The following is a 221,186-nucleotide window of genomic DNA, read 5'->3' on the forward strand; positions in this document are numbered from 1 at the left end:
AGCAGTGGAGCCAGGAACTGCGCGTCGCGTCGAACGGCAAGCATACGATCGATTACGTCGCCGGGCTGTTCTATTTCCGCCAGACGATCGACACGCAGGGGTTGCAGGTACAGGGACCGGCGGCGAGCCGCTTCCTGCTCAACCCCGGTACCCCGCCGTTCGGCGCCAACGGCTGCGCCACCGCGGCGGCCAACGCCTGCAACCCGGCGGTGCTGAACGGGCTTACCGCGCGCAACACGATCGGCTTCACCAACACCTCGGCGGCGGCGTTCGGGAAGGTCACCTGGCACATCAGCGATGCCTTCTCGATCGCGCCGGGGTTGCGGGTAAACTATGACAAGAAGAGCGGTTCCTACGTCTCGGTCGTGACGACCGGCAGCGGGTCGACCACGCTCAATGCCGATCAGCGCGGCGTGCTGGCGCCGCAGAGCTATCAGCCCGATTTCGACAATTGGAACGTGTCGGGCGATATCACCGCCGCGTGGAACGTCGCGCGCGACGTCCACGCCTATGCGACATATGCCCGCAACTACAAATCGGGCGGGATCAACCTGTCCGGCCTGCCGCTGGATGCGAACAACAACCCGATCCTGTCGGCGGCGACCGTCCGGCCGGAAAAGGTCAACCATTACGAGCTGGGGCTGAAGACGCAGTTCCTGGACCGGCGCGCGACGGTGAACATCGCGGGGTTCTGGACCGAGATCGACGACTATCAGGCGACCGTCACCAACGGGCAGCTTGGCGTGCTGCGCGGCTATCTGGCCAATGCCGGCAAGGTGCGCACCCGCGGCGTCGAGGTGGACACCGCGTTCCGCCCGACCGCGCGGCTGAACCTGTATGCCAACGGCGCCTTCACCGACGCCAAATACGTGAAGTTCACCGATGCGCCGTGCCCGCCCGAGCTGGCCGGCGGCACCACCGCCACCGCCGCCAATCCCGCCAGCCCGGCGGGGCAGGCGGGCACCGCGGCACGCCCGTCGTACAGCCCGTCGTTCTGCGACGTGTCGGGCCAGCGGCTGCCCGGCATCTCCAAATGGGCGTTTTCATACGGCGCGGAATATGCCGTGCCGCTGGCCGCGGGGGGCAATATCTATGTCGGGTACGACGGCAGCTACCGCTCGGGCTTTTCGTCCAACCCGTCCGAATCGATCTATACCAATATCGACGGATACGCGCTGTCGAACTTCCGGCTGGGCTATCGCGCCGATCGCGGGCTGAACGCGTTCCTGTGGCTGCGCAACGCCTTCGACAAGGATTATTACGAGCTGCTGGCGACCCAGTCGGGCAACACCGGGCTGATCGTGGGGCAGCCGGGCGATCCGCGCACCTATGGCGTGACGGTGTCGGCGTCGTTCTGACGGCGGGCGGGGTGGCGATAGGCCGGCGGCGGAGCCGCCGGCGCGACGTCGGACGGCTTCGGCGTTGCCGACCCGCCGGCCGTTTTGGCCGATGCGGCGTCGCCGCATCGCGCCGGGGACCGGCGCGTCGGCCAAAAGCAAACGCCCGGGCCGTTTTCACGACCCGGGCGCCTGCGTGACGATTGCTCGTCAGCCCCCTAATCCAGTCCCCCGGCCCGCGCGCCTCGACATTGCGAAGCGGAGCCTGGCGACGTTCCCCGAACCACGGCCGTTGCCTGTGTGCCAGTGCGGTTCGTATGCCGGTCCCATGGGGGCGCTGTCATCCCAAATGAACGGGACATAAACCGATTGTCGCCGCGCTGTGACGATTCCGCCACACGCCCCGTTGCGCGGCTGCGCCGGGCGTCCTACAGGCGCGGGCATGTTGCTGTCGCGCTATGAGAGCATGATCGCGCGGCGGTATCTGCTGCCGGGCAAGGGTGAACGGTTCATCGTGCTGGTGGCGGGTTTCTCGCTCGGCGCGGTGATGCTGGGGGTCGCCGCGCTGGTGATCGTCATGAGCGTCATGAACGGCTTCCGCGCGGAGCTGTTCGACAAGATCGTCGGGCTGAACGGCCATGCGGTGGTGCAGGGCTATAACGGCCGGCTCGCCGACTGGCGCCGCGTCGTCAGGGAAGCGACCTCGACCCCGGGGGTGACCAGTGCGGTGCCGCTGATCGAACAGCCGCTGTTCGCCACCTATAACGGCCGCGCCGAATTCATCCTGCTGCGCGGGATGCGGGTGGAGGACATCCGCGGCAACGCCACGATCCGGTCGAAGGTGGTGGCCGGCGACCTGGATGCGGTGACGCCGGGCAGCAACAACGTCGCGATCGGCGCGCGGCTGGCCGAGGCGCTGGGCGCGACGATCGGTTCCGACATCTCGCTGGTCAGCCCGCAGGGGCAGACGACGCCGTTCGGCACCGTGCCTCGCATCGTCAATTACCGCGTCGCCGCGATCTTCGAAGTCGGCATCTACGACTATGACAAGGCGTATGTGATGATGCCGCTGCCCGATGCGCAGACGTTCCTGCTGATGGGCGATGCGGTGGGGATGGTGGAATTGCAGACCGTCGATCCCGATCGCGTCGGCCCGATCCTGGCGCCGCTGGCGCGCAAGGTGCAGGGCGTCGGCGTCGTCGCCGACTGGCGCCGGCTGAACGCCGAGCTGTTCGACGCGCTGGCGGTGGAGCGGGTGGCGATGTTCGTCGTACTGTGCATCATCATCCTGGTGGCGGCGTTCAACATCGCCTCCTCGCTCATCATGCTGGTCCGGTCGAAGACGCGCGACATCGCCATCCTGCGCACGATGGGGGCCAGCCGCGGCGCGATGCTGCGCATCTTCATGACGGTGGGGACGACGATCGGCGTCCTGGGGACGATCGCCGGGCTGGTGCTGGGCGCGGTGTTCCTGTTCTTCCGCCAGGCGGTGGTCAATTTCGTCCAGCTGGTGACCGGGCAGAACCTGTGGGACCCGTCGATCCGCTACCTCACCGAACTGCCGTCCAAGCCCAATCCGGTCGAGATCACCGCGATCGTCATCATCACGCTGGTCATGACCTTCCTCGCCACCGTCTATCCGGCGTTCAAGGCGGCGAGCACCGATCCGGTACAGGTGCTGCGCTATGAGTGACGCCGTCCTGCGGACCACCGGCCTCGCGCGCAGCTTCACGCAAGGCGAGACGACGATCCACGTCCTGCGCGGCGTCGACCTGTCGGTCGGCCCGGGGGAGATCGTCGCGCTGCTCGGCCCGTCCGGGTCGGGCAAGTCGACCCTGCTCCAGGCGGTCGGCCTGCTGGAGGGCGGGTTCGCCGGGTCAATCCGCATCGCCGGGGTGGAGGCCGCGCAGCTCGACGCGGCGGGCCGCACCGACGTGCGCCGCGACCAGTTGGGCTTCGTCTATCAGTTCCACCACCTGCTGCCCGATTTCAACGCGATCGAGAATGTGGTCCTGCCGCAGCTGATCCAGGGTTCCACCCGCGCCGCGGCGGAGGAGCGCGCCGCCGCGCTGCTGTCCGCGCTGGGCGTCGGTCACCGGCTGACGCACCGCCCGGCGCAGCTGTCGGGCGGCGAGCAGCAGCGTGTCGCGGTCGCCCGCGCGCTCGCCAATCGCCCCGCGCTGGTGCTGGCGGACGAGCCGACCGGCAACCTGGACGAGCGGACCGCCGATATCGTGCTGGCCGAATTCCTGCGGCTGGTCCGCGGCGAAGGCTCCGCCGCGCTGGTCGCGACGCATAACGAGCGGCTGGCCGCGAAGATGGACCGCGTCGTGCGCCTGCACGAAGGCATGCTGGAGGAAGCGCGGCCGTGAGCGACCCGTGGCGCACCCCGCCGACGCTGCGCGGGCGCCACGTCACGCTGCGCCCGCTGGTCGGGGCCGATGCCCCCGCGCTGGCCGCGGCGGCCGGCGACGGCGACCTGACCGAATTGTTCTTCGCCAATGTCGCCGGGCTGACCGATCCCGAGGGGTTCGTCGCGGCGGCGCTTCGGGAACAGGAATATGGCCGCGCGCTGCCGCTGACGGTCGAGACCCCCGATGGCCGCGTCGTCGGCCTCACCCGCTTCCTGCGGATGAACGAGGCGCATCGCCGGGTCGAGATCGGCGGCACCTTCTACGCCCGCTCGGTCCAGCGCAGCGGGGTGAATACCGAGGCGAAGCTGCTGCTGCTGACCCACGCCTTCGACGTCCTGGGGTGCCAGGTCGTCCAGATCCGCACCGACTGGTTCAACAAAAGGTCGCAGGCCGCGATCGAGCGGTTGGGCGCCAAGCGCGACGGCGTGCTGCGCGCGCACCAGCTGTTCAACGGCCGCGTCCGCGACCTGGTGGTCTATTCCATCATCGCCGCGGAATGGCCCGGGGTCCGCACCAACCTGAATTTCCTGCTGGAGAGACCGCGATGACCGCCATCACCGATTTCACCGTCACCGCCGCCGACGGATCGCCGCTCGCGCTCGACGCGTATCGCGGCAAGGTGCTGCTGATCGTCAACACCGCGTCGAAGTGCGGCTTCACCCCGCAGTACGAGGGGCTGGAGGCGCTGCACCGCCGCTACGCCGATCGCGGTTTCGAGGTGCTGGGCTTTCCGTGCAACCAGTTCGGCGCGCAGGAGCCGGGCGACGCCGCGGAAATCGCCAATTTCTGCTCGCTGACCTACGACGTCACCTTCCCGGTGTTCGCCAAGATCGACGTCAACGGCGCCCATGCCGATCCGCTGTTCGAGCGGCTGAAGGCCGATGCGCCCGGCGTGCTGGGGTCCAAAGCGATCAAGTGGAACTTCACCAAGTTCTTGGTCGACCGCGAAGGGCGGACGGTGAACCGCTACGCGCCGACGACCAAGCCCGCGGATATCGAGAAGGATATCGAGGCGCTGCTGGGCTGAGCCTGTAGCGGGCGCTCCGACGCCCCGCGCCGTCCGTCACTCCGCGCGGGCCGACACCCCGGCGAAGGCGAAGCCTTTGCGAAACCCACGCCGTCATGCCGGACTTGTTCCGGCATCCATGTTTCCGCATACGCCTCAGCCGCTGCTCTTGCGAGACGGTGGACTCCGCAACAGGGCCCTCCTGAGCGAAGTCGAAGGGTCCGGGGTGACGGAGGGGAGCGGCGGGAGTAGCGACTTCCTCAATGGTCCTGCGAACGCCGGGGTCCACGGAGCCGCGAAATCATCGGCCTTGCATCTGGGGAGACATGGATGCCGGAACAAGTCCGGCATGACGGGAGGGATGTGACAGCGGTTTTGGACGCGTCGTGACGTCGGCTCGCTTCAGCCCCGCGCACCCCTTACTCCGGCACCGCGAACGCACTCGCGCCCTTGCGGTGGTCCCCCGCGGCGGTCAGCGCGGCGACGCCCCCGAACAGGAAGCTGATCGCCAGCACATAGCCAGGCAGCGTCAGCGCCGACCACGGGACCGTCATCGCGATGAACACCGCCAGCAGCACGTTCACCGCGCCCAGCGCGATCAGCATCCCGCGCCGCCGCCGCATCTTCAGCCCCCACCACAGCTCCAGCGCACCGCGCGCGCCCAGCCACACCGCGACCGTCAGCGTCAGCGAGATCGCGCCCGTCACCGGCTCCATCACCATCAACGCGCCGACCACGACCGACAGGATGCCGAACAGCACCGAATAGCCGCGGCTCTCCGCGCCATGCCCGAACAGCCCCGCCGCGATCGCGAATACGCCCGATACGAAGAACAGCACCCCGATCGTCACCGTCGCGGCGAAGGTCGCGGCATAGGGGAAGACGAACGCCGCGATCCCCAGCACCACCGACACCACGCCATAGGCCATGATCCAGCCCCATCCGGCGCCGATGGACGGGCCGGCGGGCGGGCCGGAGTGCGGGGGCGTGTCGGGTGGGAAGGTCTGGTCGCGCAGGTCGGTCATCGCACTAACTCCTGGTGGCGTCGGTGGCGAACGGGTGCGCGCGTTGGCGGTTCCGCACTGGTCGAATCAGGTCCGGCGGATTAGGTAAGGGCGATGCCGCATTCCGGGTTCGTACCGCTCCGCATCTTCTCGTCCTACACGATGCTCGACGGCGCGATCGAGCCGAAGGCGATGGCCAAGCGCGCGGCCAAGCTGGGCTTTCCGGCCGCGGCGCTGACCGATCGCAACGGCCTCTACGCCGCCATGGCTTTTTCCGACGCCGCGGTGGGCGCGGGCGTGCAGCCGGTGATCGGCACGATGCTGGGCCTGGCGCGGCCCGACATGCCCGACGGCGCGCCGCCGGTGATCGACTGGATCGCGCTCTATGCGCAGGATGCGACCGGCTACGACAATCTGTGTGCGCTGGTCAGCCACGCGCACCTCGACCGGCCGCTGGAACTGGCGCCGCACGTCGGGTTCGACATGCTGGAACGCCATTGCGCAGGGCTGGTCGCGCTGACCGCCGGCGGGGAGGGCGGGGTCGCCCGGCTGTTCGCGGAGGAGCAGCCCGCGCGCGCCGCCGCCTATGCCGAGCGGCTGGCCGCGATCTTCCCCGATCGCCTCTATATCGAACTCAGCCGCCGCGGCGATGCGATCGAGGAGAAGGCAGAGGAGCCGCTGCTCGACCTCGCCTACGACCGCAACTGGCCGATCGTCGCCACCAACCCCAGCTGTTTCGAGGAAGCGGCCTTCGGCGACGCGCATGACGCGATGCTGTGCATCGCCCATTCCACCTATGTGGAAAGCGAGGATCGCCCGCGTTCGTCCCCCGATGCGTGGATGAAGCCCGCCGAGGAGATGAAGGCGCTGTTCGCCGATCTGCCGGAGGCGATCGCCAACACGCTGGTCGTGGCGCAGCGGTGCGCGGTGGCCGCGCCCAAGCGCAAGCCGATCCTGCCCAGCCTGGCCGGTGACCGCGAGGGCGAGGCCGCGATGCTGCGCGACCGCGCGCGCGAGGGGCTGGCCGCGCGGCTCCAGCGGATCGAGGAACTGGGGCAGGCCGGGGGCGAGGGGTGGCAGGCCGCCTATCGCGCGCGGCTGGAATTCGAGCTGGACGTCATCATCCAGATGGGTTTCCCCGGCTATTTCCTGATCGTCGCGGACTTCATCCAATGGGCCAAGTCGCACGACATTCCGGTCGGGCCGGGGCGTGGATCGGGTGCGGGGTCGGCGGTCGCCTGGGCGCTGACGATCACCGATCTCGATCCGCTGCAGCTGGGCCTGCTGTTCGAACGCTTCCTGAACCCGGAACGCGTGTCGATGCCCGACTTCGACATCGACTTCTGCGAAACGCGGCGCGGCGAGGTGATCCGCTACGTGCAGGAAAAATACGGCCGCGATCAGGTGGCGCAGATCATCACCTTCGGTAAGCTGAAGGCGCGCGCGGTGCTGAAGGATACCGGCCGCGTCCTCCAGATGAGCTACGGGCAGGTCGATCGCCTCGCCAAGCTGGTGCCCAATCACCCCACCGACCCGTGGGACCTGAAGCGCGCGCTGAACGGCGTGCCGGAACTGGCCAAGGAATATTCGAACGACAACCAGGTCCGCCACCTGTGGGATCTGGCGACCAAGCTGGAGGGGCTGCCGCGCCATTCCTCCACCCATGCCGCGGGCGTGGTGATCGGCGACCGGCCGCTGGCGCAGCTGGTCCCGCTGTACCGCGATCCGCGATCGGACATGCCGGTGACGCAGTTCGACATGAAATATGTCGAGGGCGCCGGGCTGGTGAAGTTCGACTTCCTCGGCCTGAAAACGCTGTCGGTTCTCAAGAAGGCCGTGCAACTGCTGGAAAAGCGGGGACTTTCGGTCGACCTCGACGCGCTGTCCTGGGATGACGAGGGCGTCTACAAACTGCTCCAGCGTGGCGACACGGTCGGCGTGTTCCAGCTGGAATCGGAGGGGATGCGCCGGACGCTGTCGGCGGTGCGCCCGACCAATTTCGGCGATATCGTCGCGCTCGTCTCGCTCTATCGCCCCGGCCCGATGGACAACATCCCGTCGTTCGGCCGCCGCAAGCAGGGCACGGAGGAAATCACCTATCCGCACCCGCTGCTCGAACCGATCCTGTCCGAAACCTATGGCATCTTCGTCTATCAGGAACAGGTGATGCAGGCCGCGCAGGTGCTGGCGGGCTATTCGCTCGGCGGCGCCGACCTGCTGCGCCGCGCGATGGGCAAGAAGATCAAGGCGGAGATGGACGCCCAGCGCGCCACTTTCGTCGCGGGCTGTGCCGAGCATAACGGGATCAAGGCCGATTACGCCAACCAGCTGTTCGACTTGATCGACAAGTTCGCCGGTTATGGCTTCAACAAGAGCCACGCCGCCGCCTATGCGCTGCTGGCCTACCAGACCGCATGGCTGAAGGCGCATCACCCGGCGGAATTCTTCGCCGCGTCGATGTGCTACGACATCCACCTGACCGACAAGCTGGCGGTGTTCGTCGACGACATGCGCCGGCTGGGCATCGCGCTGCTGCCGCCGTGCATCAACGCCAGCCAGGCCGAGTTCGACGTGGAGGTGGATGTCGAGGGGACGCCGGCGGTCCGCTACGCGCTCGCCGCGCTGAAGTCGGTGGGTGAGGGCGCGATGGAGCGGCTGGTCGAGGAGCGCACCAACGCCGGCGCGTTCCGCAGCCTCGACGATCTGGCCAATCGTGTCGATCCGCGCCTCATCAACAAACGCCAGCTGGAAACGCTGGCCGCCGGCGGCGCCTTCGACGTGCTCGACGCCAATCGCGCGGGCGTCCATGCCGTCGCCGAAACGGTGCTGGCGATCGCCGCCAGCACGCATCACGGGCGCACCAGCGGGCAGGGCGGGCTGTTCGGCGACGATGCCGGGACGGGCGACACGATCAAGCCGCCCGCCACCGTCCGCTGGACGCTGGCCGAGCGGATGGAGCAGGAGAAGGAGGCGTTCGGCTTCTATTTCTCCGCGCACCCCGTCGACCGGTTCCGCCATCTGGCGAAGATGCACGGCGCGCGCAGCTATACCGCGCTCAATGATCTGCCGATCCCCGACGGCGCGCGAGTGATGGCGACGATGGCGGTGCTGGTCGAGGATGCGCGCTGGCGCACCTCCGCGCGCGGGCGGCGCTATCTGATGGCGACGTTGTCGGACGCCACCGGCCAATTCATCGCCACCTGTTTCGAGGACGGCGCTTCGGCCGCGCTGGAGGAAGCCGCCAAGACCGGCGAATGCGGCCTGCTGACCGTCGAGCTGGACCGCCGCCCCGGCGAGGAAACCCCGCGCGTTTCGATCAAGGGGATCAAGCCGTTCGACGGGCTGGCCAACGTCACCCGCTTCGCACTGGAGGTGACCGCCGACAGGCCCGCCGCGGTCACCGCGCTTGCCGCGCTGATCGGCCCGCTGCGCGGCAATGCGCGCGGCAAGGTGACACTGAAGGTGGCGCTGGACGGCAATGCCACCGCGGTGGTGATCCTGGGCCGCGACTTCGCGCTCGACGCCGAACTGGCGGAGCGGATCGAGCAGCTGCCCGGCGTGATGAAGGTGGAATTCGACGTCGAGGAGACGCGGCTGAAATCGGTGGGGTGACCCTGACGGCCGGCGACGACGCCTCGGCCTCTGGCGTCACCCCAGCGAAAGCTGGGGTCTCCCGCCGCAGGCGTCTCGCCCACCTCGAAAGACCCCGGCCTTCGCCGGGATGACGCGTGCGCAGCGACGTCGAGCGACCGCTGGCAGCCGGAACACCCCTCCGCGTGCGGCCCCTCCCTCAAAACAACTCCCCCTGCGCCCCCGCCGGCGGGCGGAACAGGTCGCAGCGCAGGTCCAGCTTGCGCCGCGCATCGTCGAACCCCGCCTTGCCCCGCGCGATGCGGAAGCGGGTGCGCAGCAGGTCCGCCCACGGCCCCTGGCCCTTCATCCGCATCCCGAAGCGCGGATCGTTGTCGCGCCCGCCGCGCAGCGACTGGACGATCGCCATCACCTTGCCCGCACGGTCGGGGAAATGTTCGTCCAGCCACGCGCGGAACAGCGGCGCGACCTCCCACGGCAGCCGCACCGGGATGTAGGAGATGCCGCGCGCGCCCGCCGCCGCGGCGCGCGCGACGATCGCCTCCACCTCGCCATCGGTGATCGCGGGGATCACCGGCGCCATGTTGACATAGGTGGGGATGCCCGCCGCGCTCAGCTGCTGCACCGCGCGCAGCCGCCGCTCCGGCGTGGGTGCGCGCGGCTCCACCGTCATCGCGATCCGCGGGTCGAGCGAGGTGACCGAGATCGCCACTGCCACCAGCCCCTCCGCCGCCATCGGCGCCAGCAGGTCGATGTCGCGCACCACCCGGTCGGACTTGGTGGTGATGACCAGCGGATGGCGGCATTGCGCCAGCACCTCGATCACCGCGCGCGTGATCCGCCATTCGCGCTCGATCGGCTGATAGGGATCGGTGTTCGTCCCCATCGCGATCGGCTGGCAGGCATAGCCCGGCTTGCGCAGCTCCTCGCGCAACAGCGCCGCGGCATCGGGCTTGGCGAACAGCCGCGTCTCGAAATCGAGGCCGGGCGACAGGTCGTGATAGGCATGGCTGGGCCGGGCAAAGCAATAGATGCAGCCATGCTCGCAGCCGCGATAGGCATTGATCGAGCGGTCGAAGGGAACGTCGGGGGACTGGTTGCGGGTGATGATCGTGCGGGCGTGCTCGACCGTCACGGTGGTGCGGGGCGGGGCGGGGGCACCGTCGACGGCGCCGCGCGAATCGAGCCAGTCGCCGTCCGTGTCGTGTTGGGGCAGAGCGAAGCGTTGGCTGGCGGCATTCAGTGTCGCGCCGCGTGTCGCTCGGGTCGTGCTGGCCGCCATGCCGCGTTATAGCGCGATTAACGGAACAAAAAAAGAACAATCGCGCCGTTGCCCTTCGGCGCGCAGTTCGTTACGCACGCGCCATCATCTGTTCTTTATTTGCGAAAAGGGGCGTGTGATGCTGCGTTTTCTGGCCGCCGCGATGGCCGCGTTGTTCGTGTCGGCAACCCCCGCGCTGGCGAAGGACGAGGCGCCGTGCGCCGCCGGGATGGTGTGCGCCAGCAATCCGGCCACCGTCGCCGCGGCACTGGTGAAGCGCGGCTATCAGGGGCTGCCCGGCAAAGACCAGACCGGCGATCCTCAGGTGGAAAGCGCCACGGACGGCTATTCCTACACCATCTTCTTCTACGGTTGCGAACAGGCGAAGCAGTGCGATTCGCTGCAATTCTACGCCTCGTTCAAGAACCCGGGCGGGATCGACGCCGCCGCGGTGAACGACTGGAACTCGCGCAAGCGCTTTTCGCAGATGGCGCTGGAGAAGAACGGCGCGGTCGTCCTGCGCTATGACGTCGCGACGATCGGCGGGCTGAACGCCACCAACTTCGCCGACGTGATCGACTGGTGGGCCACGATGGTCGGTTCGATCGACGATTTCTTCGACGAGCACAAGGCGCCGGCCGCGGGGGCGAAGAAGCCCGCCGCCTGACGCCCGGCGGCCTGCGTCAGCGTTCCAGCAGGCGCGGCATCAGCTCGACGAAATTGCAGGGGCGGTGGCGGCTGTCGAGCTGGTCCTTCAGGATGCCGTCCCACGCATCCTTCACCGCGCCGGTCGATCCGGGCAGCGCGAAGACATAGGTGCCGCGCGCGACGCAGGCGCAGGCGCGGCTCTGCACCGTCGACGTGCCGATCGTCTGGTAGCTGAGCCAGCGGAACAGCTCGCCGAACCCGGGGATCATCTTGTCGGCGACGCGCTCGACCGCCTCCGGGGTCACGTCGCGCCCGGTCACGCCGGTACCGCCGGTGGTGATGATGCAATCGACCTGCGGATCGTCGATCCAGCGGTGCAGCAGCGCGACAATCGCATCGGCATCGTCACGCAGGATCGTGCGCTCCGCCAGCACGTGTCCCGCTTCGGTCAGCCGCGCGACCAGCGTATCGCCCGACCGGTCCTCCGCCAGCCCGCGCGTGTCGGACACGGTCAGCACCGCGATTCGGACGGAAAGGAACGGGCGGGTTTCGTCGATCGGCATCGCGCGACGATAGGCGAGCGGCGGCGCCGGGGCCAGTGCTGCCCGTGTCAGCCTCGGGCCGTCAGCCGGGGGTGCGGGCCGCCAGCAGCCGCCGCAACGCGGCGACATCGGCGACGTCGTGGATGTGGAAGTGATCGGGGACGCGGTCGCCATCCGCATCGATCCGCGCGCCGGTGCGCACCGACAGGTCGCCCGATCCGTCGCGGCGTTCGCGCGTGGTGATCGCGCCGAGCCGGTCGAGCGGGATCGATTCGATCTCGATGGTCCGCCCTCCACGCGGCGGATCAGCCGCCGGTCGGTCAGCGCATAGGCGGTGCGCCCCGCCCGGCGCATCAGCGCGAACGGACGCGCCAGCAGCCACAGGCCGACCAGCACGAAGGGCACGCCGAACAGCGGCATGACGATCCCCGCCACCATGATGCCGCGCGCGACGCGACGATCCGGGGCGACCGCGCCATTATCTCCCGGAACAGCGCGAACGCCGTCCACGGGATGGCGAAGATCCCGATCGCGCGGGTGCCGCGCAGCGGGCGTGCCGGCGGATGCGCTCGCCGGGTTCCGGTTCGTGACGCGGCATCGCGCTCGTGGCCGGACGCGGTGGGTCCACACCCGCCATCTTGTTGCGATAACGCGAATATCCGGTTGCACGGCGCCCGGTTCGCGCGGATGGCGGACGATGAAGGAGCGGATGATGTTCGAGGAACCGGGCTTCGTCTTCGGCTATGATGCCGACGACGGTATCTTCACGATCACGCTGGCCGGCTTATGGACGATGGAGACGGTCGACCGCTATGTCGCGGCGACGCAGGCGCTGCGCGCCGCCGCGCCGCCGGGCGTCACCGCGGAACGGACGCTGGTCGACCTGCGGCAGGCGCAATTGCACGTGCGCGAAGTGGCGGAGGCGCTGAGCGTGTCGATGCGGCGCGGTGCCGACGACATCCGCCGCACCGCCGTGGTCGTCCGATCCGCGCTGGACGCGCTGCAGGCCCGGCGGATCAGCCCCGCGCGCGAGACGCGGTCTTTCACCGATATCGCCGCGGCGCGCGCCTGGCTGATCGCACCCGACGACGCGGACTGAAAGCTGCGGCGGGTGGGGTCGTTCAGCGCATCGGCCGGCGATCGGATGTCCGCTTCGGTGCCCGTCGCGAGCGTCTCCTAAACCTTGGCCAGGTGATCTTCCGTCATGCCACACCTGTTCCGGCATCCACAGTTCCACCACGTAAAAAACCTGGCAGTTACAACAACATGGGGCTTGGCTTTCGCGGGGCCTTTGAAGAAGTCGGCACTCCCGCCGCTCCCCTCCGCCACCCCGGACTTGTTCCGGGGTCCACCGTGCCGCGACATCAGGCGCTTGCCCGTGCGCGGAAACGTGGATGCCGGAACAGGTCCGGCATGACGGGGTGGGTTTTGCAACGATCCGGCCTTCGCCGGGCTGTCGGGTGTGGAGGCGCGAAAACCGACGTTCGCAGAGGTGTCGAACCAGTCGGGGTGATGGTCCTCCCGCGGTTCACGTCAGGCCAGGACGCTAGGAACCTGCCAGCCCCCCGACCGGCCCATCGCCCCCCCCCCCCCGCGCGATCCTCAATTGGTGCGCGTCGTCCCCTCCGGCGCGACGGTGGCGTTGACCGCCAGCGCGGTGCCGGTCGACGGCGCCTTGATCCGCACCGCGCTCGCGCCCGGCAGGCCGGGGAAGCGCGGCCACATACCCTGTGCCAGTGCGGACCGGCTGGGGCTTTGCGCCTTGCCGCCCTGCGCCTCGTACATCCAGTAGTTGCGCAGCACCGTCACCACATAGCCGCGCGTTTCCCAATACGGGATGCTTTCGATGTACAGCAGCGGGTCGCCGTTGTCGCGGACCATGCCGTTCCATTCGCCGACCGGCTTGGGGCCGGCGTTATAGGCGGCGATCACCTTGGGCAGCAGCCCGCCGGTCAGCCCCATGTCGCGCAGCTTTTCGATATGGCGCTGGCCGATGTCGATATTGGTCGACGGCCGGGTCAGCGCGGCCTGATCCACGGTCAGTCCTCGTTCGCGCATGTAATCGGTCGCGGCGGCGGGCATGATCTGCATCAGGCCATAGGCACCCGCGGGGCTACGCACCTTGGTGCGGAAGCCCGATTCCTGCAGCGTGTGGGCGTAGACCAGCGCCTTGTCGATCCGCCAGCCGGTGTCGGGCGTCCAGCTGGGCATCGGATAGCGCGTGTCGGGGGTGGCGGCGACGCCATTGGGCATGTTGTGCGCCAGCCATACGACGGTGGCGGGCAGGTCCAGCGTCTCGGTCAGGCGGATCAGGCTGCCGAATTCGGCGGGGTCGCCGATCCGCGCCTGGTGGCGGATCACCGCATCCGCGGCCTCGTTCTCGCCGATCTGCGACAGCGCGGCGGCGACGCGCACGTTGGGGCGGCGTTCCAGCCGCGCCCAGTCGCTGGTGACTCGCTGCGGCCGGATCCGCTCGATCTCCAGCCCCAGCGCCTGCCGCGCGAGCAGGCCGTAGAAGGTTTCCTTATATTGCGCCGCGGTCTTCAACCGCGCCTCGACCCGGTCGGGCCGGCCGCAGCGCATGTCGGCGCGCGCGGTCCAGTAGAGCGCGGTGGCGCGCAGGTCGACGTCGGTGGCGCGCGCGGCGACCGCCTCGAACCCCGGCTGGGTCGCGGCGCAATCGTCCTGCCGCCACGCCGCCAGCGCGCCGGTCCAGCGGCCGTGGATCGCCCAGTCGCCCGCGCCGTTCGCGGCCTTGTCCGCCATCTGGCGCGCCTGCGTGTCGAGGCCTTGCAGGAAATAGATCCAGGCGATGCGCGCCTGCCACTCGGTCTGCGCCTCCGGGGTCAGGCCGGGGGTCGCCTCCAGCAGCGCCTGCGCCTCGGCGCCCATGTCGCCCTTGATGAACGGCTGCATCTTCGTGGCGAGGTCGGCGGCGATCAGATCGCTCCTGGTCGCCTTGGCACGGGCGCGGACGGGGGCGCCGTCCTGCCAGATCAGCCGCTGCGCGACCGGCAGCACGGGCAGGCCGTCGACGATCCCGCGCGCGCGAGCGATGCGCAGCAACGCCTCGCCCTGCGGCAGTTCGGGCGCCTCGGCCAGCAGCCGCAGGGCGGCATCGCCCGCCGTCTTGGGCGATCCCTTGGCGGTATAGAGTTCGGCGCGGGCATAGGCGTGGAGCGGGCCCGGCGGCATCGCGTCCAGCGCGATCTGCGCGTCGGTCCAGCGCCCGTCACGCAGCGCGGCGAAGACGGTACGATAGCCGGTGGCCTGTTCGGCGGTCAGCTGCTCCGGAACGCCGGCACGCGCGGCCGTCGCGGCGGCGGCGGTCCCGCGCGCATTCGGTTCCGCGCTCGCCGCGGTGGCGGCAAGCGTGGCGGCGGCGGCCATCAGGCATCCGGCGATCATCCGGTTGGTCACGAACGCTGCTCCTGTGTGAGCATCAGCAGGTCTCTCCACGCCTCGGTCTTGGCGGCGGGCCGATCCAGCAGGAAGCGTGGATGGTGGGTCGCCACGACCTCGGTAACCGTGCCGTTTCTATGGTTAAGAGGGTGGTAACGTCCTCTGGCATCGGCAACGTTCATCGACAGGATCGCACGGCTCGCCGCATCGCCCATCGCCAGCAGCCGTTTCGGGGCGACCAGTTCGACATGATGCCGCGCGATCGTGCCCAGCCGCGCCTCGATATCGCGGGGGACGCGGCCGGTGGTCGGGCGGCGTGCGCAGACCGCCGCCAGCGCCACCTGCGCGCGGTCCAGCCCGATCGCGGCGAGCATCCGGTCGAACAGGCGGCCGACCGGCCCCTCCATCAGCACGTCGCGATCGTCGCGCTCCGGGCAGTCGACCAGGATCATCACCGTCGCCCCCGCCGGGCCGCTGGCGGCGATCGGCACGCCGCCCCAGTCGGCGTCGGGCGCGCCCTCGCCCAGCCGCCATGCCGCGAACGCCTCAAGGGTATCGGGCAGCACGTCTGGCGCCGGCGCGACCGTGGCGGGCGCGATCGCGGGCGTGGGCGCCGGGGGCGGCGCCTCCAGCCAGCGCAGCGGTTCGTCCGCCACCAGTACGTCGACGCCGGCGTCGCGCCACCAGTCGAGCGCGCTCGCCGCCGCTGCGGCCCAATCGAGATTCTGGTCTGCCCCCATCGTCTTTCCTATAGGATGCGCGGTTGACGCGAGGGTCAACTTGCTGGCACCGCGACACGGACAGGACGTTCCCCCGGTGCGACCAGCGCCGCCGTAACGGGACCGAGAGGAGAAGAGCAAGTGAGCGATCGCGAATCCATGCCCTATGACGTGGTGATCGTCGGCGCCGGCCCGGCCGGCCTGTCGGCGGCGATCCGCCTGAAACAGGCCGCCGCCGCGCGCGAGGCGGAGATTTCCGTCTGCGTCCTCGAAAAGGGGTCTGAGGTCGGCGCCCACATCCTGTCGGGCGCGACGATCGACCCGCAGGCGCTGGACGAGCTGCTGCCCGACTGGCGCGACGACGGCTGCCCGCTGGCGGAGGTGCCGGTCACCAACAACCTCCACTGGGTGCTGACGAAGAAGGGCAAGTTCAACCTGCCGCACCTGTGGACCCCGCCGTTCCTGCACAACAAGGGGACGTATACCGGATCGCTGGGCAATTTGTGCCGCTGGCTGGCGGGCAAGGCCGAGGAACTGGGTGTGGAGATCTTCCCCGGCTTCGCCGCGGCCGAGGTCTTGTTCAACGAGGACGGCAGCGTGAAGGGCGTCGCCACCGGCGACATGGGCGTCGCGCGCGACGGCACGCACAAGGGCGATTATCAGCCCGGGCTGGAGCTCCACGCCAAATACACCTTCTTTTCCGAGGGTTGCCGCGGGCACCTGTCAAAGGAGATGATGCGCATCTTCGATCTGCGCGCCGATTGCGATCCGCAGGTCTATGGCCTGGGCGTCAAGGAATTGTGGGATATCGACCCGGAGCTTCACCAGCCCGGCACCGTCATCCACACGCAGGGCTGGCCGCTCACCGAGCATGGCGCGAACGGTGGCGGCTGGATCTATCACCAGGCCAACGGGCAGGTGTCGATCGGCTTCGTGACGTGGCTGAACTACACCAACCCCTACGTCTCCCCGTTCCAGGAGATGCAGAAGTGGAAGACCCATCCGCAGGTCGCCGCGCTGCTGAAGGGCGGCAAGCGCGTCAGCTACGGCGCGCGCGCGATTTCCGATGGCGGGTACCAGTCGTTGCCCAAGCTGGTGTTCCCGGGCGGCGCGCTGATCGGCGACAGCGCCGGCTTCCTCAACGTGCCGCGGATCAAGGGCACGCATACCGCGATGAAGAGCGGGATGATGGCCGCCGACGCCGCGGTCGAGGCGATCGTGTCGCAGCGCCAGCATGACGAACTGACCGGCTATACCGCCGCCTACGACCAATCGTGGGTGAAGAAGGAACTGTCGATCGTCCGCAACGTCGTGCCGCTGGTGAAGAAATTCGGCGACTTCCTCGGCTCCGGGCTGGCGGGCATCACGATGTGGGCGGAATATCTGGGGCTGAAGATGCCGTTCACGCTGCATCACCACCCGGATCACGAAACGCTGTGGCGCAAGGATCTGGTGCGCAAGATCGACTATCCCAAGCCCGATGGCGTGCTGACCTTCGACCGGCTGTCGTCGGTGTTCCTGTCGAACACCAACCATGAGGAGGACCAGCCGGTCCACCTGACGCTCAAGGACCCGTCGGTCCCGGTCGAATACGACCTGCCGATGTATGACGAACCCGCGCAGCGTTACTGCCCGGCGGGCGTGTACGAGATCGTCGGCGAGGATACGGGCGATCCCAAGTTCGTCATCAACGCGCAGAATTGCGTCCACTGCAAGACCTGCGACATCAAGGACCCGACCCAGAACATCAACTGGGTGGTGCCCGAGGGCGGCGGGGGACCCAATTATCCCAATATGTAAGCGCCTGTTGTTGATGCCCGGTGCGATGACGCTGGGGCTGGCCCTGGCGGCATCCCCGGCCGCGGCGACCGCCATGCCGGCGCCGACCCCCGGCCTCGACGCCTATCTGACCGCGCGCGTCGCCGACCGCGACGGCGCGGTGCAGCAGGCGGCGGCCGGCTATGCCGCCGCGCTGGCCGCATCGCCCGACAATCCGGTCGTGGCGCTGCGCGCCTATCGCGAGGCGATCCGCGCCGGCGACCTCGATCTAGCGGATCGCGCCGCGGCGGTGCTGACCGCGCATCATGCGGCCCCGGTCGACGCCCCGCTGCTGGCGATCGCGCGCGCGGCGGCTTCGGGCGATACGGCGGCGGCACGGCGCGCGCTGGCGGGGCTGGACGGCGGCCCGCTGCGCGTCCTGGTGCCCGCGCTCGACCGCTGGATCGCGGGGCGGGCCGGCGGCGCGGTGCCGGTCGACCCGGTCGCGCAGCGGTTCGCGCGCGAAAGCGACGCGCTGCTGCAATTGGGGCGTGGCGATGTGACCGCGGGGATGGCGGCGATCGGCCCGCTGCTCGCCGCCGATCGCGCGGGGCCGGACCAGGCCGCGCAGGATCTGCGGCTCGCCGCCGCGCGGCTGCTGATCGGCCGCGGGCAGGACGGCGCGGCCCGCGCCGTGCTGGTGGGGGACGCATCGCCGGTCGCGGCACTCCGCGAACGGCCCCGCGGGCAGGGCGCGCGCCCGACGCTGGCGTTCGGCGTCGCCTATCTGTTCACGCGGATCGCATCCGATCTGTCGCCGGGGGAGCCGGGGCCGATCGGCTATGCGCTGATCCGCGGTGCGTTGCGCGCCGATCCCGGCGACGATCGTGCGCGCATCCTGCTGGCCGCGGCGCTGTCGAAGGACGATGCGGTCGATCGCGGCATCGCCGAACTGGCGACGATCGGCCCCGACAGCATCCATGCCGCCAATGCGCGCGCGGGCAGGGTACAGCTGCTCGCGGCGAAGGGCGATACCGACGCGGCGCTGGCCGAAGCGCGCGTGCTGGCCGAGGCGCCGGGCGCGAGCGATGCCGATCGCCTGCGGCTTGCCGAGCTGTACCTGCGGTTCGACCGCCCGGCGGACGCCGCGGTCATCTACCGCGCGCTGACGACGCGGGTCGGCGCGGTGCAGGACGGGACGATCTGGCTGCAATATGGCGCCGCGCTCGATCGCGCGGGACAGTGGCCGGAGGCGCGCGCGGCGCTGGAACGCGCGGTCGCGCTGGCGCCGGGCGATCCCATCGCGCTCAACTACCTGGGCTATGCGCTGGTCGAACACGGCGAACAGCCCGACACCGCGCAGGCGCTGCTGGAACGCGCCGCCGCGCTGAAGCCGGGGGACGCGGCGATCACCGATTCGCTCGGCTGGTCGCTGCTGCGCCGCGGCCAGGTGGCGCGCGCCATCCCGCTGATCGAACGCGCCGCTGCCGCCGACCCGGTCAATGCCGAGATCGCCGAGCATCTGGGCGACGCCTATTGGCGGGCCGGCCGCCGCTACGAAGCCCGCTACGCCTGGACCGCCGCCCGCGTCTCCGCCCAGCCCCCCGCGACGGCGCGGCTGGAGGCGAAGATCGCGAACGGGCTGTAGGAGGCGCGAGAGCCGTCACCCCGGCAAAGGCGGGACCTTTGTCCCGCCGCGCCCCTCCGTCATGCCGGACCTGTTCCGGGGTCCATGGTGCCGCAAGAGGAGCGGCTGAGGCGTTTGCGGTGACATGGATGCCGGAACAGGTCCGGCATGACGGCGGCCCGCTAGGTAACGGCGATGCGCGGACGCGAAGCCCCTAAAGACGATGCCCCGCCGCGACAGCGGCCGTCATCGCTCCGGCGACCGGCGCGTCGCGGCGCCCGCCCTCCTCCGCGGGCTCCGCGCCTCCGCGTGAAAAACTTGTCACGCCGCCCGCGACACCGCAACCGGCACCCCCGCGCACAACCTCTTCGCGTCATCGCGTCTTCGCGCGAACCCCACGCCCACCTTGCCGATCCCGCCCCCGTGCCGCACAGCGCGCGGATGCTGACCGAAACCGCCCCGGCCAAAATTAACCTCGCGCTGCACGTCCGCGCGCGGCGACCCGACGGCTATCACGACCTCGAAACGCTGTTCGTGTTCGCACGCGATGGCGACCGCGTGTCTTTGGCCGATGCCGAAGCGTCGACATTCGCCATGACCGGCCGGTTCGCGGACGTCGTCGGGCCGGATGCCGACAATCTGGTGGTGCGCGCCGCCGCGGCGTTCCGCGCCGCGTTCGGCATCGCGCGGCATCATGCGATCACGCTCGACAAACACCTGCCGGTCGCCTCGGGCATCGGCGGGGGATCGGCGGATGCGGCCGCAACGCTGCGCGCGCTGGCCCGGCGGCATGACGTCGCGGTGGACGATCCGCGGCTGGTCGCGCTGGCCGCCGGGCTGGGGGCGGACGTGCCCGCCTGCCTGCTTGGCCGGGCGGCGTTCGGCAGCGGGCGCGGCGATGCGCTGGCGCCGATCGCGGGGCTGGGGGACATGCCGGTGCTGCTGGTCAATCCGCTGGTCCCGGTGTCGACCGCGGCAGTGTTCGCTGGGTGGGACGGCGTCGATCGCGGCGCGATTACCGGCGGCGACGATACGCTGGCGCGCGGCATCGCGGGGCGCAACGACCTGCAACCCGCCGCCGAGCGGGTCGCGCCGCAAGTGGCGCAGGTGCTGGCGATCCTGCGCGAGCAGGCCGGCGTGGTGCTGGCGCGCATGTCGGGTTCGGGCGCGACCTGTTTCGCGCTGTTCCGGCACGCGGCCGATCGCGATGCGGCCGCGGCGGCGGTCGCCGCGCGGCAACCGGACTGGTGGCAGCTGGCGAGCATGATCGCATGATCGCGCTGGACGTCGCCGACGGCATCGCGACGGTCACGCTCGATCGCCCCGATGCGCGCAATGCCTTGCCGACGTCGGGATGGCGCGCGCTGGCCGACCTGCTGGGGCGCGTGCCCGCGGATGCCGCCGCGCTGGCGGTGGTCTCGGCGGTGCCGGGGACTTTTTCCGCCGGCGCCGATCTCGCCGATCTGGCGCGGCTGGTCGATGACGTGCCGGCGCGCACCGCGTTCCGGCTGGCGATGCATGACGCGGTGGAGGCGCTGGCCGCGCTGCCGATACCGACCATCGCGGCGGTCGATGGCGCAGCGTTCGGCGCCGGCGTGGCGCTGGCGCTGGCCTGCGACGTGATCGTCGCGGGGGCGGACGCGCGCTTCGCCATTCCGCCCGCGCGGCTGGGGATCGGCTATCCCCCCGGCGACGTCGCGCGGCTGCTCGATCGGGTCGGGAAGGGGCAGGCGGCGCGGCTGTTGTTCACCGCCGCGCCGGTCGACGCGGCGGAGGCGCTGCGCATCGGGCTGGCCGATCTGACCGGCGATGGCACCGATATTGCCCGATCCATCGCCGCGAACGACGCCGACGCGCTCCGGCTGCTCAAGAAGACGCTCGTTTCCCCGCGCGACTCGTCCCTGGCCGCCGCGTTCGAGGCGTCGTTCGGCTCCCCCGCCTTCGCCAACGGGGTGTCGCGCTATCGCCGCACTACTTGATCTGCCCGCGAAGTTCCCCACTTGTTCTCAAGGAACAAAGGCGATACAAGCTTCCTGACGCGTTGAATGGTACGCGCGGGTGCTCTAGCGAAGGGGTCTTCAGGCAATGGCCGCCAAACTTCAGGTGATCGATACCGGCATGGCAACCGCAAATACCGACCGTCAAAAGGCGCTCGACGCCGCGCTCGCGCAGATCGACCGCGCCTTCGGCAAGGGCTCGGCGATGAAGCTGGGGCAGAAGGAAACGATGCAGGTGGAGGCGATCTCCACCGGCTCGCTGGGCCTCGACATCGCGCTGGGCGTCGGCGGCCTGCCTCGCGGCCGCGTGATCGAGGTGTACGGCCCCGAAAGCTCGGGCAAGACCACGTTGGCGCTTCATGTCATTGCCGAAGCACAGAAAAACGGCGGCACCGCGGCGTTCGTCGACGCCGAGCACGCGCTCGATCCGGTCTATGCGCGCAAGCTGGGCGTCAATATCGACGAACTGATCGTGTCGCAGCCGGACACCGGCGAACAGGCGCTGGAGATCACCGACACGCTGGTGCGCTCCAACGCGATCGACGTGCTGGTGGTCGATTCGGTCGCCGCCCTGGTCCCGCGCGCGGAGATCGAGGGCGAGATGGGCGACAGCCACGTCGGCCTGCAGGCGCGCCTGATGTCGCAATCGCTGCGCAAGCTGACCGGATCGATCAGCCGTTCGCGCTGCATGGTGATCTTCATCAACCAGCTGCGCATGAAGATCGGCGTGATGTACGGCAACCCGGAGACGACGACGGGTGGCAACGCGCTGAAATTCTACGCGTCCGTCCGCCTCGACATCCGCCGCACCGGCGCGATCAAGGACCGTGACGAGGTGATCGGCAACGCCACGCGCGTGAAGGTGGTGAAGAACAAGGTCGCCCCGCCGTTCAAGCAGGTCGAGTTCGACATCATGTACGGCGAAGGCATTTCGAAGATCGGCGAGGTGCTCGACCTGGGCGTCAAGGCCGGGCTGGTCGAGAAGTCGGGTGCATGGTTCTCCTACGACTCGGTGCGCATCGGGCAGGGGCGTGAGAATTCCAAGACGTTCCTGCGCGAGAATCCCGAGATGCTCGACCGGCTGGAAAAGGCGATTCGCGCGCGCACCGCGCAGGTGTCGGACGGGATGATGGCCGGGCCGAGCGAGGAAGACGATCTCTGATCCGCGCATCTGCCTGCGTCGGTGACGGGCGACCCGCCGGTGACGGCGGGTCGATTCGTTTTCGGGGCGGGAGGGGTAATGGCTCGCGACCCGCAGCGACGGTTGTTGGCGGCCTGACCGGGGCATCGCAGCCAGGCCGGCCCGGGCGACATCAAGACGCGGGGGTCGTGTGCGATGCTGAGGGCTTGCCAAACCTTTGCAAAAGTCGATTTCCCTGCCTCTCGCGCTCGTCGCCCCTGCGCCGGCTGGGGGCCATGTTGCCGCAAAGGCAACGGCCTATGCCTTCGGGGATGACATGGATGCCGGAACAGGAACCTCCTGAACGACGTCGAAGGGGCCGGCAGGATCGAGAAGCTTCGCGGAGGTTTTGGCTCACACCGTTTCGCCGTGCCCGGTGCGGGCGGTCCCGACGGTCGGAGAATTCCGCCATATGCCCGGAACCGGGCGTGACGAGGGCGGGCGTGCCGATGGGGCGCGCTGATATCCGTGCCGCCATGATACCGGTCGTGGCCATGCTAGACGCCTTCAACGCCGTGCGCCGACAGGATCGGGTGACATGACCGGGGCGGGCGACTGGCGCGGTCGCGTCGGCGAGATCTGGGCCGCCGAATATCGCCGGACCGAGCGCGCCTTTTCCGGCATCGCGCAGGTGCTGGATCGCGCCGTCGCGGGTCATGCTCCCGCCGCCGGCCGCGCCGTCGACATCGGATGCGGCGCCGGCAGCACCGCAATTGCGCTGGCGCGGGCGCGACCGGACATGACCGTCACCGGCATCGACCTGTCCGCGCCGCTGCTGTCGGTGGCGCGGTCGCGTGCGGGCGATATCCCCGGCCTGCGCTTCGCCGTCGGCGACGTGCGTGACATGCTGCCGACGCTGGCGCCGCTCGACCTGCTGGTGTCCCGGCATGGCGTCATGTTCTTCGACGATCCGGTCGCGGGGTTCGCCGACATGGCGCGCGCCGTGCGGGCGGGGGCGCCGCTGGTCTTCTCCTGCTTCCGTGCGCGCGCCGAGAACGACTGGTCGAGCGCGGTCGATCGCGTGCTGGGCCAGGCGCCCGCCGCCGATGCCTATGCGCTTGGCCCTTACGGACTGGCCGATCGCGAACGGACGCATCGCATCCTGCACGATGCCGGATGGCGCGGCATTGTCGCCACCGCGCATGACGTCCGCTACGTCGTCGGCGAAGGCGACGATGCGGTGGAGGACGCGCTGGCCTTCTATCGCCGGATCGGGCCGGCGGCGGCGATGTTGGCCGCGGCGGACGGGGATGAACGGCGGCGGATCGAAGATGCGTTGCGCGATCTGCTGGCCGCGCGGATATGCGACGGCGCGGTCGCGTTTACCGCAGCGATCTGGATATGGACCGCCACGGCGGGAGGAGAGCGAACGGCATGACGATCATCGTCCATCACCTGGAAAATTCCCGGTCGCAGCGCGTCCTGTGGATGCTCGAGGAACTCGGCATGCCCTATACCGTCAAGCGGTATGAGCGGGATCGCCGCACGATGCTGGCCCCGCCCGAATTGCGGCGCGTCCATCCGCTCGGCAAGTCGCCGGTGATCGAGGATGACGAGGAGACTGCCGGCGGTGCGCCGCGCGTCATCGCGGAAACCGGCGCGATCGTCGAATATCTGGTCGACAAGGCCGACGGGCAGCTGGGGGCGCCGAGCCGACGCGAGGAGGCGCTCGCCTACCGTTTCTGGCTGCATTACGCCGAAGGATCGATGATGCCGCCGCTGCTGCTGAAGCTGGTGCTGGGGCGCATCCCGTTGATGGGCAAGCCCGCGGCGAAGAAGATCCAGCCCATGGTCGACCGTCACCTCGATTACGTCGAGAGCGAGTTGGCGAGCCGGCCATGGTTTGCGGGCGAGACCTTTACCGCCGCCGACGTCATGATGAGTTTCCCGCTGGAGGCCGCGCGGAACCGTGCGGGGCTTGACGCCGGGCGGCCGGCGACGGTCGCGTGGCTGGAACGGATCCATGCGCGACCGGCCTATCAGCGCGCGCTGGAGGCGGGCGGGCCGTACGCCTACGCCTGATCCGCCGGGAGTGGAGCGTCAGCGCGGGGGCGTCTTGACGGGTTTCGGGGACGCGTCGTTGACGGTCTGACGCTCTCCCGCCGCGGGGCTCCGCGGTTTTCTTGGTGTTCCGGGGATGAGGGCGTTGCGGGCGGGTGGCGCGAACCTGTCCATCTTCGCCCTGCCTGCTTCGATATGCCGATGGGCAGGTTCAGACGGATAAGGTCCTCCAGGCAACGTGCCTGGGCGCTTGCGGTGCGGTGGATGCCGGAACAGGTCCGGCATGACGGAACATGTATGCGTCGCGTGTCTGAACAGCCGTCGTGCATCCGGCTGCTCGCTCCCGATCCGCCCTCCGCGCAACCACCCCGCCGCCGGGAACGGCGCCGCATATCGGTCGTTTCGCGCGCGCGTCACGGATTGTCGCGCGCGCCGGTTCCGCCTAAGTCGCGCTGTTATGACCTCGACCAACGACATTCGCCGCTCGTTCCTCGACTATTTCGGCGGCAACGGCCACCGCATCGTGCCCTCCGCGCCGCTGGTGCCGCAGAACGATCCGACGCTGATGTTCGTCAACGCCGGGATGGTGCCGTTCAAGAACGTGTTCACTGGTCTGGAAACGCGCCCCTATTCGACCGCGACCAGTTCGCAGAAGTGCGTCCGCGCGGGCGGCAAGCACAACGATCTGGACAATGTCGGCTATACCGCGCGGCATCATACGTTCTTCGAGATGCTCGGCAATTTCTCGTTCGGGGATTATTTCAAGGAACAGGCGATCACGCACGCCTGGACGCTGCTGACCCGCGAATGGGGGCTGCCGGCGGACAAGCTGACCGTCACCGTCTATCACACCGACGATCAGGCGGCGGATCTGTGGAAGAAGATCGCCGGCCTGCCCGATCATCGCATCATCCGCATCGCGACCAAGGACAATTTCTGGGCGATGGGGTCGGACGGGCCGTGCGGGCCGTGTTCGGAGATTTTCTACGACCATGGCGACCATATCCCCGGCGGCCCCCCGGGCAGCCCGGACGAGGACGGCGACCGCTTCGTCGAGATCTGGAACCTGGTGTTCATGCAGCATGTGCAGGAGGCCGACGCGATCGTCGGCGACCTGCCGCGCCCGTCGATCGACACCGGCATGGGGCTGGAGCGGATCGCCGCGGTGATGCAGGGCGTCCACGACAATTACGATACCGATACGTTCAAGGCGCTGATCGCGGCGTCGGGCGCGCTGACCCACACCGCCACCACGGGCGAGACGCAGGCTAGCCACCGCGTCATCGCGGATCACCTGCGTTGCTCGGGCTTCCTGGTCGCCGACGGCGTGCTGCCCGCCAACGAAGGGCGCGGTTATGTGCTGCGCCGGATCATGCGGCGCGCGATGCGGCACGCGCATCTGCTGGGTGCCAAGGAGCCGTTGATGCACCGGTTGGTGCCGGCGCTGGTGGCGGAAATGGGCGCAGCCTATCCCGAGCTGGTCCGCGCGCAGCCGCTGATCGAGGCGACGCTGCGGCAGGAGGAGACGCGCTTCCGCCAGACGCTGGACAAGGGGCTGAAGCTGCTGGACGAGGCCACCGCGGGGATGCGCGCGGGCGACACGCTGCCGGGCGAGACGGCGTTCCGGCTCTACGACACGTTCGGTTTCCCCTATGACCTGACCGAGGATGCGCTGCGCGCGCAGGATCTGGGGGTCGATCGTGCCGGGTTCGATTCCGCGATGGCGGAGCAGAAGCGCGCCGCGCGTGCCGCGTGGAAGGGTTCGGGGGCGAAGGCATCCGACGAATTGTGGTTCGATATCGCCGAGGAAGTGGGGGCGACCGAATTCACCGGCTACGCGAATGACGTCGGCGAGGGCGTCGTGCTGGCGCTGGTGCGCGACGGAGCGCGGGTCGATCGGGCCGCGGCTGGCGAGCAGGTGGATGTGATCGTCAACCAGTCGCCCTTCTACGCCGAAAGCGGTGGGCAGGTCGGCGACGCGGGCAGCATTGCCGGCGACGACGGGCTGGCGGCGACGGTGACCGACACATCCAAGCAGCTGGGCAAGCTGTGGGTGCATCATGCGCGGGTCGAGGCGGGCGCGATCGAGGTCGGCGACACGGTGAAGCTGGCGATCGACCTGACGCGCCGCGCCGCCATCCGCGCCAACCATTCGGCGACCCATTTGCTGCACGAGGCGTTGCGGCAGAAGCTGGGCACTCATGTCGCGCAGAAGGGGTCGCTGGTCGCGCCGGAGCGGCTGCGCTTCGACGTGTCGCACCCCAGCGCGATGTCGCCGGCCGAGCTGGCCGAGGCGGAGGCGGCGGTGAACGCGCAGATCCGCGCGAACGGTGCGGTGGAAACGCGGCTGATGACCCCCGACGACGCCATCGCCATGGGCGCGATGGCGCTGTTCGGCGAGAAATACGGCGATGAGGTGCGAGTCGTGTCGATGGGCAGCGACGATGCGGGCGCGACCTATTCGATCGAATTGTGCGGCGGGACGCACGTGCGCGCGCTGGGCGACATCGGCGTGTTCAAGATCGTCGGCGAAAGCGCGGTGTCGAGCGGCGTGCGCCGCGTCGAGGCGCTGACCGGCGAGGCGGCGCGCGCCTATCTGAACGCGCGCGACGAAAAGCTGCGCGAGGCCGCCGCGACGCTCAAGACCACGCCGGACGACGTGCCGGCGCGCGTCGCGACGCTGATGGAGGAGCGCCGCCGGCTGGAGCGCGAACTGGCCGAGGCGAAGAAGGCGCTGGCGCTGGGCGGCGGCGCAGGCGCGGATGCGGCCGGGCCGGAAAGCGTGGGCGGCATCGGCTTCGTGGGCCAGGTGCTGGACGGGTTCGAGGCGAAGGGGCTGCGCGGCGCGGTGGATGACGCCAAGGCGCGCGTCGGTTCGGGCGTGGCGGTCATGGTCGCGGTGAACGAGGGTCGCGCGTCGGTGGCGGTCGGCGTGACCGAGGACCTGCTGGCGACGCTGAACGCGGTCGACCTGCTGCGCCGCGCGGTGGCGGTGCTGGGCGGGCAGGGCGGCGGCGGGCGCCCCGACATGGCGCAGGGCGGCGGACCGGATGGCGGCAAGGCGGCCGAGGCGGTCGCGGCGGTGCGCGCAGCGGTGGAGGAGGTCGGCCAGCCGGCCTGACCTGCACCGGTCCCAAAGGAAACGGCGCCCGCATCCTTGCGATGCGGGCGCCGTCCTTTTGTCAGCCAGTCAGCCGTCGGTCAGCGCGGCTTGCGCTTCGCCTTGGCAGTGGTGGCGGCCGTCGTGGTCGCCTCTGCCGCGGTGTCGGTCGCGGCCGTCGCGGCGTCCGCCTGCGTGGCGGTAGCGGCGCTGGCACCGGCGGCGGGCGCTGCGGCACCCATCGCCGCCTTCAGCTGCGCGGCCGTCATGCCAATCGTGATGCCCTGCGGACCGGGACCGAAGCCGTTCATCGGCAGCTTGGCGTCACCGTCCGTCGTCGTCAGCGTGACGCCGGTGGCGTCGACCGACTTGATCGTGCCGAGCTGTGCACCGCCGGTGCCGTAGACGGTCGCACCGGGCACCAGCTTCGACTTGAACTCCGCGCTCGCCTGCGCCTGCTGCTGGCCGGCCGCGGCCTCCAGCTGCGCCTTGGTGAGCGCCAGCACCGGACCCTGCGCGCCCTTGCCCAGCGATGTCAGCGGCACGGCGGCCTTGACGGTGCCGGTGTTGATGACGGCGTTGGTCCCGTCGGTGCTGTCGACGGTGCCGACGACCCCGCCGGACGTGTCATAGACGGTCGCGCCGGTGGTGACGGTGACGCCCGCCGTGGCGGTGGCGGTGCCGGTCTGCGCCGGCGCGGTTGCCTGCGCCATGGCCGCACCCGGCAGCGCAATGGCGGAAGCAAGAGCGAAAACAGCAAAATTCTTCACGAGGCACTCCTTCTCTCGTTTGTGAATTCGTGTCGCCATGGCAACGACGAGGCCATGAAGAGGGTTCCGAATCTGCCGCATTTCGCCTGCACGATGCATGAACCGGCTGTTCATCGCAGGTTTGTTCACTTATCGTTCCTTTGGCGCTAGGGGGACGCATGGCCAAGGCTCAGAAACGATACGTGTGCCAGTCATGTGGCTCGGTCAGTCACCGCTGGCAGGGGCAGTGCGCCGATTGTTCGGCGTGGAACACGCTGGTGGAGGAGACGCCCGCCACCGTTACGCCGTTCCAGGCGCGCCACAATCTGCAAGGCGGCGGCCGCGCGATCGAGATGATCGGACTCGATACCGACGTGGCGCTGCCGGAACGGACCGCGTTCGGCATGGCGGAACTGGATCGCGCGCTGGGCGGGGGGCTGGTCGCCGGATCGGCGACGCTGATCGGCGGCGATCCCGGCATCGGCAAGTCGACCCTGCTGCTGCAGGCGGCGGCGGCGCTGGCGCGGCGCGGGCATGACGTCGCCTATGTCTCCGGCGAGGAAGCGGCGGATCAGGTGCGGCTGCGCGCGCGGCGGCTGGGGCTGGGCGATGCGCCGGTGCGGCTGGCGGCGGCGACGTCGACGCGCGACATCCTGACCACGATGGGACAGGGGACGCCGCCGGCGCTGCTGGTGATCGATTCGATCCAGACGATGCATTCCGACCTGATCGAGGGCGCGCCGGGCACCGTCAGCCAAGTGCGGGCCAGCGCGCAGGAACTGATCCGCTTCGCCAAGGAGCGCGGCACCGCCGTGATCCTGGTCGGCCATGTGACCAAGGACGGCACGATCGCGGGGCCGCGCGTGCTGGAGCATATGGTCGACACCGTGCTGAGCTTCGAGGGCGAGCGCAGCCACCAGTATCGCATCCTGCGCAGCCTGAAGAACCGCTTCGGCGGCACCGACGAGATCGGCGTGTTCGCGATGGCGGGCGACGGGCTGGCGGAAGTGTCGAACCCGTCCGCGCTGTTCCTGACGCAGCGCGACGAGAGCGTGACCGGGACGACGGTGTTTCCCGCGCTGGAAGGGACGCGGCCGGTGCTGGTCGAAATCCAGGCGCTGGTCGTGCGGCTGGCCAGCGGCGCGACCCCGCGGCGCGCGGTCGTCGGGTGGGACTCGGGGCGGCTGGCGATGATCCTGGCAGTGCTGGAGGCGCGCTGCGGGCTGAGCTTTTCGACCTGCGAGGTCTATCTGAACGTCGCGGGCGGCTATCGCGTGCAGGATCCGGCGGCCGACGTGGCGGTCGCCGCGGCACTGGTATCCGCGTTGAGCGAGCGGCCGGTGCCGGTCGATGCGGTCGCGTTCGGCGAAATCGCGCTGTCGGGCGAATTGCGGCCGGTCGCGCACGCGCCGCTGCGGCTGAAGGAAGCAGCCAAGCTGGGGTTCGAGCGCGCGCTGCTGCCGATCGCGGCGGCCGAGGCGGCGGCGGGCGGACCGATCCGCGTATCGGGGTTCCGCACGCTGGGGCAGTTCGTCGACCATATGCTGGGGCGCGGTTGATCGTGGGTGCGCGCCGGCCCTAGCGGCGCGGCGCGTCCGGCCATATGGGGATGGGCATGGAGCTTCACGGCCTCGACATCATCGTCCTCGTGCTGGTCGGGCTGACCGCGCTGGGGGGGGCGCGTCGCGGGTTCGTGGGCGAGGTGCTGGCGCTGTTCGCCTGGGTGGCGATGATCTTCGCGCTGAAGATCTTCCACCTGCCGCTGGCCAAGGCGCTGTCGGGGATCGTCGGTACGCCGTCGGGCGCGGCGGTGCTGGCGTTCGTGGTGCTGACGGGGGGCACCTATCTGGCCAGCCGGCTGGTCATCAACGCGATCGCGCGGCGTACGCGCACGTCGGTGCTGGGGCCGATCGACCGGGCGCTCGGTTTCGGATTCGGCGCGCTCAAGGGGTTGATCCTGGCCAGCCTTGCCTATCTGTTCGTGGTGCTGGTGCTGGACACGATGGGGGGTGGGCCGACCCACCGCCCCGACTGGCTGGTGAAGGCGCGTACCTATCCGCTGCTCAGCGCCACCAGCGCGTCGATGGCGGATTTCGTCGATCGCCGACGCAAGGGGCAACCGGTCTTCGGAAGCAAGCCCGCGACGGCGCCCAAGGAAGCGACCCGCCACGATGAGCCTTGATCTCTACACCCCCGACGTCAGCGCGCTGGCGGTCGGCAATCCCTATCCCGAGCGACTGGCGGGGGCGGACGGGTCGGCCGAGCGACGCTCGCCGATCTGCGGGAGCCGCGTGGCGGTGGACGTGGCGCTGGGCGACGACGGCCGGGTCGCGATGCTGGGCACGCAGGTGCGCGCCTGCCTGCTGGGACAGGCGAGCGCGACGTTGATGGCGCGCCACGCGATCGGGCGTACCCCGGCCGAACTGGCGGCGGCGCGCGACGAACTGACCGCCTGGCTGGCGGGCGAGGGGGCGGTGCCCGCGTGGCCGGGGCTGGACGTCTTCACGCCGGGATTGAGGCTGACTGCGCGCCACCCGTCGATCCGGCTGGCGTTCGAGGCCGCGGCGGAGGCCGCCGACGCCGCGCAGCGGACGCGGGACGACCGGACAGCCGAGAGGACGGGCGCCTGATGGAGCATGTCGCGTCGGGTTCGCTGGTCAGGGACGGCACGATCCTGCTGGGCGCGGGGCTGTTCTTCGTCCTCGTCTTCCGGCGGCTGGGGCTGGGCGCGACGCTGGGCTTCCTGGTGGCGGGCGCGCTGGTCGGGCCGCAATTGCTCGGGCTGGTCGGCGATGCCGAAGGCAAGATGGGCTTTGCCGAACTGGGCATCACCCTGCTGCTGTTCATCGTCGGGCTGGAACTGAGCCCGCCGCGACTGTGGCGGTTGAAGGAGGATATCCTCGGCCTGGGGCTGTTGCAGGTGGTGGCGAGCGGCATCGCGATCGCCGCGATCCTGGCGGTGGCGGCGCATTTCTCCATGGCCGCAGCGCTCGCGGTGGGGATGCCGCTGGCGCTGTCGTCGACCGCGCAGGTGCTGCCGATGCTGCAATCGTCGGGACGGCTGCGCACGCCGTTCGGGGAACGCGCCTTCTCGATCCTGCTGTTCCAGGATCTGTCGATCATCCCGATGATCACGATCATCACCGCAATGAGCCGCAATCCCGCCGACATGGGCGGTCCGCCGGGCTGGGTGCTGGTGCTGTACACGGTGCTGGCGATCACCGGGCTGGTCGCGGCGGGGCGATTCGTGCTGCGCCCGCTGTTCCGGCTGATCGGCAATCTGGGCGAGCGCGAGATGTTCGTGTTCGCCGCGCTGTTCACCGTCATCGCGGCCGCGGCCCTGATGCAGTCGCTGGGGCTGTCGACCGCGCTGGGGGCGTTCGTGGCGGGCGTGATGCTGGCGGACAGCCCGTACCGCCACGAACTGGAAACCGATGTCGAGCCGTTCCGCTCGATCCTGCTCGGCCTGTTCTTCCTGTCGGTCGGCATGATGCTGAACCTGGAGGCGATCGCGGAGCGGCCGCTGTTCGTCGTCGCGATGGCCGCGGCGCTGATCGCGACCAAGACGGCGATCGTCACCGTCCTGGGCCTCGTCTTCCGCATGAAGTGGCGCCCGGCGCTGGCACTGGGGCTGCTGCTGAGCCAGGGGGGCGAATTCGGCTTCGTCCTGCTGGGGCAGGCGCAGAACGCCTATCTGATCGCGCCGGAGGCGGCGAGCCTGTTCGGCGCGATCATCACGCTGTCGATGGCGACCACGCCGTTCCTGATGGCGGCGACCCGCGCGTTCCGCGAACAGCCGATCGTCAGCGACGATGCGCGCGACGGGCCGACCGCGGATGGCGCCAACGCGGTCATCGTCGGCTATGGCCGGTTCGGGCAGACGGTGGGCCAGATGCTGCTGGCGCAGGACATTCCCGTCACGCTGATCGACACCGATATCGAGATGATCGACATCGCCGCGGAATTCGGGTCGAAGGTCTATTACGGCGACGGCACGCGCATCGACCTGCTGCGACAGGCGGGGGCGGCGGAAGCGGAACTGATCCTGTTCTGCATGGACGGCGACCAGCTGGACGAAACCACCGTAGAGGCGATCCATGAGGCGTTCCCCAATGCCGCGCTGTACGTGCGCGCGTTCGATCGTCGCGCGCTGGTGAAGCTGAAGGGCGGTCCGGCGCGCTATGTCGTGCGCGAGGTGCTGGAATCGGCGATCCGCATGGCGCGGCTGGCGATGCGCGATCTGGGCGTGTCGGCGGCGGATATCGACCGGGCGGAGGACATGTACCGCGCCCGCGACAAGGAACGGCTGCGCATCCAGATCGAGGCGGGCGACCTGCGCGCCGCGCGCGCGCAGGTGGCGGCGGAACAGCCGTGGGGCGGAGGAGGCGCGCAATGAACCTGTTGCTGATGCTGGCGGCGCTGTCGGGCGCGATGGCGGTGGGTGCTGGGGCGTTCGGCGCGCACGGCGCCAGCGGCGGGGCGGTCGAATGGTTGAAGACCGGCGGGCATTACCAGCTGGTCCACGCGGTCGCGGCGATCGTCGCGCTGCGGCTGGAACTGCGCGGGCCGGCGTGGCTGTTCGTCGTGGGCGCGGGGATCTTCGCGGGGACGCTGTACCTGATGGCGCTGGGGCTGCCGCGCTGGCTGGGCGCGATCACGCCGATCGGCGGATCGCTGCTGATCGCGGGCTGGCTGTGGCTGGCGCTCGCGGCGCTGCGCGGCTGAGGTCAGCGCACCGACACTGCCGGCTGCGCGTCATCGGCCTCCACCCCTTGCGGATCGCGGATCGACGGGCGTAGCCGCGCCAGGCTGCACAGCCCCGCGACCAGTGCGAGGCCCGCCGAGACGAGCGGCGGCACGTGGCCCGCGCCGACCCCCATCGCCAGCAGCGCGGCGACCAGTGTGGCGCCCGTCGTCTGCCCTACCAGCCGCACCGTGCTGACCAGCCCACCGGCCGCCGCCGCCCGTTCGCGCGGGGCCGAACCGATGATGAGCCGCGCATTGGGCGGCAGGAACGTGCCGAACCCCGACCCGCACAGTGCCATCCGCCACGCGATGTCGAAATAGCTCGGGTCAGCGGGCATGAACGCGATCAGCAGCAGCGCGACGAGCGAGATCGCCATGCCGATCCCGCCGAGCAGCCCGGCCGGTATCCGGTCCGACAGCCAGCCGGTCAGCGGCGCGACGATCATGTTGGTCAGCGGCCATGGCGCGATCGCGGCGCCCACCGCGGCGGCGGTGAAGCCGAATTCGTGCGTCAGCCGGAACGGCGTGGACAGCAGCAGCGTCATCGACGCGACGAATGCGGTGAACCCGCCGAGCGTCGACAGCGCGATGACCGGGCGGCCCAGCAGGTCGATCGGCAGGATCGGGCTGGTCGTCGCCCGTTCGCGCCGGACGTAGACGACGCCGATCGCGATCCCCAGCAGGACGATCGCGGCGGACACCACCGGGCTGTCGCCGTGGACCGCGCTTTCCGCGCCACCGATCGTCAGGCCGAACATCGCCGCGCACATCGCCGCGCCGGTCAGGTCGAACTTCCCGTCGCGCGGCGGCGCATCGGGCAGCGCGCGGCCCAGCAGCAGCGAGGCGATCGCAAAGGGGATCGCGCTGGCGAACACCCACGGCCATGGCGCGACCGACAGCACCAGCCCGCCGATCGTCGGCGCGGCGGCGGCGCTGCTGGACACGATCACCGAATTGATGCCCAGCCCGCGCCCCAGCTGCGTCGCCGGATAGGTCTGGCGGATCAGCGCGGAGGCGACCGCGAGCGCCCCGGCCGCGCCGATCGCCTGCACCGCGCGCACCACCAGCAGGAACGGCAGGCTGTTGGCGAAGAAGCACAGCAGGGTCGCGCCGGTGAAGATCAGCTGCCCCAGCTGGTACATCCGCTTCAGCCCGATCCGTTCGCCCAGCCCGGCGAACGGCAGCATCAGCATGACGAGCATCAGCTGGTAGACGGTGACGATCGCCACCACCGACGACGATCCGACATGCAGGTCGCGCGCGATCGTCGGCAGCGCGACATTGGCGACGCCGCCGTCGATGATGACCAGCGCGGTGCCGAAGCACAAGGCGGCGATGGCGGCATAGCGGCGCGGCGTCGGCAGGCCGTCAGGGATGCCGGCAGCGCTCTTTCGGGTGATCGGCTGGTGGATGGCGATGCTCCGCTGCGGTGACGGCGCGTGGGACGCACGCCGCCACGCTCTTGTTCCCGGCGGCGTCCGCGCGCAAGCTGACGTCATGCAAGGAAAGGTCGAGAAGCGCATGATCGTGGGTCGAGGAATGACGATGGCGGCGGTGGCCGCACTGGCGATGACGGGCGCCGGAATGGTTGCGCCCGCGCCGGCGAGCGCGCAGACGGCGACGATGACCGATACGAAGGCCGCGCCGCAGGAAGATCCGTACATCTGGCTGGAGGACAAGGACGGGGCGAAGCCGCTCGCCTGGGTGGAGGCGGAGAACAAGCGCACGCTGGCGCGGCTCCAGTCCGATCCGCGCTACCAGACCTTCTATCGGGAAGCCTATGCGATCGCGGCGGCCAAGGATCGTATTCCGATGCCGGCGCAGCTGATGGGGCGGATCGTCAATTTCTGGCGCGATGCCGATCATCCGCAGGGCGTGTGGCGGCGGACGACTCCGGCCGACTACGCCAACCCGGCACCGAAGTGGCAGACGCTGATCGACCTCGACGCGCTGGCCAAGGCGGAGGGGCATAAATGGGTGTGGAAGGGCGCCACCTGCCTGCAGCCCGACGAGCGCTTGTGCCTGGTCGCGCTGTCCGAGGGTGGCGAGGATGCGGTGACCTATCGCGAGTTCGATCTGGCCGCCGGTCGGTTCGTGGACCGCGGCTTCACGCTGCCGACGTCGAAACAGGGTGCGGTGTGGCTCGACAAGGACACGCTGCTGGTCTCGCGCGACTGGGGCGCGGGGACGATGACCGCATCGGGCTATCCGTTCGTCATCAAGGCGGTAAAGCGCGGCCAGCCGCTGTCGGCGGCGACCGAGCTGTTCCGCGGCCAGCCGGGCGATCAGCTGGGCAGCTATGCTTCGGTCATGACCGATGCGGCGGGCAACAAGGCGGTGATCGTGGAGCGTCGGCCGACCTTCTTCGGGGGCGAAAGCCTTATCCTGGTCGACGGCAAGCTGGTGAAGCTGGACATGCCGGCGCGCGTGTTCGCGCAGGGGCTGGTCGACGGGCAGCTGCTGTTCCAGACCAGCGAGGCATGGGGCGACGTGCCCGCCGGCGCGATCGCCAGTGCGCCGCTGAGCGCGGTACGTACCGGCCGCTTCACCCCGCAGGTGGTGTTCGCCCCCGGCGCGCGCCAGACCGTCGACGGCTTCGCGACGACCCGGCATCACGTCATCGCCAACGTCTATGACAATGTCCGCGCGACGCCGATGGTGTTCACCCACGCGAACGGCCGCTGGACGTCGCGCGCGCTGCCGCTGGCGGACAATGCCTCGGTCGACGTGGTCAGCACCTCCGACGCGAGCGATCAGGCCTATATGCAGGTCACCGGCTTCCTGACGCCGACGACCTTGTGGTCGGTGGACGCGAGCGGCGCGGCCAGGCCGGCCGAGGTGAAGGCGTTGCCGGCGAAGTTCGATGCGTCGAACGACGTGGTCGAACAGTTCGAGGCGACGTCGACCGACGGCACGAAGGTTCCGTATTTCGTGGTCCATCGAAAGGATGCGAAGTTGGACGGCAGCACGCCGACGATCATGACCGCCTATGGCGGATTCGAATCGTCGATGACGCCCTATTACTCCGGCATCACGGGCAAGCTGTGGCTGGAACGCGGCGGCAGCTTCGTGGTGGCGAACATCCGCGGCGGCGGCGAGTTCGGGCCGAAATGGCACGATGCCGGGCGCAAGACGAAGCGGCAGGTGATCTATGACGATCTCGCCGCGGTGGCGAAGGACCTGATCGCACGGCGGCTGACCAGCGCGGCGAAGCTGGGCATCTATGGCGGGTCGAACGGCGGGCTGCTGATGGGGGTCGAGTTCAACCAGCATCCCGAATTGTGGAAGGCGGTGACGATCCAGGTCCCGCTGCTCGACATGCTGCGCTACGAACAGATCGCGGCCGGGGCATCGTGGGTGGACGAATACGGATCGGTGACGGTGCCGGAGGAGCGCGCGTTCCTCGCGAAGATTTCGCCCTATCACAACATCCGCCGCGGGGTGGCCTATCCCGAACCCTATATCTGGACGACGACCAAGGACGATCGCGTCGGACCGCAGCACGCGCGAAAGTTCGCCGCGCGGCTGAAGGAATATGGCCTGCCGTATCTGTTCTTCGAGGATACCGCCGGCGGCCATTCCGGCGACGCGGATATCGAGCAGGGCGCGCGGTTGCAGGCGTTGCAGATGACCTATTTCGCGCAGAAGCTGCTGGGGCAATAAGGTCGGGTGCGACCGGGCGGGCGACGAACCGCCCGCCCGGTTCTTGCTGCAACGCAGCGAAATGCGCTAAGGGCCGCGTGATGGAAGCCGAACCCGTTGGCCGCGCAGGCGGCGCCGTGCCCGATACCGTGCCGATCGTTTTCGAAGCGATCGTGAAGCAACAGGCGATCGCCGCCACCTATAACCGTGGCAGCGTGACGCTGGCGCCGCACATCGTCTACACCAAGCATGGCGAGATCTATCTCGACGCGATGACGATCGATCGCGACGGACAGCCGCCGAAGGAGCCGAAGATCGGCGCGTTCAAGCTTGCCGGCCTCAGCGGGCTGCGCATCACGCCGCGCCGTTTCCAGCCGAGCGAATTGTTCACCCCCGGCGACGCCAAATACGAGGGCGTGACGCTGCTGGCGGTGGAGATCTGAGCCGGGGCGACGAGCCGCGGGCGCGGTCGATCGGCCGCGCGCTGCTGATCGCCTTCTATGCGCTGGCCGGGGTCGCACATCTGGTCGTCACCGATGCGATGGTGCGGATCGTCCCGGCGTGGGTGCCGATGCCCCGAGCGGTGGTGATCGCCACGGGGCTGTGCGAACTGGCGGGCGCGGCCGCGCTGGTGACGCGCCGCTGGCGCCGTGCCGCCGGGTGGGCGCTGGCCGCCTATGCGCTGTGCGTGTGGCCCGCCAACGTCCACCATGCGATCATCGACCTGTCGCGCGGCACCGGCCTGCCGATCTGGTACCACGCGCCGCGGCTGGCGTTGCAGCCGGCGATCATCTGGTGGGCGCTATGGGCCAGCGGCGCGGTGCGGCTCAGCCGTCGAGCGCCGCGATAAGCTGATCCTTCGTCATCCTGGACCGGCCGGAAATGTCGCGCTTCTTTGCCTGTTCGTACAGGTCGGCGCGGGTGCGGTGATCGCGATGCCGGCGGGTCTTGCGGGCGATATCCGCTGGCTGGGCGGAGAATTGCCGGCCCTTTTTCGTATCGGCGCGCTTTCGCGCCGTAGTGCGGCGATAGTCCGCGTCGCTCAATTCCTCGCGCGCGGCCTTCGGCAGATAGCGTTCGCCGGTCTTGCCGCTGTCGCCGCCGGATCTGGTGCCCCAATCCTCCTTCGTCCAGCGGTGCAGCGCATTGTCGGGGTCGCGGGCCCCGCGATAGCCGCCGCCGCGCTTCTTGTATTCGGCGACCGCCAGCTGCGCCTTGCGCGCGGACCATTGGCCGGCGCGGCCGCCCTTCGACCCGGCGGTGACCTCCTCCTTCACTTCCTCCCACAGTGCGGGATCGGTCTTTTCGGCGGTGTCGGACATGGCGTCGCTCCTTCGCGCGCGCCAACGCGCGAGGGCGGGGAAGGGATCAGGCGGGGGTGACGAAACTGTCCATCACGCGCTTGCGCCCGGCCTGTTCGAAGTCGATCTCCAGCTTGTTGCCCTCGATCTCGGCGATCGCGCCATAGCCGAATTTCTGGTGGAAGACGCGCTGCCCGGTCGACAGGTCGCCGCGCCCCTTGTTGCCCAGGCTGACCGCCGAGGCGCGGCTTTCGACCACCCGGACGGGCTCACGGGTGAAGGTGCGGCTGGTCCATTCCCCGCCGGGCTTGCCGCCCAGCACGCCCGCCGCGCGCTGCCACCCTGGCCCGCGGCCCGTACCGCGCGCGACGTCGGCGAACGGATCGGCGCGCTCCGACCAATTGGCGCGCCACAGGCTTTCGCCCCCCGACATGCTGGTCTCGCTGTCGACATGATGCGGGGGCAGCTCGCCGACGAAGCGCGACGGGATCGAGCTGGTCCACTGGCCGTAGATGCGGCGGTTGGCGGCGTGCAGGATCGTCGCGCGGCGTCGCGCGCGGGTGATCGCGACATAGGCGAGGCGGCGTTCCTCCTCCAGGCTGCGCGTGCCGCCTTCGTCCAGCGCGCGCTGCGACGGGAAGATACCCTCTTCCCAGCCGGCCAGGAACACCGTGTCGAATTCCAGTCCCTTCGCGGCGTGGATGGTCATGATCGTGACCTTGGGATCCTCGCGCGTCGCCTCATTGTCCATGACCAGGCTGACATGCTCCAGGAACGCGCCGAGGCTTTCGTATTCCTCCATCGCGCGGACCAGTTCGGACAGATTCTCCAGCCGCCCTGCCGCCTCGGTCGACTTTTCCGCCTGCCACATCGCGGTATAGCCGCTTTCGTCGAGGATCTGGCGCGCCAGTTCGGGATGCGGCAGGTCGCGCGCCATGTCGCGCCAGCGCGCGATGTCGCCGACGAAATTGCCCAGGCTGCGGCGCGCCTGCGGGGTCAGTTCGTCGGTGTCGAGGATGCGCGCGGCGGCGATGGCGAGCGGCAGTCCCTCGCCGCGCGCCAGCTGGTGCAGCTTGGCGATCGCCTTGTCGCCCAGACCGCGCTTGGGGGTGTTGACGATCCGTTCGAACGCCAGGTCGTCGGCCGGCTGGTTGACGATGCGCAGATAGGCGAGCGCGTCGCGGATTTCCGCGCGTTCGTAGAAGCGGAAGCCGCCGACGATGCGATACGGCAGCCCGATCGAGATGAAGCGGTCCTCGAACTCGCGCGTCTGGTGCTGCGCGCGCACCAGGATGGCGACATCGTCCAGGCTGGTGCCGGAACGCTGCGCCGCCTCGATCTCGTCACCGACCCGGCGCGCTTCTTCCGGCCCGTCCCAGACGCCCAGCACGCGCACCTTCTCGCCCGCGTCCAGCTCGGTCCACAATTGCTTGCCGAGCCGCCCGCCATTGTTGGCGATCACCCCCGATGCGGCGCCCAGGATGTGCGGGGTGGAACGGTAATTCTGTTCCAGCCGGATCACGGTGGCGCCGGGAAAGTCCTTTTCGAACTTCAGGATATTTTCCACCTGCGCGCCGCGCCACGAATAGATCGACTGGTCGTCGTCGCCGACGCAGCAGATGTTGCGGCGTTCCTGCGCCAGCAGCCTGAGCCACAGATACTGGACCGAATTGGTGTCCTGATATTCGTCCACCATGATGTAGCGGAACCGCTGCTGATATTGCTCCAGCACGCTGCGCTCGCGCTTCAGGATGGTGAGGACGTGCAGAAGCAGGTCGCCGAAGTCGCAGGCGTTCACCGCCTTCAGCCGGTCCTGATACTGCTGGTACAATTCGCCGCCGCGCCCGTTGGCATAGCGTTCGCTTTCGCCCGCATCGACCTCCGCCGGGGTCAGACCGCGGTTCTTCCATTCGTCGATCAGCCCCGCCAGGCTGCGCGCCGGGAAACGCTTCTCGTCGATGTCCGCCGCGACGATCAGCTGCTTGATGAGGCGCAGCTGGTCGTCGGTGTCGAGGATCGTGAAATTGGATTGCAGCCCGACCAGCTCGGCATGGCGGCGCAGCATCTTCGCGCCGATCGCGTGGAACGTGCCCAGCCACGGCATCCCCTCCACCGTCTCGCCCACCAGCCGGCCCACGCGCTCGCGCATCTCGCGCGCGGCCTTGTTGGTGAAGGTGACGGCCAGGATCTCCGACGGCCAGGCGCGGCGGGTGTAGAGCAGGTGCGCCAGCCGCGCGGTCAGCGCCGCGGTCTTGCCCGTGCCGGCGCCGGCGAGCACCAGCACCGGGCCGTCGGTGGTCAGCACGGCCTGCCGCTGCGGTTCGTTGAGGCCGGACAGATAGGGTGCGGCGTCGGCGGGATGGGAAAGCTCGGTCACCGTCGAACAGGTAGGGAACGCGCGCCGCCGCGGCAAGCCGCCGCGCGACGTCGCGCTTGCATCGCCGGGTGGGCCGTGGGAACATAGCATAAACAGCGGGAGAGGGTGCGTGACGATCAGCGGAAGGTGCCATTGCGGTGCCGTCACCTATCAGGCGCAGGGGGAGGCGGCGCATCACGCCGTCTGCCATTGCGGCGACTGCCGCCGCTGGGCCGGCGCGCCGATGGTCGGCTGGATCGCATTTCAGGAAGATCAGGTGCGCATCGCGGGGACGACCGCCGACTATCGGTCGTCCGAACTGGGAACGCGCACCTTCTGCCCCGCGTGCGGCACGGGCCTTTTCTACCGCAACGCCACGGTCCTGCCGGGCATCATCGACATCCAGTCGGCGACGCTCGACCATCCTGAGGATCATGCGCCGGGCGCGCAGATCATGGTCCGCGAACGCCTGCCATGGGCGGCGGGGATCGCCGACCTGCCCGCCTTCGCCACCTATCCGGGAGTCGACGAATGAGCGACGCCATCGAAAGCTGGCACGATTACATGCGCGCGCCGGACGCGGTCGCGCTGGAGGCGATGCTCCACCCCGACGTGGTGTTTCAAAGCCCCGCCGTGCACACGCCGCAGCGCGGACGCGCGGTGACGATGCGCTATCTGGGCGCCGCCGCGGTCGTGCTGGGCGGGCCCGATTTCCGCTACGTCAACGAATGGCGCGGGGATGCGTCGGCGGTGCTGGAGTTCGAGTGCACGCTGGCCGATGCGACGCAGGTCAACGGCGTCGACATCATCGAATGGGACGACGATGGCCTCATCACCCGATTCAAGGTGATGATCCGCCCGGTGCGCGCGCTGAACGCGGTGATCCCGCTGATGGCGGCCGAATTGACGAAGGGTGCGCAGCAGCCGGGCGGCGCCGACGGCTGAACCTGCCGGTCCCGTGACGGCACATCGCCACCGCGCGTCGCACCGTTGCGGGACGTATCCGTCATGAGATTGTCACGGACAGCGACGATGGGGCGAAGGTGATGGCTACCATTGTCCCCGCGGAGGCCCAGGCGGCCGCCGCTTCGTCGACCCGGCGGTTCGATGCCCCGGTTCACCCCGTGGCGCGCCTGCTGTTCCTGGCGCTGGTCGTCGGCGGCTTCGGCTATGCCGCCGTCAGCGTGATCCGCGATACGCAGCTGGCCGGGACCCCTCTGGCCAGCGGGGTGTTCCTGTTCCTGGTGCTGGCGCTGCTGATCGCGCTGGGGTTCGAATTCGTGAACGGTTTCCACGACACCGCCAATGCGGTGGCGACGGTGATCTACACCAATTCGCTGCCGGCCCATGCCGCGGTGGTATGGTCCGGTTTCTTCAACTTCCTGGGCGTGATGCTCTCGTCGGGCGCGGTCGCCTATTCGATCGTGACGCTGTTGCCGGTCGACCTGATCCTGAACGTCGGGTCGGGCGCGGGCTTCGCGATGATCTTCGCGCTGCTGCTCGCGGCGGTCGTGTGGAACCTGGCGACCTGGTACGTCGGGCTGCCGAACAGCTCCAGCCACACGCTGATCGGATCGGTGCTGGGCGTCGGGCTGGCGAACCAGCTGATCAATTCGGGCACCGGCGGGACGTCCGGCGTCGACTGGAGCCAGGCGGGCAAGGTGCTGACCGGGCTGTGGATGGCGCCGCTGATCGGCTTCTTCGCGGCGGCGCTGCTGCTAGTCGTGCTGCGCTACGTCACGCGCAACCCCAAGATGATGGAGGCGCCGGAGGGCGACGCCCCGCCGCCGCGCGGCATCCGCGCGCTGCTGATCTTCACCTGCACCGCGGTCTCGTTCAGCCATGGGTCGAACGACGGGCAGAAGGGCATGGGCCTCATCATGCTGATCCTGATCGGCTGCGCCCCCACCGCCTATGCGCTGAACCGCACCCAGCCGGCCAGCGAGACGCCGGCGTTCGTCGCCAGCGCACGCGCCGCGTCGGCGGTGCTGGAGCGCAAGGGCGCGGCGGCGGTGCCGCTGGACCGGGCGCGGCCGGTGTTGCGGCAGGCGCTGGAGCGGCGCGCGACGATCGACCCGCAGGTCTATGGCGCGGTCATCGCGGTTTCGGACAATCTGTCGCGGCGCGTGACCACCTATCGCGCGCTCAGCAACGTGCCCGCCGGCGCGACCGAGAATGTCCGCAACGACATGTATCTGGTACTGGAGACGACCCGCACGATCGCCAAGTCGCCCAGGGCGGCGCTGAACCCCGCCGATGCGGATGTGCTGAAGGATTATCAGGGGCGGCTGGAAAAGGGCACGCGCTTTATCCCCCTATGGGTGAAGATCGCGGTCGCGCTGGCGCTGGGGCTGGGCACGATGATCGGCTGGAAGCGGATCGTCGTGACGGTGGGCGAGAAGATCGGCAAGCAGCACATGACCTATGGCATGGGCGCGTCGGCGGAACTGGTGGCGGCGGGCACGATCCTGGCGGCGGACCGCTTCGGCCTGCCGGTGTCGACGACGCACATCCTGTCGTCGGGGGTCGCGGGCGCCTCGGTGGCGAGCGGCCAGGGGTTGCAGCGCCGTACCTTGCTGCAACTCGCCGCGGCGTGGCTGATGACGCTGCCGGTGGCGATGCTGCTGTCAGGGGTGCTGTACTGGATGCTGTTGCTGGTGGTGCGCGCGGGCGGGCTGTAACCGCGCCGGCCGTATCACGGGGATGAAAAAACGGGGCGGCGCCTGGTGCAGGTGCCGCCCCGTAGTTCAGGGAAGGGCCGGGCGAGGGGGCTTTGCCCGGTCCGCGAGCCGCCCACAGGGGAGGGACGGCCACACATCCCGACTAGCCGCTCAACATTGCTGCAATGTGTCGGCCGGGGAGGATTTCGTGACAGCGGCGTGCGATTTGCGCGTTGACGCCCGCCCCCCGCCGCGTCGATGAAGCGCCATGTCGTCAGACCTGCATGATGCCGCCGCCCGCACGGCACCCGCCCCGACCGCGTCGCACCGCCGCATCCTGCTGGCCAGTCTGGTCGGCACGTCGGTGGAATTCTACGATTTCTATATCTACGCGACCGCCGCCTCGCTGGTGTTCGGGCCGCTGTTCTTCCCCGCCAGCAGCCCGTCGGCACAGCTGCTCGCGTCCTATGCCAGCCTGGCGGTGGCGTTCTTCGCCCGCCCGGTCGGCGCCTGGGCGTTCGGCCATTACGGCGACCGCATCGGGCGCAAGTCGACGCTGGTCGCCAGCCTGATGCTGATGGGCGGATCGACCTTGGCGATCGCATTCCTGCCGACCTACGCCACCGCGGGATATTGGGCGCCGGTGCTGCTGTGCCTGCTGCGCTTCGGTCAGGGGTTCGGGCTGGGCGGCGAATGGGGCGGGGCGGCGTTGCTGGCGGTGGAGAATGCGCCGCCGGGGCATCGCGGCCGCTATGGCATGGTGCCGCAACTCGGCGCGCCGGTCGGCTTCATCGCGGCCAACGGGCTGTTCCTGCTGCTGGGGCTGGCGATGACCCCGGCGGAGTTCATGGCATGGGGCTGGCGCGTGCCGTTCCTGCTGTCGGTGGTGCTGGTCGCGCTGGGGCTGTGGGTGCGGGTGCGCATCGCCGAGACCCCCGCCTTCGCGCAGGTGCTGGAGGAAGGGCCGCCGCCCGCGGTGCCGATGGGCGAGCTGCTGCGCGGGCACTGGCGCGCTGCGATCGGCGGCACGCTGGGCGCGGTGGCGTGTTTCGCGGTCTATTATCTCGCGACCGCGTTCGCGCTCGGCTATGCCACGACGACGCTGGGGGTGGACCGCCAGACGTTCCTGGCGATGCAGCTGGCGGCGATCCTGTTCATGGCGGTGGGCATCGCGCTGTCGGGGGCATGGGCGGACCGATCCAGCCCCGCGCACGTCCTCAAATGGGGCTGCGTCGGTGCGGTGGTGGCGGGGTTCGTGCTGGCCCCGGGGCTGGGATCGGGATCGCTGGTCGCGATGTTCGCCAGCATGGCGTTCGCCCTGTTCGTGATGGGCTTCGTCTACGGCCCGCTGGGCGCGTGGCTGCCGGGGCTGTTCCCGGCGCGGGTGCGCTACACCGGGGTCAGCCTGGCGTTCAACATGGCGGGCATCATCGGCGGCGGGCTGACCCCGGTCGCGGCACAGGCGCTGGCGGATCGCGGCGGCCTGCCGCTGGTCGGCGGCTATCTGGCGGCGATGTCGCTGCTCAGCCTGGTGGCATTGCTGGTGATGCGCGCGCCGCGCGACGTATCGTAGCCGTCCGTCAGGCGAGCCGCAGCAGCGTCAGCCGCGCGCGGCCGTGGTGGCGATCCGCCTCCACGGTGAAGCCGGCGACCTCCACCGCCTCGGCCTTCGCCGTTTCGATCGACACCCAGGTCGCCGGGCCGATCCAGCCGAGCCGCGCCAGCTTGTCCGCGGCGACCGCGCCCGCGCCGGTGGCATAGGGCGGGTCCATCATCACGATATCCAGCGGCGCCCGCGCGGGGCCGAGCGCCAGCACCGATCCGGCGCGCACGTCGGTACCGGTCGCGCCCAGTTTGGCGATATTGGCGCGCAGGGTATCGAGCGCGGCCTTGTCCTGTTCCACGAACAGGCACGATGCCGCGCCGCGCGACAGCGCCTCCAGCCCGAGCGCACCGGAGCCGGCGAACAGATCGGCGACCGCCAGCCCCTCGAAACTGCCGACGCGACTGGCCAGCATGGAGAACAGCGCCTCGCGCGTGCGGTCGGCGGTGGGGCGGGTGGTGTCGCCCTTGGGCGCCACCAGCGGGCGGCCGCGCCAGGTGCCGGCGATGATCCTCATGCGCGCGGCTTCCGCTTGGGGCCGGAGCGCGTCGGGCCGGTGCGCGGCTTGGGCTTGGCCCAGCCGGGCTGGCGCTTGATCTTCGCCGGGCGCGTCGGCGCGGCCTCGACGACCTCCGCCTTGACCGGCGCGGGCGCGGGCTTCGGCCGCGGCGCGGGTTTGGGCCGGATGGGGGATGCCGGGTTCGGCCTGGCGGACGCGCGCGGTGCGGCGGGGTTCGGTGCGCCGGGGCGCGAAGCGGCGGGACGCGGCGCGCTCGGACGGGTGCGGACCGGTGCACGCCGGCCATCGACCGAGACGTCGGGCGTCGCGGGGCGGATCGGCGCGGCGGTTTTCAGCGTCTGGCGGAACGCGACCAGATCGGCGACGCGCACCTCGCCCACGCCGCCCACCGGCAGGTCGCCCAGGACGAACGGGCCGTAGCGCACGCGGATCAGCCGGCTGACGCGCAGGCCGAGATGTTCCAGCACGCGGCGCACCTCGCGGTTCTTGCCCTCGCGCAGCGTCATCTCGACCCAGACGTTTGCGCCCGTGCGGCGTTCGAGATTGGCGTCGATCGAGCCGTAGCGTACGCCCTCGATCTCGATCCCGTCGATCAGATCCTCCAGCTGCTGCTGGCTCACCTGCCCATAGGCGCGCGCGCGATAGGTTCGCTCGACCCCGGTCGAGGGCAGTTCCAACTGGCGCTTCAGCCCGCCGTCGGTGGTCAGCAGCAACAGCCCCTCGGTATTGAGGTCGAGCCGGCCGACCGGCACCAGCCGCGGCAGATCCTTGGGCAGGCGATCGTAGATCGTCGGGCGCCCCGCCGGGTCGCGCTCCGCGGTCAGCACGCCGGTCGGCTTGTGGAACAGGAACAGTCGCGCCGGTTCGGGCGCGGCGACCGGCTCGCCATCCACGGTGACGCCCTGGAGCGAGCGCAGTACGGTGGCGGGGGTGGTCAGCGCCACGCCGTCGAGCGCGACGCGCCCCTCCTCGATCATCCGCTCCACTTCGCGGCGGGAGGCGACGCCCGCGCGCGCGAGCAGCTTGGCGATACGGTGTTGGGGGCGATCGTCGGCCATGGCGGCTCATTAGCGGATCGCGGCGTCACCGTGCGGAAATATTTGCGGCGATGTCGGCTCGGCTGCGTTATGCTGGCGCAACGACGGGAAAACGGCCAGCCCCATGATATTCGGACGCAAACGACGCGTGATCACCCGCCTGCTGGTGGTGGAGGACGAACCGCTGGTCGCGTTCGATACCGAACACCTTTTGACCGAGGAAGGCTATGAGGTCGTCGCGACGGTGGACCGGGTGGCGGACGCGGTCGCCGCGATCGAGCGCGCCGAGGCGATCGACCTGATCCTGGCCGACGTCAATCTGGCGGACGGCAACGGCATCGACGTCGCGCGCCATGCGCAGGCGCGCGGGATCGCGGTGCTGTTCGTGTCCAGCCTGTGCCCCGCCGACGCCGCGGCGCTGGCGGTCGGGTGTCTGGCGAAACCCTATGCACAGCGCGACCTGCTGGCCGCGGTCGACGCAATCGACCGCACGCGGCAGGGCAAGACGCCCAGGGCGCTGCCGTCCGGCCTGCGGCTGTTCGGCGGCTAGAGCCGCGCCTCTACCTGATCGTGGAACTGGCGGATGCCCGCCTCCAGCGTGCCCAGCGTGATGCGCTCGACCGCGCCGGAGGACAGGCCTTGCTGTCCCAGCGCCGCGGCGCGGAAATCCTCCGCGGCGAAGACGCCGCCGTCGAGCAGGTTCCAGCTCTTCTCCCAATGGCGCAGCGCCTTTTCGGTCGCGGGTGGCTCAGGGATCAGCATGAAATCCTCCACCCAGACGCGGTCATGCGCCTGCGGCATCAGCACCATCAGGTTGACGTAATCGGGGCTGACGATCAGCACGGCGCCAGGAAACATCTGATAGGTATAGGTGATCGCGCCGCGCAGCGTCGGCCAGTCGGCAGCGCGCACCGCCGCCGCGTCGACGTCGCGCCCCACCGCCGATCGCTGGTGCGGGCCGATCGTGTCGGCGGAGGCGACCCCGTCCTTGAAGAACGGCCCGATCGTCTCGGCGTGCAGCCGCGCGACGTGATAGCTTTCCAGGAAGGCATCCATGATGAGCTTCCAATTGGCATCGACGCGATGCGTGCGGCGGCGGAACAGGTGCATCTGCGCCAGGCCGAAGGCGTCGAAATCCAGCCCCAGCGCGTCCGCCTCCGCGAAATCGGCATCCTCGGCGAAGCTGAACCAGATCAGCCCGCCCGCCTCGCGCGTGGGAAGCCGGGTGAGCCCGAACGCTTCCTTGTCGAGGCCCGGGAAGGCATCGCCGCGCGGCAGCCCCGCCAGCCGTCCGTCGAGCGCGTAGCTCCACGCGTGATAGGGGCAGACCAGCCGCGGCGCACACACCGCCTCCTCGCCCTCTACCAGCCGCGTCCCGCGATGCTTGCACACGTTAAGGAAGACATGCGCCTCCCCCTGCCGATCGCGCGCGATCAGTAGCGGCTTGCCGTACCCGTCGTGCGGCACCGCCGTGTTCGGTTGCGGCAGCAGCGCGGACGGCGCGGCGACCAGCGGCACCCTGGTGAAGATGCGCGCCTGTTCGGCGGCATGGCGCGCCGGATCGGTATAGGCCGCGGCATCGACATGGGTGATGCCGATCTCCCGCCGGCGCCCGCCATCGGCCAGCAGCCGCGCGAGCGCCAATTGCCCCGGTGTGGGCGCCAGCGCGCCGACAGGTGCGTTCATGGGCTTACCTCTCCGTATTTTGTCGATAGTGTCGCGCCCTTCATTCTTCGGAGCAAGCGTTTGATGGCGGGCAGGACGGACGGGCGGACGTGGGTGGATGGCGTGCGCCCCTATGTCGAACGCGGCCCGCTGGCGGCGTTCGCGCTCGGCGTGTCGTCGGGCTTCCCCTATTCGATGATCGCCGCCACGCTGACGACGCGGTTGGCGCAGGACGGGATCGACAAGAAGACGGTCACCGCGTTCAGCCTGGCGTTCCTGGTCTACAACCTGAAGTTCCTGTGGGCGTGGATGATCGACGGCGTGCGCCTGCCGGTGATCGGCGGGCTGGGGCAGCGCGTGTCGTGGCTGCTGCTGACGGGCGTGCTGGTGATCGCGGCGGTGACCAACCTGGCGCTGGTCGGTCCGCGCGCGGATATCGCCGCGGCGGCGACCGCGGCGATCCTGGTCGGCGCGGCGGGGGCGACGTTCGATATCGTCATCGACGCCTATCGCATCGAGATATTGGAGCCGCGCCAGCTGGGCGTGGGATCGGGGATGAGCCAGTACGGCTGGCGGATCGGGTCCGCCGGGGCCGGTGCGCTGGCACTGGTGGTGGCGGCGCGGCACGGCTGGACGGCGGGCTATCTGGCGTGCGCGGCGCTGGCGCTGCCGGCGATGCTGGCGGGGTTGATCGTCGGCGAGCCGCGCCGCCATCGCGAACCGCAGGCGCGGCGCGGCGCGGGGCAGGCGATCGCGGCGGCATGGCAGCCCTTCGTCGAGTTCTTCGCGCGGCCGGGCGCGGTCGTGATCCTGTTGTTCATCCTGATCCACAAGATCGGCGATACGCTTGGGCAGCTGGTGCTGCGGCTGCTGCTGGACGACATGCGCTATTCGAACGACGAGATCGCGCTGTACGATGTCGGGATCGGGTTCTGGGCGTATCTGATCGGTATCTTCATCGGCGGTGCGCTCTATGCGCGGCTGGGGCTGAAGCGGTCGGTGTTCATCAGTCTGCTGCTGATGGCGCTGTCGAACCTCAGCTTCGCGTTGCTGGCGATGGCGGGGCATTCCAACGCCGGCCTGGCGGGGGCGATGCTGTTCGAGAATATCGCCTCCGGCATCGGCGGGGTGACGGTGGTCGCCTATTTCTCCGCGCTGTGCGACCTGCGCTTCACCGCGGCCCAATATGCGCTGATCTCCGCGGCGGCGAGCGTCGTCGGGCGCGTGCTGACGGGCACGACCGCGGGGGCGCTGGTGGAGCGGGTCGGCTTCGTCAATTTCTACCTGCTGACCACGATCGTCGCGATCCCCGGCGTGCTGATCTTCTGGTGGATGAGCCGGTCGGGGCTGGTCGACCGGTCGGTCGGCAGCGCCGGCATCGAAGGGCCGGGGGACGCGCGCGACGGCGCGTCCGCGTAGCGGCGGCGGCCTACATCGCCAGCGGTCGCCCTTCGTCGGCGAAGGCGGCGGCGACCGCGGCGGCGCTGGCGAGTACGCCGTCGACGCCGCGCTGACCCAGCAGGTCCTGCATCAGCAGCCGCGCGCTGTCGCTGCGCGTCTCGACCCGCGCCAGCACCGACAGCAAGGTACGCTCCGCCGGGGTCATCCGCGCGCAGCAGCACGGGGCGATCGCGATCGGCTGCATCGCGCTGGCCGCCATGTCGGCCATGAACGCCCGCAGCAGCGTCAGCGGACGGCGAAACGATTCGCCGAAGGTGGAGAACAGCACATGCGCCGCGCGCGCATCGCCCAGTCCGTGTGCGCCCATCCGGCGGATCGCGAACAGCGCGACGCGGGAGTGGCCGCATTCGGGCAGCGCATAGGGCAAGGTGGCGAGCGTGGCAGTGCCGGTCAGCGGCATATCGGTCATGATCGAACGACTCCTCGTGTCGGGAAGAGGATCGTTCAGCCGCTATTGCAAGTCAATCGCAATCTACCGGGTCAGGCCGGCAACTCGTCGTTCGCAGCCAGCACGGTGCCGGCGAGATAGAGCGACCCTGCGAAGAACACGGTGGCAGGGGGCGGCGACAGGCCGGCGATCGCGGCAACGGCGGTGACCGCATCCTCGGCGGTGACGGTGGTCGCGATCCCCAGCGAAGCCGCCAGCGCGACCAGTGCGTCGGGCGCGTGATGCTCGTGCCCCGGCACAGGTACCGCCACCAATGCATCGACGTGACCGGCGAACGGCCGCAGGAAACCGGCAGGATCCTTGTTCGCCAGCATGCCGAGTACCAGCGCTACGGGGGCATCCGCCCCGGCGACCCATGCCGCGATCGCTTCTCCCGCGGAGGGATTGTGTCCGCCGTCCAGCCAGAAGGCGGCGCCCGGCAGCATGTCCGTCAGCGGACCGCGGGCAAGCCGTTGCAGGCGCGCGGGCCAGCGTGCGGTGCGCGCGGCGGCGATGATGGCGTCGTCGGGAACCGCCACCGCATCCTGATGCCGCAGCATCGCCGCCGCCAACGCCAGATTGTCGCGCTGATGCGGCCCCGGCATCGCGGGGACGGGCAGGGCGAGCGTGCCGTGTCGGTCGGTGTAGGTGACACCCTCCGCCGTCGCATCGGCGTGCCATCCGGCACCACGCGGCAGCAGCGTCGCGCCGGCGGCCTGCGCGGCGCGCGCGATCACCTGCGCGATGCCGGCGGGATAGGCCATGGTCAGCAGCGGGACGCCCGGCTTGGCGATCCCGGCCTTTTCGGCGGCGATCTGTTCCAGCGTGTCGCCCAGGAACGACTGGTGGTCCAGCCCGAGCGCGGCGATGCCGCAGGCGACCGGCGCGGGAAGGACGTTGGTGGCGTCCAGCCGCCCGCCCAGCCCGACCTCGATCACGCAGGCATCCGCCGGATGGCGCGCGAAGGCCAGGAACGCCGCCGCGGTCGTCACCTCGAAGAAACTGGCGCCGATATCGCCGCCGGCGTCCAGCACCTCGGCCAGCAGCGCCGCCAGCGTCGCATCGTCGATCAGCCGCCCGGCGATCCGAATCCGCTCGTTGAACCGCACCAGATGCGGGCTGGTATAGGCATGGACGCGCAGCCCCGCCGCCTCCAATGCGGCGCGCAGGAACGCGCAGGTCGAACCCTTTCCGTTGGTGCCTGCGACGTGGAACACCGGGGGCAGCGCGCGGTGCGGATCGCCCAGCCGCGCGAGCAGCCGGGTGATCCGGTCCAGCCCCAATATGTCCGCGCCGGGCGACAGCGCCCAGAGCCGGTCGAGCTGCGCCTGCACGGCCGCGTCCGCGGAAACGGCATGATCGGCCACGGCGTCAGCGCCCCGTGCGGGTCAGGCCGCCGCCTTGCGCGCGCCGCACAGATAGCCGATCACCGTCGCCAGCCGCTCGCGAAGGTCGCGGCGGTGGACGATCATGTCGATCATCCCGTGCTCCAGATAATATTCGCTGGTCTGGAAATCGTCGGGCAGCTTTTCGCGGATCGTATTCTCGATAACGCGGCGCCCGGTGAACGCCAGCGTCGCCTTCGGCTCGGCGATCTGGACGTCGCCCAGCATGGCATAGGCGGCCATGACGCCGCCCGACGTCGGATCGGTGAGCACGACGATATAGGGCAGGCCGGCGTCATGCAGCATCTGGATCGCGACGGTGCTGCGCGGCATCTGCATCAGGCTGAGGATGCCTTCCTGCATCCGCGCGCCGCCCGATGCGGTGAAGACGACGAACGGCGCCTTGTCGCGGATCGCCGCCTCGACGCCCTGGATGAACGCCTCGCCGACCGCCTGGCCCATCGATCCGCCCATGAAGGCGAAGTCCTGCACGCCGATCACCACGCGGTGCCCGTGGATCGTGCCGCGCGCATTGAGGAATGCGTCCTGTTCGCCGGTGCCGGTGCGCGCCGCCTTCAGCCGGTCGGCATAACGCTTCGAATCGCGGAACTTCAGCGGGTCCTCGACGGCCTTGGGTGCCGGCAGCACCTCGGCGCTGCCCTCGTCCAGCAGATAGGCGAAGCGTTCGCGCGGGCCGATCCGCTCGTGATGGTCGCATGTCGGGCAGACGTGGAGGTTCTCCTCCAGCTCCTTGGCGAACACCATCGTCCCGCACCCCTTGCACTTGTGCCAGAGGTTGTCGGTGGTCTGCTGCTTGGCGCCGGGGACGATTCCGGACAGCGCGTTGCGGACGTTGCTGAGCCAGCTCATGCGGGTTGCTTTCGTGCGTCGGCCAGCGCGGCCGACAGGGACTGGACATAGGCGGTGACCGGCGCGGGCGCGGCGGCACCATGTTCGGCGACGATCTCCACGATCGCGGAGCCGACGACGACGCCGTCGGCGACCCGGCCGATCGCGCGCGCCTGTTCCGGGGTGCGCACGCCGAAACCGACCGCGATCGGCAGGTCGGTCGCGCCCTTCAGCCGCGCCACCGCGTCCTCGATCGACGCCTGCACCGCCTGCTGCTTGCCGGTGATGCCGGCGACCGAGACGTAATAGACGAAGCCGCTGGCCCCGCCCAGCACCTCGCCCAGCCGCGCCGCGTCGGTGGTGGGCGTCGCCAGCCGGATCAGGTCGACGCCCGCCGCGCGCAGCGCCGGGCCGATCGCATCGTCTTCCTCCGGCGGGACGTCGACGCAGATCACGCCGTCGACCCCGGCATCGCGCGCCGCGTCCGCGAACCATTCGGCCCCGCGGCGCAGCATCGGATTGGCATAGCCCATCAACACCAGCGGCACGTGCGGGTGGCGCGCGCGGAAACCGGCGGCGATCGCCAGGATGTCGGCGGTGGTGGTGCCCGCACCCAGGCTGCGGATGTTTGCCGCCTGGATCGCGGGGCCGTCCGCCATCGGATCGGTGAACGGCATCCCCAGTTCGATCACGTCCGCCCCGCCCGCGACCAGCGCGTCGAGGATCGCGGGCGTCGCCGCCGCATCGGGATCGCCCGCGGTGACGAAGCAGACCAGCGCGGGGCGGTTCGCCGCAAAGCCATCGGACAGCCGGGTCACATCGACACTCCCAGCGCCCCGGCGACGGTGAAGATATCCTTGTCGCCGCGCCCGCACAGATTGGCCAGGATGACCTGATCGTCGCGCATGTCGCGCGCACGGCGCGTGACCGCGGCGATCGCGTGCGCGGGTTCCAGCGCGGGGATGATCCCCTCCGTCCGGCACAGCAGCTGGAACGCGTCCAGCGCCTCGCGGTCGGTGACCGAGGTATAGTCGACGCGGCCGATATCCTTCAGCCACGCATGTTCGGGCCCGATGCCGGGATAATCGAGGCCCGCGGAAATCGAATGCGCCTCGGCGATCTGGCCGTCCTCGTCCTGCAACAGATAGGTCTTGTTGCCGTGGAGCACCCCCGGGAAGCCGCCCGCCAGGCTGGCGGCATGGCGCGCCTCCAGCCCTTCGCCCGCCGCCTCGACGCCCAGCATCGCGACGTCGCCGTCGTCCAGGAACGGGTGGAACAGGCCGATGGCATTCGATCCGCCGCCGATCGCGGCAACCAGCAAGTCGGGCAGCCGCCCGGTGCGCGCCAGCATCTGCGCGCGCGCCTCGCGCCCGATCACGCTTTGGAAATCGCGCACCAGTTCGGGGTAGGGATGCGGCCCGGCGGCGGTGCCGATGATGTAGAAGGTGTCGTGGACGTTGGCGACCCAGTCGCGCAGCGCCTCGTTCATCGCATCCTTCAGCGTGCGCGCGCCGCTTTCCACCGCGCGCACTTCCGCACCCAGCAGCTTCATGCGGAACACGTTCGGCGCCTGCCGCTCGACGTCCTTGGCACCCATGTAGATCACGCACGGCAGGCCGAAGCGCGCGCAGACCGTCGCGGTGGCGACGCCATGCTGCCCAGCGCCCGTCTCCGCGATGATCCGCGTCTTGCCCATGCGGATCGCCAGCAGGATCTGGCCGATGCAATTGTTGATCTTGTGCGCGCCGGTATGGTTCAGCTCGTCGCGCTTGAACCACAGCTGTGCGCCCATCCCCGGCGCCGCGCCGTCGCGCAGCGCATCGGTCAGCCGTTCGGCATAATAAAGCGGCGAGGGGCGGCCGACATAATGTTCGAGCAGGTCGTCGAACTGCGCGGCGAAGGCCGGATCCTGTTTCGCGGCGCGATACTCGCGCTCGAGATCGAGGACGAGCGGCATCAGCGTCTCGGCGACGTAGCGGCCGCCGTAGTCGCCGAAATGGCCGCGATCGTCGGGTTGGGCGCGGAAGGAATTGGGAGCGTTCATAGTGAGGCGACCCGTTGCAGGAAGGCGGCGATCTTGTCCACGTCCTTGACGCCCGGCGCGGTTTCGACGCCCGACGATACGTCGATCAGCGGCGCGCCGGTGCGCCGGATCGCCTCGCCGACATTGCCCGCGTCCAGCCCGCCCGACAGCGCCCAGCGCAACGGATGGCGAAAACCGTCGAGCAGCGACCAGTCGAACCGCACCCCCATGCCGCCGGGCAGCTTGGCGCCGTCCGGCGTCTTGGCGTCGTACAGGATCAGGTCGGCGGCGCCCGCGACACGGGCGGCATTGTCCAGATCGGCGCGGGTCTTCACCGCGACGACCGCCCATGTCTCGCGGCCGAAGCGGGCGCGGATCGCGGCGATCCGGTCCGGCGCGGTCTTGTGCAGCTGGATCGCATCGAGCGTGCCGGCGGTGGCCGCAAGCAATTCGTCGTCGGGATCGACGAACACGCCGACGCGGCGGACGTGACCCGGCATCCGCTCGGCAAGCGCGCGTGCCTGGTCGGGCGCGACATAGCGCGGGGAGGGGGCGAAGAAGTTCAACCCGATATGGCTCGCGCCGCCGGCGATGGCGGCGTCGAGCGTCGGTGCGGTGGACAGGCCGCAGATCTTGGCGGTGGCGGGCATGGCCGGCGATATAGGGGCGGCGGGCGCGTTTGTCCCCCACCCGTGTCGCGTCGTGCCGACTACAGCGTCGCCTCGATCGCGCGCGCGGCGGCGTCGGGGTCTTCCGCCTGGGTGATCGGGCGGCCGATCACCAGGATCGACGCGCCGTCGTCCAGCGCCTGTCGCGGGGTGACGACGCGCTTCTGGTCGCCTGCCGCGCCATTGGCGGGGCGCACGCCGGGGACGACGAAGAATCCCTTCGGCCAGGCGCGATGCGCGGCCTTCACCTCCGCGCCCGAGCAGACGATCCCGTCCAGCCCGGCCGCGCGCGCCAGATCGGCGAGCCGCATCACATGGTCGTGCGCGCTGCCGCCGACGCCGGTGTCGGCCAGGTCGCGTTCGTCCAGGCTGGTCAGCATGGTGACCGCCACCACTTTCGTATCGGGGTGGGCGGCGGCCTTGGCATCCTCCAGCATCGCGCGTCCGCCGGCGGCGTGGACGGTCAGGATCGCGGGGGCCAGCGGGGCCAGCGACTGCACCGCCTTGGCCACGGTATTGGGGATGTCGTGCAGCTTGAGATCAAGGAAGACCGGCAGGCCAATCTCCTCCATCGCGCGCACCCCCGCCGGACCGTTGGCGCAGAAGAATTCCAGGCCCAGCTTCAGCCCGCCGACATGATGGCGCACGCGGGTGGCGAGCGCGCGCGCGCGTTCCAGATCGGGCGTGTCGATGGCGACGAAGATGCGGTTGCTCACGGCTGGACTCCGTTGGGCGCGGCGTCCGCGGGAACGGGGGGCACGGGTGGTGCGGGCGGCACCGGCTCCGCGACGCGCGCGGCGGTGAGCGCGCGTTCGGTCTCCAGCGCACGTTCGGCGGCGGCGAGACGCTGACGAAGGCGGAAGCGGATCCAGTGCTGGTAGACCAACGTCGGCACGAACCCGATGAGGAAGGTCGCCAGCAGCAGCACCGGCAGGTTCACCTCCGCCACCATCCCACCGAACAGCTGGATCGACACGGTTGTCCAGTTGCCGAAAGTGAAGACCGCCGCGACGAACGCGAGCAGGCACCAGAACAGGAGCTTCAGGAATTGCATGGCGCGCAGGCTAGGGCGGTCGTGCGGATTTTTCCAGTCCGTGGGCGAAACGATCGCGTGCCGGTCATCCGATTTCGCGGCGCAGGGTGGCGATCAGGTCGGTGGCGGTGGACAGGCGGGGGGCTTCCTCGTCCAGGATCGCGAGGAAGGCGGCACGCTTGATCGCGGCGATGCGGCCGGCACGCAGGCGGGCGCCGGGGGGCAGGGTGGAGACGGTGATGTCGATCATCCGTTCGGCGCCGTGCAGCCGGCCCCACAGATAGTCGTTCTCCCGATACGCCCTGCTAAAGAAGGCGCCGAAGTTGCTGAATTGTATGCCCTTCAATGTCGCCTCCGCACCGCCCTCGCGGATCGAGCGGGCATCGTCGGGGGAGACGCGGTCGACCTTGATCGGGTCGAATTCGTCGGTGCCCTCACCCTGGAGCAGCGGCATGGTGGCGATGTCGAAATAGGGAAAGCCGAGGTAGTTGAGCAGCATCGGCCGCCGGATCTCGCGCGGCATCGCGGCCAGTGCGGTCGCCATCCGTTCGTCGGTGTCGGCGTCGAGCGTGGTGAGATCGAGCGCGGTGCCCAGCGAGTCGAGCAGCGGACCGGCATCGTCGCGCAGTGCGCGCACGTCGCGGCGAAGCGCGGTGTGCCGCTCGGGAAGGCGCGCGTCGAGATAGGCGCTGAGCGAGTCGTAGATGGCATCGCGCAGCGGCGCGAGCGTGGTTTCGTCGGCCGCGCCCTCCACTTCCGTTAGGCGACGCGCCAGCAACCGCAGGCGGCGGACGCGGAAATTGAGATCGAAGGTGCGCAGGAACGCGATCATCGCGTCGCTGGCCCCGCCCGCGAAGACCGCATCGGGGCCAAGCCCGCGCGCCGCCAGCGCCGCATCCAGCCGCTGGCGCAGTCGCCCGCCGCGCCGCGCCGCCGGCTCCCCGCCGATCGACTGGAGCAGCGCGGCGACGGATTCGACCACCCCGGCGGCCTTCAACTGGCCGTAGCTGGTGTAGGCATAGCCGGCGCGGTCGGCCGCCGACTGCTGCGCGCGGCGACGCCATGCCACCAGCCGCGCGGGGGTGGGACGATCGAGGAACAGCGTGCGGCCGAACAGCCCCTCGATCTCCGCCTCCACCTGCGGGCGGATCGCCTCGGTGATCGCGCGCATCCGCTCGATCCGGCGCGACCGTTCGGCCAGCGCCTCCAGATTGTCGCGGATCGGCTGCTGACGGGGCAGTTCGCTGACCGCGCCGATGATCGTCTGGAAGAAGCCGGGCGCGCCGTGCGTTCCGTTGCGCATCCCGAACTTATGCCCGGGCGACGGATCGATATAGACGAAGCGGCGGTCGATCTGGCGGCGCGCGGGGCGTTCGCGCAGCGCGTCGATCGCCGGGCGGAACGGCGCGTTGGCCAGCACCGAACCGTCGATCAGCACCGCCTTTTCCGCCGCCCGTGCCGCGTCGTGGCGCGGCAGCACGCGCGACAGGAACGCGCGGCGCCCCGGCCACGACTGCCGCCGGCCCTTCAGCACCGCATCCAGCTCCGCCACGGTGAACGGGGGAAAGGCGCCGGGGAAGCTGGAGGTGGCCCGCGCCGCGAAGGCCAGTTCCGCCGGCGCGGCCAGCGTCTGCACCGCATGGCCATGATCGGTGAAGGGGAAGACCAGGCGATGTTCGGTCTCCATCACCTCGGCAGGTGAATGGAGCTGGAGCCGCTCGGGATGCCCGCCGAAATCGGTGACGGTGACGAACAGGTCGAGCGGCTGGCCATCGGGCAGCAGCCGCGGCCCGCGCGGCGCCGCCGCCATGGCGTCGAACGCATCGAGCAGCATCGTGGTGAAGCCCGCGCCGGAAAAGGGCGGTTCGAACCAGCGCGAGCGGATGAAGTGCGACAGCTTGCCCTTCACCTCGTCGCAGGTGGCATCGTCCAGCGCCTCCAGCTGGTCGGCGCTGCGCCCCGCCGCCATCCACGCCAGCGGCATCGCCCACACCTTCGAGAAGCGCGAGGCCGGCGCGGCCTCGGCGTCGATCAGCCGCTCGACATCGGCGCCGTCCAGCCACAGGTCGGTCAGCGGGTCGAGCGACTGGCCGCTGGCGATCGCCTGCGCCAGGAACACGCCGTTGATCCCGCCCGCACTCGCGCCCGCGACGTTATCGGGCAGGATGCGCAGCCGGATGCCGCCCTGCGCCTCGATCTCGGTCAGCAGCTCCAGATAGACCTGTGCGCTCGCGCCGACGCACGCGCCGCCGTCATGCGCGGCGCGGCTGGCGCGCGCTAGGTGCCACACCTCCTTGGTGATGCCGTGCATGTACACCGCCAGGCTGATCCCGCCGTAGCAGACCAGCGCCAGCCGCAATTCCTTCTCGCGCAGCGCCTCCTGGCGTGCGGAGGGCGACGGCGGCGTCATGCCAGTTCCAGTTCCGCCCAGATCGGCAGATGGTCCGACGCGGTACGCGCCGCGGCGCTGGCATGGACGCCGCACGCGGTAATGCGCACATCGGGCGATACCATGATCCGGTCGAGCCGCACGATCGGGCGGCGCGCGTGGAAGCTGGGGCCGGTGTCCGCGAAGCGATAGTCATGGCCGAAATCGCGCAGGCAGCCCGACTGGCGGCTCCATTCGTTGAGATCGCCCATCATCACCGTCGGGCGCCGCGCTGCGCTGGCGCCGACATGCGTCATGATCGCGGCCGCCTGCCGCCGCCGCCACAGGCCCGACAGGTCCAGGTGCATACCCACGACGCGGATCGTGGCGCCGCCCAGGTCCACATCGGCCATCACCGCGCCGCGCGGTTCCAGCGCGGGCAGGTGGACCGGCTCGCAATCGACGACCCGCGCCGACTTGCGCACCAGCAGCGCATTGCCGTGCCAGCCCATGCTGGCGGCGCGGACGGCGACGCCGACCGCCTGCCAGTCGCCATGTTCCTCCAGCAGGTGTGCGGTCAGCACCGCCGCGCGCGTGCCGAAGCGGCGGTCGGCCTCCTGCAGGGCGATGACGTCGGCGTCGATCTCGCGCAGGACCTGCAGGATGCGTTCGGGGTTGCGGCGGCGATCGGTGCCGATCGCCTTGCGCATGTTATAACTGGCGACCTTCACCTTCATGTGCGCACCGTAACGACCACCGCCGCCCGGCGGTTGCACGATGCTGTCACGCAATCGTTACCAACCCGTCTTGACGTTACGGAAAGCTGGGCGCAGCCTCCGTTCTCGAAGTTCGTCGACCGGCGAGCGATGGGCCGCCGCCGACGTCTTCGGGACAGGAGAAGCTGCCATGGCCTATGCCGATAGCGTTCGCGGATCACGTCGTCTCCCTACCATCGCCGGCGTCGCCGCGCTCCATGCCGTCATCGGCTATGCCTTCGTCAGCGGCATGGCGGTGGATGTGGCGGGGCGGATCGAGCGGACGTTCACGACCACCAACATCCCCGTTCCGGCCCCCCCGCCCGTCGACACGCCGCCCCCGCCCAAGCAGGCGCTCGCAAAGACACAGACGCCTCAGCATAGCGAGCCGCCGGTGACCGCATCCACCGCGATCGACGCGCCGGCGTCGAGCTGGACGGTGCCGGTAACGACCTTCCCGCTCGACCCCCCGGTGATCGGCGACCTGCTGCCGCCACAGCCGCAACCCTCCGCCTCGGCATCGCCGGACCTCGCGCGTGGCGCGGCGGTGCGCGGCGACCGCGCTGCGTGGATCACCAACGACGATTATCCCCCCGCCGCGATCCGCGCGGAGGAACAGGGCACGGTGGGGATCAGCATGGCGATCGGCACCAATGGCCGCGTGACGTCATGCCGGGTGACCGCGCCCAGCGGGTCGTCGGCGCTCGATCAGGCGACCTGCCGGCTCTACGCCCAGCGTGCACGCTTCACCCCGGCGCGCGACGCGGCCGGCACGGCAATGGAGGGGAGCTACAGCGACCGGGTGCGCTGGTACCTGCCGCGGTAAACGCACGATCACGCCACCGTCATGCCGGACCCATTCCGGGGTGCGGTGCGCCGCGTCCACACCGGCCGCTGAGGTCGTGGAATGGTGGACCCCGGAACAGGTCCGGGGTGACGGGTGGTCAGGGGGATGGTGCCGGTTGCAGGGATCGAACCCGCGACCTTCGGTTTACAAAACCGCTGCTCTACCAGCTGAGCTAAACCGGCATCGTCCCGCCCCCATGCGTCAGCGGACGCCGAAGGTCCAGCCCTCCGTCGCGGCGATCTGTTCGGTCAACGCGGGGGGATGCCACAGCGCGGCGTCCGCGGCGTGGCGGCGCAGCCATGCCGACGCCATGATCGCGTCGGTGGCGTGATCGTCATAGGCGGGAAGCGGCGCGTGCGGGCCTGAGGCGAGCGCGGCCAGCGCGGCATCCAGCGCGGCGGCATCGCGCAGCTTGCTGCGCCCGCGCGGCACGCCGGCGGCGCGCGCGGCGATCGCGGTATAGATTTCCACCACCAGCGCGCCGCGCGGCGGCACCGCATCGAACGGCCATATCGCGATGCGCCCGGCCAGATGGTGGAGCAGCCGCATCCCCGCGAAGCTGGCCTTGGCCACCTGCGCCGCGCCGATCGCGTCATAGACGGTCGATGGCTTGGTGGTGCCGTCGCCCGCCACCTCGCACGCGCGCCAGTGGAGGAAGTCGCGCTTCGCGCCATCGGCGGCGCCCAGGTAGAAATGGCGCCCGCGCCGCGCCTCCAGGAACGACGCCGCGCCCAGATCAGCATCGTCGCTCATCGCATCGACATAGGCCCATAGCGCGCGGGCGTCGGGGGTGGCCACCGTCTCCCCCGGCAGATGCGCGCCGCGCGTCACGAACGGCGCGGAAAAGCTGAAGTCGAACCCGGCCAGCAGCGCATCGTCGCGCTGTGCCGCCAGCCAGTCGAGCACGCCGCGCCGCGACCACGCACGGCCGTCGGGCGCGGCGACCAGCGTCGGCGGGGCATCGCCCGCGTCGCAGGTGGCGACCGCGATGCCGCGGTGGCGGTCGCCCTTCGCCCCCGACCAGTCGATCGCTGCGAAGCGTGTGAAGCGGGTGGGGGTCACCGTGCCGCGATCACCTCCGCGGCGAAGCGTGCGACGTCGAAGCGTGCTCCGCCGGGGTCCTCGCCGCGCCGCACGATCACCAGCCGTTCCGACGGGATGACCATCACATATTGGCCGCGATTGCCCTGCGCCGAATAACTGCCGACGGGTAGGCCCTGGCTGGCGCCGAACAGCCACATCGTCGCGCCATAGCCCTCCGCCCGGTCGGGCTGCGGCCCGGCGGGGGTGGTCATGTAGCGCATCCAGTCCGCGGGCAGCAGCCGCTTGCCCTGCCACACCCCGTCCTGCAGCCAGAACTGCCCCAGCCGCGCGAGATCGCGCGCGGTGGTGTATACGTCGCTCGACAGGATGAAATTGCCCTGCCAGTCCGCCTCCGCGACGGTGTGGCGCATCCCCAGCGTCGCGAACAGCCGCGACGGCAGCGCGCGATAGCGGGCCTCGCCCAGCGTTGCGCGCAGCGATCGGACCGCCAGCATGATGTCATTGTTGGCATAGCGGAACCGCTCGCCCGGCTGGGTCGCCAGCGGCCACGACGTCGCCTGTTCGGTGACGGTGGTGCCGCCGAAATAGATCGCGTCGGTGCGGTTGCCCGCGGTGTCGCTGTGCAGGCCCGACGACATGCGCAACAGCTGGTCCAGCGTGATCCGCGCTCGCGGATCGGCGCCCCACGGGCTTTTCCATTCGGGGATGTTGGCCAGCTGGCGCGGGTCGACCCCTGCCAGGCCCACCAATGTCCCCGCGATGCTCTTGGCCACCGACCAGGTGCGGTTGGCGACGAACGGGCCGAAGCCGTCGCGATAGCGTTCCGCCACGACCTTCCCGTCGCGCAGCACCACCACGCCCAGCGTCTCGCTGCCCGCGCCGAAGCTGCCGTCGAACGCGCGGTCGACGGCGCGCGCCAGCGGTGCGGACGGGCGCGGCGCGATGCCCGCATCGCCCAGCGGCCAGGCGCGCGGATCGGCACCCAGCGGACCCGAAGGGCCGGCAGCGGGGGCGGGCGACACCGGCACCGGTGCGCCGATCGGGTAGAGCGTGCACCCGCCCGCGCGCGTCCAGGTGGCGCGGCGCGGCGGCAGGCGGCGCTCGGCGTCGAACTCCACGATCACGCTGGCCGAACGCCGGTCGACCAGCGCGGGCAGTGCGGGGACGATGCGGTCATATTCCGGGTAGATGCCGCGCAATTCAACCTGCTCGACCTGCCGCTCGGCGCGCCCGGCGTTGAAGACGCCGCCGCACAGGAACGACGCCTTGTACCCCGCCGCGATCGCGCGGGCATAGGTGCCGCGGTCGCTTTGCTGCACCGATTGCGGCGATTGCGCCGCCGCGGCGACGGGGGCGAGGAGGGCGAGCGGGAGGAGGAGGCTAGTCGGAACGCGCATGGCGGCGTTCTTCCCACCAGGCGAGGCGTTCGGCAACGCGCTTTTCGTAACCGCGCTGCGTGGGTTCGTAGAAGCTCTGCGGCGGCAGTTCGTCGGGCCAATAATTGGCGCCGGAAAAGCCGCCGTCGGCGTCATGATCATATTCGTAGCCCCCGCCATAGCCGATCTGCTTCATCAGCTTCGTCGGCGCGTTCAGGATATTGGCGGGCGGCATCAGCGACCCGGTCTCCTTCGCGCTGCGCCACGCCTTTTTCTGCGCCATATAGGCGGCGTTCGATTTGGGGGCGGTGGCCAGGTACAGGCACGCCTGGACGATCGCCAGTTCTCCCTCCGGCGAGCCGAGGAAGTCATAGGTGTCCTTGGCGGCGATGCACTGCACCAGCGCCTGCGGGTCGGCCAGGCCGATATCCTCCACCGCGGCGCGGGTCAGGCGGCGCAGGACGTAGAGCGGCTCCTCCCCCGCGGTCAGCATCCGCGCGAGATAGTAGAGCGCGGCCTGCGGATCGGAACCGCGGATCGATTTGTGGAGCGCGCTGATGAGGTTGTAATGCCCCTCGCGATCCTTGTCGTAGACCGCGACGCGGCGCTGCAGGAACGCGGACAGGCCGGCGGCGTCGAGCGGTTCGCCGATGTCGACCGAGAACAGCGTCTCCACCTGGTTGAGCAGGAAGCGCCCGTCGCCATCGGCGCTGGCGACCAGCGCGTCGCGCGCGGCATCGGTCAGCGGCAGCGCGCGGCCGACCTCCGCCTCGGCACGCGCGATCAGCTGTTCCAGCGCGGGGCGGGCGAGCCGGTGGAGGATCAGTACCTGCGCGCGGCTGAGCAAAGCGGCGTTGAGCTCGAACGAGGGGTTTTCGGTGGTCGCGCCGACCAGCGTGACCGTGCCGTCCTCGACATAGGGGAGGAAGCCGTCCTGCTGCGCGCGGTTGAAGCGGTGAATCTCGTCCACGAACAGCAGGGTGCGCTTGCCCAGCCGCGCATGGTCGCGCGCCTCCGCGAAGACCTTCTTCAGGTCCGCCACGCCAGAGAAGACCGCCGAGATCGGCGCGAACCGCAAGCCCACCGCATCGGCGAGCAACCGCGCGATGGTGGTCTTGCCGGTGCCCGGCGGCCCCCACAGGATCATCGACGACAGACGCCCGGCCGCGACCATCCGCCCGATCGCGCCGTCCGCGCCGGTCAGATGTTCCTGCCCGACCACATCGCCCAGCGTGTGCGGGCGCAGCCGGTCGGCAAGCGGGGCGTCGTCGGAGACGGCGGCGTCGGCAGGGGGCGCGGGTTCGAACCCGGCGAAGAGGTCGGCCATGGAGAGGAAATAGCGACTGGTGCGCGGGAGCGGGAGGGGGCCACTCAACATCTGCATTAAAATATATCTTGACCGCTCTTGACGGCAATTATCAAAGATATATCTTGGCGCTATCGTAAGGAGATGGAACGATGAGGCATCATCACATGCACGGCCGCGGCGATCGCTACGCGCGCTGGGAAGCCCGGCTGGCGCAAGGGGCGCTTGACGCCATGCGCGGCAGTCCGTTCGGCGGCGACTGGTTCACATCGGGCGAGCGGCCCGGCGGCGGGCGGCGCGCGCGGATGTTCGACGGCAGCGAGTTGCGGCTGGTCCTGCTGAAGCTGATCGCCGACGAACCGCGCCACGGCTACGACCTGATCCGCGCGATCGAGGCGCTGACCGCGGGTGCCTATGCCCCCAGCCCGGGGGTGGTCTATCCCACGCTGACGCTGCTCGACGAGATGGGGCTGATCGAGGAACGGCAGTCCGAGGGCGCGAAGAAGCGCTTCGGCGCGACGGCGGCGGGGCAGGCGCATCTCGCCGAACACGCCGCACAGGTCGCGGCGATCATGGCGCGGCTGGAGGCGCTGGCGGCGCATCGCCAGCGGGCGGACATCGCGCCGGTCCGCCGGGCGATGGGCAACCTGCGCGTCGCGCTGGGCAATGCCTTCGCGCAGGGCGAGGTGCCGCAGGAACGCCTGCATGAGGTCGCGGCAATGATCGACGAACTGGCGCAGAAGGTGGAGCGACTGAAATGAGCGTCTCCGTCGCCCGCGTGCCGACCGCATCGGCCAGCCGCTATCTCCAGCAACTCGCCAAGCACTGGAGCCACAAGATGGAGGTCAGCTTCTCCGCCGAGGAAGCGCGCATCGCCTTTCCGAACGGATCGGTGCTGGAACTGCGTGCCGACAGCGCCACGCTGGACGTGGTGCTGACCGTTCCCGACGATGGCCCCGACGATGGCGTTGTGGCGCGGATGCGCGAGGTGGTGGCCAGCCACCTCGACCGGTTCGCCTTCCGCGAGGCGCCGCTGACGTTTGATTGGCGGGACGGCGACTGGCGCGACGGCGCGTGACGCCCTAGCGTCCGCGCGCCGCCAGCACCTCGCGATAGGCGGTCAGCACCGCTTCGTTCGCGGCGTCCCAGCGGAAATCCTGCGCGCGGACATGTGCGGCGGCGCCGATCCGTGCGCGCAGGGCGTCGTCGCGGACCAGCCGCTCGATCGCGTCGGCATAGGCTTCCACATCCTGCGGCGTCACCAGAAAGCCGGTGCGGCCCTCCTCCAGCAGGTCGACCGCGCCGGTGGCGCGCGCCGCCACCACGGGCACCCCGGCGGCCATCGCCTCCGACGTCACCTGTCCCCAGGTTTCGGTGACGCTGGGGTTGAACAGCATGTCCATCGACGCCACCGCGCGGCCCAGGTCGTCGCCGCTCTGGAAACCGGCGAAGGCGGCGTTGGGGACGCGCTCCGCGAACCATTCCTGCGCCGGCCCCTTGCCGACCACCAGAACGCGATGCGGTACCCCGCGCGCCTCCAGCACGCGCAGCACGTCGGCGAATACGCCCAGACCCTTTTCCAGCACCAGCCGGCCGAGGAAGCCGATCGCCAGTTCGTCGTCGGCGATCCCCAGCGACCGGCGCCATTCCAGGCTGCGCTGGTCGGGGTGGAACCGGCGGTGGTTGACGCCGCGTCCCCAGATCGAGATTGGCGACGTCACCCCGAAATCGCGCAGCACCTCCGCCATCGACGGGGTGGGGACCAGCACGCGGTCGGCACGGTTGTAGAACCGGCGCAGGATCGCCTTGATCGCCGGCTGGATCGCCGCCAGCCCGTAATATTGGAAATAGGTTTCGAACCGGGTGTGAACGGTCGCCACCACGGGTATGCCGCGCCGCCGCGCCCAGGTGACCGCCGCATGGCCCAGGAATTCGGGCGCCGACACGTGCACCAGGTCGGGCGCGAACGCCGCCAGATCGCGGCGCGGCTTGCGCGGCAGGCCGCGGCCCAGCCGATATTCGCCGCGCCCGCCGGGCATCGCCACCGCGGGCACGTCCACCACCTCGCCGCGCGCCTCGAACGCCGGGGTGCGCGTGGTGGGCGAATAGACGCGCACCTGCACCCCGCGGTCGAGCAGGTGCCCGACCAGCAGGTTCTGCGCCTGGTTCGCGCCGTCACGGACGTAATTGTAGTTGCCGCTGAAGAACGCGACGCGAAGCGGGGACGTGGGGGCGGGCGACGGATCGGTCATCGCGCCCGGTTAACCGCGATATGGGGCAAAATCGCGACGATCGCCCCGGCGGCGTGCACGCGGGCGCGCGGTTATGCCGCCGGCTCGATCTCGTCCTTGCGGCGGACGCGGCGGATGCGGGGTTCGCGGCCCAGCATCGCCTCGCGCCGGATCACCTGGCGCAGTTCGTCGCGCTTGTCGTGGATCGACGCGATCACCGGCCCCATCGCGACGCCCAGGTCGACCAGCACCGCTTCGGACAGCTGGAGCGAGCTTTCCAGCGTTTCGGGCACCGCATCGGTGACCCCGGCCTTGTACAGTTCGGCGGCGTGCACCGTGTCGCGCGCGCGGGCGATGATCGGCAGGTCGGGGAAGGCGGCGCGCACGCGCCGCGCGACCCGCACGGTCAGCACCGGTTCGTCCATCGTCAGGATCAGCGCGCGCGCCCGCGACAGGTCCAGCCGCTCGATCATCTCGGTGCGCGACACGTCGCCGAACACGATCGGATAGCCCGCATCGCGCGCGGCGGCGACCGCGTCGATATCCGCCTCCACCGCGACGTACGGCTGGTCGTGGCGCGCCAGCATATCCGCCACCAGCCGCCCGACGCGGCCGAACCCGAACACCACCGCGCGCGTGCCGTCGGCATGGTCGATCGTGTCGGGCACCGGAGCGCGCCCCTCCAGCCGGCGCGAAATCGCGCTGCCCAGCTGCGCCAGCAGCGGCGTGATCGTCAGCCCGATCGCGGTCACCGTCTGCCAGAACGTCGCGGTCGATGCCTGGATCAGCTGCGCCTGCGCCGCGGTCGCCAGCACGATCAGCGTCGTTTCCGACGGACTGCCCATCAGCAGCCCGGTTTCGGCCGCCACGCCGGGGCGCGCCTGCGCAACGCGCAGCAACAGGTAGGTGACGACCGCCTTGACCGCGACGACGCCGACCACCGCGGCCAGCAGCGCAGCCCAGTTGGCGAGGATCAGCGACAGGTCCAGGCTCATCCCCACGGTGATAAGGAACACGCCCAGCGCCAGCCCCTTGAACGGCGCGGTCATCACCTCGACCTCGGTATGATATTCGGTTTCCGCGATCAGCAGCCCGGCCAGCAGCGCGCCGACGATCGGCGACAGCCCCGCGGCGGTGGTCGCGACGCTGGCGACGATGACGACCAGCAGCGATGCGGCCAGGAACAGCTCCGGGCTTTTGGTGCGTGCGGCCTGCGCGAACAGCCGCGGCAGGACCAGCCGCCCGCCGACGTACATCGCCACCACGGTCAACCCGCCGCGCAGTGCGACCCCGGCGATGCCGGCCCACCCCTCGGCGCTGGCGGTGGGCGCCATCGCGCCCAGCGCGAAGATGATCGGGACCAGCGCCAGATCCTCGAACAGCAGCATCGCGAACGCGCCGCGCCCGACCGGGCTGGTCGTCCCCACCAGCGGCAGCACCAGCGCGGTGGACGACAAAGCGAGCGCGAGGCCCAGTCCCGCCGATCCGCCCCAGCTCTGCCCCAGCCAGTGCAGCGTCACGCCGATCAGTGCCGCCGAACCGAGCAGTTCCGCCGCGCCGGTGCCGAACACCAGTCGGCGCAGGTTCCACAATCGCTTGAACGACAGTTCCAGCCCGATCGAGAACAGCAGCAGGACGATGCCGAATTCGGCGAACGGCGCGATGGATTCGGGGTCCGATATCGTCAGATAGTACAGCCACGGCGCGTTCGGGACGAGTGAGCCCAGCCCCGCCGGGCCGACCAGCGCGCCGACCAGGATGAAGCCGATCACCGGGCTGATGCGGAAGCGCGCGAAGGCGGGGATCACCAGCCCCGCAGCGCCCAGCACCACCAGCGCGTCCGAGAAACCATGATTGTCGAGACCGATCGCCATGCCCGCGACCCTAGGCGGTGCGGGGCGTGGTTGTCAGCCGTTAAGCGGCGAAATCGGCGCGGCCACAACGAAAAGGGCCGCCGCGATCCATGCGATCGCGGCGGCCCTTCATCGATGGTGGCGGCGCGGGCGATGCCGCGCCGCGCGGGCGTCAGGCCCAGTTAGCCATCTTGTTTTCCAGGTTGACGCGCACCGCCTCGAAGAACTGCTCGGTGGTCATCCACTTCTGGTCCGGGCCGATCAGGATCGCCAGATCCTTGGTCATGTCGCCGTTCTCGACCGTTTCGATGCAGACCTGCTCGAGCGTCTCGGCGAAGCGGGTGACGTCGGGCGTGCCATCGAACTTGCCGCGATACTTCAGGCCGCCGGTCCAGGCGAAGATCGACGCGATCGGGTTGGTCGACGTCGCCTTGCCCTGCTGGTGCTGGCGGAAGTGGCGGGTGACGGTGCCGTGCGCGGCCTCTGCCTCGATCGTCTTGCCGTCCGGGGTCATCAGCACCGAGGTCATCAGCCCCAGCGAGCCGAAGCCCTGCGCGACCTGGTCCGACTGGACGTCGCCGTCATAGTTCTTGCACGCCCACACGAATTCGCCGTTCCACTTCAGCGCGCTGGCGACCATGTCGTCGATCAGGCGGTGTTCGTAGACGATGCCGGCGTCCTTGAACGCATCCTTGAACTCGGCCTCGAACACCTCGGCGAAGATGTCCTTGAAGCGGCCGTCATACGCCTTGAGGATGGTGTTCTTGGTCGACAGGTACACCGGCCAGCCGCGGCCCAGGCCGTAGTTCATCGACGCGCGCGCGAAGTCGCGGATCGATTCGTCCAGGTTGTACATGCCCATCGCGACGCCGGCGCCGGGGAAGTTGAACACCTCCTCCTCGATCGTCTCGCCGTTCTCGCCTTCCCACTTCATCGTCAGGCGGCCCTTGCCGGGCACCTTGAAATCGGTGGCCTTATACTGGTCGCCGAACGCATGGCGCCCGACGACGATCGGGTGCGTCCAGCCAGGGATCAGGCGGGGCACGTTGCGGATCACGATCGGTTCGCGGAAGACCACCCCGCCCAGGATGTTGCGGATCGTGCCGTTGGGCGACTTCCACATCTTCTTGAGCTTGAATTCCTCGACGCGCGCCTCGTCCGGGGTGATCGTGGCGCACTTCACGCCGACGCCGTACTTCTGGATGGCGTGGGCGGAATCGACGGTCACCTTGTCGTCGGTGCGGTCGCGCTCCTCGACGCCCAGGTCGTAATAATCGAGGTCGATGTCGAGATACGGCTTGATCAGGCGCTCGCGGATCCATTCCCAGATGATCCGCGTCATCTCGTCGCCGTCGATCTCCACGACGGGCGTCTTCACCTTGATCTTGGCCATGTGCGCTTCCTTTTGAGGGAGGTTTGGCGCGGTCGATAGGGGGAAGGGGGCGGGGGATCAAGGCACGCCGCCGGTATCCGCGCGTGGCGGCAAGCGTTGTCACCGCGCGCCGGGGCCGATAGACCGCGCGGATGACTTCTCTCGACAAGCCGCCGCAGCACGGCGGGATCCCCGTCACCACGACCGTCAAATGGCGTTTCCCCGCCGTCCATCCGGAAGGGCAGAAATTCACCGCGATCGCGTTCGGCATCACGCTGCTGATGACGATCGTGTCGAAGGTGTTCTTCTGGCCGTTCCTGGGCATTACCCTGTGGGTGGCGGCGTTCTTCCGCGATCCGGTGCGCGCGACGCCGGTGGGCGACGACCTGATCGTTTCCCCCGCCGACGGACTGGTCACGATGATCGAGCGGGTTCCCGTCCCGCGCGAGCTGGTGGGCGAGTTGGGCGAGGCGCCGATGGTGCGCGTGTCGGTGTTCATGTCGGTGTTCGACGTCCACATCAACCGTTCGCCGATCGCGGGCACGATCCGTCAGGTCGTCTATATATCCGGCAAATTCCTGAACGCCGATCTGGACAAGGCGTCGGAAGAGAACGAACGCCAGCATTTCGTGGTCGAGGGGTTCGACGGGCGCAAGGTCGGCTTCACGCAGATCGCGGGGCTGGTCGCGCGGCGCATCGTCGCCTTCGCGAAGATCGGCGATATCGTCGGCGCCGGCCAGCGCGTCGGGCTGATCCGCTTCGGCAGCCGTGTCGACGTGTTTCTGCCCGAAGGCTGCGTGCCGCAGGTCGCGCTGGGGCAGCGCGCGATTGCGGGCGAAACGGTGCTGGGCCGCTTCGGCGGCGCCCCGGTCAGCGCGATCGCGCAATAGGATGCGCGCGCCGCTTCCCCGCCGCCCGCTCGGCCGCCGCCCCGTCGGCGGCCTGCCGCTGCGATCGGTCGCACCCAATGCGGTGACCGCGCTGGCGCTATGCTCCGGCCTGTCGGGCATCCGCTTCGCGATTTCCGGCAATTGGGAACTGGCGGTGGTGATGGTGCTGGTCGCCGGGGTGCTCGACGGACTGGACGGGCGGGTCGCGCGGATGCTGCACGGCGAAAGCCGCTTCGGTGCCGAGCTGGATTCGCTGTCCGATGCGATCTCGTTCGGCGTGTCGCCGGCGCTGATCGTCTATCTCTGGTCGCTCAACACATTGCCGCGGTTCGGTTGGATGGCGGCGCTGGTGCTGGCGGTGTTCTGCGCACTGCGCCTCGCGCGCTTCAACGCCGCGATCGACGCGGCAGAACAGCCGCACAAGTCCGCCGGCTTCCTGACCGGCGTGCCTGCGCCTGCGGGGGCGGCACTTGCGCTGCTGCCGCTGTTCCTGTGGTTTGTGACGGAGGAACCGATCCTGCGCGACCCGCGGCTGATCGCGCCATGGACAATCTTCGTCGCGCTGCTGATGGTGTCGAGTATCGCGACCTTTTCCTGGACGTCGCTGCGGCTACGGCGCAACATCCGGTTCGAGGCGATCGCGGTCGTGGTATTGGTGGGCGCCGCCGCGGTCAGCGCCCCGTGGCAGACCGCCGCTGCCGCTGGCGTCGCCTATCTGCTCGCGATCCCGTTCAGCGTCGCAAGCTACGGCCGGGTCAAGCGGCTTCGCGCTGGCGCACCGTCCGGGCCTGCATCGTCGAGCCCGCCCAGCGCCTGACGGCGATGCGCCGCTCGGCCTGGACCAGCACCGCCAGCGGTTCGAATCGCGCCGCTTCCGGCTGGCCGCGCAGCACCGCGACGATGCGCGCCATGTTCGGCGCCAGCGTCGCCGCCATCGCATAGCCCACCAGCGTCAGCGCGCCGCCGAAGATCATCACCGCCAGAACCGTCGCCATCGTCCGCCTCCTCAATCGTCCCACGCGAACCCGAGCACGCCAATCACCGGAATCCCTGCAAGGTTCCGGATATTCGTTCCGAAGCGGCACTTTGTGTCGCGGCCCCGTAACGAAAATCGGCGCAAACCTGAGCGAGGTTCGCCCTCTGTTCCGCCGCCTTGTTCCACCTCTGTTCCGGCGTGTCAAGCGGCAAGGGGGCACTTGTCTTCCATGGTCGATTGCGCTAAGCGCCCCGCCTCAACCCCGCATGGGAAGCATCATCAACCGGTGCGCCGGCCTTCGAGGCACGCGTCACTCGCTTCCCAGAGGCTTAACCGGAAGGAACATATCCCATGGCGGCACCTGTCGTCTCGATGCAGCAGCTGATCGAAACCGGCGCGCACTTCGGCCACCAGACGCACCGCTGGAACCCGAAGATGAAGCCCTACATCTTCGGTGAGCGCAACGGCGTCCACATCATCGACCTGTCGCAGACCGTGCCGCTGTTCGCGCGCGCGCTGGAATTCGTGTCGCAGTCGGTGGCTCAGGGCGGCAAGGTGCTGTTCGTCGGCACCAAGCGCCAGGCGCAGGAGCCGGTCGCCGACGCCGCGCGCCGTGCGGGCCAGCATTTCGTCAACCACCGCTGGCTGGGCGGGATGCTGACCAACTGGAAGACGATCAGCAACTCGATCAAGCGTCTGAAGGCGCTGGAAGAGCAGCTGTCGGGCAACACCGCGGGCCTGACCAAGAAGGAAGTGCTGCAGCTGACCCGCGAGCGCGACAAGCTGGAGCTGTCGCTGGGCGGTATCCGCGACATGGGCGGCGTGCCGGACGTGATGTTCGTGATCGACGCCAACAAGGAAGAGCTGGCGATCAAGGAAGCCAACACGCTGGGCATCCCGGTCGTCGCGATCCTCGATTCGAACGTGTCGCCGGACGGCATCGCCTTCCCGGTGCCCGCCAATGACGACGCGGCGCGCGCGATCCGCCTGTATTGCGAGGCGATCGCGATCGCCGCGACCCGTGGCAACCAGCAGCAGCAGGCCAGCCGCGGCGTCGACCTGGGCGCGATGAGCGAGCCGCCCGCTGAGGAGGCGCTGGCCGAGGCCCCGGCCGCTGCCGAGGGCGAAGCCGCCACCGCGTAAGCGACGCGCGAATGTCATGGAGGCTCCCTATGGAGCCTCCCCGATTTCCCGTTCGAGGCGCGGCGGTTCGCATCCGGATCGTCGCGCTTCGGCGCATCTGAGTGAGGACAGTATAATGGCCGATATCACGGCAGCGATGGTCAAGGACCTGCGCGAGAAGAGCGGCGCGGGCATGATGGATTGCAAGAAGGCGCTGAACGAGGCCGGCGGCGACATGGACGCCGCGCTGGACTGGCTGCGCACTAAGGGCTTGGCCGCGGCGCAGAAGAAGTCGAGCCGCACGGCCGCCGAAGGTCTGGTCGGCGTCGCCGTCTCCGGCACCACGGGCGCGGTGGTCGAGGTCAATTCCGAGACCGACTTCGTCGCCAAGAACGAGCAGTTCCAGGGCTTCGTGCGTGACGTGACGCAGATTGCGCTCGCCACCGGCGGTGACGTCGATGCGATCAAGGGCGCGGCGATGCCGTCGGGCAAGACCGTCGAGGAGGCGCTGACCAACAACATCGCCACGATCGGCGAGAACCAGTCGATCCGCCGCGCCAAGCGTCTGGAAGTGTCGAAGGGCGCGGTCGTGTCCTACGTCCACAACCAGCAGGCGCCGGGCATGGGCAAGATCGGCGTGCTCGTCGCGCTCGAATCGGATGCCTCGGACGAGGTGCTGCAGAAGCTGGGCCGCGACCTGGCGATGCACGTCGCCGCGGCGTTCCCGAAGGCGCTGAACGAGGGCGACCTGGACGAGGCCGAGATCGAGCGCGAGCGCGCGATCGCGACCGAAAAGGCTGCCGAATCCGGCAAGCCGGCCGACATCATCGCCAAGATGGTCGAGGGCTCGATCGCCAAGTACCGCAAGGAACACGCGCTGGTCAGCCAGCTGTTCGTGATGGACGGCAAGACCAAGATCAGCGACGTCGTCGCCAAGGCGGGCAAGGATGCCGGGGCGCAGATCGTCCTGAAGGACTATGTCCGCTTCCAGCTGGGCGAGGGCATCGAGAAGGAAGTGTCCGACTTCGCGGCCGAAGTCGCTGCCGCATCGGGCGTGCCGCAGCACGCCTGACGCGCGCGCCCGGCGCCTGCGCCGGGCCGCATCACGAGCCGCCGCGCCGGGTGACCGGGGCGGCGGTTTGCATGTCGGCGCGGGCGGGGGCGTCGCCCTTGTCAACCCATTGCCAGTCGCGGGCCCCGCGCCTAGGGTCCGCGCGCCTTTCCAACAGCGTCCGGATCCCATGACCCATCCCCGTTTCAAGCGCATCCTCCTGAAACTGTCGGGCGAAGTGTTGATGGGGGCCGACGGTCTGGCGATCGACCCCGCCGTCACCGCGCGCGTCGCGGAGGAGATCGCCGACGTGAAGGCGCAGGGCTATGAGCTGTGCGTCGTCGTCGGCGGGGGCAACATCTTCCGCGGGCTGGCCGCCGCGGCCAAGGGGTTCGAGCGCGGCACCGCCGATTACATGGGCATGCTGGCGACGGTGATGAACGCGCTGGCGGTGCAGAACGCGCTGGAGCAGATCGGCGTCGACACGCGCGTCCAGTCCGCGATCCCGATGCAGTCGGTGTGCGAACCGTTCATCCGCCGCCGCGCGGAACGGCACCTGGAAAAGGGCCGCGTGGTGATCTTCGCCGCGGGCGTCGGTTCGCCGTTCTTCACCACCGACAGCGGCGCGGCGCTGCGTGCCGCGGAGCTGAACTGCGACGCACTGTTCAAGGGCACGTCGGTGGACGGTGTCTATGATGCCGATCCGAAGAAGGTGGCGGGCGCGACCCGTTACGAAACCGTCAGTTACGACACGGTTCTGGCAAAGAACCTGAAGGTGATGGATGCCAGCGCGATCGCGCTGTGCCGTGATTCGAACATCCCGATCGTCGTCTTCAACATCCGCGAACACGGCAATTTCGCCGCCGTGCTGCGCGGAGAGGGCGTGTCGACCGTGGTGCAGAAAGAGATGGAGACCAAGTAATGCCCGCGTATGACAAGGCCGACCTGGAGCGGCGCATGAACGGTGCGGTCGAATCGCTGAAGGGCGATCTGGGCGGCCTGCGCACCGGGCGCGCCGCGGTGTCGCTGCTCGATCCGGTGACCGTCGAGGTCTATGGCGCTCACATGCCGCTCAACCAGGTGGCGACCGTGTCCGCGCCCGAGCCGCGGATGCTGTCGGTGCAGGTGTGGGACAAGACCAATGTCGGCCCCGTGGAAAAGGCGATCCGCTCGGCCGGGCTGGGGCTGAACCCGATCAACGACGGCAACACGCTGCGCCTGCCGATCCCCGACCTGACCGAGGAGCGGCGCAAGGAACTGGCCAAGCTGGCCGGGCAATATTCGGAAAAGGCCAAGGTGGCGGTGCGCAACGTGCGCCGCGACGGCATGGACGCGCTGAAGACCGACGAGAAGAAGGGCGTGTTCGGCGAGGACGAGCGCAAGCGCCACGAAGCCGAGGTGCAGAAGCTGACCGACGCGACGATCGCCGACATCGACACGGTGGCGGCCGCCAAGGAAAAGGAAATCCTCGGCAAGTGATGGCCGTGGGGGCCAGGGGCGCGCGCAGGTGATGGCGACCGCGGCGGCATCGCAGCCGGTGGCGCAGCACATGCCGCGCCACGTGGCGATCATCATGGACGGCAACGGCCGCTGGGCCGCGCAGCGCCACCTGCCGCGCGCCGCCGGGCACCGTGCGGGGGTGGAGGCGGTGCGCGCGGTGACGCGCGCGGCGCGTGCGATGGGCGTGCAGGCGCTGACGCTCTACGCCTTCTCCTCCGAAAACTGGCGCCGGCCGGCTGAGGAGGTCAGCGGGCTGATGGGCCTGTTGAAATTCTTCATCCGCAACGACCTGGCCGAACTGGTGCGCGAGAATGTGCGGCTACGCGTGATCGGCGACTATCGCCGTTTCCCGGCCGACGTCGTCGCGCTGGTCGACGATGCGCTGGGGCGGACCGCCGCGAACACCGGCCCGATCCTGGCGATCGCGCTGAATTACGGCGCGCAGGCCGAACTGGTCACCGCGGCGCAGCGGCTGGCGGCGCGCGCCGCGGCGGGCGCGATTCCCGTGGAGGCGATCGACGGCGACGCGATCGAGGCGGAGCTGGAAACGCGCGAACTGCCCCCGCTGGACCTGCTGATCCGCACGTCGGGCGAACAGCGGCTGTCGAATTTCCTGTTGTGGCAGGCGGCCTATGCCGAATTGCTGTTCGTCGACACGTTGTGGCCCGATTTCGGCCCCGACGATCTGGCCGATGCGATCCGCGCCTTCGGTCAGCGCCAGCGCCGCTACGGCGGGCTGTGAGCGACCGCGCATGAGCGATCCGTCGCCGTCATCCTTTCCGCCGACGCCCGATGCGGCGCTGCGCACGCCGTCCAACCTGCGCCTCAGGATGATCGCCAGCGTCGCGATGATCGCGGTCGCCAGCCTTGCGCTGGTCCTGGGCGACATCGCCTTCTGGCTGCTGGCGGTGGTGGTCGCGCTGTTCATGATGGCCGAATGGGGCGATCTGCAGAAGGTGCCGCCCAAGACCAAGCGGCTGGCGCAATTCGCGCTCAGCGTGCCGCTGGCGACGATGGCGCCGGCGTGGCTGATCCTGGAAACCCACGACTTCTTCACGCTGGGGCTGCTCGCTGGTGCCGCGTTCTTCATCGCGATCGTCACGCGGTTGCCGCGGCTGGCGCTGGGCGTCGTCTATTGCGGGCTGCCGGTGCTGGCGCTGGTGTTCCTGCGCCGGCAGGACGACGGGCTGCTCTATGCCTTCTGGGCGATGGCGCTGGTGTGGGCGTGCGATATCGGCGCGTTCTTCGCCGGGCGGTCGATCGGCGGGCCGAAGCTGGCGCCGCGTCTGTCGCCGAACAAGACCTGGGCCGGGCTGGGCGGGGGCGTGCTCGCCGCCGGCGCGCTGGGGCTGCTGCTGTGGGCGCAGGCGGGGCTGCCCGGGCTGCTGGCCGCCATGTCGCCGCTGCTGGCGGTGCTGGCGCAGGGCGGGGACCTGTACGAAAGCTGGCTGAAGCGCGTCGCGGGCGTCAAGGATTCGGGCAATGTCCTGCCCGGCCATGGCGGGGTGCTGGACCGGATCGACGGACTGGTCCCGGTCGCGCCGGTCGCCGCAATGCTGGTCGCCATTCCGCAGATATTCTCATGAGGACGGTGACGATCCTGGGGGCGACCGGATCGGTCGGCACCTCCACGCTGGACCTGGTCGAGCGTGAGCCGGAGCGGTTCCGCGTCCGCGCGCTGACCGCGCATCGCGACGTCGCCAAGCTGGCTGCTGCCGCGATCCGCACCCGCGCGGAAATGGCGGTGGTCGCGGACGAGGCATGCCTGCCTGCTCTGCGCGAGGCGCTGGCAGGCACCGGCATCGCCGCGGCGGGCGGCGAGCAGGCGGTGTGCGAGGCGGCGGGATCGGGCGCCGACTGGACGATGGGCGCGATCGTCGGCTGTGCCGGGCTGAAACCGGTACTGGCCGCGATCGAGCGTGGCGGCACCGTGGTGCTGGCCAACAAGGAGCCGCTGGTGTCCGCCGGCGCGATCGTGATGGCCGCCGCGCGCGACCATGGCGCGACGGTGCTGCCCGCCGACAGCGAGCATAATGCGATCTTCCAGTGCCTGGACATGATGCGGCCCGAACGGGTCCGGCGCATCATCCTGACCGCCAGCGGCGGGCCGTTCCGCGACTGGTCGCTCGACCGGATGGCATCGGTCACCCCGGCGCAGGCGGTCGCGCACCCCAATTGGTCGATGGGCGCGAAGATCTCGATCGACAGCGCCACGATGATGAATAAGGGGCTGGAACTGATCGAGGCGGCGGTGCTGTTCCCGGTCGAGCCGGCGCGGATCGAAATCGTGATCCACCGCCAGTCGGTGATCCATTCCATGGTCGATTATGTCGACGGGTCGATGCTGGCGCAGCTGGGGCCGAGCGACATGCGCGTGCCGATCGCGCATTGCCTGGCGTGGCCGGACCGGATGGCGACGCCGATGGAGCCGCTGGACCTGGTGAAGCTGGGCCGGCTGGATTTCGAGGCGCCCGATCCCGTGCGCTTCCGCTCGCTGGCGCTGGCGCGCGCGGCGGTGGAGGCGGGCGGCGCACGCCCTGCGATCCTGAACGCCGCGAACGAAGTGGCGGTGGCGGCATTTCTGGCGGGTAACATCGCGTTTCTTGAAATCGCCGCAATCGTGGACGATACGTTGCAGCGCTATGATCCGGCCGCGCCGGACACGCTCGACGCGGTGTTGCACGTCGATGCGCGGGCGCGGGAGTTCGCCGGTGAGCGCGTGAAGGATTGCGTGGCTTGATCCAGACCCCCGGACTGCTGCTGACCCTGCTGGCCTTCGTGCTGGTGATCGGCCCGCTCGTCTTCGTGCATGAGCTGGGCCATTATGCCGCGGGCCGCTGGTTCGGGATCAAGGCGGACGTCTTCTCGATCGGTTTCGGGCGCGAGATTGCGGGCTGGACCGACCGGCGCGGTACGCGGTGGAAGATCGCGTGGCTGCCGCTGGGCGGCTATGTGAAGTTCGCGGGCGATATGAACCCCGCCGGACAGCCCGACGCCGACTGGCTGGCGCTGCCCGTCGAGGAGCGTCGCCGGACCTTCCAGGCAAAGCCGGTATGGCAGCGCGCGATCGTCGTCGCCGCCGGGCCGGTGATCAATTTCGTGCTCGCGATCCTGATCCTGGCGGGCTTCGCGCTCGCGTACGGCGATGCGCAGACGCCCGCCGTGGTGGGGCAGGCGATGCCCGGCACCGTCGCGCAGCAGATCGGCCTGCGCGCGGGCGACCGCGTCACCGCGCTGGGCGGGCGCCCGGTCGAAACGTTCGAGGATATGGTGCGGTTCGTGAAGATCCGCGCCGGGGAGCAGGTGCGCGTCGACTATGTGCGCGACGGCGCGCCGATGCACGTCGACGCGACGATCGCGACACAAGTGCAGCGCGACCGCTTCGGCAACGAATTCCGCGTCGGCCTTCTGGGCATCCGCCCCGCCGCGCCGGTGGTGCGGCAGGTCGGCGTGCTGGAGGCACCGGTAATCGCGGTGCAGCGCACCGGGCAGATCGTGCAGATGATGGTCGAGACGATCGGCCAGATCGTCAGCGGGCGGCGTTCGGTGAAGGAACTGGGCGGGCCGCTGTCGATCGCGAAGGTATCCGGCGAGCAGATCACGCTGGGGCCGGAGGCGTTCGTTTTCCTGATCGCGCTGGTTTCGATCAATCTGGGGTTCATCAACCTGCTGCCAGTGCCGATGCTGGATGGCGGGCACCTGCTGTTCTATGCGATCGAGGCGGTGCGGCGGCGGCCGGTAGCGCCGCAGACGATGGAATGGGCCTATCGCGGCGGGTTGATGGCGGTTCTGGCGCTGATGCTGCTGGTGACGTTCAACGATCTCGGCAACTTCGGCCTGTGGCGGCATCTGGCCTGCTTGATCGGTTGACCAAGGTAAGGCAGGGCGACGCTGCGGCGCTCTGCGGTTTCTCTCGGGTGGGATTTTGGTGACGGTGCTCAACGTTTCGACTTCGCGGGCGCGTGCCTCGGCGACCTTGCTCGGGTGCACGATGCTGGCCGGCGTCCCGCTGGCGGCAGCGGCGCAGACCGCACCGGCCCCCGCATCCGCTCGGGCTGCAACCCCCGCATCCGCCCCGGCGGCCCCCGTCGCCGCCCCGGCGGCGATCAAGACGATCAAGTCGCTGCGCGTCGACGGCACGCAGCGCATCGAGCCGGAAACCGCGCTCAGCTACACCAAGCTGCGGCAGGGGCAGGCGTATACCAACGAGACGCTCGATCAGGCGATCAAGGACCTGTACGCCAGCGATCTGTTCGCCGACGTGACGATCGCGGGCGCCGACACCGGCGACATCGTGATCCGCGTGCGCGAAAACCCGATCATCAACCGCGTGATCCTGGAGGGCAACAAGCGCCTGAAGGAAGACAAGATCACCAAGGAGATCCGGCTGAAGCCGCGCCAGATCTTCACCCGCTCCGCCGTCCGCGCGGACGTGGCGCGGATCGTCGAGCTGTATCGCCGCCAGGGTCGCTTCGCCGCCAGCGTCGAGCCGAAGATGGTCAGCCTGGACCAGAACCGCGTCGACGTGGTGTTCGAGATCACCGAGGGGCCGAAGTCGAAGGTCCGCCAGATCAACATCCTGGGCAACGAGGTGTTCAGCGACAGCAAGCTGCGCGCGCAGATGGCGACGAAGGAAGCGCGCTTCTTCCGCTTCCTGTCGTCGGGCACCTCCTACGATCAGGACCGGCTGGCCTATGACCAGCAGAAGCTGCGCCAGTTCTACCTGACCGAAGGCTATGCCGATTTCCGCGTGACCTCGGCGGTCGCCGAGCTGACGCCGGACCGCAAGGACTTCATCATCACCTATGTGGTGGAGGAAGGCCCGCGCTACAAATTCGGCGACGTCACCGTCGACAGCGACATCCGCGACTTCGACGGGAAGAAGCTGGCGGCGACGCTGCCGGTCAAGAAGGGCGACTGGTACAACGCCAAGATGGTCGAGGACACCGTCGACAACCTGAGCGAGACCGCCGGGCTGTTCGGCTATGCCTTCACCGAGGTCAGCCCGGAATTCCAGCGCGACCGCGACGCGCTGACCATGTCGATCAACTTCCACATCGGCCAGGCGCAGCGCACCTATGTCGAGCGCGTCGACATCACCGGCAACACCCAGACGCAGGACAAGGTGATCCGGCGCGAGGTGCGTCTGGCGGAGGGCGATGCGTTCAACAGCTTCCAGGTGAAGCGGTCGCAGGACCGCATCAACTCGCTGGGCTATTTCCAGGACAAGTTCGAGATCAAGCAGACGCCGGGGTCCGCCCCCGACCGCGTCGTGCTGGAATCGAACGTCGAGGAAAAGTCGACCGGCGAACTGCAGCTGTCGGCGGGCTTCTCCAGCCTCGAACGGTTCATCATCCAGGCCAATATCACGCAGAACAATTTCCGCGGGAAGGGCCAGACGCTGCGCGCCGGCGTCAATTATTCCAGCTATTCCAAGTCGATCGAGCTGGGCTTTACCGAGCCTTACGTGTTCGATCGCAACATCGCGCTGGGCGTCGACATCTTCCGCCGCGATTTCAACGCGTTCAACTTCATCGGCACCGACCGCAACACGACGTACAGCCAGGTGTCGACCGGTTTCCAGGTGCGCACCGGCGTGCCACTGACCGAATATTGGCAGCTCGCCGGCCGCTACACCTTCTCCTACGACGAAGTGGGGCTGGACCAGGCGACCTTCTTCACCAACGGCGCGTGCGACCGGTTGAAGGCGGGCAATTACCTGTGCGACGCGCTGGGCAACCGCCTGACGTCGAGCGTCGGCTACTCGCTGATCTTCGACAGCCTCAACAGCCGCCTGCGGCCGACCGCCGGCCAGCGGTTCACCTTCAGCCAGGATTTCGCCGGGCTGGGCGGCGACGTGCGCTACATCCGCACTCGCCTGGAAGGATCGAAGTTCTGGGGCATCGGCGGCGGCTTCGTCGCGTCGCTGACCGGTGAGGGCGGCTATATCCACTCGCTGGAATCGTCGCGTGGCCCGGGGATCGACAAGATCCGCATCACCGACCGCTTCTACCTGGGCGAGCCGCAGTTCCGCGGCTTCGACATCCGCGGCGTCGGGCCGCGCGTGCTGCGCCAATATTATACCAACGACGCCAGCGGCAAGCAGGTGCTGGTGACCGACCGCGACCAGATCGTCGACGACGCGCTGGGCGGTCGTGCCTATTACCTGGGCAAGCTGGAGCTGGAGATCCCGCTGGGCGCGGGCGCGCGCGAACTGGGGCTGCGCCCGTCGATCTATGCGCAGGTCGGCAGCCTGTTCAACATCACCCGCCCGCTGCCCACGGCGACCTTCCCGACCACCACGGATGCGGCAGGCAACACGATCGTCCTGCCGCTGCCGCAGCGCGACACGGCGGGCAACCCGCTGTTCACCTATGTCAATGCCGGCGGCCTGTCGGTACAGACGTCGTGCGCCGCCGGTATTCCGGATGCGTCGGGGGCGTGTAACGGCGTGGTGCCGAACAGCCCGCTGATCGCGTCGCAGCCGTTCAAGGAAACCTTCCTGGGCAATTCGGCGCAGCCGCGCGTGTCGGTCGGCATCGGCGTCAACTGGAATTCGCCGTTCGGGCCGCTGCGCATCGATCTCGCCAAGGCGCTGGTGACGCAGCCGGGCGACGACAAGAAACTCGTCACCTTCAACGTAGGGACACAGTTCTGATGACGACCTTCAAGACCCTTCTCCTCGCCGCCGCGCTCGCCGCGCCGGCCGCGATCGTCTCGACCAGCGCGACCGCGCAGGTCGGCGGCGTCGCCGTCGCCGATCCCGAAGCGGCGGTCGCCAATTCGAAGGCGTGGGCGACCGCCCGCACCCAGATCCAGACGACCTACAAGGCGCAGATCGACCAGGCGAACGCGCGTCGCCAGGCGATCTCGACCGAGCTGCAGCCGCTGGTCGACGCCTATCAGAAGGCCGCCGCCGCCCCCGGCGCGACCGAGGCGTCGCTGCGTTCGCAGGCGACCGCGATCCAGACAAAGGAACAGGCCGGCAATGCCGAGCTGCAGCGCCTGACCGCGCCGGCCAGCCGCGCGCAGGCCTATGCCCTTGAGCAGATCTCCGCCAAGCTGCCCGACGCGGTGAGCGCGGCAGTGCGCGCCAAGAACGTCAGCCTGCTGCTGCGCCCGAACGCCGCGCTGTTCGCGCAGCCGGCCGCGGACATCACCTCGGCGATCACTGCCGAACTGGATCGCACCGTGCCGACCGTCGGCATCACCCCGCCGGCCAACTGGCAGCCGGGCCAGCAGCAGCAGGGCGCCGCGCCGGCCGCCGCCCCCGCCGCCAGCAACAATCGCGCCCCCGCCGGCCGGTGAGCGACACCGCGACGGACGGCGCAGCGTCGAACGGCTCGATCGGGCCGTTCGACATCGCGCGCGTGATGGCGGCGCTGCCGCATCGCTACCCGATGCTGCTGGTCGACCGGGTCGAGGAGATCATTCCCGACCGGTCGATCCGCGCCATCAAGGCGGTGACGATCAACGAAGGCTTCTTCCAGGGGCATTTCCCCGGCCGCCCGATCATGCCGGGCGTGCTGATCGTCGAGGCGCTGGCGCAGGCCGCCGGCGTGCTGGCGGTGGAAAGCCTGGGCCTCGCGGGGACGGGCAAGCTCGTCTATTTCATGGCGATCGAGAACGCCAAGTTCCGCAAGCCGGTGGAGCCGGGCGTGCTGCTGAGCCTGGAGGTCGAATTCGTTCAGAAGCGCAGCAGCGTGTGCAAGTTCGCCGGCGTCGCGAAGATCGACGGACAGGTCGCGGCCGAGGCGAGCTTCACCGCGATGATCGCGGATCCGCCCAAGGCGGGCTGAGACGACCTGCCCCTGCCCGGAAGGGTAGGCGAGAGATTTTGACATCGGGCGCGCGCTGGTCTAGGCGCGCGCCTTCTCTTTTGGCTGGTCGGAAACCAGCCGCATCAGGAGTGACGCGACGTGAAGAAAGATACCCACCCCGACTATCACATGATCAAGGTGCAGATGACCGACGGCACCGTGTACGAAACCCGCTCCACCTGGGGCAAGGAAGGCGACACGATGACGCTGGAAATCGACCCCCTGGCGCACCCGGCATGGACCGGCGGCCGCGGCCAGGTGCTGGATTCGGGCGGCCAGGTCGCGCGCTTCAACAAGCGGTTCGGTGGCGGTCTCACGCTGCGCAAGTAAGCGCCGCGGTAACGTTAACCGTGAATTAGGCATGGCGGCGTAGGGTCGCCGCCATGTTCGTTGCAGAATTCGCCCTCGCCGAGCGCACCACCACCAACCGCCGCCGCAGCCCGCGCGCGCCGGTTTGCCTCGATGCACAATTGGGGGAGGGGTGCTTGCAGCGCACCTTGTGCCGCGTCGTGGACATATCGCTCCACGGCTGCCGCCTCCATGCCTATAGCAGCATGGCGCCCAATACGACGATCTGGCTGAACATCCCCGGCCTGGGCGCGATGGGCGCGGATATCATGTGGTCCGACGACCTGGTCGCGGGCTGCCAGTTCCACGCGCCGCTGACGCAGGAAACGTTCGACGGGTTCATCGCCGGCCACGGTTGAGCCGCGCTACCGTCGGGACGTCGCACGGCGATCGGACACACGCGGCGGGGACGGCCGATCAACGCGATACGGCGGCGGAAGGAATGCCTTCCGCCGCCGTTTCCTTTGGTGCCGAAGCGCGGCCGATCGTCAGCGACGCGCGGCGGGCGGCGGGGTGGCGCCCGCCGGAGGAGCGGGGGGCACCGCCCCCGCCGGGGGAGGCGGCGGCGCGCCCGCGCCGGGCGGCGGAGGCGGCGGTGCGCCGGGGCCCCCCGGCGGCGGCGGGGGCGGGGCACCTGCGCCGGGCGGCGGGGGCGGGGGTGCACCTGCGCCGGGCGGCGGGGGCGGGGGTGCGCCTGCTCCGGGCGGCGGGGGCGGGGGTGCACCGGCTCCCGGCGGCGGCGGCGGGGCGCCGACGGCATCGATGCGGCCCTGCGGATCGACCAGATAGGAGGCGCGCAGCCGCCCGTCGTCATAGCGACCCTGCACGGTCATCACGCTGCCCACCCGTACCGCGTCGCTGCCGCGTCGCCCGGCGTCCACCAGCGCGCGCCCGGTGCCGTCCTGCACCACGAACTGGTTGCCATAGGTTTCGGCGACCCGACCCTTCACGGTCACGATCCCCGATGCCTGCGGCAGCCGCGCGATCGCGGTGGGGACGGTCGGCGCCATCTCAACGGTGGGGCGGGTCAACTGCACCGCGCCCGCGCCGCCCGCGGCGCCGGCCGCCAGTAGTGCCGCGGCGGCCAGCGCCATACGGGTGCGCGGCGGCACGCGCCCCGCCAGCTTCGTTCCATCGATCATTCGTCGTCTCCTTCACGTCGGACGAATCACCGAATAGGCCCGCGGTGCCGACGCGCACTGAACCCGGCGGTTCAGTTTCGGTTTAGGCAGCGGAGGTAGGGTCAGGACCCATCACTGGCAATGATCGTGACGGAGCCGGAAAAGGCGCACGGGTAGGAGCAAGGAGGGAGCGATGCTCTTGCATCGTGACCGACGCGCGACGCCGCCGTGCGCCTTTTCCGGCCCGCCGCTGCGCGGTCGCCCGTGGAAGCCCGCCGAGCGTCGTCGCTTGCTGGCGCGTAGCCTTGGCTACGCGGCTGCGCTGCGCTCCTCGTCGGCGGGCTTCCACGGGCGATCACGACCGTTGCCAGTAATGGGTCCTGACCCTAGGCGATTTCGATGCGTATCCTGCTGGTGGAAGACGACCCCGATCTGGCCGACGCGATCGCGCGCGCGTTGCGTGCCGAACATTGCGCGGTGGATATCGCCGCCGACGGCATCGACGCGCGGCATCTGGGCGAAACCGAAATCTATGATGCGGCGGTGCTCGACCTCGGCCTGCCGGGGCTGGACGGGGCGGGCGTGCTGACCGCATGGCGCGCGGCGGGGCGCGCGCTGCCGGTGCTGGTGCTGACCGCGCGCGAGGCATGGGCCGACAAGGTGACCGCGTTCAAGGCCGGGGCCGACGACTATCTGACCAAGCCGTTCCGCGTCGAGGAACTGATGATCCGCCTGCGCGCGCTGGTGCGCCGGGCCGCGGGCCATGCGCAGCCGCGGATCACCTGCGGCGCGCTCGCCTTCGACAGCCAGACGGGGCAGTTCGAGCTGGATGGCCTGCCGCTGAAGCTGACCGCGTTCGAATGGCGCGTGCTGTCGCAACTGATCCTGCGCCGCGACGTGGTGATCGAGCGGCTGGAGCTGCTGGAGCGCGTGTACGAAGGTGACGCCGACGTCGATTCGAACAGCCTGGAGGTCATCATCGGCCGGCTGCGGCGGAAGATCGGCGCGACGATGATCGAAACCGTGCGCGGGCGCGGATACCGGCTGACATGCCCGGCGGCGGCGTGATGCGCCGCCTGCTGCCCCGTTCGCTGCGCGCGCGGATGCTGGCGCTGTCGGTCGGCGCGACGCTGCTGGCGCTGGCGTGCGCGGCATGGGTGATGGCGGGGACGCTGGAACGGTTCGTCACGCGCGGCGTCGACCAGCGGCTCGACGCGCAGCTCGCGGTGCTGGCCAGTGCGGTGGGCGACGACGGCACGGTCGACACCGCCCGGCTGCGCCAGCGGCTGGCGGTGCTGGAGGACGGGCCGGGGTGGCGCTGGCGGATCGACGGCCCGCGCGGGCGTGTCGGATCGGCGGACTTCCCGCGGCTGCAGCCGATCCTTCCGCCCGGCCCCCCGCCGCCGCCCGGCGCGCCCCCGCCGCGTGCAGAAGGTGGGCCGGTGCCGCAACAGGGCGTGGATGCCGAGGGGCCGATCCACGCACGACAGGCGACGATCGAGAGCGCGGCGGGCACGGTGACGCTGACCGCCGCCGCGCCGGCGCGGGTGATTGCGCAGCCGATCCGTGCCGCGCTGCTACCGCTGCTGTCGGTGATCGCGGCGCTGGCGGCGATCTTCGCGGTTGCGGCGTTCGTCCAGTGGCGCTGGGCGCTGCGCCCGGTGCTGGCGCTGCGCGATCAGGTCGCGGCGATCCGCCACGGCACGCGCGAGCGGGTGGACGAGGATCAGCCCGACGAACTGCGCCCGCTGGCGGCGGAGCTCAACGCGCTGGCGGCGGACGGCGCGGCGGCGCTGGCCGCGGCGCGCGGATCGGCGGCGAACCTTGCCCATGCGCTCAAGACGCCGGTCGCCACGCTGGCGCTGACCCTGCCGCCGGACGGCGCCGCCGCCGCGCAGGTCGCGCGGATCGAGGGGGTGATCCGCCACCATCTGGCTCGCGCGCGCACCGCGGCGATCGCGCGCCGCGCGCGGACCGACCTGTCTGCCACCGTCGCCGATGTCGCCGGCGCGATCGGCGCGCTGCACCGCCATGCGACGATCGCGGTCGATGTGCCCGCCGGCCTGGTCGTCGCGGTCGACGCGCATGATCTGGCGGAGATCGTCGGCAACGTCATGGACAATGCCGCGCGTCATGCGGCGGCACGGGTATCGGTGTCGGTGGCGGCGCGCGACGGCGCGGTGGAACTGACCGTCGCCGACGATGGCCCGGGCATCGCGGCGGAGCGGCGCGAGCAGGCGATGGCGCCCGGCATCCGGCTGGACGAGGGGCCGTCCGGCGACGGCTTCGGCCTCGCGATCGTGCGCGAACTGTTGTCGCTGTGCGGCGGGCAGATGGAATTGGGCGAGGCGCCCGGCGGCGGCCTGCGCGTGGCGATCGTCCTGCCGCGCCCCGCCGGATAGGTTACTCGACCATCGCCTTCATCTGTTGCAGGAACCGCGCGGCGCCCTTCCCCTCGGGCGTGTCGGCGTGCGCGCGGGCGGTCAGTGCGGCGAAGGCGGCGGCGCCGTGGCGCGGGCTGGCGAACAGCGCGGCGGCATTGTCCGCAACGGTCGGATCGCCATCGGTCAGCGTCGCGACGCACGCCAGATAGCCGACGACATTGTCGATCGCCGCCGCGTCCAGCGCGACGTGATCGACCCCCTTCGGATCGGCCAGCGACGTCGGATAGCGGCGGTAGAAGGCATCGCCCAGTGCGCCGCCGACCAGCCCGGCGGCCTTCACCTGCGCGCAATCGGGCAGCGGCAGGCCGGTGGCGGTCGTCACAGGTTCGGGCATCGGTGTCGGCTCCGCAGCGGGTTGATAGGCGCCCAGCAGCGCATCGTAGCGCGCAGCGCAATCGGTGACCGGCCAGGCGGCGCAGCTGGTGGCGCGGCTGGCGGACCAGGCGGCGCGCGCGTCGGCGCCCAGCCGCGCCGGATCGCCGCGCCCGGTGGGGGCGTCGCCGCCCGCCAGCCACGCGGCGCGGCGCTGCGACAGGCGCACCGCGGCGTCGGCGACCGCGACCTGCGCCGCCGCCCCCTGGCCGAAGGTGCCGCGCGCGATCGCATCGTCGCCCAGCGCGCGCAGCGCGGCGGCGTGCCGGGTGGCGGCCTCCGCATGGCCGGGCAGCGTGCGGGCGATCCGCGCCAGCTCGGCGTCCGCGCAACTCTGGCTCGCAGCCGGATCACCATCGGCGCGCGTGCGGCACGCCGCGAACGTGCCGTCCTGCGTTGCCGCCACCGACGGCGTCGGGGTGGGAGAGGGGGCGGGGGCAGCGCCACAGGCGGCGAGCGCCAGCAGCGCGGCGGGGGCGACGGGCTTCCACGACATGGCCGATGCCCCTAGCGCACGCGGCGCGGCATCCAAAGCCCGCTCACCGCAGCAGCGACCGCATCGCCGGCACCGCGACGCCGGTGCTGTCGTTCATGAAGCGCGTCACGTCGATCCGCCGGTCGATATAGTCGGACAGCCAGTTGCGATACGCCAGCGGCTCGCTGCCGCCCGCCGCGTCCAGGTATCGCTGGCGGCTGGCGGCGGGGACGTTCGCCTCGAACGTGGCATCGCGCAGGTAACGCATGTCGCCCGACAGGAAGCCGCGCGCGCCGCCCAGCCCTTCGTGATGCGCGACATAGCCATATTTGGCGAGCGCCGCCGGGTCGGCATCCGCGGGAATCGCCCCGCTGCGCGTCAGCGACGACAGGTTCTGCCGCGCGTAATCGGCACCCGCCAGGATCGACAGCCGCGCATCGGTGCGCAGCGCCAGCAGCCCCGGTTCGTCGACGACGCGGTTGTTGGCATCGACCACGCCCGCCGCCTTCGCCTCGGCATTCAGGATGCCGCCGGCGCGGGTCGCCTCGCCGATCCACGTGCCCTTCAGGAACTGCGTCATGCCGACCGCGCTGGACGTGCCCGCCGCCGCGTCGTCGCGCCACACGCCATTGGCATCCTTCAGCGTTTCGGCGTCGATGATCGCGGCGACCGTCTGCGGCGTCATGCCGGTGCGCGTCGCGGCTTCCACGATGGCGTCGCGATAGCGATCGTTGGCGCCCAGCCGCAGGTTACCGGGGGCATAGGCGCCGTCCGCCGCGGCCGTCGGAGCCGCGGCGGCGGCGGGGGCCGCATCGGGCTTCACATAGACGCCCGTTAGCACCCGCCCGCGTCCCTCCAGCCCGTTCGCCGCGCTGCCGGTGCGCGCATTGGCGGAGGCATAGTCGCTGGCAAAGCCCGTCCCGGTGCGGATTTCGATGTGGCCGTATTTCGCATTCCTGTCGACCGCGCCGGGGGCCGCGCCATAGACCAGCACCGCTCCCTTGGGGGCGTCATAGGGCGATCGGATGGCGTTGCCCGGCTGGTTCAGCAGGTTGACGAACCCGCGCGCCTCCAGCGTCGGGCCGGCGTCCTTCGCGGCGACGCCGGGCAGGTAATCGGGCACCGCACCGGCCTGCTGCAACGCCGTCTTCACCCAGGCGTAGCACTTGCCGATCGACTGATGCCCCGCTGCCCGCGCCGCCGCGATATCCGCCGCGCGCAGCGATGCGGCACCGGGCGCCAGGGTCGCGCCCGCCGCCGCCGGGGTCGGTGCCCCGGCAGCGGCGGCGGCCGGCGCTACGACCGGGCCTGCGCTCGACCCTGCACTCGGGGCGGGGCTGCCTGCGATCGACAGCCGCTGGCCCGGATGGATCATGTTCGGGTTGGCGATATGGTTGCGCTGCGCCAGCGCCGCGACGCTCACCCCGGCGCCCCGGGCGATGCCCGACAGCGTCTCGCCACTGCGCACCACATGGACGCGAGGCGCGTCGGGCAGTTCGATCCGTTGCCCGACGCTGAGCCGGTCGGGGTCGGGCAGGCCGTTGATCCGCGCCAGCGTCTGCCAGTCGGTGCCCGCCGCCTTTGCGATCTGCGACAGCGTCTCGCCAGCCTTGACGATATGGACTCCGGCATCGCCGCGGAACTGCGACAGCGCGCGGCCGCCGGCCATCAACCGATCGAGCGGCCCGGGGGCGGCACCGGCTGCGGCGTTCGCCCCGTCCAGCGACGCGCGCGTCGTACCGGCCACATTCACCCGCGATTCCACGCCGACCATCGATCAACTCCACCGTAATGCGGCGCGACGATAGGGCGGACAAGGCGGCCGCGTCTGTAAGCGGATCGATTAGGGCGGCTATGCCACCGTTACGGTAGCGGTCGCGCCACGCTGTTGGTACGCAAGGGGTCGCGTCCATGGAGTCGCGGCGGTGTCACGCCGCCGCTGCTCGATCGGAACGGGGCAACGATTGGAGAGCAGCGATGGCGAAATCACCGGAAAAGACTGCCAAGGGCGATACCAAGGCGACGGCGAAGAAGGCGAAGCCCGCCGGCGGCGCGCGCGGCGGCATCACCGCCCCCGTCACCCCGTCCGCCGACCTCGCCGAGATCGTCGGCAAGAAGGACCTGCCGCGCAGCGAGGTCGTCAGCAAGGTGTGGGAATATATCAAGAAGCACGATCTGCAGGACGCCAAGGACCGGCGCCAGATCAACGCCGATGCCAAGCTGGAGAAGATCTTCGGCAAGAAATCCGTCTCGATGTTCGAGATGAACAAGCATCTCAGCGCACATCTGACCGCGCCGAAGGGCTGACGCGGGGCGGGCGGTCCCAGCTGCCCGCGATCCCGTCCGATCCCTCCAGCGCGCGATTGAAGCGCCCCCGTTTTTGTGAAACGGACGTGCCGATATCAGCGGGGAGGGGACGATGGCTTTCGATCTGAGCGGGCGCGTCGCGTTGGTGACCGGCGCGTCGTCGGGCCTTGGCGCGCATTTCGCGGAGCGGTTCGTCGCCGCGGGCGCGAATGTGGTGGTCGCCGCGCGGCGGCTGGACGCGGTTCAGCGACTGGCGGAACGGCTGGGCGACCGCGCGCTGGCGGTGGCGATGGACGTCACCGACGATGCCTCGATCGCGGCGGCCTTCGATGCCGGGGAGGCGCATTTCGGCACGATCGACACCGTCATCGCCAATGCCGGGCAAAGCAACCCCGGCCGCTCCACCGACGTGGCCACCGCGGCGCTGCGCGCGACGATCGACGTCAACCTGACCGGCGTGCTGCTGACCGCGCGGGAGGGCGCCCGGCGGCTGATCGCCGCGGGCGCGCGCGACACCGGGCGCGGGCGCATCGTGCTGATCGGATCGATCACCGCGCACGAGACCGGCACCGGCGACAGCGCCTATGCCGCGTCGAAGGCGGCGGTGGCGCATCTGGGCCGCAACCTGGCGCGCGAATGGGTGCGCGCCGGGATCAACGTCAACGTGATCCAGCCCGGCTACATCCGCACCAACATCAACGGCGACTGGTTCGAGACGGAGGGCGGGAGGGCGCAGATCGCCGGCTTCCATCGCCGCCGGTTGATGCCGATCGACGGGCTGGACGACCTGCTGCTGTATTTCGCGTCGGATACCTCGGCGATGGTGACCGGTTCGGTGATCGACGTGGACGACGGCCAGTCGCTGTAGTCGGCTAGTCGAGCAGCGCCAGCGGAAGCCGCGGGCTGACCACCTCGCGCAGCACGAAGCCTGATTCCATCCGGGTGACGCCGGGCAGCCGCGACAGTTCCTCACGGTGGATCGCGGCGAAATGCGTCAGGTCGCGCGCGCGCACCGTCACCAGATAATCGTCGTTCCCCGACATCAGGTCGCACCGCACTACCGACGGGCTGGTGGCGATCGCGGCCTCGAACGCCTCCAGCACGTCCTTGCGCTGGCTTTCCAGCGTCATCTTGATGTGGACGATCGTTCGGTAGCCCAGCCGCGCCAGGTCGACGCGCGCCTCGTATCCGGTGATGACCCCGGCTTCCTCCAGCGCGCGCTGCCGCCGACCGACCGCGCTCGCCGATCGCCCGATCGCGTCCGCCAGCATGAAGGCCGTCGCACGCGCATTGGCGAGCAGCAGCGCGATGAGTCGACGGTCGATCCGGTCGAGGGCGGGATATTCCTGCGTCATGGTGCCGATTGGCGCACAGATGCGGCGCTATGGCAAGAGAAGCGCGCACACTTCGCGCGGATCGTGCGCGGCGCTTGCGTTACGATCGTCTCCATTGCGGAGACGGAGAGAAACGATGCGTGTCGGTGTTCCCAAGGAAATCAAGAACCATGAATATCGCGTCGGCCTGACGCCCGGTGCGGTGCGCGAATATGTCGCGCGCGGGCATGAGGTGATCGTGGAGACCAACGCCGGCGCGGGGATCGCCGCCGGTGACGACACCTATCGCGCGGCCGGCGCGCGCATCGTCGACACCGCCGCCGAGGTGTTCGCCACCGCGCAGATGGTGGTGAAGGTGAAGGAGCCGCAGCCGAGCGAATGGGTGCAGCTGCGCGAGGACCAGATCCTGTTCACCTACCTGCACCTGGCGCCTGATCCGGAGCAGGCGAAGGGGTTGCAGGCATCGGGCGTGACCGCGGTCGCCTATGAGACGGTCACCGATGCGCGCGGGCACCTTCCGCTGCTGGCGCCGATGAGCGAGGTCGCCGGGCGGCTGTCGATCGAGGCGGCGGGCACCGCGCTGAAGGCGGTGAACGGCGGGCGCGGCGTGCTGATCGGCGGCGTGCCGGGCGTGCAGCCGGCGCGGATCGTCGTGCTGGGCGGCGGCGTGGTCGGCACCCATGCCGCGCGCATGGCGGTGGGCCTGGGCGCCGAGGTCACGATCATCGACCGGTCGATCCCGCGCCTGCGCGAGCTGGACGAGCTGTTCCAGGGCCGGGTGCGCACGCGCGTCTCGACGCTCGAATCGATCGAGCATGAGGTGTCGGAGGCCGATGCGGTGATCGGCGCGGTGCTGATTCCCGGCGCGTCGGCGCCCAAGCTGGTGACGCGCCCGATGCTGGGGCTGATGCGTCCACGCGCCGTGCTGGTCGACGTCGCGATCGACCAGGGCGGCTGTTTCGAAACCAGCCACGCGACCACCCATGCCGAGCCGACCTACGAAGTCGACGGCGTGATCCATTATTGCGTCGCCAACATGCCCGGCGCGGTGCCGCTGACGTCGAGCCACGCGCTCAACAACGCCACGCTGCCCTATGGCCTGGCGCTCGCCGATCGCGGCTATGCCGCGGCCGAGGCCGATGCCGGGCTGATGGAGGGCGTCAACGTGCGCGGCGGGAAGATCGTCAACCGCGTCGTGGCGGAAGCGCTGGGCCAGGCGTGACCGGTCGGGCGCGTCGCCGTATGGCGGCGCGCCGGCCTCTTTCAGGACCCTATGGTGCGGGATATCGGCCGTCCGTCTCGCGGAGCGTCGCTCGACGCGCAGGGCGGCCGTGGAACGAGGCAAGGGAGGAAGCGGCCGGCCGCTCCCTCCCCGCCGGTCAGCTTAGTTGCTGTCCGAGCCGTCGTCGGCGATGATGACGATGCCGGCGACAACCGCCGCCGCCGCCAGGATCGCGACGATCACGCCGCCACCGGCGACGTCGTTCTTCTTGGCCGACGCGGTCGACGCGCGGGCCGACTTGGCGACCGACAGGCTGGCAGCCGGGTTGGCCGGAGCGGCCATCGCCGGGGCAACCGCGAGCGACGCGGCGGCAGCGGCGGCGAGATAGGTACGAAGCTTCATACGATACTCCCTCGATAGGAGTTCGCCGCATCTCACGAAGCGCGCGATACTGCAACGGCGAAGCGGCAGGATGTGCGCGATCAGATGCCCGCTGCGCCGATTTGTGGCCGGCGGGCGACTGTCCTGCGTCGTCTTGGAAGAAAAAACACCCGCGGATCGCGCGATCCGCGGGTGTCGTCGTGAAGATTTCGACCGATCAGGCGGCGAACTGGTTCATCGTATTATGGACCCCGCCGGCCTTCAGCGCGGCCTCTCCGGCGAAATATTCCTTGTGATCGTCGCCGATGTCGCTGCCCGACATGTTCTGATGCTTGACGCAGGCGATGCCCTGGCGGATTTCCTGTCGCTGCACGTTCTTGACATAGCCCAGCATCGCCGCGTCGCCGAAATACTCCCGCGCCAGATTGTCGGTGCTGAGCGCCGCGGTGTGATAGGTCGGCAGCGTGATGAGGTGGTGGAAAATGCCCGCCCGCGCCGCCGCATCCTTCTGGAACGTGCGGATATTCTCGTCCGCCTCCTGCGCCAGGTCGGTCGCGTCGTAATCCGCGCTCATCAGCTTTGCACGATCATATCCGCCGACGTCGCGGCCTTCCCCGACCCAGCGGTCGTACACCTGCTGGCGGAAGTTCAGCGTCCAGTTGAAGCTGGGCGAGTTGTTGTACACCAGCTTGGCATCGGGGACGACCGCGCGGATGCGATCGACCATGCCGGCGATCTGCTCGATATGCGGCTTCTCGGTCTCGATCCACAGCAGGTCCGCCCCGTTCTGCAGGCTGGTGATGCAGTCGAGCACGCAGCGGTCGGCACCGGTGCCTTCGCGGAACTGGAACAGGTTGGACGGCAGCCGCTTGGGCCGCATCAGCTTGCCCTCGCGTTCGATCACCACGTCGCCGCGCAACTGCGTGACGTCGGTCACCTCCTCGCAATCGAGGAAGGCGTTATACTGGTCGCCGATATCGCCCGGCTCCTTCGAATAGGCGATCTGCTTGGTCAGCCCCGCGCCCAGCGAATCGGTGCGGGTCACGATGATGCCGTCGTCCACGCCCAGTTCCAGGAAGGCGTAGCGGCAGGCGCGGACCTTCGCCAGGAAGTCCTCGTGCGGGACGGTGACCTTGCCGTCCTGGTGGCCGCACTGCTTCTCGTCGGACACCTGATTTTCGATCTGCAGCGCGCAGGCGCCCGCCTCGATCATCTTCTTGGCCAGCAGGTAGGTCGCCTCGGCATTGCCGAAACCGGCGTCGATGTCGGCGATGATCGGGACGACATGCGTCTCATACTGGTCGATCGCGTGGATCAGCCGCTGCGCTTCCACCTCGTTGCCGGTCTCGCGCGCCTTGTCGAGATCGCGGAACATCATTCCCAGCTCGCGGGCGTCGGCCTGCTTCAGGAAGGTGTACAGTTCCTCGATCAGCGCGGGCACGCTGGTCTTCTCGTGCATCGACTGGTCGGGCAGCGGGCCGAAATCGCTGCGCAGCGCGGCGACCATCCAGCCCGACAGGTACAGATAACGGCCCTTGGTGGTGCCGAAATGCTTCTTGATGCTGATGAGCTTCTGTTGCCCGATGAAGCCGTGCCAGCAACCCAGCGACTGGGTGTAGTTGGCCGGATCGGCGTCATAGGCGGCCATGTCGCGGCGCATGATCGCGGCGGTGTATTTCGCGATGTCGAGGCCGGTGTTGAAGCGGTTCTGCAGCTTCATGCGCGCGACCGCTTCGGCGTCGATCCCGTCCCACGTGCCGTTGCGGGCACCGATCGCTTGCGCGGCGGAGGCGATATGGTCCTGATAGCTCACGTGCGGGATATCCTTTTCATGCGGTCGGGGCGCGCCAGGAATGTCCGCCGATGCCGTCGCGGCACCGGCGGGACACCCTTCCTCCCCAGGAAGTGATGAGGGGATGGCCTCAGCCGAGGCGGCCGAGGCGGTGGTAGAGCGCGGAGAACTTCGAGGAGCGCGGATCGTCGGCGATCTGGCGGACGTAATGCGCGACGGCTTCCTTCATCAGGCCGAAGTCCTCGGTGGAGAAGACGGCGCGGCTGCGGGCGGGTTCGTTGGTCATCAGGTGTCTCCTTCCGTGTGAGACGTGTGATAATCCACGAATCGCCGCGCCATGAGACAATTTGCACCGGTTTCGTGTCGCATCGTCGCCGCAAATGCGGTAAATCTCCGTCACGATGTAAAGTATTTACAGGGGTGGCAATGGCGCGGGAGAAGGTGCTGGCGGGACATGCGGTCAAGCGGCTGCGTCGCCGGCTGGGGCTGACGCAGGCGGCGATGGCCGAGACGCTCGACATTTCCCCCAGCTATCTGAACCTGATCGAGCGCAACCAGCGCTCGCTGCCGGCCGGGCTGCTGGTCGAATTGGCCGAACGCTATGATTTCGACGCGCGCGCGCTCGCGGCGGGGGAGCCGGGGGGCGGGGCCGATGCGGTGCGCCGCCGGCTGGGCGACCCGATGTTCGCCGATATCGACATCGACCGTGCCGAGGTGGAGGAATGGCTGGCCGCCGCGCCGGGCGGGGTGGAGGCGTTCGCACGTGCGTTCGACCGGATCGGCGGTGGCGGCGGGGTCAGCGCCGCGCCTGCCGCGACCGGCGACGATCCTTCCACCGCCGTCCGCCGCGAGATCGAGCGGTGGCGAAACCATTTTCCCGATCTGGACGCCGCGGCGGAGGCGATCGCCGACGACCTGCGGCTGGTGGCGGCCGACCTGTACGGCGCGCTGGTCGAGCGGCTGCGCGTCCGCCACGGCCTGGCGATCCGCATCCTGCCGGTGGAGGTGATGCCCGACCTGCTACGCCGGCTGGACCTGCACGCGCGGCAATTGCAGCTGAGCGAGCGGCTCGACCCGTCCGCGCGCACCTTCGCGCTGGCGTTCCAGCTGGCGCAGTTGGAGGCACGCACCGAGATCGAGGCGCTGGCGCGCGGCGCGGGCTTCTCGGATCGCGCGGCGGAGCGGCTGTTCCGCCGCCACCTCGCCAGCTATTTCGCCGCCGCGATCATGATGCCCTATGCCCGTTTCCTGCGTGCGTGCGAGGCGACCGGCTATGACGTGGACATCCTGCAGCGCCGTTTTGGCGCCGGGTTCGAACAGGTCGCACACCGGCTCACCACCTTGCAGCGCGTCGGCGCGCGCGGGCTGGCGTTCTTCATGATCCGCATCGACCGCGCGGGTCAGTCGTCGAAGCGGTTCGCGGGCGCCAGCCAGTCGCCGCTGGTGGAGGGGGAGGCGCGCTGCCCGCTGTGGCGGCTGCACCACGCCTTCGACCGCGCCGGTCATGCCGTGACGCAGCTGGTCGAGCTGGAGGACGGCGCGCGCTGGTTCACGATCGCGCGCGCGGTGACGGCGCAGGGCGGCGCGGTGGGGGCGGGGGCCAATGTCGTCGCGGCCGAGTTCGCGATCGGGCTGGGCGTCGCGGCGGGGCAGGCGGGTGCACTGGCGGCGGCGCGCGGCGTCGATCTGGACGGCGCGGCGACCCCGATCGGTGCCGGGTGCCGGATGTGCCACCGCAGCGCCTGCCCGCAGCGGTCCGCGCCGCCCGCCGGCCGCGCGCTGTTGGTCAACGAACGCGAGCGCGGGGTATCGGCATGGGGGTTCGCCGGGGACTGAGGCGCCTCAGCGCAGCTTGGCGATCGACAGCCCGTCGGCCTTGGCGCGGTCCCTGGTCGATTCCTCGCTGCGCTTCAGCGCCTTGGCGATCGCCTTCAGCGCCATGCCCTTCTTGGCGAGCATGTGCAGCTTCTGGATCTCGTCGGCGGTCCACGGCTGGCGGTGGCGCTCGAACGTCTCGCCCTTGGCCATCAGAACACCGCCAGCGCGGCGTGGAGCAGATGGGCGACGAGCGCGGTTGGGGAGGCGAATGGCAGCATCAAGCGACGCTGTAGCCGATCGAGCGTCGCCTGCGCCAGACCGTTGGGGATCGACGGCGCGACATCACGCGCAGGATGCCCGCGTGCATGAAAAAGCCTCCCCCGTGTCGTTACGGGGGAGGCTTCTCACATGTCGATCGGCGGCGCTGTCAGGCCGGGAAGATCGACGCCCACTTGCGCACCGGGCGGTCCTTCCACAGCCCGCGGTGATAGGCGTCCGACGCCAGCAGCGGCATCACCGAGCCGGCTTCCGCGAACACCATCTGTTCGATCGCGGTGTTCACCTTGCCCCAGCTGGCCGCTTCCTGCAGCGTCGAGGACGAGCAGGCGCCGTCGCGCACGTCGGCGACGGTGATCTGCACCGCATATTTGTGCACCTCGACGTCGTGGTGGCCCAGGATCTCGGCGCAGACGACGGTATCCTGGATGAAGTTCTTCGGCACGCCGCCGCCGATCATCAGCAGGCCGGTGACGCCCGCCTCGATCTTGATCTGCGTCAGCTCGCGGAAGTCGGCGATCGCGTCCAGCACCATGTACGGGCGGCCTTCCTTAGCGGCATCGACCTGGTGCTTGACCAGCCCGAACCCGGCCGAGCTGTCGACGAACGCCGGGCAGAAGATCGGCACGTCATGCTCATAGGCGAGCTTGACGAGGCTGTTCTCCTTCTTGCCGTGCTCGGCCAGATACTTGCCCATCTCGCGGATGAAGGCGCGCGAGGAATAGGGCTTCGGCTCCAGCGACTCGGCGATCTTGTTGATCGTGAAGTCGCAGTCCTGCAGCTGCTCCTCGTCGATGTACGTGTCGTAGATGCGGTCGATGTACAGCGAGCGCAGCGTATCGTCGTCCGGGATTTCCAGCGCCTGGTAATGCTTGTGGCCCAGCCCCTCGAAGAAATCCATGTCGACGATCGACGCGCCGGTGGCGACGATCACGTCGACCATGTTGTTGCGCACCAGGTCGGCATACAGGTCCATGCACCCGCCCGCCGAGGTCGAGCCGGCGATGACGAGGCAGACAGTGCAGTCCTTGTCGGCCAGCATCTGGTTGTAAATCTTCGTCGCGCGGCCCAGGTCGCGGCTGGTGAAGCTCATGTCGGCCATCGCATCGACGATCGGGCGCGCGTCGAAGCTCTTGATGTCGATATGCTTGACCGTCTTCGACAGCAGTTCCGCCTTGCGGGTGTCGTTGATCGGCGCGTTGGCGGCCGCGGTCTTGGTGAGGGTGTCGGTCATGGGTGGCTCCCACAGGGTAACGCACGTCGTTGAGGGGGACGCGAAAACCCGCACGGCGGCGGCGCGGGGAAACCCCGCACCGCCGCCGAATCAGTGAAGACGTTCGGTTACAGTGTGACGACGTTGCTGGCGACCCGCGGCGCCGCCGCGAGGTACAGCGACACCATCGGCTCGTCGGTGGCGACCACCGTCTCGTCGGAGGTGAAGCCGTTGAACGCCGTGCGCATCGCCGCGCCATACGCCCCCAGCATCCCGATCTCGATATAGTCGCCGGTCGTCACGTCCGCGGGCAGCGGAAACGGCCCCGGCATGTGATCCAGATCGTCGCAGGTCGGGCCCCAGAAGCTGAACGGATGATCGCGGACGGTCGATTCCGGTTCGCGCAGCAGCGCCACCGGATACTTCCAGCCGATGTGCGCGGCATCGAACAGCGCGCCATAGGCGCCGTCGTTGATGTACAGTTCCTCGCCGCGGCGACGCTCCACGCGCACCACGACCGAGCTGTATTCCGCGCACAGCGCACGGCCCGGCTCCGCCCACAATTCCGCCGAATAGCTGATCGGCAGGCTTTCAAACGCGCGGTGGATCGTCTCGAAATACAGCTCCAGCGGCGGCGGCACCATGCCCGGATAGGCCGACGGGAACCCGCCGCCCACGTCGATCACATCCACCGTCACCGCGGCCGCGACGATCGCCTGGCGCACGCGCTCCATCGCCTCGGCATAGGCGTTGGGAGTCATCGCCTGCGACCCGACGTGGAAGCAGATGCCCAGCGCATCGGCGACCTGGCGGGTGGCGAGCAGCAGCTCTTTCGCCTCATCCGGCGCGACGCCGAACTTGGCGCCCAGCGACAGCTTCGAATGTTCCGACGACACGCGCAGCCGGACGCACAGCGTCAGGTCGGTCGCATCGCGGGTGGCGCGGGTGATCTTCGCCAGCTCTTCCATGCTGTCGAGCGAGAAGGTGCGCACGCCGTGCGTGAAATACGCCTCGGCGATCGCTTCCTCGGCCTTGACCGGGTGCATGAAGCAGAGCGTGGCGTCGGGCACGGTACGGGCGACCAGACGCACCTCGGCGATCGACGCGACGTCGAACGTCGTCACGCCATTGTCGTAGAGGATGCGGATCAGGTCGGGCGACGGGTTCGCCTTCACCGCGTACATCGAGCGGCCCGGAAACTTCTCCGTGAAGAAGCGGGCGGCCCGTGCCGCTGCGTGCGGACGGACGATCGTCACCGGCTGAACCGGCCGACGGGCGGCAATGTCGATCGCTCCACCGATGGAGGTGGCGGAAGCGGTCGAGGGGGCAGCTAGCCCCAGCGCGCAATGATGCTGGTGCAACTCAAGGGACCTCCAATTGCCTTGCGGCATACGGTGACAAAAAGCTGCCTTGCGGTTGGAAGTCCCATGGGGCAGCGGAGGCGCGAAATATGATCGACGTTCGGCCTTGTAAAGTGGCTGATGCGACGAAAGGTGCAAATGTGACGTTTATGCGACAGCCGACGCGCGCAGGGGTGCGGGACGCCGCCGCGAAGATCGCCGCCGTCCTGCCGCCGACGCCGATTTTCGTGCAAGAGATCAATGGGATACGGATCGTCTTCAAGGCGGAGTCGCTGCAGCCGATCGGCGCGTTCAAGATTCGCGGCGCATGGCACCGATTGACCGCGATGAGCGCGGAGGCGCGCGCGAAGGGCGTGGTCGCTTTCTCGTCGGGGAATCATGCGCAGGGAATCGCCTGGGCGGCGCGGCGGCTGGGGATGCCGGCGACGATCGTGATGCCCGCCGACGCCCCGCGCGCGAAGCGCGATTCGACGCTGGCGCTGGGGGCCGAGGTGGTCGACTACGACCGCGCGACGCAAAGCCGCGAGGCGATCGCCGGGCAGCTGGCGGCGGCGCGCGGCGCGACGCTGGTGCCGAGCTTCGACGACCCGTGGGTGATCGAGGGGCAGGGCAGCGCCGGGATCGAGGCGGAGCGGCAGATGATCGACGCCGGGCTGGGCGCGCCGACCCATGTCGTCGTGCCGTGCGGCGGCGGCGGGCTGTCGGCAGGGATCGCGCTGGCGCTGAAGGACGCGCGCATCACCGTCGCGGAGCCGGAGGGCTGGGACGACATGCGCCGCAGCCTGGAGGCCAGCTGGATCGAGCCGGTCGGCCCCAATCCGCCGCCGACCGCGTGCGATTCGCTCCAGACGATGCAGGTGTCGCCGCTGACCTTCGACGTGCTGTCGCGGCGCGACGCGACCGGCGTTGCGGTGAGCGAGCGCGAGGTGGCCGCCGCGCAATGCTGGGCCGCGCAGCGGCTGCGGCTGGTGATCGAACCGGGCGGCGCGGCGGCGCTGGCGGCGGTGCTGGCGGGCAGGGTCGCGCCCGCGCCGGGAATGCTGGTGATCCTGTCGGGCGGCAATGTCGATATCGACGGCTATGCCCGCGCGCTGGCGGGGGACGTGGCATGAACGCGATCGCCCAGGCCGCCCCCGCGATCGCGATGCTGGGCGCGGTCGCCTGCCTGATCGGCGGCGGTTATCTGCTTGCCAGCGGGCGTGACCGGAAGAGGGGCGCGCTGATGCTGGTGATGGCCGCGGTGCTGGTGGGCAACGTGCTGGTCTGGACGATGTGACGGCGCGTCGGGGGCGCGGAGGAAGACCCCAGCCTGCGCCGGGTGACGGCCCTACATTCGTCGCCCCAGCGCAGGCTGGGGCCTCTGGCGGCTCTTGCTTCACGATCAAAGCAGCGCGCCGCGGGCAAAAGCCCGCGTCGTCGGACGGCGCTACGCGCCGCCGGCCGCGCTGGCGCGCGAGGCGCGGATCAGCGCGGCTGATCCGCTCGCGCCAGCGTCACTTGATCGGCGAGTTCGGGTCCAGCCGCATGTCCAGGTAATTGTCGACCGACTTCATCAGGTCGTCCAGCTCGTGCTCGAAGAAGTGGTTGGCGCGCGGGATCACGTCGTGGTGAATCGTGATGTGCTTCTGCGTGCGCAGCTTGTCGACCAGCTTCTGCGTCGCCAGCGGGGTCGCCACTTCGTCCTCGGCGCCCTGGATGATGATGCCCGACGACGGGCACGGCGCCAGGAAGCTGAAGTCGAACATGTTCGCTGGCGGCGCGACCGAGATGAAGCCGCGGATTTCCGGGCGGCGCATCAGCAGCTGCATGCCGATCCACGCGCCGAAGCCGAAGCCCGCGATCCACGTCGACGACGCCTCGGCATGGAAGCTCTGCACCCAGTCGAGCGCGGAGGCGGCGTCGGACAGTTCGCCGATGCCGTTGTCGAACGTCCCCTGGCTCTTGCCCACGCCGCGGAAGTTGAAGCGCAGCGTCGCGAAGCCGCGGCGCTGGAACGTCTTGTACAGATTCTGGACGATGCGGTCGTTCATCGTTCCGCCCGCATTGGGATGCGGGTGCAGGATCATCGCGACCGGCGCGCGCGGCTTGGGGGCGGGGGCGAAGCGGCCTTCGATGCGGCCTTCGGGTCCGGGAAAGATGACGTCGGGCATGGTCACTCTGTTCTTTTGGGCGGGCGTTGGGCCGCGCGGAAAGCGCGCTATATAGGGCCGCCGTGCGATAAGGGAACGTTTCTTGACCGCAACCGCTGGCCCGAACCCGGACGGGCGCCTCTATCTGGACCACGCCGCCACCACGCCGATGACCGCGGGCGCGCGCGACGCGGTGGCGCTGGCCCTGCGCGACTGGGCCAATCCGTCCTCCCCCCATGCGGAGGGGCGCGCGGCGCGGGCGCGGCTGGAGGCGGCACGCGCGGCGGTTGCGGCGGCGTACGGCTGGCGCCACGAACTGCTGTTCACCAGCGGGGCGAGCGAGTCGCTGGCGATCGGCATCGGCCGGGCGATGCGCGCGCGCCGCTTCGTCTCGGCGGTGGAACATGACGCGGCGCTGCGCGCGGCGGGCAGTGCGCCGGTGTTGCCGGTCGGCGCCGACGGCATGGTCGACCTGGCCGCGCTGGCCGATGTCGGCGACGCGCTGGTCGCGGTGCAATGGTGCAACAGCGAAACCGGCGTGAAGCAGCCGATCGCCGAGATCGCCCGCATCGTCCATGCGCAGGGCGGCGTCCTGCTGGTCGATGCGGCGCAGATGCCCGCGTCGGCGGAACTGGCCGACCATGCCGATCTGGTCGCGCTGTCGGCGCACAAGCGCGGCGGGCCGCCGGGCATCGGCGCGCTGCTGGTCCGCGATCTGGCGCTGCTCAGCCCCAGCGGCGGGCAGGAGCGCGGCTATCGCCCCGGTACGGAGAACCTGCCGGGCGTGCTGGGCTATGCCGCCGCGCTGGCCGAGCCGGAGCCGGACCACGCCGATCTGCGCGCCTGTCTGGACGATGCGATCCGCCGGTCGGGGGGCGAGGTGGTCGCCGATGCCGCCCCGCGCCACGCCGCGATCGGATCGTACCGGATGCCCGGCGTCGCCGCGGCGGCGCAGCTGATCCGCTTCGACATGGGGGGCATCGCGGTGTCGGCGGGCAGCGCCTGCGCCAGCGGCAGCCTGAAGCCCAGCCACGTCCTGCGCGCGATGGGGTGGAGCGAGGAGGCGACGCGCGAGGTCGTGCGAGTCAGCTTCGGGCGCACGACCACCCGCGCCGAGGTGGAACGCTTCGTCGCGGCATGGCGTGCGGTGTCGAAGGAAGCGCGGCGGGTCGCGGCGTGACCTATCTCGATTATCAGGCGACCACCCCGCTCGCGCCCGAGGCGTTCGACGCGATGCTGCCGTGGCTGCGCGATCAGCATGCCAATCCCCATTCCCCGCACCGCGCCGGCCGCGCCGCGCGCGCCGCGGTGGAGGTGGCGCGCGAGCGGGTCGCCGCGCTGCTGCCGCCCGGCGGGCGCGTCGCCTTCACCGGCGGCGCGACCGAGGCGCTCAACTGGGCGATCAAGGGCGCGCCCGCGGGGCGGGTGGTGACGATCGCCACCGAACATGCCGCGGTGCTCGATGCGGTCGCGGCGCGCGGCGGCGATACGGTCGTCCTGCCCGTGGGGCCGGACGGGCTGGTCGACATGGACGCGGCGCGCGCGGCGATCGTGCCCGGCACCGCGCTGGTCGCGGCGATGCTGGTTAATAACGAGATCGGCGTGATTCAGCCGGTCACGGAACTGGCCGCGCTGGCGCAGGCGGCCGGGGCGTGGATGCTGGTGGATGCGGTGCAGGGCTATGGCCGCGTGCCGATCCCCGACGGTGTCGATCTGGTCGCGATCTCCGCGCACAAGGTTCACGGTCCGAAGGGCGTCGGCGCGCTCTGGCGCCGCGACGGCATCGCGCCCGCCCCGCTGCTGCACGGCGGCGATCAGGAGGGCGGACGGTCCGGCACGCTGTCCCCGGCGTTGTGCGCGGGCTTCGGCGTGGCGGCGCAGCTGCTGGCGGAACGCGCGGCCACGGACGCGGCGCATGTAGGGCGCCTGTGGGATGTGGCGCGTGAGCAGTTGGCGGGATGGACCGTCAACGGATCGCTCGCGCAGCGCTATCGCGGGAACATCAACGTGCGGCGCGACGGGCTGGACGTCAATCGGTTGATGAGCGACCTGCGCGACATCGCCTTTTCCGCGGGATCGGCCTGCGCCAGCGGATCGGGGCGCGCCAGCCACGTGCTTCGCGCGATCGGCTTGTCGGAGGCGGCGGCACGCACGTCGATCCGGATCGGCTTCGGCCGCTACACGACGGAGGCGGAACTGACCGCCGCGCTCGACCGGATCGTCGCGGCGGCGGATGCGCAGCGGGTGGCGGCATGAACGTCGTCTTTGTCGGCCCGGACGGTTCGCTTCGCGAAGAGGCCGCGACCCCCGGCGAACGGCTGCTCGACGTCGCGCAGCGCGCGGGCCAGCCGCTGGAGGGCACGTGCGGCGGCGATCTGGCCTGCGCGACCTGCCATGTGATCGTCGATGCCGCCGATTTCGATCGCCTGTCCCCCGCGCGCGAGGAGGAAGAGGATATGCTCGACCTCGTCCCCGACGCGCGCCGCACCAGCCGGCTGGCGTGCCAGGTGCGGCTGGACGCGGCGCTCGGCAAGCTGACCGTGAGATTACCGTGAAGTTCAGGGGACGTGCAGCCGCCACGCCATAGTCTGTCCCCACAGACCATGAGCAGGAGTAGGTGCACATGAAACTGATCGCCTTGAGCATCGCCGGCGTCGTCGCGGCGAGCGCGCTGCCCCCCACCGCCGCCGCCGCGCACCCGCGCGGGCCGGGCTGGGATCGCGGCCCCGGCTGGGATCGTGGGCCGGGACGTCACTGGGATCGCGGCCCGGGCTGGGACCGCGGGCGTGGCTGGGATCGCGGCCGCCACTGGAACCGCGGCGCCCGCTGGGATCGCGGGCCGCGCTGGAACCGCGGGCGCCAGTGGGGCGACGTGCGGACGGTGTGCCGCTGGCAGGACAGCTATTACGGCCCGGTCCGCCGTTGCTATCGCGCGCGCTGGTAAGCCGATGATCGGCCGGGCGATGGGTCTTGAACCCGCCGCCTGGCTCGGCCATATGGCGCGCGGGAGTCGGGCGGACGTGGTCGTCGCCAACCTGGTCAGGTCCTGACGGAAGCAGCCACAACGATTTCGCCGCGGGTCGTCCCGGCTCCCACCGCGCAGTCGCGAGCGAGCGGCAGTGCCGCTCCACAGCGACAAGCGCGGCCGGCGGGTCGGCCCCCGGCCGAACCCGTCCGACGACGCGGCTTCGCCGCGGCGCCTCGTTACCTTGGGTCCAATATTCCGTCTTGCCGGACCTGTTCCGGCATCCACCGCGCCTCACACCCGCCAGCGGTTGATCGCGCGGCACGGCGGCCCCCTACACAAGCGCGGGTGACGTAGCGGGCCGGTGCCACCCCGCACCCATCCCCCAATCTCCACCTTCGACAGCGCGCGTTCGCGTGCCTATATCGCTCGCAATGTCCGACTCCCTCGATCTGGGCGCGCCCCCTGCGCCACCGGCCGGCGCGCAGCCGTATCGCGTGCTGGCGCGCAAATACCGGCCGCAGAGCTTCGACGCGCTGATCGGTCAGGACGCGATGGTCCAGACGCTGGCCAATGCGATCAAGCGCGACCGGATCGCCCACGCCTTCCTGCTGACCGGGGTGCGCGGGGTGGGCAAGACCAGCACCGCGCGGCTGATTGCCAAGGCGCTCAACTGTATCGGCCCCGACGGGCAGGGCGGGGCGACGATCGCGCCGTGCGGGGTGTGCGAGCCGTGTCGCGCGATCGCCGAGGGGCGCCATATCGACGTGATCGAGATGGACGCCGCCAGCCACACCGGCATCGACGACATCCGCGAGATCATCGAGGCGTCGCGCTATGCCGCGGTGTCGGCGCGCTACAAGATCTACATCATCGACGAAGTCCACATGCTGTCGAAGGCCGCGTTCAACGGCCTGCTCAAGACGCTGGAGGAGCCGCCAGCGCACGTAAAGTTCCTGTTCGCCACCACGGAGGTGAACAAGGTGCCCGTGACCGTCCTCTCGCGCTGCCAGCGGTTCGACCTGCGCCGCATCCCGGCCGAGCTGCTCGCGAAGCATTTTGCGCATGTGGTCGCGGCGGAGGGCGCCGAGGCCGAGCCGGAGGCGCTGGCGCTGATCGCGCGCGCGGCGGAAGGGTCGGCGCGCGATGGCCTGTCGATCCTCGACCAGGCGATCGCGCATGCCGACATGGCGGGCGGCGGGGTGCGCGCCGATGCGGTGCGCGACATGCTGGGCCTGTCGGATCGCAATGCGGTGCGCGACCTGCTGGCGCTGATCCTGGCCGGTGACGCGCCCGGCGCGCTGGCGGCGATCCGCCGGCAATATGACCTGGGCGTCGATCCGCTGGGCGTGATCCGCGCGTTGATGGAGGCGGTGCACGGCATCACGCAGGTGAAGGTCGGCGCGCCCGACGATCCGGCGCAGCCGGTGGAGGAACGCGCCGCCTATCGCGACTGGGCGGGCACGCTGTCCTTCCCCGCGCTCCACCGACTGTGGCAATTGTTCCTGAAGGGGCATGAGGAGGTCGCGCGGGCCGCGCTGCCGATCGAGACCGCCGAAATGGCGATCCTGCGCGCGATCCACGCGTCGACCTTGCCCGATCCCGCCGATCTGGCGCGGCGGCTGGCGCAGGGCGGGCCGCTGCCGGCGGTCACCGCTGCCGCGCCGCCCCCGGCCGCGCCTGCGCCTGCAACGCCGCCCGCTCCGGCCGATCGTGTGCCGGGCGAATTCGCCGGCGTGCTGGCGCTGCTGGACGAGATCGGGAAGCTCGACCTGCTGGTCCGGCTGAAGCGCGGCGCCAGCCTGGTTAGCTACAAGCCGGGCGAGATCGTGCTGAGCGGCAATCGCCCGCTGTCGACCGACACGCTCGGCGATCTGGCGGCGGTGCTGCGCGAGGCGACGGGCAAGCCGTGGCAGATCTCGATGGCGGACCTTCCCGGCGCGCCGACCGTCTTCGAAGCGGAACAGGATGTGGTACAGGCGCGCCACGACGCCGCGCGCGCGCATCCGGTGGTCGATGCCGCGTTCCAGGCGTTTCCCGATGCCGAACTGATCGAACCCAAACCAGCCAAGCGGAGTATCACGTGAAGGATATCAACGACATCCTGGCCATGGCGCAGAACGTCCAGAACGAACTGCAAAAGGCGCAGGACAGCCTCGACACGATCGAGGTCGAAGGCGCTGCGGGCGGCGGGCTGGTCAAGGTCAAGGCGTCCGCCAAGGGCCGGATCATCGCGGTCGCGATCGACGATTCGCTGATCGTCCCGTCCGAAAAGCAGATGCTGGAGGATCTGGTCGCCGCCGCGTTCAACGATGCGCGCGCGAAGGCGGACGCGGCGTCCTCCGCCGAAATGGCGAAGATGACCAGCGGCCTGCCGCTGCCGCCGGGGTTCAAGCTGCCGTTCTGATCCACGCGGAACTGCTTGCGAAGGCGGAACAATCCCGGGGCGTGTCGATTTGTGGCTAATCCATGACAGGAGGATGCCATGACGGACGACCGGGTAACGCAGACGCCGCATACCACGATCATCGAGCGCCGCGGTGGCGGCGGTGGCGGATTGCTGATCGGTGCCGCGATCCTGGTTGCGGTGCTGGTCGCCGCCTATTTCGTGCTGATGCGCGGCGACAGCGAAACCGCCAAGAACAACGCGATCACGTCGGCCGCGCAGAGCGTCGAGAAGACCGCCGACAAGGCCGGCAGCGCGATCGACGGCGCGACGAAGTAACGCCCCGGTTCGCGACGAACACGCGCTACGTCATGCCGGACTTGATCCGGCATCCATGTTTCCGCAAGCGCACACATCATTGCTCTTGCGGCAACATGGACCCCGGCCTTCGCCGGGGTGACGTGCTTTTTGTCGCATAACGTGCGGCCGGAGGACGCCTTCAGCGGCGCCGCCGCCCGACCTCACTTCAGGCAGCTATCCAGCCCCGCGCGTCGCACCACCCCCACATAGCGCGAGAGCGCATTGCCGTGCCGCCGCACGAACCCGCGCGGATCGACCGCCTCGCGCTTCTTGGGCAACGGCAGGACAGCGGCGATCCGCCCCGCCTCCATCGGCGTCAGCGTCGCGGCGGAATGCCCGAAATACCGCTCGGCGCCCGCTTCGACACCGTAGGTGCCGATGCCCGTTTCGGCGATGTTGAGGTACACTTCCATGATCCGCCGCTTGCCCCAGATCGCCTCGATCAGGACGGTGAACCATGCCTCCAGCGCCTTGCGGATATAGCCGCCGCCCTGGAACAGGAACGCGTTCTTCGCGGTCTGCTGGCTGATCGTCGATCCGCCGCGGATGCGCCCGCCCTCCATGTTGCTCTTCGCCGCGGCGGCGATCCCGCGCCAGTCGAAGCCGTGGTGCGAACAGAAGCGCGCATCCTCCCCCGCGATCGCCGCGCGCGGCATGTCGGGGTCGATCCGCGACAGCGGCGTCCAGTCCTTGGTGATCGAATGGCCGGAGATCAGGTCGCCCGCCATCGTGAAGGTGAACGGCGGGGGGACGACCGCATAGATCGCCACCCACAGCACCGAGACGATGACGAAGCCGATGACGACCTTGAGCAGCAGGCGAAGCGCGAACAGCATGATCGCGCTTCGCTAGCCGATTGTGACGGGCAAGTCAGCGGGGTGAACCGCTCACCGGCCCAGGAAGGTCAGCAGGTCGCGCGTCAGCCGCTCGCCCTCGGTCGCGAACAGGCCGTGCGGCGCACCGTCATATTCCACCAGCTGCGCGTTCGCGATCCCGCGCGCCGCCTGCCGCCCGCTGGCGTCGATCGGAACGGTCTTGTCCGCGGTGCCGTGCAGCACCAGCGTGGGCACGCGAAACGCGGGCAGGTCGCCGCGGAAATCGGTGTGGCCGAAGCTTTCGGCGCATTTCAGCGTCGGTTGCAGCCCGGCCTGCATCGCCAGCCGCCACGCCCAGTCCAGCGTCGCATCGCTGACCGGGCTGGTGATATAGCCCACGCCGAAAAAGTCCTTGAAGAAATTGCGGAAGAACTCCGGCCGGTCCTTCGCGATGCCGTCGGCGATCTGCTGCAGCGTCTCTTCGGGGACGCCGTCGGGATTGTCCTCGGTCTGGAGCATGTAGGGGACCACCGAGCTGATCAGCCCGGCGGCGACCACGCCCTTGCCGTCGTAACGGCTCATGTAGCGCGCCACCTCGCCCCCGCCCATCGAGAAGCCGACGAGGGTCAGGTCGCTGCCAACCCCCGCGGCCTGGATCACGTCGGCCAGATCGTCGGTCAGCGTGTCATAGTCGTAGCCGTGCCACGGCTGCCCAGAGCGGCCGAACCCACGCCGGTCATAGGCGATCGCACGGAACCCCGCATCGGCCAGCGCCTTCATCTGCGGGTCCCAGCTGTCCGACGACAGCGGCCAGCCGTGGATCAGGACGACCGGGCGCCCTTCGCCCCAGTCCTTGACGTAGATGTCGGTGCCGTCGCGGGTCTTGACGTAAGGCATGGGAAACTCCGCCGATCGAGGGTCATGAGCGACCCGAACGCGGCGTCTCCCCGCGCGTTCCCATTAGCCGGCGGCCGCCAGGAACGCCTCGACGCGATCCAGCGCGACGGTGCGGTCCAGGTACGTCCGCCCGATGCCGTTCGCCAGCAGGAAGGGCAGGGTGCCGGCGGCCATTTTCTTGTCGTGGCGCATATGCTCGACCAGCCGCGCGGCCGGCGCGGCGATCCCGGCGGCCGCCAGCCCGTCGGGCAGCCCGCTGGCGCGCCAGTGCGCGGCGACGCGCGCGGCATCCTCCGCCGGGCAGCGACCCGTCTCGGCGGAAAAGGCGAAGGCCAGCGCGCAGCCCGCCGCCACCGCCTCGCCATGCAGCAGCCGGTCGGAAAAGCCCGCCTCCGCCTCCAGCGCGTGGCCGAAGGTATGGCCCAGGTTGAGCAGCGCGCGGCGCCCGGTCGTCTCGAATTCGTCCTCGCCGACGATCCGCGCCTTGGCGGCGACCGAATGCGCGATCGCGTGGGTGCGCGCCGCCGCGTCGCCCGCCAGCAGCGCCGCACCGTTCGCCTCGCACCAGGCGAAGAACTCCGCGTCGTCGATCAACCCGTATTTGACGACCTCGGCATAGCCGGCGCGCACCTGCCGCGCGGGCAGCGTGTCGAGCACGTCGGGGTCGATCAGCACCATCGCGGGCTGGTGGAACGCGCCGATGAGGTTCTTGCCCGCGCGCGCGTTGATCCCGGTCTTGCCGCCGACCGACGAATCGACCTGCGCCAGCAGGGTGGTGGGGATCTGCACGAAGCCGCAGCCGCGCTTCAGGATCGCGGTGGCGAAGCCCACCAGGTCGCCGATCACCCCGCCGCCCAGCGCAATGACATGGTCGCCGCGCTCGACCGCCAGCGCCAGCAGCTCGTCGGTCAGCCGCTCCAGCGTGCCCCAGCTTTTCGATCCCTCGCCCGCGGGCAGCACGATCGCGCGGTGCGGTACGCCCGCGGCGTCCAGCGATGCCTGCAACGTCGCCAGATGCCCTGCGACATTCTCGTCCGCCACGATCGGCATCGCCCGTCCGCGCGCGATCGGCGCCAGCAAATCGCCCGCGCGCGCCAGCAACCCCGCCTCGATCCGCACGTCGTAGCTGCGCTCGCCCAGCGCCACGGGCACGGTGATGCCCTTGTCGATCGCGATATTCGTCATTTACCGATCGCCTTCATGATCGCGCGCACGGTGATGTCGTGCGGCGCATTGCCGCTGGCGACCCGCAGGTGCGCCTGGGCGTAGAGCGGATTGCGCACCGCGGCGAGATCGCGCAGCACCTGCGCCGGGTCGCGTCCGCGCAGCAGCGGGCGGGTGTCGCGCCGCCCGACGCGGTCGACCAGCACCTCGACCGGCGCGTCGAGCCAGATCGCCAGCGCGTCGGACAGGATCAGCGCGCGCGTCTCGTCGTTGACGAACGCGCCGCCGCCGGTCGCGATCACCTTGGCCCGGCCGTCGATCAGCCGCTGGATCACGCGGCGCTCGCCGTCGCGGAAATGCGCCTCGCCGAATTTCGCGAAGATGTCGCTGATCGTCATGCCCGCGGCATGTTCGATCTCATGATCGGCATCGACGAACGCCAGCCCCAGCCGCGCCGCCAGCCGCCGCCCCACCGTGGACTTGCCCGCGCCCATCAGCCCCACCAGCACGATCGGCTGGCCGGTCCATCGCGGCTTTTCCGGGGGACGGGGAACGGGCGGGCTTTGCAACATCGTCCGCCGGGCTATACAGCGCACGTCGGCCGCGGCAACAGACCGTGCGCACCCGTTGCCGGGCGCCGGGCTGGTGTCCGGCCCGGTATCTGGCACGTTGTTAGGTGAAGTCCATGTCCCGGTTGCTCGTCTCCCTGATCGTCTTGCTGGTCGTCGTGCTGGGGGCGTTGTTCTTCCTGGCGGGCCGCGCCACCGAACGTCCCACCACGCGCGTGGAAAAGGTGGTCGAGCTTGGCAACCTCGCGAATTAAGCGGGCGCTCGCCGGGGCCGGCGCGGCGCTGGCGTTCGGCGCGGCGGCGCTGGCGCAGCAACAGCAGCAGCGGCCGGAATCGCTGCTTCCCCCCGGTTTCGGCGATCCCGCGCCCGCCCCGGCGCCGGCGCCCTCCGCCGCGCGCCCTGCGCCGGCCCCCACCGCCGCCGCGACCGGCACGTTCATCCAGCCGCTGCCCGGCGCGTCGGCGACGCCGCTGCCCGAACCGTCGCCCACCGCCAGCCCCACCGCGCTCGCCACCCCGCGCTACGTGCTGCCGGCGTCGGCGCGCCGCTCGCTGGCGCTGGTCGGCGCGGCGGATTCGTTCCGCCGCGATGCCTTCGGCGGGGCGGACGGGCGCTATCTGGAAATCGTGATGCGCCGGCTGTCGGCGCCGCTGCCGTCGCGCTGGCTGTCGATCGCGCTGCGCCGGCTGCTGGTGGCGCGGGTCGACACGCCGCGCGGGGTCGACGGCGCGGATTTCGCCGCGGAGCGCGCGTGGCTGCTGCTGCGGATGGGCGAATCGGTCGGCGCGCGCGCGGTCGTGCAGGCGGTCGATACCGATCGCGTCACGCCTAAGCTGCGGCAGGTGTGGATGCAGGCCGCGCTGGCGAACGGCGATCCGGGCGCGCTGTGCCCGCTGGCCCCGGGCGCGGGCGACAGCGAGCGCGGCTGGGTGGTGGCGCGCGCGATGTGCGCCGGGCTGACCGGCGACGCGCGCGGCCGCACGCTGATCGCCGATGCGCGGCGGCAGCGGGTGGCGAGCGGCATCGACCTGCAACTGGCGCAGAAGGTGATGGGCGCGGGCGTCGACAGCCGCCAGGCGATCACCGTCGACTGGACGCCGGTGGTGCAGCTGACCGCATGGCGCTTCGGGCTGGCGGTCGCCACCGGCGCGACGGTGCCCGACGAACTCTATGGAACCGTCGGTGCGCAGGTGAACGGCTGGCGCGCGCTGGCGCCGGGCATCCCGCTGATCCAGCGCGCCGCCGCGGCGGATCGTGCCGCGGCGATGGGCGTCGTCAGCAGCGCCGCGCTGGTCGACCTTTATTCCGCGCTGGCCGATGCCGATGACGTGCCCGGCGCGCTGACCCGCACCACCAACGGCCTGCGCGACGCCTATGTCGCGAGCGACGACGGCGCGCGGCTGTCGGCGCTGGGCGCGCTGTGGGACGAAGGCTCGGACGACGCGGGGCGCTATGCCCGGCTGATCCTGACCGCGCGTGCCGCCGCGCGCGTCACCCCGCGCGCCGGGGTGGATCAGGCCGACCGGCTGGTCGCCGCGATGCTGTCGGCGGGGATGGATCGCACCGCGCTGCGCTGGCAACCCTATGCGCGCGCCGGGGGCGATGCCTGGGCGATGCTGCTGCTCGCCGATCCCGACGCGCGGGGCATCCGCCCCGGCAGCATCATCGGCGATTACGCGCCCGACGGCGCGTCGGCGCAGCGCAAGAAGCAGCTGTTCTTCGCCGCATTGGCGGGGCTGGGCCGGCTGTCGGCGGCGGATATCGAGGAGAATGCCGCGACGCTCGACGTGCGGATCGGATCGCCCAACGGCTGGACGCGCGCGATCGACCGGGCGGCGGCGGAGGGGCAGGCGGGCACCGTCCTCCTGCTGGCGGCGACGGGGATGCAGGCGGGCAACTGGCGCGCGGTGCCGCCGGCGGCGCTGTACCGTGCGCTGCGCAGCCTGCGCGCGGTCGGGCTGGACGGCGAGGCGCGGATGATCGCGGCCGAGGCGATCGCGCGGCTGGCATGACGATCGCGGTCGGCGACCGCGCGGCGATCGACCGTTTCCTGGAGATGATGGCGGCGCAGGCGGGGGCAGCGGCGAACACGCTGGCCGCCTATCGCCGCGACCTGACGCTGGCGTCGGCGGATCTCGACGGCGGGCTGTCGCGCGCGGATGCCGCCGCGCTGGGGCGGCTGGCAGATGGGTGGCGCGACCTGTCGGGCGCGACGGTCGCACGCAAGGCCGCCGCGCTGCGCCGCTTCTTCGGCTTCCTGGCGGAGGAGGGCGACCGCCCGGACGATCCCTCGCCCGCGTTGCCGCGCCCGTCGACGCGCCGCCCGTTGCCGCGCACGCTGGGCCATGGCGATGTCGACCGGCTGTTCGCCGCGCTCGCCGCGCGGCTGGCGCGCGATCCGGTCATCCCCAACGACCTGCGGCTCGCCGCGCTGGTCGAGCTGCTGTACGGATCGGGGCTGCGCGCCAGCGAGCTGGTGTCGCTGCCGCGCAACGCGGTCCATCCCGACCGCCCGTTCCTGATCCTGAAGGGGAAGGGCGGGCGCGAGCGGCTGGTGCCGGTGTCGGATCGCGCGCGTGCCGCAGTGGCGGCGTGGCGCGCGCATGTCGCGACCGACCGTGCGTTCCTGTTTCCCTCCGGCGCGACGCACATCTCGCGCGTGCGCCTGTTCCAGCTGGTCCGCGCCATCGCGGCGGAGGCGGGGATCGCGCCCGACCGGATCAGCCCGCACGTGCTGCGCCACGCCTTCGCCACCCATCTGCTGGAAGGGGGCGCGGACCTGCGCGCGCTCCAGACGATGCTGGGCCATGCCGATATCGCGACGACCGAAATCTACACCCATGTCGACACGCGCCGGCTGGTCGAGTTGGTCAACGAACGCCACCCGCTGGCAGAGGCGCTCGTTGACGCATCGGCGACACCGCCGTAACGGCGCGCGATGGCCAGTTTCCTCGACTTCGAAAAGCCCATTGCCGAGCTTCAGGCGCGCATCGACGAATTGCGCGATACCGGCGCCGACGGCGGCGTCGACATTTCCGCCGAGATCGCCAAGCTGCAGGGCAAGTCCGACAAGCTGCTGAAGGATACCTTCGCGAAGCTGACCCCGTGGCAGAAGACGCAGGTCGCGCGCCACCCCGAACGCCCGCATTTCAAGCACTACGTCGCCGGCCTGTTCGAGGAGTTCGTGCCGCTGGCGGGCGACCGCGCGTTCGGGGACGATCAGGCGATCCTGGGCGGCTTCGCCACGTTCCGCGGGCGGCGCATCATGGTGCTGGGCCATGAAAAGGGCGACGATACCGCCAGCCGGCTGCGCCACAATTTCGGCATGGGAAAGCCGGAGGGCTATCGCAAGGCGATCCGCCTGATGGAGATGGCGGACCGGTTCGGCCTGCCGGTCGTCACGCTGGTCGATACCTCCGGCGCCTTCCCCGGCATCCAGGCCGAGGAGCGCGGCCAGGCCGAGGCGATCGCGCGCTCGACCGAGGCGTGCCTGGGCCTGCGCGTGCCGCTGGTGTCGGCGGTGGTGGGTGAGGGCGGTTCGGGCGGCGCGATCGCGCTGGCCAGCGGCAATCGCGTGCTGATGTTCGAACATGCCGTCTATTCGGTGATCTCGCCGGAGGGCTGCGCCTCGATCCTGTGGCGCACCGCGGAGAGGGCCGCCGACGCGGCCGAGGCGATGAAGGTGACGGCGCAGGATCTGAAGGCGCTGGGCGTCGTCGATACGATCGTCCCCGAACCGCTGGGCGGCGCGCATCGCGATCCCGCCGGCGCGATCGCCGCGCTGGGCGATGCGATCGACAAGGCGCTGGCCGATCTGGGCAAGCTCGCCCCCGACGCGCTGGCGCGCGATCGCCGCGCGAAGTTCCTGGCGATGGGCCGCGTCGTCTGACGCGCGCGCCAAGTCACGGCGGCGCATGAAAAGGGCGGCGGGAGTGATCCCGCCGCCCTTCGCGTATCCGGATGGAGTAGGTCGCTTACTTCGGCGTCGCTTCGGTCTTCATCTTGCCCGAGACCGAATTGAAGGTGGTACCCAGCTGGTTGCCCAGCCCCTTCATCGCGGCGATCGCGGCGACCGCGATCAGCGCGGCGATCAGCCCGTATTCGATCGCGGTGGCGCCCTTGCTGTTCTTCAGGAAGGTGCGGATGGCCTGCATGGAAATTCTCCCGTTCGTCATCATGCTTCAGTTACCCGGCGACGGAGCTTCGACCCGCATCGCACCATCGGTATCGCGCAAAGGCTTTACTGAAAATAAAATGAGAAGAACGAAGCGCGATGGTAAATGAACGGTAACGCGCGCACATGACGAAAAGGGCGGCGGAACCGAAGTTCCGCCGCCCGATCCTGTAACGACGTGGCGTCGTTGCGTCGCTTACTTCGGCGTCGCTTCGGTCGCCATCTTGCCCGACACCGAGTTGAAGGTGGTGCCCAGCTGGTTGCCCAGGCCCTTCATCGCGGCGATGGCGGCGACGGCGATCAGCGCGGCGATCAGGCCGTACTCGATCGCGGTGGCGCCCTTGCTGTTCTTCAGGAACGAACGAATCTTCTGCATGTCGATCTCCAGTGATACCAAAGCTTCAGCTACCCGGCCGGCGTCTTTCGACGTCAAGCCCATTCCGTTTATGGCGGTCCAGTTGATGAAACATTAAACCGGACATCCTGCCGCAAATATTTGATAGTTAACGGCAAGGTTACTTTGCGATGTCCATGTTGTTGCCGGCGTAACGGTACATCGCGCCGCTGGCATTGGTGAAACGATTGGCCGCCGCGACCATCGCCATTGCGATCATCGCCAGGATGATGCCGTATTCGGTCGCCGATGCGCCGCGGCAGTCGCGCACCAGGCGCAGGAGACGGGCGACAAGGCGATCGGGGGCTGGCATGGCGCCGGACTTGGCACGGACGGGGTTAAGGAAAGGTCGATGGGCTCGCCGATACTGGTCGTCGCCGCCGCGCTGATCGACGCGCAGGGCCGCTGCCTGATGCAGCAGCGCCCCGTCGGCAAGCAGCATGGCGGGCTGTGGGAATTTCCGGGCGGCAAGGTGGAGCCGGGGGAGGCGCCCGCCGACGCGCTGGCGCGCGAACTGGCCGAGGAACTGGGGATCGTCGTCGCCCCCGCCGCGCTCGCCCCGCTGTCCTTCGCGGTCGACCCCAACCGACCCGGCGCGGCGCTGGTGATGCTGTTGTACCGCTGCACCCGGTGGAGCGGCGTGCCCCGCGCGCTGGCCGCGGACGCGCTGCGCTGGGATGTGCCGCGCGCGCTCGCCGATCTGCCGATGCCGCCGGTCGACGTGCCGTTGCTCGCCACCCTGCAACAGGCTCTTGCCGCGCCCGCGCCGCTGGCATAGGGTGGCGCGCAGCGAACAGGTTCCCCCTGACCGGGGATGAAATGGGAATCCGGAACCGATCCGGAGCTGCCCCCGCAACTGTGACCGGTGAGCCGATCCCCGCGCGCGCCACTGGACCTTCGGGTCCGGGAAGGCCGGGATCCGGTGTCGACCCGGGAGCCAGGAGACCTGCCTGTCCGCGGTTGTCCTTCGCGCGGACGGGGTGTGCCGGGCGATCGAGGTCTTTTCCTCGTGTGACGACTGTTCTGGGGTCGGCACACGGGGGGTGGCATCGCTACGCGCCGTCGCCGTCCCGCACATGTGATGGGGACCAAGGGGACATGAACTACCGTATTTCACTGATCGCGCTGCCGCTGCTGACGGCGGCGCTGCCCGCCCATGCCAGCGAGCAGAGCGCGCAGTCCGGCCCGGCGCTGGAGGAAGCGGCCGCCGCCGGCGACACGATCGTGGTCACCGCCAACCGCACCGCGCGCCCGATCGACACCGTGGGGCAGGCGATCACCGTGCTCGACACCGCGACGATCGAACAGCGCCAGAGCGTGACCGTCGCCGACCTGCTGCGCCAGACGCCGGGCGTGTCGGTGGCGCGCAACGGCGGCATCGGCGGCGTGACCAGCGTGTTCATCCGCGGCGCGGAAAGCGACCAGACCGTGGCGCTGATCGACGGGGTGAAGATCAACGATCCGTCGTCGCCGGGCGGCGGGTTCAACTTCGGCGAGCTGCTGATCGGCAATATCGCGCGGATCGAGGTGCTGCGCGGTGCCGAATCGGTGCTGTGGGGCAGCCAGGCGATCGGCGGCGTGGTGAACATGATCACCCGCCAGCCGACCGGGGCGCTGACCGTCAACGCGCGCGGCGAAGGCGGCTGGCACGGCACCGGGCAGGGGGTCGCCAATGTCGCGGGCCGCGTCGGCCCGGTCTCCGCAAGCCTCGGCGGCGGCTATTTCACCACCGAGGGCACGTCCGCCGCGGCGGTCGGGACGGAGCGCGACGGCTATCGCAACTACGGCGCCAACGGCAGCGTCAACATCGCGCTTGCCGATGCGGTGTCGGTCGACCTGCGCGGCTTCTATTCGAACGGCCGCGCCGATTACGACGGCTTCGCCCCGCCGACCTTCGCATTCGGCGACACGCAGGAATATAGCGAGACCGAGCAGTGGGTCGGCTATGGCGGGCTGAACGTCGCGCTGTTCGACGGCAAGTTCCGCAACCGCTTCGCCTATGCGCGCACGCAGGTGAACCGCGCGACCTTCGACGCGGCGCAGACGCCGGCGGAAACCTTCCGCGCGCGCGGCCGCAACGAACGGCTGGAATATCAGGGCAACGTGGATCTGAACCAGGCGGTGCGCGCCACCTTCGGTGCGGAGCGCGAGGTGTCGCGGCTGTTCACCGACGGGTTCGGCGCGGTCAGCAACGCGCGCGCGCGCATCTGGGGCGTCTATGGCCAGCTGTCGGTGATGCCGGTGACCGGGCTGACCGTGTCGGGCGGCGTGCGCCACGACGACCACGACCGCTTCGGCGGCGCGACGACCGCCTCGGCCAACGGCGCCTATACCCCCAACGGCGGCAACACCGTGCTGCGCGCCAGCTATTCCGAGGGGTACAAGGTACCGTCGCTGTACCAGCTGTTCGGCGACTACGGGAACCGCACGCTGCGCCCCGAACGCTCGCACGGCTGGGACGCGGGCGTGACGCAGCGCGCGCTGGACGGCGCGGTCGAGGCGAGCGCGACGTGGTTCCACCGCACCTCCACCGATCTCATCAGCTTCGTGTCGTGCGCGGCGGGTGCGGGCGGCATCTGCACCAACCGCCCGTTCGGCACCTATGACAATGTCGCGCGCGCGCGGGCACAGGGGCTGGAACTGGCGCTGGCGCTGCGCCCGGTGGAGGCGCTGACGGTGTCGGGCGCCTACACCTATCTGGACGCGCAGAACCGCTCGCCCGGATCGGCGTCGTTCGGGCGCGCGCTCGCGCGGCGGCCGTCGCAGAGCGTGACGATGAACGCCGACTATCGCTGGCCGATCGGGCTGACCACCGGCGCGACGGTGACGGCGGTGGGCGACAGCCTCGATGCGTCGGCGCCGCGCGGGCGGCTCGACGGCTACGTGCTGGCCGATGCGCGGGTGTCCTTCCCGCTAAGCGAGCATGTCGAGCTGTACGGGCGGGTCGAAAACCTGTTTGGCGAACGCTACCAGACCGCCGCCGGCTATGGCACGCCGGGCCGCGCGGCCTATGGCGGCGTCCGCCTGCGGTATTGAGGTGAAGGGAAGGGGCAGGAGCGATGCGCGCGCTGTATGTCGCCATGCTGGCACCGGCGCTGCTGTCCGCGGCACCGGCGCGTGCGCCGCGTATCGTCTCGATCAACCCGTGCCTCGACGCGATCCTGGTCCAGGTTGCCGATCCCGCGCAGATCGCCGGGATCAGCGCCTATTCGCAGGATCCGCGCAGCACCTCCATGTCGCTGGCGGTAGCGCGGCGCTTCACCGCGCTGTCGGGCACCGCTGAGGAGGTGGTGGCGCTGCGCCCCGATATCGTCGTCGGCGGTGCGCATGTCGCGCCCGCGACGGTCGCCGCGCTGAAGCGGATGGGCATCCCGCTGGTGCAATATCCCGTCCCCGCCACCGTCGCCGACAGCGTGGCGCAGGTCCGCGCGCTCGCCGCGGTGGCGGGGCATCCGGCACGCGGCGCGGGACTGGCGCGGCGGATCGAGCTGGCCGCTGCGCCCGCGCATCGACGTGCCGTCCCCGCGCTGATCTGGGGCGCGGGCGGGCTGGTGCCGGGGGCGGGCACGCTGCCCGACGAATTGTTGCGCCGCGCCGGCTTTTCGAACAGCAGCGCGGCCTATGGCCTGGCGCAATGGGACATATTGCCGCTCGAATATCTGGTCGCCCGCCCGCCGCGCGTGCTGCTGTCGACCGGGCTGGCCGATGCGGGCGGTGAGCGGCTGGCGCGGCATCGCGCGGTGCGGCGACTGGGCGCGCGGATCACCGTCGCGCCGTTCGCCGCGCGGCTGATGAACTGCGGCGGGCCGTCGATCATCGCCGCGATGGCGCGGCTGCGCGCGATCCGGCAGAACGTGGGCCGGCAGGGGCTGGGCGCATGACGCGGCTCAACCTGTGGCTGTCCCTTGGCGTGATCGTCGCGGCGCTGCTGTCGGTCGCGGCGGGCAAGGTGTGGGTGCCGCTCGATGCTTGGACCAGCGCCGATCCGCGCTCGCTTATCATCGTCGAACTTCGGCTGCCGCGCACCGTGCTGGCGCTGGCGGTCGGCGCGGCGTTGGGGTTTTCGGGCGCGGTGATGCAGGGTTATCTGCGCAATCCGCTCGCCGATCCGGGGCTGTTCGGCGTGTCGGCGGGGGCGGCGTTCGGGGCGGTCTGCGCGCTGTTCTTCGGCTATGCCGCGCAGGCATGGCTGCTGCCCGGCTTCGCACTGGCGGGGGCGGGCGCGACGATGGCGATGCTCGCGCTGATCGCGGGCCGATCGGGTAGCCTGATCCTGTTCACGCTGGCGGGCATGATCCTGACCAGCATCGCCGGATCGCTGACCGCGCTGGCGATCAGCCTGGCGCCGACCCCGTTCGTGGCCTCGGAAATCGTCACCTGGCTGATGGGCGCGCTGACCGACCGCAGCTGGGACGACGTGCTGGTCGCGGTGCCGCTGATGGCGGTGGGCGCGGTGATCCTGGCGCGCACCGCCGCCGCGCTCGACGCGCTGACGCTGGGGGAGGTCGCCGCACGCTCGATGGGGGTCGACCCGCGCCGGCTCCAGCTGGCGGTCGTCGCGGGAATCGCGCTGCTGGTCGGCGCGTCGGTGGCGGCGGCGGGGGTGATCGGCTTCGTCGGGTTGATGGTGCCGCACCTCGTCCGCCCGCTCGCCGGGCATCGCCCGTCCGCGATCCTGTTGCCCAGCGCGCTGGCCGGCGCACTGCTGCTGACGGTGGCCGACACGCTGGTGCGCGTCCTGCCGACCGTCGCGGAGCTGCGGCTGGGGATCGCGATGTCGATGCTGGGCGGGCCGTTCTTCCTTTACCTCTTGGTCGCGATGCGGCGGCGGCTGGCATGAACGCGCTGTCGGTTCATGGCCTGACGCTGACGCTGGGCGGCCGGCGCGTGCTCGATCGGGTCGAGGCGACATTCACGCCGGGCCGGGTCAGCGCGCTGCTCGGCCCCAATGGCGCGGGCAAGAGCAGCCTGATGGCCTGCCTCGCCGCGCTGCGCCGCCCCGATGCCGGGCAGGTGACGCTGGGCGGCGAGGACGTGCAGGCGATCGAGCCGACGGTACGCGCGCGGCGCATCGGCCTGCTGCCGCAGGGGCATGACGTCCACTGGAACGTCGACGTCGCCACGTTGGTCGCGCTGGGGCGGCTGCCGTGGCGCGGCCGCTGGGGCGAAACCGACGCCGATCGCGCCGCGGTCGCCCGCGCGCTGGCGGCGACCGACATGGCCCCGCTGGCCGCGCGGGGCATGGAACATCTGTCGGGCGGCGAGCGCGCCCGCGCCCTGCTCGCGCGCGTCCTGGCGGGGGAGCCGGAATGGCTGCTGGCGGACGAACCGCTCGCCAGCCTCGACCCGCGGCACCAGGTGGAGGTCGGCGCGCGGCTGCGCGACGTGGCGGCGGGCGGGCGCGGCGTGGTGCTGGTGGTCCACGATCTCAACATGGCGGCGCGGCTGGCCGACGACGTGGTGCTGCTGCGCGAGGGGCGCGTCGTGGCGCACGGCCCGGCGGCGGACGTGCTGACGCCGGCGCTGGTAGAGGAAACCTACGGCCTGCCGGTGGAGATCGGCCGCTCAGCGGACGGCGCGACGTTCATCCTGCCGCGCGGCTGATTCGCCGACCGTTCCCGATGGAGGCGCGACCGGGAATCGAACCCGGGTGCAAGGATTTGCAGTCCTCTGCGTCACCACTCCGCCATCGCGCCTCGACGTCGGGAGGCGCGCCAATGCGGGCGTCGGCGCGCGCTGTCAAGCGCCTGTCGCGCGGCGGATGCGGCAAAGCGCACGTCAGGCGTTGGCAAATGGGCCATGCGCGCGATACAAGCGCGGCGCAGCAACGTGTGTTGCATCCATATAACAGCTATGCCACAGGAAGGCCGATGACCGCTTTCGCCACCGCTCCCGCCGTTCGCGCCGACGATTTCACCGTCATGCGGCAGGCGATGGTCGCCAGCCAGCTGCGCACCGCCGCGGTCGACGATCCGCGCGTCGTCGCCGCCATCGCGCAGGTGCCGCGCGAAACCTTCGTTCCGGGCGATGCCGCCGACCTCGCCTATCGCGACACCGCGATCGACCTGGGGCAGGGGCGCCGCCTCAACACCCCGCTGGCGACCGCGCGGCTGATCGTCGCGGCGCGGCTGCTGCCGGCCGACCGCGTGCTGCTGATCGGCGCGGCGACCGGCTATGCCGCCGCGGTCCTGTCGAAGCTGACGGCGCAGGTGACCGCGGTCGAAGCGACCCCGGCACTGGTCGCGCACGCCCGCACCGCGCTGGCCGACACGCCGAACGTCACCCTGGTCGAGGGCGCGCTGGAACACGGCCATCCCGATGGCGCGCCCTACGACGTGCTGTTCGTCGACGGCGCGGTCGAGGAACTGCCGATGACGCTGGTGACGCAGCTGGCCGATGGCGGCCGGATCGTGTCGGGGCTGATCGACAAGGGCGTCTATCGCCTCACTTCGGGTGCGCGCCGCGGCGCCGCCTTCGCGCTTGCCCCCTTTGCGGACGTCGATTCGGTGCCCTTGCCCGGATTCGCGCGGCCGCGCCGCTTCACCTTCTGAGGAAATTGCCGCGTGCGTCTGCGTCCCTTTCTGCTGCTCTCCGTGGCGCTGGCCGCTCCGGCCTCCGCCGAAACGCTGCGCGACGCGCTCGCCAAGGCTTATCAGAATAACCCGACGCTGACCGCGCAGCGCGCGGCGCAGCGCGCCAATGACGAAAACGTGCCGATCGCGCGATCGGGGGGCCGCCCGGTGGTATCCGCCAACACCGGCATCAACGAAAATGTCATTCGCAACGGCAACAATTTCACCACCCCGGAACGGCTGTTGCAGGGCAATGTCGGCGTCACCCTGCCGCTGTATCAGGGTGGGCGCGTGCGCAACGGCGTGCAGGCCGCCGAGATCCGCGTCGGCGCCGGTCAGGCGAATCTGCGCGGGGTGGAGGCCAATACCTTCACCGACGTGGTCGGCGCCTACAACAACGTGATCCGCGACGAGGCGATCGTTGGCCTGAATGCGCAGAACGTGCGCGTGCTGGAAACCAACCTTCGCGCCAGTCGCGACCGGTTCGAGGTCGGCGACCTGACCCGTACCGACGTCGCCCAGTCGGAGGCGCGGCTCGCGCTCGCCCGCGCGCAATTGCAGGGTGCGCAGGCGACGCTGATCGCCAGCCGCGAAAATTACGTGCGATTGGTGGGCACCGCGCCCGGCACGCTGGATCAGCCACCCGCGCTCCCCGCGTTGCCCGGTTCGGCGGACGATGCGGTGACGGTGGCGCTGCGCGACAATCCGACGTTGCTGGCCGCGCGCGAACTGCGCCGCGCCAGCGACTATGACGTGCGCGTCGCGCAGGCCGGGCGCCTGCCGCAGGTCGGCGTCACCGTCGGGCAGAATTACGTCAACTATCTCGGCACGCTGGGGGCGGGCACCGGCCTCGGCGTCGGCCAGACCGGCAGCTCGACCGCGGTCGGCCTGTCGCTCAGTCTGCCGATCTTCCAGGGCGGGCGCCCCGCCGCACAGATCCGCCAGGCGCAGGAATTGCGCGGGCAGGCGATCGAGCAGGCGACCGCCGCCGAACGCCAGGTGATCGCCTCCACCCGCTCCGCCTATGCGATCTGGCGCTCTTCGCTCCAGGTGATCGCCTCGGCCGAAACCGCGGTCAACGCCAACAAGCTCAGCCTTGAGGGCGTCCGCGCCGAAAACAGCGTCGGCACGCGCACCATCCTCGACATCCTCAACGCCGAACAGGAATTGCTCAACAGCCAGGTCACGCTGGTGACGGCGCGCCGCGACGCCTATGTCGCGGGCTTCGCGCTGCTGGCGGCGATGGGCCATGCCGAGGCGCGCGACCTGGGGCTGGACGGCGGCGCGCTCTACGATCCGACGACGCACTACCGCGACGTGCGCGGGCGCTTTTCCGATTTCGACGGCGGCAAGGCGGCGCAGCCGGTGGCCGCCAGCACCGCGACCACCCCGGCGCAGGACGCCACTGTCACCCGCCCGCTCGACCCGCTGCTCGAAAGCAACGTTGACAGGACGCCCGCGTTGACGACAGGTATCGACCGACCGCGTCCGTAAGGGCATGTGGCGACGTCGCGATCTGGATCGCAGTAAGGAGCGTTCGATGGGGGATGTGAGCGCCGAGCCGTCGATGGAGGACATCCTGGCCTCCATCAAGCGCGTCATCAAGGAAGGCGAGGCGCAGGCGCCCGCGCGCCGGTCCGCCCCGCGCCCGCTGGGCGGGCACGATCGCGACGCGGTGCTCGAACTCAACGATCCGCTCAGCCGCGCGCAGCAGCTGGCATCGCAGGTCGGGGAAGCGTCCTCCTACGCGCCCACCGCCGCTCCGCCCCAGGTGGCACCTGAACGGCTCGCTCCCGAACCGCCCGCATCGGCCCCCGCGCCGGCGGCCGCGCCGACGATGCTGGAGCGCGAGCCGGAACCCGCCGCCCCGTCGCCGCCCTCCGCCGCCGCCGCGATCGACGCCGCCGCCGTCTCCGCCCGCACCGTAGAGGCGACGCGCGGCGCGCTGGGCGCGCTGTCGCGGCTGGTGGTGAAGCCGGAGGGGGACAGCGACGGCACGCTGGAGGGGCTGGTGCGCGACATGCTGCGCCCGATGCTGTCGGAATGGCTGGACCAGAACCTGCCGCGCCTGGTCGAGCAGATGGTCGCGCGCGAGATCGCGAAGATCACCAACGGCCAGGGCTGACCGCTCGCTGCCCGGCGCGATGCGGGCGATTGTTTCGTTCGCGACGATCTGCTGTATCCTGTCGGTCATGAAGAGGATCACGCTCGCGAGTCTGCTCGCGCTTTCCGCCGTCGCCGCGACCACCGGCATCGCCGCCCCCGCCGCCGCCCGCCCGCTGACCATTGCCGATGTGACGATGCTCAGCCGCGTCGGCACGCCCACGCTGTCGAAGGACGGGCGATGGCTGGTCTGGGCGCAGCGCGAAACCGATCTGGATGCCGATCGCGGCCGCTACGACCTGTGGCGGCTCGACCTGTCGGTGCCGGGCGCGCCGCCGGTGAAGCTGGCGGCCGACCCCGCGCTCGACGAAAACGACCCGCAGATCGTCGGCACGACCGTCTATTTCAGCGCCGACGATGCGATCTGGTCGGTGCCCGTCACCGGCGGCGCGCCGCGCCGAATCACCGATTTCAAGGGCGGGTTCAACGGCTTCAAGGTCGCGCCGACCGGCGACCGGATCGCCGTCTGGGCGGATCGCCGCCCCGGCGCGCCCAGCCTGGAACCGGCGATGGTCAAGAAGGACGCGAACGCCGGATCGGGCCGCACCTATGACCAGTTGTTCGTGCGCCATTGGGATACGTGGGCGGACGGCACCCGATCGCAATTGTTCGTCCTGCCGCTGACCGCGGCGGGCGCGCGGGGCAATGGCGTGCCCGTCACCGGCGGGCTGGTGGGCGACACGCCGTCAAAGCCGTTCGGCGGCGGGGAGGAAGTGTCATGGGGCGCGGACGGCCGCACGCTGTACTTCGCGCTGCGCGAGGCGGGGCGGATCGAGCCGCTGTCGACCAACCTCGACATCTTCTCCACCCCCGCGGACGGCAGCGCGCCGCCGACGAACCTCACCACCGTCAACAAGGCCACCGACACCCAGCCAGCGGTATCGCCCGACGGGACCAAGCTGGCCTATCTGGCGATGCGCCGCCCGGGGTATGAGGCGGACCGCTACGTCCTGACGATCCGCGACCTGCGCACCGGCAAGCTCACCTCGCTGACGGAACGCTGGGACCGGTCAGTCGGGTCGATCCAGTGGGCGCCCGATTCGCGCTCGCTGTACGTCACCGCCGAGGATGTGCAGGACGTGCCGCTGTTCCGCGTCGATGCGCAGACCGGGCAGGCGACGCGGCTGACGCAGGGCGGGCATGTCGGCGCGGTGGCGGTGGGGCCGAAGGGCGTCGTCGTGTCGATCGACAGCCTGACTGCGCCGGGCGATTTCTACCGCGTCACCGGCACGCCGGGCGCCGCGCCGCTGCGGCTGACCAGCGTCAATGCGACGAAGCTGGCCGGGGTCGACATGCCCACGGTCGAACGCTTCAGCTTCAAGGGCGCGAACGACGACACCGTCTGGGGCTATGCCGTCCGCCCGTTCGGCGCGACCGGCAAGCTGCCGATCGCGTTCATGGTCCATGGCGGGCCGCAGGGGTCGAGCAACGACAGCTGGTCGTATCGCTGGAACCCGGCGGTGTTCGCGGGTGCGGGCTATGCGCTGGTCGCGGTCGATTTCCACGGCTCGACCGGTTACGGGCAGGCGTTCACCGATGCGATCCGCAGCAACTGGGGCGGCTGGCCGCTGGAGGACCTGCAGAAGGGACTGGCCGCCGCGACCGCGAAGTTCGACTGGCTGGACGCGAACAACGCCTGCGCGCTCGGCGCCAGCTACGGCGGCTACATGATGAACTGGATCGAGGGGCGCTGGCCGGACCGGTTCAGGTGCATCGTCCAGCACGACGGCGTCTTTGACGCGCGCGCCATGGCCTATGAGACCGAGGAGCTGTGGTTCGACGAATGGGAACATGGCGGAAAGGCCTATTTCGAGGACCCCGCCGCGTTCGAGAAGTGGAATCCGGTCAATTACGTCGATCGGTGGAAGACGCCGCAGCTGGTCATCACCGGCGAAAAGGACTTCCGCATTCCCTATACCCAGGGGATCGCCGCCTTCACCGCGCTCCAGCGCCGGGACATCCCCTCGCGCCTGCTGGTGTTCCCGAACGAGAACCATTGGGTGCTCAAGCCGAAGAACTCGCGCCAATGGTATCGCGAGGTGATCGGCTGGATGGACCGCTGGACGAAGGGCGCCGCCGCGCGCTGACCGTCGCTCAGGCGCCGGGAAGGTGCGGGTGCAACTCGCGCTCTTCCCACGCCAGCCGGATCCGCAGCCGCCGCTGGAGCGACAGCACCGCGCAGCGATAGGCGTCCCATTCGTCGGCGATGCGCGCGGGCGGCCAGCTGCCGATGTGCGCGCTATAGTCGCGCATGATCGCCTGCATGTCCTCGTTCAGGGCATCGGCCAGCGGCGCGCCGGGCAGCGCGGCCTGCATCTGCGCATCCTCGTCCGCGCGATGCCGCTGCAACAATTGCGAAAAGGCCAGCCGTTCGCGGAACATCGCGGCGTCCGTCGTGTCGTGCCTCTGCGTCATCAACGCCGCAAATCGCTGCATCGCGGCGCGCAATTCGTCGTGATCGCTACGTAATCGCCCCATGTCCCGGCCCGGTCGTCATCGGATCGGGTCTAGCAACGCCGGGTTAACCAACCATTGGCAGGCGGCTTCTCAGCGCGCGGTGCTGTGGCTACAGACACGCGCATGACCGAACTCGCCAAGACATTCGACCCCGCCGCCATCGAGGCCCGCTGGTACCGCCATTGGGAGGAAAAGGGCCTGTTCCGTCCCGACCGGCCTGGCGCGGAGCCGTGGACGATCGTCAACCCGCCGCCGAACGTCACCGGCTCGCTCCACATCGGCCATGCGCTCGACAACACGTTGCAGGACATCCTGACCCGTCACGCGCGGCTGAAGGGCAAGGATGCGCTGTGGGTGGTCGGCACCGACCATGCCGGCATCGCGACGCAGATGGTGGTCGAGCGCCAGATGGGCGCGAAGGGCGAGAAGCGCACCGATTTCACCCGCGACGAATTCGTCGCCAAGGTGTGGGCGTGGAAGGCCGAGAGCGGCGGCCAGATCACCGGCCAGCTGCGCCGGCTGGGCTGTTCGATGGACTGGGCGAACGAGCGGTTCACGATGGACGAAGGCTTCAGCAAGGCGGTGCTGAAGGTGTTCGTCGACCTCTACGACCAGGGGCTGCTGTATCGCGACAAACGGCTGGTCAACTGGGATCCGGGCCTGGGCACCGCGATCAGCGACCTGGAGGTCGAAACCCGCGAGATCCAGGGCAAGTTCTGGCACCTGCGCTACCCGCTGGCGGACGGATCGGGGCATATCGAGGTGGCGACCACCCGCCCCGAAACCATGCTGGCCGACATGGCCGTCGCGGTGAACCCCGATGACGCGCGCTACACCGCGCTGATCGGGCAGCAGGTGCGCCTGCCGATCACCGGCCGGCTGATCCCGATCGTCGCCGACGAACACGCCGACCCCGAACTGGGATCGGGCGCGGTGAAGATCACGCCGGGGCACGACTTCAACGATTTCGAGGTCGGCCGCCGCGCCGGGATCGAGGCGCGCGACATGCTCAACATGCTCGATGCCAGGGCGCATGTCTGCCAGACCGCCGACGGGCTGATCCCCGCCGAACTGGTCGGCATGGAGCGGTTCGCCGCGCGCAAGGCGATCGTCGAGCGGCTGGAGGCCGAGGGCGCGCTGGTCCGCGTCGAGGATCGCACGATCCAGACGCCGTACGGCGACCGTTCGGGCGTAGTCATCGAACCCTGGCTGACCGACCAATGGTATGTCGACGCCGCCACGCTGGCCAAGCCCGCGATCGAGGCGGTGCGCTCCGGCGCGATCCAGATCGTGCCCAAGACGTGGGAGAAGACCTTCTTCAACTGGATGGAGAACATCCAGCCGTGGTGCGTCTCGCGCCAGCTATGGTGGGGGCATCGGATACCGGCGTGGTTCGCCGCCGACGGCAGCGTCTTCGTCGCCGAAACCGCGGAAGAGGCACAGGCGCAGGCCGGTGCGGGTGTCGCGCTGGAACGCGACCCCGACGTCCTCGACACGTGGTTCTCCTCCGCCCTCTGGCCGTTCGCCACGCTCGGCTGGCCCCAGGATGGCGACGCGAGCCTCGCCGGCCGCTACCCCAACGACGTCCTCATTTCCGGCTTCGACATCCTGTTCTTCTGGGACGCCCGCATGATGATGCAGGGCATCCACTTCATGAAGGACGTGCCGTTCCGCACGCTCTACCTGCACGGCCTTGTCCGCGCGGCGGACGGGGCGAAGATGTCCAAGTCGAAGGGCAATACCGTCGATCCGCTCGGCCTGATCGACCAGTATGGCGCCGATGCGCTGCGCTTCTTCATGGCGGCGATGGAAAGCCAGGGCCGCGATATCAAGATGGATGAGAAGCGCGTCGAGGGCTATCGCAACTTCGCGACCAAGCTGTGGAACGCCAGCCGCTTCGCGCAGGCCAACGGCATCGGCGGCTCCGACACGATCGAGCCGCCCGCCGCGACGCTGGCGGTCAACAAGTGGATCGTCGCCGAAACGGTCGCGACGGTGCAGGCGGTCGACCTCGCGCTCGCCGACTATCGCTTCGATGCGGCGGCCAACGCCATCTACCAGTTCGTGTGGAGCCGCTTCTGCGACTGGTATCTGGAACTGATCAAAGGAAATATCGACGCCGAGACGAAGGCGGTCGCGGGCTGGGTGCTCGACCAGATCCTGATCCTGCTCCACCCGTTCATGCCGTTCATCACCGAGGAACTGTGGCACGCGCTCGCCCCCCGCAAGCACGAGCTGATCGTCGCGCAATGGCCGATGCCCGACGCGCGCGCGCTCGATCCGGCGGCGGTGCGCGCGGTCGAGCGGCTGATCGAGTTGGTCGAGGCCGTCCGCGCCGCCCGCGCCGAACTGAACGTGCCGCCCGGCGCGAAGATCGCGCTCCACACCGGCACGGGCGACGTGCCCGCCGACATCGCCCCCTATGTCGAGCGGCTGGCGCGCGTCACGCTGACCGCAGGCGAGGCGAACGGCGCGCGCGCCCCGATCCTGTGGGGCGCGCAGACGTTCGCGCTCGCGCTCGAAGGGGTGATCGACCTCGACGCCGAACGCGCGCGGCTCACCAAGTCGCTCGCGGCGGCGGAGAAGGAGCGCGACGCACTCGCCGGCCGCCTCGGCAACGCCAGCTTCGTCGAACGCGCCAAGCCCGAGGCGGTGGAGAAGGCACGCGCCGACCACGCGGAGAAATCCGCCGACGCCGAACGCTTCGCCGCCGCGCTGGCGCGCCTGGGGTAGCGCGGAAAGGGCGACCGACCCCGCCCCCGTGCTCCGGCGAAGGCCGGAGCCAGGGTGACAGCGCGCCACCAGCGTCGCTCATCCCGACCCTGTGTTCCGGCCTGCGCCGGAGTACGGGGGTGGCGAGGGACGCCCCCGCACCCTCGCCACCACGACGGAACTGTCCTACGGCCCATCCGTCATGCCACATCCGGTGACCATGACGACGAGCGGTGAGGCGAGAGATGACGGACACAATGCCAGCGCCTCAACATTCGCAGCCGGCGTCTCAACATTCGCAACATTCGCGGCCCCAGCGCAGCGGGCGCGACCTCACCTCCGGCCCCATCGCGCCGACGTTGCTGGCGTTCGCGCTGCCGACGCTCGGGTCGAACGTGCTGCAATCGCTCAACGGGTCGATCAACACGATCTGGGTCGGCCGCTTCCTGGGCGAGGATGCACTGGCCGCGACCAGCAATGCCAACATCATCATGTTCCTGATGTTCGGGATGGTGTTCGGCTTTGGCATGGCCGCGACGATCCTGGTCGGGCAAAGCTGGGGCCGCCGCGACGTTGACGGCGCGCGGCGCGCGTTCGGCTCGGCGGTGGGGCTGGTGCTGGCGGCGTCGGTCGTCACCGCGATCGCCGGCTATGTCTTCGCGCCGGAAATCCTGACGCTGCTCGCCACCCCCGGCCGCGCCTATGACGAGGCGCTGGAATATCTGCGCGTCATCTTCCTCAGCCTGCCGCCGTCGATGCTGCTGGTGCTGGTGTTCATGGGGCTGCGCGGGATCGGCGATTCGCTGACGCCCTTGTGGTTCATGGTTCTGTCGGTGGTGCTCGATTCGTCGCTCAACCCGGTGCTGATCCTCGGGCTGGGGCCGGCGCCAGTGTGGGGGATCGCGGGGTCGGCGGCGGCGACATTGGTCGCCAACCTGATCTCCTGCGCGGTGCTGGTCGGCTATCTCTACTGGCGCGACGTGCCGCTGCGGCTGCGCGGCGCGGAGTGGCGCTACCTGCTGCCCGAACGCGCGCTGACCCGGCTGATCGCGTCGAAGGGGCTGCCGATCGGCGCGCAGATGCTGGTCATTTCGGGCGCCGGGCTGGCGATGGTCGGGCTGGTCAACCGCAACGGGGTGGAGGTCACCGCGGCCTATGGCATCGCACAGCAGATCTGGACCTATATCCAGATGCCCGCGATGGCGATCGGCGCCGCGGTCAGCGCGATGACCGCGCAGAATATCGGCGCGGGCCGCTGGGACCGGGTGGGCGCGATCGCGCGATCGGGCATCCTTTTCAACCTGCTGCTCACCGGCGGGGCGATCGCGCTGTCGCTGGTGTTCGACCGCGCGATCCTGGCGCTGTTCGTCGGCGCGGACAGCGCGGCGCTGCCGATCGCGCGCCACATCAACCATATCGTCACCTGGGCGTTCGTGCTGTTCGGCGTGACGATGGTGGTGTTCGGCACGGTGCGCGCCAATGGCGCGGTGTGGGGGCCGCTGGCGATCCTGTTCACCGCGATGTTCCCGATCCGGCTGGGCGTGGTGGCGCTGCTCCACCCGACGCTGGGCGTCGATGCCTTGTGGTGGAGCTTCCCGGTCAGCCTGTTCAGCAGCATGTCGCTGGCGCTGCTCTACTACGCCCGCGGCACGTGGCGGAAAGGCGCGCTGGTCGTGCCGCACGAACATGAATGCGAGGAGCGCAGCCACGCCGACGTGGAACCCGCCGGCGCGATGAAGCCGACCGCGTGAGCCGCGCGCGTCAGTTCGAGGCGCGCGGCACCATCACCTCGATCACTCCCGCCGCGACATGCGCGGTGACGGGGGTATGCGCCAGCACCTCCCCGTCGATCGAGATCGGCAGCGGCGGGTCGGTGCGGACACGGATCGAGGTGCCGGTAAAGCTGACCGTATCGTGATGCCGTTCGGGCCGCCCAAGGAAGCTCCACGCCCAATTCGTCACCAGCCGCCGCTTGTAATGCCCGCGCACCGCCTGGACGACGATCTTCCCCGACGTCACCGACGCCTCGTCCACCAGCCAGGTGCCGCCGTGATAGGGGCCGTTCGAGATACGCACCTCCACCACGCGCAATTCCTTCTCCCCGCTGCCGTCGTCGACGAACAGGGTGAAGGGGCGGAACTTGCCCAGCTGGTACGCCGCCCAGCCGAGATAGCCGACGCGCCCCGCAACCTTCTTCAGCCGGTGCGGCACGGTCTCGGCGATCTGCGGGCTGAGGCCCATGGCCGCGCAATTGGCGAAGTAATCCTGGTCGATCATCCCCAGGTCGATCCGCTTGGGCACGCCGCTGGCCAGCACGTCGATCGCCCCGTCGATATCGAGCGGCAGGCCCAGCGTCCGGGCGAAGCTGTTCGCGGTACCCAGCGGCAGCACGCCCAGCACCACGTCATGCCCGACCAGCAGGTCGACCAGCCCGCTGATCGTCCCGTCGCCGCCGCCCAGGATCACCAGGTCGGGCTTCGCCTCCAATGCCTGGCGGACGGTGCGGTCGAGGTGCGCGGGGTTCTTCACCGCATGCGGCGATACCTTGAACGGCAGGTCGCGCAGCCGGCGGCAGGCGTGCTTGAACATCTTGCGCCCGCGGCGCGACTGCGCGTTGACGATCAGCGCGGCGGAACGGATTTCCATCATGGCGTGCGCAACGCATGACCGGCGGTTTCGGACCCGTAACGCTTGCGCCGGCGCGCGCGATGCGGGAAAGCTCGTGGATGACCGCCGCCTATCCCGCCCTCCGCCTGCGTCGCACCCGCGCCTCCGGCTGGAGCCGCCGGCTCCACGCCGAAAACACGCTGACCCCCGCCGACCTCATCTGGCCGCTGTTCGTCACCGAAGGGCAGGGGGTTGAGGAGCCGATCGCCACGCTGCCGGGCGTGTCGCGCTGGTCGCTGGACGGCATCGTGGCGCGGGCGAAGGAGGCGCGCGATCTCGGCATTCCGTGCCTGGCGCTGTTCCCTAATACCCCGCCCGACCGGCGCAGTGATGACGGCGCGGAAGCCGCCAACCCCGACAATCTCATGTGTCGCGCGACCCGTGCGATCAAGGATGCGGTGCCCGACATCGGCGTCCTGACCGACGTCGCGCTCGATCCCTATACCGCGCACGGCCACGACGGGCTGGTGGACGAGGCCGGCTACGTCCTCAACGACGCGACGGTGGAGGCGCTGGTGGCGCAAAGCCTCAACCAGGCGCGCGCCGGGGCGGACGTGATCGCGCCCAGCGACATGATGGACGGGCGCATCGGCCTCATCCGCGCCGCGCTGGAAGGCGAAGGCTTCGTCAACGTCCAGATCATGTCCTATGCCGCCAAATATGCCTCCGCCTTCTACGGGCCGTTCCGCGACGCGGTGAACACCCGCGGGCTGCTGAAGGGCGACAAGAAGACCTATCAGATGGATCCCGCCAATGCGCAGGAGGCGCTGCGCGAGGTCGCGCTGGACCTCGCCGAGGGAGCGGACAGCGTGATGGTGAAGCCGGGGCTGCCGTATCTGGACATCATCCGGCAGGTGAAGGATCGGTTCGCGGTGCCGGTGTTCGCCTATCAGGTGTCCGGCGAATATGCGATGATCGAGGCCGCGGTCGCCGCCGGCGCGGCGGATCGCGATGCGATGGTGCTGGAAACGCTGCTGGCGTTCAAGCGCGCGGGTTGTTCGGGGGTGCTGACCTATCACGCCGCCCATGCGGCGCGGCTGCTGGGGGCGTGATCGAAACGCCGCGCCTGTTGCTGCGCTGGCCGGAGCCGGCCGACCGCGCGCCGCTCCACGCGATGTGGGCCGACCCCGTCGTCATGGCGCAGCTCGGCCCCGTCAAGGATCGCGCCGCCAGCGACGCGGCGATCGCGCGCCACGCCGGCTATCGCGCCGACGGGCTGGGGTTCCGCGCGGTCGTGCGCCGCGCCGATGGTCGGACCATCGGTTTCTGCGGGTTGAAGCCCGGGGCACCCGATACGCCGATCGCCGGCGAGCTGGAGATCGGCTGGCTGCTTGCGCTGGATGCCTGGGGGCAGGGCTATGCCCGCGAGGCCGCGGACGCCTGCCTTGTCTGGGCCTGGGCGCATCGCACCGAGCCGCGCGTCGTCGCGATCACCGCGGCGATCAACGTCGCCAGCCGCCGGCTCATGGAGCGGCTGGGAATGCGGCATCTGCCCGACCTGGACTTCGACCATCCCGCCAGCGCGGCGGGCGATCCGCTGCGTCCCGCGGTCACCTACGCGATCGGGCGCGCGGCATGATCGGCACCCGTCGCCTCATCCTGCGCCCGTGGCGCCGCTCCGACATCGCCTCGCTTTACGCGATGGGGCAGGACGCGGAGGTGATGCGCTACCTTGGCCCGCCCGACAGCCTGGCCGATTGCCGACGGCTGAAGGACCGGATGACCGAATCGCAGGCCCGCCACGGCCATTGCTTCTGGGCGCTGGAGCGGCGCAGCGATCGTGCCTTCATCGGTTTCTGCGGGCTGAAGCGCGGGCGCAAGGGCACGCCGATCGCGGGCGAGCTGGAGATCAGCTGGCGGCTCGCGCGTGAGGCATGGGGGCAGGGGCTGGCGCTGGAGGCGGCGCGCGCCAGCCTGTCGTGGGGCTGGCGCAACCTCGATGCCCCGGCGGCGACCGCGGTGACCGTGCCCGCCAACGTGCGCAGCCGCGGGCTGATGGAGCGGCTGGGGATGCTGCGCGACCCGGGGGGTGATTTCGACCATCCCGACATGGCGCGCGGCGATCCGTTGCGCCACCACATCCGCTATCGCATCGCCCGACCGGTCAGGCCGTCGCCGACGCGGTAGCGGGCGCCAGCGCGCGGGTCAGCGCATCGATCCGCTGCGTCTGCGCGGTAGCGGCAGCCTTCGCCTCCTCGCGCGCCTTCTCCAGCGCCGGATAGGCCGGCAGCAGCGCCTGGGCGCGCTGTGCCGCCATATCCTCCAGTACCCCGACCACCTCGCCATGTGCGGCGCGCAGCGAATCGAGTTCCGCCAGCGCGGTCTGCGCGTCCAGCCAGCGGTCGCTGCCCGCCGCCGCGCCCCGTGCCGCGCGGGCCAGCCGCTCGGCGCGCGTCGCCGCCGCGTCGAACGCCCGCGCCGCATCCGCCCGCTTCGCCGCCGCTGCCGCGATCCGCGCGTCCAGTGCCGGATCGGCGACCAGCGGCGCTGGGACCGTCTCCGGCTCCTCGAACCCCAGCTTCTCGACTGCGCGCGGCGCGAGCGAAGGATAGGCGGTGGGATCGGCGGCGCATCCGGCGAGCAGGATGGTGGCCAGAACGGGGGCGAGTGGGCGAAGCGGCGGACGGTTCATGAAAATGGCGTAGGCGGTGAAGAAAAATGACGCAACGCACTTGCGCCCCTCCGATTCGCCGGCTAACAGCGCCGCTCCACAACGCGCCCGTAGCTCAGCTGGATAGAGCATCAGACTACGAATCTGAGGGTCGGACGTTCGAATCGTTCCGGGCGCGCCACTGGAAATCAAGGACTTAGCCCCTCTCCGTCGTTGTGACGGGGAGGGGCTGTCTTTTTGTCGATTCCACGAGCAATCGGCGAGCAATCGACCGGAGACCGGCTCGATGCGCACTTGATCGACGCTTGGAACGACAGATCCCCCTGTCTTGCCGAGGCCACACTATCATGTGGTCGACGAATCCGTCGAGGAGTGGCTCAGAATTTTTACGAGTCGCCTTCGGTGCAGCGATGGTCCGACGTGCGAAGCGCTGCCCTGCGACCGCAACGGCGGGTCCTTCCGGATAGCGGCCGCTCCTGTTACGCTTCGTTTGGGAGGAGCTTCATCATGGCAACTGCTGCGGACGGGGACATCGGCGAGGGCGCTGATCTCGTCGTCAAGGACGCCGCTGGCCGGCCGCCCCAGATGGGAATGGCGATTCAGAGCGGCATCCTGAAGAGCCTCGGGATCAACCTCTACACGAACCTCGGCAAGGTGCTGGTCGAGTTCATCGCCAATGCCTACGACTCGGACGCTTCGACTGTGTGGGTCACCGTTCCTGATGTGCTCATCCAGCAGGAGAGGACGCGAGCAAAGGCGAAGGCGGATGAGGAGGCCGCACGCGTGGTCGGAGTGGCTCCTCTTCTGGACATCGCCGAGGGACGGACTCCTGCCAACGACGTGGATGCGGCGGGGCAGCCCGCACTCCTCAACCTCGAGGCGCTGTTCCGGACACTGCCGGAGGACATCGACGTCGTCATCGAGGACGACGGGCATGGGATGACCTGGCTGGAGGTCGAGAAGAAGTTTCTCCCGCTCAACCGTCAGCGTCGGCTCAACAAGGAGGTCGGCAAGGAGATCAACCTGACGTCCGAGGGCGGCCGCTATGTGATGGGGCGCAAGGGTGTGGGCAAGCTGGCGGGCTTCGGCGCCGCTCTCACCGTCAAGCTGTGGACCAAGCGGAAGGGCGAGACCTACGCCACGGTCATCGAGCTTGTGGACGAGGATCTCAACCAGGCGGCGTCAATCGCCGAGGTGCGCATCCCTGTGACGTATGAGGACGGCCTGCATCCCGACATGCAGGGCACGAAGGTCACGCTGAGCCGGCTGAAGGCCGACGCGACCAGGGACTCGCTCGAGAAGATCAAGAAGGCGATCACGAAGTCGTTCAGCGCGATAAGGCCCGAGGACTTCGTCATCGAGGTGAACGGCGAGCCGCTGAAGTTCGAGGTGCCCGATTACGAGTTCATCTTCCCGACCCATCTGACGCGGGAGGGGATCGCCCGCGGCGAGCGCCAGAAGGCGTCCGTGCACGTCCCGGGGATCGGTGATCTGCCGTTCAGCTACTATGTCGGCTTTTTGGCGAGATCCCATGGATCCGGGGCGGATCGCGGGGCGACGATCTACTGCAACAATCGGCTTGCGGCCGGGCCTGCCCTCTTCGGCCTGCCGACGGGCATGCACAGCTTCCACAGCACGGACTACATGGACTGCATCGTCGAGGCCGACGCCTTGGACCGGTCTGACATCGACTTCGTCAATACGGCCCGGAACGGGATCAAGGAAGGCAACGAGGTCGTCGGCGCGATGCTGGAGGCGATCGTCCGGGTCATGAGGGGCGCGATCAACGAGCACTCGCGCTTCAAGCGGGCGGAGGCGGACCGCAAGCTGCTGGAGGACAAGACCGCGAGCGTCATCTCGCGGACGATCGAGACGCTGCCTGCCAAGACGCGGAAGGCAGGCAAGCGGCTGCTGCAGACGATAGCCCAGCAGTACGAGGTAGGGACGCCCGAGTTCGAGGAGATCGCGCCGGCGATCATCCATTCGATCAACGCGACCGAGGTCCTGATCACCTTGGCTTCCAAGGGGACGGACGCGGAGACCATCGCCCAGATCATGGGGCAGCTCAGGCAGCTGTCGGAGATCGAGAAGCGCGATTCGATCAAGCTGTATCGCGCTCGTCGTGGCGGGATCGAGAAGCTCGAGATGCTCTACGAGAAGGGCAAGGAGGACTGGAAGAGGAAGCAGTCCGAGAAGGCGCTGCATCAGCTCTTCAAGGAGAACCCGTGGCTCATACGCCCTGAATTTTCGACGTACATCTCGAGCGATCAGGGGATCAACACCACCGTCACCCGGTTGGCCGAGCATCTGAAGGTCGACCGCTTCGCCCCCATCATGAATGGAGACGACGAAGCCGACGTCCGGCCGGACCTCGTGTTTCTGATGTCGGATCCGATGGAGGAGGGGCCCTACACGGTGAAGGTCGTGGAGCTGAAGAGCCCAGGCCTCCCCCTGACCATCGATCACTGGCGGCAGCTTGAGAACTACGTGGCTGACGTGCGGTTCTGGTGCGAGGGCAACGTGCCGCATGACGTCCGCGTCAATGGATACCTGATCGGTGCGATGCCCGAGCCTAGTCCGACGAAGAACCCTGAGCGGATGCTGCTCGAAGAGTTCAAGCGTGCGGGTCCGACGTCGAGCATCCAGATCATCGGGCTCCTCGAACTCATCAAGCACGCGCGCACCGTGCATGTGGAGGCCATCAAGGCGCTCGAACGCGATCTGGCCGGCGAGGACGAGGACGAGGAGGACGTCGAGGAGACTGCTGAGATCGTGGACCCTGAGGACGAGGCGTGGAGGGACGACTTGACGCCTGCGCCCGCGGACCCGTCAGGCGGCTAGCGGTCGCGCGCTCGCCCGCCGCATGGCCTCGGCGACCGCACGGCAGACGGCCTCCGCCAGCGGCACGGGCACGCCGTTGCCGATCTGCCGAGCCACCGGATAGGGCCTGCCCACGAACGTCCAATCGTCGGGCACACCTTGGAGGCGTGCGCCTTCCCGAAGCGACAATGTCCTGTTTTCGACGGGGTGCAGGTAGCGGCCCTTGGACGGGTTTTGGAACGTGCAGCGGAGCGTGTTGACCGGTCGGTCGGGATCGATCCGCCCCCACACGTCTGTCGCCTGGCAGCCGACCTTCGCCCACGAAGGCGGGCACAGCTCGGGCGCCTGGCGCATGATGTCGCGCTTGTCGCCCTTCGGCGGGACGAGCGCGATGCGCGACGCGGCGATTCCGGCGGGCGTCGGCCACACATGCATGGGATCGTCCGGATCTACGGGCTCGGCGAGGACGGAGCCAGCGGTCCTGTGCGGACCGGCGACGGACTCGGGCGCCGCGATCGTGCCGATCCGCGACGCGATCGTGAATGATCGCCGCCGCAGCTGGGCGGCGCCGTGGTCCGCGGCCTCTAGCTCCCATGCCTCCACCGCGTAGCCGAGTGCGCGGAAGCTGGCGGCGAGTTCCTGCCACTTCGCCGACCGCAGGAAGGGCGGCACGTTCTCGACGATCACCACCGAGGCGTCGCAACGCGCCGCCCATTCGGGCACCGTCAGCGCCAGGGCGTTGCGGGCGTCCAGCGGATCCTGGCGGCCGAGGGTCGAGAAGCCCTGGCAGGGAGGTCCGGCCAGCAGCACGTCGACCTTCGGAACGTCATGGGCGTCCAGCGTCGAGCCCACGACGCCGACCGGCGCGACGTTGCGGTTGTAGCTGGCGATCGCGTCCTTCGACAGGTCGATGGCGAACGCGGGCGTCATGCCGGCGCGGACCGCGCCGGCGCTGAAGAGGCCCGCGCCGCTGAACATGTCTGCAAACGTGATCCGCATAATACGCATGGCTTGTAATGCGAATATGCGATATAGGCAAGCGGCGATGGACGATGCAGCGAGATTGATGGCTCTGGCGGAAGCGCTGAAGACGGGCGGACTCCCCTCGCAGCAGGCGCTCGCCGATGCCGCGGGCGTGGACCAGCCGCTGGTGTCCCGCGCTCGCCGTGGCGAGCTGAAGCGCGTCACCGGCCGCGTCGAGAGGCTGGCGCGTTATGTGGATATGCGGATCGCGATGCTTCCGGCGGCGCCTGCCGGGAGGGTCGGTGATGCCGCGGCGCGTAGCCCGCGGCTTCGAGCCCTGCTGAGCTGTCGCGACTATCTGCGCGAAGGCTGCGACCCGAACGTGCTGGCGGATCAGGTCGCAATCCTACGCCGTGCGCAGGGTCGACGGGTGAGGGCCCGATCCGGAGCAGACAGTATGCCCTGAGGTTGTGCTGTTCGGACGAGCAGCCCGGTGAATTAGCGTCCCCGCATCGTCGTATCGGCCGGCCAGGGCGCAATGGCCTCGGTCATGAGGGACAGCAGGTACGGTGTGAGCTGGTCCACCGCGACATACTCCTTCGCGATCTTCGCCCATTCCGGCCAGCGGTCGACCCGCGTGCATAGCCAGGCGTAGAAAGCGTCGCGCCGCGCGGGGTCAGGGAAGCTGATGCTCCAGACCGTCTTACGAACCGACACGGGGCCGTCTGTCGGGGCCAGCAGTATGATGCTCGACGACGTGCCGATGTCGCGCCGGGCGAAGTGATAGTCCCATCCGGCGGCGATCCGCTCCAGCCGCTCCAGCTGCGCCTCATCGACGATCGGCGACCGCTCGATGTCGATGAGGAGATCCACCGACCGCTGGCAGGGCCGGACGTGGCGGACGCGGTCCGGGCGCGTGGCGTCCAGCATCCGCAGCGCCGACACGCCTTCGGCGGTGAGTTCGCCGGCGCATGCCTGGGCCTTGTCCGCGGCCACCATGCCGAGACCGACGAGGAAGAGACGGTAGGCCTCGGCCATCTGCCACTCGCGACGGAAGAGTTCCGCAGTCCGTTCCCACTTGCGGGGATCAGGCATCACGACAGCCGACGCGAGAAAGGAGTGGAGCAGCTCGATCGATACCTCGTCGGGCTGCGGCTCGACACCGTGATCCGGGGACGGGCGCAGCGGCAGGTTCAGGCGCCCGGACCAGAAAGCGGAGCGCAGGGTGGTCCAGGAGCCGCCGGCCTCGTCGACGAGCCGCGTGCCGTTCGCCATCGGCTCGATGCGAAGCCAGTAGCCCCAGGCCAGCATGGGTTCGATGTCGTGCGGAACGGCGATCACGCCTCGTCCTCCCGGCGGTCGGAGATGGGCAGGACGGTCGGAGCCGGGGGTAGGATGGAGCCGGTCTCCATCGCCTTCAGCTGCGCGGCGAGGCGGGTGCACTCGGCATGGACGTAGGCCTCGTCGCGATAGACGCGCGTCTGGGTCCCCAGGAACTCGGTCGTGCGGGTGCGGTCGGCCTTCGGAAGGGCGTCGCCCTCCTTGTCGCAGGAGAAGCCCAGCCACCATGCGTCGTCACGCGCGGCGACCTCCCGCGCGAGGTCGTTGCGCAGGATCTCCGAGCTTGCCGGCACGAAATATCCCTCCTTGATGCGAGTGACGTGGCAGACCGAGACCGGCTCCGGATCCCGCGCCGCGCAGGGCTCGGCATAGTCGATGCCGCCGTGGACGCGCAGGCCGATGCCGGCGAGCGCCTTGACGTCGAACCCGTGCAGCGCATGGCCGTGCTCCACGCCGACGTAGCCGCACAGGTGGCCCCATCGCTGGGAGCGCCGGATGATGCAGGGGAAGCCAGTAGCCGGATCGGTCCATGCGATCTTGTCCGCCTCGTCTGCCCATGGGCCGTTGCCCGACGGGTGCACGGACGGGACGTTGTAGATGGCGTCGACCTGGACCAGCTGGCTGCCGATCCGGCGCGCGATATCGCGGCGGGTCGGCGCGACGGCGATGGAGGTGCCTGGCGTCTTCTTCTTGGGCATGGTTCGTCCTTTCGATGTTCGCGGGGCCTTGCGGCGCGGCGACGGTGGGGTGGTGGGAGGGGTCAGGTGTGGAGGAGCACCCACTCCTCGTTGAAGTCCTTGGCGCCGGCGCGCGGGAACAGCCCGTCGACCTCGATGCCGCGCGCCATTAGCGCGGCGGCCGCGGCGGCTACGGCGGCGCGGCCGGTGGCGTCGGCGTCGCCGCACAGAGTGACCTTCCGCACGGCCGGCGGCAGCTCGACGAGGGGCAGGTTGGCGTCTCCGAACGTCGACCAGACCGTCGCGCCGGGGAACATGAGGCGCAGCGACAATGCGTCCTCAACCGCGCTCGCCAGCATGATGGCGGGTGCGACCGGCCCGAGCCGCAGAGCGCTGCCCCGGATGCGTCCGAGGCTGAGCCTCGTTTCGCCGTGGCGCGCCTTTCTGCCGTCGTCCTCCACGAAGGTCCGCAGGATGCCGACGACCGCGCCGCGGACGTCCTGCGCCGCCGCCACCCTCGCGGGCAGCCGCGGACCGGGACGGCCGTCGTCTCGCCAGAACCTCGGGATCCGGCCGAAGCGGATGCTGGGCGGCACGTCATGCCCGATCGCCCGCGAGATGAGATACGCCTCCGCCGGCGTCCCCTCGACGCCGCCTGCGCCCCGCCACTCCGCCCGGGCAAGCTGGAAGCCCGATGGTCGCGTGCGGAGACCCGGCCTCCTGGCGGTGGCGGTCGGCCGCGGCGTCGCGCCGCGATGTGCCCCGGCGAGCTCCAGGCACGCTTCGCGGAACGTCTGCCCGTGCAGCCGCGACTGCAGGGCGATCGCGTCGCCGCCTGCGCCGCAGCCGAAGCAGAAGAACACGCCCTTGCCGTCGTCGACGAAGAAGCTCGGCTCGTTCTCGTCGTGGAGCGGGCAGATGCCCTTCAGCTGCCGCCCGGACCGCTTGAGCGTCGATGCCGTCGCCGCGATGGCGGCGATCGAGATCTCGGCCTTCAGCCTGGCGGTGTCGATGGTGCCGTCCGATCTGCGGTAGCGGCTCGGAAGGTCGGCGTGCGCTTCGTCCATGTCCGGGTGTCCTTCTGCATCCTCGTCAATCTCGACGTGTCGGTGGATCGGGGGCGCTTTCTTCCTGCCTCCCGCTTCCACCGCTTTCCTCATGTCTCTCCGGCGGCGCCGTTCGGCGCCGCCGACGCTTCTCGCGTCGCGCTCAGCCCTTCCCGGTCCGTGCGCGGCCGCCACCGAGCAGGATCTCGCACCAGACCTCCAGGCCGACCGCCGCCAACCCTTCGATGCGGGACGGCGGGAGGATGTCGGCCCTGCTGGTGGGGCGGGCGACGACGCCGACGGCGGCGTTCGCCTCGCGCATCGTGCGGCCGTGCTCGAGGAGGGCATGCCGTCCGGCCATCCTGATGCCGTGGAAGTTCCAGGGAGGGACCGGGATCGTCGCCGGGGCCTCGTCGGCGAGCCAGTCCTGCAGGCGGTCCAGCCGCACGTCCGCATGCTTCAGACGCCGACCCCGGCCGGCGGTGACGGCTTGCCCCGTCGCGCGGGACGCGCCCGCGATGCGGATGATCGTCTGGCGCGCGGGTCCGGGCAGCGGAAGGATCCTGGCCCCGCCCTTGCGGAGGGGGACGGGCACGTGGCCGTTCCGCCAGTTTATGCGCTCGAGATCGATCGCCACCGCCTCGAAGGGCAGGCAGAGGGTCAGCAGGCAGATCTCCAGGACGGCGCCGTGCGCGCCGCCGAGGGTGCGTGCGCCTTCAAGCAGCACGCGCATGTCGGGCACGCTCGGCGGGATCGGTGCCGCCCCGGTCACGGCTCGTGCCTCCGAGAGGGAGCCAAGTCGAGGTGGTCGTGGAAGGCGATGCACTCGCGGATCAGGCAGGCCACGTCCGGTCCGGAGCCCCGCCGATGCGGAACGCCCACCAGTTCGAGACCGCCCGCTGCTGGGCGAGATGCCATCGCCGGTCCACGCCGGGTGGAGCCCCGAAGCCCGCCTGTCCCAGGACCGCGGCATAGGGCGCGTCCGCGTCGAGCATGCCCGCGACCACGCCTTCGCGGAGCGAGGAGAAGGTCCAGCACAGGTCTATCGGGAGGAGGGCATCGAAGAGGAGGAGCTCCCGCGCGTAGCCTAGCGTGTCGTCGTCCACGCGCAGCGCCCGGCCGCACACGTCCATCACGAGAGGACCGCATGTCCGCCCGGCGGTCGCCGCCTCGACGGCATATGCTGCCGCGTTGCCCATCGCGACCTCCGCGAAGCGCCGGTCGTCCTGCGGCACGCGTAGCACGCCGTTCTTCCGGTCGATCAGCTCGATGGGCGTGGCGGCCAGGGCCGCGGGATCGCACGGAATGAGCGTCGCCAGGGTGAGCAGCAGCGTCGGCGGCTCGGCGATGTCCCGGGAGGTTCTGTGGATGTCGGAGATGGCGCGGCCATCGAGTTCGCGCGCGGCTTCTGCCGCGCGCCGGGGGGCGATCGTCATGGGAGTTCCATCGATGTGCAGGGGGATGAGGGCGGGCATGTGCCCGCCCGGCAGGGTCAGGCCGCGCGCCAGTGCTCGCTGGTGCTCGCCACGCGGTTCTTCGCCTTGTGCATCTCGATGTCGCGGATGCTGTAGCGCACCGATCGGCCCAGCTTGATGTAGCAGGGCCCTCCTCCGTAGCACCTCAGCTGGCGCATCATGGCGGGAGTGGTTCCGAGGAGCCGTGCGGCCTCGAAGGTGTCGACCAGGTGGTCGAGGATGATCTCACCGGCGTCGTCCGGCATCGTATGTCTCCGTCGCTGACCAACCGGGATTGGCTGGCGACAGACCATCTACGCCGAGGACTGCGGGGATCCGATGCGTCCGTTACGCTGATTCCGCCTCTGGCGTGGAGGATACGTGGAGCTTTCCCGGAGTGACGCGGGCGCCGCTGCCAGGCGCCGGCCGATCAGGCGGCGTCGAACGCCGACAGGATCGGGCAAGGTCCCGCGCTGCCGCTGCCGCATTCCTGCGCGAGACGCCGAAGCGACGCGCGCGCCTGTTCCAGTTCGGCTATCCGGGCGTCCAAGGCCTCGAGCCGCTCGCCGGCGAGTTCGCGCGCCCGTGCGCGATCGTCCGTGGCGTCCAGCTCGAGAAGCTCGGCTATCTGCTCCAGCGTGAAGCCCGCCGCCTGCGCCGATCTGATGAAGCGCAAGCGTCGCACATCGTTGGCGCCATAGCGGCGGATGCCACCGGCGGTCCCGGCGCCCCGTGGCCTGTCGGGCGTTTCGATCAGGCCGCGGCGCTGATAGAAGCGGATGGTCTCGACGCCGACGCCGCCTTCGGCCGCGAGCTTGGCGATCGTCATGCCTGCCACGTCTTGACTCCGGACCATGGTACGGACGCCATATGGCACCCGATCGGGAGTCGGAGAAGACGAGATGGCGACGAAGAAGGCGGTTCTCCACCGCATGGTGATGCCGGCCCACACCTGCCCGTTCGGGCTGAAGGCCAAGGATCTGCTGCGGCGGAACGGATACGAGCTCGAGGACCACTGGCTGCGCACGCGGGAGGAGACGGACGCTTTCAAGGCGGCGCACGACGTGAAGACGACGCCCCAGGTCTTCATCGGCGGCGAGCGGATCGGCGGCTACGACGACCTGCGACGCTTCTTCGGCAAGTCCGTGCCCGATCCCAAGGCGGTGACCTATCGGCCGGTCGCGGTCGTGTTCGCCATGACGGCGCTGATGGCGCTGGCGGCGAGCCAGGCGGCGTTCGGGACGCCGCTGACCGTGCGGGCGGGCGAGTGGTTCATCGCCTTCTCGATGTGCGTGCTGGCGCTGCTGAAGCTGCAGGACGTCGAGCGGTTCGCGACGATGTTCCTGAACTACGACCTGCTGGCCAGGCGCTGGGTGCCGTATTCCTACGTCTACCCCTATGCCGAGGGGCTGGCCGGCGTGCTGATGGCGGCGGGCGTGCTGACCTGGCTGTCGGTGCCGATCGCGCTGGTGATCGGGACCATCGGAGCGGCGTCCGTGATCAAGGCCGTCTATGTCGATCGCCGCGAGCTGAAGTGCGCCTGTGTCGGTGGGGACAGCAACGTGCCGCTCGGCTTCCTGTCGCTGACGGAGAACGTGATGATGGTCGCCATGGCCTTGTGGATGGCGCTCTCGGTCGCGCACTGATCTGGCGCGATCACGCGGCAGATCCTACAAGGCATTCATGAGCTTCGGCCGCCTTCTTCGCGCATGCGCGCTGACGCTTCTCGGCGTCATGCTGCTAGTGCGCATGGGGCCGATGTGCGAAAGCATGGCGCAGGCCGTGCCGATCGCGAGCGCGAAGGCCGCTATGGCCGATTGTGATCGCGCCCCGAGCGTCCCCGTCAAGAAGGCCCCACCCATCTCCTGTGCCGGCGCCTGCGTCGCCACGTCGGTCGACGCGCAGGTCGCGTCTTCGGCGCCGGCCGCGACGTCGGCGTCGGCTTCGGCGTCGCTCCATCCCGTTCTGGAAGGCCGATCGGGCGGCCCGTCGCCGCCGCCTCCTCGAACCGCCTGATCGCCTGATTTTACAGACCATCACGCATTCGAGGATCAAGACACATGAAGAGCATGAAGTTCATCGGCGCGGCGATCGCGCTCGCGCTCGTTCCCGCTACCGCGTTCGCGGCGGCCGACTGCTGCGCGGACAAGACGTGCTGCAAAGACGGTGCGGACTGCTGCAAGGACGGCAAGAGGGATTGCTGCGGCGACATGAAGAAGGGCGGCGACCACGCCGGCCACGACATGTCGGGCATGCAGAAGAAGTGAGCCGGAGGGGAGGCGCGAGCGCCTCCCCTTCTTCCGATGTGGGACCGATCCATAACCGGCCGGTCGGCCCTGCGCCGCGGGCTCTAGCCGTAGTGAAGGGCGTGGTGATCGTCGCCGGCCGCCCTGCGGCGTGACTGCCAGAATAGCCATCCCGCGAGCGCGAGGGCGGCCATGTTGAGGTAGAAGGTGTAGTCGAACGAGAATTCGGTCATCGACGCCTTGGCGTCGCCGTGTTGCGGCGGAAGGAGGCCGAGCAGCTCGAAGCCGCCGCCCACTAGCAGCGCGGCCAGGGCCATCGACACGAACAGCGTCGCTCCGATCGCCAGCGCCATGCGCATGCCGAAGTAGCGGCGATAGGCGTCGATCAGCGGCAGCACGATCAGGTCGGCGTAGAGGAATGCTAGCACGCCGCCGAAGCTGATGCCGCCGCCCCACAGGACGGCGGCGAGGGGCACGTTGCCGATCGAGCAGACGAACGAGAGCATGGCTACCAGCGGACCGATCACGACGTCGGCGAGGAGGCGCTCCCATGGCGGCAGGTGCGACAGGAACAGCGTCTGCCAGAAGTGGTCGGGGACGAAGGCGGCGAGCATGCCGCCGATGACGAAGCCCGCGAGCAGGTCCTTCCACAGCATGCGCCAGTCCATGGCGAAGGCGCCGGCGATCGTGGGCAGCGCGTCGGGATCGCGCAGCCGGTCGCGCCAGGTGTCGCCCTTCAGCCCCATCGCGCCGTGGTCGTGACCGCTCTCTTCCTCCTCGTGCCGACGGGCCTGCTCGACCAGCCGGTGCGGGATCAGCACACGCGAGACGGGCACCATGATGGCGATGAACACGAGGCCGCCGATCCACTCGGCGGCGGTGAACTGCCAGCCCAGCAGCAGGAAGAGGATGATGCCGAGTTCAAGCACCAGATTGGTGGACGCGATCAGGAAGGCGAGGCTCGGCGCCAGCGCCGCGCCCTTCTTGAGCAGCGTGCGCATGATGGCCGAGGACGCGTAGGAGCAGCTGGAGCTCGCGGCGCCGGCGGCGGTGGCGATGGCCACGGAGCGGGCGCTGCTGCGCCCCAGCTTGTCCCGCAGCGCGTCGGCGGAGACCGCGGCCTGCAGGACCGCCGAGATGGCGAATCCCAGCACCAGGCTCCATCCGGTCTTCCAGGCCATGCCGGCGGCCATGAGCAGGCCCTGTCCGGCGGTGTGAAGCAGCGACATGGCGGTTCTCCGGTATCTCGGCGACGACCCGACGACCATCGTCCGGGCGGGCGGTCAGGCCCCTTGCTGGGCGTCGGAACGCGGCAGGCTCGTGGCCGGCCGCGTGCCGGCGACGTTCACTGCGGCCGCTTGCCGTGCGACTTCAGCCAGCCGTTGAGATCGGCGACCTCCTTCGTCTGTTCGGCGATCGTCTTCGTCGCCATCTGCCGCACCGGGGGGTCCTTCGTCTGCTGCGGGACGATGCGTGACATGGCGATGCCGCCGCGGTGATGCTCGATCATCTTGCGGACCCAGGTCTCGGTGGCGTCGGCGCCCATCGCGGCCATCATCCGCTCGTGCATCTGCATCTCGGACGGGGGATACGGATTGGCGGGAGTGGCCTGCATCATGCGCCCGTGGTCCATGCCCTGATGGCTCATGCCCTGGTGTCCGGGCGCGTTCTGCGCCGTGACCGAGGTCGCTGCGAGCGCCACGGCTGCGGCGGCGATGATCGTCTTCATGTCGTGCTGCTGTTCGCCCCCGCCCGGGTGGAATACGCAAAAAACGCGTTCGCCCCTCGCGCGCCGGATCACTCGATGGGCTTGCGGGTGTCGATGCCGGCGCTGGCGTCTGTCTCGGGAGCGGGCGGTGCCGCGCCGCGGTCGCGGTAGGACGGGAGGTCCGGCGCGTCGCCGGGGGTCGGGTGCGCCTCCAGCCGGGCGATGTGACGCTTCATCTCGGCGATCTCGCGGATCTGCGCGTCGATGATGCCGTCCGCCAGCCGGCGCACCTCGGGGTCCTTTATGTGGGCCCGCTCGCTGGTCATGATGGCGATCGAGTGGTGGGGGATCATCGCCTTCATGTAGGCGACGTCGCCGACCGTCTCCTGGCTGCGCACCAGCCAGAGCGCGCCGCCGAACACGGCGACCGCGCCGACGAGGATGCCGAGGTTGGCGCGCCTGTTCGGATACATGCCCCACATGAAGCCGATCATGATCGCCGCCATGACCGCGCCCATGACGAGCGCCATCCACATGCGGGTCTGGCTGAACTCGACGTGGGAGAGGACGTAGGTGTTCAGATACATGAGTCCGAACATCACGACCGTGGACGTCGCGATCATCGCCGCGAAGCGTCCGTAGCCCATGCCCATGCCGCCGTGGCCCTGCTGCCGTTCCTGATCGTCCATCGTCTGCTCTCCTCAGGTTTCCCCGCCCCTTGGATCGTCGGATCAGAACCAGGCCCTGATGCCGGCGACGAAGCTGAAGCCCGCGGTGTCATCGCCACGTGCGCGCGTGTAGCGTGCGGTGTCGCCGAACTGGCGCTCCCACGACACGCCGACGTAGGGCGCCAGACGGCGCGACTTCTCGTAGCGGAGGCGCAGACCGAGCTCGAGGTCGGTCAGGCCGGAGCCCGTGCCGGTCTCGCGCACGTCCTGCGCCGAGAGGTTCGCCTCCACGCGGGGCTGGAGCACCCAGAAGTTCGTGATGCGCTGGTCGTACCACCCCTCGACCCGGCCGAGCACCTCGCCCTCGGTGGAGAGGAAGACGGATGCCTGCGTGTCGAACCAGTATGGCGCGAGCCCCTCGATCCCTACGGTCGCGTAGGTGCGCGACGGGCCGCGGCCGAAGTCCTGCCTGACGCCGCCCTGCACGTTCCAGTATGGATCGAGCGCATGGCTGTAGAGCGCCTGGACCTCGCCATGCTCGAGCCGCTGGCCGAACGCGCCTTCACCCTCGCTCTTCAAGGCCAGGCGGTCGACGTCGCCGCCGATCCAGGCGTCGCCGTCCCAGCGGTAGCCGTCGCCGCCCTTGCGCGCCTGATACTCGGCGAGGTTGAAGAGCACCTGCCTGTAGGTCATGCCGCCGTGGTGCTGGCGCAGGTGGTGGTTGGCCATCGCCATCCGATCCTCGCCCCAGAAGCGGCCCGCCGCCATGCCGGGCTGAGCGGCCGGAGCCGGAGCGTCGCCGGGCGGCAGGTCGGTGCCGACCTTCTCGGCTGCGCCCTGCATCGCCGTCATGTCGTGGCCGGCGTGCCCGCCGCCCATGTCCATCCCCGGCATCGACGACATGTCGTGTCCGGCGTGGGGATCCTGCGCGGGCGCCGACGCCCCCGCCTGCATGCCGCCCATGTCGTGATCGGCATGGGCGCCGCCCATGTCCATGCCCGGCATCGCGGACATCGCATGGCCGGCGTGCGGATCCGTCTTGGGGGCAGGAGCGTCACGGCGGGGCTTCGACTTCCGCGTGGGCGACTTCTTGACCGCCGCTCGGGCCGGAGCCTTTCTGGCGGCGGGCTTCGCTGGCATCTGCATGCCCGGCATGTTCATGCCGTGCATCGAATGGTCCATGGTCTGGGCCGATGCCGGAGCGGCCAGGAGCAGCGCCGCGGCCCCGGCGAGGAGCAGCGCCTTCATGCCGCCTCCCCCTTCGCCGAGCGGACCTGCACGGTCTGCATCATGCCCGCCATCATGTGGAAGAGCATGTGGCAGTGGAACGCCCAGTCGCCCTCGTTGGCGGTGACGTCCCAGCTGACCTTGCCGCCGGGCTGGACGAGCACGGTGTGCTTGCGCGGCGCGTAGGCGCCCTTGCCGGTCACCAGCTCGAAGAAGTGGCCGTGAAGGTGGATCGGATGACCCATCATCGTGTCGTTGACGAGCGTGACGCGCACGCGCTCCCCGGCGAGGAACGGTATCGGCGCCTTCACCTCGGAATACTTCTCCCCGTCGAACGACCACATGTAGCGCTCCATGTTGCCGGTCAGGTGGATCTCGAGCGACCGCGACGGCGCCCGCACGTCCGGGTTGCGGTCGAGGGCGACGAGATCGCGATAGGTCAGCACGCGGTGGCCGACGTCCTCGAGTCCCTGGCCGGGCTCGCCGGTGCGGTCGACGGGCATCGGCGAGATGGTCTGGACGCCTGGACCCCTCTTCACGCCCGACGCCTTCGAGAAGTCGCGCATGTTCATGTCGCCCATGGCCATGCCGCCCATCCCCATGTCGCCGCCGGCGTGCCCCGTGGCCGAGCGGTCCATGCCCGTCATCGAGGAGGCGGACGTGCCGTGCTCCATCTTCGAATGGTCCATCCCCGCCATGCCGCCGGCGGTGGCGCCCGGACCGTGGTCCATGTCGGACATCGAAGCGTGATCCATCGCTGGCATGGAGCCGTGGTCCATCGTCCCCATGTCGTGGCCGCCCATGCCCATGTCCTTCATGGTCGCGACCGGCCGCTTGCGCAGCGCCGGGACTGCGGCCGCCATGCCGGCCCGCGGCGCCAGCGTCATGCGCGCCAGGCCGGAGCGGTCCACGCTCTCGCCGACGAGCGTGTAGGCGCGCTCCTCGGGCGGGGTGACGATCACGTCGTAGGTCTCGGCCGGGCCGAACTGGAATTCGTCGACCTCCACCGGTCGGACGGCGAGGCCGTCGGCGTGGACGACGGTCATCGGCAGGCCCGGGATGCGGACGTTGAAGGTCGTCATCGACGATGCGTTGATGATGCGCAGCCGAACGCGCTCGCCGGGACGGAACAGGCCGGTCCAGTTGTCGCGGGGGCCGTGGCCGTTGACGAGGTAGGTGTAGGTGGAGCCGGTCACGTCGGCCACGTCGGTGGGATCCATGCGCATGCCGCCCCACATCAGGCGTTCCTTGAGCGGTTGGTCCTTGCCTGCGAGCAGGCCGGCGAGCGTCTGGCGCTGGCGGTTGAAGTAGCCGGACTCCTTCTTGAGCCGATCGAAGATCGCGCCGCCGGACAGTGGACTGTGGTCGGACAGCACGACGACGTGCTCGCGGTCGGCCTTGACCGGATCGGCGTCCTTCGGATCGATCACGATCGGGCCATAAAGGCCGTCCTGCTCCTGGAAGCCGGAGTGGCTGTGATACCAGTAGGTGCCGGCCTGGACGACGGGAAACTCGTAGGTGAAGGTCGACCGCGGCGCGATGCCGGGGAAGGCGATGCCGGGCACGCCGTCCATCTGGAACGGCACGATGAGCCCGTGCCAGTGGATGGAGCTCTCCTCGTCGAGCTCGTTGACGACGTGGATGCGCGCGTTCTGCCCCTCGCGGAGCCGGACCAGCGGCGCGGGCGTCGTGCCGTTCACGCCGACCGCGCGGAGGGTCCGTCCGTCGACCGTCATGTCGGTGCGTCCGATGCGCAGGGTGATGTCGTCTCCCGACACCGTCGGCAGCGGACCCTGCATGCCGCTCGACACGCCCTGGGCCCACGCGGGCAGCCACGCCGCCATGGCGGCGCCTGCGCCGGCGAGACCCACGCCGCGCATCAGCCGGCGCCGGTCGATCCTCGTGTCCATCGTCATTCGTCTTCCGCTCTGCTGATGCTCGTCGATCGTCACGCCTGTTGATACGCATCGAGGGGTGGCGGCCCTCGCTCGATTGGTGCGGTTGACGAGGGGATCGGGCGCGTGCTTCGCGTTCTCGAGCTGACGGCTACCCGAGCCTCTGGCGAAGGGTCTGCCGTGCCCGTCGTATCCTCGTCTCGACCGCCTTCTCGCTGATCGACAGGATCTCCGCGGTCTCCGCCTGGCTGAGGCCTTCGACCGCATGGAGGACGAGCGGCTCGCGCTGGCTCGCCGGAAGGTCCGCGATGGCACGGCGCATGCGGGCGAGCTCCTGCCGGTCAGCGGTGCCGACGTCCTGGCCGGGCGTTTCGTCGGCTTGCCGGTCCGCCACGTCCTCGATGGGCACCATGAAGCGGAACGCGCGGCGCACGGCGCGGCGGCGGCCCCAGTCCCGGCACTTGTTGATGGCGATGCGCGCGAGCCAGGCGGCCATCGGGCGTGCGGGGTCGTAGCGGCGGAGCGCACCGTGGGCGGACACGAAGGTCTCCTGGACGAGGTCGAGGGCCTCGTCCGGATCGCCGACGTTGGTGACGATCACCCGATAGACGGCCTGCCGATGCCGCTGCATGATCTCGGCGAAGGCTTCCTCGCGTCCGGCGGCCGCCAGGACCGCCAGATCGCCGTCGGATGCCGCCGCCAGTCCGACGTTCACCGAGCGCCGGCGGTGAGCGATGCCACCACGGCGCGGTCGAATGCCGCGGTCTGGTCGGGACGCAGCACCTGACGCATGGCGAAGACGTGGGCGAGCGTTTCCTTCTGGAGCGCGCCCATCGCGGAGTGCGACGCGTCGACGGCCGCCGCCACGCGCGGTCCGTTGCCGTGTTCAGCCTCGATCGCGGCCGCGAGCCTTGCGTTGTCGGCGCGCATCTCGCTCTCGAGCTCCTGGCGGCGGACCGCGAAGCGTCGTTCCAGCGCGTCGATCCTCGCCTGCTGGTCGGCGTCGAGCTTCAGGTCGTGGTGGAGGAGGTCGTGCAGCTGGGAGGCCTGCCCGCCGTGGGAGGGGATCAGGACGCGGCCCACGAACACGCCCGCGATCGCGGCGAGGAAGGCGACGATGGCGACCAGCGCCGTCCAGCGGGGCCGGCTCACCGTCCGGCCAGCAGCAGCGTCGAGGGCGCTAGCGGACCGACGACGCCGATCGGATCGAGCGACGCGGCGGTGGCTGGCGCGGCAGGACCCGCACCCGCCGCTCCGAGGACCACGGCGCCGATGGCCGCCAGCGCCGCTATCCCTAGGCCGGTCGAGGCGGTGGCGCGGTTCGCCCGGATGCGGGCGAGGACGGCGTCCTCGATCCCGTCGAGCCGGGGATCGGGTGGACCGCCGGCGATCCGCTTCATCAGGTCGTCGATGTCGTCCATTCCTTCCTCCGCTCGTCTGCTCTACGCATCGCCGCGCCTCGTCCCTCGGCGAGGGTAGCACGTCGCACATGCGTAATCACCGTGAGGCGGCATGTTCGGACCGCCGGCAGGAGTTGTGGCATGCGCGCGTCGTCGGCTTTCATCGCGGTCTCCCTCGTGCTGGCGTCGTCGCCGGCGCTGTCCCATCCCCGGCTGGTCGCGGCGGTGCCCGCCGAGAACGCGGCGGCGCGAGGCGTGTCGTTGGTCCGGCTGACGTTCTCCGAGCGGCTGGTGCCGACGTTCTCGGGTGCGGAGCTGTCGATGATCGGACCGCGGGCTCACGCGGTGCCGGCGAGGGTCCGCGTCGCGCCCGATGGCCGCACGCTGGTGGTTGCTCCGTCCCGCGCGCTTCCGAAGGGCAGCTACCGCGTCGACTGGCACGTCGTGTCGACCGACACGCACCGCGTGAAGGGCGGCTACGCGTTCCGGGTGGGCTGACCGTGGATGTGCTGGCGGTCGCGGTCAGGTTCGGCCTCTATCTGTCCTCGATGCTCTGCTTCGGCGCGGCCGCGTTCGCGCTTCACGCGCCGCGGGGCACCGCGGACGCGCTGCCGCTGCGAGGCCTGCTGGTGGCCTCCATCATGTCCGGGCTCATCCTGTCCCTTGTCGGACTGGCGGTCCTGTCGGCAGGCATGGCTGGGGTCGGCATCGGCGAAGTCGATCGAGCCACCGTCGCTTCGGTGATTGAGAATACGGCCGCGGGCACGGCGTGGATGGTCCGCATGGCGGCTTTCGTGGGGCTGCTCGCGGCGTCCATCCTGCGCGTTGGGATGGCGCGCATGGCGGCGGCGCTGCTAGGCGGCGTGGTCGTCGCGACGCTCGCATGGGGCGGGCACGGGGCGGCCGGCGACGGAGCAGCCGGGTGGGTGCACCTCGTCGCCGACGTCCTCCACCTTCTCGCTGCGGGAACGTGGTTGGGCGCGCTCGTCGCGCTGACGCTGCTGGCGTTCGGGCCGTCGCGGACGGGTGCGGCCCACGTCGATCTGCTCCACCGCGCGCTGCGTGGGTTCTCGACGACCGGCACGCTCGTCGTCGCCGTCATCGTCATCACAGGGGCGGCCAGCGGCTGGCTGCTCGTCGGTCCGGGTGGCGTGCCGCTGCTCGGCACCACGCTCTACGGTAGGCTGCTGCTCGCCAAGATCGGCCTGTTCGTCGTCATGCTCGTGTTCGCATGGGGCAACCGCTATCGGCTGACGCCCGCGCTGGATCGGGCGCGGCGCGAAGGCGACGCGCCAGGCGCGATCGCCGCGCTGCGATGGTCGCTTGCGTCGGAGACGGCGTGCGCCGTCGTCGTGCTGGCGCTGGTGGCGTGGCTGGGCACGATCGAGCCGATCGCCCGATCGTGATCGCCGGCGCTGGCGGCCCGCGTCAGGCCGTCGTCCTGCGACGCTTGCGGAAGCGGCGGCGGCTCTCGTCCTCGGTCGCGATCTGCCGGGCCTTCTCGTAGCAGCGGCCGAGGCCGCGCACGCCGAACCTGTCCTGCACGGCGGCCTGGAAATCGCGGTTGGTCCAGCCGAGACGCTCGTCGGTCATCAGGCTGGCGAGGAACTCGGCGACCTCGCGGACCTGGATGGCGTAGTGGTCCACCTTCCGCTTCATCGCCCAGGGGCCGAGCTCGAGGCCGGCGACGGGCACGTAGGACTGGCGGGCGTTGCGGATCACCGCCTTGTGGAGGTCGCGATCGACGAAGATGAGGTGGTCGATGCCTGCCGAGGGATCGAACGGCCTCTGCTCAGCGAGGCCGCAGGCAGCGATGCGGCGGACCGCCGCCTCGTAGTCGATCTCCCACGCTTCGCGATCCAGCGGCCGCAGCTCGCCGCCCCCGACCCGTCGGATGAAGCACCGTATCTCGCCGGCGCGCGCCATCCGCGCGATGACCGGCGCGAGCCCGGCGACCGCCCGACGTGCGCCCTGGCCGATCGACCAGGGAAGGCGGCCGGCCTCGATGATCCTCTCCCATTCGTCGCGGGTGATCGCGTCCGCGGCGACGATGCCGATGGAGAGGTCGTCGGCGTGCCGGCGCATCAGCGCCGAAAGGCGGGCGTGGACCGAGTGGACGGGTTCCCCGGCCTCGGTGAACGCCTCGTCCGCCTCGACGATCGGCCCGGGCGGCGTGTTCTGCGCCTGTCCGATGAAGTGGTCGATCGTCTCGGGATAGGGGGCGCAGAAGGCGCGGGCGAACACGTCGACGACGCCCGACAGCATCAGGTGCTCCGAGACCCAGTCGCTGCCGGCGCGGCGGTGGCGGGACCAGTCGAGTCCCGCCATCCAGTCGTTGTCTGCGTCGGCGTCGTGCATGTCGGATGGCGTCTCCGCGTGTCGGGCGTCTCGGTTAGCGCGGTCCCGTAAAGGCGGCGTGAAGGCCGTGTCCGAGGAACCTGCGGGGATCAGGCGGCCTTCAGCACGCCGACGTAGATGACGTCCGTCTGGTTGGGATAGATGGCCTGCCAGGCGGCGTTGTGGATGCGGCGCGGCAGGCTCATGCCTGCGATCGCGTCGCATGCGTCGGCGACGTCGTCCGGCCACGGATTGCGGAGGAAGGTGCCGTCCTCCTGCGGCTGGACGGGGCCCAGCAGCGTCCATTCGTCCCGGATGCCGGTGACCGGCTGTCCGCGGTAGGTCCGGGGCGCGACGAGCTTGCCGTCTGGGCCGAGCAGGCCGGCGGCCGGGTCCGGAAGGCCTGGAACGTCCGGCTCGTTGAAGTCTGCCAGGACCATCGGCTCGCCCGGTGCGATCTCGACGAGGTTCGCGTCGATCCTTCGGACGCAGATGTGCGACCACTCGGCGCCCTTCGGGAGCTCGATCGTCCAGCACCATTCGACGGTCGCGGGCTGGCTGGCGTTGGCCCAGGGGTCGGCGGAGTTGCCGAGCGGGGGCGTCTTGCCTTCGCGCAGCATGCCGTCGCCTTCGATCCACGTGCAGCCGTCCGGCGACCAGACCACGCAGTAGCGGGCGCGCGAGGTTCTGGCCCGGCCGTTGATGCGCTTGACGATCGCGCGCCGGCCGGCGTCGTCGACGTAGCCGGCGCCGACGAAGACGAAGTCCTCGACGACGCCGGGCGCGTCGGTCTTCTTGTTCGAGACGGCCAGCATCCAGCGGTGGTTCTGCCGAAGACCCTGCGTGATGACGTGCGGGTATTCACGTCGGGTCGGCTGGCCGTCGTCGTTTTTCATCTCGATCTCCGTGTTCGAGACGACAATGCTACTCCCCGGTCCTGGGGCGGCGGCGCCGCCGCTTCCTGGCTTCCTCCTTCGCGTCGCGTCCCACCTCGGCCCTCTCCTGGTCCGCACGCTTCGGCCAACCGGTTCTTATCAGCTCCAGCCGGCGCTTGCGTTCGGCGGCACCCATGGTCTCCAGCGCCCGCCCGCCGGGGAACGCGTCGGCCCGCGCCAGCAGCTGGTCGAGATGGTCGTTCCAGGTCTGGAGCGCCTCTCCCGCCTCGATCTCGAGCGTGGCGAGGATGTATGTCTCGTCGAGGCTCGTCATCGTGGAATGCAGAAGGATCGCGTTCAGGACGTCCTTTCCGACGCTGAAGGGCCGCTCGCGCAGGACGGTGACGGCGATCTTTCGCCAGTCGTGGATGGTGTAGTGGTCGACCTGCCGTGCGGGGGAGCCCGCCGGCGTCGCGAGCTCGATGCGGCGGTGCAGATTGGCGTCCAGCAGGTCCTTGACCTGCGACCCCATCTCCGGCGCGCTGGCGCCGTTCATCGTGAACACGAAGCCGCGACGCTTGGCGGGATCCGGCTGCTGGCGTTTGATGATCGCCACGACCTGCCTGGGCAGCTCGATCATGTGCGGGCGCCGGCTCTTGGTCCGCCCCTGCGGCAGGTGCCACGTCCCCTTCGCGAGGTCGAGTTCCTCCCAGCGAAGCTCCGCGATCTCCTCCTTCCGCTTCGCCATTCGGAAGAGGACCTCGAGCACGTCGCTGCGGACGTCGCCGATGTCCCGTGCGGCCTCGAACATGCGCAGGAACTCCCACTCGTCGATGCGCCGCGTGCGCTTCTTCATTCCGGGCACATCGAAGTTGTGGGCTTCGTGGCGCAGGATCTTGCCCCGCTTGACGGCGTCGTTGATGACCGTCCGCAGGCAGACAAGGCCGGAGCGGACCATGGACGGACCGCGGGCGGCGAGGTCCCTCTCGAAGGCGTCGACCTGTTCGGTCGTCAGCTCGTCAAGGCGGAGATGGCCGATGTGGGCCACGAGGTCGCGCTTGAAGACGTTCATCTGCTTGACGCTGATCGGATCCTTGAGCCGTCGGCGTTCGGCGTAGCCGTCGAAGTAGTTGGCGACGATGAGGTCGACGGACGCCTGCTTGGTGACGCGTTCCGCCTTGATGGCCGCCACCGGGTCGATCCCGGTCAGCTTCTGCATGGCGAGGCCGGCGGCCATCTTGCGTGCCTGGTCGCAGGTCAGTTCGCCGAGGTTGCCGATCTTGATGCTCTTGGTCTGCGAGCCGCGGAACCTGTACTGATAGAGGAAGGAGATGGAACCGCTGCTCGTCATGTAGGCTCCGAAGCCGACGACGTCCCGGTCCCATATTAGTTTCTTGGTGCCCGAAGCGGGCGACTTGACGAGGCCTTCCAAAGCCCGGTTGGTGATGCGGACTGACTTCATTCTGAGCTCCTGAACAATCGTGGAGCAATCAGAATGCCGTGATCTGGACAGCTATTGTATCGCACCGGATGACAACGAAGCGATGCCTAAGGTCCTGTGATGAAAGGATTCCTCACAATCACGTACGTCGGCTGACAACCAATCGTAATATCCCGATGAGGACGTTACTCACACCTTCTTCCTACGAATCTGAGGGTCGGACGTTCGAATCGTTCCGGGCGCGCCAAAGTTTTCCGCAAGATGCGGGCAGAAGCCGGGTCAGCAATGGCCCGGCTTTTTCGCGTCTGCGCCGCTCGACGACGGGTACCGCCCGCCGAAACGACGAACGCCCGCCGCACCCCGATGAGGTGCGACGGGCGTCCGTCAGACCCGGTCCTGATTCGATGGATCAGATGCCGACGCGCAACGTCACGCGGATATCGCGACCGGCCAGCGGGGCGAAATCTTTCAGCACGCTGGAATGGCGGCGCGCCTCCACGTCGAAGATGTTGTTCGCGGACAGCAGCAGGCTGCGGCGATCGCTGCCGCCCCACGGCTTCCACGCGAGCGAGACGTTGACCATCGTATAGCCATCGGTGCGCGTCTCGAACGCCGACAGGCGCGTCTGCGGGAAGGCGCGTTCCACCTCGACCCGGCCGGTCGTGGTGTCGCCGCGCGCCTCCAGCCCGCCGAGCAGCCGCAGCGGCGGGATGCGCGGCACCGGGCCGCGATCGACGACGGTAGCGTGGACGTAATCGCCCATCAGGTCGGCAGTGATCGTGTGCGTGCCGATCGTGCCCAGCCGCGCAGAGGCGTCCGCCTCGAACCCGTAATAGCGCGCGCGCGCCTGCTGGTACTGGAAGCACGGCAGGTCCACGTCGCCGCCCGCGGCGGTCACGCAGGTCGCCGGGTCGACCTGTGCCTCGTAGATGTAATTGTCGAACCAGTTGTAATAGGCCGACGCGTCGAGGCTGAAGACGTCGCTATGCGCGTGCAGCGTCGCCTCGACCCCCCAGGACGTTTCGGTGCGGAAATTGGGATTGCCCAGTTCGTACGCCTGCGTGCCCGCGTGCGGACCGTTGGCGAACAACTCCTCGGCCGAGGGCGCGCGGCCGGTGCGCGACCCGTTGAGGCCGATGCGCAGCCCGTCGCTGAACGCGTAGGAGCCGCCGATCGAGCCGGACCAGCTGTCGAACGTGCGCTGCCCGGTGAAGAAGCGATCCGCACCGGAGGGCTGGGCGGTCTGCAACGTGTGTTCGTAGCGCACGCCGCCTTCGGCTTTGAAGCGGCCGTCGTCATATTGTTGCAGCGTGAACAGCCCGGTCTGTTCGGTGTTGTTGCGCGGCAGGAAGGCCTCGTCACCGACGACGTTGAACGCGCGGCTGAAATATTGCGCGCCGCTCGCCCCCTGCCAGCCGCCGCGCTTGGCCTGGACGACCTCGAGCCGGCCTTCCAGCCCCTTGTTGTAGAAGGCGGTCCCGACCGAGCCGTCCTCTTCCAGTTCAAAATGGCGGTATTTGGCGTGGGCGGCGCGCAGGCGGATCGCCTGGATCACGCTGCCCTGCGGGGTGATTTCGGCGCGCAGGTCGTAGCGGTTCTGCAGCACGTCGAGCCGCGGCGCCTCCTGCTCCTGCCCCGGCGCGGTCGCGTAGCGGATCGGCAGGCCGTACAGGCTGTCGTAATGGCCGTAGGAGACGCCCAGCATCCCGCCATCGGTCACAATCGACGCGCCGGCGCCCGCCGTCCAGGTTTCGGCCGCGGTATTGGGCAGCTTGCCCCGCAGCGCGGCATTGCCCGCGAAGTCGATGGGATCATCGGGGTCGGCCGGCAGCGCGGCCGACGCCAGCGAGGCGCGGCGCGCCTCCCGCGACAGGATGTAGCCACCGGTGCGCAGGTCGTCGGACTTCGAATAGGAGCCATCGACGTGCAGGACCAGCGGACCAGTGACGGTCGCATCGGCGGCACCGCCCAGCGACCGCTCGTTCGCGGCGCTGCCGTAGGTGCCGATCGCGTCGAGGCGATAGCCGTTCTCGGGCAGGCGCCGCGGAATGCGCGTGTCGACCACGTTGACGACGCCGCCGACCGCCGAGGAACCGTACAGCAAGGCGGCCGGGCCGCGCAGCACCTCGACCCGTTCCGCCAGCAGCGGGTCGATGATCACCGCATGGTCGACCGAGGTGTTCGACACGTCGATTGAACCGATGCCGTCGGTCAGCACGCGGATGCGATCGCCCTGGAAACCGCGCAGGATCGGACGCGAGGCGTTGGGGCCGAACGACGAAGCCGACACGCCCGGCAACCGCGCCAGCGTCTCGCCGATCGTCGGGCGCAGCTGGCGGGTCAGGTCCTCGCCGGTCAGCACCGACGTACCCTGCAACACATCCGCCTCGCTCTGGCGCAGCGGCGCGGTGACGATGATGTCGTCGGACCGGTGCGGGTCGGACACGCGCGACCCGGCGGGAGCGGCATTGTCGGTCTGTGCGGCGGCGGGAAGGGCGGCGGTGAGGGGGGCAAGCGCCAACGTGGCAAGCAGAACGGTTTTCATGGGCGACTCCTTGGTCGCCGCTGTGTAACGCAACGTTACAACATATCAAGCGTTGTTCGCGGCTGCGAAACGATCGGCGGCTTCAGCGCGGGTCGCCCTGCTCCGCCTCCATCTCCAGCGCGTCGATGATCTTGCCGCCGGCCATGAACACCGCCGCGGTACAGGCAAGGAACAGGATCTTCCCCTGAGCGCCCGGCATCATCCGCATATAGGCGAAGCCGCGCTCCACCGCGCCGGTGGCGAGCGCGTAGATGACCAGGAACGCCTCGAACTTGGTCTTGATGACGAACAGGCGGGCGAGACGGCGGACCATGTCGGCGTTAACGCACGAGCCGTGCCAATGGCCGAATTGCGTGGTTTCGGGCACGTGCGGGATAGTTAAGTGTCAATTTACCCGACAGCGGCGCGGCCTATAGCAACGCGCGCAGGTCCATCGCTTCCAGCAGCATCGCCCGCGCGCGTTCGACATGCGCGACCAGCGCGGGATCGCCGATCGCCTCGCCCGCGATCGCTTCCGGCCAGTGCGCGTCGATCACCGCGGCGATCCGGTCCAGCTTCGCATCGTCCACCAGGAAGCGCGGATCGACCGTCGCCGGGTCGCATACCACCCGCAGCCTGAGGCACGCGGGGCCGCCGCCATTGGCCATCGATTCGCGCACGTCGACCAGCTCGACCCGGCGGATCGGGCCGTTGCCCGCCAGATGCGCCTGCAGCCACCGCCATACCCGCGCATTCTCGCGCGCCTCGCCCGGCACCACCAGCGTCGGCGTTCCGTCCGGCGGGGTGACCAGTTGCGCGTTGAACAGGTACGATCCGATCGCATCGGCCAGCGACACGTCGGCGGCGGGCACCTCGACGATCTCCACCTCCGGCATGATCGCGCGCAGCGCCGCGTAGAAGCCGTCGCGATCGGCGAACGCCTGTTCGTGGGTCAGCAGGATGCGTTCGTTGGCCACCGCGACGACATCGTTGTGGAACGCGCCCGCCGCGATCGCCTCGGGCGATTGCTGGACGTAAAGGACGCGGCCGGCATTCAGCCGGTGCGCACGCGCGACCGCGCGGCTCGCCTCGACATGCTGGCGCGCGGGGAAGGGGCCGCCGCCCTCGCCATAGACGAATATCTCGACGCCCGGCGCATCGTGCGCGGCTGCCAGTCGCATGTGGTTGGCGGCGCCCTCGTCACCGAACGGCGCGGGCACCGGATCGTGGACGGCGAAGGCGGGGTCGGCGAAGGCGAGTCGCAACTGTGCCAGCGTCGCGGGCCACTCGTGGCTGCGGTGCGGCATGGTCAGCAGGTTGGCCGCCGTCAGGTGGCAGCGACCGTCGGCCGCATCGGGCGCGGGAGAGACGGTGGCGGCATTGGCCGCCCACATCGACGAGGCGGACAGCGCGCGCGCCTTCATCACCGCATCGGCATCGGCATAATCGGTGTGGAGCGACGACAGCCAGCGATGGTCCGGGCGGGCGGGGGGCACGAACACCCCCTGCACCAAGCCGAGCGCCAGGTTGGCGCGCATCTTGGCCACCCCCTGCAGCGCCGCCGCACGGGGATGCGCGACCGCGCCGGCGTTGCTGGTCGCCGCCAGATTGCCGGGGCTGAGGCCGGCATAATTGTGGCTGGGTCCGACGATCCCGTCGAAATTGATCTCGCGCAGCATCGTCACAGTCGCCCGATCCAGCTGATCGCATCGCCCGCGGCGATCCCCAGCGCGCGCGCGCACTCGGGGTCGATCGTGACCGTGCCGTCGTGATCGGCGACGCGACCATAAGCGCACCGGAATGCCGCCAGCCGCCCGGTCGCGACCAGCGCCTCCACTCCGCCCGGCCCGTCGCCGACCGCGTCGACGGTCGCATCGCGCGCGTCGCGGATCGTGCGGACCTGATCGGTGCGCGCGGTCATCGTCGGGCCGCCGTCGAAGATGTCGATATAGTTTTCGAACGCGAATCCTTCGTTCTCGAGCATCCGCATCGCCGCGCGGCCGGACGGGTGCGGCAATCCGATCGCGGCGCGCGCGGTGTCGGACAGCATCGCCGTATAGATCGGATGCTTGGGCATCAGATCAGCGATGAACTGGTGCCCGTTGATGGCGTTGAATTCGTCCGCCTGCTGGAAATTCATCCCGAAGAAGCGGCCCGCCAGCCCGTCCCAGAAGGGCGACCCGCCCGCCTCGTCGATCACGCCACGCAATTCGGCCAGTACGCGGTCGGCGAAGCGCGCGCGGTGACGGCGGATGAAGAGGTAGCGGCTGCGCGCCAGCAACAGGCCCCGCCCGCCCGCGCGCTCGCCCGGATGCAGGAACAGCCCGCCGACCTCGCTCGCGCCCTCCAGATCGGTGGTCAGCGACAGCATCTCCGCACGGAACGTGCGGTCCAGCTCGCGGCTGTGCTGCGTCAGCGTGCCGATGCGATAGCTGTAGAAGGGATGCTTCTGCCCGACATGGGTGATCAGCTGGCATGTACCGCGCACGTCGCCGCTGACGACATTCTCCAGCATCAGCACGAACTGTTCGTCCGCCAGATCATTGTCGTCGCGCGCAAAGGCGGCGTGGCTGCGCGCCAGCTTCGCGGTCAGCGCGGTGCGATCGGCGGGCAGGTTGGTGAAGCCGCCCCCGGTCAGCTTGGCCATTTCGTACAGGTGCGGCAGGTCGCCGTCATGCGCGGCGCGAACGACGAAGGTCATGCCATCGCCCCCGCGGCGATCCGCAGGATCGTGACCGCGGACAGCGCGGCACGCTCGGTCAGGCTCTCGACGATCAGGAATTCCTCCATCGAATGTATCGCGCCGCCACGGGCGCCCATCGTGTCCACCACCGGGACGCCGCAGGCGGCGATGTTGTTGCCGTCGCACACGCCCCCGGTATCGCGCCAGGCGATCGGCTGGCCCAGCGCGGATCCGGCCTGCGCGACCAGATCGAACAGCCGCGCCGCGCCCGCGTCGATCGGCTTGGGCGGGCGGTTGAACCCGCCGTGCACCTCGATCGTCACATCGTGTTCGGTGCGCGCATGGGCCACCGCCGCCTCGATCAGCGCGGCGGCCCGGTCGATCTCGCCGCGGTCGGCGGGGCGGAAGTTGACGCGCAGCACCGCCAGGTCGGGGACGACATTGTTCGGCCCGCCGCCGTCGATCCGCGCCGGGTTCACCGCCAGCCGCGGCGAACGCGCGCCGTGCAGCGCCACCGCGATCGCGGAGGCCGCGACGATGGCGTTGCGCCCGTCCTGCGGGTTGCGCCCGGCATGCGCCGCCCGCCCGCGCACGATGATCGAGAAATTGCCCGTGCCCCCGCGCGCGCGCGCCAGCGTGCCGTCCGGGAGCGCCGGTTCGTAGGTCAGCGCCGCCACCTTGCCCCGCGCCGCCTGCGCCAGCAGCGCGGCGGAGGAGAAGGAGCCGGTTTCCTCGTCCGAGTTGATGACCACGTCATAGCCGATCGTCGGCGCCACCGCCTCGACCGCCAGCAACGCCTCCAGCATCAGCGACAGTCCGCCCTTCATGTCGGCGACGCCCGGGCCGCCCAGCACCCCCGGCTCGCGCCACGCCAGCGCCTGGAACGGGTGATCGGCGGGATAGACGGTGTCCATATGCCCGGTCAGCAGCATCCGCACCGGCGCGTCGGGGCGCACCCGGACATGCAGGTGCCGGCCGTGCGCGATCGGATCGACCCGCCCGTCCGCGCCGACCGCCTCGGCCCGCTCCGGCTCGACCAGCGCCACCTCACCGGGCAGCGCGGCGAAGGCATCGGCCAGCAGCCCGACCATCGCCGCGCATCCGGCGGTGTTGCGCGTGCCGCTGTTGACCGCCGCCCATTGCTCCGTGCGCGCCAGCATCGCGGCCTGGTCCAGCCGCTCCACCGCGCGCCGTTCGTCGTGGGAAAGCATCTCCATCACGCGCAACCTATCCCCCAAAGCCGTCACAAATGAAACCGTCAGAACGTATAGACCAGCGACGCGCGGCTGGTGCGGTCGGTCGGAACGCGGCCGTTGACCGGCTGGCTTTCATACTGGACCGTATAGGACAGCCGCGCCGACAGCGGTCCCAGCAGCTTGGCCTCGATCGCCGACACGCTGCGCACGGTGCTGTTGTACCGCTCCAGGTAAAGCGCCGCATCCTGCGTCACCACCAGCCCGCTCAGGATCGTCCAGTCGAGGTCCAGGCTGCCGCGCACCGCCAGACTGCCCTGCTGCGTGTCGTCGGTCATGTTGGTCTGTCGGAACGCCGGCCCCAGTTCGATATCGGTGGTCAGCGCAGCGTCGCGGAACAGGCTGTAGCCCGCGCCGACGGAGGCCGAATATCGCTGGTCGTACCCGAGGAACCGGTCCGCCTCGAACTGTGCCGCGCCATAGATGTAGCCACGGTCGCTCAGCTTGTAATTGGGCTGATAGGCAAGGACATAGCGTTCGCGGCTGGTGACCCCGGCGGTGCGCTGGAAATCGGCCTGCGCCAGCACGCGGTGCCGCCAGCGCAGCCCCTCGCGCGTCAGATCGGCGATCCCGGTCAGCCCGGTGACGTCGGAATTGCCGCTGGAAGAAAAGCCGCCCAGCTCGACCCGCCCGGTCCACAGTTCGAAGGCGCCGGCCTGTCGCACGCGCTGGTTGCGCGCCCGCGCCCGCGCCTCGCGCCACTCGGTCGCGCGGCGCAGCGTCAGGTCGCGCGACCCCGGATCGGCGACGCGCGCATATTTGACGATCGTGTCGAGGCCGCCTTCGTCGCCCGACTGCATGGCCGCGTCCATCATCGCACGGATTTCCGGCGGGATCTCCGGCGGCGGCACCTTGTCCAGCTCGACGCCGACCTCGCCCAGTTCCAGCGGCGGGACCGGGACGGGGATGACCACGCCGGCGGGCGGCAGCGCGGCTTGCAGGATCAGCAGGGCAGGCAGCATCACCGACCGTCACCGCCGCCTAGCGCGGCAGATGCTCCGCAAAGGCCGCGATCACGTCGCTGTAGAGCTGTTTCTTGAACGGCACGATCAGCTCCGGCAGGTCCGCCGGATCGGCCCAGCGCCACGCGCGGAACTCGGGATGCTCGGTATCGATGCGGATATCGCCATCCTCGCCGTCGAAGCGGAACAGGAACCACCGCTGGCGCTGGCCGCGATACTTGCCCTTCCACACCTTGCCGACCATCTCCGGCGGCAGGTCGTAGAGCAGTTCCTCCGGCGCCTCGGCGATCAGCGTCACCTTGTCCGCGGTGACGCCGGTTTCCTCCCACAATTCGCGCACCGCCGCGTCGCGCGCATCCTCGCCCGGGTCGATCCCGCCCTGCGGCATCTGCCAGGCTTCCAGGACGTTATCGAGCCGCTGGCCGACGAACACCCGTCCGTCGCGGTTGAGCAGCATCACGCCCGCGCACGGGCGATAGGGGAGGGTGGCGGGGTCGGTCATGGCGCCCGTGTAGCGCGCTTCGCCGTGCCCCTCCACCCCGCGCACCGCCTGCCGTTACCGCGGGCTATGCGTCATGCCGCCGCGGTTATCCCGCGGCCTGTGCCATGACGCGCTGCCCCTCCGCCTCGACGATCGCGGCGCGCACGGCCGCCAGATAGCCGGCCACGTCGCCCTGTGCCGACGGAATCGCCTGGCGCAGCGTGATGAAGCCGTGGACGATCCCCTGCGCCTCGCGGAACGTCACGGGCACGCCCGCCTTGACCAGTGCTGCGGCATAGGCGCGCCCCTGGTCGCGGATCGGATCGAGGCTGGCGGTGACGATCACCGCCGGCGGCAGCCCCGCCAGATCGCCGACCAGCGGCGAGCTGCGCTGGTGCGCGGGATCGGCGGCATAATGTTCGCCGAACCAGATCATCCCGTCGCGGGTCAGCAGATAGCCGTCGGCGAACTGGTGGAACGACGGATATTCGTTCGCCATGTCGGCGGCCGGATAGATCGGCGCCTGCACCACCACCGGCACCGCGGCGGGCGAATCGCGCAATGCCATCGTCACCACGATCGCCAGATTGCCGCCCGCACTGTCGCCGGACAGGACCAGCGACGTCGCGCTGCGCCCCAGTTCCGCCGGCGCGGACGCGACCCAGCGCGCCGCCGCCTCGCAATCGTCAGGCGCGGCCGGCCATGCGGCCTCCGGCGCCAGCCGATAGTCGACCGACACCACCGGCAGGTCCAGCTGGCGCGCCATTTCCGCGGTGAAGCTGGCGTGGGTGTCGATATCGCCGATCACGAACCCGCCGCCGTGATAGAAGACCACCACCGGGCCGGGCGCACGCGTCTCGCGCGCATCGAACAGCCGCGCGGGGATCGTCACGCCGTCCGGGCCGGGGATCGACAGGTCGCGGATCACCGCCAGCTCGCCGACCGGCGGATCGGCCACGTCCTTCATCGCCAGATACACCGCGCGCGCCTCCGCCGGAGTCTGTTCGTGCATCTTCGGCCCGGGCACGCTGTTCAGATAATCCAGGAAACCGCGCACGTCGGGGCGGACGAAGGGACCGGCGGCAGCGGCGTCGGCGGACGGGCGTTCGATGGTGGTATCGGTCATGCGGCTCTCCTGTCGTCGCGCCGTTCGGGTGAAGTGGCGCGTATCGCTTTGCAACCTATCTTAGCGCGATGATCCATGTCGTCCATCACCCCGATTACGTCACCGCCGCGCCCGCACGCAGCAACTATCGCTGGGGGAAGAATGGCGCGATCCGCGACCTTCTGGCGAGGATGGGGGATGGCGTGGCGTGGCACGCCCCCGATGCGATCGGGCGCCGCTGGCTGGAGGAGGTGCACGATCCGGACTATGTCGAACAGGTGTTGTCCGCCGCGGTCCCGCGCGACAAGGAACGGCGGATCGGCTTTCCGGTAACCCCGGTGGTCGCGCAGCGTGCGCAGATGGTGCCGGGCGGCACATGGCTGGCCGCGAACCTCGCGCTGGCACACGGCTTCGCCGCCAATACCGCCGGGGGCAGCCATCACGCGCTGGCGGAAACGGGCGCCGGCTATTGCGTGTTCAACGATCTGGCGGTCGCGGCGGTGCGATTGGTGGAGGAGGGTACCACGCCGCGCGTGCTGATCGTCGACGTCGACGTGCACCAGGGGGACGGGACCGCCGCGCTGACCGCCGGCCACCCCGGCATCGCCACCTATTCGATCCATGCCGAGCGCAACTTCCCGGTGCGCAAGGCGCGCTCGACGCTCGACGTGCCGCTGGCGGACGGGATCGGCGACGACGCCTATCTGGAAACCCTGCACGATACGCTGGTGCCGTTGCTCGACGGGTTCCGCCCGACGCTGATCCTCTATCAGGGCGGGGTCGATCCCTTCGCCGACGACCGGCTGGGGCGGCTGGCGCTGAGCGAGGAGGGGCTGATCCGCCGCGACCGCGCGGTCGCCGGCTGGGCGAAGGCGCGGGGCGTGCCGGTCGTCAGCACCGTCGGCGGCGGCTACGGTGACGACGTCATGGCGATCGCCGCGCGGCATGTGCGGGTCATCACCACGCTGGCTGAGGCGCTGGCGTAATCGCGGTCAGGAACCTCGATCAATCCCGCGCGTAGCGTTCCGCGATGACCACCCTGTTATGGTTCCGCCAGGACCTTCGCCTTCACGATCACCCCGCGCTGGTCGCCGCCGCGCACGAAGGCCCGGTCGTCCCGGTCTACATTCTTGATGACGAGGCGCCGGGAGATTGGCGGATCGGGGCAGCGCAACGCTGGTGGCTCCACCATTCGCTGGCGGCACTGGGCGCGGCGCTGGAGAACAAGGGTAGCCGGCTGATCCTGCGTCGCGGCCCGGTGAAAAAGGTGCTGGCCGAACTTCTGGAGGAATCCGGCGCCGAGCAAGTGCACGCCACCCGTCACTACGAACCGTGGTGGACCGCGGCGGAGCAGGCGCTGGGCGACCGGCTGTGCCTGCACGACGGCAACCATCTGGTCCCCCCGCATCAGGTGACGACCGGATCGGGCGGGCAATACCGTATCTATTCCTCGTTCTGGAAGGCATTGCAGCCGCAACTGCCCCCGGCCGACCCGCTGCCGATGCCACGCAAGATCGAGGCGCCGTCGAAATGGCCGAAGAGTGAGCGGCTGACGTCATGGGATCTGCTGCCGAGCAAGCCGGACTGGTCGGGCGGGTTCGACTGGACGCCGGGCGAGGCGGCTGCGCTGAAGAAGGTAAAGGCGCTCGACATCGCCGGCTACGACACCGACCGCAACCTGCCGTCGATCGAGGGCAGCAGCCGGTTGTCGCCGCACCTTCATTTCGGCGAAGTGTCGGCGCGTACCGTGTGGCACGCGACCGGGCGCGGCGACACGACCTTTCGCAAGGAACTGGCGTGGCGTGACTTCACCTCGGGCGTGGTGCTGGCGCTGCCCGATTATGCGACGAAGAACGGCCGTACCGCCTATGATCGGCTTCCATGGCGCAGCGGCAAGGGCGCGAAGGCCGACCTGCGCGCGTGGCAGCGCGGGCGCACCGGCTATCCGATCGTCGATGCCGGGATGCGCCAGCTGTGGCAGACCGGCTGGATGCACAACCGCGTGCGGATGATCGCCGCCTCCTTCCTCATCAAGCATCTGCTGATCGACTGGCGGGAGGGCGAACGCTGGTTCTGGGACACGTTGGTCGATGCCGATTACGGCAACAATTCGGTCAACTGGCAATGGGTCGCCGGGACCGGGGTCGATTCGAACATGTTCTCCCGCATCATGGCGCCGATCGGCCAGTCGGAGAAGTTCGACGCCGGCGACTACATCCGCCGCTGGGTTCCCGAGCTGGCGGATGTGGGCGACGATGCGATTCACGATCCCGAAGCCGCCGGCTGCCGCCCCGATGACTACCCGGCCAAGCTGATCGGCCATCGCGAGGCACGTGAACGCGCGCTGGCGGCGAATGCCAAGGTGAAGTAGGCGCCACGCCGATGGATGCGGCGACACGTACCCCGACCCGACCCGATTGGCCGACGCGTACGTTCGCGCCGCTATACCACCGGCTTCTCGACCGCATCGATCGCGGTCTGGCAGAGGGCGCGATCGAGGCGTATCTGCCCGACGGTACGCGCCGTTTGCTGGGCGGGCACGCCGCCGGTCCGCTGGCGGTGGTGCGCGTGGTGCGCTGGCGCGCGCTGCGCCGACTAGCGACCGCCGGCTCGATCGGCTGGTACGAGGGGTGGGAGGCCGGCGACTGGTCCAGCCCCGATCCGGTGCCGCTGTTCGACCTGTTCATGCGCAACCGCGCCGCGCTGGGCAATGTCGCGCGGGCGAAGAATGTCGCGCGGATCGCGGCGCGCGGCTGGCACGCGCTGCGCCGCAACGATCGCGCGGGCGCCCGCCGCAACATCGCGGCCCATTACGACCTGGGCAACGATTTCTATCGCGAATGGCTGGACCCGACGCTCACTTATTCCAGCGCGCTGTTCGCCGCGCCCGACGAACCGCTGGAGCGCGCGCAGCGGCGCAAGCTCGACACGATCCTGGCGCGCACCGCCGCACGGCCGGGACAGCGGGTGCTGGAAATCGGCTGCGGCTGGGGTTCGTTCGCTGCGGTCGCCGCGTCGGCGGGTGTCGAGGTGCACGCGCTGACCCTGTCGACCGAACAGCGCGACCATGTCGAGGCACACGAACTGCCGGGCGTCACCGTCGCTCTCGCCGATTATCGCGACGTGCAGGGCACGTTCGATGGCGTCGCCAGTATCGAGATGGTCGAGGCGGTCGGGCCGGAATATTGGTCCGCCTATCTGGCGACGATCGCACGCGTGCTGAAACCCGGCGGCCGCGCGGCGTTGCAGTTCATCACGATCGCCGACGACATCTGGGATGCCTATGCCGGCAGCGTGGATTTCATCCAGCGATACGTCTTCCCCGGCGGGTCGCTGATCGCGGAGCATCAGTTCCGCGCGCTGGCTGAACGCCACGGGCTGGCATGGCAGGACCGGCGCGCGTTTGGGCTGGATTATGCCGAAACGCTCGCCCGCTGGCGCGATGCGTTCGATGCGGCGGTGGCAGACGGCCGGCTCCCGCCGCGCTTCGACGCGCGCTTCCAGCGGCTGTGGCGCTATTATCTGATGTATTGCGAGGGCGGCTTTCGCGGCGGCGGGATTGACGTGGTGCAGGTCACGCTGGTCCGCAAATGACCGGTCAGGCGGCGACGCGCTCGCGATAATTGGCCTCGAACCCGTCGACCGCCAATTGCGCGATCCGCGCCGCGACCGTCTCCGGCGGCTTCACCGACGCGGGGTCCTCGCCCGGATAGGCACGCGCGCGCATCGCGGTGCGCGTCGCGCCCGGGTCGAGCACGGCGACGCGGACGCGGCCGATCTCGGCCATTTCGTCGCCATAGGATTCCAGCAGCGTCTCGAACGCCGCCTTCGACGCGCCATAGGCGCCCCAATAGGCGCGCGGCGTGCGCCCGACCGATGAGGTGACACCGATCACCCGCGCACCCGTCGCGGACCGTCGCAGCATCGGATCGAACGCCTGGATCATCGCCAGCGGCGCGGAGACGTTGAGCGTCAGCACCTGCGCGAATTCCTTGGGGTCGATCGCCGGCACCGCCGCGAGCGAGCCGAGCGTCCCGGCGTTGAGCACCATCACGTCCAGCGCGTTCCAGCGTTCGCCGACCGCGGTCGCCAGCTTGGCGATCGAATCGCTCTGCGCCAGGTCCAGCGGCGCGATCGTCGCCGATCCGCCCGCCGCGAAGATCGCTTCCTCGACCTGTTCCAGCCCGGCGGCGGTGCGCGCGGTCAGGATGACGTGCGCGCCCTTCGCCGCCAGCGCGATCGCGGTCGCCGCGCCGATCCCGCGGCTGGCGCCGGTCACCAGCGCCAGCCGGTCCTTCAATCCCATGTCCATCGCGCGTCAGTTCATCCGTTCGGCGAGCAGGGCGAACTGGTCCACCGCGCTCGATTCGTCATGATCGGTCAGCGACGTCGGATAGTCGCCGGTAAAGCAGGCGTCGCAATATTTCGGGCGGATGTCGGCGCGGTGGCTTTCGCCCAGCGCCTTGTACAGGCCGTCGATCGACACGAACGACAGGCTGTCGGCGTGGATGAAATCGGTCATCCCGCCCAGGTCCAGCTTCGCGGCGAGCAGCTTGGCGCGCTCCGGCGTGTCGACGCCGTAGAAGCAGCTGTGCCGCGTCGGCGGGGAGGCGATGCGCATGTGCACCTCGGCCGCACCCGCCTCGCGCATCATCTGCACGATCTTCAGGCTGGTCGTGCCGCGCACGATCGAATCGTCGATCAGGACGACGCGCTTGCCCTGGATCAGTGCGCGATTGGCATTGTGCTTCAGCTTGACGCCAAGGTGCCGGACCTTGTCGCCCGGCTGGATGAAGGTGCGCCCGACATAATGCGAACGGATGATCCCCAGCTCGAACGGAATACCGCTTTCCTGCGCGTAGCCGATCGCCGCCGGTACGCCCGAATCGGGGACCGGGATGACCAGATCGGCGTCGACCGGCGCCTCGATCGCCAGCTGCGCGCCGATGTTCTTGCGCACCGAATAGATCGAATGATCGTCGACGATCGAATCGGGGCGCGAGAAATACACCCATTCGAAGATGCACGGGCGCGCCGCCTGCTTCTCGAACGGGGTGATCGAGCGGATTTCCTCGCCGCGCACGATCACCAGTTCGCCCGGCTCCACCGAGCGGACGAACTCCGCCCCGACGACGTCGAGCGCGACGGTTTCGGACGCGAAGATCACCGCGTCGCCCAGCTTGCCCATCACCAGCGGGCGGATGCCCAGCGGGTCGCGGCACGCGATCATCCCGTCCGGGGTCATCACGATCAGCGCATAGGCGCCCTCGATCTGCTTCAGTGCGTCGATGAACCGGTCCAGCAGCGTGCGATACTGGCTGGTCGCGACCAGATGGATGATCGTCTCGGTATCCGACGTCGACTGGAAGATCGACCCGCGCCGCACCAGCTCGCGCCGCAGCCGCATCGCGTTCGAGATATTGCCGTTGTGCGCGATCGCGAAACCGCCCGATTGCAATTCGGCATAGAGCGGCTGGACGTTGCGCAGCGCGGTTTCGCCGGTGGTCGAATAGCGCACGTGCCCGCACGCCACGTCGCCGGGCAGCGAGCGGATCACGTCGTCGCGATCGAAATTGCCTGCCACATGCCCCATCGCGCGATGGGTATGGAACATCGTCCCGTCGAAGCTGGTGATGCCCGCCGCTTCCTGCCCGCGGTGCTGCAGCGCGTGCAGCCCGAGCGCGACGAGCGCGGCGGCCCCGTCGGAGCTGGACACCCCGAAGATGCCGCACTCCTCGTGCAGATGGTCGTCGTCGAACGGGTTCGTGGTCAGCATGGCGGAGGCTCGTATCGTGCGCGCCGCATATAGCGGCTGTCGCGCCAATGTCATCCAAACCGTGGACCTCATTTCGCGACGCTGCGTTCAACTGGGTCGCGCAGGAGGCGGATCATGGCGAAGAACCACGGATCGCAGATCAAGGACGACAAGCTGTACGAGGATCTTCGCCGCGACGGCGCGTCGAAGGAGAAGGCGGCGCGAATCGCCAATGCACGCGCCAACGGGTCGCTCGACCACCGCTCGACCCGGCTCGAGGACCGCAGCAAGGCGTCGCTCTATGACGAGGCGAAGTCGATCGGGATCGATGGCCGGTCGAAGATGAGCAAGGCGCAGCTGATCGAAGCGATCAGGAAGAACTGACAGCGGGCGGCGCGGCTGGTACGGCGCGGTCCATGGATCAGGATCGCGAAGCCGGCACCGCCCTCAACCTTAAATTTGATGCCGCCGGGCTGGTGACGGCGGTGGTCACGGATCGCGCGACCGGTGCGGTCCTGATGGTCGCGCACATGGACCAGGCGGCGATCGACGCGACGCGCGCGACCGGCGAGGCGACGTTCTTTTCGCGCGGCCGTGGGCGGCTGTGGAAGAAGGGCGAGACGTCGGGGAACATCCTGCGCGTCGTGGAGATGCGAGTCGACTGCGATCAGGACGCGGTGTGGATGATCGTCGATCCCGCCGGCCCGGCGTGCCACACCGGCGCGACCAGCTGCTTCTATCGCCGCGTCACCGATGCCGGACTGGAGCGCGTGGCGTGATCCGCGCGCCGGCGCCGTTGCTGGCGGCGCTGCTGCTCGCCGGGTGCGGCGGGGAAGGGGCGGGTACCGGCACCGATGCGCCGGCCGGGCGCGCGCTGGAAGCGGAGGCGCGCGCCCGCGCGATGGTGGCCGATCCGGCGAAGCTGTCGCCGGTCGGTGTCTTCGGATCCGACAGCGACCGGCTGTGCGCGCTACCGGTCGACGGCGCGCGGCGTTTCCGCGTCGGGGCCAGCGTCGATTACGGCGAAGGGCAACGGTGCGTCGCGCGCGGCACCGCGTCGGGCAGCGGACGGCTGGCGATCGACTTCGGGGATGGGTGCGCCTTCGATGCGGTGCAGGACGGCACCGGCATCCGCTTCCCGGCCGTCCTGCCGGCCGCGTGCGATTCGCGCTGCCAGGGTCGCGCCAACCTCGCCGCGCTGCGGGTTGCGCCGATCAGCGACGCGCCGGCGGAGGCGCTGCGGACCCGCGGATCGGACGGGAAGCTGCTCTGCGCTGATTGACGTTCACGTAAGCGGAACGTATATTCCCGGTCGATGCGCTCGTCCTCTTCCGCCGCTCCCGCTTATGCCGTGGTGCCGCCGCGCCCGGATTGCGATTCGTTTTCGATCACCGATCTGTCGACCGAATTCGCGATCACCCCGCGCGCGCTGCGCTTCTACGAGGATGAGGGGCTGATCTCGCCCGAGCGGCGGGGACTGGCGCGCATCTATTCGCACCGTGATCGCGCGCGGCTGGCGTGGATCCTGCGCGGCAAGCGCGTCGGGTTCAGCCTGGCCGAGATTCGCGAGATGATCGACCTGTACGACATCGGCGACGGCCGGCAGGTGCAGCGCACCGTCACCGTCGAACGCTGCCGCGCGCGGATCGAGGCGCTGGAAAGCCAGAAGCGTGATCTGGATGCCGCGATCGCCGAACTGACCGAATTCGTCGCGCTCGTTGAAAACGTAGCCAACAAGGAAGATTGAGAGATGCCGCAATATACCCCGCCGGTTCGCGACACCCGCTTCGTGCTGGAGCATGTCGTCGGCCTTGACCGCTACGCCAATGTCGACGGCTTCGCCGCCGCCACCCCCGACACGGTCGACGCCGTGCTGGAAGAGGGTGGTCGGTTCGTCGCCGAAGTGATCTTCCCGCTCAACCAGTCGGGCGACAAGGAAGGCTGCACCCGCCACGACGACGGCAGCGTCACGACCCCGGCGGGGTTCAAGGAGGCGTATCAGCAGTTCGTCGAATCGGGCTGGGGCACGCTCAGCGCGCCGGAGGCGTTCGGCGGGCAGGCGATGCCGCATGTCGTGTCGACCGCGTTCCAGGAATATCTGATTTCCGCCAACATGGCCTTCGCCATGTATCCGGGGCTGGCGCATGGCGCGATCGCGGCGCTGGTCGTGAAGGGCAGCCCGGAGCAGCAGGCCAAGTATCTGCCCAAGATGGTGTCGGGCGAATGGGGCGGCACGATGAACCTGACGGAGCCGCAGTGCGGCACCGACCTGGGGCTGATCCGCACCAAGGCCGAGCCGCAGGGCGACGGCAGCTATGCCATCACCGGCACGAAGATCTTCATTTCGGCGGGCGAGCACGACCTGACCGACAATATCATCCATCTGGTGCTGGCCAAGACGCCGGGTGCGCCGGACAGTTCGAAGGGCATCAGCCTGTTCGTGGTGCCCAAGTTTCTGGTCAACGACGACGGCTCGCTGGGCGATCGCAACGCGGTCAGCTGCGGCTCGATCGAGCACAAGATGGGGATCCGCGCCAGCGCGACCTGCGTCATGAACTATGACGGGGCGAAGGGCTGGCTGGTCGGCGAGGAGATGAAGGGCCTGGCCGCAATGTTCATCATGATGAACGCCGCGCGGCTGGGTGTCGGGCTGCAGGGGCTGGCGGTCGCGGAGATCGCATTCCAGAACGCCGTGCAATACGCCAAGGACCGCCGCCAGGGCCGCGCGCTGACCGGGCCGGCGGAGCCGGGCGAGAAGGCCGACACGCTGTTCGTCCACCCCGACGTGCGCCGGATGCTGATGGAGGGCAAGGCGTGGATCGAGGGGCTGCGCGCCTTGTGCCTGTGGGGCGCGTTGCAGGTCGATCTGGAGCATAATGCCGGGACCGAGGAGGAGCGCCAGCTGGCCGGCGACCTGATCGGGCTGCTGACCCCGGTCATCAAGGGCGTCGGCACCGACAAGGGCTATGAAATCGCCACCAACGCGCAGCAGGTCTATGGCGGGCACGGCTACATCCAGGAATGGGGGATGGAGCAATACGTCCGCGATGCGCGCATCGCGATGATCTACGAAGGCACCAACGGCGTGCAGGCGATGGATCTGGCGGGCCGCAAGCTGGCGCAGAACGGCGGCCGCGCGGTGCAGGCGTTCGGCAAGCTGGTGATGGAGGAGATCGCCGCGGGCAAGCAGAACGAGGCGACCGCCGATTTCGCCGCCCGCCTGGAAAAGGCCGCCGGCGACCTGCAGGGCGCGACCATGTGGTTCCTGGCCAACGGCATGAAGAACCCGAACAACATCGGTGCCGGCGCGGTGCCGTACATGCATCTGGTCGGGCTGGTCGCGGTCGGGCTGATGTGGCTGCGCATGGCGACCGCCGCGGCGAAGCTGAAGGCCGAGGGGCAGGGCGATGCCGCCTTCCTCGATGCCAAGCTCGTCACCGCGCGCTTCTTCGCCGAGCGGATCCTTCCCGACGCGGGCGCGCTGCGCCGCAAGATCAAGGGCGGGGCCGATGCGGTGATGGCATTGCCGCCGGAGATGTTCGCCGCCGCCTGACCGGCGCGCGAGCCCATATTACGACATCGGGCGGCCCCTGTTCGCGGGGGCCGCCCTTTTTCGTGGCTATTCGATCCGCGGGGTGACGGCGGGCGAGGGCGTCGCCTCGGGGGCGGGCGCGTTGCGGCGCACCCCGGCCAGCGTCGCCGGCCCCTTGGCCGCGGGCGTCGCCTCGGCGGCCGGCGCCGGCCTGGCGGTGACGCGGCCGCGCATGCATTGCGGCGCCTGTTCGCGCGGGAATTGCTGGCAATTCCACAGCATCCGGTCGAACCCGCCGTCGCGATCGCGCAGGTAGCTGAAACCCATCGCCTGATATTGCTGCGGGGACATCATCATCGACGCGGGGATCAGCCGCTGGTCGATCCACCCCATGACCTTGCAGCGCGGTCGGTCGGCGCAGGTGCGTTGCGCCACCGCCGCGAAATCGTCCGGCCGGCGCGCGTCCAGCAACACGAAATAGGTGTCGGGTGCGTCCGCCAGCGCGCGCGGCGCCGCGCCGACCGCCACCTCACCCGAAGGCGCCCCGTCGCCCGCCGCCACGGGCAGGCCATCCAGATACGGCGCCGCGGCCGCCAGCGCGGTCGCCGCCTCGTCCAGCGCGCCGCCCAGCTTGTGGGCGTCCGACACCCCGGCCAGCTTCGCGACGACCGGTTCGGCCGACGACACGTCGCGCCGGAACGCCGCGGGCGTGCCCCACCAGCCGGTCCAGCGGAAGAACAGATGCGTGTGCACTTCCGCGATCTTGTCCAGGCTGGCGCTCCAGTACGGCACCACCCAGTCGGTATGGTAATGCGTGGCATAGCCGACCGGCGCGAACACCGCGCCCTTCAACGCATCGGCGGCGATGCGCCGCGCGCGGTCCCATGCCGGCGGCGACGGGATGCGCGCCAGCGCCCCATCGCAGGTGAAGGTGAACTGGCAGCCGGTCGTCCGCTCCGCCCCCTGGAAGACCACCCCGCACACCGTCTTGGGAAAGGCCGGGTGGCGCAGCCGGTTGAGCACCACCTGCACCACCGCGCGCTCGCCGACCGCGTCGTCTCCCGCCTCGTACCACGCCGCCGCGGCCAGGCAGTCGGTGGCGCGGGCGCGCTGCGCATCGTCGCCGGCGAAGCGGAACGGGCGCGCGGCGGGGTTCGGCCCGCGCACGAACGGGATGCTCGCGTTGTAGCTGCGCGCGTCCTGCGGGGTCAGGTCCTGCAGCTCGACCGGCTCGACGTCGGGCAGCTCGGTCGGGGCGACGACGCGCTGCGGGCGCTTCACCTTCGCCGCGATCGGGCGCGGCACAGCCGGCGCGCGCGACACCACGATGGCGGGCAGCGCAAGTGCCAGTGCCGCGACCCCGGTCAGGATCGCGTGCACCCTCCAGCTCATGTGGGTCAGATCAGCTCTCCGGCAGGAAATCCGGCACCGACAGGTAACGCTCGCCGGTGTCGTAGTTGAAGCCCAGCACGCGCACGCCGTCGGGCAGATCGGGCAGCTTCTGCAGGATCGCCGCCAGCGTCGCGCCGGACGAGATGCCGACCAGCATCCCTTCCTCGCGCGCGGCGCGGCGCGCCATGTCCTTGGCGACCGCGGCATCCACCTCGATCACGCCGTCCAGCGCCTGGGTGTGCAGGTTGGCGGGGATGAAGCCCGCGCCGATGCCCTGGATCGGGTGCGGGCCGGGCTGCCCGCCGGAAATGACCGGCGACGCCTGCGGCTCGACCGCGAAGACCTTCAGGTCCGGCCATTCCTTCTTCAGCGTCTCGGCCACGCCGGTGATGTGCCCGCCGGTGCCCACGCCAGTGATGATGACGTCGATCGGCGTGTCGCGGAAATCGTTCAGGATCTCCTGCGCGGTGGTGCGGACGTGGACGTCGACGTTGGCCGGGTTCTCGAACTGCTGCGGCATCCACGCGCCGTCGGTCTGCTCGACCAGCTCCAGCGCGCGCTCGATCGCGCCCTTCATGCCCTTTTCGCGCGGGGTCAGGTCGAATTCCGCGCCATAGGCCAGCATCAGCCGGCGGCGCTCCAGGCTCATGCTCTCGGGCATCACCAGCACCAGCTTGTAGCCCTTCACCGCCGCGACCATCGCCAGGCCGATGCCGGTGTTGCCGCTGGTCGGCTCGATGATCGTGCCGCCCGGCTTCAGCTCGCCCGACGCTTCGGCCGCCTCGATCATCGCCAGCGCGATGCGGTCCTTGATCGAGCCGCCGGGATTGCCGCGCTCCGACTTGATCCACACTTCCGATCCGGGGAACAGCTTGCGGACGCGGATATGCGGGGTGTTGCCGATCGTCTCCAGGATGGTCTGGGCCTTCATGGCTTCGCTACTCCGTGCAGTGGTTCGTGTTCGGGCATGACGGGCGGATCAAACGTCCGCGCGCGCTTGAGTTCCGGGAACAGATACGCCCAGACGAGCGTGATGGCGATGGCCCCGACGCCGCCGACGACGACCGCGCCGACCGGCCCCAGCAGCGATGCCATCAGCCCGCTCTCCGCCTCGCCCAGCTCGTTCGATGCCGATATCGTCAGCTGCGACACCGCGCTCACCCGCCCGCGCATCGCATCGGGGGTGTGCAGCTGGATCAGCGAGGTGCGCACATAGACGGACACCATGTCCGCCCCGCCCGCGACGATCAGCGCGACCAGACTGACCCAGAAGGAGGTCGACAGGCCGAAGGTGAGGATGGCCACGCCGAACACCACCACCGACACCAGCATCTTGACCCCGACGTTGCTGGTCATCGGGCGGAACGAGAAGAAGATCGCGGTCGTCGCCGCGCCGATTCCCATGCCCGCCGCCAGGAACCCCAGCCCGCTGGCGCCGACGTGCAGGATGTCGCGCGCGTAGATCGGCAAGAGCGCGGTCGCCCCCGCCAGCAGCACCGCGAACAGGTCCAGCGTGATCGCCGCCAGCACCAGCCGGTTGCGCCGGACATAGGAAAAGCCGTCCAGGATCCGCTGCAACGGGCGGCGGTCCTTCTGCGCGGGCGGCTGCGGGACCGGGCCGATCAGGAACATCAGTCCCAACGCGACCGACAGCATCGCGCAGATCGCGGCATAGGCGACGTCGGGATGGATCGCGAACAGCAGCCCGCCGACGCTCGGCCCCGCGATCGTCCCCGTCTGCCACGCGATCGAGGAGATCGCGATCGCGGTCGGCAGGCTTTCCTTGGGCACCAGATTGGGGGCCAGCGCGGAATAGGCCGGCCCGGCGAAGGCACGCGCCACCCCCACCAGCACCGCCGCCAGGAACAGGAACGGCAGCGTCAGCAGCCCGGCCCAGGTCAGGATGCCCAGCACCGCGGCGTTGGCGACCAGCAGCGAGGTGGTGCCGCGCACGATCCAGCGCCGGTCGACGCTGTCCGCGACCAGCCCGACCACCGGGGTCAGCAGAAACAGGGGGACGAACTGGACGAGGCCGATCAGCCCCAGCATGAACGCGGCCTGCCGGATGTCCATCGTGTCGCGCGCGATGCCGTACACCTGCCAGCCGATGATGATCGCCTGCGCGCTGATCGCGATCGTGCCGGAAAAGCGCGAGAGCCAATAGGCGCGGAAGTTCGCGATCCGCAGCGGATGTACGGCGGGGGCGGGGGTCCGGTCCATCTGCGGCCCGCCTAGACCCGCGCCGAAACCCTTGCAAGTCGGTGGGGTTTGCAGTCTGCCACGTGCCGCGACTATAGGCGCGCATCTCCCCAAGGAAACGAGGTTACGTCCATCGTGGCAAAAGCCCCCGCCCGCACCAAGCCTGACGGCTCCGACACTCCTCCCGTGGCCGATCCGCTGAAGTCGAATCGCGAACGTCCCGCCGATCCGTCGCCCTATGCGGCGTCGAAGGAGGAGCTGCTGAAATTCTATGAGGACATGCTCCTCATCCGCCGGTTCGAGGAAAAGGCCGGGCAGCTGTACGGCCTGGGCCTGATCGGCGGTTTCTGCCACCTGTACATCGGGCAGGAAGCGGTCGCGGTGGGTCTCCAGTCCGCGCTGACCGAGAAGGATTCGGTCATCACCGGCTATCGCGATCACGGCCACATGCTGCTGTGCGGTATCCCGCCCAAGGACGTCATGGCCGAACTGACCGGGCGCCAGGCCGGCATTTCGAAGGGCAAGGGCGGCTCGATGCACATGTTCAGCGTCGAGCATAAGTTCTACGGCGGCCACGGCATCGTCGGCGCGCAAGTGTCGCTCGGCGCCGGGCTGGCGTTCAGCCACAAGTACAACAACGACGGCGGCGTGTGCCTGGCCTATTTCGGCGACGGCGCCGCGAACCAGGGGCAGGTGTACGAAAGCTTCAACATGGCGGAGCTGTGGAAGCTCCCGATCATCTTCGTGATCGAGAACAACCAGTACGCCATGGGCACCAGCGTCAACCGCGCCTCGTCCGAGGACCAGCTGTATCGCCGCGGCGAAAGCTTCCGCATCCCCGGCCTGCAGATCGACGGCATGGACGTGCTGGCGGCACGCGGCGCGGCGGAGGAGGCGCTGGCCTGGGTGCGCGCGGGCAAGGGGCCGATCATCCTGGAGATGAAGACCTATCGCTACCGCGGCCATTCCATGTCCGATCCGGCCAAGTACCGCTCGCGCGACGAGGTGCAGGCGGTGCGCGACAAGTCCGACCCGATCGAGCACGTCAAGAAGCTGCTGATCGACAGCCACGGCACCAAGGAAGACGAACTGAAGGCGATCGAACAGACGATCCGCAAGCAGGTCAACGAAGCGGCCGATTTCGCCGAGAGCACGCCGGAGCCGGAGCCGGCGGAACTGTATACCGACGTTCTGGTGGAGAAGTATTGAGATGGCGATCGACATCAAGATGCCGGCGCTGTCGCCCACGATGGAGGAGGGCACGCTCGCCAAGTGGCTCGTCAAGGAAGGCGACACGGTGAAGTCCGGCGACATCATGGCCGAGATCGAGACCGACAAGGCAACGATGGAATTCGAGGCCGTGGACGAGGGCGTCGTCGCCAAGATCCTGGTCGCCGAGGGTACCGACGGCGTGAAGGTCGGCGAGGTCATCATGCAGCTCGCCGGTGAGGGCGAGGATGCCGGTGCCGCAGCCCCCGCCGCGACCAAGGACGATTCGCCCGCGCCGCAGGCGAAGGCGGACGAGAAGAAGCCAGACACCGTCGAGGATTCGGCCCACCCGGCGCAGGAGAAGGTCGAGACCGGCGCACGCCAGATGTTCGAGGCCGCACGCCACGACGCCGAGGTGTCCGATCCCGCGATTCCGGCCGGCACCGAAATGGTCAAGCAGACGCTGCGCGAGGCACTGCGCGACGCGATGGCCGAGGAAATGCGCGCCGACGAGCGCGTGTTCGTGATGGGCGAGGAAGTCGCGCAATATCAGGGTGCGTACAAGGTCACGCAGGGGCTGCTGGACGAATTCGGCGACAAGCGCGTCATCGACACGCCGATCACCGAATATGGCTTCGCGGGCGTCGGCACGGGCGCGGCGATGGGCGGCCTGCGCCCGATCGTCGAGTTCATGACGTTCAATTTCGCGATGCAGGCGATCGACCACATCATCAATTCGGCGGCCAAGACCAATTACATGTCGGGCGGTCAGATGCGCTGCCCGATCGTGTTCCGCGGCCCTAACGGTGCCGCCAGCCGCGTCGGCGCGCAGCATTCGCAGAACTACGGCCCGTGGTACGCCTCGGTCCCCGGGCTTATCGTGATTGCGCCCTATGACGCGGCCGACGCCAAGGGGCTGCTGAAGGCGGCGATCCGCACGCAGGATCCGGTCGTCTTCCTCGAAAACGAGCTGCTGTACGGCCGCACCTTCGAGGTGCCGAAGCTGGACGACTGGGTCCTGCCGATCGGCAAGGCGCGCATCATGCGCGAGGGCCGCGACGTGACCATCGTCAGCTATTCGATCGGCGTCGGGCTGGCGCTGGAGGCGGCGGACAAGCTGGCGGGCGAGGGGATCGAGGCGGAGGTCGTCGACCTGCGCACGCTGCGCCCGCTCGACAAGGCGACCGTGCTCAAGAGCCTGGCGAAGACCAACCGCCTGGTGGTGGTCGAGGAAGGCTGGCCGACCTGCTCGATCGCGTCCGAAATCGCGGCGATCGCGATGGAGGAGGGGTTCGACGACCTCGACGCACCGGTGCTGCGCGTCACCAACGAGGACGTGCCGCTGCCCTATGCCGCCAATCTCGAAAAGCTGGCGCTGGTGTCGGCGGACAAGGTGATCGCGGCGGTCAAGAAGGTCTGCTACCGCTGACCCTCACCACCCCCGGCGTGCTGCGGCACGGCGGATGAGCGGGCGCCCCGGTGGCTTCGGCCACCGGGGCGTCGTCGGGTCAGGTCGAGTAGGTGGTGCAGTTCATCTGCTGTGCCGGCGGCGACGCCACGACGCCGGCCTGCAGCTCGCGATTGTCGCGCACCACGAACGAGGCATAGGAACTCAGTTTCGTCGAGGCGACGAACATCGCCGGGATCAGCGGGCGGTATTCGTAGTTGATCTCGACATACATCACCGCCGATCCCGGCGGCGCGGTGATCCGCGCCGATGCGGGGCCGACGCCGGGGAAGCTGGTGCCCCGGACGCCCATCGTATCGTTATATTCCGAATCCCAGCCTGCGCCACGCCGCGTCCCCAGGCAGCGTTGCCAGTGGATCCACTGGCCGCCGTCGCTGTTGCGTTCCAGGCTGCTCAGCGTGACGCGCGCCTGTTCGCCCAGCCCCAGCTGCCCGGTCTGGATGCGCAGGCCCTGGAAGATGTCGTTAACGTCGACCTCGCGCAGCTGCTGCGTGCCGACGCTGGTGTCCAGCCCGACGCGCGAGGCATTGTCGGCCAGGCTCAGCGCGGCCTGGCTCAGCCGCATCTGCGTGACCGCGTAGAAGGACAGGTCCGTCCCGGTCAGCCCCAGCGGCACCACGATCGGCAGCGCCAGCGCGAATTCCAGGAACGCGACGCCGCTGCGCGACCGCGCCAGCCGCCGCAGCAGCCGGCGTCCGCGAAGCAGCCGCATCCGGGCGTGGCGGCGATCGATCAACTGCATATCTGCTGCACCGGGCTGACGGTCTGCGTGCCGAACGGTTGGTTCTTGAAGACCGTGGTGGACGAAAGCGCGACATCGTTCGACAGAAAGTTGCCGATCGGGATCAGCGGGAACGGCTGGCTGTAGGTGACGCGCGCGGTGTAGACGGTGATGTCGTTCGGTCCGCCGATCGTGCTGATCGCAGGGTCGCTGTCCCAGATGCCGTTGCGATTGACGTCGTCGAAACATTCGCCGGGGTCGCGGATGTGGTTGTTGTTGGCGTCGATGAACCGTTCCGGGGCCATGGTGGAAAAGCTGCTGTAGCTCTTCTGTTCGTGCCGGACGGTGGCCTGCGGCATCACCGCCTGCACCATATCCTCGACGCGGGCGTGGATCGCGTCGATCGACGCCGGCGTGCCGCCCTCCAGCGTCAGGTCGCGGCCCGCGCGCTGCACCGCGCCGGTCAGCACCGACTGGACGTAGACCTGGAAACAAAGGTCGAACAGCGAGAACAGCATCAGCAGCATGACCGGCAGCAGCAGCGCGAATTCGATGATCGTCGCACCGCGCCGGTCGCGCGCCAGCCGGCATGGCAGCGCCTGTGGCAGCCCGCCGCTCACTTCGACACCCGCAGGCGGGCGATCTGCGTCGCGATGTTGCGGAACGAATCGTTCAGCGCGCCGGAGTCGTTCGCCTGAAATGCCTTGCCGTCGTTCGCGCAGTTCGACAGCATCGTGCTCAGCGAGGTGCCGTAGGCGATGACCCACACCGTCATCCCCTTGCGCTTCGCCTCGGTGCACAGCGCGCCCAGCCGGTTGGCGACGATCGTATTCTGGTCGCCGTCGCTCGGCACGCTGCCGGTGCTGGTGCGCCGCCGGTCGAGCGCCGACAGGCCATAGGCTTCGTACACGCCGTTGCGCGTGTCGGTACCGCCGTCGGTCATGAAGATGATGTGCCGGTCGATGTCGCCGCCGTTCGGCGCGCTGGTATTGTCCCCGGCAAAAATGCCGGTCTTCGACAGCAGTCGCGCGCCCCACACGAAACCGATGTCGTGATAGGTGTAGCCGCGCGGCTGCAGGCTGTTGAGATAGGTGTTGAGAGCGCTGCGCGTGATCGGGTTCAGCCGCTTCGCCGCGGTGGGGCAGGCGGCATTGTCATAGTAATTCCACAACCCCTGCGTGTTCGACGTCGATGGCCAGTCGGGATAATACCAGTTGTTCATCCCCTTGCGGGTGTAGACCAGCCGCGGAAGGAACGGCTTCCACTGCGTTTCGGGGCGCGCCGGATCGGGCACCATGTCGATATTCATGTCGTACGCGTCGTCGGGGATCGACGGATAGGTCATCTGCCGCACCGTCTGGCGTTCCTCGATACAGGCATTGGAGGCATTCCAGGTGACGGCGACGTTGCCCTGCGTGTCGCTGAACATCGGATAGGTCACGACCCCGCCGACGACCGCCCCGTCCGATCCCACCGCCTTGAAGCCGTCCACCGGGAATTCCACCGGCTTGTAGATCCAGCTGTAGGTGGGATTGGACGTCGTCGTGCAATTCGAGGTGCACGGCTTTTCCGTCCGGTTGCGGGTCTGGACGTAGTTGTTCCAGATCCGCTTCGTGATCGTGCACAGCCCGCCGGAGAAGGACGAACTGTATTGCGTCCCGTTGATCGTCTGCGTCTGTTCGTACACCTTGGTGGTGCCGCTCTGGCTCACCAGCTTCTCCACCGTCGGGGAGGTATAATTGCTTGCCGGCGTCGGGCACGATTCCCCGCGGGTCGAGGATGTGGAGGTGCTGACCGACCCGGAGGTGTTCTGCCAGTTGGAATAGGTGTTGTCGGTCGTGCGCGTGGTGCTGCCGCCCGGCGTGCTGCCGTTCTGGACGCGCGACTGGTAGGTCCACCGGTCCGCAAGCCATTCCGGCTTCAGCAGCGTGCCGACATTGACCGTGCTGGAATAGGGGACGAAGCCATAGCGGACGCGCGTGGTCAGCCGCTTGGCCGCCTCGATCGTGTCGTAGAAGCTGAGCACCGCGGTGCGCAGCCCGGCGATCTTGCTGACCGTGTCGCCCGGATTGGTGTCACCCATCGACCCGGTGGTGTCGAGGACGAACATGATGTCGAGGTTCGGGATCTCCAGCTTGGCCTGGCACGACACGTTCAGCGTGATCGGCCGTGCGCCGACCACCGCGCTCAGCGTCATCGGCACGGTCGTGGCGGCGACGCCGCGCACCTGCCCGTCGGACAACGTCGAGGGCGTGAAGCTGGTGGTCTTCGCGCCGAACATGCCGTCACGGAAATTGTTGTTGAAGAATTCGTTGGCACGCGCGGTCGAGTCACTGTCCAGCGTCTGGCCGGTCATGAACTTGCGCCCGGCCAGCGCGCCGGCGTCGCATGCCTGCTGCAATCGGCTCTTGACGTAGTACAGCCGCGCCATGTCCATCGCCGAACCGGCCACCGCGATCAGCGGGATCAGCGCGAACGCCATGATCGCCAGCGTGTTGGCGGCCTGGTTGCGGCCCAGGCGGCTCAGGAAACCGGCGGTCCGCGCCTTGCGGCCAAACAGGAACTGCAGCATGTCCGTCGTCGCGCCTCGCATCGTCAGCGTGCCGCGATACGGGCTTCTGGATAACAATTGGTTTAGCGGCGCACGTCCTTGACAGATCGTGACATTTTCTTGGCCAACGACGGCACGGAACGGGCATTGGCGCTATCCTACGCCGATCCGGGCGATCGCGCGGCGCTCGAGTCGCTGCTCGCGCTCGACGATGCGCTGGCGCAGGTGCTGCGCACCACCACCACCCCGGCGGTCGGACAGTTGCGGCTGGCGTGGTGGCGGGAAGCGCTGGCCGCGCTCGACCACGCGCCGCCACCCGCGCAACCGGTGCTTGAGGGGTTGGCGGCGCATCTGCTGCGCCATGACGTCACCGGCGCGATGCTGGTTCCGATCGTCCATGGCTGGGAAGTGCTGGTCGAGGAGGAGGAACTGGGCGCCGACGCGATCGCGCGCCATGCCGCCGGCCGCGCGCGATTGTTCGTCGTGGCGGGCCGCCTGTCGGGCCATGCCGGCGATCCCCGGCTGGAGGCGGCCGGGCGGGCCTGGGCGCTCGCCGACCTGTCGCGCCACCTGCGCCGCACGGACGACGCGGCGGAGGCAAAGCGGCAGGCGCTTGCCGCCCTCGCCGCCGTTGCGGAGGGCGCGCGCTGGCCCGGGGGGCTGCGCAGCCTCGGCGCGTTGGCACTGTCCGCGCGGCTCGACCTGGAGGGGCGTTACCCGGCGGGACACCCCCGACGCGCCATGCGGCTGTTGTGGCATCGCCTGACCGGGCGTTGACGCTGGCGGCGTGCCTCGCCTAGCCATGGTCGGGTACGGCGGGGGCGATGGTCATGTGGCGCTATCTGGTGGGCGGTATCGGCGGCGTGGCGATGGTCGCGGGCGGCTGGCTGATGTGGAGCGGCGCGTCGCCGTCCGCACGCGCCGCCAACGCCTTGTCGTCCCCGGCGATCGCCGCGACCACCGCACCGGCGCCGCAGGACGCGCCCGCCGTTCTGCCCGAGGCGCCCGAACGCTCGCGCGAGCAGAAGCGCTTCGACCGCTACGACAAGGATCGCGACGCGCGGATCACGCGTGAGGAATATCTGGCGTCACGGCGCAAGGCGTTCGCGAAGCTCGATACCGATGGCGACGGGCGGCTGTCGTTCGACGAATGGTCGATCAAGACGCGCGAACGCTTCGCCACCGCCGACCGCGACCGTTCCGGCACGCTGACCTCCGCCGAATTCGCCACCACCGCGCCCAAGCGCAAGCCGCCACGCCCCGCCTGCCGCTGCCCGGAGCCGGCGCCGGTCGTCGACGATTAGGCCGCCAGCCACCCGGACAGCGCCGCGCGCGCGCGGTCGGTGTACATCTTCTTGCGGTCGGCCTTCTTGGTGCGGCCCGGGATCGGCGGGAACAGCCCGAAATTGACGTTCATCGGCTGGTACGTCTCCGCCTCCGCCGCGCCGGTGATATGCGTCAGCAGCGCGCCCAGTGCGGTTTCCACCGGCGGCGGCGCCAGCGTCCGGCCGGTCAGTTCCGCCGCGGCGAACCGCCCCGCGATCAGCCCGATCGACGCGCTTTCGATATAGCCCTCGCATCCCGTGATCTGGCCGGCGAAGCGCACATTCGGGCGCGACCGCAGCCGCAGCGTCGGGTCGAGCAGCTCCGGAGAGCGCAGGAAGGTGTTGCGGTGCAGCCCGCCCAGCCGCGCGAACTCCGCCTTTTCCAGCCCCGGAATGGTGCGGAACAGCCGCACCTGCTCGGCATGTTTCAGCTTGGTCTGGAAGCCGACGATGTTCCACAACGTGCCATGTGCATTGTCCTGGCGCAGCTGCACCGCGGCATAGGGCCATCGCCCGGTACGCGGATCGTCCAGCCCCACGCCCTTCATCGGCCCGAAGCGCAACGTCTCCACCCCGCGTTCCGCCATCACCTCGATCGGCATGCAGCCTTCGAAATAGGGGACGTTCTCCCACTCGCGATATTCGGTCTTCTCGCCCGCGATCAATGCCGCGACGAAGGCGTGATACTGCTCCTTGTCGAGCGGGCAGTTGATGTAATCCGTGCCGTCGCCCTTGCCCCAGCGCGACTGGAACCACGCCACGTCCATGTCGATCGAATCGCGGTGGACGATCGGGGCGATCGCGTCGAAGAAGGCGAGCGCATCCTTGCCCGTTTCCGCTGCGATACTTTCCGACAGCCCGGGGGCGGTCAGCGGCCCGGTCGCGATGATCGCCGGCCCCTCGGGCAGGGTATCGACGCGCTCGCGCACGATGGTGATGTTCGGATGCGCCGCGATCGCGGCGGTGACGCCCGCGGAAAAGCCGTCGCGATCCACCGCCAGCGCGCTGCCCGCCGGCACGCGATGCCGGTCGCCCTCGCGCATGATGAGCGAGCCGAGCGCGCGCATCTCCTGATGCAGCAGCCCCACCGCATTGCTGTCCGCATCGTCGGAACGGAAGCTGTTCGAACACACCAGTTCCGCCAGGCTCTCGCCGTGATGCGCCGGGGTCATGTCACCACCGCCGCGCATTTCCGACAGCCGCACCTTGATGCCCGCCTGGGCCAGCTGCCACGCCGCCTCGGACCCGGCCAGCCCGCCACCGATCACATGAATGTCATACGCCATGCCCGCGGCTGTAGGATGGCGCCGGGGAGGGGGCAACCGGCTCGCCCCGGTGGCCTTCCTTTATCCGCCATCGCCCCCATGTCGGTGGCATGACGATCTATACCATCGGTTACGAAGCCGCCACGATGACCGAATTCATCGCCGCGCTGCACCGCGCTGGCGTGCGCCGCGTCATCGACGTGCGCGCGCTGCCGCTGTCGCGCCGCCCCGGCTTCTCCAAGTCGACGCTCGCCGCCTCGCTGGCGGAGGCGGGGATCGGCTATGTCCACCTCAAGGCGCTCGGCACGCCCAAGCGCGGGCGCGATGCGGCCAAGAAGGGCGACGTCGCAACGCTGACCGAGGTGTACGACGCGCAACTGGACCTGCCCCAGGCGCAGGCGCAGGCCGCCCAGATGCTGGCACTCGCGGACGAAATGCCCAGCGCGCTGCTTTGCTACGAACGCGACCCCTGCCACTGCCACCGCACCCTGTTGTTGCAAGCGGTGGGCGAAGGGCGGGAGGTGGTGGACCTGTACGCCTGAGGGTCAGCCAACGTCATCCCGGCGACAGCCGGGACCTCCCGCCATGAGGCACGGCCATCGCGCAGGACCCCAGCCTTCGCGGAACCTTTGCAGAAGTCTGTTTTCCCGCCGCTCCGTTCCGTCACCCCGGACTTGTTCCGGGGTCCACTGTTCCGCAAAAGCAGGTGCTTGCTGGTATGCGGAAACATGGATGCACGCCGAAGGGTCCGGCGGCATGACGGGCTTGGGTTTTGCACAGGTCCCGCCTTCGCCGGGGTGACGCTTGCCTCAGCCCGCTACCGGCAGCCTCACTTTCCCGTCGGCATCGCGCGTCAGCGGGCCGTAGGCGATCGCGGTTTCCAGCAGCATCGGCGCGTAGAGGTGCGGGAACAGCTGTCCGCCGCGCGATGGTTCCCACTTCACCGCCTGGCCATGCGCGGCCACGTCGACCGCGACGACGTGGAGATCCTTCTGACCGGCGAAATGCTTGTCGACCGTCTCGGTCAGCTGCGCCTCGGTCGACAAATGGACATAGCCGTCCGCCAGGTCGATCGGCGCCCCGGCGAAGCGGCCGTCGCGTTCCAGCGCCGCCATCTGTTCCCCGGTCAGCACCTTGTACGCGATCAGCGGGCGGTCGGCGGCGGTCACTGGCCGTCCTCCGGCCCGGCGGCGGCATCGTCGCCGATCGTCGCGCCGTCATCGGGGGCGGTCGCGGTGTCACCGGTCAGCTCCTGCGCCACCAGCTCCTCGGCGGCATCCTCCGGCTCCGGTTCCTCGTCGATCCGCGCCGCGGACACGACATGTTCGTCGTCGGCGACGTTGAACAGCCGCACGCCCGCCGATCCGCGCCCGATCACGCGCAGCGAGGCGAGCGGCATGCGGATCATCTTCGCCTGATCGGTCACCAGCATCAGCTGCTCGGCCTTGCTGGCGGGGAAGCTGGCGACGACCGGGCCGTTGCGCGCGATATTGTCGATGTTGGTGATGCCCTGACCACCACGCCCGGTGCGCCGGTATTCATAGGCGGACGACAGCTTGCCATAGCCGTTGGCGCACACCGTCAGCACGAACTGCTCCTTCGCGCGCAGCTCCTCGAACCGCATCTGGTCCATGACGCGCGGCGCGCGTTCGACATCGTCGGCCTTCCACGGCGCGTGACGCAGATAATCGTCACGCTCGTTCTGGTCGGCGATCCCGGCGCGGTGCAGCACCGACAGCGAAATTACCTCGTCGCCGGATTTCAGCGCGATGCCGCGCACGCCGGTGGAATTGCGGCTCTGGAATTCGCGCACCTCGTCGGCTGCGAAGCGGATCGCCTTGCCGGTGCGGGTCGCCAGCAGCACGTCGTCGCCCTCGTCCAGCAGCGCGACGCCGATCAGCCGGTCGTCGGCATCCTCGCCCTCGAACTTCATCGCGATCTTGCCGTTCGACGGCACGTTGGTGAACGAATCCATGCTGTTGCGCCGCACCGATCCCTTCGCGGTGGCGAACATCACGTGCAGCTTGCCCCAGTCGGCCTCATCCTCCGGCAGCGGCAGGACCGTGGAGATCGTCTCCCCCTGTTCCAGCGGCAGCAGGTTGATCATCGGCCGCCCGCGCGTCGCCGGCCCGCCTTCGGGCAGGCGCCACACCTTCATGCGGTACACCCGGCCCAGCGTGGAGAAGAACAGCACCGGCGTGTGCGTCGAGGTGACGAACAGCTTGGTGACAACGTCCTCGTCCTTCGTCGCCATCGCGCTGCGGCCCTTGCCGCCGCGTGCCTGCGCGCGGAACGCGTCGAGCGGCGTGCGCTTGATGTAGCCGGCCATGGTCACGGTGACGACCATGTCCTCGCGCTCGATCAGGTCCTCGTCATCGATCCCGTCGGCGGCGGCGGCGATCTCGGTGCGGCGCGGCGTCGCGAACTGTTCGCGCACGTCGCGGAATTCCTGCCGCATCACCGCGTACAGCTTCACCCGGTCGGACAGGATCGCCAGCAGCTCGGCGATCGAATCGGCCAGCGTCTTCAGCTCGTCGCCGATCTCGTCGCGGCCCAGCGCGGTCAGGCGGTGGAGCCTGAGGTCCAGGATCGCACGCACCTGGATCTCGCTCAGGCGATAGGTGTCGCCGTCATGGTCGGTCTCCAACGCCTCGACCAGCCGCAGATAGCCGGCGATCTCCGCCACCGGCCATGCGCGCGCCAGCAACTTGGCGCGCGCCTCCGCCGGGCTGGCCGACCCCCGGATCATGCGGACCACCTCGTCCAGGTTGGTGACCGCGATGACCAGACCGAGCAGGATGTGCGCGCGCTCGCGCGCCTTGTTCAGCTCGAACTTGGAACGCCGCGTGATCACCTGTTCGCGGAACGTGACGAACGCGGCGATGATGTCGCGCAGGTTCAGCAGTTCCGGGCGCCCGCCGCGGATCGCCAGCATGTTGGCGGGGAACGATCCCTGCGCCGGCGTGTGCCGCCACAACTGGTTCAGCACGACCTCCGGGGTCGCATCGCGCTTCAGGTCGATGACGATGCGCACGCCGTCGCGGTTCGATTCGTCGCGAATGTCGCTGACGCCCTCGATGCGCTTGTCCTTGGCGGCCTCGGCGATCTTCTCGACCAGCGCGTTCTTGCCCTGCTGGTACGGAATTTCGGTGAGGACGATCGACGTGCGGTCGCCGCGCCCGGTTTCGATCAGGTGGCGGCTGCGCACGATCACCGATCCGCGCCCGGTCTCATAGGCGGAACGTGCGCCCGCGCGGCCAAGGATGATCGCGCCGGTCGGGAAATCCGGCCCCGGCACGATCTCCATCAGTTCCTCGGTCGTGATCGCGCCGTTGTCGAGGTACGCCAGGCAGGCGTCCACCACCTCGCCCAGATTGTGCGGCGGGATGTTGGTGGCCATGCCCACCGCGATGCCGCCCGCGCCGTTGACCAGCAGGTTTGGGAAACGCGCCGGCAGTACCTGCGGCTCGCGTTCGGACCCGTCGTAGTTCGGCTGGAAATCGACGGTATCCTTGTCGAGATCCTCCAGCAGGAAATTCGCCGCCTTGGCCAGCCGCGCCTCGGTATAGCGCATCGCGGCGGGCGGATCGGGGTCCATCGAACCGAAGTTGCCCTGGCCGTCGATCAACGGCACGCGCATCGACCAGTCCTGGGTCATGCGCGCAAGGGCGTCGTAGATCGCGGTGTCGCCGTGCGGGTGATACTTACCGATCACGTCGCCGACGATGCGCGCCGACTTGCGATACGGCCGGTTGTAGAAGAAGCCGCTTTCGTTGGCGGAAAACAGGATGCGCCGGTGCACCGGCTTCAACCCGTCGCGCACGTCGGGCAGAGCGCGCGCGACGATCACGCTCATCGCGTAATCCAGGTAACTGGTCTTCATCTCCTCGACGATGGAGATGGGGGCGATATCGGAAGGGTCCGCCACGGCGGTTTCGTCGCTCAACGCTTCGCTTTCGTGTGTGTCAGGTAATCTTCCTGCACTAGCGGGGCATGGCGGCGATGGCCACCCCCGCGCGCGTCGCGTGCGCGGGGGTGGCGCGGCACCAAACTACTTCTTGCAGGCGGCCTTCGCGGCATTGCCGGGCTTGCGGCAATCGTAGGTCACGGTCTTCCCGGTCGAGGTCCTGGTGGTCACCATATGACCGCCGGCGGCGGGGCGCGTCGCGGTGGCCGCGGTGCGGGTGGTCACGGTCGCCTTCTTCGCGCCGGTGGGGCTGGTGGTGGTGGTCGTCGTCTGATGCTGCACGACATGCGCGGCGGCGGGCTTCGCGGGGGTCGTCGCGGCGATCGCGGCACCACCGGACATCATCGCGCCGATGGTGAGGATCGCGAAGGGAAGGTTCCTGGTCATCGCATCTGCTCCTGTAAGGGCGCCCCTCTCATGGGGATGCCGTGGGAGGCGGTATCGGCCGCGCCGCCGTTCCGCGCGATGGCCGCGACATGACCGATCGGTCATGTGGCGGTCAGGCCGGAATCTCCGCGCCGTCCCACGCGAAATGCCGCCCGCTGTCGGCGGCTTTCAGCCCGTCTATGACGTCCAGAAGCTGCACCGCCGCGCGATCGGGGCGGAACAGGTCGCGGCCGGATTGCCGGAACGGCTGCGACAGCCGCGTGTCGACCGTGCCGGGGTGCAGCGCCACCACGATGCCGCGGTCGTTGCGGCGCTTGTCCTCGATCGACAGCGTACGCACCAGCTGGTTCAGCGCCGCCTTGGCCGCGCGATAGCCGTACCAGCCGCCCAGCCGGTTGTCGCCGATGCTGCCGACGCGGGCGGAAAGGACCGCGAACACCGATCGCCCGGTGCGCGGCATGACGGGGAGGAAATGCTTGGCGACGATCGCCGGGCCGATCGCATTGACCGCATATTGCTCCGCCAGCCATGCCGGATCCAGCTCGCGGATCGACTTCTCCGGCCCGCGCCCATCGCGATGAAGCAGCCCGGTGGCGACGACCACCAGATCGGGCGTGCCCACCCTGGCGGCGGCGGCGGCGACCGTCGCCTCGTCGGTCAGGTCCAGTTCGGGACGCGACAGCCGCACGACCTGCGCATCTTCCTCCGCCAGCGCATCGGCCAGCGCCGCGCCGATCCCGCCCGACGCGCCGATCACCACCGCGCGCATCACGCCGCGCGCCCGAACGTCCAGCGCGCGTCGTCGCTGGCACCCGCGTCGAAGCGATAGCCGTCGGTGTCGAAACCCTTCATCGCCTCGATATCGGTCACGTGATGCTCCACCATCCAGCGTGCCATCATCCCGCGCGCCTTCTTGGCGTGGAAACTGATGAAGCGCCCGTCCGCCTCACGGAAATCGACCGCGACCACGCGGATGCCGGCGGGCAGCTTGCCCTCCACCGCATCCCAATATTCCTGGCTGGCCAGGTTCAGCACCACGCCCGATCCGTCTGCATCGACGTCCTGCGCCAGCGCGTCGGCGATGCGCGTGCCCCACCAGTCGGTCAGCTTCTTGTGTCGCGGCGCCCAGCGCGTGCCCATCTCCAGCCGATAGGGCCGCATCCCGTCCAGCGGCCGCAACAGCCCGTACAGCCCCGACAGCAGCCGCAGGTGATCCTGCGCGAACCGTACCGCCGGCTCGTCCAGCGTCGCGGCACCCAGCCCGGTGTAGACGTCGCCGTCGAACGTGTAGAGGGCCGGCCGTTCCTGCGCCTCGTCGAAATCGCGGAAGCGGTCGGCGTTCAGCTTCGCCAGCGCGGGCGAAATCTTCATCAGCTCCGACAATCGCTTCTGCGTCAGGTGCGACGCCGCCTTCGCCAGCGTCGCTGCTTCGTCCGCGAACCGCGCGCGGGTGGCGGGGAAGGGGGGCGGGGTGGTCAGGTCCAGCGTCTTGGCGGGGGAAAGCACGGCGATCATGCGCGGTGCCGTATCGCGCCCCACCCGCGCGTTCAATCGCGGTTCAGCGGCCGGCCATCATTCGCAACCCGTGGTTCCTTGAACAGCAGCATCGCGGACACTAGAGCCTGCATCTAGCGTTACGCGCCCGATCTATCCGTGGAGAGACGTGTCGATGAAGAGCATTTCCAACGCCCTGATGGCCACGCTGCTGGCAAGCGGCGCGACCCTGCTGGTCGCGCAGCCGGCCTTGGCCAAGAAGGAAGAGAAGCCGGCGGCCGGCGCCCCGGCGCTGAAGCTGAGCAATGAAGTGCGCGGTCCCGCGGCGCAGGCGCAGACCGCGCTCGCCGCGAAGGACGTCGCCACCGCCACCCCGCTGGTCGCGGCGGTGGAAGCCGCGGCGAAGACCGATGACGAAAAGTATATCGCCGCCGCGCTGCGTCTGAACGTCGAGGCGATCCGCATGGACAGCGGCGGCACCGCCGACGCGCTGGTCGCCCCGCTCGACGCGCTGATCGCCAACCCGCGCACGCCGCAGGCGGACAAGGCGCGCTACGTCTATCAGCGCGGCATCATCGCCGCGAACAAGAAGGACAATGCCGGCGCTGCGGCGTTCTTCGAACAGGCGCGCCAGCTGGGCAACAACGACCCCAACCTGCCGCTGCAGATCGTCAAGCTGAAGATGGACGGCGGCGACACCGCCGGCGGCTTGGCCGAACTGACCAAGATGGTCGATGCGCAGACCGCCGCCGGCCAGAAGCCGAGCGAGGACATCTACCGCTACGCCATCGCCAAGACCAACCAGAAGAAGATGAATGCGGAGACGATGGCGTGGATCCGCCGCTATCTCGCCGCCTATCCGACGATGAAGAACTGGCGCGACATGGTCGTGTTCTGGGGCATCCAGCCGCAGTCGGTCGTGACGCTCGACAAGCAGCAGAAGATCGACCTGTATCGCCTGCTGCGCCTCGGCAAGTCGCTGGCCGACCAGTATGACTATGAAATCTACGCGCAATGGGCGACCGACGTCGGCCTGCCGTGGGAATCGAAGACGATCCTGACCGAGGGCAAGGCCGCGGGCAAGGTGCCGGCGGACAGCGCCAATGCCACCGGGCTGCTGACCGCCGCGAACCGCTTCATCAGCAACGAAGGATCGCTGTCGTCGCTGGAAACCAAGGCCAAGGCCGCCGCGAACGGCAAGCTGGCCGCCGGTACCGCCGACGCCTATCTCGGCTCGGACCAGTATGCGAAGGCGGTCGAGCTGTACCGCGTGGCGCTGCAGAAGGGTGGCGTCGACGCCGACACCGTCAACACCCGCCTCGGCATCGCGCTGGCGCGCTCGGGCGACAAGGAAGGCGCCAAGGCGGCGTTCCAGGCGGTGAAGACCCCGCCGCGCTCGGACATCGCCGCATGGTGGATCGACTTCCTCGATCACCCGCCGGTCGGCTGACGTCGGCCGTCGCGGCGCGATGCCGCAATGGGTAAAGGGGGCGGCCCGGTAACGGGTCGCCCTTTTTCATGTCATTCGATCGGAACGCCGACCATCGACTTGGCGGTGCGGATGGTCAGCGACGATTTGACGCTGGCGACGTTGGGCGCCGGGGTCAGCTTGGTCGTCAGGATGCGCTGGAAGCTTTCCAGGTCCGACGCGACGATCTTCAGGATGAAGTCGATCTCGCCGTTCAGCATGTGGCATTCGCGGATTTCGGGGATCGCCGCGACATGCGCCTCGAACGCCTCCAGGTCGTGCTCGGCCTGGCTGCGCAGGCTGACCATCGCGAAGACGGTGATCGGAAAGCCCAGCTGCGCGGCGTCGCATTCGGCGTGGTAGCCGCGAATCACCCCCGCCTGCTCCAGCGCGCGGACGCGACGCAGGCACGGCGGCGCGGTCAGGCCGACGCGTTCGGCCAGCTCGACATTGGTCATGCGGCCGTCCTCCTGCAGGAGCGAGAGGATTTCGCGGTCGATCCGGTCCAGGGTCATTACGCCTCACATCTGCTTATCGCGCATCATCGCGATAGCTTCGGAAAGTCTCGCTACAGGAAAATTACACCCCAGCGCAATTGTGCCAAGCTGCGACAATCGCCGCTGAACCCGCAACTCGCCGGTATCGCGCGCCGCGCCGGCAGCATAAGGGTAGGGGACAGCGACGCGGGTGCGCCGCGGTCACATCATACGAGGTAGGCGCGTTCGTGCGGTTCGATGACAGCCTGAAGACCGTTCTGGCCGCCGACGTTTCGACCGCGTTCGGTGCGCGCGCCGCGTTCCGTCAGCTGGTCGACCTGATCGGGCGCGGACGCGCGCCGGCTGACGCCGAACTTCTCGACCGGCTGCGCACGCTGCGCGATTCGGTGTCGCTGGACGTCCGGATGGCGTGTGCGCGCGGCCTCGCGCTGGCCGATCCGCCCGCGGCGCTGGTGGCGCTGTTCGCGCAGGATGCGCCGGAGGTGGTCAGCGCCACCCTGCTCGCCGCACGGCTGGAGCCGGAGGATTGGGAGGCGCTGCTGCCGCGCATCGGCCCGCTGGGGCGCAGCGTCCTGCGCCGCCGCCGCGATCTGCCGCCCAGCGTCATGCGTGCGCTCGATGTGTTCGGCGCGACCGATTTCGTGCTCGGCCATGACGGCCCCGCCATTCCGGCGGCGGTGGAGGAACCCGCCGCCGATCCCGCGCCGGTGGTGACCGACGATCCGCTGGCGGCGGTCGCCGCGGCGATGCCCTCGGCCCGCGACGTCGCCGCTGCGCCGCCCGAACGGTTCGAGATCGCCGATCTGGTCCACCGGATCGAGGCGTTCCAGCGTGATCGTCCCGCGCCCATGCCGGCGCCCATGCCCGCCACAAGCGTCGCGCCCCCGCGCACGACGCCGGCGCCCAGTGTCGGGGTGCGCGCCTTCCGCTTCGAAACCGACGCCGCGGGGACGATCCGCTGGATCGACAGCGCCCCGCGCGGCGCGATCATCGGCCTGTCGCTCAGCCACGACAGCGCGGGCGGGCAGGCGCTCAGCGTCGACGGCGTCGCGGCGGGCGCGTTCCGCAAGCGCGCGTGCTTCACCGACGCACGGCTGGCGGTGCCCGGCGAATCCGCGCTCGGCGGCGACTGGCGCATTTCCGCGGTGCCGGTGTTCGACCAGGCGACCGGCAGCTTCATCGGCTTTCGCGGCCGCGCCCGCCGTCCGCGCGCCGAGGAAACCGCCGCCCCGCCCCGGATGCCGTCGCCCGCGCCCGCCGCGCGCCCGGGTGCGGGGGCGGAGGGGCTGCGCCGGCTGGTCCACGAACTGCGCACCCCCACCAATGCGATCGCGGGCTTTTCGGAGCTGATCGAACAGGAATTGCTCGGCCCCGTCGCGCCCGCCTATCGCGACCGCGCGGCGACGATCCGCCGCCATGTCGCCGGCCTGATCGGCGCGATCGAGGATCTCGACCTTGCCGCCCGGATCGAGGGCGCCGCGCTCGACCTGCGCACCGATACGGTCGATGTATCGCCGCTCCTGTCGCGTGTGGCGCACGATCTGGCGCCGCTGGCGGGGCTGCGTGGCGGCGGGCTGGCGCTGCCGGCCGCCGCGGCGGGCGCCTGGTCGGTCGATTCGCACGCCGCCGAGCGGCTGGTGTCCCGCCTGTTCGCGACGCTGCTGGGCCATGTCGCGCCGGGCGAGATGCTGGACGTTTCGGTCGCGGCGCAGGGCGACCGGCTGGCGCTGTCGGTCGCGCGTCCCGCGGCCCTGGCCGACCGCGAGGAAGCCGCACTGCTCGCGCTCGATGACGAGGATGCCGGCGAGGAAGAGGGCGCGCCGCTGCTGGGCGCGGGCTTCGCGCTGCGGCTGGCGCGCAATCTGGCGGCTGAACTGGGCGGGCGGCTGACGTTCGGCGCGGATCGCTTGACCTTGGAGCTGCCGGCGGCATTGAATGGCGACATGGAGCAGGCATCGACATTCGCCCCGTGACGGGGGCCGGCTCCGACGTCCCGCCGGATGGCGCGGTCGCCCATCGCCTGCGCTTCGCCACCGATCCCGCGACGCGCATCCACTGGCCGGCATCGTTCGGTCGCCGCTTCCTCGTCACCGTCGATGTCGAGGAGGAATTCGACTGGTCGCGGCCGTTTTCCGGTGCGGCGCGGCACGTCGCGGCGGTCGCCGCGCTACCGTCGTGGCACCGCGGGATGCGGGCGCGCGGCGTAGCGCCCGTCTATCTCGTCGACCACCCCGTCGCCACCGACGCGGCGACGGCGGCGCTGATCGCTCCGCTGCTGACCGACGGCAGCGAGGCGGGCGCGCAGTTGCACCCCTGGGTCAACCCGCCGCATGGCGAGGTGCCCGGCGAACTGGCGTCCTTCGCCGGCAATCTGCCGGAGGTGCTGGAGGCGGCGAAGATCGACGAACTGATCGCCGCGCTGACCGCCGCGTTCGGCCGCGCCCCGCGCGTGTATCGTGCCGGCCGCTACGGGCTGGGGCCGGCGACGCTGCGGCTGCTGGCGGCGCGCGGCATTGCGGTGGACGCCTCGATGCGCGCGCGCTTCGATTACCGCGCCCACGGCGGCGCCGACTTCACCGCCATCGACGGCGCGGCGTTCCGCACGGCGCAGGGCGTGATCGAACTGCCGCTGTCGGTCGTCTACACCGGCCTGCTGCACCGCGCCGGCCGCTGGCTGCATCCCGCCGCCACGCGCGTGCCGCGCGGGGGCGGCGTGCTGGCGCGCACCGGCCTGCTCGCGCGCGTGCCGCTGACGCCGGAGGGAACCCCGCTGGCGGACGCGATCCGCGCCATACGCCGCGCCGCGCAGGACGGTGCGCGGCTGCTGCAACTGGCGTTCCACTCGCCCTCGCTGGTGCCCGGCAACACGCCTTATGTCCGCGATGCGGCGGATCTGGCGCAGTTCCATCGCTGGTGGGGCGGGGTGCTCGACGCGCTCGAACGCCACGGCTTCGCGCCGGTCACGCTGGACGAGGTGATCCGCGCCGCGTGACGGTCAGGCGGGGGCGACGCCCTCCACGGTGACGCGCCCGTCCGCTTCCAGCACGCCGGTGATCCGCACCCGCTTCTGCACGTGATCGACCGGGACGCGCGGCAGGTCGAGCCGATAGGCCCCGCCGGCGTCGCGCCGCAGCACGAAGGCGGCGCCATCGCGCACCAGCAGCCCGCTTTCGCAGATGCCGCGGTCGGCGGCCGCTTCGTCGCTGGCGTCCATGCCGTTCCTTTCCGATCGACGGTGGGCCCGGCAGGACTCGAACCCGCAACCTAGCCGTTATGAGCGGCCAGCTCTAACCATTGAGCTACAGGCCCCCCGTCGCCCTTCCCGTAGCGGCACGCGCCGCCCGCTGGCAAGGGTGCGTGCGGGCGGGCGCCTACCGCCAGCCCAGTGCGGGCGCGACATGCGTCAGGATGCTCTCGATCACATGCGCGTTGTAATCCACGCCCAGCTGGTTGGGCACGGTCAGCAGCAGCGTGTCGGCCTCGGCGATCGCCTCGTCGCCGCGCAGCTGTTCGATCAGCCGGTCCGGCTCGTCGGCATAGGAGCGGCCGAACACCGCCCGCATATTGTCGATCACGCCCACCTCGTCGCGGCTGTCGCCCCGCCCGAAATAGGCGCGGTCCTGGTCGTTGGTCAGCGCGAAGATCGACCGCGACACCGACACGCGCGGGGCATGCCGGTGGCCCGCCTGCGCCCAGGCGTCGCGATACGCCCGGATCTGCCGCGCCTGCTGGACATGGAACGGCTCGCCGCCCTCATCGGCCTTCAGTGTGGAGCTTTGCAGGTTCATTCCCTGCTGCGCCGCCCAAACGGCGGTCGCATCCGATGCCGAACCCCACCAGATCCGTTCGCGCAGGCCCGGCGAATGCGGCTCGATACGCAACAGCCCAGGCGGGTTGGGGAACATCGGACGCGGGTTGGGCTTGGCGAACCCTTCGCCCTTCAGGATCGCCAGGAACACCTCGGAATGGCGCCGCCCCATGTCGGCGTCGCTTTCCCCCGCGGCGGGGGCGTAGCCGAAATAGCGCCAGCCCTCGATCACCTGTTCGGGCGATCCGCGGCTGATCCCCAGCTGCAATCGCCCGCCCGCGATCAGGTCCGCCGACCCGGCGTCCTCCGCCATGTAGAACGGGTTTTCGTAGCGCATGTCGATCACGCCGGTGCCGATCTCGATCCGCGACGTCTTCGCGCCGACCGCCGCCAGCAGCGGAAAGGGGGAGGCGAGCTGCTGCGCGAAGTGATGCACCCGGAAATAGGCGCCGTCCGCGCCTAGTTCCTCGGCGGCGACCGCCAGGTCGATCGACTGCAACAAGACGTCGCTGGCCGATCGCGTGGCGGACGTGGGGGAGGCGGACCAATGCCCGAACGAGAGGAAACCGATCTTTTTCATGGCACCGATATAGGCGCGCCGTGGGCGCCTGCACGCCGTCGATCGTGAAACCGATCGTTTCGACGTGGCGCGCGCAAAGGGCGCCAGCGCGCAGGCACCCTATCTCGCGCTGTCGCTGGCGATCAATCCTGCCGGGGTGACTGAACTGCTCGCCGAACAGGCCGGGGCGCTCGCCGATGCACCCGCCTTCGCCACGCTGTCGAGGGCCGATCACGACCCGGCGCTGTGCGATCCTCTCAGGCGGCTGCTCGACCTGCTCGATGCCCCCCGCGACGCGCCGATGCTCGCGCCGCTCGTCCGGCGCGAGATCGTGTGGCGGCTATGGGCCAGCGCGCTGGGTCCGGCGCCGCGCCAGGTCGGGCTTGTCGATACCCACGCCGCGCGGATCGGCCGCGCCACCGCCCACATCCGCGACCTTGACGCCGAGACCATGCGCGTCGCCGATCTGGCGGCGCTGGCCGGCATGAGCGTCCCCGGCTTCCACAGCCATTTCAAGGCGGTGACGACGATGAGGCCGGTGCAGTTCCAGAAGCAGGTGCGATTGCAGGAAGCCTGCCGCCGCCTGATCGCCGCCGAGGAGGTCGCCCGCGTCGGCTTCGCGATCGGCTACGAGAGCTTGTCGCAGTTCAGCCGCGACTATCGCCGCCTGTTCGGCGCGCCGCCGGGCCGGGATGCCGCCGCGATCCGTGCACAACTCGTGCCCGAACCGGCGCTGCCGTGATACTTGACTCCGTCAACTAATTGGGTCCAGCATGTATGCATGGAAGACGCAGACGTCACGGCGGTCCGCCGGTTCAACCGTTTCTACACGCAGACGATCGGCGCGCTGGATGCGCGCTTCCTCGGCACCGATGCGAGCCTGCCCGAAGCGCGGCTGCTGTTCGAGATCGCGACACGCGAGCCGGTCACCGCCAGCGTGTTGCAGGAGGTGCTGGGCATGGACGCCGGCTATCTCAGCCGCATGATCGCGCGGTTCCAGGCGCGCGGCTGGGTCGTTCGCGTGGTGCGCGAGGACGATGCACGCGCCCGCGACCTGCGGCTGACCGAGGCGGGACGCAAGGCCTTCGCGATCATCGACGAACGCCAGCGCGCGGCCGTCGGCGATCTGCTGGACGACGTGCCGGGCACGATGCGGCGCGACCTCGTCGAGGCGTTGACCCGCGCCCGCCTGCTGCTCGACCCGGCGTCGGGCGGACCGTTCCACATCCGCCCGTTCCGCACGGGCGAGCCGGCACTGATCGCCGCCCGGCAATCGGTCCTCTACGCCGAAAGCCACGGCTGGGGGCGCGCGCTCGAGGTGATCGAGGGCGAGGTGACCGCCGCCTTCCTGCGCGACTTCGATCCCGCCCGCGAGCAATGCTGGGTCGCGGAGATCGACGGCGTGATGGCCGGGGCGGTGTTCGTGACCGACGAAGGCGACGGCCTCGCCCGCCTGCGCCTGCTCCACGTCGAACCGTTCGCACGGCGGCGCGGGATTGGGGAGGCGCTGGTCGCGCGCTGCGTCGGCTTCGCGCGCGAGACCGGCTACACCGCGCTGACGTTGTGGACGCAGACCGTGCTGGAGCCTGCCCGCCGCATCTATGCCGCACAGGGTTTCCGCTGCGTCGAGACGGCGATGCACGACCGGTTCGGCGTGCCCCTCCAGGGAGAGACGTGGCGGCTGGAGCTGGCGGCGTGAGCGGCGCCCTGACGATCCGCGTGGCGGTGGAAAGCGATCTGGACACGCTGCGCGACCTGATGACCCTGGCGATCGAGCGTGGTCAGGCCGCCGTGCTGACACCCGCCCAGATCGTCGCGAGCCGCACCGTGATGGGGCTGGATACGCAATTGGTGCGCGACGGCACCTATTTCATCGTCGAGGAAGACGGCGTGGCGGTCGGCTGTGGCGGATGGAGCCGGCGCGCGACCCTCTATGGCGGCGATCACAGCGCGGGTCTGCGCGATCCCGCACTGCTCGACCCGGCCCGCGACGCCGCCCGCATCCGTGCGATGTACACCCACCCCGATCATGTCCGGCGCGGGATCGGCCGCATGGTGCTCGACCGGTGCGAGCAGGCCGCCGCACAGGCAGGCTTCACCGCCGGCGAACTGATGAGCACCGCCAGCGGCGAGCGGCTCTACGCCGCGTGCGGCTATCGCCCGCTCGAACGCGCCGACGCGGATGTGGATGGCGTTGTCGTGCCGCTGAACCGGATGCGGAAGGTTCTTCATCCGGTCGTAACCGACGGGTGACCCGCTGGCCTGCGACTCCTGCGGGGCGGGCGCAGGATAGCTTTCAGACCGGGCAGGCAGCGGCGCGGGGCTGACGCCGGAACGCGAGCAGCATCGCCAGCGCGACGACCGCCATCGCGGCGCCTGCCAGCGATACGACGGGCAGGCCCAGCCGGGCGCCGATCACCCCGCCACCCAACGCCGCGCCGATCGCATTGCCGAGGTTGAACGCACCGATGTTCATCGCGGAGGCGAGGTTCGGTGCGTCGGCCGCGGCATCCATCACCCGCATCTGCAAGGGCGGCACGATGGCAAAGCTGGCGATGCCCCAGATCAGGATCGCGGCGGCAGCGGTGACGGGCCATTGCATCAGCACGGTGAAGGCTAGCAGCGTGACGGCCAGCGCCACCAGCATCAGCGTCAGCGCCCGGTCCACCGAGCGGTCGGCAAGCCGCCCGCCCCATGCGTTGCCGATCGTCGCACCGACACCGAACAGCATCAGCATCGCGGTGACGTAGCCGGTGGAGCCGTGCGTCACGTCGCGCAGGATCGGGACGATATAGGTGAAGACAGTGAACACGCCGCCGAAGCCGATCGTGGTCAGCGCCAGCGCCATCAGCACCGGCCCGCGCCTCAGCACCCGCAGTTCGGCACGCATGTCGCCGCCCTCCGGCGGAGGCAGCGCCGGCAGCGCGAGGCGCAGCGACAGCATCGCGACCGCGCCCACGCCCGCGATCCCGGCAACGGCGGTGCGCCAGCCGAGCACCTCGCTCGCCCAGGTCGCCAGCGGCACGCCGCCGATCGTCGCGACGGTCAGTCCGGTGAACATCGCCGCCACCGCCCCGGCGCGCTTGTCCGCCGGCACCAGCCCGGCTGCCACCACCGATCCGACGCCGAAGAAGGCGCCGTGGTTGAACGAGGTGACGACCCGCGCCGCCATCAGCATCCAGTATCCGTCCGCCACCGCCGACAGCGCGTTGCCGAGCGTGAAGATGCCCATCAGCGCGATCAGCAGCGTCCGCCGGTCGATTCGCCCGGTGGTCAGCGTCATCAGCGGCGCGCCGATCAGCACGCCCATCGCATAGGCGCTGACCAGCAGGCCGGCGGCGGGGATCGACACGCCGAGGTCGCCGGCGATGCCCGGCAGCATACCCATCGGCGCGAATTCAGTCACGCCGATACCGAACGCGCCGATCGCCAGCGCCAGAAGAGGGGGATTGAGACGCACGCGTCCACCTTTCGTTGTTGCGCCGCGTGAGATGATGGCTTGCGCGCCCCCCGTGTAGCCGCAGAATGGGACCAGCTCTTGTGCCTGGGAATCACAGATGGACGTCACCGGACGATCGGGCGAGATGACGGTGTTCGCGACCGTTGCGGAACAGGGCAGCCTGTCCGCCGCCGCCCGCGCCCTGGGACTGACGCCCTCCGCGGTCAGCCGGATCGTCGCACGGATCGAGGCGCGACTGGGCGTGCGGCTGCTGGTCCGCACCACCCGCGCGCTGGCGCTGACCGCCGAGGGGCAAGCCTATCTGCGCGCCGCCCGCCGCATCCTCGCCGATATGGCCGAGGTGGAGGAGGCGATCGCGGATCAGGCGTCGCCGCGTGGGCGGCTGCGCGTCACCGCCTCGCTGGCGCACGGACGGCTCTATGTCGTGCCGCTGCTCGGCGACTTTACCGCGCGCTATCCCGGCATCCTTGTCGACCTGAACCTGTCCGACCGGATCGTCGATGTGCTAGGCGGGCAGGCCGATGTCGCGGTGCGCTTCGGCCAGCTTGCCGACAGCCCGCTCACTGCGCGCAAGCTGGGGGAGACGGGACGGGTGGTGGTCGCCTCGCCCGGCTACCTCGCCCGGCACGGCACGCCGCAGGTGCCCGACGACCTGCTCGGCCACAATTGCCTGAGCTTCAACTTCCGCCGCGCCGAACCCGGCTGGCCGTTCCGCGAGGACGGGCGCGACCGGGCGCTGGCGGTGACGGGATCGATCGAGGCGAACAACGGGGAGTCGCTGGCGCAGCTTGCCCGCGCAGGCGTCGGCATCGCGCGGGTCGGACGGTTCGCGGTCGAGAACGACCTTGCCACCGGCGCACTGGTGCCGCTGCTGGAGGCGTTCAACCCGCAGGACCGAGAGCCGCTCCACGCGCTGTTCGTCGGTGGGTCGACGACGCCGGCACGGGTGCGGGTGTTCGTCGACTTCATCGTCGAACGGCTTGCTGCCCGGGTCGCATAGGGGGGCGGCTTTTCTCGCCGGGCGCGATGATGGCAAGTGACCGCAAGCCCGGGCATGTCTCGGTCGTGAACCAAGAGGCGATCGACCTTGCGGCCGTCACCGCCCTCCGCCGGGAGACCGAAGGCGGCGATGCCTTCATGTGCCTCGGCACGGGTGCCGGCGTGGGCGATGGTCGCGGCTTAGCGATCGAGATGATCGCGCAGGACCGGCCCCGCCGCGTCGCCCGCTGCCGCCATCGCTGCCACATCGCCGCCACCGCAGAACAGCCGCCCCGCGCCGGTCAGCACGACGCAGCGCACCGCCGGATCGTTCGCCACCGCGTGCCGCCTCGGCCAGCGCCTGTGCCATCGGCGGGTCTATCGCATTCCCCGCCTCGTGCCGGTCGAGCGTCAGCCACGCGGCCGTGCCATCGCGATGAAAGTCTGACCCCGCTCATCGGCACGCCTCCATCGCTTCGCGGGCGAGGCGGGCGAGGCGTGGGAAGCTGGCGGCGCGGTCGCGGGCATGGGCGGAGGCGGCGGTGCCGCGGATCACGCGGCCCTTGATGCCGTGGAAGATCGCGGCCAGGCGGAAGAAGTTGAACGCGATATAGAAGTCATAGTTCGGGATCGACGCACGCCCGGTGCGCGCGCAATAGGCGGCGATATAATCCTGCTCGCCGGGGATGCCGAGCGCTGCGAGGTCCGCGCCCGCCAGCCCGGCGACGATGTCGGGCGGCATCCGGTACATCACCGCGTGATAGGCGAAGTCAGCGAGCGGGTGGCCCAGCGTCGACAATTCCCAGTCGAGCACCGCCAGCACGCGCGGCTCGGTGGGGTGGAAGATCAGATTGTCGCAGCGGAAATCGCCGTGGACGATCCGCGCCTCGTCGTCGGCGGGGATATGCGCCGGCAGCCATTCGACGAGCGCATCCATGTCCGGGTCGCGCCCGGCGTCCGCATCATCGCGATATTGCGTCGACCAGCGCGCGATCTGGCGCGCGAAATAGTTGCCGGGGCGGCCGTAATCGCCCAGCCCGACAGCTTCATAATCGACTCGGTGCAGCGCTGCGAGCGTCGCGTTCATCGCGTCGAAACAGGCCGCGCGGCGCGCTCGCGGCACATCCGGGAACGTTGCGTCCCAGAAAATGCGTCCCTCGACCAATCCCATCACGAAGAACGGCGTTCCGATCACGCCCTCGTCGGCGCAGATGCCGTGGACCGGTGCGACCGGCACGTCGGTCTGCGCCAGCGCGGTTAGTATGCGTGCCTCGCGCAATACGTCATGCGCCCCCTTCAGCAGCGGCCCCGGCGGCTTGCGGCGCAGCACGTAAGCCGTTCCGGGGGTCGTCAGCCGATAGGTCGGGTTGGACTGCCCGCCCTTGAACTGCTCCACCGTCAGCGGCCCCGCGAAGCCCGCGACGTTCGCCGCCATCCAGCGCGCGAGAGCGGCTTCGTCGAAGCGATGCGCATCGCGCACCGGCGTGGTGCCCGCATTGGCGGACTGGCTCAGCGCCCCGGTAGTGGTGGCGGTCATCGCCCGCTCCATGCGGGAGCGCGCTTATCGGCAAAGGCCGCCGGTCCTTCGACCGCATCCTGCGACCCCATCATCGCCGCGATCGCGGGATAGTCCCATTGCTCGGTCAGGAAGCGCTCGACCGGCGTGTCGAGCCCGCGCAGCACCGCCTCCTTGGTCGCGCGTACCGACATCGGGCTGCACGCCAATATATCTCCGGCCCAGCGCCGTGCCGCCGCCAGCACATCGCCCGCGACCACTTCGTTGACGAAGCCCAGCCGCTCGCCCTCCTCGGCGCTAACCCGTCGCCCGGTCAGCATCATCCCCATCGCCCGCTTCAATCCGATCGTGCGCGGCAGGCGCTGCAACCCGCCCGCCAGCGCCGCCAGCCCGACCTTCGGCTCGGGCAGCGCGAACACCGCGCGGGCGTCCGCCACCACGATGTCGCACGCCAGCACGATCTCGAATCCGCCGCCCATCGCCACGCCGTTGACCGCCGCGATCATCGGCTTGGCCATGTCGAACCGCGACGTCAGCCCGGCAAAGCCAGACGCCGGGGTCGCCATCCCACCGCCCGATGCCTGCTGCTTCAAATCGTGCCCGGCGCAAAACGCCTTCTCGCCTGCGCCGGTGATGATCGCGACCCATTGGTCGGGATCGGCGGCGAAGGCGTCGAATGCGGCGGCCAGTTCCTCGTGCGCGGCGGCGTTCAACGCATTATGCGCCGCGGGCCGGTCGATGGTGATGATCGTCAGCCGCCCTTCGCGCGCGATCTTGATATGCCCGTGGCTCATTGCATCGCCTTCCAGTCGCGCCTGATCTTCTTGGCGAGGCTCCATTTGTGGACCTCGGTCGGGCCGTCGTAGATGCGGAAGGCGCGCACTTCGCGGAACACCTGCTCGACGATCGTGTCGCCGGTGACGCCCGTCCCGCCCATCACCTGTACACAGCGATCCGCGACGCGCATCAGCGCCTCCGACACCGCGACCTTGGTCATCGAGCTTTCCACACCGCCTGGCTCGCCCGCGTCCAGCACGTCGGCGCACCAGTCGATCATCAGTTCGGCCTGTTTCAGGTCGATCAGATTATCCGCCAGCATGAAGCCGACGCCTTCATGGTCAATCAGTGGCTTGCCGAAGGCGTGGCGGCGGTTGGCATAATCGGTCGCGATCTCGTTGGCGCGCACGCACGCCCCCAGCCAGCGCATGCAATGTGACAGCCGCGCGGGGGCGAGGCGGATCTGGGCATATTTGAACCCCTCGCCGCTGTGGCCAAGCATCTGATCGGCGGGGATGCGCAGGTTCTCGATCCGCACCACCGCATGGCCACCGGGCATCGACGAGTCGATCGTGTCCAGCACCTGCTCGATCGTGATGGCCGGATCGGGCAGATCGACCAAGAACATGCAGGCGCCGTCTTCCGACTTCGCCATGACGATTCCGACCGCTGCACCCTGCGCGCCGGTGATGAACGCCTTGCGCCCGTTCACCACCCAGTGATTGCCGTCGAGCGTCGCGGTCGTCTGCATCATCGAGGGGTCCGACCCTGCACCGCCCTCGGTCGCAGGTTCGGTCATGAAAAACGCCGAGCGCGCTCTGCCCCCCACAAGCGGTTCCAGGAAGCGACGCTTCTGCTCCGGCGTGCCGACCTTGCCGAGCAGGTACATATTGCCTTCGTCCGGCGCGGCGGTGTTGACCGCCACCGGCCCGAGCGGGGAGAGGCCGGACTGCCGCAGGACGTATGCGGTCTCGCGTTGCGTCAGATGCGTGCCGTCGGCGAGAATGTGCGGTGTCAACACGCCTCGGGCACGTGCCCTTCCGCGCATTTCCGACACCATTTCGTCACTCGGGCCGTGCGCGGTACGGCGCGGATCGCGCTCGTACGGCACGATCTCCTCGCGCACGAACGTTGCCACACGCGCTCCGATGTCCTGCGCCCGCGCGCTCATCGCGGCGCCATACGGATTGCGCCGTCGAGCCGGATCGTCTCGCCGTTCAGCATCGGATTGGTCACGATCGCTTCGACAAGCCGAGCATATTCGTCCGGCTGACCAAGCCGTGACGGGAACGGCACCTGCTTGCCCAGGCTATCCTGTGCCTCCTGCGGCAAGGTTGCGAGCAACGGCGTCCAGAAGATGCCCGGCGCGATCGTCATCACCCGGATTCCGAACCGCGCCAGTTCGCGCGCGATCGGCAGCGTCATGCCGACCACGCCACCCTTCGACGCGGCATAGGCAGCCTGCCCGATCTGCCCGTCGTAAGCGGCGACCGATGCGGTGTTGACGATGATCCCTCGTTCTTCGCCAATGGGTTCTGCCGTGTGCAGGGCGGCGGCGAATTTCGACAGGACGTTGAACGTGCCGAGCAGATTGATGTTCACGATCTTCGCGAACGATGCGAGCGGCAGCGGTTGGCCCTCGCGGTCGATCACCTTCGCGGGCGGGCCGATTCCGGCACAATTGACGAGGATGCGTGCCTTGCCGTTGACGGCTTCCGCTTCGGCGATGGCGTCGGCCACCGCCGCTTCGTCGGTCACATCGACGCGCACGCAACGACCGCCGATCTCTGCGGCAAGCGCCTCGCCCAGTTCGGCGTTCAGGTCGAAGATCGTGACCTTCGCCCCTGCTGCCGCGAGCCGCTTCGCGGTGCCGCCACCCAGTCCCGACGCGCCGCCGGTGACGATGGCCGCCATGCCTTCGATTTGCATATCCTATTCTCTCCGATCTGTATTTTTGCCGTCAGAGGCCGCGCGCGATCACCATCCGCTGGATGTCCGACGTGCCCTCGTAAATCTGGCAGACCCGCACATCGCGGTAGATCTTGGCCAGCCCGTATTCTTCCAGATAGCCGTAGCCGCCGAGCGTCTGGATCGCGCCGGACACGACCGCCTCGGCAGTTTCGGAGGCGAACAGCTTGGCCATCGACGCGGCCTGCAACGCCGGTTGTCCGGCATCCTTAAGCGCGGCGGCGTGCAGAACCATCAGCCGCGCGGCTTCCAGCCGCGTGGCAAGGTCGGCCAGCCGGAAGCCGACCGCTTGATGCTCGATGATCGGCTTGCCGAAGCTCTGCCTCTCACGCGCATAGCCGATCGCGATCTCCAGCGCCGCCTGCGCCATGCCGACCGACTGCGCGGCGATGCCGATCCGTCCCGCCTCAAGATTGGACAGCGCGATCGCATAGCCGCGCCCTTCCTCGCCCAGCAGTGCGTCGTCGGGCACCACGCACTCATCAAAGCGCAACGCGCAGGTGTCGGAGGCGGCCTGCCCGAGTTTGTGCTCCACCTTGTCGATGCCATAGCCCGGCGTGTCGGTCGGCACGAGGAAGGCCGACATGCCCTTGCGCCCGGCGGCCGGATCGGTGATCGCGATCACCATCGCCACCGATGCGATCCGGCCCGACGTGATAAACTGTTTCGCACCGTCGATCCGCCAGCCGCCCGCCACCCGCGTCGCGCGGGTGCGCAGTGCCGCCGCATCGGACCCGGCATCGCTTTCGGTCAGCGCGAATGCCCCGATCGTCTCGCCCGAAATCAGCGCGGGCAACCAACGTTCGCGTTGTGCGGGCGATCCGTCCTTCAGCAACCCGGACACCATGATCGAGTTCTGGATCGACACGATCGTCGACAGCGCGCCATCGGCCGCCGCAAGCTCGATCAGTGCCAGGGCGTAGGAAACGTAATCCGCCTCCGCGCCGCCCAATTCTCCGGGCGCGGTCATTCCCATCAATCCCATTGCGGCCAGATCGCGGAACAGCTGCGGTGGAAAACCGCCTGCCGCCTCATAAGCGGTACTGTTGGGGCGCACCCGTTCCTGCGCGAAGCTGCGGACCGAATCGCGGATCGCCATCTGGGTCTCGGAGAGAGTCATCTACTGTCCCGAATAGATACTACCGGTGAGTAGGTTGCATTCCCGTCGGTCGGGTGTCAATGCTTTCCCATGGCAAGAACGACGACCGCCGAGCCGCCATCGCCGTTTCCCGATCGGGCACAACGTCTCGCCAGTCGCACGGCGAAGCGCGACGCCTTGCTGCTGGCGGCGGTCAGGATGTTCAACGAACGCGGCTTCCATGCCACGTCGCTCGACGATGTCGCCGCCAGCCTTGGCGTGTCGAAGCCGACGATCTACCACCACCTGGGCAACAAGGATCAGGTGCTGTTCGAATGTGTCTCGATCGGCTTGGGACAGTTGCGCGAAGCGGCGGCGGAAGCAGCGGCGAAGCCGGGACGGGGGATCGATCGGCTTCGGGATTTCCTCATCCGCTACGCCCGGATCAACATGGACGATTTCGGTCGCTGCGTGATCCGCACCGGCGACGAAGCGATGTCGCCTGACAGCGCCGCGCGCTTTCGCAGCCTGAAGCGCGAGATCGACGATGCGCTGCGCGGTCTGATCGCGGAAGCGATCGCCGACGGATCGGTCGTCGAGGACGATCCGAAGCTCCTCGCTTTCACGCTGGCGGGGGCGCTGAACTGGCCCGCCCGCTGGTTCGCGCCGGGCGGCGCGCTGCGTGCGACAGAAGTCGCAGAGCGGATGGTCGCGATGTTGATCGCCGGGATTGCGCCACGCTAACCCTTGTTCGCGGCGCGCGGATCTCGACATCTCTTGCGGCATAATTGCCGCGATGCCGCGGGCATGGTTCCTTTCCTTGCAAAGGACGACGGAGAGGACAAATGCATCCGGCTGAACATGCCGCCCGGCGCCCGAACAAGGCGGCGGTCGTCATGGCGGAGGGTGGAGACCGACTCAGCTACCGTGATCTCGACGAGCGCTCGAATGCGAGCGCGTGAAATGGATGAGATGGTGCTGGCCGTGGTGCAGCCCGCGCCGGGCGTCGTCGCCGACGCGGCGCTGGCTGAGGAATTGCGCGCCTTCGCACGGCGTGAGCTTGGCGGCGTGGAGCCCCCGAACCGGGTAGACTTCGTGACCGATCTGCCGCGCGAGCCGACCGGCAAGCTGGTGAAGCGCAAGCTCCCCGACCGCTACGTCACCTGACCAGAAACGTCAGGCGGCGGCGATGGTCGGCATCTTTGCCCTTATTGGACGGTCTGTCGCCAGCCGCTCGGCGTCTGGCCCGAATATTGTCGGAAGGCGCGGGTGAAATGGCTCTGGCTGGTAAAGCCGAGCTGGTCGGCGATCGTTGCGATCGACAGGTCGGACGAGGTAAGGAGGTCCTGCGCGCGGTCCAGCCGTGCCTTCATCACATATTGGTGCGGCGTGGTGCCGGTCGCCTTCTTGAAGACGCGGCAGAAATGCGACGACGTCAGCCCCGCGTCGGCCGCCATCGCCTCCAGGCTGTGATCGCCCTCCGGGTTTTTCAGGATCGCATTCATGACATTGTGGATGCGGTAGGCGGAGAAATCGGCGGTCGGGAAGGCAGGAGCGGTCGCGCCTATCGCTCCACGCAGCATATGCGCCTTCAACGCATTGACGAGTGCGCCGACATAGACGGTCCGCTCGTCGGTCTGCGGCGAATAGAGTTCGCCCAGCACCTGCCGCGTCAGCGCGACGCCTAGCGGATCGGTGAAGGCGAAGCGCATCCGGCTGAACTGATCGCGCGCGGCGGTGGCCTTCAACTCGCCCGACGAAATGCTGAGCGTCACCACGTCCAGCTCGCCGTCGACCAGCCATCCGGTCGGTTGCCCGGCAGGGACGATCGTCGCGCAGCCGGGGATGGAGGGATTCTCGCTCCACCCGTCGCGCTGCCACGTCTTCACCTTCTTGCCCGCGATATGGACGACGAAGGTCGGATCGGGCAGCGCGGGCAGATCGTAGCTGCCGACAAACTGTCGCCACCGCGACAGGCACCAGCCATCCTTGCCCGACCCCAGCGCCATATCCGCGCCGCGCCCGATCGCGTCGGAGATGATGTCTTCATTGGTCCATGTGGTCGTGGCGGCGTCCATCACGGCGTTCCTCTCTCAGGCCGGCCGCAGGATGACGTCGAGGGTCTTCAGGCCGTTGATGAAGTTCGACCGGAACCGTCGCGGCGGCGCTTGCACCTCGAAGGATGTAACACGTTCGGCAAGCATGTCGAACGCGATGCGCAACTGCATCTCGGCCAGCCGCGACCCGACGCAGACGTGCTGCCCCGCGCCGAAGCCGACATGCTGTGCCCCCTTGCGACGGACGTCAAAGCTGTCTGCGTCGGGAAACACGCTCTCGTCGCGGTTCGCGGCGATGTACCACATCACCACCTTGTCCCCCTTTGCGATACGCCTCCCGCCAATCTCCGTGTCCTGCATCGCGGTGCGGCGCATATGCATGACCGGGCTGGCATGGCGGACCATCTCGGGCGCGGCGGTCTTCAGGACGTCGCGGTCGGCACGGATCGCCTGCCATTGGTCGGGATTGGCGGAAAAGGCCGCGACGCTGTGGCTCAGCGAATTGCGCGTCGTCTCGTTACCGCCGACCAGCACTAGGATCAGATTGCCGATGAAGTCGCGGAACGGCACCGGCTCCCCATCGATCTCGGCATTGGCGAGCAGCGAGGCGATGTCGCCGGTTGGATCGGCCCGGCGCGCGTCGAACAATTCCCGTCCGAACGCGAAGAACTCGCCCAGCGTCGCCGCCATCGCCTCCGGGCTCTGGCGGAACTCGGGGTCGTCCTCTCCGACGAAGGCATTGGTCCAGTCGTAGAGGCTAGGCCACAAGTCGATCGACACGCCGAGCAACTCGGCCAGCGTCATCAGTGGGAGTGGCGCGGAGAGCAGCGGCACGAGGTTGACCGGCTCGCCCAGCGGAATTTCCGCTATCAGCCGGGCGACCCGCTCCCGTATGCGGGTCTCGATATCGCCGAGCCGCGCGGGCGACAGCGCGGGCATGACGAACTTGCGATAGCGGGTGTGGATCGGCGGATCGCGCGAGATGAAGGGAATCCCAATCGCGGATTCACCTGCGCCGGTCAGCCCGACCTCGTTCTCGTTGAAGATGCGGTGGCCGCCGTTCTCGTACGCGGAGGAGAAGAGCGCGGGCTGGCGCGACACCTCGACGATATCGGCGTGGCGCATCAGCGACCAGAAGCCCGCGCCATCATTCTCCGGGTTCCAGTGGACCGGATCGCTGCGGCGCAGCTCGGCGAAGAGGTCCCAAGGTACGCCGGATTCATAGAGTGCCGGGTTCTTCAGGTCGGTCATCGGGGTCGTGGCCATTGTTTCACACCGATCAGAGAGGGGCAGAACTCAAGGGAGGTCAGGCGGCGGTATAGCCGCCGTCGGCGACGAATTCGGCACCGGTCACGAAGCGTGCCGCGTCGCTGGCGAGGAAGGCGATCAGGGGTGCGATATCACGGGGTTCGCCCAGACGGCCCATCGGGATCAGGCTGGCCCAGGCGGCGAGCGCCACCTCTGGCGGGATCAGCTTGCCCTCGGCATCGACCGGCGGTTCCCAGTCCGCCCCCAAATTGGTCGCGACGGGTCCGGGCAGGACGGTGTTGACGCGGATTCCTTCCTTTGCCAACTCGTAGGCGACCGCCCGCGACAGGCCGCGCACCGCGCCCTTGGTGGCGCTGTAGGCCGCGAACTGCGCACCGGCGACCATGCCGTATACGGACGAGACGTTGATGATGGCCGTGGTTTCCGCCCCCGCCGCGCGGGCCGCGCGCAGAAGCGGAAGCGCGCCCTGCATTCCGGCATAGAGGCTGTCGACGTTGATCGCCTGTTGCCGGTGGAGCGTGGCGAGGGGTGCCGCCTCGAACCTTGCCGACATCATGATCCCGGCGTTGTTCACCAGGACGTGGAGCCGACCGTGATCGCGCTCGATCGTGCTATAGACCCGCGACCAGTCGTCCGCACTGGCCACGTCCAGCGCCACCGCCTCGGCGCCGCCGCCAATCGCGTTGACCGTCGCCGCGGCGGTGTCGGGATCGATGTCGGCGGCCAGCACGCGCGCGCCCAGGGCGGCGAACTGTCGGGCGGTTTCGGCACCGATACCGGAACCGGCCCCGGTCACGAGGGCCAGTTTTCCGTCAAGCGAGAAAGGAGCGGGGGTCACCGGGATTCTCCGATATTGGTTCCGGAAAAGCGTTCGGTGCCAGAAAACGGCGGCACGAACGCCCATGCGTCGCGACAATAGGCTTCCTGCGTCGGGACGATGAAGCCAGGGTCGTCGAACGTGCCGGCCTTCACGATCGTCAGGTCCGGAAGCACGTCGGCGATCGACACGATCGGCGAACCGCATGTATCGCAGAAATGACGGTGGACGGCCTGGCCGCTGTCGCCGCGATCCTGGAACACCCGGGTTTCGCCGCGCTGTTCGTATTGCGATGCGGCGACGGCGCAGACGACGGAGAAGGCGCTCCCGCCCTGTCGCTGGCAATGGCGGCAATGACAGACCGCCGACAGCAACGGTGCTCCGGTGACCGTGTAGCGTATCGCGCCGCACAGGCAGCCGCCCTCACGTCGCAATTCGTTCGCGGCCATCGTCAGAACGCCACCCGGACCGAGCCGCCGTATGTGCGCGGCGTGGAGGGAACGAGGAAATTATACGGGAAGCCTGCCCCACGCAGGTCGAGGCCATAGGCATAGACTCGGGCGTTGAACAGGTTGTTGGCGAATGCCTTGAAGGTGAAGCGCCCGGTCGTCAGTGCCGCGGCCAAGTTCACCTTGGCATAGCCGGGCTGTTGCAGCTCGCTGTTCATCTGCCCGGCTCCGGCGGCGTTGATATCGTTGAACGGCGAGAAGTACTGCCGCGAGAAATAGGCGACGTTGGGCGAGATCGTCAGACCGTCGTTTCCGTTCTTGAACAACGACAGGTCGAACCCGCCCTGCGCGGTGAAGCGCGGCGCGAACGGCAGGTCGTTGCCGTCGAGCACGGTGTTCTGCAACGTCAGCGACTTGTAGGTTGCATGCAGATACCCGGCCGCGGCGTTCAGGGTCAGCGCCGGGGACAGCCTGAGCCGTGCCTCCGCCTCGGCGCCATATACTTCCGCCTTCGGCGCATTGACCAGGAACGACACCGGGCCCGGGCGCGTGTCCTGTACCTGCTGGTTGCTGTAATCGTAGTAGAAACCGGCCGCGCTGAGCGTTAGGGCATTGTCGAAGTACCGCCCCTTCAGACCGACTTCATAGGCGTTGACGCGCTCCGGCGCGATATAGTTGATCCCCGCCGACGAGGTATAGCCGCCGCCGTTGAACGCGCCCGAGCGATAGCCGCGATTGTAGCTGGCATAGACCAAGGTCCCGCCCTCGAACGTATAGGCCAGCGACGCGCGGCCGGTCAGGGCGTTGTTCTGCCCGTCCAGGTTGAAGCGGGCGCTGGGATCGTAGGCGCAGGTGCCGGGCACGCCGGGGCAGGGGACGGTGGTCGCCAGTGGCGTCTCCGGCCCGCCGACCCCACCAGCGAAGAGATAGGCATAGCCGTCGCGATACTGGCTGCGGTCCCATGTATAGCGCGCGCCGAGCGTCAGGGTGAGCCGGTCCGTCAGGTCGTAATCGCCTTGAGCGAAAACGGCATAGGACCGCCGCACCTGGCGATAGTGCTGGAAGAAGCCTCCGTCGACGCCCGCGCCGAGCATGCTGCCGATCTTGAAGTTGTTGTCGGTGACGACCTCATCCCACCCGTAGAAGCCGCCGCCGACCAGCGTGAGCCGGTCGCCGGCATAGTTGAAGCGGGCCTCCTCGCTGAACTGCTGGAACCGGGACTGCCAGTTGATATTGAGCACATCGAGGGGCGAACCGTCCGACGCCTGTTGCAGGTTCTGCCGCCCGCCGTCGCGCGAGGTGATCGAGGTCAGCGTCACGGTCGGCGACAGTTCGTAGGCGACCGTTGCGGAGACGCCGTAGGCCTCGGTACGGTTCAGCCCAATGCGGTTCTCGTTGACCTCGAAGAAGCCGAGGCCGGTGCGGAACTGCTGAAGCCCGTGGACCGCCGCCTGCGTGCCGCGGTCGCGGCCGCCATATGCCTTGATCTTGATATCGAGCGGTCCGCCGCCGGGGCGGATGCGCAGCGTCGCGCGCCCCTGCAACGTATCCTGCGAATTGGGATCGCGCCCGCCGGGGAAGACGTTCCGGATCTGCCCGTCACCCTTCGCGTAATTGGCGGCGACGCGCAGGCCCAGCTGGTCCTCGACCATCGTCGTCTCGATCGCGCCTTGCGCGGTGACGGTGTTAAAATTGCCGTAGCCGGCCTCGGCATAGCCTTCGTTGCCCTGCAGCTTCGGTGACTTGGTGATGAAGTTGATCGCGCCGCCGGTGGTGTTGCGGCCGAACAGCGTCCCCTGCGGACCGCGCAGCACCTCGACGCGCTCCAGATCGAACAGCCCCATGCCGTGCGCGGTGCGGCTGGCGAGGTATACGTCGTCGACATAGACGCCAATCGGCGACGCCTGATTCGAATTATACTCGTTCGCGACGCTGATCCCGCGCAGTGAGAAGTTCGGCTGGGTCGATCCGTACGGACTGCTGACCTGCAGGTTCGGCACCGCTGCGGCAAGATTTGCCGAATTTGTGATGCCTTTTGATTCCAGGGTGTTGGCGCCGATCGCGGAGATGGCGATCGGCACCGACAGGATCGACTGTTCGCGGCGCTGCGCAGTGACGATGATGTCGCCGTCGGGCGGTGTCTCACTTGGCGCGGCGTCGGTCGTCGGTGTGGTCGGGGCGGCCTGCGGATCGGCGGCTTGCGCGTGGGCAAGCGCAGGAAATGTAAACGAGGCGCCAGCGAATAGTGCGGCGGTGATGCAAGCCTTCATGGGCCCTCTCCTTGATCCCGGAGGCTCTGTCGCGGCCCCTCAGTGCCGATGATGTATCGCAAGGTGGGCGTGGGATCGTTGCACCGGTTTGCGCTGCTTTTTGATGTTTCTTGCGCACCGCTGCGCCGTCGGTATGCGCTCTGGTATCAAAGGCAGAGAGACGTTGCCCCTTGGGGGAAGCCGCGCGATCAGGAGAGCGACATGAATTTCGACACCCCATTTGCGATGACGATCGGCGGCCGGGCGGTGGCCGGTGACGCCACCTTCGATGTGCTGAACCCGGCGACCGAGTCGGTGATTGCCCAGGCACCCGACTGTTCGCGTGCGCAGCTCGATGAGGCGGTCGCGGCCGCACGGGCTGCCTTCCCCGGCTGGGCCGCGACGCCGATCGACGAGCGCCGGGCGCTGATCGTCAAGTTGGGCGACGCCGTGCTTGCGGAGGTCGAGGGCTTGAAGCGGCTGCTGACCGCCGAACAGGGCAAGCCGCATGCCGACGCCGAGGGCGAGATCATGGGATCCGGGCTATGGCTGAAGGGCGCGGCGACGCTCGAACTGCCGGTAACCGTCAACGAGGATTCGGCCGAACGCTACAGCGAGACGCGCCATGTGCCGCTGGGCGTCGTCGGTGCCATCGCGCCGTGGAACTTCCCGATGGTGCTGGCGATGTTCAAGGTCGGGCCGGCACTGTTGGCGGGCAATACGATGGTGCTGAAACCCTCGCCGTTCACGCCGCTGACCACGCTGAAATTCGGCGAGCTGGCCGCGACGATTCTGCCGCCGGGCGTGCTGAACGTCGTGAGCGGTGGCGATGCGCTGGGGCCATGGCTGACCGAGCATCCCGGCATCGACAAGGTCAGCTTCACCGGATCGACCGCGACGGGCCGGCGGGTGATGCAGAGTGCATCGGCGACGCTGAAGCGCGTGACGCTGGAGCTGGGCGGTAACGACCCGGCGATCGTGCTGCCCGACGCCGATGTCGCGGCGGTGGCGGAGAAATTGTTCTGGGCCGCGTTCGCGAACAACGGCCAGGTCTGCATCGCGACCAAGCGGATGTATGTTCATGAGGATATCTACGACGCGCTGAAGGAAGCATTGGTCGCCTATGCCGCTACGGTGAAGGTGGGCGACGGGGCGGAGCAGGGCACGCGGCTCGGCCCGATCAACAATCGCCCGCAATATGAGCGCGTGCTTGACCTCATCCGCGACGCGAAGGAACGTGGCTATACCTTCCTGACCGGCGGCGAGACGAGCAACGCTCCGGGCTATTTCATCCCCGTCACGATCCTCGATAATCCGCCCGAGGACAGCTTGATCGTGCAGGAGGAACAGTTTGGCCCCGTCCTGCCGCTCCTGAAGTTCCGCGACGTGGACGACGCGGTCGCGCGGGCCAATGCCAGCGATTATGGCCTCGGCGCATCGGTGTGGGGCAACGACGAAGAGGCCGCCTTTGCGGTTGCGGAGCGAATCGCCAGCGGCACCGTCTGGGTGAACGAGACGCAGCACCTGACCCCGCTTGCTGCTTTCGGCGGTGTAAAGCAATCGGGTGTCGGCGCCGAAGGCGGTCTTGAGGGGCTGCTCGAATACACGAACGTGAAGACGCTCGTCCGCCGACACCAGGCGGGGACGACGGGATAAGCCCGGCTACGGTTTTCCGTCGGTCGAGGCTGGGTGATTAACCTGCCCACTGAACGTCATGTGCCGCATGCTCGGTCTGTCGCGCAGCGGCTGTTACGACTGGCGCGGTCGGCGATCGAACACGCGGACGACGGCGAACCTGCCGCTGCTCAGCGACGTGCGTCGTCTTCAGGCGCGCCATCAGATACGATACGGATCGCCCCGGATGCATGCCGCCCCCGGCCTGCGCCGGGGCCGGATCTGCACGACGGACAGCCGCCGCAATCTGCCGATCGCGCCCAACCTGCTGGCGCAACGCTTTATGGCGACCGCGCCCGATCGGGTCTGGCTGGCCGACATCACGTGTACATCGCGACCGGCGAAGCTTAGCTGGATCGTCGTGCCGTGAAGGATAATTTCACGTCGTCACAAGAGCAGATGTCCGCATCGGGCGATGTTGGGACGCCTCATCGCATGCACGTTCGTGTACAACGAGGGGGACACTCTGGGGGAGCGAGACTCCCTCGCGGGATTTCAGGACGTGTTTACAATGATCTATGTGCGGGTGGTCGGGGAGACAGGATTCGAACCTGCGACATCCTGCTCCCAAAGCAGGCGCGCTACCAGACTGCGCCACTCCCCGACGCGTGGATGCGGTTGCTAGGCGGGGCGGGGTGCCGGCGCAAGCGGGTCGCATCAAAGAAAAAGGCGCCGTCGCGGGCGCCTGGTGGTCGTGACGATGGCGTTGGCCGGAAGGGTCACCGCGCGTTGTCGCCGGCTGCTTCCGCGATATTGTCCGCCTGATCGTCCAGATTGTCGGCGGCACCGGCCAGCATGGCGGCGACGCTGTCATTGGCGCTGGCGCTCGCCATCGCCTCGAGATTGTCGGCCCGTCGCTCCAGCGCGTCGGCGATCATCTCGGCATTGTTACCGACCGACGTCGGCTCGGAGGGCGACCCGCAGGCCGTGGCACCCAAAGGGGCCACGATCGCCAGCAGGAAGGCGGCGTGCCGCATCATCCCTCCGAACCGATGTCGGAAACCAGCTTACTTGTGGTTCTCGGCGGCTTCCTCGCCAGCCTCACGGACGTTGTCCGCGGCGTCGTGGATGTTCTCGGCAGCCGCTTCGGCATTGTCCTGCGCGAACGGGTTCGCGGTGGTGTTCGAGACGTCCGCCAGGTTGTCGGCGATGGCGTCCATGTTGTCGGCGACCATGTCGGCGTTGTTCTCGACCGGGGTTTCCGTCTTCGAGCAGGCGGCAACCGACATCAGGCCGGCGGCGGCGGCAACGAGCAGGATCTTCTTCATAGGAATGCTCCCAAGCATCAAAAACCAATCGCGCCCGACCCCAACGCCGTCGCGAAACGCCGCAATACCCTACCGAATACGGGGGTCAATGGCCAAAATTCATCTTTCGGAAAGGTTGCGACGAACCGAATGTCCCGTCGCGGGTCTGCGGCGGGGCGGGTCGGGCGCGCGACCAACGCTATTTCGGCCGCGTCACCGTGCCGATCTCCTCCGGCGCGTTGGCGACGATCGCCAGCATCGTGGTCCATGCCGCGACATTCTGGCGCAGCGCTTCCGGCTCGACGCGATCCAGCGTGTCGTCGGGGGTGTGGTGGACGTCGAAATAGTCGAGGCCGGACTGGTTGAGGTCGACGCCCGCCACCCCGGTGCGGATGATCGGCGCGATATCGGCGCCGTCGCCCGCGATGCCGCTGCCCTTTACGATCCCCAGCGGCGCCAGCGCGCTGCCCAGCCGCGCGCCGACCGCCGCCGCGCTGTCGGGCAATGCGGTTTCGAAGCGCCATACGCGATCGGCACCGAAATCGCTCTCCGCCGCCAGCGCGTGGCGCTCGGCCCCATGCCGGCGCGCATAATCGCGCCCGCCCGGCCCGCCGACTTCCTCCGCACCGAACCAGACTACGCGGATCGTCCGGCGCGGGCGCACACCCGAATCGAGGATGCGCTTGGCCGCGGCGGTGGTGATCGCCAGCCCGCTGGCATCGTCGATCGCACCGGTGCCCAGATCCCAGCTGTCGAGATGCCCGCCGATCAGGACGACGCCCGCATTCGGGTCGGTCCCCGGCACCTCGGCGATGACGTTCCCCGATTCGTGCATCCCGGTCTGCCGCGGCGTCAGCAGCAGGTGCAGGCGGATCGGCTGGCCGCGCGTCGCCAGCCGCTCGATCAGCTCGGCATCGGAGACGGACAGCGCTGCGGCGGGGATCGGCGCCTGTCCCTCGGCGAAATTGGTGGTGCCGGTGTGCGGCAGGCGGTGATGGTCGGTGCCGATCGAGCGGATCACGATCGCCGCCGCGCCCTTGCGCGCCGCCACCGACGGTCCAACGAATCGCGCCGCGCCGTTCGCGCCATAGCCCGAGCCGTCCTGCGTCCGCTGCATCGCGTTGCCGACATAGGCGATCTTGCCCGCCAGGCTGCCGTCGGGCGCGGCGGCGAGATCGTTGAAGGTCGGGAACACCACCACCTCGGCGGTCAGCCCCTTCGGCCCGGTTGATCCGGAATTGCCCAGCGCGGCCAGTTGCAGACGGTGCGGCACCGGGGCGACGATCCCGGCGGTCTCCTCGCCGCGCACCCATACGGGCATCTGATAGGTTTCGATTGCCACGTTGCTGAACCCCAGCGCCTTCAGCTTCGCCGCGCCCCAGGCGCGCGCCCGCGCCTCCGCCTCGGTGCCCGCCAGCCGCTGGCCGACCTCGGTCGTCAGCCCCTCGATGATCGAATAGGCCAGGACGTCCTTCAGCGCCGCATCGCGCAGCGCCGCCACCGCGGGGTCGACCGGCGGGGCCGGGGGCGGGGCGGTGCGCTGCGCCCATGCCGGTGCGGCCGACAGCATGGTCGACAGGGCGAGGGGCAGGGCGAGCGAGCAGGCGGCATGGGCCGCGATCCGGCGAAACGTCATGACGTCACGGGGTAACCGCCATCGCGTGGTTTGCCAACGCGCCGTTTGGACCCTAGATGCGCGGGGAATTTCCGCCGACCGCATCGAACACGGAGCACGCGCGCCAGATGGCCGTCCAGTACACCTATGTCATGAAGGGTCTGACCAAGACCTTCCCGGGCGCGAACAAGCCCGTCCTCAACAACATCCACCTTCAGTTCATTCCGGGCGCGAAGATCGCGATCATCGGTCCGAACGGCGCCGGCAAGTCGACGCTGATGAAGGTGATGGCCGGGATCGATACCGACTTCACCGGCGAGGCCTGGCCCGCCGAGGGGGTCCGCGTCGGTTACTTGGCGCAGGAACCGCAGCTCGATCCGTCGAAGGACGTGATGGGCAACGTCAAGGACGGCGTGCGCCCGATCGCCGACCTGGTCGATCGCTTCAACGCCATCTCGGCCGAGATGGGCGATCCGCAGGACGATACCGATTTCGACGCCCTGATGGAGGAGATGGGCGATCTTCAGGCCAAGATCGACGCGGTCGACGGCTGGACGCTCGACAACCAGCTGGAAGTCGCGATGGAGGCGCTGCGCTGCCCGCCGGGCGATGCCGACGTCACCAAGCTGTCGGGCGGTGAGCGCCGCCGCGTCGCGCTGTGCCGGCTGCTGCTGGAAAAGCCAGATATCCTGCTGCTGGACGAGCCGACCAACCACCTCGACGCCGAAAGCGTCGCCTGGCTGGAGAATTTCCTGAAGGAATATACCGGCAACGTCATCCTCGTCACCCACGACCGTTACTTCCTCGACAATGTCGTGAACTGGGTGCTGGAGCTCGATCGCGGGCGTTACTACACCTACGAATCGAACTATTCCGGCTATCTGGAAAAGAAGGCCAAGCGGCTGGAGCAGGAAGAACGCGAGGAGGCCGGGCGCCAGCGCGCGATCGCCGACGAGCTGGCGTGGATGCGCCAGACCCCCAAGGCGCGCCAGACCAAGTCGAAGGCGCGTATCCGCAACTTCGAACAGCTGATGGAGCAGCAGGAAAACCGCGCCGCGGGCAAGGCGCAGATCCTGATCCAGCTGCCCGAGCGGCTGGGCGGCAAGGTGATCGAGGCCAAGGGGCTGACCAAGTCCTATGGCGACAAGCTGTTGTTCGAAAACCTCGACTTCATGCTGCCGCCGGGCGGCATCGTCGGCGTGATCGGCCCCAACGGCGCGGGCAAGTCGACGCTGTTCAAGCTCATCACCGGGCAGGAACAGCCCGACGCCGGCACGATCGAGGTCGGATCGACCGTGAAGCTCGGCTATGTCGACCAGAGCCGCGACGACCTGGATCCCAACAAGAACGTGTGGGAGGAAATCTCCGACAAGCTGGAGGTCTTCCGCTTCGGCAAGCAGGAAATTGGCACGCGCGCCTATGTCGGCGCGTTCAACTTCCGCGGGCCGGACCAGCAGAAGAAGGTCGGCCAGCTGTCGGGCGGTGAGCGCAACCGCGTCCACATGGCCAAGATGCTGAAGGAGGGCGGCAACGTCCTGCTGCTCGACGAACCGACCAACGACCTCGACGTCGAGACACTGCGCGCGCTCGAGGAGGCGCTGGAGAC

At 69.4% G+C, this 221,186-nt stretch carries 222 protein-coding genes, 5 tRNA genes, 1 other RNA gene, 1 pseudogene and 1 riboswitch (2 of these 230 only partly in view); of the genes and pseudogenes, 115 read left to right on the forward strand and 114 right to left on the reverse strand.

The features are described 5' to 3' along the window. The 5 genes from COA07_RS01130 to COA07_RS01150 all read left to right on the forward strand — a co-directional run. Nucleotides 1–1,358: the 3' portion of a TonB-dependent receptor gene (locus COA07_RS01130; RefSeq protein ID WP_096640345.1), read on the forward strand. Its footprint begins 1,114 nt before the window's first position; only the last 1,358 of its 2,472 coding nucleotides appear in the window; the start codon falls outside the window, past its left edge; it ends in the stop codon at nucleotides 1,356–1,358. 421 nt (nucleotides 1,359–1,779) lie between these two features. After that, entirely contained in the window at nucleotides 1,780–3,030 is a 1,251-nt protein-coding gene (locus COA07_RS01135) for a lipoprotein-releasing ABC transporter permease subunit (protein WP_066710560.1), read from the forward strand. Further along, entirely contained in the window at nucleotides 3,023–3,709 is a 687-nt protein-coding gene (locus tag COA07_RS01140; protein ID WP_066710558.1) for an ABC transporter ATP-binding protein, read from the forward strand. The genes COA07_RS01135 and COA07_RS01140 overlap by 8 nt, the downstream gene beginning before the upstream one ends. Next, nucleotides 3,706–4,299, forward strand: a complete 594-nt coding sequence (locus COA07_RS01145; RefSeq protein WP_066710556.1) for a GNAT family N-acetyltransferase — start codon at nucleotides 3,706–3,708, stop codon at nucleotides 4,297–4,299. The genes COA07_RS01140 and COA07_RS01145 overlap by 4 nt, the downstream gene beginning before the upstream one ends. Next, nucleotides 4,296–4,778 carry a glutathione peroxidase gene (locus COA07_RS01150; RefSeq protein WP_066710554.1) on the forward strand — a complete coding sequence of 161 codons (483 nt, stop codon included), beginning with the start codon at nucleotides 4,296–4,298 and terminating at the stop codon, nucleotides 4,776–4,778. Before COA07_RS01145 ends, COA07_RS01150 begins: the two co-directional genes overlap by 4 nt. A 398-nt stretch (nucleotides 4,779–5,176) precedes the next feature. Here COA07_RS01150 and COA07_RS01155 read toward each other — a convergent pair whose 3' ends face one another. Continuing rightward, nucleotides 5,177–5,782, reverse strand: a complete 606-nt coding sequence (locus COA07_RS01155; RefSeq protein ID WP_066710552.1) for an HdeD family acid-resistance protein — start codon at nucleotides 5,780–5,782, stop codon at nucleotides 5,177–5,179. Nucleotides 5,783–5,875: 93 nt separating this feature from the next. Here COA07_RS01155 and dnaE point away from each other — a divergent pair, with 93 nt between their 5' ends. Then, a complete protein-coding gene (gene dnaE / locus COA07_RS01160; RefSeq protein ID WP_066710545.1) occupies nucleotides 5,876–9,373 on the forward strand; it encodes a DNA polymerase III subunit alpha in 3,498 nt (1,165 codons plus the stop codon). A gap of 178 nt (nucleotides 9,374–9,551) precedes the next feature. Here the strand turns inward: dnaE and COA07_RS01165 are convergent, their stop codons facing one another. Further along, nucleotides 9,552–10,634, reverse strand: a complete 1,083-nt coding sequence (locus COA07_RS01165) for a PA0069 family radical SAM protein (protein WP_066710543.1) — start codon at nucleotides 10,632–10,634, stop codon at nucleotides 9,552–9,554. Nucleotides 10,635–10,752: 118 nt separating this feature from the next. Between COA07_RS01165 and COA07_RS01170 the strand changes: the two genes are divergently transcribed. Beyond that, nucleotides 10,753–11,280, forward strand: a complete 528-nt coding sequence (locus COA07_RS01170) for a YbjN domain-containing protein (RefSeq protein WP_066710540.1) — start codon at nucleotides 10,753–10,755, stop codon at nucleotides 11,278–11,280. Nucleotides 11,281–11,296: 16 nt separating this feature from the next. Here the strand turns inward: COA07_RS01170 and moaB are convergent, their stop codons facing one another. Beyond that, nucleotides 11,297–11,824, reverse strand: a complete 528-nt coding sequence (gene moaB, locus COA07_RS01175) for a molybdenum cofactor biosynthesis protein B (protein ID WP_066710537.1) — start codon at nucleotides 11,822–11,824, stop codon at nucleotides 11,297–11,299. Nucleotides 11,825–11,885: 61 nt separating this feature from the next. Further along, on the reverse strand, nucleotides 11,886–12,185 hold the full coding sequence (locus COA07_RS01180; RefSeq protein ID WP_066710530.1) for a hypothetical protein: 300 nt from the start codon (nucleotides 12,183–12,185) through the stop codon (nucleotides 11,886–11,888). Nucleotides 12,186–12,515: 330 nt separating this feature from the next. Here COA07_RS01180 and COA07_RS01185 point away from each other — a divergent pair, with 330 nt between their 5' ends. Then, on the forward strand, nucleotides 12,516–12,902 hold the full coding sequence (locus COA07_RS01185; RefSeq protein ID WP_141396455.1) for a hypothetical protein: 387 nt from the start codon (nucleotides 12,516–12,518) through the stop codon (nucleotides 12,900–12,902). A gap of 503 nt (nucleotides 12,903–13,405) precedes the next feature. On the opposite strand, the gene COA07_RS01190 is transcribed toward COA07_RS01185, so the two are convergent. Continuing rightward, on the reverse strand, nucleotides 13,406–15,211 hold the full coding sequence (locus COA07_RS01190) for a lytic transglycosylase domain-containing protein (protein WP_425442579.1): 1,806 nt from the start codon (nucleotides 15,209–15,211) through the stop codon (nucleotides 13,406–13,408). Nucleotides 15,212–15,219: 8 nt separating this feature from the next. Next, nucleotides 15,220–15,945 (reverse strand): uracil-DNA glycosylase family protein, encoded by a 726-nt coding sequence (locus COA07_RS01195; RefSeq protein WP_096640346.1) that lies wholly within the window; start codon nucleotides 15,943–15,945, stop codon nucleotides 15,220–15,222. A gap of 120 nt (nucleotides 15,946–16,065) precedes the next feature. Here COA07_RS01195 and COA07_RS01200 point away from each other — a divergent pair, with 120 nt between their 5' ends. From COA07_RS01200 to alaS, 8 genes are all read left to right on the forward strand, one after another. After that, nucleotides 16,066–17,724: an electron transfer flavoprotein-ubiquinone oxidoreductase gene (locus COA07_RS01200; RefSeq protein WP_066713655.1), complete on the forward strand. Its 1,659-nt coding sequence runs from the start codon at nucleotides 16,066–16,068 to the stop codon at nucleotides 17,722–17,724. Nucleotides 17,725–17,749: 25 nt separating this feature from the next. After that, the gene (locus COA07_RS01205; RefSeq protein WP_245841944.1) at nucleotides 17,750–19,330 is read left to right on the forward strand and encodes a tetratricopeptide repeat protein; all 1,581 of its coding nucleotides are present in this window, start codon (nucleotides 17,750–17,752) and stop codon (nucleotides 19,328–19,330) included. Between the two features lie 420 nt (nucleotides 19,331–19,750). Continuing rightward, nucleotides 19,751–20,584 (forward strand): 4-(cytidine 5'-diphospho)-2-C-methyl-D-erythritol kinase, encoded by an 834-nt coding sequence (locus tag COA07_RS01210; RefSeq protein WP_066707859.1) that lies wholly within the window; start codon nucleotides 19,751–19,753, stop codon nucleotides 20,582–20,584. Beyond that, nucleotides 20,581–21,288: an enoyl-CoA hydratase/isomerase family protein gene (locus COA07_RS01215; protein ID WP_066707856.1), complete on the forward strand. Its 708-nt coding sequence runs from the start codon at nucleotides 20,581–20,583 to the stop codon at nucleotides 21,286–21,288. Before COA07_RS01210 ends, COA07_RS01215 begins: the two co-directional genes overlap by 4 nt. 106 nt (nucleotides 21,289–21,394) lie before the next feature. Beyond that, entirely contained in the window at nucleotides 21,395–22,468 is a 1,074-nt protein-coding gene (gene recA / locus COA07_RS01220) for a recombinase RecA (protein WP_066707852.1), read from the forward strand. Nucleotides 22,469–23,024: 556 nt separating this feature from the next. Next, nucleotides 23,025–23,864 carry a class I SAM-dependent methyltransferase gene (locus COA07_RS01225; RefSeq protein ID WP_066707849.1) on the forward strand — a complete coding sequence of 280 codons (840 nt, stop codon included), beginning with the start codon at nucleotides 23,025–23,027 and terminating at the stop codon, nucleotides 23,862–23,864. Further along, nucleotides 23,861–24,508 (forward strand): glutathione S-transferase family protein, encoded by a 648-nt coding sequence (locus COA07_RS01230; RefSeq protein WP_066707845.1) that lies wholly within the window; start codon nucleotides 23,861–23,863, stop codon nucleotides 24,506–24,508. Before COA07_RS01225 ends, COA07_RS01230 begins: the two co-directional genes overlap by 4 nt. 436 nt (nucleotides 24,509–24,944) lie before the next feature. Beyond that, nucleotides 24,945–27,608: an alanine--tRNA ligase gene (gene alaS, locus COA07_RS01235; protein WP_066707843.1), complete on the forward strand. Its 2,664-nt coding sequence runs from the start codon at nucleotides 24,945–24,947 to the stop codon at nucleotides 27,606–27,608. Between the two features lie 80 nt (nucleotides 27,609–27,688). Here the strand turns inward: alaS and COA07_RS01240 are convergent, their stop codons facing one another. Continuing rightward, nucleotides 27,689–28,300, reverse strand: coding sequence for a hypothetical protein (locus tag COA07_RS01240; protein ID WP_066707841.1), 612 nt, complete (start codon nucleotides 28,298–28,300; stop codon nucleotides 27,689–27,691). 215 nt (nucleotides 28,301–28,515) lie between these two features. Between COA07_RS01240 and radA the strand changes: the two genes are divergently transcribed. The 5 genes from radA to COA07_RS01265 are packed head-to-tail and all read left to right on the forward strand — an operon-like array spanning nucleotide 28,516 to nucleotide 33,061. Then, nucleotides 28,516–29,895 carry a DNA repair protein RadA gene (gene radA / locus COA07_RS01245; RefSeq protein ID WP_066707839.1) on the forward strand — a complete coding sequence of 460 codons (1,380 nt, stop codon included), beginning with the start codon at nucleotides 28,516–28,518 and terminating at the stop codon, nucleotides 29,893–29,895. 56 nt (nucleotides 29,896–29,951) lie between these two features. Next, on the forward strand, nucleotides 29,952–30,518 hold the full coding sequence (locus tag COA07_RS01250) for a CvpA family protein (protein ID WP_066707870.1): 567 nt from the start codon (nucleotides 29,952–29,954) through the stop codon (nucleotides 30,516–30,518). After that, nucleotides 30,508–30,966, forward strand: a complete 459-nt coding sequence (locus tag COA07_RS01255) for an iron-sulfur cluster assembly scaffold protein (RefSeq protein WP_066707831.1) — start codon at nucleotides 30,508–30,510, stop codon at nucleotides 30,964–30,966. The genes COA07_RS01250 and COA07_RS01255 overlap by 11 nt, the downstream gene beginning before the upstream one ends. Then, on the forward strand, nucleotides 30,966–32,732 hold the full coding sequence (locus COA07_RS01260) for a cation:proton antiporter domain-containing protein (RefSeq protein ID WP_066707828.1): 1,767 nt from the start codon (nucleotides 30,966–30,968) through the stop codon (nucleotides 32,730–32,732). Before COA07_RS01255 ends, COA07_RS01260 begins: the two co-directional genes overlap by 1 nt. Next, nucleotides 32,729–33,061 carry a DUF423 domain-containing protein gene (locus COA07_RS01265; protein ID WP_066707825.1) on the forward strand — a complete coding sequence of 111 codons (333 nt, stop codon included), beginning with the start codon at nucleotides 32,729–32,731 and terminating at the stop codon, nucleotides 33,059–33,061. Before COA07_RS01260 ends, COA07_RS01265 begins: the two co-directional genes overlap by 4 nt. A 2-nt stretch (nucleotides 33,062–33,063) precedes the next feature. Here COA07_RS01265 and COA07_RS01270 read toward each other — a convergent pair whose 3' ends face one another. After that, nucleotides 33,064–34,458: an MFS transporter gene (locus COA07_RS01270; RefSeq protein WP_066707866.1), complete on the reverse strand. Its 1,395-nt coding sequence runs from the start codon at nucleotides 34,456–34,458 to the stop codon at nucleotides 33,064–33,066. A 193-nt stretch (nucleotides 34,459–34,651) separates the two neighbouring features. Between COA07_RS01270 and COA07_RS01275 the strand changes: the two genes are divergently transcribed. The 3 genes from COA07_RS01275 (at nucleotide 34,652) to COA07_RS01285 (ending at nucleotide 37,574) form a co-directional block, all read left to right on the forward strand. Continuing rightward, nucleotides 34,652–36,745 carry a prolyl oligopeptidase family serine peptidase gene (locus COA07_RS01275; protein WP_096640495.1) on the forward strand — a complete coding sequence of 698 codons (2,094 nt, stop codon included), beginning with the start codon at nucleotides 34,652–34,654 and terminating at the stop codon, nucleotides 36,743–36,745. Between the two features lie 80 nt (nucleotides 36,746–36,825). Then, nucleotides 36,826–37,167 carry a WYL domain-containing protein gene (locus COA07_RS01280; RefSeq protein WP_066707819.1) on the forward strand — a complete coding sequence of 114 codons (342 nt, stop codon included), beginning with the start codon at nucleotides 36,826–36,828 and terminating at the stop codon, nucleotides 37,165–37,167. 98 nt (nucleotides 37,168–37,265) lie between these two features. Next, nucleotides 37,266–37,574, forward strand: coding sequence for a DoxX family protein (locus tag COA07_RS01285; RefSeq protein ID WP_342747637.1), 309 nt, complete (start codon nucleotides 37,266–37,268; stop codon nucleotides 37,572–37,574). On the opposite strand, the gene COA07_RS01290 is transcribed toward COA07_RS01285, so the two are convergent. Then, nucleotides 37,552–38,046, reverse strand: coding sequence for a DUF5872 domain-containing protein (locus tag COA07_RS01290; RefSeq protein WP_066707816.1), 495 nt, complete (start codon nucleotides 38,044–38,046; stop codon nucleotides 37,552–37,554). The genes COA07_RS01285 and COA07_RS01290 overlap by 23 nt on opposite strands. A 46-nt stretch (nucleotides 38,047–38,092) precedes the next feature. Then, nucleotides 38,093–40,402, reverse strand: coding sequence for an ATP-dependent helicase (locus COA07_RS01295; protein WP_066707814.1), 2,310 nt, complete (start codon nucleotides 40,400–40,402; stop codon nucleotides 38,093–38,095). A gap of 109 nt (nucleotides 40,403–40,511) precedes the next feature. Here COA07_RS01295 and COA07_RS01300 point away from each other — a divergent pair, with 109 nt between their 5' ends. From COA07_RS01300 to COA07_RS01315, 4 genes are all read left to right on the forward strand, one after another. Continuing rightward, entirely contained in the window at nucleotides 40,512–40,916 is a 405-nt protein-coding gene (locus COA07_RS01300; protein WP_083956734.1) for a GFA family protein, read from the forward strand. Continuing rightward, nucleotides 40,913–41,326, forward strand: coding sequence for a nuclear transport factor 2 family protein (locus COA07_RS01305; RefSeq protein WP_066707812.1), 414 nt, complete (start codon nucleotides 40,913–40,915; stop codon nucleotides 41,324–41,326). The genes COA07_RS01300 and COA07_RS01305 overlap by 4 nt, the downstream gene beginning before the upstream one ends. Nucleotides 41,327–41,427: 101 nt before the next feature. After that, nucleotides 41,428–43,062 carry an inorganic phosphate transporter gene (locus COA07_RS01310; protein WP_096640348.1) on the forward strand — a complete coding sequence of 545 codons (1,635 nt, stop codon included), beginning with the start codon at nucleotides 41,428–41,430 and terminating at the stop codon, nucleotides 43,060–43,062. A 247-nt stretch (nucleotides 43,063–43,309) separates the two neighbouring features. Beyond that, nucleotides 43,310–44,614 carry an MFS transporter gene (locus COA07_RS01315; protein ID WP_066713339.1) on the forward strand — a complete coding sequence of 435 codons (1,305 nt, stop codon included), beginning with the start codon at nucleotides 43,310–43,312 and terminating at the stop codon, nucleotides 44,612–44,614. A gap of 7 nt (nucleotides 44,615–44,621) precedes the next feature. Here the strand turns inward: COA07_RS01315 and rsmD are convergent, their stop codons facing one another. Together rsmD and COA07_RS01325 are read right to left on the reverse strand one after the other, a co-directional pair. Beyond that, complete coding sequence (gene rsmD, locus COA07_RS01320) at nucleotides 44,622–45,161, reverse strand: 16S rRNA (guanine(966)-N(2))-methyltransferase RsmD (RefSeq protein ID WP_066713336.1); 540 nt, start codon at nucleotides 45,159–45,161, stop codon at nucleotides 44,622–44,624. After that, entirely contained in the window at nucleotides 45,158–46,222 is a 1,065-nt protein-coding gene (locus COA07_RS01325; RefSeq protein ID WP_096640350.1) for a pseudouridine synthase, read from the reverse strand. The genes rsmD and COA07_RS01325 overlap by 4 nt, the downstream gene beginning before the upstream one ends. Nucleotides 46,223–46,325: 103 nt before the next feature. On the opposite strand from COA07_RS01325, the gene COA07_RS01330 reads away from it, so the two are divergent. After that, nucleotides 46,326–46,751, forward strand: a complete 426-nt coding sequence (locus tag COA07_RS01330; protein WP_066713227.1) for a response regulator — start codon at nucleotides 46,326–46,328, stop codon at nucleotides 46,749–46,751. Here the strand turns inward: COA07_RS01330 and COA07_RS01335 are convergent. Then, the gene (locus tag COA07_RS01335; RefSeq protein WP_066713224.1) at nucleotides 46,748–47,887 is read right to left on the reverse strand and encodes an aromatic ring-hydroxylating oxygenase subunit alpha; all 1,140 of its coding nucleotides are present in this window, start codon (nucleotides 47,885–47,887) and stop codon (nucleotides 46,748–46,750) included. The two genes, COA07_RS01330 and COA07_RS01335, sit on opposite strands and share 4 nt — an antisense overlap. 63 nt (nucleotides 47,888–47,950) lie before the next feature. On the opposite strand from COA07_RS01335, the gene COA07_RS01340 reads away from it, so the two are divergent. Further along, nucleotides 47,951–49,285: an AmpG family muropeptide MFS transporter gene (locus COA07_RS01340; protein WP_096640352.1), complete on the forward strand. Its 1,335-nt coding sequence runs from the start codon at nucleotides 47,951–47,953 to the stop codon at nucleotides 49,283–49,285. A 10-nt stretch (nucleotides 49,286–49,295) separates the two neighbouring features. Here the strand turns inward: COA07_RS01340 and COA07_RS01345 are convergent, their stop codons facing one another. The 10 genes from COA07_RS01345 to COA07_RS01390 form a co-directional block, all read right to left on the reverse strand. Then, on the reverse strand, nucleotides 49,296–49,736 hold the full coding sequence (locus tag COA07_RS01345) for a DUF6628 family protein (RefSeq protein WP_066711609.1): 441 nt from the start codon (nucleotides 49,734–49,736) through the stop codon (nucleotides 49,296–49,298). Between the two features lie 71 nt (nucleotides 49,737–49,807). Next, nucleotides 49,808–51,121 carry a bifunctional folylpolyglutamate synthase/dihydrofolate synthase gene (locus tag COA07_RS01350; protein ID WP_066711608.1) on the reverse strand — a complete coding sequence of 438 codons (1,314 nt, stop codon included), beginning with the start codon at nucleotides 51,119–51,121 and terminating at the stop codon, nucleotides 49,808–49,810. Between the two features lie 21 nt (nucleotides 51,122–51,142). Continuing rightward, the gene (gene accD, locus COA07_RS01355; RefSeq protein ID WP_066486859.1) at nucleotides 51,143–52,009 is read right to left on the reverse strand and encodes an acetyl-CoA carboxylase, carboxyltransferase subunit beta; all 867 of its coding nucleotides are present in this window, start codon (nucleotides 52,007–52,009) and stop codon (nucleotides 51,143–51,145) included. Then, entirely contained in the window at nucleotides 52,006–52,806 is an 801-nt protein-coding gene (gene trpA, locus COA07_RS01360; RefSeq protein WP_066711607.1) for a tryptophan synthase subunit alpha, read from the reverse strand. The genes accD and trpA overlap by 4 nt, the downstream gene beginning before the upstream one ends. Next, nucleotides 52,803–54,032 (reverse strand): tryptophan synthase subunit beta, encoded by a 1,230-nt coding sequence (gene trpB, locus COA07_RS01365; RefSeq protein WP_066711606.1) that lies wholly within the window; start codon nucleotides 54,030–54,032, stop codon nucleotides 52,803–52,805. The genes trpA and trpB overlap by 4 nt, the downstream gene beginning before the upstream one ends. Continuing rightward, nucleotides 54,029–54,661 carry a phosphoribosylanthranilate isomerase gene (locus COA07_RS01370; RefSeq protein WP_066711605.1) on the reverse strand — a complete coding sequence of 211 codons (633 nt, stop codon included), beginning with the start codon at nucleotides 54,659–54,661 and terminating at the stop codon, nucleotides 54,029–54,031. Before COA07_RS01370 ends, trpB begins: the two co-directional genes overlap by 4 nt. Before the next feature lie 59 nt (nucleotides 54,662–54,720). Then, the gene (gene pyrF / locus COA07_RS01375) at nucleotides 54,721–55,395 is read right to left on the reverse strand and encodes an orotidine-5'-phosphate decarboxylase (RefSeq protein WP_066711604.1); all 675 of its coding nucleotides are present in this window, start codon (nucleotides 55,393–55,395) and stop codon (nucleotides 54,721–54,723) included. Then, nucleotides 55,392–55,733, reverse strand: coding sequence for a lipopolysaccharide assembly protein LapA domain-containing protein (locus COA07_RS01380; protein ID WP_066711603.1), 342 nt, complete (start codon nucleotides 55,731–55,733; stop codon nucleotides 55,392–55,394). The genes pyrF and COA07_RS01380 overlap by 4 nt, the downstream gene beginning before the upstream one ends. 64 nt (nucleotides 55,734–55,797) lie before the next feature. Then, complete coding sequence (locus COA07_RS01385; RefSeq protein ID WP_096640354.1) at nucleotides 55,798–58,122, reverse strand: patatin-like protein; 2,325 nt, start codon at nucleotides 58,120–58,122, stop codon at nucleotides 55,798–55,800. Beyond that, entirely contained in the window at nucleotides 58,119–58,817 is a 699-nt protein-coding gene (locus COA07_RS01390; protein ID WP_066712873.1) for an endonuclease/exonuclease/phosphatase family protein, read from the reverse strand. The genes COA07_RS01385 and COA07_RS01390 overlap by 4 nt, the downstream gene beginning before the upstream one ends. A 169-nt stretch (nucleotides 58,818–58,986) precedes the next feature. Here COA07_RS01390 and COA07_RS01395 point away from each other — a divergent pair, with 169 nt between their 5' ends. Continuing rightward, complete coding sequence (locus tag COA07_RS01395) at nucleotides 58,987–59,661, forward strand: energy transducer TonB (protein WP_066712875.1); 675 nt, start codon at nucleotides 58,987–58,989, stop codon at nucleotides 59,659–59,661. Between the two features lie 127 nt (nucleotides 59,662–59,788). On the opposite strand, the gene COA07_RS01400 is transcribed toward COA07_RS01395, so the two are convergent. From COA07_RS01400 to COA07_RS01415, 4 genes are all read right to left on the reverse strand, one after another. After that, a tRNA-Thr gene (locus COA07_RS01400) sits at nucleotides 59,789–59,864 on the reverse strand. A gap of 19 nt (nucleotides 59,865–59,883) precedes the next feature. After that, nucleotides 59,884–60,744 (reverse strand): hypothetical protein, encoded by an 861-nt coding sequence (locus COA07_RS01405; protein WP_096640356.1) that lies wholly within the window; start codon nucleotides 60,742–60,744, stop codon nucleotides 59,884–59,886. Then, on the reverse strand, nucleotides 60,741–62,123 hold the full coding sequence (locus tag COA07_RS01410; RefSeq protein WP_096640358.1) for a serine hydrolase domain-containing protein: 1,383 nt from the start codon (nucleotides 62,121–62,123) through the stop codon (nucleotides 60,741–60,743). The genes COA07_RS01405 and COA07_RS01410 overlap by 4 nt, the downstream gene beginning before the upstream one ends. Beyond that, nucleotides 62,107–63,429 carry a replication-associated recombination protein A gene (locus COA07_RS01415; protein ID WP_066713079.1) on the reverse strand — a complete coding sequence of 441 codons (1,323 nt, stop codon included), beginning with the start codon at nucleotides 63,427–63,429 and terminating at the stop codon, nucleotides 62,107–62,109. The genes COA07_RS01410 and COA07_RS01415 overlap by 17 nt, the downstream gene beginning before the upstream one ends. A 131-nt stretch (nucleotides 63,430–63,560) precedes the next feature. On the opposite strand from COA07_RS01415, the gene COA07_RS01420 reads away from it, so the two are divergent. Together COA07_RS01420 and COA07_RS01425 are read left to right on the forward strand one after the other, a co-directional pair. Beyond that, the gene (locus COA07_RS01420) at nucleotides 63,561–64,169 is read left to right on the forward strand and encodes a PadR family transcriptional regulator (RefSeq protein ID WP_066713082.1); all 609 of its coding nucleotides are present in this window, start codon (nucleotides 63,561–63,563) and stop codon (nucleotides 64,167–64,169) included. Next, on the forward strand, nucleotides 64,166–64,486 hold the full coding sequence (locus COA07_RS01425; RefSeq protein ID WP_066713085.1) for a DUF2218 domain-containing protein: 321 nt from the start codon (nucleotides 64,166–64,168) through the stop codon (nucleotides 64,484–64,486). Before COA07_RS01420 ends, COA07_RS01425 begins: the two co-directional genes overlap by 4 nt. A 4-nt stretch (nucleotides 64,487–64,490) precedes the next feature. Here COA07_RS01425 and COA07_RS01430 read toward each other — a convergent pair whose 3' ends face one another. From COA07_RS01430 to COA07_RS01440, 3 genes are all read right to left on the reverse strand, one after another. Beyond that, nucleotides 64,491–65,660, reverse strand: a complete 1,170-nt coding sequence (locus COA07_RS01430; RefSeq protein WP_096640360.1) for a glycosyltransferase family 4 protein — start codon at nucleotides 65,658–65,660, stop codon at nucleotides 64,491–64,493. Nucleotides 65,661–65,731: 71 nt separating this feature from the next. Then, nucleotides 65,732–67,513 carry a cation:proton antiporter domain-containing protein gene (locus COA07_RS01435; RefSeq protein ID WP_066709071.1) on the reverse strand — a complete coding sequence of 594 codons (1,782 nt, stop codon included), beginning with the start codon at nucleotides 67,511–67,513 and terminating at the stop codon, nucleotides 65,732–65,734. 151 nt (nucleotides 67,514–67,664) lie between these two features. Then, entirely contained in the window at nucleotides 67,665–68,885 is a 1,221-nt protein-coding gene (locus COA07_RS01440; RefSeq protein ID WP_066709073.1) for an NADP-dependent isocitrate dehydrogenase, read from the reverse strand. 131 nt (nucleotides 68,886–69,016) lie between these two features. Here COA07_RS01440 and COA07_RS01445 point away from each other — a divergent pair, with 131 nt between their 5' ends. After that, nucleotides 69,017–69,754 carry a phosphatidylserine decarboxylase gene (locus COA07_RS01445; protein WP_066709075.1) on the forward strand — a complete coding sequence of 246 codons (738 nt, stop codon included), beginning with the start codon at nucleotides 69,017–69,019 and terminating at the stop codon, nucleotides 69,752–69,754. 1 nt (nucleotide 69,755) lies between these two features. Continuing rightward, complete coding sequence (locus tag COA07_RS01450; protein ID WP_066709077.1) at nucleotides 69,756–70,571, forward strand: CDP-alcohol phosphatidyltransferase family protein; 816 nt, start codon at nucleotides 69,756–69,758, stop codon at nucleotides 70,569–70,571. On the opposite strand, the gene COA07_RS01455 is transcribed toward COA07_RS01450, so the two are convergent. After that, nucleotides 70,510–70,749, reverse strand: coding sequence for a hypothetical protein (locus COA07_RS01455; RefSeq protein WP_245841946.1), 240 nt, complete (start codon nucleotides 70,747–70,749; stop codon nucleotides 70,510–70,512). The genes COA07_RS01450 and COA07_RS01455 overlap by 62 nt on opposite strands. A 332-nt stretch (nucleotides 70,750–71,081) precedes the next feature. On the opposite strand from COA07_RS01455, the gene rpsB reads away from it, so the two are divergent. The 13 genes from rpsB (at nucleotide 71,082) to COA07_RS01520 (ending at nucleotide 82,930) form a co-directional block, all read left to right on the forward strand. Further along, nucleotides 71,082–71,873, forward strand: a complete 792-nt coding sequence (rpsB, locus tag COA07_RS01460; RefSeq protein WP_066709080.1) for a 30S ribosomal protein S2 — start codon at nucleotides 71,082–71,084, stop codon at nucleotides 71,871–71,873. A 115-nt stretch (nucleotides 71,874–71,988) separates the two neighbouring features. Beyond that, nucleotides 71,989–72,924: a translation elongation factor Ts gene (tsf, locus tag COA07_RS01465; RefSeq protein ID WP_066709083.1), complete on the forward strand. Its 936-nt coding sequence runs from the start codon at nucleotides 71,989–71,991 to the stop codon at nucleotides 72,922–72,924. Between the two features lie 169 nt (nucleotides 72,925–73,093). Further along, entirely contained in the window at nucleotides 73,094–73,825 is a 732-nt protein-coding gene (gene pyrH / locus COA07_RS01470) for a UMP kinase (RefSeq protein ID WP_066709086.1), read from the forward strand. Continuing rightward, nucleotides 73,825–74,382 (forward strand): ribosome recycling factor, encoded by a 558-nt coding sequence (gene frr / locus COA07_RS01475; protein ID WP_066709098.1) that lies wholly within the window; start codon nucleotides 73,825–73,827, stop codon nucleotides 74,380–74,382. Before pyrH ends, frr begins: the two co-directional genes overlap by 1 nt. A 31-nt stretch (nucleotides 74,383–74,413) precedes the next feature. After that, nucleotides 74,414–75,145, forward strand: a complete 732-nt coding sequence (locus COA07_RS01480; protein ID WP_066709101.1) for an isoprenyl transferase — start codon at nucleotides 74,414–74,416, stop codon at nucleotides 75,143–75,145. A 10-nt stretch (nucleotides 75,146–75,155) separates the two neighbouring features. Then, nucleotides 75,156–75,989 carry a phosphatidate cytidylyltransferase gene (locus tag COA07_RS01485; RefSeq protein WP_066709103.1) on the forward strand — a complete coding sequence of 278 codons (834 nt, stop codon included), beginning with the start codon at nucleotides 75,156–75,158 and terminating at the stop codon, nucleotides 75,987–75,989. After that, a complete protein-coding gene (locus COA07_RS01490) occupies nucleotides 75,986–77,143 on the forward strand; it encodes a 1-deoxy-D-xylulose-5-phosphate reductoisomerase (protein ID WP_066709113.1) in 1,158 nt (385 codons plus the stop codon). The genes COA07_RS01485 and COA07_RS01490 overlap by 4 nt, the downstream gene beginning before the upstream one ends. Continuing rightward, the gene (rseP, locus tag COA07_RS01495; RefSeq protein ID WP_066709115.1) at nucleotides 77,140–78,273 is read left to right on the forward strand and encodes an RIP metalloprotease RseP; all 1,134 of its coding nucleotides are present in this window, start codon (nucleotides 77,140–77,142) and stop codon (nucleotides 78,271–78,273) included. The genes COA07_RS01490 and rseP overlap by 4 nt, the downstream gene beginning before the upstream one ends. 121 nt (nucleotides 78,274–78,394) lie before the next feature. Next, a complete protein-coding gene (gene bamA / locus COA07_RS01500; RefSeq protein ID WP_083956791.1) occupies nucleotides 78,395–81,061 on the forward strand; it encodes an outer membrane protein assembly factor BamA in 2,667 nt (888 codons plus the stop codon). Beyond that, complete coding sequence (locus COA07_RS01505) at nucleotides 81,061–81,711, forward strand: OmpH family outer membrane protein (protein ID WP_066709117.1); 651 nt, start codon at nucleotides 81,061–81,063, stop codon at nucleotides 81,709–81,711. Before bamA ends, COA07_RS01505 begins: the two co-directional genes overlap by 1 nt. Further along, nucleotides 81,708–82,202, forward strand: coding sequence for a 3-hydroxyacyl-ACP dehydratase FabZ (fabZ, locus tag COA07_RS01510; RefSeq protein ID WP_255266756.1), 495 nt, complete (start codon nucleotides 81,708–81,710; stop codon nucleotides 82,200–82,202). The genes COA07_RS01505 and fabZ overlap by 4 nt, the downstream gene beginning before the upstream one ends. A gap of 120 nt (nucleotides 82,203–82,322) precedes the next feature. Continuing rightward, a complete protein-coding gene (gene rpmE, locus COA07_RS01515) occupies nucleotides 82,323–82,553 on the forward strand; it encodes a 50S ribosomal protein L31 (RefSeq protein ID WP_066485170.1) in 231 nt (76 codons plus the stop codon). Nucleotides 82,554–82,606: 53 nt separating this feature from the next. Next, nucleotides 82,607–82,930, forward strand: a complete 324-nt coding sequence (locus tag COA07_RS01520; protein WP_066709119.1) for a PilZ domain-containing protein — start codon at nucleotides 82,607–82,609, stop codon at nucleotides 82,928–82,930. 129 nt (nucleotides 82,931–83,059) lie between these two features. Here COA07_RS01520 and COA07_RS18670 read toward each other — a convergent pair whose 3' ends face one another. Next, the gene (locus tag COA07_RS18670) at nucleotides 83,060–83,713 is read right to left on the reverse strand and encodes a hypothetical protein (protein WP_169924217.1); all 654 of its coding nucleotides are present in this window, start codon (nucleotides 83,711–83,713) and stop codon (nucleotides 83,060–83,062) included. Nucleotides 83,714–84,091: 378 nt separating this feature from the next. On the opposite strand from COA07_RS18670, the gene COA07_RS01530 reads away from it, so the two are divergent. Beyond that, the gene (locus COA07_RS01530) at nucleotides 84,092–84,760 is read left to right on the forward strand and encodes a response regulator transcription factor (RefSeq protein WP_066713832.1); all 669 of its coding nucleotides are present in this window, start codon (nucleotides 84,092–84,094) and stop codon (nucleotides 84,758–84,760) included. Beyond that, nucleotides 84,742–86,094 carry a sensor histidine kinase gene (locus COA07_RS01535; RefSeq protein ID WP_245841947.1) on the forward strand — a complete coding sequence of 451 codons (1,353 nt, stop codon included), beginning with the start codon at nucleotides 84,742–84,744 and terminating at the stop codon, nucleotides 86,092–86,094. The genes COA07_RS01530 and COA07_RS01535 overlap by 19 nt, the downstream gene beginning before the upstream one ends. 1 nt (nucleotide 86,095) lies before the next feature. On the opposite strand, the gene COA07_RS01540 is transcribed toward COA07_RS01535, so the two are convergent. Next, entirely contained in the window at nucleotides 86,096–87,004 is a 909-nt protein-coding gene (locus COA07_RS01540) for a hypothetical protein (protein ID WP_096640362.1), read from the reverse strand. 43 nt (nucleotides 87,005–87,047) lie between these two features. Next, nucleotides 87,048–88,757: a LysM peptidoglycan-binding domain-containing protein gene (locus tag COA07_RS01545; RefSeq protein WP_096640364.1), complete on the reverse strand. Its 1,710-nt coding sequence runs from the start codon at nucleotides 88,755–88,757 to the stop codon at nucleotides 87,048–87,050. Nucleotides 88,758–88,960: 203 nt separating this feature from the next. Between COA07_RS01545 and COA07_RS01550 the strand changes: the two genes are divergently transcribed. Both COA07_RS01550 and COA07_RS01555 read left to right on the forward strand, forming a co-directional pair. Then, complete coding sequence (locus COA07_RS01550) at nucleotides 88,961–89,290, forward strand: SWIB/MDM2 domain-containing protein (protein WP_066711692.1); 330 nt, start codon at nucleotides 88,961–88,963, stop codon at nucleotides 89,288–89,290. 112 nt (nucleotides 89,291–89,402) lie between these two features. Next, a complete protein-coding gene (locus COA07_RS01555; protein ID WP_066711691.1) occupies nucleotides 89,403–90,158 on the forward strand; it encodes an SDR family NAD(P)-dependent oxidoreductase in 756 nt (251 codons plus the stop codon). A gap of 4 nt (nucleotides 90,159–90,162) precedes the next feature. Here COA07_RS01555 and COA07_RS01560 read toward each other — a convergent pair whose 3' ends face one another. Then, a complete protein-coding gene (locus COA07_RS01560; RefSeq protein ID WP_066711690.1) occupies nucleotides 90,163–90,645 on the reverse strand; it encodes an Lrp/AsnC family transcriptional regulator in 483 nt (160 codons plus the stop codon). 115 nt (nucleotides 90,646–90,760) lie between these two features. Here COA07_RS01560 and ald point away from each other — a divergent pair, with 115 nt between their 5' ends. Then, nucleotides 90,761–91,846, forward strand: a complete 1,086-nt coding sequence (gene ald / locus COA07_RS01565) for an alanine dehydrogenase (protein ID WP_066711689.1) — start codon at nucleotides 90,761–90,763, stop codon at nucleotides 91,844–91,846. 162 nt (nucleotides 91,847–92,008) lie between these two features. Here the strand turns inward: ald and COA07_RS01570 are convergent, their stop codons facing one another. The 3 genes from COA07_RS01570 to COA07_RS18140 form a co-directional block, all read right to left on the reverse strand. Beyond that, the gene (locus tag COA07_RS01570; RefSeq protein WP_066711688.1) at nucleotides 92,009–92,248 is read right to left on the reverse strand and encodes a hypothetical protein; all 240 of its coding nucleotides are present in this window, start codon (nucleotides 92,246–92,248) and stop codon (nucleotides 92,009–92,011) included. Nucleotides 92,249–92,444: 196 nt separating this feature from the next. Continuing rightward, nucleotides 92,445–94,040 carry an isocitrate lyase gene (locus COA07_RS01575; protein ID WP_066711687.1) on the reverse strand — a complete coding sequence of 532 codons (1,596 nt, stop codon included), beginning with the start codon at nucleotides 94,038–94,040 and terminating at the stop codon, nucleotides 92,445–92,447. A gap of 109 nt (nucleotides 94,041–94,149) precedes the next feature. Beyond that, the gene (locus tag COA07_RS18140; RefSeq protein ID WP_169803552.1) at nucleotides 94,150–94,305 is read right to left on the reverse strand and encodes a hypothetical protein; all 156 of its coding nucleotides are present in this window, start codon (nucleotides 94,303–94,305) and stop codon (nucleotides 94,150–94,152) included. Nucleotides 94,306–94,445: 140 nt separating this feature from the next. Between COA07_RS18140 and COA07_RS01580 the strand changes: the two genes are divergently transcribed. Continuing rightward, a complete protein-coding gene (locus COA07_RS01580; RefSeq protein ID WP_096640366.1) occupies nucleotides 94,446–95,855 on the forward strand; it encodes a helix-turn-helix domain-containing protein in 1,410 nt (469 codons plus the stop codon). A gap of 6 nt (nucleotides 95,856–95,861) precedes the next feature. Here COA07_RS01580 and COA07_RS01585 read toward each other — a convergent pair whose 3' ends face one another. From COA07_RS01585 to COA07_RS01595, 3 genes are all read right to left on the reverse strand, one after another. Next, on the reverse strand, nucleotides 95,862–96,047 hold the full coding sequence (locus tag COA07_RS01585; RefSeq protein ID WP_066712863.1) for a hypothetical protein: 186 nt from the start codon (nucleotides 96,045–96,047) through the stop codon (nucleotides 95,862–95,864). Nucleotides 96,048–96,264: 217 nt separating this feature from the next. Continuing rightward, nucleotides 96,265–97,347, reverse strand: a complete 1,083-nt coding sequence (locus COA07_RS01590; RefSeq protein ID WP_066491101.1) for a 1,9-bis(guanidino)-5-aza-nonane synthase — start codon at nucleotides 97,345–97,347, stop codon at nucleotides 96,265–96,267. A 107-nt stretch (nucleotides 97,348–97,454) separates the two neighbouring features. Beyond that, nucleotides 97,455–98,687, reverse strand: coding sequence for a type III PLP-dependent enzyme (locus COA07_RS01595; protein ID WP_066712861.1), 1,233 nt, complete (start codon nucleotides 98,685–98,687; stop codon nucleotides 97,455–97,457). Nucleotides 98,688–98,836: 149 nt separating this feature from the next. On the opposite strand from COA07_RS01595, the gene COA07_RS01600 reads away from it, so the two are divergent. Continuing rightward, the gene (locus tag COA07_RS01600) at nucleotides 98,837–99,799 is read left to right on the forward strand and encodes a threonine ammonia-lyase (protein WP_211280942.1); all 963 of its coding nucleotides are present in this window, start codon (nucleotides 98,837–98,839) and stop codon (nucleotides 99,797–99,799) included. Then, nucleotides 99,796–99,963 (forward strand): hypothetical protein, encoded by a 168-nt coding sequence (locus COA07_RS18145; RefSeq protein WP_157085504.1) that lies wholly within the window; start codon nucleotides 99,796–99,798, stop codon nucleotides 99,961–99,963. Before COA07_RS01600 ends, COA07_RS18145 begins: the two co-directional genes overlap by 4 nt. A gap of 217 nt (nucleotides 99,964–100,180) precedes the next feature. Here the strand turns inward: COA07_RS18145 and COA07_RS01605 are convergent, their stop codons facing one another. After that, nucleotides 100,181–100,837 (reverse strand): alpha/beta hydrolase, encoded by a 657-nt coding sequence (locus COA07_RS01605; protein WP_066713876.1) that lies wholly within the window; start codon nucleotides 100,835–100,837, stop codon nucleotides 100,181–100,183. Between the two features lie 148 nt (nucleotides 100,838–100,985). Between COA07_RS01605 and COA07_RS01610 the strand changes: the two genes are divergently transcribed. From COA07_RS01610 to COA07_RS01645, 8 genes are all read left to right on the forward strand, one after another. After that, nucleotides 100,986–101,996, forward strand: a complete 1,011-nt coding sequence (locus COA07_RS01610) for a cysteine desulfurase family protein (protein WP_096640501.1) — start codon at nucleotides 100,986–100,988, stop codon at nucleotides 101,994–101,996. Continuing rightward, nucleotides 101,993–103,072, forward strand: a complete 1,080-nt coding sequence (locus tag COA07_RS01615) for a cysteine desulfurase family protein (RefSeq protein WP_096640499.1) — start codon at nucleotides 101,993–101,995, stop codon at nucleotides 103,070–103,072. The genes COA07_RS01610 and COA07_RS01615 overlap by 4 nt, the downstream gene beginning before the upstream one ends. Further along, on the forward strand, nucleotides 103,069–103,371 hold the full coding sequence (locus COA07_RS01620; RefSeq protein WP_066713885.1) for a 2Fe-2S iron-sulfur cluster-binding protein: 303 nt from the start codon (nucleotides 103,069–103,071) through the stop codon (nucleotides 103,369–103,371). Before COA07_RS01615 ends, COA07_RS01620 begins: the two co-directional genes overlap by 4 nt. A 68-nt stretch (nucleotides 103,372–103,439) precedes the next feature. Then, the gene (locus COA07_RS01625) at nucleotides 103,440–103,760 is read left to right on the forward strand and encodes a hypothetical protein (protein ID WP_096640370.1); all 321 of its coding nucleotides are present in this window, start codon (nucleotides 103,440–103,442) and stop codon (nucleotides 103,758–103,760) included. 60 nt (nucleotides 103,761–103,820) lie between these two features. Beyond that, nucleotides 103,821–103,914, forward strand: an RNA gene (gene ffs / locus COA07_RS01630) — signal recognition particle sRNA small type. Nucleotides 103,915–104,215: 301 nt separating this feature from the next. Next, nucleotides 104,216–105,868, forward strand: a complete 1,653-nt coding sequence (locus COA07_RS01635) for a DNA polymerase III subunit gamma/tau (RefSeq protein ID WP_096640372.1) — start codon at nucleotides 104,216–104,218, stop codon at nucleotides 105,866–105,868. Next, on the forward strand, nucleotides 105,865–106,188 hold the full coding sequence (locus COA07_RS01640) for a YbaB/EbfC family nucleoid-associated protein (protein WP_066485058.1): 324 nt from the start codon (nucleotides 105,865–105,867) through the stop codon (nucleotides 106,186–106,188). Before COA07_RS01635 ends, COA07_RS01640 begins: the two co-directional genes overlap by 4 nt. A 78-nt stretch (nucleotides 106,189–106,266) precedes the next feature. Continuing rightward, complete coding sequence (locus COA07_RS01645) at nucleotides 106,267–106,506, forward strand: hypothetical protein (protein ID WP_066712531.1); 240 nt, start codon at nucleotides 106,267–106,269, stop codon at nucleotides 106,504–106,506. A 182-nt stretch (nucleotides 106,507–106,688) separates the two neighbouring features. Here the strand turns inward: COA07_RS01645 and mtgA are convergent, their stop codons facing one another. The 4 genes from mtgA to COA07_RS01665 form a co-directional block, all read right to left on the reverse strand. Then, nucleotides 106,689–107,363 carry a monofunctional biosynthetic peptidoglycan transglycosylase gene (mtgA, locus tag COA07_RS01650; protein ID WP_066712530.1) on the reverse strand — a complete coding sequence of 225 codons (675 nt, stop codon included), beginning with the start codon at nucleotides 107,361–107,363 and terminating at the stop codon, nucleotides 106,689–106,691. 51 nt (nucleotides 107,364–107,414) lie between these two features. Then, a complete protein-coding gene (locus COA07_RS01655) occupies nucleotides 107,415–108,239 on the reverse strand; it encodes an alpha/beta fold hydrolase (protein WP_066712528.1) in 825 nt (274 codons plus the stop codon). A 63-nt stretch (nucleotides 108,240–108,302) separates the two neighbouring features. Further along, nucleotides 108,303–109,424 carry a 3-dehydroquinate synthase gene (gene aroB / locus COA07_RS01660; protein ID WP_066712521.1) on the reverse strand — a complete coding sequence of 374 codons (1,122 nt, stop codon included), beginning with the start codon at nucleotides 109,422–109,424 and terminating at the stop codon, nucleotides 108,303–108,305. Next, on the reverse strand, nucleotides 109,421–109,975 hold the full coding sequence (locus COA07_RS01665; protein WP_066712518.1) for a shikimate kinase: 555 nt from the start codon (nucleotides 109,973–109,975) through the stop codon (nucleotides 109,421–109,423). Before COA07_RS01665 ends, aroB begins: the two co-directional genes overlap by 4 nt. 113 nt (nucleotides 109,976–110,088) lie before the next feature. Between COA07_RS01665 and COA07_RS18150 the strand changes: the two genes are divergently transcribed. From COA07_RS18150 to COA07_RS01680, 4 genes are read left to right on the forward strand one after another with little or no spacing between them, the layout of a single operon-like run. Continuing rightward, a complete protein-coding gene (locus COA07_RS18150; protein ID WP_169803574.1) occupies nucleotides 110,089–110,226 on the forward strand; it encodes a hypothetical protein in 138 nt (45 codons plus the stop codon). Further along, complete coding sequence (locus tag COA07_RS01670) at nucleotides 110,207–111,985, forward strand: hypothetical protein (RefSeq protein WP_096640374.1); 1,779 nt, start codon at nucleotides 110,207–110,209, stop codon at nucleotides 111,983–111,985. Before COA07_RS18150 ends, COA07_RS01670 begins: the two co-directional genes overlap by 20 nt. Then, nucleotides 111,982–112,902, forward strand: a complete 921-nt coding sequence (locus tag COA07_RS01675) for a tyrosine-type recombinase/integrase (RefSeq protein WP_096640376.1) — start codon at nucleotides 111,982–111,984, stop codon at nucleotides 112,900–112,902. The genes COA07_RS01670 and COA07_RS01675 overlap by 4 nt, the downstream gene beginning before the upstream one ends. Before the next feature lie 9 nt (nucleotides 112,903–112,911). Next, complete coding sequence (locus COA07_RS01680) at nucleotides 112,912–113,862, forward strand: acetyl-CoA carboxylase carboxyltransferase subunit alpha (RefSeq protein WP_066711729.1); 951 nt, start codon at nucleotides 112,912–112,914, stop codon at nucleotides 113,860–113,862. Between the two features lie 85 nt (nucleotides 113,863–113,947). On the opposite strand, the gene COA07_RS01685 is transcribed toward COA07_RS01680, so the two are convergent. The 3 genes from COA07_RS01685 to COA07_RS18155 form a co-directional block, all read right to left on the reverse strand. Then, nucleotides 113,948–114,127, reverse strand: a complete 180-nt coding sequence (locus tag COA07_RS01685) for a Flp family type IVb pilin (protein ID WP_066711728.1) — start codon at nucleotides 114,125–114,127, stop codon at nucleotides 113,948–113,950. 216 nt (nucleotides 114,128–114,343) lie between these two features. Beyond that, nucleotides 114,344–114,523 (reverse strand): Flp family type IVb pilin, encoded by a 180-nt coding sequence (locus COA07_RS01690; RefSeq protein WP_066485634.1) that lies wholly within the window; start codon nucleotides 114,521–114,523, stop codon nucleotides 114,344–114,346. Nucleotides 114,524–114,662: 139 nt separating this feature from the next. Beyond that, complete coding sequence (locus tag COA07_RS18155; RefSeq protein ID WP_169803553.1) at nucleotides 114,663–114,854, reverse strand: Flp family type IVb pilin; 192 nt, start codon at nucleotides 114,852–114,854, stop codon at nucleotides 114,663–114,665. Nucleotides 114,855–114,893: 39 nt separating this feature from the next. Between COA07_RS18155 and COA07_RS01700 the strand changes: the two genes are divergently transcribed. The 5 genes from COA07_RS01700 (at nucleotide 114,894) to COA07_RS01720 (ending at nucleotide 120,145) form a co-directional block, all read left to right on the forward strand. Further along, entirely contained in the window at nucleotides 114,894–115,319 is a 426-nt protein-coding gene (locus tag COA07_RS01700) for a (deoxy)nucleoside triphosphate pyrophosphohydrolase (protein WP_066711727.1), read from the forward strand. Further along, a riboswitch (cobalamin riboswitch) is annotated at nucleotides 115,320–115,509 on the forward strand. Between the two features lie 130 nt (nucleotides 115,510–115,639). Beyond that, nucleotides 115,640–117,577 (forward strand): TonB-dependent receptor plug domain-containing protein, encoded by a 1,938-nt coding sequence (locus COA07_RS01705; protein ID WP_066711726.1) that lies wholly within the window; start codon nucleotides 115,640–115,642, stop codon nucleotides 117,575–117,577. A gap of 23 nt (nucleotides 117,578–117,600) precedes the next feature. Continuing rightward, entirely contained in the window at nucleotides 117,601–118,422 is an 822-nt protein-coding gene (locus COA07_RS01710) for an ABC transporter substrate-binding protein (protein WP_066711725.1), read from the forward strand. After that, entirely contained in the window at nucleotides 118,419–119,381 is a 963-nt protein-coding gene (locus tag COA07_RS01715; RefSeq protein WP_066711724.1) for a FecCD family ABC transporter permease, read from the forward strand. The genes COA07_RS01710 and COA07_RS01715 overlap by 4 nt, the downstream gene beginning before the upstream one ends. After that, nucleotides 119,378–120,145 (forward strand): ABC transporter ATP-binding protein, encoded by a 768-nt coding sequence (locus tag COA07_RS01720; RefSeq protein ID WP_096640380.1) that lies wholly within the window; start codon nucleotides 119,378–119,380, stop codon nucleotides 120,143–120,145. The genes COA07_RS01715 and COA07_RS01720 overlap by 4 nt, the downstream gene beginning before the upstream one ends. An 18-nt stretch (nucleotides 120,146–120,163) precedes the next feature. Here the strand turns inward: COA07_RS01720 and COA07_RS01725 are convergent. Then, a tRNA-Cys gene (locus COA07_RS01725) sits at nucleotides 120,164–120,237 on the reverse strand. Between the two features lie 174 nt (nucleotides 120,238–120,411). Between COA07_RS01725 and COA07_RS01730 the strand changes: the two genes are divergently transcribed. From COA07_RS01730 to COA07_RS01745, 4 genes are all read left to right on the forward strand, one after another. Further along, a complete protein-coding gene (locus COA07_RS01730) occupies nucleotides 120,412–121,092 on the forward strand; it encodes a protein-L-isoaspartate O-methyltransferase family protein (RefSeq protein WP_066713255.1) in 681 nt (226 codons plus the stop codon). Between the two features lie 12 nt (nucleotides 121,093–121,104). Next, nucleotides 121,105–122,607, forward strand: a complete 1,503-nt coding sequence (locus COA07_RS01735; protein ID WP_066713258.1) for a TolC family outer membrane protein — start codon at nucleotides 121,105–121,107, stop codon at nucleotides 122,605–122,607. A 46-nt stretch (nucleotides 122,608–122,653) separates the two neighbouring features. After that, nucleotides 122,654–123,238, forward strand: coding sequence for a DUF2497 domain-containing protein (locus COA07_RS01740; protein WP_211280933.1), 585 nt, complete (start codon nucleotides 122,654–122,656; stop codon nucleotides 123,236–123,238). A gap of 67 nt (nucleotides 123,239–123,305) precedes the next feature. Then, nucleotides 123,306–125,363: a S9 family peptidase gene (locus tag COA07_RS01745; RefSeq protein ID WP_066711222.1), complete on the forward strand. Its 2,058-nt coding sequence runs from the start codon at nucleotides 123,306–123,308 to the stop codon at nucleotides 125,361–125,363. A gap of 7 nt (nucleotides 125,364–125,370) precedes the next feature. Here COA07_RS01745 and COA07_RS01750 read toward each other — a convergent pair whose 3' ends face one another. Beyond that, nucleotides 125,371–125,754 carry a hypothetical protein gene (locus COA07_RS01750; protein ID WP_083956876.1) on the reverse strand — a complete coding sequence of 128 codons (384 nt, stop codon included), beginning with the start codon at nucleotides 125,752–125,754 and terminating at the stop codon, nucleotides 125,371–125,373. Nucleotides 125,755–125,856: 102 nt separating this feature from the next. Between COA07_RS01750 and COA07_RS01755 the strand changes: the two genes are divergently transcribed. Then, the gene (locus COA07_RS01755; RefSeq protein ID WP_066711211.1) at nucleotides 125,857–128,466 is read left to right on the forward strand and encodes a valine--tRNA ligase; all 2,610 of its coding nucleotides are present in this window, start codon (nucleotides 125,857–125,859) and stop codon (nucleotides 128,464–128,466) included. 236 nt (nucleotides 128,467–128,702) lie between these two features. Next, nucleotides 128,703–130,196 carry an MATE family efflux transporter gene (locus COA07_RS01760; protein WP_066711216.1) on the forward strand — a complete coding sequence of 498 codons (1,494 nt, stop codon included), beginning with the start codon at nucleotides 128,703–128,705 and terminating at the stop codon, nucleotides 130,194–130,196. 10 nt (nucleotides 130,197–130,206) lie between these two features. Here COA07_RS01760 and COA07_RS01765 read toward each other — a convergent pair whose 3' ends face one another. Further along, nucleotides 130,207–131,091: a diacylglycerol/lipid kinase family protein gene (locus COA07_RS01765; protein WP_066711227.1), complete on the reverse strand. Its 885-nt coding sequence runs from the start codon at nucleotides 131,089–131,091 to the stop codon at nucleotides 130,207–130,209. Nucleotides 131,092–131,171: 80 nt separating this feature from the next. On the opposite strand from COA07_RS01765, the gene hemB reads away from it, so the two are divergent. Genes hemB through COA07_RS01780 form a run of 3 tightly spaced genes read left to right on the forward strand, consistent with a single transcriptional unit; the run spans nucleotide 131,172 to nucleotide 133,239 of the window. Further along, nucleotides 131,172–132,164 carry a porphobilinogen synthase gene (gene hemB, locus COA07_RS01770; RefSeq protein WP_066711225.1) on the forward strand — a complete coding sequence of 331 codons (993 nt, stop codon included), beginning with the start codon at nucleotides 131,172–131,174 and terminating at the stop codon, nucleotides 132,162–132,164. After that, a complete protein-coding gene (locus COA07_RS01775; protein ID WP_066711218.1) occupies nucleotides 132,161–132,691 on the forward strand; it encodes a GNAT family N-acetyltransferase in 531 nt (176 codons plus the stop codon). Before hemB ends, COA07_RS01775 begins: the two co-directional genes overlap by 4 nt. Further along, the gene (locus tag COA07_RS01780; RefSeq protein ID WP_066711220.1) at nucleotides 132,688–133,239 is read left to right on the forward strand and encodes a GNAT family N-acetyltransferase; all 552 of its coding nucleotides are present in this window, start codon (nucleotides 132,688–132,690) and stop codon (nucleotides 133,237–133,239) included. The genes COA07_RS01775 and COA07_RS01780 overlap by 4 nt, the downstream gene beginning before the upstream one ends. Here the strand turns inward: COA07_RS01780 and COA07_RS01785 are convergent. Further along, nucleotides 133,217–133,744 carry a hypothetical protein gene (locus COA07_RS01785; RefSeq protein WP_096640382.1) on the reverse strand — a complete coding sequence of 176 codons (528 nt, stop codon included), beginning with the start codon at nucleotides 133,742–133,744 and terminating at the stop codon, nucleotides 133,217–133,219. The two genes, COA07_RS01780 and COA07_RS01785, sit on opposite strands and share 23 nt — an antisense overlap. A gap of 83 nt (nucleotides 133,745–133,827) precedes the next feature. Here COA07_RS01785 and COA07_RS01790 point away from each other — a divergent pair. After that, nucleotides 133,828–133,904: transfer RNA gene (locus COA07_RS01790), tRNA-Arg, on the forward strand. 326 nt (nucleotides 133,905–134,230) lie between these two features. Next, a complete protein-coding gene (locus COA07_RS01795) occupies nucleotides 134,231–136,564 on the forward strand; it encodes an ATP-binding protein (protein WP_083956684.1) in 2,334 nt (777 codons plus the stop codon). Here the strand turns inward: COA07_RS01795 and COA07_RS01800 are convergent. Then, a complete protein-coding gene (locus COA07_RS01800) occupies nucleotides 136,553–137,551 on the reverse strand; it encodes a DNA cytosine methyltransferase (RefSeq protein ID WP_083956685.1) in 999 nt (332 codons plus the stop codon). The two genes, COA07_RS01795 and COA07_RS01800, sit on opposite strands and share 12 nt — an antisense overlap. A 37-nt stretch (nucleotides 137,552–137,588) precedes the next feature. Between COA07_RS01800 and COA07_RS01805 the strand changes: the two genes are divergently transcribed. Next, nucleotides 137,589–137,972 carry a helix-turn-helix domain-containing protein gene (locus tag COA07_RS01805; RefSeq protein WP_096640384.1) on the forward strand — a complete coding sequence of 128 codons (384 nt, stop codon included), beginning with the start codon at nucleotides 137,589–137,591 and terminating at the stop codon, nucleotides 137,970–137,972. A 32-nt stretch (nucleotides 137,973–138,004) separates the two neighbouring features. On the opposite strand, the gene COA07_RS01810 is transcribed toward COA07_RS01805, so the two are convergent. The 7 genes from COA07_RS01810 to COA07_RS01835 all read right to left on the reverse strand — a co-directional run bounded on the left by COA07_RS01810 (nucleotide 138,005) and on the right by COA07_RS01835 (nucleotide 142,853). Then, a complete protein-coding gene (locus COA07_RS01810) occupies nucleotides 138,005–138,847 on the reverse strand; it encodes a hypothetical protein (RefSeq protein ID WP_066707058.1) in 843 nt (280 codons plus the stop codon). Then, complete coding sequence (locus tag COA07_RS01815) at nucleotides 138,844–139,545, reverse strand: hypothetical protein (RefSeq protein ID WP_066707061.1); 702 nt, start codon at nucleotides 139,543–139,545, stop codon at nucleotides 138,844–138,846. The genes COA07_RS01810 and COA07_RS01815 overlap by 4 nt, the downstream gene beginning before the upstream one ends. A gap of 62 nt (nucleotides 139,546–139,607) precedes the next feature. Continuing rightward, complete coding sequence (locus COA07_RS01820) at nucleotides 139,608–140,591, reverse strand: CHC2 zinc finger domain-containing protein (RefSeq protein WP_066707064.1); 984 nt, start codon at nucleotides 140,589–140,591, stop codon at nucleotides 139,608–139,610. Between the two features lie 142 nt (nucleotides 140,592–140,733). Beyond that, nucleotides 140,734–141,303, reverse strand: a complete 570-nt coding sequence (locus tag COA07_RS18160; RefSeq protein WP_066707067.1) for a hypothetical protein — start codon at nucleotides 141,301–141,303, stop codon at nucleotides 140,734–140,736. Between the two features lie 100 nt (nucleotides 141,304–141,403). Next, nucleotides 141,404–142,006 (reverse strand): hypothetical protein, encoded by a 603-nt coding sequence (locus COA07_RS01825; protein WP_066707070.1) that lies wholly within the window; start codon nucleotides 142,004–142,006, stop codon nucleotides 141,404–141,406. Nucleotides 142,007–142,062: 56 nt separating this feature from the next. Further along, the gene (locus COA07_RS01830; protein ID WP_066707073.1) at nucleotides 142,063–142,290 is read right to left on the reverse strand and encodes a helix-turn-helix transcriptional regulator; all 228 of its coding nucleotides are present in this window, start codon (nucleotides 142,288–142,290) and stop codon (nucleotides 142,063–142,065) included. Nucleotides 142,291–142,454: 164 nt separating this feature from the next. Then, a complete protein-coding gene (locus COA07_RS01835) occupies nucleotides 142,455–142,853 on the reverse strand; it encodes a MerR family transcriptional regulator (RefSeq protein WP_066707076.1) in 399 nt (132 codons plus the stop codon). Nucleotides 142,854–142,926: 73 nt separating this feature from the next. Between COA07_RS01835 and COA07_RS01840 the strand changes: the two genes are divergently transcribed. The 3 genes from COA07_RS01840 to COA07_RS01850 are packed head-to-tail and all read left to right on the forward strand — an operon-like array spanning nucleotide 142,927 to nucleotide 144,291. Further along, the gene (locus tag COA07_RS01840) at nucleotides 142,927–143,670 is read left to right on the forward strand and encodes a glutaredoxin family protein (RefSeq protein WP_066707078.1); all 744 of its coding nucleotides are present in this window, start codon (nucleotides 142,927–142,929) and stop codon (nucleotides 143,668–143,670) included. A 37-nt stretch (nucleotides 143,671–143,707) separates the two neighbouring features. Beyond that, a complete protein-coding gene (locus tag COA07_RS01845; protein ID WP_066707080.1) occupies nucleotides 143,708–144,040 on the forward strand; it encodes a hypothetical protein in 333 nt (110 codons plus the stop codon). Nucleotides 144,041–144,093: 53 nt separating this feature from the next. Beyond that, nucleotides 144,094–144,291, forward strand: coding sequence for a hypothetical protein (locus COA07_RS01850; protein WP_245841948.1), 198 nt, complete (start codon nucleotides 144,094–144,096; stop codon nucleotides 144,289–144,291). Between the two features lie 83 nt (nucleotides 144,292–144,374). Here the strand turns inward: COA07_RS01850 and COA07_RS01855 are convergent, their stop codons facing one another. The 8 genes from COA07_RS01855 to COA07_RS01890 all read right to left on the reverse strand — a co-directional run bounded on the left by COA07_RS01855 (nucleotide 144,375) and on the right by COA07_RS01890 (nucleotide 151,189). Beyond that, nucleotides 144,375–145,499 (reverse strand): permease, encoded by a 1,125-nt coding sequence (locus tag COA07_RS01855; protein WP_066707091.1) that lies wholly within the window; start codon nucleotides 145,497–145,499, stop codon nucleotides 144,375–144,377. A gap of 116 nt (nucleotides 145,500–145,615) precedes the next feature. Next, entirely contained in the window at nucleotides 145,616–145,999 is a 384-nt protein-coding gene (locus COA07_RS01860) for a DUF305 domain-containing protein (RefSeq protein WP_066707094.1), read from the reverse strand. Nucleotides 146,000–146,067: 68 nt separating this feature from the next. Further along, a complete protein-coding gene (locus COA07_RS01865) occupies nucleotides 146,068–146,667 on the reverse strand; it encodes a DUF305 domain-containing protein (RefSeq protein WP_211280934.1) in 600 nt (199 codons plus the stop codon). 42 nt (nucleotides 146,668–146,709) lie between these two features. After that, complete coding sequence (locus tag COA07_RS01870) at nucleotides 146,710–147,894, reverse strand: copper resistance protein B (protein ID WP_066707097.1); 1,185 nt, start codon at nucleotides 147,892–147,894, stop codon at nucleotides 146,710–146,712. Further along, nucleotides 147,891–149,783, reverse strand: coding sequence for a copper resistance system multicopper oxidase (locus COA07_RS01875; RefSeq protein ID WP_066707137.1), 1,893 nt, complete (start codon nucleotides 149,781–149,783; stop codon nucleotides 147,891–147,893). Before COA07_RS01875 ends, COA07_RS01870 begins: the two co-directional genes overlap by 4 nt. 136 nt (nucleotides 149,784–149,919) lie before the next feature. Then, nucleotides 149,920–150,483 (reverse strand): RNA polymerase sigma factor, encoded by a 564-nt coding sequence (locus tag COA07_RS01880; RefSeq protein WP_066707099.1) that lies wholly within the window; start codon nucleotides 150,481–150,483, stop codon nucleotides 149,920–149,922. Next, nucleotides 150,480–150,920, reverse strand: a complete 441-nt coding sequence (locus COA07_RS01885) for a periplasmic heavy metal sensor (RefSeq protein ID WP_066707102.1) — start codon at nucleotides 150,918–150,920, stop codon at nucleotides 150,480–150,482. The genes COA07_RS01880 and COA07_RS01885 overlap by 4 nt, the downstream gene beginning before the upstream one ends. Further along, on the reverse strand, nucleotides 150,917–151,189 hold the full coding sequence (locus COA07_RS01890) for a hypothetical protein (RefSeq protein WP_066707104.1): 273 nt from the start codon (nucleotides 151,187–151,189) through the stop codon (nucleotides 150,917–150,919). Before COA07_RS01890 ends, COA07_RS01885 begins: the two co-directional genes overlap by 4 nt. Before the next feature lie 120 nt (nucleotides 151,190–151,309). Between COA07_RS01890 and copC the strand changes: the two genes are divergently transcribed. Continuing rightward, a complete protein-coding gene (copC, locus tag COA07_RS01895; RefSeq protein ID WP_066707106.1) occupies nucleotides 151,310–151,666 on the forward strand; it encodes a copper homeostasis periplasmic binding protein CopC in 357 nt (118 codons plus the stop codon). Nucleotides 151,667–151,668: 2 nt separating this feature from the next. Beyond that, nucleotides 151,669–152,574 carry a copper homeostasis membrane protein CopD gene (copD, locus tag COA07_RS01900; RefSeq protein ID WP_066707109.1) on the forward strand — a complete coding sequence of 302 codons (906 nt, stop codon included), beginning with the start codon at nucleotides 151,669–151,671 and terminating at the stop codon, nucleotides 152,572–152,574. Nucleotides 152,575–152,596: 22 nt separating this feature from the next. Here copD and COA07_RS01905 read toward each other — a convergent pair whose 3' ends face one another. The 11 genes from COA07_RS01905 to COA07_RS01955 all read right to left on the reverse strand — a co-directional run bounded on the left by COA07_RS01905 (nucleotide 152,597) and on the right by COA07_RS01955 (nucleotide 164,850). After that, nucleotides 152,597–153,526 carry a hypothetical protein gene (locus COA07_RS01905; RefSeq protein ID WP_066707112.1) on the reverse strand — a complete coding sequence of 310 codons (930 nt, stop codon included), beginning with the start codon at nucleotides 153,524–153,526 and terminating at the stop codon, nucleotides 152,597–152,599. A gap of 89 nt (nucleotides 153,527–153,615) precedes the next feature. After that, nucleotides 153,616–154,401 carry a hypothetical protein gene (locus tag COA07_RS01910; protein WP_066707115.1) on the reverse strand — a complete coding sequence of 262 codons (786 nt, stop codon included), beginning with the start codon at nucleotides 154,399–154,401 and terminating at the stop codon, nucleotides 153,616–153,618. 28 nt (nucleotides 154,402–154,429) lie between these two features. Continuing rightward, nucleotides 154,430–155,842 carry a tyrosine-type recombinase/integrase gene (locus COA07_RS01915; protein ID WP_083956688.1) on the reverse strand — a complete coding sequence of 471 codons (1,413 nt, stop codon included), beginning with the start codon at nucleotides 155,840–155,842 and terminating at the stop codon, nucleotides 154,430–154,432. 388 nt (nucleotides 155,843–156,230) lie between these two features. Continuing rightward, nucleotides 156,231–158,366, reverse strand: coding sequence for a TonB-dependent receptor (locus COA07_RS01920; protein WP_066707120.1), 2,136 nt, complete (start codon nucleotides 158,364–158,366; stop codon nucleotides 156,231–156,233). A gap of 82 nt (nucleotides 158,367–158,448) precedes the next feature. After that, nucleotides 158,449–158,679, reverse strand: a complete 231-nt coding sequence (locus tag COA07_RS01925; protein ID WP_066707123.1) for a hypothetical protein — start codon at nucleotides 158,677–158,679, stop codon at nucleotides 158,449–158,451. A 97-nt stretch (nucleotides 158,680–158,776) separates the two neighbouring features. Then, complete coding sequence (locus COA07_RS01930; protein WP_066707127.1) at nucleotides 158,777–160,024, reverse strand: N-succinylarginine dihydrolase; 1,248 nt, start codon at nucleotides 160,022–160,024, stop codon at nucleotides 158,777–158,779. Between the two features lie 2 nt (nucleotides 160,025–160,026). After that, nucleotides 160,027–161,046 carry an arginine N-succinyltransferase gene (locus tag COA07_RS01935; protein ID WP_066707130.1) on the reverse strand — a complete coding sequence of 340 codons (1,020 nt, stop codon included), beginning with the start codon at nucleotides 161,044–161,046 and terminating at the stop codon, nucleotides 160,027–160,029. Continuing rightward, entirely contained in the window at nucleotides 161,043–162,245 is a 1,203-nt protein-coding gene (locus COA07_RS01940; protein ID WP_096640386.1) for a hydrolase, read from the reverse strand. The genes COA07_RS01935 and COA07_RS01940 overlap by 4 nt, the downstream gene beginning before the upstream one ends. A gap of 41 nt (nucleotides 162,246–162,286) precedes the next feature. Further along, entirely contained in the window at nucleotides 162,287–163,243 is a 957-nt protein-coding gene (locus COA07_RS01945) for a DUF481 domain-containing protein (RefSeq protein ID WP_083956836.1), read from the reverse strand. 19 nt (nucleotides 163,244–163,262) lie between these two features. Continuing rightward, entirely contained in the window at nucleotides 163,263–163,745 is a 483-nt protein-coding gene (locus tag COA07_RS01950) for an RNA pyrophosphohydrolase (RefSeq protein WP_066710383.1), read from the reverse strand. Nucleotides 163,746–163,830: 85 nt separating this feature from the next. Next, nucleotides 163,831–164,850, reverse strand: coding sequence for an alpha/beta hydrolase (locus tag COA07_RS01955; RefSeq protein WP_066710352.1), 1,020 nt, complete (start codon nucleotides 164,848–164,850; stop codon nucleotides 163,831–163,833). A gap of 68 nt (nucleotides 164,851–164,918) precedes the next feature. Here COA07_RS01955 and COA07_RS01960 point away from each other — a divergent pair, with 68 nt between their 5' ends. Genes COA07_RS01960 through COA07_RS01970 form a run of 3 tightly spaced genes read left to right on the forward strand, consistent with a single transcriptional unit; the run spans nucleotide 164,919 to nucleotide 168,423 of the window. Then, nucleotides 164,919–165,815 carry a histone deacetylase family protein gene (locus COA07_RS01960; protein ID WP_066710355.1) on the forward strand — a complete coding sequence of 299 codons (897 nt, stop codon included), beginning with the start codon at nucleotides 164,919–164,921 and terminating at the stop codon, nucleotides 165,813–165,815. Nucleotides 165,816–165,859: 44 nt separating this feature from the next. Further along, nucleotides 165,860–167,200, forward strand: coding sequence for a cryptochrome/photolyase family protein (locus COA07_RS01965; protein ID WP_066710358.1), 1,341 nt, complete (start codon nucleotides 165,860–165,862; stop codon nucleotides 167,198–167,200). 11 nt (nucleotides 167,201–167,211) lie between these two features. Continuing rightward, complete coding sequence (locus tag COA07_RS01970; RefSeq protein WP_083956837.1) at nucleotides 167,212–168,423, forward strand: SAM-dependent methyltransferase; 1,212 nt, start codon at nucleotides 167,212–167,214, stop codon at nucleotides 168,421–168,423. A 4-nt stretch (nucleotides 168,424–168,427) separates the two neighbouring features. On the opposite strand, the gene COA07_RS01975 is transcribed toward COA07_RS01970, so the two are convergent. After that, nucleotides 168,428–169,141, reverse strand: a complete 714-nt coding sequence (locus COA07_RS01975) for an SDR family NAD(P)-dependent oxidoreductase (RefSeq protein WP_066710360.1) — start codon at nucleotides 169,139–169,141, stop codon at nucleotides 168,428–168,430. 6 nt (nucleotides 169,142–169,147) lie between these two features. Then, the gene (gene purF, locus COA07_RS01980; protein ID WP_066710363.1) at nucleotides 169,148–170,605 is read right to left on the reverse strand and encodes an amidophosphoribosyltransferase; all 1,458 of its coding nucleotides are present in this window, start codon (nucleotides 170,603–170,605) and stop codon (nucleotides 169,148–169,150) included. 114 nt (nucleotides 170,606–170,719) lie between these two features. Here purF and COA07_RS01985 point away from each other — a divergent pair, with 114 nt between their 5' ends. Genes COA07_RS01985 through COA07_RS02005 form a run of 5 tightly spaced genes read left to right on the forward strand, consistent with a single transcriptional unit; the run spans nucleotide 170,720 to nucleotide 174,137 of the window. Next, a complete protein-coding gene (locus tag COA07_RS01985; RefSeq protein WP_066710366.1) occupies nucleotides 170,720–170,968 on the forward strand; it encodes a Rho termination factor N-terminal domain-containing protein in 249 nt (82 codons plus the stop codon). Between the two features lie 32 nt (nucleotides 170,969–171,000). Next, entirely contained in the window at nucleotides 171,001–171,363 is a 363-nt protein-coding gene (hisI, locus tag COA07_RS01990; protein ID WP_066710368.1) for a phosphoribosyl-AMP cyclohydrolase, read from the forward strand. Continuing rightward, nucleotides 171,360–171,866, forward strand: a complete 507-nt coding sequence (locus COA07_RS01995; protein ID WP_066710371.1) for a hypothetical protein — start codon at nucleotides 171,360–171,362, stop codon at nucleotides 171,864–171,866. Before hisI ends, COA07_RS01995 begins: the two co-directional genes overlap by 4 nt. Before the next feature lie 33 nt (nucleotides 171,867–171,899). Further along, complete coding sequence (locus tag COA07_RS02000; RefSeq protein WP_066710374.1) at nucleotides 171,900–172,331, forward strand: MerR family transcriptional regulator; 432 nt, start codon at nucleotides 171,900–171,902, stop codon at nucleotides 172,329–172,331. A gap of 3 nt (nucleotides 172,332–172,334) precedes the next feature. Next, nucleotides 172,335–174,137, forward strand: coding sequence for an acyl-CoA dehydrogenase C-terminal domain-containing protein (locus tag COA07_RS02005; protein ID WP_066710377.1), 1,803 nt, complete (start codon nucleotides 172,335–172,337; stop codon nucleotides 174,135–174,137). Between the two features lie 66 nt (nucleotides 174,138–174,203). Here COA07_RS02005 and COA07_RS02010 read toward each other — a convergent pair whose 3' ends face one another. From COA07_RS02010 to COA07_RS02020, 3 genes are read right to left on the reverse strand one after another with little or no spacing between them, the layout of a single operon-like run. Continuing rightward, complete coding sequence (locus COA07_RS02010; RefSeq protein ID WP_211280935.1) at nucleotides 174,204–175,508, reverse strand: cell wall hydrolase; 1,305 nt, start codon at nucleotides 175,506–175,508, stop codon at nucleotides 174,204–174,206. A 10-nt stretch (nucleotides 175,509–175,518) separates the two neighbouring features. Further along, nucleotides 175,519–176,439: a cysteine synthase A gene (cysK, locus tag COA07_RS02015; protein WP_066713133.1), complete on the reverse strand. Its 921-nt coding sequence runs from the start codon at nucleotides 176,437–176,439 to the stop codon at nucleotides 175,519–175,521. Further along, a complete protein-coding gene (locus COA07_RS02020) occupies nucleotides 176,436–177,728 on the reverse strand; it encodes an MFS transporter (protein WP_096640388.1) in 1,293 nt (430 codons plus the stop codon). The genes cysK and COA07_RS02020 overlap by 4 nt, the downstream gene beginning before the upstream one ends. A 165-nt stretch (nucleotides 177,729–177,893) precedes the next feature. Between COA07_RS02020 and pdhA the strand changes: the two genes are divergently transcribed. Together pdhA and COA07_RS02030 are read left to right on the forward strand one after the other, a co-directional pair. After that, the gene (pdhA, locus tag COA07_RS02025; protein ID WP_066711891.1) at nucleotides 177,894–178,916 is read left to right on the forward strand and encodes a pyruvate dehydrogenase (acetyl-transferring) E1 component subunit alpha; all 1,023 of its coding nucleotides are present in this window, start codon (nucleotides 177,894–177,896) and stop codon (nucleotides 178,914–178,916) included. Nucleotide 178,917: 1 nt separating this feature from the next. Beyond that, nucleotides 178,918–180,345, forward strand: a complete 1,428-nt coding sequence (locus COA07_RS02030) for a pyruvate dehydrogenase complex E1 component subunit beta (RefSeq protein ID WP_066711889.1) — start codon at nucleotides 178,918–178,920, stop codon at nucleotides 180,343–180,345. 79 nt (nucleotides 180,346–180,424) lie between these two features. Here COA07_RS02030 and COA07_RS02035 read toward each other — a convergent pair whose 3' ends face one another. The 3 genes from COA07_RS02035 to COA07_RS02045 are packed head-to-tail and all read right to left on the reverse strand — an operon-like array spanning nucleotide 180,425 to nucleotide 183,677. Beyond that, a complete protein-coding gene (locus COA07_RS02035) occupies nucleotides 180,425–181,126 on the reverse strand; it encodes a TadE family protein (protein WP_066711887.1) in 702 nt (233 codons plus the stop codon). Further along, complete coding sequence (locus COA07_RS02040; protein WP_066711885.1) at nucleotides 181,117–181,725, reverse strand: TadE/TadG family type IV pilus assembly protein; 609 nt, start codon at nucleotides 181,723–181,725, stop codon at nucleotides 181,117–181,119. Before COA07_RS02040 ends, COA07_RS02035 begins: the two co-directional genes overlap by 10 nt. Next, nucleotides 181,722–183,677: a TadE/TadG family type IV pilus assembly protein gene (locus COA07_RS02045; protein ID WP_066711882.1), complete on the reverse strand. Its 1,956-nt coding sequence runs from the start codon at nucleotides 183,675–183,677 to the stop codon at nucleotides 181,722–181,724. Before COA07_RS02045 ends, COA07_RS02040 begins: the two co-directional genes overlap by 4 nt. 126 nt (nucleotides 183,678–183,803) lie before the next feature. Between COA07_RS02045 and COA07_RS02050 the strand changes: the two genes are divergently transcribed. Continuing rightward, nucleotides 183,804–184,433, forward strand: a complete 630-nt coding sequence (locus COA07_RS02050; protein ID WP_245841949.1) for a hypothetical protein — start codon at nucleotides 183,804–183,806, stop codon at nucleotides 184,431–184,433. A 53-nt stretch (nucleotides 184,434–184,486) separates the two neighbouring features. Continuing rightward, nucleotides 184,487–184,960: an EF-hand domain-containing protein gene (locus COA07_RS02055; RefSeq protein WP_066711022.1), complete on the forward strand. Its 474-nt coding sequence runs from the start codon at nucleotides 184,487–184,489 to the stop codon at nucleotides 184,958–184,960. On the opposite strand, the gene trmFO is transcribed toward COA07_RS02055, so the two are convergent. Then, nucleotides 184,957–186,267, reverse strand: coding sequence for a methylenetetrahydrofolate--tRNA-(uracil(54)-C(5))-methyltransferase (FADH(2)-oxidizing) TrmFO (gene trmFO, locus COA07_RS02060; RefSeq protein WP_066711005.1), 1,311 nt, complete (start codon nucleotides 186,265–186,267; stop codon nucleotides 184,957–184,959). The two genes, COA07_RS02055 and trmFO, sit on opposite strands and share 4 nt — an antisense overlap. Nucleotides 186,268–186,356: 89 nt before the next feature. Here trmFO and COA07_RS02065 point away from each other — a divergent pair, with 89 nt between their 5' ends. Then, entirely contained in the window at nucleotides 186,357–186,788 is a 432-nt protein-coding gene (locus COA07_RS02065; protein ID WP_066711007.1) for a DUF488 domain-containing protein, read from the forward strand. A 267-nt stretch (nucleotides 186,789–187,055) separates the two neighbouring features. On the opposite strand, the gene COA07_RS02070 is transcribed toward COA07_RS02065, so the two are convergent. From COA07_RS02070 to yaaA, 5 genes are all read right to left on the reverse strand, one after another. Beyond that, nucleotides 187,056–187,361: a DUF952 domain-containing protein gene (locus tag COA07_RS02070; RefSeq protein ID WP_066711024.1), complete on the reverse strand. Its 306-nt coding sequence runs from the start codon at nucleotides 187,359–187,361 to the stop codon at nucleotides 187,056–187,058. A gap of 50 nt (nucleotides 187,362–187,411) precedes the next feature. Beyond that, nucleotides 187,412–190,192 carry a DNA gyrase subunit A gene (gene gyrA / locus COA07_RS02075; RefSeq protein ID WP_066711012.1) on the reverse strand — a complete coding sequence of 927 codons (2,781 nt, stop codon included), beginning with the start codon at nucleotides 190,190–190,192 and terminating at the stop codon, nucleotides 187,412–187,414. A 105-nt stretch (nucleotides 190,193–190,297) separates the two neighbouring features. Next, entirely contained in the window at nucleotides 190,298–190,600 is a 303-nt protein-coding gene (locus COA07_RS02080) for a hypothetical protein (RefSeq protein WP_066711014.1), read from the reverse strand. A 112-nt stretch (nucleotides 190,601–190,712) separates the two neighbouring features. Continuing rightward, nucleotides 190,713–191,369 (reverse strand): SDR family NAD(P)-dependent oxidoreductase, encoded by a 657-nt coding sequence (locus COA07_RS02085; protein ID WP_066711016.1) that lies wholly within the window; start codon nucleotides 191,367–191,369, stop codon nucleotides 190,713–190,715. Beyond that, entirely contained in the window at nucleotides 191,369–192,115 is a 747-nt protein-coding gene (yaaA, locus tag COA07_RS02090; RefSeq protein WP_066711018.1) for a peroxide stress protein YaaA, read from the reverse strand. The genes COA07_RS02085 and yaaA overlap by 1 nt, the downstream gene beginning before the upstream one ends. 154 nt (nucleotides 192,116–192,269) lie before the next feature. Between yaaA and COA07_RS02095 the strand changes: the two genes are divergently transcribed. Then, entirely contained in the window at nucleotides 192,270–193,544 is a 1,275-nt protein-coding gene (locus tag COA07_RS02095; protein ID WP_066711019.1) for a tetratricopeptide repeat protein, read from the forward strand. A gap of 71 nt (nucleotides 193,545–193,615) precedes the next feature. Here COA07_RS02095 and COA07_RS02100 read toward each other — a convergent pair whose 3' ends face one another. Then, nucleotides 193,616–194,077, reverse strand: coding sequence for an Lrp/AsnC family transcriptional regulator (locus tag COA07_RS02100; protein WP_066711020.1), 462 nt, complete (start codon nucleotides 194,075–194,077; stop codon nucleotides 193,616–193,618). Between the two features lie 209 nt (nucleotides 194,078–194,286). On the opposite strand from COA07_RS02100, the gene COA07_RS02105 reads away from it, so the two are divergent. Both COA07_RS02105 and COA07_RS02110 read left to right on the forward strand, forming a co-directional pair. After that, entirely contained in the window at nucleotides 194,287–196,032 is a 1,746-nt protein-coding gene (locus COA07_RS02105; protein ID WP_096640392.1) for a sensor histidine kinase, read from the forward strand. Next, entirely contained in the window at nucleotides 196,029–197,051 is a 1,023-nt protein-coding gene (locus COA07_RS02110) for a polysaccharide deacetylase family protein (RefSeq protein WP_245841950.1), read from the forward strand. The genes COA07_RS02105 and COA07_RS02110 overlap by 4 nt, the downstream gene beginning before the upstream one ends. 3 nt (nucleotides 197,052–197,054) lie before the next feature. Here COA07_RS02110 and COA07_RS02115 read toward each other — a convergent pair whose 3' ends face one another. From COA07_RS02115 to COA07_RS02125, 3 genes are all read right to left on the reverse strand, one after another. Continuing rightward, on the reverse strand, nucleotides 197,055–197,273 hold the full coding sequence (locus COA07_RS02115) for a DUF5818 domain-containing protein (protein ID WP_066707924.1): 219 nt from the start codon (nucleotides 197,271–197,273) through the stop codon (nucleotides 197,055–197,057). 22 nt (nucleotides 197,274–197,295) lie between these two features. Then, nucleotides 197,296–197,368, reverse strand: a tRNA-Ile gene (locus COA07_RS02120). Nucleotides 197,369–197,430: 62 nt separating this feature from the next. Continuing rightward, nucleotides 197,431–198,447: an LLM class flavin-dependent oxidoreductase gene (locus COA07_RS02125; RefSeq protein WP_066707922.1), complete on the reverse strand. Its 1,017-nt coding sequence runs from the start codon at nucleotides 198,445–198,447 to the stop codon at nucleotides 197,431–197,433. 64 nt (nucleotides 198,448–198,511) lie between these two features. Here COA07_RS02125 and COA07_RS02130 point away from each other — a divergent pair, with 64 nt between their 5' ends. From COA07_RS02130 to COA07_RS02140, 3 genes are read left to right on the forward strand one after another with little or no spacing between them, the layout of a single operon-like run. Beyond that, complete coding sequence (locus tag COA07_RS02130) at nucleotides 198,512–199,168, forward strand: helix-turn-helix transcriptional regulator (protein ID WP_245841951.1); 657 nt, start codon at nucleotides 198,512–198,514, stop codon at nucleotides 199,166–199,168. 39 nt (nucleotides 199,169–199,207) lie between these two features. Further along, nucleotides 199,208–200,125, forward strand: coding sequence for a bifunctional helix-turn-helix transcriptional regulator/GNAT family N-acetyltransferase (locus COA07_RS02135; protein ID WP_066707917.1), 918 nt, complete (start codon nucleotides 199,208–199,210; stop codon nucleotides 200,123–200,125). Then, entirely contained in the window at nucleotides 200,122–200,679 is a 558-nt protein-coding gene (locus COA07_RS02140) for a GNAT family N-acetyltransferase (RefSeq protein WP_066707929.1), read from the forward strand. Before COA07_RS02135 ends, COA07_RS02140 begins: the two co-directional genes overlap by 4 nt. A gap of 43 nt (nucleotides 200,680–200,722) precedes the next feature. Here COA07_RS02140 and COA07_RS02145 read toward each other — a convergent pair whose 3' ends face one another. Beyond that, nucleotides 200,723–201,886 carry an MFS transporter gene (locus COA07_RS02145; protein WP_066707915.1) on the reverse strand — a complete coding sequence of 388 codons (1,164 nt, stop codon included), beginning with the start codon at nucleotides 201,884–201,886 and terminating at the stop codon, nucleotides 200,723–200,725. Nucleotides 201,887–201,983: 97 nt separating this feature from the next. Between COA07_RS02145 and COA07_RS02150 the strand changes: the two genes are divergently transcribed. Further along, nucleotides 201,984–202,886 carry a LysR family transcriptional regulator gene (locus COA07_RS02150; protein WP_083956738.1) on the forward strand — a complete coding sequence of 301 codons (903 nt, stop codon included), beginning with the start codon at nucleotides 201,984–201,986 and terminating at the stop codon, nucleotides 202,884–202,886. A gap of 179 nt (nucleotides 202,887–203,065) precedes the next feature. Here COA07_RS02150 and COA07_RS18795 read toward each other — a convergent pair whose 3' ends face one another. The 6 genes from COA07_RS18795 to COA07_RS02180 form a co-directional block, all read right to left on the reverse strand. After that, nucleotides 203,066–203,203: an enoyl-CoA hydratase/isomerase family protein gene (locus COA07_RS18795; protein WP_373853865.1), complete on the reverse strand. Its 138-nt coding sequence runs from the start codon at nucleotides 203,201–203,203 to the stop codon at nucleotides 203,066–203,068. 115 nt (nucleotides 203,204–203,318) lie between these two features. Continuing rightward, nucleotides 203,319–204,401 (reverse strand): phosphotransferase, encoded by a 1,083-nt coding sequence (locus COA07_RS02160; protein WP_066707926.1) that lies wholly within the window; start codon nucleotides 204,399–204,401, stop codon nucleotides 203,319–203,321. Beyond that, on the reverse strand, nucleotides 204,398–205,174 hold the full coding sequence (locus COA07_RS02165) for an enoyl-CoA hydratase-related protein (protein WP_066707910.1): 777 nt from the start codon (nucleotides 205,172–205,174) through the stop codon (nucleotides 204,398–204,400). Before COA07_RS02165 ends, COA07_RS02160 begins: the two co-directional genes overlap by 4 nt. Continuing rightward, the gene (locus COA07_RS02170) at nucleotides 205,171–206,328 is read right to left on the reverse strand and encodes an acyl-CoA dehydrogenase family protein (RefSeq protein WP_066707908.1); all 1,158 of its coding nucleotides are present in this window, start codon (nucleotides 206,326–206,328) and stop codon (nucleotides 205,171–205,173) included. Before COA07_RS02170 ends, COA07_RS02165 begins: the two co-directional genes overlap by 4 nt. Continuing rightward, nucleotides 206,325–207,086, reverse strand: coding sequence for an SDR family NAD(P)-dependent oxidoreductase (locus COA07_RS02175; RefSeq protein WP_066707907.1), 762 nt, complete (start codon nucleotides 207,084–207,086; stop codon nucleotides 206,325–206,327). Before COA07_RS02175 ends, COA07_RS02170 begins: the two co-directional genes overlap by 4 nt. 31 nt (nucleotides 207,087–207,117) lie before the next feature. Continuing rightward, nucleotides 207,118–208,245, reverse strand: coding sequence for an acyl-CoA dehydrogenase family protein (locus COA07_RS02180; protein WP_066707906.1), 1,128 nt, complete (start codon nucleotides 208,243–208,245; stop codon nucleotides 207,118–207,120). A gap of 69 nt (nucleotides 208,246–208,314) precedes the next feature. Here COA07_RS02180 and COA07_RS02185 point away from each other — a divergent pair, with 69 nt between their 5' ends. Then, the gene (locus COA07_RS02185) at nucleotides 208,315–208,947 is read left to right on the forward strand and encodes a TetR/AcrR family transcriptional regulator (RefSeq protein WP_066707904.1); all 633 of its coding nucleotides are present in this window, start codon (nucleotides 208,315–208,317) and stop codon (nucleotides 208,945–208,947) included. 204 nt (nucleotides 208,948–209,151) lie between these two features. After that, entirely contained in the window at nucleotides 209,152–209,370 is a 219-nt protein-coding gene (locus tag COA07_RS18510) for an AMP-binding enzyme (protein WP_245841952.1), read from the forward strand. Nucleotides 209,371–209,411: 41 nt separating this feature from the next. On the opposite strand, the gene COA07_RS02195 is transcribed toward COA07_RS18510, so the two are convergent. Genes COA07_RS02195 through COA07_RS02215 form a run of 5 tightly spaced genes read right to left on the reverse strand, consistent with a single transcriptional unit; the run spans nucleotide 209,412 to nucleotide 215,065 of the window. Further along, nucleotides 209,412–210,281 carry a helix-turn-helix domain-containing protein gene (locus COA07_RS02195; protein ID WP_066707899.1) on the reverse strand — a complete coding sequence of 290 codons (870 nt, stop codon included), beginning with the start codon at nucleotides 210,279–210,281 and terminating at the stop codon, nucleotides 209,412–209,414. A gap of 15 nt (nucleotides 210,282–210,296) precedes the next feature. Continuing rightward, entirely contained in the window at nucleotides 210,297–211,526 is a 1,230-nt protein-coding gene (locus tag COA07_RS02200) for a cytochrome P450 (protein WP_066707888.1), read from the reverse strand. Between the two features lie 40 nt (nucleotides 211,527–211,566). After that, nucleotides 211,567–212,367: an SDR family NAD(P)-dependent oxidoreductase gene (locus COA07_RS02205; protein WP_211280936.1), complete on the reverse strand. Its 801-nt coding sequence runs from the start codon at nucleotides 212,365–212,367 to the stop codon at nucleotides 211,567–211,569. Continuing rightward, nucleotides 212,364–212,795, reverse strand: coding sequence for a GFA family protein (locus tag COA07_RS02210; RefSeq protein WP_066707885.1), 432 nt, complete (start codon nucleotides 212,793–212,795; stop codon nucleotides 212,364–212,366). Before COA07_RS02210 ends, COA07_RS02205 begins: the two co-directional genes overlap by 4 nt. A gap of 2 nt (nucleotides 212,796–212,797) precedes the next feature. Continuing rightward, nucleotides 212,798–215,065 carry a TonB-dependent receptor gene (locus COA07_RS02215; RefSeq protein ID WP_066707882.1) on the reverse strand — a complete coding sequence of 756 codons (2,268 nt, stop codon included), beginning with the start codon at nucleotides 215,063–215,065 and terminating at the stop codon, nucleotides 212,798–212,800. A 201-nt stretch (nucleotides 215,066–215,266) separates the two neighbouring features. On the opposite strand from COA07_RS02215, the gene COA07_RS02220 reads away from it, so the two are divergent. Together COA07_RS02220 and COA07_RS18515 are read left to right on the forward strand one after the other, a co-directional pair. Continuing rightward, the gene (locus COA07_RS02220) at nucleotides 215,267–216,700 is read left to right on the forward strand and encodes an aldehyde dehydrogenase family protein (protein ID WP_066707880.1); all 1,434 of its coding nucleotides are present in this window, start codon (nucleotides 215,267–215,269) and stop codon (nucleotides 216,698–216,700) included. Nucleotides 216,701–216,740: 40 nt separating this feature from the next. Continuing rightward, a pseudogene (locus tag COA07_RS18515) lies at nucleotides 216,741–217,063 on the forward strand (IS3 family transposase); the annotation flags it as partial. A 182-nt stretch (nucleotides 217,064–217,245) separates the two neighbouring features. Here the strand turns inward: COA07_RS18515 and COA07_RS02230 are convergent. The 4 genes from COA07_RS02230 to COA07_RS02245 all read right to left on the reverse strand — a co-directional run bounded on the left by COA07_RS02230 (nucleotide 217,246) and on the right by COA07_RS02245 (nucleotide 219,601). Next, nucleotides 217,246–217,322, reverse strand: a tRNA-Pro gene (locus tag COA07_RS02230). 115 nt (nucleotides 217,323–217,437) lie between these two features. Then, nucleotides 217,438–217,695, reverse strand: coding sequence for a hypothetical protein (locus tag COA07_RS02235; RefSeq protein ID WP_141396458.1), 258 nt, complete (start codon nucleotides 217,693–217,695; stop codon nucleotides 217,438–217,440). 30 nt (nucleotides 217,696–217,725) lie between these two features. Continuing rightward, nucleotides 217,726–217,986, reverse strand: a complete 261-nt coding sequence (locus COA07_RS02240) for a hypothetical protein (RefSeq protein WP_066707874.1) — start codon at nucleotides 217,984–217,986, stop codon at nucleotides 217,726–217,728. A gap of 178 nt (nucleotides 217,987–218,164) precedes the next feature. Continuing rightward, nucleotides 218,165–219,601 (reverse strand): M20/M25/M40 family metallo-hydrolase, encoded by a 1,437-nt coding sequence (locus COA07_RS02245; RefSeq protein WP_096640394.1) that lies wholly within the window; start codon nucleotides 219,599–219,601, stop codon nucleotides 218,165–218,167. A gap of 107 nt (nucleotides 219,602–219,708) precedes the next feature. Between COA07_RS02245 and ettA the strand changes: the two genes are divergently transcribed. Beyond that, nucleotides 219,709–221,186, forward strand: partial view of an energy-dependent translational throttle protein EttA gene (gene ettA / locus COA07_RS02250; protein WP_066712808.1) — the 5' portion only. It continues 202 nt past the right edge of the window; the window shows 1,478 of its 1,680 coding nt (coding positions 1–1,478); the start codon lies at nucleotides 219,709–219,711; its stop codon lies off the right edge, out of view.

It is taken from the genome of Sphingomonas adhaesiva (genome assembly GCF_002374855.1).
Taxonomy (GTDB): domain Bacteria; phylum Pseudomonadota; class Alphaproteobacteria; order Sphingomonadales; family Sphingomonadaceae; genus Sphingomonas; species Sphingomonas adhaesiva.

Bases quoted from the DNA above. Each gene is read 5' to 3' on its own strand.
- COA07_RS01920 (WP_066707120.1), bottom strand. From the start codon at position 158,366: ATGAAAACCGTTCTGCTTGCCACGTTGGCGCTTGCCCCCCTCACCGCC.
- COA07_RS02055 (WP_066711022.1), top strand. From the start codon at position 184,487: ATGTGGCGCTATCTGGTGGGCGGTATCGGCGGCGTGGCGATGGTCGCG.
- COA07_RS01870 (WP_066707097.1), bottom strand. From the start codon at position 147,894: ATGAAGGCGCTGCTCCTCGCCGGGGCCGCGGCGCTGCTCCTGGCCGCT.
- copC (WP_066707106.1), top strand. From the start codon at position 151,310: ATGCGCGCGTCGTCGGCTTTCATCGCGGTCTCCCTCGTGCTGGCGTCG.
- COA07_RS02210 (WP_066707885.1), bottom strand. From the start codon at position 212,795: ATGGCCGCGAACGAATTGCGACGTGAGGGCGGCTGCCTGTGCGGCGCG.
- COA07_RS01140 (WP_066710558.1), top strand. From the start codon at position 3,023: ATGAGTGACGCCGTCCTGCGGACCACCGGCCTCGCGCGCAGCTTCACG.
- COA07_RS01370 (WP_066711605.1), bottom strand. From the start codon at position 54,661: ATGCCCGCCACCGCCAAGATCTGCGGCCTGTCCACCGCACCGACGCTC.
- COA07_RS02245 (WP_096640394.1), bottom strand. From the start codon at position 219,601: ATGACGTTTCGCCGGATCGCGGCCCATGCCGCCTGCTCGCTCGCCCTG.
- COA07_RS01280 (WP_066707819.1), top strand. From the start codon at position 36,826: ATGGAAGCCGAACCCGTTGGCCGCGCAGGCGGCGCCGTGCCCGATACC.
- COA07_RS01710 (WP_066711725.1), top strand. From the start codon at position 117,601: ATGCGCGCGCTGTATGTCGCCATGCTGGCACCGGCGCTGCTGTCCGCG.
- COA07_RS01505 (WP_066709117.1), top strand. From the start codon at position 81,061: ATGACGACCTTCAAGACCCTTCTCCTCGCCGCCGCGCTCGCCGCGCCG.
- COA07_RS02240 (WP_066707874.1), bottom strand. From the start codon at position 217,986: ATGAAGAAGATCCTGCTCGTTGCCGCCGCCGCCGGCCTGATGTCGGTT.
- COA07_RS01835 (WP_066707076.1), bottom strand. From the start codon at position 142,853: ATGACGATCGCCAAGCTCGCGGCCGAAGGCGGCGTCGGCGTCGAGACC.
- COA07_RS02070 (WP_066711024.1), bottom strand. From the start codon at position 187,361: ATGGCGGCGCTGGAACGCGACGGCCGCTTCGCCGGGGCGCCGATCGAC.
- pyrH (WP_066709086.1), top strand. From the start codon at position 73,094: ATGACCCATCCCCGTTTCAAGCGCATCCTCCTGAAACTGTCGGGCGAA.
- COA07_RS01605 (WP_066713876.1), bottom strand. From the start codon at position 100,837: ATGCCCGACGTCATCTTTCCCGGACCCGAAGGCCGCATCGAAGGCCGC.
- COA07_RS01170 (WP_066710540.1), top strand. From the start codon at position 10,753: ATGCTGCGTTTTCTGGCCGCCGCGATGGCCGCGTTGTTCGTGTCGGCA.
- COA07_RS01700 (WP_066711727.1), top strand. From the start codon at position 114,894: ATGGGCTCGCCGATACTGGTCGTCGCCGCCGCGCTGATCGACGCGCAG.
- moaB (WP_066710537.1), bottom strand. From the start codon at position 11,824: ATGCCGATCGACGAAACCCGCCCGTTCCTTTCCGTCCGAATCGCGGTG.
- COA07_RS01905 (WP_066707112.1), bottom strand. From the start codon at position 153,526: ATGCACGACGCCGACGCAGACAACGACTGGATGGCGGGACTCGACTGG.
- dnaE (WP_066710545.1), top strand. From the start codon at position 5,876: ATGCCGCATTCCGGGTTCGTACCGCTCCGCATCTTCTCGTCCTACACG.
- COA07_RS01290 (WP_066707816.1), bottom strand. From the start codon at position 38,046: ATGTCCGACACCGCCGAAAAGACCGATCCCGCACTGTGGGAGGAAGTG.
- COA07_RS01395 (WP_066712875.1), top strand. From the start codon at position 58,987: ATGGCCTATGCCGATAGCGTTCGCGGATCACGTCGTCTCCCTACCATC.
- COA07_RS02080 (WP_066711014.1), bottom strand. From the start codon at position 190,600: ATGACCAGGAACCTTCCCTTCGCGATCCTCACCATCGGCGCGATGATG.
- COA07_RS01635 (WP_096640372.1), top strand. From the start codon at position 104,216: ATGTCCGACTCCCTCGATCTGGGCGCGCCCCCTGCGCCACCGGCCGGC.
- trmFO (WP_066711005.1), bottom strand. From the start codon at position 186,267: ATGGCGTATGACATTCATGTGATCGGTGGCGGGCTGGCCGGGTCCGAG.
- COA07_RS02000 (WP_066710374.1), top strand. From the start codon at position 171,900: ATGCGCTCGTCCTCTTCCGCCGCTCCCGCTTATGCCGTGGTGCCGCCG.
- COA07_RS01935 (WP_066707130.1), bottom strand. From the start codon at position 161,046: ATGACCTTCGTCGTTCGCGCCGCGCATGACGGCGACCTGCCGCACCTG.
- COA07_RS01440 (WP_066709073.1), bottom strand. From the start codon at position 68,885: ATGGCCAAGATCAAGGTGAAGACGCCCGTCGTGGAGATCGACGGCGAC.
- COA07_RS01590 (WP_066491101.1), bottom strand. From the start codon at position 97,347: ATGACCGACACCCTCACCAAGACCGCGGCCGCCAACGCGCCGATCAAC.
- COA07_RS01555 (WP_066711691.1), top strand. From the start codon at position 89,403: ATGGCTTTCGATCTGAGCGGGCGCGTCGCGTTGGTGACCGGCGCGTCG.
- COA07_RS18145 (WP_157085504.1), top strand. From the start codon at position 99,796: ATGAACGCGATCGCCCAGGCCGCCCCCGCGATCGCGATGCTGGGCGCG.
- COA07_RS01865 (WP_211280934.1), bottom strand. From the start codon at position 146,667: ATGGACGATCAGGAACGGCAGCAGGGCCACGGCGGCATGGGCATGGGC.
- COA07_RS01760 (WP_066711216.1), top strand. From the start codon at position 128,703: ATGCCAGCGCCTCAACATTCGCAGCCGGCGTCTCAACATTCGCAACAT.
- COA07_RS01875 (WP_066707137.1), bottom strand. From the start codon at position 149,783: ATGGACACGAGGATCGACCGGCGCCGGCTGATGCGCGGCGTGGGTCTC.
- hisI (WP_066710368.1), top strand. From the start codon at position 171,001: ATGGATCAGGATCGCGAAGCCGGCACCGCCCTCAACCTTAAATTTGAT.
- COA07_RS01825 (WP_066707070.1), bottom strand. From the start codon at position 142,006: ATGACGATCGCCCCCCGGCGCGCGGCAGAAGCCGCGCGCGAACTCGAT.
- COA07_RS01965 (WP_066710358.1), top strand. From the start codon at position 165,860: ATGACCACCCTGTTATGGTTCCGCCAGGACCTTCGCCTTCACGATCAC.
- COA07_RS18155 (WP_169803553.1), bottom strand. From the start codon at position 114,854: ATGCCAGCCCCCGATCGCCTTGTCGCCCGTCTCCTGCGCCTGGTGCGC.
- COA07_RS01820 (WP_066707064.1), bottom strand. From the start codon at position 140,591: ATGGACGAAGCGCACGCCGACCTTCCGAGCCGCTACCGCAGATCGGAC.
- COA07_RS02150 (WP_083956738.1), top strand. From the start codon at position 201,984: ATGGACGTCACCGGACGATCGGGCGAGATGACGGTGTTCGCGACCGTT.
- COA07_RS01275 (WP_096640495.1), top strand. From the start codon at position 34,652: ATGACGGGCGCCGGAATGGTTGCGCCCGCGCCGGCGAGCGCGCAGACG.
- COA07_RS18160 (WP_066707067.1), bottom strand. From the start codon at position 141,303: ATGCGCGTGCTGCTTGAAGGCGCACGCACCCTCGGCGGCGCGCACGGC.
- COA07_RS01485 (WP_066709103.1), top strand. From the start codon at position 75,156: ATGAGCGATCCGTCGCCGTCATCCTTTCCGCCGACGCCCGATGCGGCG.
- COA07_RS01610 (WP_096640501.1), top strand. From the start codon at position 100,986: ATGACCGCGGGCGCGCGCGACGCGGTGGCGCTGGCCCTGCGCGACTGG.
- COA07_RS01795 (WP_083956684.1), top strand. From the start codon at position 134,231: ATGGCAACTGCTGCGGACGGGGACATCGGCGAGGGCGCTGATCTCGTC.
- COA07_RS01545 (WP_096640364.1), bottom strand. From the start codon at position 88,757: ATGGTCGGCGTGGAATCGCGGGTGAATGTGGCCGGTACGACGCGCGCG.
- COA07_RS02010 (WP_211280935.1), bottom strand. From the start codon at position 175,508: ATGAGCTGGAGGGTGCACGCGATCCTGACCGGGGTCGCGGCACTGGCA.
- COA07_RS01815 (WP_066707061.1), bottom strand. From the start codon at position 139,545: ATGCCCAAGAAGAAGACGCCAGGCACCTCCATCGCCGTCGCGCCGACC.
- COA07_RS01205 (WP_245841944.1), top strand. From the start codon at position 17,750: ATGACGCTGGGGCTGGCCCTGGCGGCATCCCCGGCCGCGGCGACCGCC.
- COA07_RS02175 (WP_066707907.1), bottom strand. From the start codon at position 207,086: ATGCAAATCGAAGGCATGGCGGCCATCGTCACCGGCGGCGCGTCGGGA.
- COA07_RS01680 (WP_066711729.1), top strand. From the start codon at position 112,912: ATGGCCAGTTTCCTCGACTTCGAAAAGCCCATTGCCGAGCTTCAGGCG.
- COA07_RS01580 (WP_096640366.1), top strand. From the start codon at position 94,446: ATGGCGCGGGAGAAGGTGCTGGCGGGACATGCGGTCAAGCGGCTGCGT.
- COA07_RS02185 (WP_066707904.1), top strand. From the start codon at position 208,315: ATGGCAAGAACGACGACCGCCGAGCCGCCATCGCCGTTTCCCGATCGG.
- COA07_RS02125 (WP_066707922.1), bottom strand. From the start codon at position 198,447: ATGAAAAAGATCGGTTTCCTCTCGTTCGGGCATTGGTCCGCCTCCCCC.
- COA07_RS01720 (WP_096640380.1), top strand. From the start codon at position 119,378: ATGAACGCGCTGTCGGTTCATGGCCTGACGCTGACGCTGGGCGGCCGG.
- COA07_RS01570 (WP_066711688.1), bottom strand. From the start codon at position 92,248: ATGAAGCTTCGTACCTATCTCGCCGCCGCTGCCGCCGCGTCGCTCGCG.
- COA07_RS01215 (WP_066707856.1), top strand. From the start codon at position 20,581: ATGATCGCGCTGGACGTCGCCGACGGCATCGCGACGGTCACGCTCGAT.
- trpB (WP_066711606.1), bottom strand. From the start codon at position 54,032: ATGAACGCTCCCAATTCCTTCCGCGCCCAACCCGACGATCGCGGCCAT.
- COA07_RS01715 (WP_066711724.1), top strand. From the start codon at position 118,419: ATGACGCGGCTCAACCTGTGGCTGTCCCTTGGCGTGATCGTCGCGGCG.
- COA07_RS02215 (WP_066707882.1), bottom strand. From the start codon at position 215,065: ATGAAGGCTTGCATCACCGCCGCACTATTCGCTGGCGCCTCGTTTACA.
- COA07_RS01560 (WP_066711690.1), bottom strand. From the start codon at position 90,645: ATGACGCAGGAATATCCCGCCCTCGACCGGATCGACCGTCGACTCATC.
- COA07_RS01250 (WP_066707870.1), top strand. From the start codon at position 29,952: ATGGAGCTTCACGGCCTCGACATCATCGTCCTCGTGCTGGTCGGGCTG.
- bamA (WP_083956791.1), top strand. From the start codon at position 78,395: ATGCTGGCCGGCGTCCCGCTGGCGGCAGCGGCGCAGACCGCACCGGCC.
- COA07_RS01915 (WP_083956688.1), bottom strand. From the start codon at position 155,842: ATGAAGTCAGTCCGCATCACCAACCGGGCTTTGGAAGGCCTCGTCAAG.
- COA07_RS01225 (WP_066707849.1), top strand. From the start codon at position 23,025: ATGACCGGGGCGGGCGACTGGCGCGGTCGCGTCGGCGAGATCTGGGCC.
- COA07_RS01785 (WP_096640382.1), bottom strand. From the start codon at position 133,744: ATGAACCGTCCGCCGCTTCGCCCACTCGCCCCCGTTCTGGCCACCATC.
- COA07_RS02115 (WP_066707924.1), bottom strand. From the start codon at position 197,273: ATGGACGCCAGCGACGAAGCGGCCGCCGACCGCGGCATCTGCGAAAGC.
- COA07_RS01410 (WP_096640358.1), bottom strand. From the start codon at position 62,123: ATGCGCGTTCCGACTAGCCTCCTCCTCCCGCTCGCCCTCCTCGCCCCC.
- accD (WP_066486859.1), bottom strand. From the start codon at position 52,009: ATGAGCTGGCTCAGCAACGTCCGCAACGCGCTGTCCGGAATCGTCCCC.
- COA07_RS01450 (WP_066709077.1), top strand. From the start codon at position 69,756: ATGCGCGCGCCGCTTCCCCGCCGCCCGCTCGGCCGCCGCCCCGTCGGC.
- COA07_RS02160 (WP_066707926.1), bottom strand. From the start codon at position 204,401: ATGACCGCCACCACTACCGGGGCGCTGAGCCAGTCCGCCAATGCGGGC.
- COA07_RS01480 (WP_066709101.1), top strand. From the start codon at position 74,414: ATGGCGACCGCGGCGGCATCGCAGCCGGTGGCGCAGCACATGCCGCGC.
- mtgA (WP_066712530.1), bottom strand. From the start codon at position 107,363: ATGCTGTTCGCGCTTCGCCTGCTGCTCAAGGTCGTCATCGGCTTCGTC.
- COA07_RS02235 (WP_141396458.1), bottom strand. From the start codon at position 217,695: ATGCGGCACGCCGCCTTCCTGCTGGCGATCGTGGCCCCTTTGGGTGCC.
- COA07_RS01665 (WP_066712518.1), bottom strand. From the start codon at position 109,975: ATGTTGCAAAGCCCGCCCGTTCCCCGTCCCCCGGAAAAGCCGCGATGG.
- COA07_RS01550 (WP_066711692.1), top strand. From the start codon at position 88,961: ATGGCGAAATCACCGGAAAAGACTGCCAAGGGCGATACCAAGGCGACG.
- COA07_RS02100 (WP_066711020.1), bottom strand. From the start codon at position 194,077: ATGACCCTGGACCGGATCGACCGCGAAATCCTCTCGCTCCTGCAGGAG.
- COA07_RS01310 (WP_096640348.1), top strand. From the start codon at position 41,428: ATGGCTACCATTGTCCCCGCGGAGGCCCAGGCGGCCGCCGCTTCGTCG.
- hemB (WP_066711225.1), top strand. From the start codon at position 131,172: ATGACCGCCGCCTATCCCGCCCTCCGCCTGCGTCGCACCCGCGCCTCC.
- COA07_RS02170 (WP_066707908.1), bottom strand. From the start codon at position 206,328: ATGAGCGCGCGGGCGCAGGACATCGGAGCGCGTGTGGCAACGTTCGTG.
- COA07_RS01985 (WP_066710366.1), top strand. From the start codon at position 170,720: ATGGCGAAGAACCACGGATCGCAGATCAAGGACGACAAGCTGTACGAG.
- COA07_RS01910 (WP_066707115.1), bottom strand. From the start codon at position 154,401: ATGAAAAACGACGACGGCCAGCCGACCCGACGTGAATACCCGCACGTC.
- COA07_RS01840 (WP_066707078.1), top strand. From the start codon at position 142,927: ATGGCGACGAAGAAGGCGGTTCTCCACCGCATGGTGATGCCGGCCCAC.
- COA07_RS01850 (WP_245841948.1), top strand. From the start codon at position 144,094: ATGAAGTTCATCGGCGCGGCGATCGCGCTCGCGCTCGTTCCCGCTACC.
- COA07_RS01455 (WP_245841946.1), bottom strand. From the start codon at position 70,749: ATGGCGACGGTTCTGGCGGTGATGATCTTCGGCGGCGCGCTGACGCTG.
- COA07_RS01845 (WP_066707080.1), top strand. From the start codon at position 143,708: ATGAGCTTCGGCCGCCTTCTTCGCGCATGCGCGCTGACGCTTCTCGGC.
- COA07_RS01435 (WP_066709071.1), bottom strand. From the start codon at position 67,513: ATGGCGATCGGTCTCGACAATCATGGTTTCTCGGACGCGCTGGTGGTG.
- COA07_RS01930 (WP_066707127.1), bottom strand. From the start codon at position 160,024: ATGCTGCGCGAGATCAATTTCGACGGGATCGTCGGACCCAGCCACAAT.
- COA07_RS18150 (WP_169803574.1), top strand. From the start codon at position 110,089: ATGTCCCGGTTGCTCGTCTCCCTGATCGTCTTGCTGGTCGTCGTGCTG.
- COA07_RS01230 (WP_066707845.1), top strand. From the start codon at position 23,861: ATGACGATCATCGTCCATCACCTGGAAAATTCCCGGTCGCAGCGCGTC.
- COA07_RS01890 (WP_066707104.1), bottom strand. From the start codon at position 151,189: ATGGACGACATCGACGACCTGATGAAGCGGATCGCCGGCGGTCCACCC.
- COA07_RS01335 (WP_066713224.1), bottom strand. From the start codon at position 47,887: ATGAACGCACCTGTCGGCGCGCTGGCGCCCACACCGGGGCAATTGGCG.
- COA07_RS01135 (WP_066710560.1), top strand. From the start codon at position 1,780: ATGTTGCTGTCGCGCTATGAGAGCATGATCGCGCGGCGGTATCTGCTG.
- COA07_RS01535 (WP_245841947.1), top strand. From the start codon at position 84,742: ATGCCCGGCGGCGGCGTGATGCGCCGCCTGCTGCCCCGTTCGCTGCGC.
- recA (WP_066707852.1), top strand. From the start codon at position 21,395: ATGGCCGCCAAACTTCAGGTGATCGATACCGGCATGGCAACCGCAAAT.
- COA07_RS01185 (WP_141396455.1), top strand. From the start codon at position 12,516: ATGTTCGAGGAACCGGGCTTCGTCTTCGGCTATGATGCCGACGACGGT.
- COA07_RS01855 (WP_066707091.1), bottom strand. From the start codon at position 145,499: ATGTCGCTGCTTCACACCGCCGGACAGGGCCTGCTCATGGCCGCCGGC.
- COA07_RS01755 (WP_066711211.1), top strand. From the start codon at position 125,857: ATGACCGAACTCGCCAAGACATTCGACCCCGCCGCCATCGAGGCCCGC.
- COA07_RS18510 (WP_245841952.1), top strand. From the start codon at position 209,152: ATGCGAGCGCGTGAAATGGATGAGATGGTGCTGGCCGTGGTGCAGCCC.
- rpsB (WP_066709080.1), top strand. From the start codon at position 71,082: ATGGCGGCACCTGTCGTCTCGATGCAGCAGCTGATCGAAACCGGCGCG.
- COA07_RS01385 (WP_096640354.1), bottom strand. From the start codon at position 58,122: ATGACGCCGCCGTCGCCCTCCGCACGCCAGGAGGCGCTGCGCGAGAAG.
- COA07_RS01430 (WP_096640360.1), bottom strand. From the start codon at position 65,660: ATGACCGATCCGTCGCCCGCCCCCACGTCCCCGCTTCGCGTCGCGTTC.
- COA07_RS01420 (WP_066713082.1), top strand. From the start codon at position 63,561: ATGAGGCATCATCACATGCACGGCCGCGGCGATCGCTACGCGCGCTGG.
- COA07_RS01960 (WP_066710355.1), top strand. From the start codon at position 164,919: ATGATCCATGTCGTCCATCACCCCGATTACGTCACCGCCGCGCCCGCA.
- COA07_RS01940 (WP_096640386.1), bottom strand. From the start codon at position 162,245: ATGGAGATGCTTTCCCACGACGAACGGCGCGCGGTGGAGCGGCTGGAC.
- COA07_RS01975 (WP_066710360.1), bottom strand. From the start codon at position 169,141: ATGGACATGGGATTGAAGGACCGGCTGGCGCTGGTGACCGGCGCCAGC.
- alaS (WP_066707843.1), top strand. From the start codon at position 24,945: ATGACCTCGACCAACGACATTCGCCGCTCGTTCCTCGACTATTTCGGC.
- COA07_RS02045 (WP_066711882.1), bottom strand. From the start codon at position 183,677: ATGCTGCAGTTCCTGTTTGGCCGCAAGGCGCGGACCGCCGGTTTCCTG.
- COA07_RS01265 (WP_066707825.1), top strand. From the start codon at position 32,729: ATGAACCTGTTGCTGATGCTGGCGGCGCTGTCGGGCGCGATGGCGGTG.
- rsmD (WP_066713336.1), bottom strand. From the start codon at position 45,161: ATGAGGATCATCGCCGGCACCTGGCGCGGCCGCCCGCTGGTGGCGCCC.
- COA07_RS01740 (WP_211280933.1), top strand. From the start codon at position 122,654: ATGGGGGATGTGAGCGCCGAGCCGTCGATGGAGGACATCCTGGCCTCC.
- COA07_RS01765 (WP_066711227.1), bottom strand. From the start codon at position 131,091: ATGGAAATCCGTTCCGCCGCGCTGATCGTCAACGCGCAGTCGCGCCGC.
- COA07_RS01490 (WP_066709113.1), top strand. From the start codon at position 75,986: ATGAGGACGGTGACGATCCTGGGGGCGACCGGATCGGTCGGCACCTCC.
- COA07_RS01190 (WP_425442579.1), bottom strand. From the start codon at position 15,211: ATGATCGCCGGATGCCTGATGGCCGCCGCCGCCACGCTTGCCGCCACC.
- COA07_RS01830 (WP_066707073.1), bottom strand. From the start codon at position 142,290: ATGCCGGACGACGCCGGTGAGATCATCCTCGACCACCTGGTCGACACC.
- COA07_RS01780 (WP_066711220.1), top strand. From the start codon at position 132,688: ATGATCGGCACCCGTCGCCTCATCCTGCGCCCGTGGCGCCGCTCCGAC.
- COA07_RS01620 (WP_066713885.1), top strand. From the start codon at position 103,069: ATGAACGTCGTCTTTGTCGGCCCGGACGGTTCGCTTCGCGAAGAGGCC.
- COA07_RS02065 (WP_066711007.1), top strand. From the start codon at position 186,357: ATGACGATCTATACCATCGGTTACGAAGCCGCCACGATGACCGAATTC.
- COA07_RS01955 (WP_066710352.1), bottom strand. From the start codon at position 164,850: ATGACCGATACCACCATCGAACGCCCGTCCGCCGACGCCGCTGCCGCC.
- COA07_RS01945 (WP_083956836.1), bottom strand. From the start codon at position 163,243: ATGCTGCCTGCCCTGCTGATCCTGCAAGCCGCGCTGCCGCCCGCCGGC.
- COA07_RS02165 (WP_066707910.1), bottom strand. From the start codon at position 205,174: ATGAGCCACGGGCATATCAAGATCGCGCGCGAAGGGCGGCTGACGATC.
- ald (WP_066711689.1), top strand. From the start codon at position 90,761: ATGCGTGTCGGTGTTCCCAAGGAAATCAAGAACCATGAATATCGCGTC.
- COA07_RS01305 (WP_066707812.1), top strand. From the start codon at position 40,913: ATGAGCGACGCCATCGAAAGCTGGCACGATTACATGCGCGCGCCGGAC.
- purF (WP_066710363.1), bottom strand. From the start codon at position 170,605: ATGCTGACCACGAACCCGTTCGACGACGACCATCTGCACGAGGAGTGC.
- COA07_RS02030 (WP_066711889.1), top strand. From the start codon at position 178,918: ATGGCGATCGACATCAAGATGCCGGCGCTGTCGCCCACGATGGAGGAG.
- COA07_RS02085 (WP_066711016.1), bottom strand. From the start codon at position 191,369: ATGCGCGCGGTGGTGATCGGCGCGTCGGGCGGGATCGGCGCGGCGCTG.
- COA07_RS02195 (WP_066707899.1), bottom strand. From the start codon at position 210,281: ATGGACGCCGCCACGACCACATGGACCAATGAAGACATCATCTCCGAC.
- COA07_RS01150 (WP_066710554.1), top strand. From the start codon at position 4,296: ATGACCGCCATCACCGATTTCACCGTCACCGCCGCCGACGGATCGCCG.
- COA07_RS01345 (WP_066711609.1), bottom strand. From the start codon at position 49,736: ATGACCGATATGCCGCTGACCGGCACTGCCACGCTCGCCACCTTGCCC.
- COA07_RS18140 (WP_169803552.1), bottom strand. From the start codon at position 94,305: ATGACCAACGAACCCGCCCGCAGCCGCGCCGTCTTCTCCACCGAGGAC.
- COA07_RS01805 (WP_096640384.1), top strand. From the start codon at position 137,589: ATGGACGATGCAGCGAGATTGATGGCTCTGGCGGAAGCGCTGAAGACG.
- COA07_RS01690 (WP_066485634.1), bottom strand. From the start codon at position 114,523: ATGCAGAAGATTCGTTCGTTCCTGAAGAACAGCAAGGGCGCCACCGCG.
- COA07_RS01255 (WP_066707831.1), top strand. From the start codon at position 30,508: ATGAGCCTTGATCTCTACACCCCCGACGTCAGCGCGCTGGCGGTCGGC.
- COA07_RS02220 (WP_066707880.1), top strand. From the start codon at position 215,267: ATGAATTTCGACACCCCATTTGCGATGACGATCGGCGGCCGGGCGGTG.
- COA07_RS01260 (WP_066707828.1), top strand. From the start codon at position 30,966: ATGGAGCATGTCGCGTCGGGTTCGCTGGTCAGGGACGGCACGATCCTG.
- COA07_RS01285 (WP_342747637.1), top strand. From the start codon at position 37,266: ATGGTGCGGATCGTCCCGGCGTGGGTGCCGATGCCCCGAGCGGTGGTG.
- COA07_RS18670 (WP_169924217.1), bottom strand. From the start codon at position 83,713: ATGATCGATGGAACGAAGCTGGCGGGGCGCGTGCCGCCGCGCACCCGT.
- COA07_RS01240 (WP_066707841.1), bottom strand. From the start codon at position 28,300: ATGGCGCAGGCAACCGCGCCGGCGCAGACCGGCACCGCCACCGCCACG.
- COA07_RS01540 (WP_096640362.1), bottom strand. From the start codon at position 87,004: ATGTCGTGGAAGCCCGTCGCCCCCGCCGCGCTGCTGGCGCTCGCCGCC.
- COA07_RS02005 (WP_066710377.1), top strand. From the start codon at position 172,335: ATGCCGCAATATACCCCGCCGGTTCGCGACACCCGCTTCGTGCTGGAG.
- COA07_RS01425 (WP_066713085.1), top strand. From the start codon at position 64,166: ATGAGCGTCTCCGTCGCCCGCGTGCCGACCGCATCGGCCAGCCGCTAT.
- COA07_RS01950 (WP_066710383.1), bottom strand. From the start codon at position 163,745: ATGACCGACCCCGCCACCCTCCCCTATCGCCCGTGCGCGGGCGTGATG.
- COA07_RS02135 (WP_066707917.1), top strand. From the start codon at position 199,208: ATGGAAGACGCAGACGTCACGGCGGTCCGCCGGTTCAACCGTTTCTAC.
- COA07_RS01970 (WP_083956837.1), top strand. From the start codon at position 167,212: ATGGATGCGGCGACACGTACCCCGACCCGACCCGATTGGCCGACGCGT.
- COA07_RS01390 (WP_066712873.1), bottom strand. From the start codon at position 58,817: ATGAAGGTGAAGGTCGCCAGTTATAACATGCGCAAGGCGATCGGCACC.
- COA07_RS01750 (WP_083956876.1), bottom strand. From the start codon at position 125,754: ATGGGGCGATTACGTAGCGATCACGACGAATTGCGCGCCGCGATGCAG.
- COA07_RS01210 (WP_066707859.1), top strand. From the start codon at position 19,751: ATGCTGACCGAAACCGCCCCGGCCAAAATTAACCTCGCGCTGCACGTC.
- radA (WP_066707839.1), top strand. From the start codon at position 28,516: ATGGCCAAGGCTCAGAAACGATACGTGTGCCAGTCATGTGGCTCGGTC.
- COA07_RS01675 (WP_096640376.1), top strand. From the start codon at position 111,982: ATGACGATCGCGGTCGGCGACCGCGCGGCGATCGACCGTTTCCTGGAG.
- COA07_RS01520 (WP_066709119.1), top strand. From the start codon at position 82,607: ATGTTCGTTGCAGAATTCGCCCTCGCCGAGCGCACCACCACCAACCGC.
- COA07_RS01330 (WP_066713227.1), top strand. From the start codon at position 46,326: ATGATATTCGGACGCAAACGACGCGTGATCACCCGCCTGCTGGTGGTG.
- COA07_RS01625 (WP_096640370.1), top strand. From the start codon at position 103,440: ATGAAACTGATCGCCTTGAGCATCGCCGGCGTCGTCGCGGCGAGCGCG.
- COA07_RS01860 (WP_066707094.1), bottom strand. From the start codon at position 145,999: ATGAAGACGATCATCGCCGCCGCAGCCGTGGCGCTCGCAGCGACCTCG.
- frr (WP_066709098.1), top strand. From the start codon at position 73,825: ATGCCCGCGTATGACAAGGCCGACCTGGAGCGGCGCATGAACGGTGCG.
- COA07_RS01415 (WP_066713079.1), bottom strand. From the start codon at position 63,429: ATGGCCGACCTCTTCGCCGGGTTCGAACCCGCGCCCCCTGCCGACGCC.
- COA07_RS02200 (WP_066707888.1), bottom strand. From the start codon at position 211,526: ATGGCCACGACCCCGATGACCGACCTGAAGAACCCGGCACTCTATGAA.
- COA07_RS01745 (WP_066711222.1), top strand. From the start codon at position 123,306: ATGAAGAGGATCACGCTCGCGAGTCTGCTCGCGCTTTCCGCCGTCGCC.
- COA07_RS02035 (WP_066711887.1), bottom strand. From the start codon at position 181,126: ATGCAGTTGATCGATCGCCGCCACGCCCGGATGCGGCTGCTTCGCGGA.
- COA07_RS01600 (WP_211280942.1), top strand. From the start codon at position 98,837: ATGCGACAGCCGACGCGCGCAGGGGTGCGGGACGCCGCCGCGAAGATC.
- COA07_RS01530 (WP_066713832.1), top strand. From the start codon at position 84,092: ATGCGTATCCTGCTGGTGGAAGACGACCCCGATCTGGCCGACGCGATC.
- COA07_RS01445 (WP_066709075.1), top strand. From the start codon at position 69,017: ATGACTTCTCTCGACAAGCCGCCGCAGCACGGCGGGATCCCCGTCACC.
- tsf (WP_066709083.1), top strand. From the start codon at position 71,989: ATGGCCGATATCACGGCAGCGATGGTCAAGGACCTGCGCGAGAAGAGC.
- COA07_RS01800 (WP_083956685.1), bottom strand. From the start codon at position 137,551: ATGCGTATTATGCGGATCACGTTTGCAGACATGTTCAGCGGCGCGGGC.
- COA07_RS01645 (WP_066712531.1), top strand. From the start codon at position 106,267: ATGACGGACGACCGGGTAACGCAGACGCCGCATACCACGATCATCGAG.
- COA07_RS01685 (WP_066711728.1), bottom strand. From the start codon at position 114,127: ATGCAGGCCATCCGCACCTTCCTGAAGAACAGCAAGGGCGCCACCGCG.
- COA07_RS02095 (WP_066711019.1), top strand. From the start codon at position 192,270: ATGAAGAGCATTTCCAACGCCCTGATGGCCACGCTGCTGGCAAGCGGC.
- COA07_RS01155 (WP_066710552.1), bottom strand. From the start codon at position 5,782: ATGACCGACCTGCGCGACCAGACCTTCCCACCCGACACGCCCCCGCAC.
- COA07_RS01585 (WP_066712863.1), bottom strand. From the start codon at position 96,047: ATGGCCAAGGGCGAGACGTTCGAGCGCCACCGCCAGCCGTGGACCGCC.
- COA07_RS01380 (WP_066711603.1), bottom strand. From the start codon at position 55,733: ATGCAATTCCTGAAGCTCCTGTTCTGGTGCCTGCTCGCGTTCGTCGCG.
- COA07_RS02020 (WP_096640388.1), bottom strand. From the start codon at position 177,728: ATGGACCGGACCCCCGCCCCCGCCGTACATCCGCTGCGGATCGCGAAC.
- COA07_RS01325 (WP_096640350.1), bottom strand. From the start codon at position 46,222: ATGGCCGACGATCGCCCCCAACACCGTATCGCCAAGCTGCTCGCGCGC.
- COA07_RS01705 (WP_066711726.1), top strand. From the start codon at position 115,640: ATGAACTACCGTATTTCACTGATCGCGCTGCCGCTGCTGACGGCGGCG.
- COA07_RS01165 (WP_066710543.1), bottom strand. From the start codon at position 10,634: ATGGCGGCCAGCACGACCCGAGCGACACGCGGCGCGACACTGAATGCC.
- COA07_RS01315 (WP_066713339.1), top strand. From the start codon at position 43,310: ATGTCGTCAGACCTGCATGATGCCGCCGCCCGCACGGCACCCGCCCCG.
- yaaA (WP_066711018.1), bottom strand. From the start codon at position 192,115: ATGATCGCCGTGCTTTCCCCCGCCAAGACGCTGGACCTGACCACCCCG.
- COA07_RS01925 (WP_066707123.1), bottom strand. From the start codon at position 158,679: ATGGTCCGCCGTCTCGCCCGCCTGTTCGTCATCAAGACCAAGTTCGAG.
- COA07_RS01730 (WP_066713255.1), top strand. From the start codon at position 120,412: ATGACCGCTTTCGCCACCGCTCCCGCCGTTCGCGCCGACGATTTCACC.
- cysK (WP_066713133.1), bottom strand. From the start codon at position 176,439: ATGAAGGCCCAGACCATCCTGGAGACGATCGGCAACACCCCGCATATC.
- COA07_RS01195 (WP_096640346.1), bottom strand. From the start codon at position 15,945: ATGGGGGCAGACCAGAATCTCGATTGGGCCGCAGCGGCGGCGAGCGCG.
- COA07_RS02180 (WP_066707906.1), bottom strand. From the start codon at position 208,245: ATGACTCTCTCCGAGACCCAGATGGCGATCCGCGATTCGGTCCGCAGC.
- COA07_RS01655 (WP_066712528.1), bottom strand. From the start codon at position 108,239: ATGCCTTACGTCAAGACCCGCGACGGCACCGACATCTACGTCAAGGAC.
- aroB (WP_066712521.1), bottom strand. From the start codon at position 109,424: ATGACGAATATCGCGATCGACAAGGGCATCACCGTGCCCGTGGCGCTG.
- COA07_RS01340 (WP_096640352.1), top strand. From the start codon at position 47,951: ATGGCGGGCAGGACGGACGGGCGGACGTGGGTGGATGGCGTGCGCCCC.